At 58.2% G+C, this 230,686-nt stretch carries 207 protein-coding genes, 6 tRNA genes, 2 pseudogenes and 1 riboswitch (2 of these 216 only partly in view); of the genes and pseudogenes, 125 read left to right on the top strand and 90 right to left on the bottom strand.

Annotated elements, in window-relative coordinates:
- The 13 genes from JQ845_RS02115 to JQ845_RS02055 all read left to right on the top strand — a co-directional run.
- A protein-coding gene (locus JQ845_RS02115) for a chemotaxis protein CheW (RefSeq protein ID WP_003440313.1) crosses the window boundary here: on the top strand, positions 1-390 show its 3' portion. The gene continues 126 nt to the left of window position 1, outside the view; the window shows 390 of its 516 coding nt (coding positions 127-516); the start codon falls outside the window, past its left edge; its stop codon occupies positions 388-390.
- Positions 387-1,673: a CheR family methyltransferase gene (locus JQ845_RS02110; protein ID WP_203008083.1), complete on the top strand. Its 1,287-nt coding sequence runs from the start codon at positions 387-389 to the stop codon at positions 1,671-1,673. The genes JQ845_RS02115 and JQ845_RS02110 overlap by 4 nt, the downstream gene beginning before the upstream one ends.
- Entirely contained in the window at positions 1,670-2,356 is a 687-nt protein-coding gene (locus JQ845_RS02105) for a chemotaxis protein CheW (RefSeq protein WP_003440318.1), read from the top strand. The genes JQ845_RS02110 and JQ845_RS02105 overlap by 4 nt, the downstream gene beginning before the upstream one ends.
- Positions 2,353-4,641, top strand: coding sequence for a hybrid sensor histidine kinase/response regulator (locus JQ845_RS02100; RefSeq protein WP_003440319.1), 2,289 nt, complete (start codon positions 2,353-2,355; stop codon positions 4,639-4,641). The genes JQ845_RS02105 and JQ845_RS02100 overlap by 4 nt, the downstream gene beginning before the upstream one ends.
- Positions 4,638-5,648, top strand: a complete 1,011-nt coding sequence (cheB, locus tag JQ845_RS02095; RefSeq protein WP_160628344.1) for a chemotaxis response regulator protein-glutamate methylesterase — start codon at positions 4,638-4,640, stop codon at positions 5,646-5,648. The genes JQ845_RS02100 and cheB overlap by 4 nt, the downstream gene beginning before the upstream one ends.
- A gap of 52 nt (positions 5,649-5,700) precedes the next feature.
- Positions 5,701-6,702 (top strand): response regulator, encoded by a 1,002-nt coding sequence (locus tag JQ845_RS02090; RefSeq protein WP_203008081.1) that lies wholly within the window; start codon positions 5,701-5,703, stop codon positions 6,700-6,702.
- A 200-nt stretch (positions 6,703-6,902) separates the two neighbouring features.
- Positions 6,903-7,998 (top strand): peptide chain release factor 2 gene (gene prfB / locus JQ845_RS02085; protein WP_100917176.1). Its coding sequence is split into 2 segments (ribosomal slippage): positions 6,903-6,974 and positions 6,976-7,998, totalling 1,095 coding nucleotides; the frame shifts between segments, so codons are not numbered across the junction.
- Between the two features lie 116 nt (positions 7,999-8,114).
- Positions 8,115-9,617 carry a lysine--tRNA ligase gene (gene lysS, locus JQ845_RS02080; protein WP_003440329.1) on the top strand — a complete coding sequence of 501 codons (1,503 nt, stop codon included), beginning with the start codon at positions 8,115-8,117 and terminating at the stop codon, positions 9,615-9,617.
- Positions 9,618-9,810: 193 nt separating this feature from the next.
- The gene (locus tag JQ845_RS02075) at positions 9,811-10,527 is read left to right on the top strand and encodes a TetR/AcrR family transcriptional regulator (RefSeq protein WP_003440331.1); all 717 of its coding nucleotides are present in this window, start codon (positions 9,811-9,813) and stop codon (positions 10,525-10,527) included.
- A 12-nt stretch (positions 10,528-10,539) separates the two neighbouring features.
- The gene (locus JQ845_RS02070; protein ID WP_003440333.1) at positions 10,540-11,088 is read left to right on the top strand and encodes a hypothetical protein; all 549 of its coding nucleotides are present in this window, start codon (positions 10,540-10,542) and stop codon (positions 11,086-11,088) included.
- Positions 11,089-11,119: 31 nt separating this feature from the next.
- Positions 11,120-12,397 (top strand): flavohemoglobin expression-modulating QEGLA motif protein, encoded by a 1,278-nt coding sequence (locus JQ845_RS02065; protein ID WP_003440336.1) that lies wholly within the window; start codon positions 11,120-11,122, stop codon positions 12,395-12,397.
- A gap of 126 nt (positions 12,398-12,523) precedes the next feature.
- The gene (locus JQ845_RS02060; protein ID WP_127196019.1) at positions 12,524-13,435 is read left to right on the top strand and encodes an alpha/beta hydrolase; all 912 of its coding nucleotides are present in this window, start codon (positions 12,524-12,526) and stop codon (positions 13,433-13,435) included.
- Positions 13,432-13,752: a hypothetical protein gene (locus JQ845_RS02055; RefSeq protein ID WP_010655975.1), complete on the top strand. Its 321-nt coding sequence runs from the start codon at positions 13,432-13,434 to the stop codon at positions 13,750-13,752. The genes JQ845_RS02060 and JQ845_RS02055 overlap by 4 nt, the downstream gene beginning before the upstream one ends.
- A gap of 101 nt (positions 13,753-13,853) precedes the next feature.
- On the opposite strand, the gene JQ845_RS02050 is transcribed toward JQ845_RS02055, so the two are convergent.
- Together JQ845_RS02050 and JQ845_RS02045 are read right to left on the bottom strand one after the other, a co-directional pair.
- Entirely contained in the window at positions 13,854-14,633 is a 780-nt protein-coding gene (locus JQ845_RS02050) for an OmpA family protein (protein ID WP_003440342.1), read from the bottom strand.
- A gap of 64 nt (positions 14,634-14,697) precedes the next feature.
- Complete coding sequence (locus tag JQ845_RS02045) at positions 14,698-15,111, bottom strand: DUF4398 domain-containing protein (RefSeq protein ID WP_003440344.1); 414 nt, start codon at positions 15,109-15,111, stop codon at positions 14,698-14,700.
- A 271-nt stretch (positions 15,112-15,382) separates the two neighbouring features.
- On the opposite strand from JQ845_RS02045, the gene ppc reads away from it, so the two are divergent.
- The 5 genes from ppc to JQ845_RS02020 all read left to right on the top strand — a co-directional run bounded on the left by ppc (position 15,383) and on the right by JQ845_RS02020 (position 21,027).
- Positions 15,383-18,013 (top strand): phosphoenolpyruvate carboxylase, encoded by a 2,631-nt coding sequence (gene ppc / locus JQ845_RS02040; RefSeq protein ID WP_010655974.1) that lies wholly within the window; start codon positions 15,383-15,385, stop codon positions 18,011-18,013.
- Between the two features lie 285 nt (positions 18,014-18,298).
- Positions 18,299-18,946, top strand: coding sequence for an adenylate kinase (gene adk / locus JQ845_RS02035; protein WP_003440349.1), 648 nt, complete (start codon positions 18,299-18,301; stop codon positions 18,944-18,946).
- Between the two features lie 94 nt (positions 18,947-19,040).
- Complete coding sequence (gene tsaB / locus JQ845_RS02030; protein WP_203008078.1) at positions 19,041-19,718, top strand: tRNA (adenosine(37)-N6)-threonylcarbamoyltransferase complex dimerization subunit type 1 TsaB; 678 nt, start codon at positions 19,041-19,043, stop codon at positions 19,716-19,718.
- Between the two features lie 144 nt (positions 19,719-19,862).
- Complete coding sequence (locus tag JQ845_RS02025) at positions 19,863-20,159, top strand: hypothetical protein (RefSeq protein ID WP_203008066.1); 297 nt, start codon at positions 19,863-19,865, stop codon at positions 20,157-20,159.
- Between the two features lie 4 nt (positions 20,160-20,163).
- Entirely contained in the window at positions 20,164-21,027 is an 864-nt protein-coding gene (locus tag JQ845_RS02020) for a DUF72 domain-containing protein (protein ID WP_003440353.1), read from the top strand.
- Here the strand turns inward: JQ845_RS02020 and JQ845_RS02015 are convergent.
- Positions 21,024-21,644 carry an energy transducer TonB gene (locus tag JQ845_RS02015; protein WP_203008064.1) on the bottom strand — a complete coding sequence of 207 codons (621 nt, stop codon included), beginning with the start codon at positions 21,642-21,644 and terminating at the stop codon, positions 21,024-21,026. The two genes, JQ845_RS02020 and JQ845_RS02015, sit on opposite strands and share 4 nt — an antisense overlap.
- A 93-nt stretch (positions 21,645-21,737) precedes the next feature.
- Between JQ845_RS02015 and JQ845_RS02010 the strand changes: the two genes are divergently transcribed.
- Entirely contained in the window at positions 21,738-22,520 is a 783-nt protein-coding gene (locus JQ845_RS02010) for a class I SAM-dependent methyltransferase (protein WP_003440357.1), read from the top strand.
- A gap of 89 nt (positions 22,521-22,609) precedes the next feature.
- Here JQ845_RS02010 and JQ845_RS02005 read toward each other — a convergent pair whose 3' ends face one another.
- The gene (locus JQ845_RS02005) at positions 22,610-23,248 is read right to left on the bottom strand and encodes a TetR/AcrR family transcriptional regulator (protein WP_037001390.1); all 639 of its coding nucleotides are present in this window, start codon (positions 23,246-23,248) and stop codon (positions 22,610-22,612) included.
- A gap of 90 nt (positions 23,249-23,338) precedes the next feature.
- On the opposite strand from JQ845_RS02005, the gene JQ845_RS02000 reads away from it, so the two are divergent.
- Entirely contained in the window at positions 23,339-24,439 is a 1,101-nt protein-coding gene (locus tag JQ845_RS02000; protein WP_003440361.1) for an efflux RND transporter periplasmic adaptor subunit, read from the top strand.
- Between the two features lie 5 nt (positions 24,440-24,444).
- Entirely contained in the window at positions 24,445-27,504 is a 3,060-nt protein-coding gene (locus JQ845_RS01995) for an efflux RND transporter permease subunit (protein ID WP_203008062.1), read from the top strand.
- A gap of 88 nt (positions 27,505-27,592) precedes the next feature.
- Here JQ845_RS01995 and JQ845_RS01990 read toward each other — a convergent pair whose 3' ends face one another.
- Entirely contained in the window at positions 27,593-27,994 is a 402-nt protein-coding gene (locus tag JQ845_RS01990) for a YbaY family lipoprotein (RefSeq protein ID WP_003440366.1), read from the bottom strand.
- A gap of 86 nt (positions 27,995-28,080) precedes the next feature.
- Positions 28,081-30,594, bottom strand: coding sequence for a glycerol-3-phosphate 1-O-acyltransferase PlsB (gene plsB / locus JQ845_RS01985; protein ID WP_010655969.1), 2,514 nt, complete (start codon positions 30,592-30,594; stop codon positions 28,081-28,083).
- A gap of 240 nt (positions 30,595-30,834) precedes the next feature.
- Here plsB and JQ845_RS01980 point away from each other — a divergent pair, with 240 nt between their 5' ends.
- Positions 30,835-31,044, top strand: coding sequence for a cold shock domain-containing protein (locus tag JQ845_RS01980; RefSeq protein ID WP_003440369.1), 210 nt, complete (start codon positions 30,835-30,837; stop codon positions 31,042-31,044).
- A 110-nt stretch (positions 31,045-31,154) separates the two neighbouring features.
- On the opposite strand, the gene JQ845_RS01975 is transcribed toward JQ845_RS01980, so the two are convergent.
- The 4 genes from JQ845_RS01975 to JQ845_RS01960 form a co-directional block, all read right to left on the bottom strand.
- Entirely contained in the window at positions 31,155-31,535 is a 381-nt protein-coding gene (locus JQ845_RS01975; RefSeq protein WP_003440371.1) for a hypothetical protein, read from the bottom strand.
- 80 nt (positions 31,536-31,615) lie between these two features.
- Positions 31,616-32,425 carry a putative RNA methyltransferase gene (locus JQ845_RS01970; protein WP_010655967.1) on the bottom strand — a complete coding sequence of 270 codons (810 nt, stop codon included), beginning with the start codon at positions 32,423-32,425 and terminating at the stop codon, positions 31,616-31,618.
- On the bottom strand, positions 32,425-33,576 hold the full coding sequence (gene dapE / locus JQ845_RS01965; protein WP_003440376.1) for a succinyl-diaminopimelate desuccinylase: 1,152 nt from the start codon (positions 33,574-33,576) through the stop codon (positions 32,425-32,427). Before dapE ends, JQ845_RS01970 begins: the two co-directional genes overlap by 1 nt.
- Positions 33,577-33,674: 98 nt before the next feature.
- Positions 33,675-36,266: a glycosyltransferase gene (locus tag JQ845_RS01960; protein WP_003440388.1), complete on the bottom strand. Its 2,592-nt coding sequence runs from the start codon at positions 36,264-36,266 to the stop codon at positions 33,675-33,677.
- 275 nt (positions 36,267-36,541) lie between these two features.
- On the opposite strand from JQ845_RS01960, the gene tcdA reads away from it, so the two are divergent.
- Complete coding sequence (tcdA, locus tag JQ845_RS01955) at positions 36,542-37,351, top strand: tRNA cyclic N6-threonylcarbamoyladenosine(37) synthase TcdA (protein WP_003440391.1); 810 nt, start codon at positions 36,542-36,544, stop codon at positions 37,349-37,351.
- A 176-nt stretch (positions 37,352-37,527) separates the two neighbouring features.
- Here tcdA and JQ845_RS01950 read toward each other — a convergent pair whose 3' ends face one another.
- Genes JQ845_RS01950 through JQ845_RS01935 form a run of 4 tightly spaced genes read right to left on the bottom strand, consistent with a single transcriptional unit; the run spans position 37,528 to position 40,627 of the window.
- On the bottom strand, positions 37,528-37,932 hold the full coding sequence (locus JQ845_RS01950; RefSeq protein ID WP_003440394.1) for a SufE family protein: 405 nt from the start codon (positions 37,930-37,932) through the stop codon (positions 37,528-37,530).
- Positions 37,929-39,134 (bottom strand): cysteine desulfurase, encoded by a 1,206-nt coding sequence (locus tag JQ845_RS01945; RefSeq protein WP_127196015.1) that lies wholly within the window; start codon positions 39,132-39,134, stop codon positions 37,929-37,931. The genes JQ845_RS01950 and JQ845_RS01945 overlap by 4 nt, the downstream gene beginning before the upstream one ends.
- A gap of 59 nt (positions 39,135-39,193) precedes the next feature.
- Positions 39,194-40,228 (bottom strand): 2,3,4,5-tetrahydropyridine-2,6-dicarboxylate N-succinyltransferase, encoded by a 1,035-nt coding sequence (gene dapD, locus JQ845_RS01940; RefSeq protein WP_003440400.1) that lies wholly within the window; start codon positions 40,226-40,228, stop codon positions 39,194-39,196.
- Between the two features lie 36 nt (positions 40,229-40,264).
- Positions 40,265-40,627, bottom strand: a complete 363-nt coding sequence (locus tag JQ845_RS01935; RefSeq protein ID WP_127196014.1) for an ArsC family reductase — start codon at positions 40,625-40,627, stop codon at positions 40,265-40,267.
- A gap of 229 nt (positions 40,628-40,856) precedes the next feature.
- Between JQ845_RS01935 and JQ845_RS01930 the strand changes: the two genes are divergently transcribed.
- Positions 40,857-42,500 (top strand): Na+/H+ antiporter, encoded by a 1,644-nt coding sequence (locus JQ845_RS01930; RefSeq protein WP_003440407.1) that lies wholly within the window; start codon positions 40,857-40,859, stop codon positions 42,498-42,500.
- A gap of 77 nt (positions 42,501-42,577) precedes the next feature.
- Here the strand turns inward: JQ845_RS01930 and dapC are convergent, their stop codons facing one another.
- The 3 genes from dapC to map form a co-directional block, all read right to left on the bottom strand.
- Positions 42,578-43,777: a succinyldiaminopimelate transaminase gene (gene dapC, locus JQ845_RS01925; RefSeq protein ID WP_003440410.1), complete on the bottom strand. Its 1,200-nt coding sequence runs from the start codon at positions 43,775-43,777 to the stop codon at positions 42,578-42,580.
- A 26-nt stretch (positions 43,778-43,803) separates the two neighbouring features.
- A complete protein-coding gene (locus JQ845_RS01920; RefSeq protein ID WP_010655964.1) occupies positions 43,804-46,506 on the bottom strand; it encodes a [protein-PII] uridylyltransferase in 2,703 nt (900 codons plus the stop codon).
- Between the two features lie 67 nt (positions 46,507-46,573).
- Positions 46,574-47,437 carry a type I methionyl aminopeptidase gene (gene map / locus JQ845_RS01915; protein ID WP_083912784.1) on the bottom strand — a complete coding sequence of 288 codons (864 nt, stop codon included), beginning with the start codon at positions 47,435-47,437 and terminating at the stop codon, positions 46,574-46,576.
- A gap of 291 nt (positions 47,438-47,728) precedes the next feature.
- On the opposite strand from map, the gene rpsB reads away from it, so the two are divergent.
- From rpsB to ispD, 22 genes are all read left to right on the top strand, one after another.
- Complete coding sequence (rpsB, locus tag JQ845_RS01910; RefSeq protein ID WP_003440422.1) at positions 47,729-48,472, top strand: 30S ribosomal protein S2; 744 nt, start codon at positions 47,729-47,731, stop codon at positions 48,470-48,472.
- 206 nt (positions 48,473-48,678) lie between these two features.
- On the top strand, positions 48,679-49,548 hold the full coding sequence (tsf, locus tag JQ845_RS01905) for a translation elongation factor Ts (RefSeq protein WP_003440424.1): 870 nt from the start codon (positions 48,679-48,681) through the stop codon (positions 49,546-49,548).
- Between the two features lie 205 nt (positions 49,549-49,753).
- Positions 49,754-50,497: a UMP kinase gene (gene pyrH / locus JQ845_RS01900; RefSeq protein ID WP_003440426.1), complete on the top strand. Its 744-nt coding sequence runs from the start codon at positions 49,754-49,756 to the stop codon at positions 50,495-50,497.
- Positions 50,494-51,051, top strand: coding sequence for a ribosome recycling factor (frr, locus tag JQ845_RS01895; RefSeq protein WP_003440428.1), 558 nt, complete (start codon positions 50,494-50,496; stop codon positions 51,049-51,051). The genes pyrH and frr overlap by 4 nt, the downstream gene beginning before the upstream one ends.
- 15 nt (positions 51,052-51,066) lie before the next feature.
- Positions 51,067-51,822: a polyprenyl diphosphate synthase gene (gene uppS, locus JQ845_RS01890; RefSeq protein ID WP_003440430.1), complete on the top strand. Its 756-nt coding sequence runs from the start codon at positions 51,067-51,069 to the stop codon at positions 51,820-51,822.
- On the top strand, positions 51,822-52,628 hold the full coding sequence (locus tag JQ845_RS01885; RefSeq protein WP_203008060.1) for a phosphatidate cytidylyltransferase: 807 nt from the start codon (positions 51,822-51,824) through the stop codon (positions 52,626-52,628). The genes uppS and JQ845_RS01885 overlap by 1 nt, the downstream gene beginning before the upstream one ends.
- Positions 52,625-53,812, top strand: coding sequence for a 1-deoxy-D-xylulose-5-phosphate reductoisomerase (ispC, locus tag JQ845_RS01880; RefSeq protein WP_003440436.1), 1,188 nt, complete (start codon positions 52,625-52,627; stop codon positions 53,810-53,812). Before JQ845_RS01885 ends, ispC begins: the two co-directional genes overlap by 4 nt.
- 44 nt (positions 53,813-53,856) lie before the next feature.
- A complete protein-coding gene (rseP, locus tag JQ845_RS01875; protein ID WP_003440439.1) occupies positions 53,857-55,209 on the top strand; it encodes a sigma E protease regulator RseP in 1,353 nt (450 codons plus the stop codon).
- Between the two features lie 75 nt (positions 55,210-55,284).
- Entirely contained in the window at positions 55,285-57,633 is a 2,349-nt protein-coding gene (bamA, locus tag JQ845_RS01870; protein WP_003440442.1) for an outer membrane protein assembly factor BamA, read from the top strand.
- 45 nt (positions 57,634-57,678) lie between these two features.
- Positions 57,679-58,182 carry an OmpH/Skp family outer membrane protein gene (locus JQ845_RS01865; protein WP_003440444.1) on the top strand — a complete coding sequence of 168 codons (504 nt, stop codon included), beginning with the start codon at positions 57,679-57,681 and terminating at the stop codon, positions 58,180-58,182.
- Between the two features lie 2 nt (positions 58,183-58,184).
- Complete coding sequence (lpxD, locus tag JQ845_RS01860) at positions 58,185-59,240, top strand: UDP-3-O-(3-hydroxymyristoyl)glucosamine N-acyltransferase (protein WP_003440447.1); 1,056 nt, start codon at positions 58,185-58,187, stop codon at positions 59,238-59,240.
- A gap of 109 nt (positions 59,241-59,349) precedes the next feature.
- Positions 59,350-59,790, top strand: coding sequence for a 3-hydroxyacyl-ACP dehydratase FabZ (gene fabZ, locus JQ845_RS01855; protein WP_003440450.1), 441 nt, complete (start codon positions 59,350-59,352; stop codon positions 59,788-59,790).
- The gene (gene lpxA, locus JQ845_RS01850; protein WP_003440454.1) at positions 59,787-60,563 is read left to right on the top strand and encodes an acyl-ACP--UDP-N-acetylglucosamine O-acyltransferase; all 777 of its coding nucleotides are present in this window, start codon (positions 59,787-59,789) and stop codon (positions 60,561-60,563) included. The genes fabZ and lpxA overlap by 4 nt, the downstream gene beginning before the upstream one ends.
- Before the next feature lie 2 nt (positions 60,564-60,565).
- A complete protein-coding gene (gene lpxB, locus JQ845_RS01845; protein WP_003440456.1) occupies positions 60,566-61,696 on the top strand; it encodes a lipid-A-disaccharide synthase in 1,131 nt (376 codons plus the stop codon).
- An 11-nt stretch (positions 61,697-61,707) separates the two neighbouring features.
- Positions 61,708-62,331: a ribonuclease HII gene (gene rnhB, locus JQ845_RS01840; protein WP_003440459.1), complete on the top strand. Its 624-nt coding sequence runs from the start codon at positions 61,708-61,710 to the stop codon at positions 62,329-62,331.
- Positions 62,332-62,409: 78 nt separating this feature from the next.
- The gene (gene dnaE, locus JQ845_RS01835) at positions 62,410-65,931 is read left to right on the top strand and encodes a DNA polymerase III subunit alpha (RefSeq protein WP_003440462.1); all 3,522 of its coding nucleotides are present in this window, start codon (positions 62,410-62,412) and stop codon (positions 65,929-65,931) included.
- Between the two features lie 184 nt (positions 65,932-66,115).
- Positions 66,116-67,063 (top strand): acetyl-CoA carboxylase carboxyltransferase subunit alpha, encoded by a 948-nt coding sequence (locus JQ845_RS01830; RefSeq protein WP_003440465.1) that lies wholly within the window; start codon positions 66,116-66,118, stop codon positions 67,061-67,063.
- Between the two features lie 78 nt (positions 67,064-67,141).
- Positions 67,142-68,458 (top strand): tRNA lysidine(34) synthetase TilS, encoded by a 1,317-nt coding sequence (tilS, locus tag JQ845_RS01825; RefSeq protein WP_203008058.1) that lies wholly within the window; start codon positions 67,142-67,144, stop codon positions 68,456-68,458.
- 272 nt (positions 68,459-68,730) lie between these two features.
- The gene (locus tag JQ845_RS01820; protein ID WP_003440470.1) at positions 68,731-70,362 is read left to right on the top strand and encodes a CTP synthase; all 1,632 of its coding nucleotides are present in this window, start codon (positions 68,731-68,733) and stop codon (positions 70,360-70,362) included.
- Between the two features lie 328 nt (positions 70,363-70,690).
- Positions 70,691-71,980, top strand: coding sequence for a phosphopyruvate hydratase (eno, locus tag JQ845_RS01815; protein WP_003440481.1), 1,290 nt, complete (start codon positions 70,691-70,693; stop codon positions 71,978-71,980).
- A 163-nt stretch (positions 71,981-72,143) separates the two neighbouring features.
- Positions 72,144-72,422, top strand: a complete 279-nt coding sequence (ftsB, locus tag JQ845_RS01810) for a cell division protein FtsB (protein WP_003440483.1) — start codon at positions 72,144-72,146, stop codon at positions 72,420-72,422.
- Positions 72,419-73,123 (top strand): 2-C-methyl-D-erythritol 4-phosphate cytidylyltransferase, encoded by a 705-nt coding sequence (gene ispD, locus JQ845_RS01805; RefSeq protein WP_003440486.1) that lies wholly within the window; start codon positions 72,419-72,421, stop codon positions 73,121-73,123. Before ftsB ends, ispD begins: the two co-directional genes overlap by 4 nt.
- 79 nt (positions 73,124-73,202) lie before the next feature.
- Here ispD and JQ845_RS01800 read toward each other — a convergent pair whose 3' ends face one another.
- Complete coding sequence (locus JQ845_RS01800; protein WP_003440489.1) at positions 73,203-74,099, bottom strand: LysR substrate-binding domain-containing protein; 897 nt, start codon at positions 74,097-74,099, stop codon at positions 73,203-73,205.
- A gap of 108 nt (positions 74,100-74,207) precedes the next feature.
- Between JQ845_RS01800 and JQ845_RS01795 the strand changes: the two genes are divergently transcribed.
- The 8 genes from JQ845_RS01795 (at position 74,208) to rpoS (ending at position 81,370) form a co-directional block, all read left to right on the top strand.
- Positions 74,208-75,320, top strand: coding sequence for an S-(hydroxymethyl)glutathione dehydrogenase/class III alcohol dehydrogenase (locus tag JQ845_RS01795; RefSeq protein WP_003440492.1), 1,113 nt, complete (start codon positions 74,208-74,210; stop codon positions 75,318-75,320).
- An 87-nt stretch (positions 75,321-75,407) separates the two neighbouring features.
- The gene (fghA, locus tag JQ845_RS01790) at positions 75,408-76,253 is read left to right on the top strand and encodes an S-formylglutathione hydrolase (protein WP_003440495.1); all 846 of its coding nucleotides are present in this window, start codon (positions 75,408-75,410) and stop codon (positions 76,251-76,253) included.
- 43 nt (positions 76,254-76,296) lie between these two features.
- Positions 76,297-76,770, top strand: a complete 474-nt coding sequence (gene ispF / locus JQ845_RS01785) for a 2-C-methyl-D-erythritol 2,4-cyclodiphosphate synthase (protein ID WP_203008048.1) — start codon at positions 76,297-76,299, stop codon at positions 76,768-76,770.
- Positions 76,767-77,825, top strand: a complete 1,059-nt coding sequence (gene truD / locus JQ845_RS01780) for a tRNA pseudouridine(13) synthase TruD (protein WP_161718006.1) — start codon at positions 76,767-76,769, stop codon at positions 77,823-77,825. Before ispF ends, truD begins: the two co-directional genes overlap by 4 nt.
- Positions 77,813-78,562 carry a 5'/3'-nucleotidase SurE gene (surE, locus tag JQ845_RS01775; RefSeq protein WP_003440501.1) on the top strand — a complete coding sequence of 250 codons (750 nt, stop codon included), beginning with the start codon at positions 77,813-77,815 and terminating at the stop codon, positions 78,560-78,562. Before truD ends, surE begins: the two co-directional genes overlap by 13 nt.
- A 41-nt stretch (positions 78,563-78,603) precedes the next feature.
- Positions 78,604-79,239, top strand: coding sequence for a protein-L-isoaspartate(D-aspartate) O-methyltransferase (locus JQ845_RS01770; RefSeq protein ID WP_003440502.1), 636 nt, complete (start codon positions 78,604-78,606; stop codon positions 79,237-79,239).
- 192 nt (positions 79,240-79,431) lie between these two features.
- Positions 79,432-80,259: a peptidoglycan DD-metalloendopeptidase family protein gene (locus JQ845_RS01765; RefSeq protein ID WP_003440517.1), complete on the top strand. Its 828-nt coding sequence runs from the start codon at positions 79,432-79,434 to the stop codon at positions 80,257-80,259.
- 106 nt (positions 80,260-80,365) lie between these two features.
- Positions 80,366-81,370: an RNA polymerase sigma factor RpoS gene (gene rpoS, locus JQ845_RS01760; RefSeq protein ID WP_010655953.1), complete on the top strand. Its 1,005-nt coding sequence runs from the start codon at positions 80,366-80,368 to the stop codon at positions 81,368-81,370.
- Positions 81,371-81,996: 626 nt separating this feature from the next.
- Here the strand turns inward: rpoS and JQ845_RS01755 are convergent.
- From JQ845_RS01755 to JQ845_RS01745, 3 genes are read right to left on the bottom strand one after another with little or no spacing between them, the layout of a single operon-like run.
- Positions 81,997-83,046 (bottom strand): alkene reductase, encoded by a 1,050-nt coding sequence (locus tag JQ845_RS01755; RefSeq protein WP_010655952.1) that lies wholly within the window; start codon positions 83,044-83,046, stop codon positions 81,997-81,999.
- 20 nt (positions 83,047-83,066) lie between these two features.
- The gene (locus JQ845_RS01750) at positions 83,067-84,233 is read right to left on the bottom strand and encodes an MFS transporter (protein ID WP_003440525.1); all 1,167 of its coding nucleotides are present in this window, start codon (positions 84,231-84,233) and stop codon (positions 83,067-83,069) included.
- 12 nt (positions 84,234-84,245) lie between these two features.
- A complete protein-coding gene (locus tag JQ845_RS01745) occupies positions 84,246-84,548 on the bottom strand; it encodes an ArsR/SmtB family transcription factor (protein ID WP_003440527.1) in 303 nt (100 codons plus the stop codon).
- Between the two features lie 156 nt (positions 84,549-84,704).
- On the opposite strand from JQ845_RS01745, the gene JQ845_RS01740 reads away from it, so the two are divergent.
- Positions 84,705-85,289 carry an acyl carrier protein phosphodiesterase gene (locus JQ845_RS01740; protein ID WP_010655951.1) on the top strand — a complete coding sequence of 195 codons (585 nt, stop codon included), beginning with the start codon at positions 84,705-84,707 and terminating at the stop codon, positions 85,287-85,289.
- A gap of 10 nt (positions 85,290-85,299) precedes the next feature.
- Here JQ845_RS01740 and JQ845_RS01735 read toward each other — a convergent pair whose 3' ends face one another.
- Positions 85,300-86,100 carry a lysophospholipid acyltransferase family protein gene (locus JQ845_RS01735; protein ID WP_203008046.1) on the bottom strand — a complete coding sequence of 267 codons (801 nt, stop codon included), beginning with the start codon at positions 86,098-86,100 and terminating at the stop codon, positions 85,300-85,302.
- The gene (gene olsB / locus JQ845_RS01730) at positions 86,100-86,855 is read right to left on the bottom strand and encodes an L-ornithine N(alpha)-acyltransferase (protein WP_160628328.1); all 756 of its coding nucleotides are present in this window, start codon (positions 86,853-86,855) and stop codon (positions 86,100-86,102) included. Before olsB ends, JQ845_RS01735 begins: the two co-directional genes overlap by 1 nt.
- A gap of 263 nt (positions 86,856-87,118) precedes the next feature.
- On the opposite strand from olsB, the gene JQ845_RS01725 reads away from it, so the two are divergent.
- From JQ845_RS01725 to JQ845_RS01715, 3 genes are all read left to right on the top strand, one after another.
- Complete coding sequence (locus tag JQ845_RS01725) at positions 87,119-87,709, top strand: YceI family protein (RefSeq protein ID WP_003440535.1); 591 nt, start codon at positions 87,119-87,121, stop codon at positions 87,707-87,709.
- Position 87,710: 1 nt separating this feature from the next.
- Entirely contained in the window at positions 87,711-88,868 is a 1,158-nt protein-coding gene (locus JQ845_RS01720) for a phospholipase D-like domain-containing protein (protein WP_203008043.1), read from the top strand.
- A gap of 147 nt (positions 88,869-89,015) precedes the next feature.
- On the top strand, positions 89,016-89,651 hold the full coding sequence (locus JQ845_RS01715) for a LysE family translocator (RefSeq protein ID WP_127196002.1): 636 nt from the start codon (positions 89,016-89,018) through the stop codon (positions 89,649-89,651).
- Positions 89,652-89,746: 95 nt separating this feature from the next.
- On the opposite strand, the gene JQ845_RS01710 is transcribed toward JQ845_RS01715, so the two are convergent.
- The 4 genes from JQ845_RS01710 to JQ845_RS01695 form a co-directional block, all read right to left on the bottom strand.
- Positions 89,747-91,021, bottom strand: coding sequence for an MFS transporter (locus JQ845_RS01710; RefSeq protein WP_203008040.1), 1,275 nt, complete (start codon positions 91,019-91,021; stop codon positions 89,747-89,749).
- Between the two features lie 51 nt (positions 91,022-91,072).
- Complete coding sequence (locus JQ845_RS01705; protein ID WP_003440543.1) at positions 91,073-92,143, bottom strand: sugar phosphate isomerase/epimerase family protein; 1,071 nt, start codon at positions 92,141-92,143, stop codon at positions 91,073-91,075.
- Between the two features lie 134 nt (positions 92,144-92,277).
- Positions 92,278-93,774, bottom strand: coding sequence for a MocR-like pyridoxine biosynthesis transcription factor PdxR (gene pdxR / locus JQ845_RS01700; protein ID WP_203008037.1), 1,497 nt, complete (start codon positions 93,772-93,774; stop codon positions 92,278-92,280).
- A 123-nt stretch (positions 93,775-93,897) separates the two neighbouring features.
- Positions 93,898-94,812, bottom strand: a complete 915-nt coding sequence (locus tag JQ845_RS01695; RefSeq protein WP_003440549.1) for a LysR family transcriptional regulator — start codon at positions 94,810-94,812, stop codon at positions 93,898-93,900.
- 153 nt (positions 94,813-94,965) lie between these two features.
- Here JQ845_RS01695 and speB point away from each other — a divergent pair, with 153 nt between their 5' ends.
- The 4 genes from speB (at position 94,966) to betA (ending at position 100,910) form a co-directional block, all read left to right on the top strand.
- On the top strand, positions 94,966-95,943 hold the full coding sequence (gene speB / locus JQ845_RS01690; protein ID WP_003440552.1) for an agmatinase: 978 nt from the start codon (positions 94,966-94,968) through the stop codon (positions 95,941-95,943).
- 95 nt (positions 95,944-96,038) lie between these two features.
- Positions 96,039-97,547 (top strand): aldehyde dehydrogenase family protein, encoded by a 1,509-nt coding sequence (locus JQ845_RS01685; RefSeq protein ID WP_202210976.1) that lies wholly within the window; start codon positions 96,039-96,041, stop codon positions 97,545-97,547.
- Positions 97,548-97,665: 118 nt separating this feature from the next.
- Positions 97,666-99,219 (top strand): purine-cytosine permease family protein, encoded by a 1,554-nt coding sequence (locus tag JQ845_RS01680; RefSeq protein WP_003440557.1) that lies wholly within the window; start codon positions 97,666-97,668, stop codon positions 99,217-99,219.
- Positions 99,220-99,221: 2 nt separating this feature from the next.
- On the top strand, positions 99,222-100,910 hold the full coding sequence (gene betA / locus JQ845_RS01675; protein ID WP_003440560.1) for a choline dehydrogenase: 1,689 nt from the start codon (positions 99,222-99,224) through the stop codon (positions 100,908-100,910).
- Positions 100,911-101,094: 184 nt separating this feature from the next.
- Here betA and JQ845_RS01670 read toward each other — a convergent pair.
- The 4 genes from JQ845_RS01670 to JQ845_RS01655 all read right to left on the bottom strand — a co-directional run bounded on the left by JQ845_RS01670 (position 101,095) and on the right by JQ845_RS01655 (position 103,158).
- Positions 101,095-101,168: transfer RNA gene (locus tag JQ845_RS01670), tRNA-Gly, on the bottom strand.
- Positions 101,169-101,275: 107 nt separating this feature from the next.
- Positions 101,276-102,133: an alpha/beta fold hydrolase gene (locus JQ845_RS01665; RefSeq protein WP_003440562.1), complete on the bottom strand. Its 858-nt coding sequence runs from the start codon at positions 102,131-102,133 to the stop codon at positions 101,276-101,278.
- A gap of 77 nt (positions 102,134-102,210) precedes the next feature.
- Positions 102,211-102,903: a pseudouridine synthase gene (locus tag JQ845_RS01660; protein ID WP_203008034.1), complete on the bottom strand. Its 693-nt coding sequence runs from the start codon at positions 102,901-102,903 to the stop codon at positions 102,211-102,213.
- Positions 102,904-102,936: 33 nt separating this feature from the next.
- Positions 102,937-103,158, bottom strand: a complete 222-nt coding sequence (locus tag JQ845_RS01655) for a cysteine-rich CWC family protein (RefSeq protein WP_010655945.1) — start codon at positions 103,156-103,158, stop codon at positions 102,937-102,939.
- Positions 103,159-103,362: 204 nt separating this feature from the next.
- On the opposite strand from JQ845_RS01655, the gene JQ845_RS01650 reads away from it, so the two are divergent.
- Positions 103,363-103,662, top strand: a complete 300-nt coding sequence (locus JQ845_RS01650) for a hypothetical protein (RefSeq protein WP_202210974.1) — start codon at positions 103,363-103,365, stop codon at positions 103,660-103,662.
- Positions 103,663-103,746: 84 nt separating this feature from the next.
- A complete protein-coding gene (gene ung / locus JQ845_RS01645) occupies positions 103,747-104,439 on the top strand; it encodes a uracil-DNA glycosylase (protein WP_203008032.1) in 693 nt (230 codons plus the stop codon).
- 5 nt (positions 104,440-104,444) lie between these two features.
- Here ung and JQ845_RS01640 read toward each other — a convergent pair whose 3' ends face one another.
- Genes JQ845_RS01640 through JQ845_RS01625 form a run of 4 tightly spaced genes read right to left on the bottom strand, consistent with a single transcriptional unit; the run spans position 104,445 to position 108,481 of the window.
- Positions 104,445-105,479: an AbrB family transcriptional regulator gene (locus JQ845_RS01640; protein WP_203008249.1), complete on the bottom strand. Its 1,035-nt coding sequence runs from the start codon at positions 105,477-105,479 to the stop codon at positions 104,445-104,447.
- Positions 105,472-106,986: a tripartite tricarboxylate transporter permease gene (locus JQ845_RS01635; protein WP_003440577.1), complete on the bottom strand. Its 1,515-nt coding sequence runs from the start codon at positions 106,984-106,986 to the stop codon at positions 105,472-105,474. The genes JQ845_RS01640 and JQ845_RS01635 overlap by 8 nt, the downstream gene beginning before the upstream one ends.
- Position 106,987: 1 nt before the next feature.
- Positions 106,988-107,446, bottom strand: coding sequence for a tripartite tricarboxylate transporter TctB family protein (locus JQ845_RS01630; RefSeq protein WP_203008030.1), 459 nt, complete (start codon positions 107,444-107,446; stop codon positions 106,988-106,990).
- A gap of 57 nt (positions 107,447-107,503) precedes the next feature.
- On the bottom strand, positions 107,504-108,481 hold the full coding sequence (locus JQ845_RS01625) for a Bug family tripartite tricarboxylate transporter substrate binding protein (RefSeq protein WP_160628318.1): 978 nt from the start codon (positions 108,479-108,481) through the stop codon (positions 107,504-107,506).
- 450 nt (positions 108,482-108,931) lie between these two features.
- Here JQ845_RS01625 and JQ845_RS01620 point away from each other — a divergent pair, with 450 nt between their 5' ends.
- Both JQ845_RS01620 and JQ845_RS01615 read left to right on the top strand, forming a co-directional pair.
- On the top strand, positions 108,932-109,603 hold the full coding sequence (locus JQ845_RS01620; protein WP_003440586.1) for a response regulator: 672 nt from the start codon (positions 108,932-108,934) through the stop codon (positions 109,601-109,603).
- Entirely contained in the window at positions 109,596-111,002 is a 1,407-nt protein-coding gene (locus tag JQ845_RS01615) for a sensor histidine kinase (protein WP_127195992.1), read from the top strand. Before JQ845_RS01620 ends, JQ845_RS01615 begins: the two co-directional genes overlap by 8 nt.
- Positions 111,003-111,046: 44 nt before the next feature.
- Here the strand turns inward: JQ845_RS01615 and JQ845_RS01610 are convergent, their stop codons facing one another.
- Both JQ845_RS01610 and ygfZ read right to left on the bottom strand, forming a co-directional pair.
- On the bottom strand, positions 111,047-111,865 hold the full coding sequence (locus JQ845_RS01610; RefSeq protein WP_003440591.1) for an HDOD domain-containing protein: 819 nt from the start codon (positions 111,863-111,865) through the stop codon (positions 111,047-111,049).
- Between the two features lie 19 nt (positions 111,866-111,884).
- A complete protein-coding gene (ygfZ, locus tag JQ845_RS01605; RefSeq protein ID WP_010655940.1) occupies positions 111,885-112,826 on the bottom strand; it encodes a CAF17-like 4Fe-4S cluster assembly/insertion protein YgfZ in 942 nt (313 codons plus the stop codon).
- A 139-nt stretch (positions 112,827-112,965) separates the two neighbouring features.
- On the opposite strand from ygfZ, the gene JQ845_RS01600 reads away from it, so the two are divergent.
- Complete coding sequence (locus tag JQ845_RS01600) at positions 112,966-113,220, top strand: FAD assembly factor SdhE (protein ID WP_003440597.1); 255 nt, start codon at positions 112,966-112,968, stop codon at positions 113,218-113,220.
- Complete coding sequence (locus tag JQ845_RS01595) at positions 113,204-113,656, top strand: protein YgfX (protein WP_003440600.1); 453 nt, start codon at positions 113,204-113,206, stop codon at positions 113,654-113,656. Before JQ845_RS01600 ends, JQ845_RS01595 begins: the two co-directional genes overlap by 17 nt.
- Here JQ845_RS01595 and nadB read toward each other — a convergent pair.
- Positions 113,625-115,241: an L-aspartate oxidase gene (gene nadB / locus JQ845_RS01590; RefSeq protein WP_003440603.1), complete on the bottom strand. Its 1,617-nt coding sequence runs from the start codon at positions 115,239-115,241 to the stop codon at positions 113,625-113,627. The two genes, JQ845_RS01595 and nadB, sit on opposite strands and share 32 nt — an antisense overlap.
- Before the next feature lie 503 nt (positions 115,242-115,744).
- Here nadB and rpoE point away from each other — a divergent pair.
- The 4 genes from rpoE to JQ845_RS01570 all read left to right on the top strand — a co-directional run bounded on the left by rpoE (position 115,745) and on the right by JQ845_RS01570 (position 119,532).
- Positions 115,745-116,326, top strand: coding sequence for an RNA polymerase sigma factor RpoE (rpoE, locus tag JQ845_RS01585; protein ID WP_003172477.1), 582 nt, complete (start codon positions 115,745-115,747; stop codon positions 116,324-116,326).
- 31 nt (positions 116,327-116,357) lie between these two features.
- Complete coding sequence (locus JQ845_RS01580; protein ID WP_003440613.1) at positions 116,358-116,948, top strand: sigma-E factor negative regulatory protein; 591 nt, start codon at positions 116,358-116,360, stop codon at positions 116,946-116,948.
- Positions 116,949-116,956: 8 nt separating this feature from the next.
- A complete protein-coding gene (locus tag JQ845_RS01575) occupies positions 116,957-117,925 on the top strand; it encodes a MucB/RseB C-terminal domain-containing protein (protein WP_003440616.1) in 969 nt (322 codons plus the stop codon).
- A gap of 185 nt (positions 117,926-118,110) precedes the next feature.
- On the top strand, positions 118,111-119,532 hold the full coding sequence (locus tag JQ845_RS01570) for a DegQ family serine endoprotease (protein WP_003440619.1): 1,422 nt from the start codon (positions 118,111-118,113) through the stop codon (positions 119,530-119,532).
- Between the two features lie 91 nt (positions 119,533-119,623).
- On the opposite strand, the gene JQ845_RS01565 is transcribed toward JQ845_RS01570, so the two are convergent.
- The 12 genes and pseudogenes from JQ845_RS01565 to arcD (JQ845_RS01510) form a co-directional block, all read right to left on the bottom strand.
- A complete protein-coding gene (locus JQ845_RS01565) occupies positions 119,624-120,112 on the bottom strand; it encodes an RDD family protein (RefSeq protein ID WP_003440621.1) in 489 nt (162 codons plus the stop codon).
- Between the two features lie 96 nt (positions 120,113-120,208).
- The gene (locus JQ845_RS01560) at positions 120,209-120,421 is read right to left on the bottom strand and encodes a cold-shock protein (protein ID WP_003440624.1); all 213 of its coding nucleotides are present in this window, start codon (positions 120,419-120,421) and stop codon (positions 120,209-120,211) included.
- Positions 120,422-120,806: 385 nt separating this feature from the next.
- Positions 120,807-121,931 carry a glycine cleavage system aminomethyltransferase GcvT gene (gene gcvT / locus JQ845_RS01555; protein WP_203008028.1) on the bottom strand — a complete coding sequence of 375 codons (1,125 nt, stop codon included), beginning with the start codon at positions 121,929-121,931 and terminating at the stop codon, positions 120,807-120,809.
- A gap of 17 nt (positions 121,932-121,948) precedes the next feature.
- The gene (locus tag JQ845_RS01550; RefSeq protein ID WP_003440631.1) at positions 121,949-123,325 is read right to left on the bottom strand and encodes an L-serine ammonia-lyase; all 1,377 of its coding nucleotides are present in this window, start codon (positions 123,323-123,325) and stop codon (positions 121,949-121,951) included.
- 102 nt (positions 123,326-123,427) lie between these two features.
- The gene (gcvP, locus tag JQ845_RS01545) at positions 123,428-126,286 is read right to left on the bottom strand and encodes an aminomethyl-transferring glycine dehydrogenase (protein ID WP_003440635.1); all 2,859 of its coding nucleotides are present in this window, start codon (positions 126,284-126,286) and stop codon (positions 123,428-123,430) included.
- Positions 126,287-126,296: 10 nt separating this feature from the next.
- Positions 126,297-126,680 (bottom strand): glycine cleavage system protein GcvH, encoded by a 384-nt coding sequence (gene gcvH / locus JQ845_RS01540; protein ID WP_003440638.1) that lies wholly within the window; start codon positions 126,678-126,680, stop codon positions 126,297-126,299.
- A 319-nt stretch (positions 126,681-126,999) separates the two neighbouring features.
- Positions 127,000-128,508, bottom strand: coding sequence for a sigma-54-dependent transcriptional regulator (locus JQ845_RS01535; protein WP_003440647.1), 1,509 nt, complete (start codon positions 128,506-128,508; stop codon positions 127,000-127,002).
- Between the two features lie 175 nt (positions 128,509-128,683).
- Positions 128,684-129,043: a DUF5064 family protein gene (locus tag JQ845_RS01530; RefSeq protein WP_127195986.1), complete on the bottom strand. Its 360-nt coding sequence runs from the start codon at positions 129,041-129,043 to the stop codon at positions 128,684-128,686.
- 59 nt (positions 129,044-129,102) lie between these two features.
- Positions 129,103-130,032 carry a carbamate kinase gene (gene arcC / locus JQ845_RS01525; protein ID WP_003440653.1) on the bottom strand — a complete coding sequence of 310 codons (930 nt, stop codon included), beginning with the start codon at positions 130,030-130,032 and terminating at the stop codon, positions 129,103-129,105.
- Positions 130,033-130,175: 143 nt separating this feature from the next.
- On the bottom strand, positions 130,176-131,186 hold the full coding sequence (locus JQ845_RS01520; RefSeq protein ID WP_003440656.1) for an ornithine carbamoyltransferase: 1,011 nt from the start codon (positions 131,184-131,186) through the stop codon (positions 130,176-130,178).
- Between the two features lie 77 nt (positions 131,187-131,263).
- On the bottom strand, positions 131,264-132,520 hold the full coding sequence (gene arcA / locus JQ845_RS01515; protein ID WP_003440658.1) for an arginine deiminase: 1,257 nt from the start codon (positions 132,518-132,520) through the stop codon (positions 131,264-131,266).
- A gap of 33 nt (positions 132,521-132,553) precedes the next feature.
- A pseudogene (arcD, locus tag JQ845_RS01510) lies at positions 132,554-133,981 on the bottom strand (arginine-ornithine antiporter).
- Positions 133,982-134,430: 449 nt separating this feature from the next.
- Between arcD (JQ845_RS01510) and arcD (JQ845_RS01505) the strand changes: the two are divergent.
- Entirely contained in the window at positions 134,431-135,858 is a 1,428-nt protein-coding gene (gene arcD / locus JQ845_RS01505; RefSeq protein WP_003440663.1) for an arginine-ornithine antiporter, read from the top strand.
- Positions 135,859-135,906: 48 nt separating this feature from the next.
- Here arcD (JQ845_RS01505) and JQ845_RS01500 read toward each other — a convergent pair whose 3' ends face one another.
- From JQ845_RS01500 to gap, 7 genes are all read right to left on the bottom strand, one after another.
- Positions 135,907-136,326: a YbaN family protein gene (locus JQ845_RS01500; protein WP_051060445.1), complete on the bottom strand. Its 420-nt coding sequence runs from the start codon at positions 136,324-136,326 to the stop codon at positions 135,907-135,909.
- A 58-nt stretch (positions 136,327-136,384) separates the two neighbouring features.
- Positions 136,385-136,993 carry a biliverdin-producing heme oxygenase gene (locus tag JQ845_RS01495; RefSeq protein WP_003440671.1) on the bottom strand — a complete coding sequence of 203 codons (609 nt, stop codon included), beginning with the start codon at positions 136,991-136,993 and terminating at the stop codon, positions 136,385-136,387.
- Positions 136,994-137,105: 112 nt separating this feature from the next.
- Positions 137,106-139,703 carry a TonB-dependent receptor gene (locus JQ845_RS01490; RefSeq protein ID WP_203008026.1) on the bottom strand — a complete coding sequence of 866 codons (2,598 nt, stop codon included), beginning with the start codon at positions 139,701-139,703 and terminating at the stop codon, positions 137,106-137,108.
- A gap of 131 nt (positions 139,704-139,834) precedes the next feature.
- Positions 139,835-140,740, bottom strand: coding sequence for a FecR family protein (locus tag JQ845_RS01485; RefSeq protein ID WP_236010178.1), 906 nt, complete (start codon positions 140,738-140,740; stop codon positions 139,835-139,837).
- A gap of 99 nt (positions 140,741-140,839) precedes the next feature.
- Positions 140,840-141,358, bottom strand: a complete 519-nt coding sequence (locus tag JQ845_RS01480; RefSeq protein WP_003440680.1) for an RNA polymerase sigma factor — start codon at positions 141,356-141,358, stop codon at positions 140,840-140,842.
- A gap of 152 nt (positions 141,359-141,510) precedes the next feature.
- Positions 141,511-141,975: a methylglyoxal synthase gene (locus JQ845_RS01475; protein WP_003440683.1), complete on the bottom strand. Its 465-nt coding sequence runs from the start codon at positions 141,973-141,975 to the stop codon at positions 141,511-141,513.
- 4 nt (positions 141,976-141,979) lie between these two features.
- Complete coding sequence (gene gap, locus JQ845_RS01470) at positions 141,980-142,981, bottom strand: type I glyceraldehyde-3-phosphate dehydrogenase (RefSeq protein WP_003440686.1); 1,002 nt, start codon at positions 142,979-142,981, stop codon at positions 141,980-141,982.
- Between the two features lie 209 nt (positions 142,982-143,190).
- On the opposite strand from gap, the gene edd reads away from it, so the two are divergent.
- The 10 genes from edd to JQ845_RS01420 all read left to right on the top strand — a co-directional run bounded on the left by edd (position 143,191) and on the right by JQ845_RS01420 (position 155,299).
- On the top strand, positions 143,191-145,017 hold the full coding sequence (edd, locus tag JQ845_RS01465; RefSeq protein ID WP_003440689.1) for a phosphogluconate dehydratase: 1,827 nt from the start codon (positions 143,191-143,193) through the stop codon (positions 145,015-145,017).
- Positions 145,014-145,970, top strand: a complete 957-nt coding sequence (locus JQ845_RS01460) for a glucokinase (RefSeq protein WP_003440697.1) — start codon at positions 145,014-145,016, stop codon at positions 145,968-145,970. The genes edd and JQ845_RS01460 overlap by 4 nt, the downstream gene beginning before the upstream one ends.
- 76 nt (positions 145,971-146,046) lie before the next feature.
- Positions 146,047-146,784 (top strand): response regulator, encoded by a 738-nt coding sequence (locus JQ845_RS01455; protein WP_003440699.1) that lies wholly within the window; start codon positions 146,047-146,049, stop codon positions 146,782-146,784.
- Positions 146,774-148,234, top strand: coding sequence for an ATP-binding protein (locus JQ845_RS01450; RefSeq protein WP_010655926.1), 1,461 nt, complete (start codon positions 146,774-146,776; stop codon positions 148,232-148,234). The genes JQ845_RS01455 and JQ845_RS01450 overlap by 11 nt, the downstream gene beginning before the upstream one ends.
- A 136-nt stretch (positions 148,235-148,370) precedes the next feature.
- Entirely contained in the window at positions 148,371-149,669 is a 1,299-nt protein-coding gene (locus tag JQ845_RS01445) for an ABC transporter substrate-binding protein (RefSeq protein ID WP_003440702.1), read from the top strand.
- Positions 149,670-149,782: 113 nt separating this feature from the next.
- Positions 149,783-150,691, top strand: coding sequence for a carbohydrate ABC transporter permease (locus JQ845_RS01440; RefSeq protein WP_003440704.1), 909 nt, complete (start codon positions 149,783-149,785; stop codon positions 150,689-150,691).
- Positions 150,684-151,529 carry a carbohydrate ABC transporter permease gene (locus tag JQ845_RS01435; RefSeq protein ID WP_003440706.1) on the top strand — a complete coding sequence of 282 codons (846 nt, stop codon included), beginning with the start codon at positions 150,684-150,686 and terminating at the stop codon, positions 151,527-151,529. The genes JQ845_RS01440 and JQ845_RS01435 overlap by 8 nt, the downstream gene beginning before the upstream one ends.
- Before the next feature lie 2 nt (positions 151,530-151,531).
- Positions 151,532-152,692, top strand: coding sequence for an ABC transporter ATP-binding protein (locus tag JQ845_RS01430; RefSeq protein ID WP_003440708.1), 1,161 nt, complete (start codon positions 151,532-151,534; stop codon positions 152,690-152,692).
- Between the two features lie 174 nt (positions 152,693-152,866).
- A complete protein-coding gene (locus tag JQ845_RS01425) occupies positions 152,867-154,216 on the top strand; it encodes a carbohydrate porin (protein WP_161718032.1) in 1,350 nt (449 codons plus the stop codon).
- A 210-nt stretch (positions 154,217-154,426) separates the two neighbouring features.
- Complete coding sequence (locus tag JQ845_RS01420; RefSeq protein WP_010655923.1) at positions 154,427-155,299, top strand: D-hexose-6-phosphate mutarotase; 873 nt, start codon at positions 154,427-154,429, stop codon at positions 155,297-155,299.
- 41 nt (positions 155,300-155,340) lie between these two features.
- Here JQ845_RS01420 and JQ845_RS01415 read toward each other — a convergent pair whose 3' ends face one another.
- On the bottom strand, positions 155,341-156,201 hold the full coding sequence (locus JQ845_RS01415) for a MurR/RpiR family transcriptional regulator (RefSeq protein WP_177412960.1): 861 nt from the start codon (positions 156,199-156,201) through the stop codon (positions 155,341-155,343).
- 208 nt (positions 156,202-156,409) lie between these two features.
- On the opposite strand from JQ845_RS01415, the gene zwf reads away from it, so the two are divergent.
- The 3 genes from zwf to JQ845_RS01400 are packed head-to-tail and all read left to right on the top strand — an operon-like array spanning position 156,410 to position 159,262.
- A complete protein-coding gene (gene zwf / locus JQ845_RS01410; RefSeq protein ID WP_003440716.1) occupies positions 156,410-157,879 on the top strand; it encodes a glucose-6-phosphate dehydrogenase in 1,470 nt (489 codons plus the stop codon).
- Positions 157,866-158,579, top strand: a complete 714-nt coding sequence (gene pgl, locus JQ845_RS01405; RefSeq protein WP_003440717.1) for a 6-phosphogluconolactonase — start codon at positions 157,866-157,868, stop codon at positions 158,577-158,579. Before zwf ends, pgl begins: the two co-directional genes overlap by 14 nt.
- On the top strand, positions 158,576-159,262 hold the full coding sequence (locus JQ845_RS01400; protein WP_177412956.1) for a bifunctional 4-hydroxy-2-oxoglutarate aldolase/2-dehydro-3-deoxy-phosphogluconate aldolase: 687 nt from the start codon (positions 158,576-158,578) through the stop codon (positions 159,260-159,262). The genes pgl and JQ845_RS01400 overlap by 4 nt, the downstream gene beginning before the upstream one ends.
- Positions 159,263-159,417: 155 nt before the next feature.
- Here JQ845_RS01400 and JQ845_RS01395 read toward each other — a convergent pair whose 3' ends face one another.
- Entirely contained in the window at positions 159,418-160,605 is a 1,188-nt protein-coding gene (locus JQ845_RS01395) for an aminotransferase class V-fold PLP-dependent enzyme (RefSeq protein WP_161718037.1), read from the bottom strand.
- 12 nt (positions 160,606-160,617) lie between these two features.
- Positions 160,618-160,854, bottom strand: a complete 237-nt coding sequence (locus JQ845_RS01390; protein WP_019693207.1) for a DUF3820 family protein — start codon at positions 160,852-160,854, stop codon at positions 160,618-160,620.
- Between the two features lie 207 nt (positions 160,855-161,061).
- Between JQ845_RS01390 and JQ845_RS01385 the strand changes: the two genes are divergently transcribed.
- Positions 161,062-161,529, top strand: coding sequence for a ferritin-like domain-containing protein (locus JQ845_RS01385; protein WP_161718038.1), 468 nt, complete (start codon positions 161,062-161,064; stop codon positions 161,527-161,529).
- A gap of 113 nt (positions 161,530-161,642) precedes the next feature.
- Here the strand turns inward: JQ845_RS01385 and JQ845_RS01380 are convergent, their stop codons facing one another.
- Positions 161,643-162,113 carry a MaoC family dehydratase gene (locus JQ845_RS01380; protein ID WP_003440732.1) on the bottom strand — a complete coding sequence of 157 codons (471 nt, stop codon included), beginning with the start codon at positions 162,111-162,113 and terminating at the stop codon, positions 161,643-161,645.
- A 71-nt stretch (positions 162,114-162,184) separates the two neighbouring features.
- Positions 162,185-163,129, bottom strand: a complete 945-nt coding sequence (locus JQ845_RS01375; RefSeq protein ID WP_003440734.1) for an alpha/beta hydrolase — start codon at positions 163,127-163,129, stop codon at positions 162,185-162,187.
- Between the two features lie 209 nt (positions 163,130-163,338).
- Here JQ845_RS01375 and fadD2 point away from each other — a divergent pair, with 209 nt between their 5' ends.
- Positions 163,339-165,027 (top strand): long-chain-fatty-acid--CoA ligase FadD2, encoded by a 1,689-nt coding sequence (fadD2, locus tag JQ845_RS01370; protein WP_003440736.1) that lies wholly within the window; start codon positions 163,339-163,341, stop codon positions 165,025-165,027.
- 359 nt (positions 165,028-165,386) lie between these two features.
- Complete coding sequence (gene fadD1 / locus JQ845_RS01365) at positions 165,387-167,078, top strand: long-chain-fatty-acid--CoA ligase FadD1 (RefSeq protein ID WP_003440738.1); 1,692 nt, start codon at positions 165,387-165,389, stop codon at positions 167,076-167,078.
- A gap of 102 nt (positions 167,079-167,180) precedes the next feature.
- Here fadD1 and JQ845_RS01360 read toward each other — a convergent pair whose 3' ends face one another.
- Entirely contained in the window at positions 167,181-167,561 is a 381-nt protein-coding gene (locus tag JQ845_RS01360; protein WP_003440740.1) for a hypothetical protein, read from the bottom strand.
- Positions 167,562-167,761: 200 nt separating this feature from the next.
- Between JQ845_RS01360 and JQ845_RS01355 the strand changes: the two genes are divergently transcribed.
- The 3 genes from JQ845_RS01355 (at position 167,762) to def (ending at position 169,633) form a co-directional block, all read left to right on the top strand.
- Positions 167,762-167,953, top strand: coding sequence for a CsbD family protein (locus JQ845_RS01355; protein WP_003440746.1), 192 nt, complete (start codon positions 167,762-167,764; stop codon positions 167,951-167,953).
- A gap of 184 nt (positions 167,954-168,137) precedes the next feature.
- Positions 168,138-169,091, top strand: coding sequence for a YihY/virulence factor BrkB family protein (locus tag JQ845_RS01350; RefSeq protein ID WP_003440749.1), 954 nt, complete (start codon positions 168,138-168,140; stop codon positions 169,089-169,091).
- 2 nt (positions 169,092-169,093) lie between these two features.
- Complete coding sequence (gene def / locus JQ845_RS01345) at positions 169,094-169,633, top strand: peptide deformylase (protein WP_003440752.1); 540 nt, start codon at positions 169,094-169,096, stop codon at positions 169,631-169,633.
- Positions 169,634-169,709: 76 nt separating this feature from the next.
- Here def and JQ845_RS01340 read toward each other — a convergent pair whose 3' ends face one another.
- A complete protein-coding gene (locus JQ845_RS01340; RefSeq protein WP_127195973.1) occupies positions 169,710-170,114 on the bottom strand; it encodes a GNAT family N-acetyltransferase in 405 nt (134 codons plus the stop codon).
- 589 nt (positions 170,115-170,703) lie between these two features.
- Here JQ845_RS01340 and JQ845_RS23225 point away from each other — a divergent pair.
- Together JQ845_RS23225 and JQ845_RS23220 are read left to right on the top strand one after the other, a co-directional pair.
- A pseudogene (locus JQ845_RS23225) lies at positions 170,704-171,474 on the top strand (PAS domain-containing protein); the annotation flags it as partial.
- A gap of 9 nt (positions 171,475-171,483) precedes the next feature.
- A complete protein-coding gene (locus JQ845_RS23220) occupies positions 171,484-172,023 on the top strand; it encodes a methyl-accepting chemotaxis protein (protein WP_238143970.1) in 540 nt (179 codons plus the stop codon).
- 51 nt (positions 172,024-172,074) lie between these two features.
- Here JQ845_RS23220 and JQ845_RS01330 read toward each other — a convergent pair whose 3' ends face one another.
- Entirely contained in the window at positions 172,075-173,514 is a 1,440-nt protein-coding gene (locus JQ845_RS01330) for an MFS transporter (RefSeq protein WP_203008022.1), read from the bottom strand.
- 152 nt (positions 173,515-173,666) lie between these two features.
- Positions 173,667-174,698 carry an HTH-type transcriptional regulator GntR gene (gene gntR, locus JQ845_RS01325; protein ID WP_003440777.1) on the bottom strand — a complete coding sequence of 344 codons (1,032 nt, stop codon included), beginning with the start codon at positions 174,696-174,698 and terminating at the stop codon, positions 173,667-173,669.
- A 228-nt stretch (positions 174,699-174,926) separates the two neighbouring features.
- Between gntR and JQ845_RS01320 the strand changes: the two genes are divergently transcribed.
- Both JQ845_RS01320 and JQ845_RS01315 read left to right on the top strand, forming a co-directional pair.
- Positions 174,927-175,460: a gluconokinase gene (locus JQ845_RS01320; protein WP_003440780.1), complete on the top strand. Its 534-nt coding sequence runs from the start codon at positions 174,927-174,929 to the stop codon at positions 175,458-175,460.
- Positions 175,461-175,542: 82 nt separating this feature from the next.
- Complete coding sequence (locus JQ845_RS01315; protein ID WP_003440786.1) at positions 175,543-176,895, top strand: GntP family permease; 1,353 nt, start codon at positions 175,543-175,545, stop codon at positions 176,893-176,895.
- A gap of 51 nt (positions 176,896-176,946) precedes the next feature.
- On the opposite strand, the gene alaC is transcribed toward JQ845_RS01315, so the two are convergent.
- A complete protein-coding gene (gene alaC, locus JQ845_RS01310) occupies positions 176,947-178,155 on the bottom strand; it encodes an alanine transaminase (protein WP_010655918.1) in 1,209 nt (402 codons plus the stop codon).
- Between the two features lie 189 nt (positions 178,156-178,344).
- On the opposite strand from alaC, the gene JQ845_RS01305 reads away from it, so the two are divergent.
- Entirely contained in the window at positions 178,345-178,836 is a 492-nt protein-coding gene (locus JQ845_RS01305; protein ID WP_203008020.1) for a GyrI-like domain-containing protein, read from the top strand.
- Here the strand turns inward: JQ845_RS01305 and JQ845_RS01300 are convergent.
- The 5 genes from JQ845_RS01300 to JQ845_RS01280 form a co-directional block, all read right to left on the bottom strand.
- Positions 178,833-179,339 (bottom strand): GNAT family N-acetyltransferase, encoded by a 507-nt coding sequence (locus JQ845_RS01300; RefSeq protein WP_003440796.1) that lies wholly within the window; start codon positions 179,337-179,339, stop codon positions 178,833-178,835. The genes JQ845_RS01305 and JQ845_RS01300 overlap by 4 nt on opposite strands.
- 114 nt (positions 179,340-179,453) lie before the next feature.
- Positions 179,454-180,242, bottom strand: a complete 789-nt coding sequence (gene mddA, locus JQ845_RS01295) for a methanethiol S-methyltransferase (RefSeq protein WP_203008017.1) — start codon at positions 180,240-180,242, stop codon at positions 179,454-179,456.
- Positions 180,243-180,385: 143 nt separating this feature from the next.
- Positions 180,386-181,573 carry a GAF domain-containing sensor histidine kinase gene (locus JQ845_RS01290; RefSeq protein WP_203008014.1) on the bottom strand — a complete coding sequence of 396 codons (1,188 nt, stop codon included), beginning with the start codon at positions 181,571-181,573 and terminating at the stop codon, positions 180,386-180,388.
- 154 nt (positions 181,574-181,727) lie between these two features.
- Complete coding sequence (locus tag JQ845_RS01285) at positions 181,728-182,033, bottom strand: PepSY domain-containing protein (RefSeq protein WP_003440805.1); 306 nt, start codon at positions 182,031-182,033, stop codon at positions 181,728-181,730.
- 104 nt (positions 182,034-182,137) lie between these two features.
- Entirely contained in the window at positions 182,138-183,271 is a 1,134-nt protein-coding gene (locus tag JQ845_RS01280; protein WP_003440808.1) for a glycerophosphodiester phosphodiesterase, read from the bottom strand.
- A 136-nt stretch (positions 183,272-183,407) separates the two neighbouring features.
- Between JQ845_RS01280 and JQ845_RS01275 the strand changes: the two genes are divergently transcribed.
- Complete coding sequence (locus JQ845_RS01275; RefSeq protein WP_003440813.1) at positions 183,408-183,731, top strand: DUF2025 family protein; 324 nt, start codon at positions 183,408-183,410, stop codon at positions 183,729-183,731.
- Here JQ845_RS01275 and JQ845_RS01270 read toward each other — a convergent pair.
- Entirely contained in the window at positions 183,728-184,261 is a 534-nt protein-coding gene (locus tag JQ845_RS01270) for a DUF1003 domain-containing protein (protein WP_010655915.1), read from the bottom strand. The genes JQ845_RS01275 and JQ845_RS01270 overlap by 4 nt on opposite strands.
- A gap of 27 nt (positions 184,262-184,288) precedes the next feature.
- Positions 184,289-185,362 carry a diguanylate cyclase gene (locus JQ845_RS01265; RefSeq protein WP_003440819.1) on the bottom strand — a complete coding sequence of 358 codons (1,074 nt, stop codon included), beginning with the start codon at positions 185,360-185,362 and terminating at the stop codon, positions 184,289-184,291.
- A 289-nt stretch (positions 185,363-185,651) separates the two neighbouring features.
- Between JQ845_RS01265 and JQ845_RS01260 the strand changes: the two genes are divergently transcribed.
- On the top strand, positions 185,652-186,701 hold the full coding sequence (locus JQ845_RS01260; RefSeq protein WP_003440836.1) for an MBL fold metallo-hydrolase: 1,050 nt from the start codon (positions 185,652-185,654) through the stop codon (positions 186,699-186,701).
- 2 nt (positions 186,702-186,703) lie between these two features.
- Here the strand turns inward: JQ845_RS01260 and JQ845_RS01255 are convergent, their stop codons facing one another.
- From JQ845_RS01255 to JQ845_RS01240, 4 genes are all read right to left on the bottom strand, one after another.
- Complete coding sequence (locus tag JQ845_RS01255) at positions 186,704-187,021, bottom strand: helix-turn-helix domain-containing protein (RefSeq protein WP_003440839.1); 318 nt, start codon at positions 187,019-187,021, stop codon at positions 186,704-186,706.
- A gap of 249 nt (positions 187,022-187,270) precedes the next feature.
- Entirely contained in the window at positions 187,271-188,521 is a 1,251-nt protein-coding gene (locus tag JQ845_RS01250; RefSeq protein WP_003440841.1) for a ribonucleotide-diphosphate reductase subunit beta, read from the bottom strand.
- A 496-nt stretch (positions 188,522-189,017) separates the two neighbouring features.
- Positions 189,018-189,236 (bottom strand): hypothetical protein, encoded by a 219-nt coding sequence (locus JQ845_RS01245; protein ID WP_003440844.1) that lies wholly within the window; start codon positions 189,234-189,236, stop codon positions 189,018-189,020.
- A 142-nt stretch (positions 189,237-189,378) separates the two neighbouring features.
- Positions 189,379-189,642 carry a DUF2790 domain-containing protein gene (locus JQ845_RS01240; RefSeq protein ID WP_003440846.1) on the bottom strand — a complete coding sequence of 88 codons (264 nt, stop codon included), beginning with the start codon at positions 189,640-189,642 and terminating at the stop codon, positions 189,379-189,381.
- 416 nt (positions 189,643-190,058) lie between these two features.
- On the opposite strand from JQ845_RS01240, the gene acs reads away from it, so the two are divergent.
- From acs to astE, 14 genes are all read left to right on the top strand, one after another.
- Positions 190,059-192,014, top strand: a complete 1,956-nt coding sequence (acs, locus tag JQ845_RS01235) for an acetate--CoA ligase (protein WP_010655912.1) — start codon at positions 190,059-190,061, stop codon at positions 192,012-192,014.
- Between the two features lie 512 nt (positions 192,015-192,526).
- Entirely contained in the window at positions 192,527-193,312 is a 786-nt protein-coding gene (locus tag JQ845_RS01230; protein WP_003440850.1) for an ABC transporter substrate-binding protein, read from the top strand.
- A 91-nt stretch (positions 193,313-193,403) separates the two neighbouring features.
- Positions 193,404-194,093: an ABC transporter permease gene (locus tag JQ845_RS01225; RefSeq protein ID WP_003440853.1), complete on the top strand. Its 690-nt coding sequence runs from the start codon at positions 193,404-193,406 to the stop codon at positions 194,091-194,093.
- Positions 194,090-194,788 carry an ABC transporter permease gene (locus JQ845_RS01220; protein ID WP_203008011.1) on the top strand — a complete coding sequence of 233 codons (699 nt, stop codon included), beginning with the start codon at positions 194,090-194,092 and terminating at the stop codon, positions 194,786-194,788. The genes JQ845_RS01225 and JQ845_RS01220 overlap by 4 nt, the downstream gene beginning before the upstream one ends.
- 2 nt (positions 194,789-194,790) lie before the next feature.
- Complete coding sequence (locus JQ845_RS01215; RefSeq protein WP_202210960.1) at positions 194,791-195,903, top strand: succinylglutamate desuccinylase/aspartoacylase family protein; 1,113 nt, start codon at positions 194,791-194,793, stop codon at positions 195,901-195,903.
- A 23-nt stretch (positions 195,904-195,926) separates the two neighbouring features.
- Positions 195,927-196,691, top strand: coding sequence for an ABC transporter ATP-binding protein (locus JQ845_RS01210; protein ID WP_003440860.1), 765 nt, complete (start codon positions 195,927-195,929; stop codon positions 196,689-196,691).
- A 122-nt stretch (positions 196,692-196,813) separates the two neighbouring features.
- A complete protein-coding gene (argR, locus tag JQ845_RS01205) occupies positions 196,814-197,794 on the top strand; it encodes a transcriptional regulator ArgR (protein ID WP_003440864.1) in 981 nt (326 codons plus the stop codon).
- 258 nt (positions 197,795-198,052) lie between these two features.
- Positions 198,053-199,273, top strand: a complete 1,221-nt coding sequence (locus JQ845_RS01200; RefSeq protein WP_010655910.1) for an aspartate aminotransferase family protein — start codon at positions 198,053-198,055, stop codon at positions 199,271-199,273.
- A gap of 176 nt (positions 199,274-199,449) precedes the next feature.
- Complete coding sequence (gene aruF, locus JQ845_RS01195) at positions 199,450-200,469, top strand: arginine/ornithine succinyltransferase subunit alpha (RefSeq protein WP_010655909.1); 1,020 nt, start codon at positions 199,450-199,452, stop codon at positions 200,467-200,469.
- A 54-nt stretch (positions 200,470-200,523) separates the two neighbouring features.
- A complete protein-coding gene (gene astA / locus JQ845_RS01190) occupies positions 200,524-201,561 on the top strand; it encodes an arginine N-succinyltransferase (RefSeq protein ID WP_003440872.1) in 1,038 nt (345 codons plus the stop codon).
- Positions 201,558-203,027: a succinylglutamate-semialdehyde dehydrogenase gene (gene astD, locus JQ845_RS01185; RefSeq protein WP_191985186.1), complete on the top strand. Its 1,470-nt coding sequence runs from the start codon at positions 201,558-201,560 to the stop codon at positions 203,025-203,027. The genes astA and astD overlap by 4 nt, the downstream gene beginning before the upstream one ends.
- A gap of 164 nt (positions 203,028-203,191) precedes the next feature.
- Positions 203,192-204,538 carry an N-succinylarginine dihydrolase gene (gene astB, locus JQ845_RS01180; RefSeq protein WP_161718046.1) on the top strand — a complete coding sequence of 449 codons (1,347 nt, stop codon included), beginning with the start codon at positions 203,192-203,194 and terminating at the stop codon, positions 204,536-204,538.
- A gap of 65 nt (positions 204,539-204,603) precedes the next feature.
- Positions 204,604-204,891: a hypothetical protein gene (locus JQ845_RS01175; RefSeq protein WP_003440880.1), complete on the top strand. Its 288-nt coding sequence runs from the start codon at positions 204,604-204,606 to the stop codon at positions 204,889-204,891.
- A 13-nt stretch (positions 204,892-204,904) separates the two neighbouring features.
- Positions 204,905-205,915, top strand: coding sequence for a succinylglutamate desuccinylase (astE, locus tag JQ845_RS01170; RefSeq protein WP_003440883.1), 1,011 nt, complete (start codon positions 204,905-204,907; stop codon positions 205,913-205,915).
- Positions 205,916-206,011: 96 nt separating this feature from the next.
- On the opposite strand, the gene JQ845_RS01165 is transcribed toward astE, so the two are convergent.
- Positions 206,012-206,506: a 6,7-dimethyl-8-ribityllumazine synthase gene (locus JQ845_RS01165; RefSeq protein ID WP_010655905.1), complete on the bottom strand. Its 495-nt coding sequence runs from the start codon at positions 206,504-206,506 to the stop codon at positions 206,012-206,014.
- Between the two features lie 131 nt (positions 206,507-206,637).
- Positions 206,638-206,808, bottom strand: a riboswitch (FMN riboswitch).
- A gap of 216 nt (positions 206,809-207,024) precedes the next feature.
- On the opposite strand from JQ845_RS01165, the gene ltaE reads away from it, so the two are divergent.
- The 9 genes from ltaE (at position 207,025) to mgtE (ending at position 214,938) form a co-directional block, all read left to right on the top strand.
- On the top strand, positions 207,025-208,029 hold the full coding sequence (gene ltaE / locus JQ845_RS01160) for a low-specificity L-threonine aldolase (protein WP_003440889.1): 1,005 nt from the start codon (positions 207,025-207,027) through the stop codon (positions 208,027-208,029).
- A 146-nt stretch (positions 208,030-208,175) separates the two neighbouring features.
- Complete coding sequence (gene alaS, locus JQ845_RS01155; RefSeq protein WP_160628296.1) at positions 208,176-210,794, top strand: alanine--tRNA ligase; 2,619 nt, start codon at positions 208,176-208,178, stop codon at positions 210,792-210,794.
- A gap of 79 nt (positions 210,795-210,873) precedes the next feature.
- On the top strand, positions 210,874-212,109 hold the full coding sequence (locus tag JQ845_RS01150) for an aspartate kinase (RefSeq protein WP_003440896.1): 1,236 nt from the start codon (positions 210,874-210,876) through the stop codon (positions 212,107-212,109).
- Between the two features lie 187 nt (positions 212,110-212,296).
- Positions 212,297-212,485 (top strand): carbon storage regulator CsrA, encoded by a 189-nt coding sequence (gene csrA, locus JQ845_RS01145; protein ID WP_003175645.1) that lies wholly within the window; start codon positions 212,297-212,299, stop codon positions 212,483-212,485.
- Between the two features lie 61 nt (positions 212,486-212,546).
- Positions 212,547-212,637, top strand: a tRNA-Ser gene (locus JQ845_RS01140).
- Positions 212,638-212,745: 108 nt separating this feature from the next.
- Positions 212,746-212,822 (top strand) — tRNA-Arg (locus JQ845_RS01135).
- Between the two features lie 72 nt (positions 212,823-212,894).
- Positions 212,895-212,971 (top strand) — tRNA-Arg (locus JQ845_RS01130).
- A 70-nt stretch (positions 212,972-213,041) separates the two neighbouring features.
- Positions 213,042-213,118, top strand: a tRNA-Arg gene (locus JQ845_RS01125).
- Between the two features lie 377 nt (positions 213,119-213,495).
- Complete coding sequence (gene mgtE, locus JQ845_RS01120) at positions 213,496-214,938, top strand: magnesium transporter (protein ID WP_003440900.1); 1,443 nt, start codon at positions 213,496-213,498, stop codon at positions 214,936-214,938.
- A gap of 79 nt (positions 214,939-215,017) precedes the next feature.
- On the opposite strand, the gene JQ845_RS01115 is transcribed toward mgtE, so the two are convergent.
- On the bottom strand, positions 215,018-215,344 hold the full coding sequence (locus tag JQ845_RS01115) for an Arc family DNA-binding protein (RefSeq protein WP_003440903.1): 327 nt from the start codon (positions 215,342-215,344) through the stop codon (positions 215,018-215,020).
- 364 nt (positions 215,345-215,708) lie between these two features.
- Between JQ845_RS01115 and phnN the strand changes: the two genes are divergently transcribed.
- The gene (gene phnN, locus JQ845_RS01110) at positions 215,709-216,290 is read left to right on the top strand and encodes a phosphonate metabolism protein/1,5-bisphosphokinase (PRPP-forming) PhnN (protein ID WP_010655903.1); all 582 of its coding nucleotides are present in this window, start codon (positions 215,709-215,711) and stop codon (positions 216,288-216,290) included.
- A gap of 41 nt (positions 216,291-216,331) precedes the next feature.
- On the opposite strand, the gene JQ845_RS01105 is transcribed toward phnN, so the two are convergent.
- From JQ845_RS01105 to JQ845_RS01095, 3 genes are all read right to left on the bottom strand, one after another.
- Entirely contained in the window at positions 216,332-216,565 is a 234-nt protein-coding gene (locus tag JQ845_RS01105; protein WP_003440910.1) for a hypothetical protein, read from the bottom strand.
- 224 nt (positions 216,566-216,789) lie between these two features.
- Entirely contained in the window at positions 216,790-217,518 is a 729-nt protein-coding gene (locus JQ845_RS01100; RefSeq protein ID WP_003440913.1) for an aspartate/glutamate racemase family protein, read from the bottom strand.
- Positions 217,519-217,571: 53 nt separating this feature from the next.
- Positions 217,572-219,110, bottom strand: a complete 1,539-nt coding sequence (locus JQ845_RS01095) for an NCS1 family nucleobase:cation symporter-1 (RefSeq protein ID WP_203008009.1) — start codon at positions 219,108-219,110, stop codon at positions 217,572-217,574.
- A gap of 663 nt (positions 219,111-219,773) precedes the next feature.
- Between JQ845_RS01095 and JQ845_RS01090 the strand changes: the two genes are divergently transcribed.
- Both JQ845_RS01090 and JQ845_RS01085 read left to right on the top strand, forming a co-directional pair.
- Positions 219,774-219,850 (top strand) — tRNA-Arg (locus JQ845_RS01090).
- Between the two features lie 308 nt (positions 219,851-220,158).
- Positions 220,159-221,070, top strand: coding sequence for a bifunctional GNAT family N-acetyltransferase/nucleoside diphosphate kinase regulator (locus JQ845_RS01085; RefSeq protein WP_003440918.1), 912 nt, complete (start codon positions 220,159-220,161; stop codon positions 221,068-221,070).
- A 146-nt stretch (positions 221,071-221,216) separates the two neighbouring features.
- Here the strand turns inward: JQ845_RS01085 and JQ845_RS01080 are convergent, their stop codons facing one another.
- From JQ845_RS01080 to denD, 7 genes are all read right to left on the bottom strand, one after another.
- Positions 221,217-222,713, bottom strand: a complete 1,497-nt coding sequence (locus tag JQ845_RS01080; RefSeq protein WP_203008006.1) for an FAD/NAD(P)-binding protein — start codon at positions 222,711-222,713, stop codon at positions 221,217-221,219.
- Between the two features lie 653 nt (positions 222,714-223,366).
- Positions 223,367-224,575, bottom strand: a complete 1,209-nt coding sequence (nhaA, locus tag JQ845_RS01075) for a Na+/H+ antiporter NhaA (RefSeq protein WP_202210957.1) — start codon at positions 224,573-224,575, stop codon at positions 223,367-223,369.
- Positions 224,576-224,759: 184 nt separating this feature from the next.
- Positions 224,760-225,941 (bottom strand): fumarylacetoacetate hydrolase family protein, encoded by a 1,182-nt coding sequence (locus JQ845_RS01070; RefSeq protein WP_003440926.1) that lies wholly within the window; start codon positions 225,939-225,941, stop codon positions 224,760-224,762.
- A 238-nt stretch (positions 225,942-226,179) separates the two neighbouring features.
- The gene (locus JQ845_RS01065) at positions 226,180-227,964 is read right to left on the bottom strand and encodes an IlvD/Edd family dehydratase (protein ID WP_003440929.1); all 1,785 of its coding nucleotides are present in this window, start codon (positions 227,962-227,964) and stop codon (positions 226,180-226,182) included.
- Between the two features lie 16 nt (positions 227,965-227,980).
- Positions 227,981-228,865 carry an NAD(P)-dependent oxidoreductase gene (locus JQ845_RS01060; protein ID WP_203008004.1) on the bottom strand — a complete coding sequence of 295 codons (885 nt, stop codon included), beginning with the start codon at positions 228,863-228,865 and terminating at the stop codon, positions 227,981-227,983.
- Positions 228,862-230,229 (bottom strand): MFS transporter, encoded by a 1,368-nt coding sequence (locus JQ845_RS01055; RefSeq protein ID WP_003440931.1) that lies wholly within the window; start codon positions 230,227-230,229, stop codon positions 228,862-228,864. The genes JQ845_RS01060 and JQ845_RS01055 overlap by 4 nt, the downstream gene beginning before the upstream one ends.
- A gap of 139 nt (positions 230,230-230,368) precedes the next feature.
- A protein-coding gene (gene denD / locus JQ845_RS01050) for a D-erythronate dehydrogenase (RefSeq protein ID WP_160628286.1) crosses the window boundary here: on the bottom strand, positions 230,369-230,686 show its 3' end. The gene runs 654 nt beyond the window's last position; 318 of the gene's 972 nt are visible here — the last part of the coding sequence; the start codon falls outside the window, past its right edge; its stop codon occupies positions 230,369-230,371.

Here is a 230,686-nt window from a genome sequence, read left to right as displayed (position 1 = left end):
CTCCCGCTAAAACCTATTGCCCATGCCCCGGCATGGGTGGCTGGCGTGTTTACCCATCGCGGGCAGGTGGTGCCGGTGATCGATATCAGCGCCATGACGTTCGGCCAGGCCGCTGTGGCCCGCACCAGCACCCGGCTGGTGCTGGTCAACTATCGCGGGCAAGTACTGGGTTTGATGCTTGAGCAGGCCAGCGACACGTTGCGCTGCAACCCCGCGGACTTTCAGCCCTATGGCCTGGATAACCGCGATGCGCCGTATCTGGGCCCGGTGCGCAGTGACCAGCATGGGCTTGTGCAATGGATCAGTATCGATGAACTGCTGAGCCCGGCGGTTTCTGCGCTGATCTTCGCCGCGCACCCGGATGACACCGGCCCACAGGTGTACCCATGAACGCCGATCAGCGGTTTTTCGATTTTTTGAAGAAATGCATCGGTCTGGATGTGGCTTCAGTAGGTCCGGCCATCATCGAACGTGCTGTTCGTCAGCGCTGCATGGCGTTGAACATGCTTGACCATGATGATTACTGGCAGCGTTTGATCAGCTCCCAGGATGAACAGCAAGCCCTGATCGAATCGGTGATCGTGCCCGAAACCTGGTTCTTCCGTTACCCCGAATCATTTTCCACCCTGGGGCGCCTGGCCAGAAAGCGCCTGGCCGAAATCGGCAGTCGCCGGACCCTGCGTATCTTGAGCCTGCCCTGTTCAACCGGTGAAGAGCCCTATTCGATTGCAATGGCGCTGTTTGATGCCGGTTTTGCCGCGTATCAATTCAAGGTGGACGCGCTGGATGTCAGCCCGCTTTCGGTGCAGCGGGCTCAGTCTGCGCGGTACGGAAAAAACTCATTTCGCGGGCAGCAAACGGATTTCCGCGAGCGCTATTTCAGCCTTGTGGACGACGCTTATCAACTGTCGAGCAGGGTCTGCGAGCAGGTCAGTTTTCACGTCGGTAACTTGCTGGACCCGGCCCTGCTGGCCAGTTATCCACCCTATGATTTTGTGTTTTGTCGCAACCTGCTGATCTATTTCGACCTTAAAACCCAGCAGCAGGCACTGGATGTGCTCAAGCAATTGACCCGTACCGATGGCGTGCTGTTTATCGGTCCGGCCGAGGGCAGCCTGCTGGGCCGGATGGGCATGCGCTCGATCGGTGCGCCGCAGTCGTTTGCTTTTTGCCATAGCCACGAGCCATTACCCGCGGCCCGCCCGGTGCTGGCCGAATTCAAGCCGCTGGTCCGTCCGCAACCGCCAGCGGCGCCAGCGGCGCCAGCGGCGCCACCGGTCATCCGGCCATTTGCCCCGCGCCCCCAGTCCTTGGCACCGCGCCAAACGGACTCGCAGGCTGCTGAGCCCAAGGCCCTGCTTGAACAAATTGCGCTGCTGGCCAATGCCGGCAAGAGCAGCGAGGCCCGTGCTGCCTGCGAGCAATTACTGCAATTGCATGGCCCGCAGGCCCAGGCCTATTACTGGCTGGGTTTGCTCAGTGACGTCCAGGGTCAGACGGCTCAGGCCCAGGGGTTTTATCGCAAGGCGTTGTACCTGGAGCCCCAGCATGCAGAAGCCCTGGCACACCTGGCGGCCTTGCTGGCCTCACAGGGTGATGTAACAGGCGCTCAACGCTTGCAGGAGCGCGCGGCCCGTAATGAGCGATCCGTTCACAGTGAGCGTAAACAATGAGCGGTTTAACAGCCCAGAACTTGATCCACTCCGAAGCGCAGGACATTGATGACTGCTGGAACCGTATCGGCATCTTCGGCGATAAATCCTGTGCGCTGCTGGCTGAACATATCCATTGTCGTAACTGCTCGGTGTATTCGGCTGCGGCCACCCGCTTGCTGGACCGCTACTCGTTTGAGCAGGAGCATGTGGCCCAATACTCCCCCCGGGAGCTTGAGCGAAAAGTGGCGACCCGCTCGCTGATGATTTTTCGTCTGGGGGATGAATGGCTGGGACTGGCGACGCGCTATCTGGATGAAGTGGCCCCGCTGCAGTCGATCCATTCACTGCCGCACCAGCGTTCACGTGCGCTGTTGGGGGTCGCCAATGTGCGCGGCGCCCTGGTGCCCTGTTTGTCCCTGGTCGAGCTACTGGGCCTGGACCCGACATTGGCGGGGCCGGCATCGCTGCGGATCATGCCGCGCATGCTGATCCTGGCCGCACAAGGCGGGGCAGTGGTATTGCCGGTGGATGAAGTGGATGGCATCCACAACATTGAAGAATCTGTTTTGAATGGCGCGTCACTCTCGGGCGAGCAGGCCAGTGCCAAGTACACCCGTGGCGTATTGCTGTGGAAAACCCGCAGCCTGCGCTTGCTGGACGAAGAGCAATTACTGGGCGCGATCGCCCGGAGCCTGACATGACCCCCGAGCAAATGCGTGACGCCTCGTTGCTTGAGTTGTTCAGTCTTGAGGCCGAGGCCCAGACCCAGGTCCTGAATGCCGGCCTGTTGGCGCTGGAGCGTAACCCGACTCAGGCCGACCAGCTCGAAGCCTGCATGCGCGCGGCCCACTCCCTCAAGGGGGCTGCGAGAATTGTCGGCGTGGATGCCGGGGTCAGCGTTTCCCATGTCATGGAGGATTGCCTGGTCAGTGCCCAGGAAGGCCGTCTGTACCTGCAGCCCGAGCATATTGATGCCTTGTTGCAGGGCACTGACTTGTTGATGCGTATTGCCACACCAGGCAGTGCCAACGTCGGCCCGGCCGACATTGACGCCTATGTCGGGCTGATGAACCGCTTGCTTGATGGCGGCGACAGCCATGTCTCGGTGGCGCCGCCAGCGTTCGACGTGTCGCAGCTGTTGCTGCCCCCGGAGCCGGCCGTGCCTGTGGTTGAGCTGGCGCTGGAGGCTGACACCGCTCCGGAGCCTGGTCTTCGGTCCCGGCGCCGTACTGATACTGGCGAACGGGTGTTGCGGGTCACCGCCGAGCGGCTCAACAGTTTGCTCGATCTGTCCAGCAAGTCATTGGTCGAAACCCAGCGGCTCAAGCCTTATCTGGTGACGTTGCAGCGCCTCAAGCGCATGCAAAACAGCGGTCTGAAAGCATTGGACAACCTGCGCGACCAGCTCAAGGTGCTGGATCTGAGCCATGAAGCGCAAGAGGCCTTGACTGATGCGCGGCGGATACTGGCTGAGTCCCAGCATTTGCTGAGTGAACAGACTGCCGAACTCGACGAATTTGGCTGGCAGGCCGGCCAGCGCGCGCAATCGCTGTACGACACCGCGCTGGCGTGCCGCATGCGGCCATTTGCCGATGTGCTGGTCGGTCAGGAGCGCATGGTCCGTGATTTGGGGCGCGCCCTGGGCAAACAGATCCGCCTAGAAATCGATGGCGAGAAAACCCAGGTCGACCGTGATGTACTGGAAAAACTCGAAGCGCCGCTCATCCATTTGCTGCGCAATGCCGTCGATCACGGGATTGAAACGCCGGAACAGCGGCTGCTGGCCGGCAAACCTGCCGAAGGCCTGATTCGTTTGCGCATCTCCCATCAGGCGGGTTTGCTGGCGCTGCAGTTGAGCGATGACGGCGCCGGTGTTGATCTTGAGCGTTTACGCCAGACCATCGTCGAGCGCCAGTTGTCGACGGCTTCCACCGTGGCACAGCTGAGCGAAGAGGAACTGCTGGCCTTTCTCTTTCTGCCGGGCTTCAGCCTGCGCGACACCGTGACCGAAGTCTCCGGACGCGGCGTCGGGCTGGATGCGGTGCAACACATGGTGCGCCTGCTGCGGGGGGCAATCGTCCTGGAGCAGACTTCGGGGCAGGGCAGTCGTTTCAGTCTGGAAGTGCCGCTGACCCTGTCCGTGGTACGCAGTCTGGTGGTTGAAGTGGCCGACGAAGCCTATGCCTTTCCACTGGCGCACATCGAGCGCATGCGCGACTTGATGCCCGATGAAATCGTGCAGCTCGAAGGTCGCCAGCATTTCTGGCACGAAGGGCAGCACGTGGGGCTGGTGGCTGCCAGCCAACTGTTGCAGCGCCCTCCAAGCCAGAGCGAGGATGAAACCCTCAAGGTGGTGGTCATTCGCGAGCGTGATGTGGTGTATGGCGTGGCCGTCGAGCGTTTTATCGGTGAGCGCACGCTGGTGGTTCTGCCCCTCGATCCGCGCCTGGGCAAGGTGCAGGATATTTCGGCCGGAGCCTTGCTCGACGACGGGTCTGCGGTACTGATTGTCGATGTCGAAGACATGCTGCGATCCGTGGACAAACTGCTCAATACCGGGCGTCTGGAGCGAATTGACCGGCGTAACCGCCACGCCGCGCAACTGACCCGCAAACGCATTCTGGTGGTGGATGACTCGCTGACGGTACGCGAGTTGCAGCGCAAACTGCTGATCAACCGGGGCTACGAAGTGGCCGTGGCCGTTGATGGCATGGACGGCTGGAACGCCTTGCGGGCCGAGCACTTCGATTTATTGATCACCGACATCGACATGCCGCGCATGGATGGCATCGAACTGGTCACGCTGTTACGACGTGACAACCGTTTGCAATCAATGCCGGTGATGGTGGTTTCGTATAAAGATCGGGAAGAGGACCGCCGGCGCGGACTGGATGCCGGGGCCGACTATTATCTAGCGAAAGCCAGTTTCCATGACGATGCTCTGCTTGATGCAGTGGTTGAGCTCATTGGAGGAGCTCAACCATGAAAATTGCCATCGTTAACGACATGCCCATGGCAGTTGAAGCCTTGCGCCGGGCGCTGGCTTACGAGCCTGCCCATCAAGTGCTCTGGGTGGCCGCCAACGGCCTGGAAGCCGTGCAACGCTGTGCCGAGAACACCCCGGACCTGATCCTGATGGATCTGATCATGCCGGTGATGGACGGCGTCGAGGCTACGCGGCGGATCATGGCTGAAACCCCGTGCGCCATCGTCATAGTGACGGTTGACCGTGAGCAGAATGTCCATCGCGTGTTCGAGGCCATGGGCTTTGGCGCGATGGATGTAGTGGACACTCCCGTGCTGGGAGGAAGTAACCCCAAGGAAGCGGCCGCGCCCTTGCTGCGCAAGATCCTCAATATTGGCTGGTTGATCGGGCAAAGTGAAAAAAGCGTCACCCCGGTTTCTGCCCAGCCCCGGATCTCGGGTGTTCGGGGCGGGCTGGTGGCTATCGGTTCGTCGGCAGGCGGCCCGGCCGCCCTCGAAAGCCTGCTCAAGGGGCTGCCGAGGAACTTTGCGGCGGCCATTGTGCTGGTCCAGCATGTTGATCAAGTCTTTGCGGCCGGGATGGCCGAGTGGTTGAGCAGCTCGTGCGGTCTGGACGTGCGCCTGGCGCGACACGGTGAGACGCCACAGGCGGGGACGGCTCTGCTGGCCGGGACCAACCACCACATCCGGTTGTTGAAGAACGGCACCCTGGCCTATACCGCCGAGCCGGTAAACGAGATTTATCGACCCTCGATCGATGTATTTTTTGAAAGTGTTGCCAGGCACTGGCATGGTGATGCGGTGGGTGTTTTGTTGACCGGCATGGGGCGTGACGGGGCTCAGGGGCTCAAACTCATGCGCCAGCAAGGTTTTCTCACCATCGCCCAGGATCAACTGAGCAGTTCGGTGTATGGCATGCCCAAAGCGGCAGCCGCCATCGATGCCGCGGTTGAAATTCGCCCCTTGGACATGATTGCGCCACGCTTGCTGGAGATATTTGCCAAATGACTGGTAAAACCCCGCTGGACTGGCTTGAAGGTGGTAATTCAGGTGAACGCGCATGAGTGACTTGCAGTTGGACGACGTTAAAACTGACGAAAACTCGGCCATGGTGTTGCTGGTAGACGATCAGGCGATGATCGGCGAAGCCGTACGTCGCGGGCTGGCGCTGGAGCAGAACATAGATTTCCATTTCTGTGCCGATCCCCATCAGGCCATTGCCCAGGCGATCCGCATCAAGCCGACGGTGATCCTGCAGGATCTGGTCATGCCGGGGCTTGATGGCTTGACCCTGGTGCGCGAATACCGCAACCACCCGGCCACGCAGAATATCCCGATCATCGTGCTTTCCACCAAAGAAGACCCGTTGATCAAAAGTGCGGCCTTCGCGGCCGGGGCCAATGACTATCTGGTGAAACTGCCCGATAACATTGAGCTGGTGGCCCGTATTCGCTACCACTCGCGCTCTTACATGACGTTGTTGCAACGTGATGCTGCATACCGGGCGTTGCGGGTCAGTCAGCAGCAATTGCTGGATACCAATCTGGTATTGCAGCGGCTGATGAACTCCGACGGCCTGACCGGGCTGTCCAATCGCCGGCATTTCGATGAATACCTGGAGCTGGAGTGGCGCCGCGCCTTGCGTGAGCAGACCCAGCTGTCCTTGTTGATGATCGACGTCGACTATTTCAAGTCCTATAACGATAGCTTCGGTCATCTGGATGGCGACGAAGCATTGCGCAAAGTGGCCGCGGCCATTCGCGATGCCAGTAGCCGTCCTTCCGACTTGCCGGCCCGCTATGGGGGTGAAGAGTTTGCCATTGTGTTGCCCAACACCTCCCAGGGCGGTGCCCGGCTGGTGGCGGAAAAACTGCGCCAGGCGGTGCAGGGGCTAAAAATCCCGCATATATCGCCTGCTCCCGGCAGCAGCCTGACCATCAGCATTGGTCTGGCGACTCTTATCCCGCAGCAGGGCGGCACCTGCCGTGAGCTGATTTCCGCAGCGGACAAAGGGCTGTACCTGGCCAAGAACAACGGTCGTAACCAGGTAGGAATCTCGTAGCCGCTGCCGCAGGCTGCCAAGGGTTGCGTAGCAACCCGTTTCCTTGAGGCCCCCCGCGGCCTCGTCGCAGCCCGACAGCGACTACAGATGATCCAGAGCTGAATTCATCGAGCCTTAACCCCGCCAGACGGGCTGCTGATACGGGCTGTTTCCGGTATACTCCCCGGCTTTGTAAAAATCGCCTACGAGTGCCGCCAGCCATGGAAATCAACCCGATCCTTAACAGCATCAAGGACCTGTCAGAGCGCTCCGAAACTATTCGGGGGTATCTTTGACTACGATCAAAAGCATGAGCGTCTGACCGAAGTCAATCGCGAGCTTGAAGATCCGAGTGTCTGGAACAACCCTTCGTACGCCCAGGAGCTGGGGCGCGAGCGCTCCCTGCTGGCGCAGATCGTTGAAACCCTCGATGAGATGCACACAGGTCTGGCCGATGCCAAAGACTTGCTGCTGATGTCCGCCGAGGAAGAAGATCAGGCCGCTGTCGATGACGTTGCCGCAGAAGTCGAGCGTCTGCGCGAAGCCCTTGAAAAACTCGAATTCCGCCGCATGTTCAGTGGTGAGATGGACGCCAACAACGCTTACCTGGACATTCAGGCAGGCTCTGGCGGTACCGAAGCGCAAGACTGGGCCAATATCCTGTTGCGGATGTATTTGCGCTGGGCCGACAAGCGCGGCTTCGATGCCACCATCATGGAACTGTCTGCCGGTGAAGTGGCCGGGATCAAAGGCGCAACTGTACACATCAAGGGCGAATACGCATTTGGTTGGTTGCGCACCGAGATTGGCGTCCATCGTCTGGTCCGTAAAAGCCCCTACGATTCGGGCAACCGTCGTCATACCTCGTTCTCGGCCGTATTCGTATCGCCGGAAATCGACGACAACATCGAAATCGACATCAACCCGTCAGACCTGCGGATCGATACCTATCGTTCCTCCGGTGCCGGTGGTCAGCACGTAAACACCACCGACTCGGCCGTTCGTATTACCCACGTTCCGAGCAACACCGTGGTGTGCTGCCAGAACGAACGATCCCAGCATGCGAACAAAGACACCGCGATGAAAATGTTGCGGGCGCGTCTTTACGAGCAGGAAGTGCAGAAGCGTAATGCTGCCTCCCAGGCCCTGGAAGATACCAAGTCGGATATCGGCTGGGGACACCAGATCCGCTCGTACGTACTCGACGCCTCGCGGATCAAGGATTTGCGTACCAACATCGAGCGCAGCGATTGCGACAAGGTACTCGACGGCGATATCGACGAATACCTGATTGCCAGCCTGAAACAAGGGCTGTAAGTCGCGCAACAACACGTAAAGTGCGCAGCCGGTGCGATGCCTTCAAGGCGCGCCAAAGCCCGCTTCCCCCTGTCGCAAGGCGGGGGCAACGAACCTGTGATGGAATTTTTTAAGACATGAGCGACCAACAACTCGACCCGCAAGACCTGCAACAGGAAGAAAATACCCTGATCGCCCTGCGCAAGGAAAAACTTGCAGCCGAGCGCGCCAAGGGCAATGCCTTCCCGAATGACTTCCGTCGCGACAACTACTGCGCCGATCTGCAGAAGAAGTACGCCGACAAGACCAAGGAAGAGCTGGCTGAAGCCGGTATTCCGGTCAAGGTTGCCGGTCGCATCATGCTTAACCGTGGCTCGTTCATGGTGATCCAGGACATGACCGGGCGCATCCAGGTCTACGTCAACCGCAAGACCCTGCCGGAAGAAACCCTGGCCGCCGTGAAGACCTGGGACCTGGGCGACATCATTGCCGCCGAAGGCACCCTGGCCCGTTCCGGCAAAGGCGACCTGTACGTTGAAATGACCAATGTGCGCCTGCTGACCAAATCCCTGCGCCCGCTGCCGGACAAGCACCACGGTCTGACCGACACTGAGCAGCGCTACCGCCAGCGTTACGTTGACCTGATCGTCAACGAAGAAGTGCGCCACACCTTCCGTGTGCGTTCCCAGGTGATTGCGCACATTCGCAGCTTCCTGATGCAGCGCGACTTCCTTGAAGTGGAAACGCCGATGCTGCAAACCATCCCGGGTGGTGCAGCGGCCAAGCCGTTCGAGACCCATCACAACGCTCTGGACATGGACATGTTCCTGCGCATCGCGCCTGAACTGTTCCTCAAGCGTCTGGTGGTTGGCGGTTTTGAAAAAGTGTTCGAGATCAACCGCAACTTCCGTAACGAAGGTGTCTCGACTCGTCACAACCCAGAATTCACCATGCTGGAGTTCTACCAGGCTTACGCCGATTACGAAGACAACATGGACCTGACCGAAGAGCTGTTCCGTGAACTGGCTCAGCTGGTTCTCGGGACTACCGACGTGCCGTACGGCGACAAGGTGTTCCACTTCGGCGAGCCGTTCGTGCGTCTGTCGGTGTTCGACTCGATTCTCAAGTACAACCCCGAGCTGACCGCCGATGACCTGAACGACATCGACAAGGCTCGCGCCATTGCCAAGAAAGCCGGGGCCAAGGTGCTGGGCTTTGAAGGTCTGGGCAAGCTGCAGGTAATGATTTTCGAAGAGCTGGTCGAGCACAAGCTGGAACAGCCGCACTTCATTACCCAGTACCCGTTCGAAGTGTCGCCGCTGGCCCGTCGTAACGACGACAACCCGAACGTGACTGACCGTTTTGAACTGTTTATCGGTGGCCGTGAAATCGCCAACGCTTACTCCGAGCTCAACGATGCAGAAGACCAGGCCGAGCGCTTCATGGCCCAGGTAGCTGACAAGGACGCGGGCGATGACGAAGCCATGCACTACGACGCCGACTTCGTACGCGCACTGGAATACGGCATGCCGCCGACTGCCGGTGAAGGTATCGGCATTGACCGTCTGGTGATGCTGTTGACCAACTCACCGTCGATTCGCGATGTCATCCTGTTCCCGCACATGCGGCCACAGGCGTAAAGCTAGAAAATAAAAAGCCGCCGACTGAGGCGGCTTTTTATTGCCTGACACCCGGTGATGCGCCGATTCTGGGAGCTGGCTTGCCAGCGATGCAGGGAACATGGTGTTTAGTTGATGTAATCGCCGGCAAACCGGCCCCACAGCCATCCAGTCTCGTCAGTGGCACCATTGTCTTCAACACAAGGAGTCTTTCGTGAACCTAGCCAGGGCTCAAGAAGGGGCGGCGCATGTCGCTACGGCGGTAGCCGAAAGTGTTCAGTATCAAGGGCGCAAGGCCAGTCGCCACGGCAGTGAGCAGCGCCGCCAGCAGATTCTCGATGCGGCCATGCGCATTGTTGTGCGTGACGGCGTGCGTGGCGTGCGGCACCGGGCGGTTGCGGCTGAAGCAGGGGTGCCGTTGTCGGCGACCACCTATTACTTCAAAGACATCGATGACCTGCTTAATGACACCTTCGCCCAATATGTCGAACGCAGCGCAGCCTTTATGGCCAAGCTGTGGCTGAGCACTGAAGGCCAACTGCGTGAACTGGTGGCCTATGGCGATGGCAGCCCGCAATCGCGCGCGCAACTGGCCGATGAAATCGCCCGCATGGCCGCCCACTATATCCAGCACCAGTTGCTTACCCGTCGCGAGCACCTCATGGCGGAACAGGCTTTCCTCCAGGCGGCGTTGCTCAACCCGCGCCTGGCGGTTCTGGTCAGGGCTCATCAACAGATTTTATGGCAGGGTACGTGCCAGATATTACAGGTGCTGGGCTCGAAACAACCGCAGCAGGACGCCAATGTCTTGACGGCGATAATCGGTCGGATGGAATATCAGGACCTGCTTAACGGTGCGCAGCCAGAGGCCGATGCTGGCCGACTCGCTACTCTCACGCGTTACATGCACTTGGTACTGGCCGCTCTATAGAAGGATGCAGGCATGAAAGCTTGGCGCGTAATGCTTATGGCACTGTCGTTTTTAATGTTGAACGGTTGTCTGGTGACCTTTAACGAGGCACCGCTGGTGGCCGAGACAGCGCCCCGGCAGTTGCTGGGAAAATGGGTCAGCAAGGATGCCTGGGGGCAGGCGCGCAACCTGTTGATCAGCGCCATCGACAAACAACACTATCAGGCAGTGGTCTACCCCGCGGGTGAGCCCAAGGCCCAGGAACGCTACAGGTTCATCGTCGCTCGTCATGGCAGCCGCTGGTACGCATCGGCCGCGCTGCCGGCAAAGCTGGGTGGCCACTACACGCTGAGCGGTTTTGAACTGACCGACAGCAATGAACTGGTGGTCTACGATCTTGATCTGGACCAGATCAAACAGGCCATTGGCCAGTCGGCGTTGAGCGGTGACGCCATCGAAACCGCCGAAGGCCCCGGCGCATTGATCAACAGCCCGTCGGCCAAGGTCTTTGCCTACCTGGATGATCCGGCCAACTCCGACGTATTCGTGGAAGCTGCCCGCTATCAACGTGTGGTCAAGTAACCCAACATTCAGCCCATTCAAGGAGCACCGGGTGGACGACTACCAGCGCACGATTCGCACATTGTCAGACCGTATCGTACTGGCGCAAACACCGATCCGCGTACTGGATGCGGTGAAGTGGGACGACAGCATCCGTCAGGGTTTCTTCAAGGCCAAGGGCAAGGAAATGCCGGCGGTCAATCGCGACTATTACCTGGGGCGGCCGCTGTCCTTTGACTCCGGGGCGGTAAAGCTGGAGTTCCAGAACATCGAGCGCGATATCACCCGCCAGCTGGGGCAATTCAACCCGGTCGGGCAGATCATGCGCCGCATGTGCAAAGAGTACCGCATGGTGGTGCGCATGCTCGAAGCCCGTGGCACTGAAGACTTCGGGCTGATTTCCCAGGAACTGTACGGGGCTGCGTCCGACGCCTTCCATGCCGGCGACCCGACGCTGGCCGATCTGGGGCTGATGATGTCCGATTACCTGGACAACATCGACGGGCGCGGCGACCTCAAGGACGAAGCCAAGACCCTGACCGCCAAAGATGCCGTGGGCCTGCTGCAAAGTCGCTTGAACAAGGTGTTTGGCGAGGCCGAGGAAACGATCCGGGTATTTGAGTCCGACGGTATTGTTGCGGACGCTGCGGCGGGGGCGGATTACATCAAGATTCGCGCCGACGCGATGTTCAACGAGCGCGACGTGCGGGCGCTGGAGGTGCATGAGGGGCTGGTGCATGTGGGCACTACACTCAACGGGCAGAACCAGCCGATATGCACCTTCCTCGCCAAAGGCCCGCCATCCTCGACGGTGACCCAGGAAGGCCTGGCGATCTTGATGGAAATCATCACCTTTGCCTCCTACCCGAGCCGCCTGCGCAAACTGACCAATCGCACCCGCGCTATCCATATGGTGGAAGAGGGCGCCGACTTCATGCAGGTTTACGAGTTCTTCCGTGAGCAAGGCTTTGAAATGTCGCAAAGCTATGGCAATGCCAGTCGGGTTTTTCGCGGCTCGGTGCCAAATGGCCTGCCATTTACCAAAGACTTGTCCTACCTCAAGGGCTTCATCATGGTTTACAACTACATTCAGCTGGCCGTGCGTAAAGGCAAGCTGGAGCAAGTACCGTTGTTATTCTGTGGCAAGACCACCCTGGAAGACATGCGAACCCTGCGCCAACTGGTGGATGAAGGCCTGGTGGTAGCGCCCAAGTACCTGCCCGAACAGTTCCGTGACATGAACGCACTGGCGGCCTGGATGTGCTTCTCCAACTTCCTCAACCATCTGAGCCTGGACCGGATTGAAGCGGATTACTCCAACATTCTGTAACCCTTGAACAGCCGGTAGTCGCTGACCCAGGCTGCGAAGGAGTGCGAAGCAATCCGTTACTCTGAAAACCATACGCACGGACCTCATCGCAGCCTTGGGCAGCGACTACAAATGGTGACTTGTTAGATGAAAATCCTGGCTGCCCTCTGCCTGCTGTTGACCCTCAGCGGATGCAGCTCATTGCTGTTCTACCCCGAACCCGGCCAGCCGATTACGCCAACTGCCGCGGGTTTGAAATATCGTGATGTAACCCTCACCGCCGCCGATGGCACGCGCCTGCATGGCTGGTGGCTGCCCGCCAAAGCCGGGGTGCCGCTCAAGGGGACGGTGCTGCATCTGCATGGAAATGGCGGCAACCTGGCCTATCACCTGGGCGCCACTGCCTGGATGCCCGAGCAGGGTTATCAGGTGTTGATGCTCGATTATCGTGGCTACGGCCTGTCCGCGGGCGAGCCCGGTTTGCCTGCGATCTATCAGGACATCGACGCCGCTTTCGAGTGGTTGCAGCAACAACCCGAAACCCGGGATCAGCCACTGATCGTGCTGGGGCAAAGCCTGGGCGGGGCGATGGGTGTGCATTACCTGAGCCGGCACCCTGAGCAGCGGGCCCGGATCAAGGCCATGGTGCTCGATGGAGTACCGGCCAGCTATCGTGAAGTGGGGCAATTTGCCTTGAGCACTTCGTGGCTGACCTGGCCCCTGCAAGTCCCTTTGTCATGGCTGGTGCCCGACGCAGACAGCGCCGTGTATGCCATGCCGGAAATGGGCGGGGTACCGATGCTGATCTTCCACAGCATGGACGACCCGATCGTGCCGCTTTCCAATGGTCTGCGACTGTATCAAGCTGCGCCCCCGCCCAAGGTGTTGCAACTGACGCGCGGCGGCCATGTACAGACGTTTGCCGACCCGACCTGGCGTCAAGTGATGCTGCGTTACCTGGATGACCCGCAACACTTCAATGGCGTACGGCGCTTGGGCGAAATCCCCAATTACCCCGCCTCACCCGATTCGATTAATGCTGCAGAGAGCCCGCAATGAGTGAAGAACGCAACGCCATCCCCCTGATCATTACCGGTATTTGCACCATCATCGGCACCGTGGGAGCCCTGTGGTACTACGGTTACCTGCACTTTGCCAAACCAGAAGACGCACTGCTGCTCAGCGACTTCACCATGCTCAAGACTATCCCCGGGGAGGACTACAAGGTGTCCCTGACGCCGGCCAATCAGGTGGCGCAGTGCATCGATGGCATCGTCGTACTGTTCGACACCGAGCAAAAAGGTCTGACCGGGGTGCTGGTCAACAACAAGAAACAAGCGGTGCACTGTCTGGTCCAGAAGGCCCCGCAACCCTAAGAGCGAACGCAGGAACAGCCCGCGCCTGCAGGATTGCAGTTGCTCACAAAAAAGCCCCGCCTGATTGCTCAGGCGGGGCTTTTTATTTTGCGCTTACAGACTTACTTCATCGACGAGCGCGGAGCTACCGGCTGGTTGTCGTTGGAGATGGTCACTTCAACCCGGCGGTTCTGGGCACGGCCCGAGTTGCTGTTGTTGTCAGCCACCGGATATTCCTTGCCGTAGCCCTGGGCGACGATGCGCGTAGGATCTACCCCGGCACGCACCAGCGCCGCCTTGACGGCGTTGGCACGACGTTCAGACAGGTTCTGGTTGTACGAAGCCGAACCCTTGCTGTCGGTATAACCTTCAACAATCACCTTGCGGTCCGGGTTTTTGATCAGGTAGTTGGACAGTGTGGTAATGCTGTCACGGCTGTTGGGCTTGAGGCTTGCCTTGTCGAAATCAAACAGCACGTCACCGAAGGTCACCAGAGTGCCGCGTTCGGTCTGCTTGGCGTTCATGCCTTGCAGTTGCTTGATCTGCGCATCACGGGCGTCCAGCAGTGCTTGAGAACGGGCCGCTGCGGAGTTGTTCAACTGGTTTTCAGCAGTACGCAACGCGATGGTCTGCTTGGCCACTTCAACCCGCTGGTTGGTCAGGTAGGCCAGCTGGTCCACTTTGCTGTCATCCTCTTTGTCCATGTAGGCCTTTTGCGCCTTGTCCAGCCATTCGCTGGCATCCTTGGTTTCCAGCGCGGCTACCTTGGTGGCTTGCGGGTTGGCCTGCAGGGCCGAGAAATTGGTCTGGGCATTTTCCAGGTTGACGTTCGGCTGGTGGGAGCATGCAGCCAGGCCAACGCTTAGAGCCAGCAGGGCGGGGATCAGTACTTGATTACGCATAATGTTTGTCCTTTATATCGATTAGGAATGCTGTGTCTGGGCCAGAGGCAAAAAGGGGCAGCGCTTATTGAACGCTGCGCATACCTTCCTGACGCAGTTCCTGGACGGCTTTCTGAGCATCCTGTACGGCCTTCTCGGCTTTTGCGGCCTGGGCTTTGCGCTCTGCTACGCGGGCATCCCATTCCGCTTGTTCAGACAGACGACGGGCGTCTTTGTAGTTCTTGTCATGCATGGCCATCTCGGCCTGCTTGAGCTTGTCCTGTGCCGACTTCATTTCTACCGGAGCGTATTCAGTGCCACCAGCGCTTACGGCGTTGTTGACCGCTGCCTGGGTCACTGCGTACTGCTCCGACGGAGGATTGCCAGCGCAACCGGCCAGAACGAAGCTGGCACCGAGTGCCAGCGCGGCCAGTTTTAGCCCGCGCAGGCGAGGCGAGTTGGTTTTGACAGTGCGGGTCATCATGGTCTTCGACTCCATTGGGAAGCTCCTTATAAAAATCAAGTTCCATCACGACTAAGGCATCACACGGGAGTGTTGGAACACAGGTGCAAGAGGTGATGGTTATTGGCTGTGACCCGAACGATTTTTGAATAGTTCAAATTAAATGGTGGCGCATTGCCTAAAAAATTCTGACCGTTTGGTCAGGCGTTTTTTGCAGGCTTTGGCACGGGATCTCTTGTCAAAAGCAGTCCTCGCAACGCACTCTTGGGCAGGAGCTGGTCCCCGGAATCTGCTGGAGAAATTGCTGATGACCGATATTGATGCACGCTTGCGCGATGATGTTCACCTGCTGGGTGAACTGTTGGGAAATACCATTCGTGACCAGTACGGCGAAGCATTTCTCGCCAAGATCGAGCGTATCCGCCAAGGGGCCAAGGATGACCGGCGCGGCACCACGGGCGAGGAGCTGAGTGCCATTCTGGATGCCCTGGGTGACGATGAAGTTCTCCCCGTTGCGCGGGCGTTCAACCAGTTTCTGAACCTGGCGAACATCGCCGAGCAATACCAGCTGATTCACCGTCGCGAAGAAGGCCAGCCGCAACCGTTCGAGTCGCTGGTGCTGCCCACCTTGCTGACCCGGCTGCTGGACGAAGGGCATGACCCTGACACCCTGGCGCGGCAAATCGGCCGTCTCGACATCGAACTGGTGCTCACGGCCCATCCCACTGAAGTCACGCGCCGTACCCTGATCCAGAAGTACGATGCCATTGCCGAACAACTCGCTGCCCAGGACCATCGCGACCTGACCCAGGCCGAAAAGTCCCGGATCGAGCAGCGTCTGCAACGCTTGATAGCCGAGGCCTGGCACACCGAAGAAATCCGCCGTACCCGACCCACCCCGGTGGACGAGGCCAAGTGGGGCTTCGCGGTCATTGAGCACTCTTTGTGGCAAGCCGTACCGCATATGCTGCGCAACGCCGATCAGGCGCTGCACGCGGCCACTGGCCTGCATTTGCCTTTGGAAGCGGCGCCTGTGCGTTTTGCTTCCTGGATGGGCGGCGACCGTGACGGCAACCCCAATGTCACCGCCAGTGTGACTCGCGAAGTGCTGTTGCTGGCGCGCTGGATGGCGGCTGACCTGTACCTGCGTGATATCGACAAACTGGCCGCCGATCTGTCGATGCAGCAAGCCACTGCCGAACTGCTGGCGGTAGCCGGGGATGGCGCCGAACCGTATCGCGCGGTCCTCAAGCAGTTGCGTGAGCGGCTGCGGGCGACCCGCAACTGGGCGCATAACGCCTTGAGCAGCGCCCAGCCTGCACCGGACGGGGTGTTGCAGGACAACCGCGATCTGCTGGCACCGTTGCAGCTGTGCTACCAGTCGTTGCATGCCTGCGGCATGGGGGTAATTGCCGACGGGCCGCTACTTGATTGCCTGCGTCGTGCGGTGACGTTTGGCTTGTTTCTGGTGCGCCTCGATGTACGCCAGGATGCGGCCCGCCACGCCTCGGCCATGACTGAAATCACCGATTATCTGGGCCTGGGCCGCTATGAAGACTGGGACGAAGATGCACGTCTGACCTTCCTCAACCGCGAACTGGCCAACCGTCGACCGCTGTTGCCGGGTTACTTCAAACCCGGGGCAGACACCGCCGAAGTGCTGGCCACCTGTCGCGAAGTGGCTGCAGCACCGCAGGCTTCGCTGGGCTCTTATGTAATCTCGATGGCGGGGGCTGCCTCTGACGTGCTGGCGGTGCAACTGCTGCTTAAAGAAGCTGGGCTGGAGCGCCCGATGCGCGTGGTGCCGTTGTTCGAAACCCTGGCCGACCTCGACAATGCAGGGCCGGTGATCGAACGCCTGCTGCTGTTGCCGGGGTACCGCGCACGCCTGCATGGCCCGCAGGAAGTGATGATCGGTTATTCCGATTCGGCCAAGGATGCGGGCACCACCGCAGCGGCCTGGGCGCAATATCGGGCCCAGGAAAAACTGGTCAATATCTGCCGCGAGCAAGAGGTTGAACTGTTGTTGTTCCATGGTCGCGGTGGCACCGTGGGCCGTGGCGGCGGTCCTGCCCATGCGGCGATTCTGTCGCAGCCGCCGGGCTCTGTGGCGGGGCGATTCCGTACCACCGAGCAGGGCGAAATGATTCGCTTCAAGTTCGGTTTGCCGGACATCGCCGAGCAAAATCTCAACCTCTATCTGGCCGCAGTGCTGGAAGCCACTTTACTGCCGCCGCCGTTGCCCGAGCCGGGCTGGCGGGTGCTGATGGACGAGCTGGCTGGCGATGGGGTCGAGGCTTATCGCGCAGTGGTGCGGGACAATCCGCAGTTCGTTGAATACTTCCGCCAGTCCACCCCCGAGCAGGAGCTGGGCCGCTTGCCGCTGGGCAGTCGTCCGGCCAAGCGCCGGGCAGGGGGGATTGAAAGCCTGCGTGCCATTCCGTGGATTTTTGGCTGGACCCAGACCCGTCTGATGTTGCCCGCATGGCTGGGTTGGGAGACCGCATTGAGCCGGGCGCTGGAACGGGGGGAGGGCGAACAGCTGGCACAAATGCGCGAGCAGTGGCCGTTCTTTCGGACCCGTATCGACATGCTGGAAATGGTCCTGGCCAAGGCCGATGCCGACATCGCACGGCTCTATGACGAGCGTCTGGTAGATCAGGAACTACTGCCATTGGGTGCGCATTTGCGCGACTTATTGTCGCAGGCGTGTTCGGTGGTGCTAGGTTTGACCGGTCAATCGCAATTGATGGCGCACAGCCCGGACACTCTGGAGTTCATCCGTTTGCGCAACACCTACCTAGATCCCCTTCATCTATTGCAGGCAGAACTTCTGGCCCGTTCAAGGCGCCAGCAAGCGGCCCAGGACAGCCCTCTGGAACAAGCGTTGCTGGTAACTGTGGCCGGGATTGCTGCCGGCTTGCGTAACACCGGTTAAGCCAAAAGCAAGACGGGTTGTCGTGCAACGGGCCCGGGAGCGCTGAAGATTTGCTGCGGATCCCCGGGCTCGAACGACACTTTATTGTAGGGTTGCGAGCTGCGACACCTGGCCGCAAGTGCGCGTTTGCTAGAGATTATTCCTGGTTTGGCCTGCTTGTGTGGGCCGGGCCTGCTGTGTATCTTGATCAGCCCTTGGCCGTTTTGACGGCCATAACCCGATTTTGAGATTGGCCCAAAGAGGCGAGTCTGTTGTCATTTAAATAAAAATTTGAGGAGCATATCGATGCGCGTAATTCTGCTGGGAGCTCCCGGGGCCGGTAAAGGTACTCAGGCAAAGTTCATCACTGAAAAATTTGGCATCCCGCAAATCTCCACCGGCGACATGTTGCGTGCAGCGGTAAAGGCCGGCACCGAACTGGGCCTGATCGCTAAAAGCGTGATGGACAGCGGTGGTCTGGTATCTGATGACCTGATCATCAATCTGGTTAAAGAGCGTATCAGCCAGCAAGACTGCAAAAACGGTTTCCTGTTCGACGGTTTCCCGCGCACCATTCCGCAAGCCGAAGCACTGGTTAAAAACGGCGTCGAGCTGGATCACGTGATTGAAATCGCGGTTGACGATGAAGAAATCGTTCAGCGCATTGCCGGTCGTCGTGTTCACGAAGCCTCTGGCCGGGTTTACCACACCATCTACAACCCGCCAAAGGTTGAAGGCAAGGACGACGTAACTGGCGAAGAGCTGATCCAGCGCAAGGACGACACTGAAGAAACAGTTCGTCATCGCCTGTCGGTTTACCATTCGCAAACCAAGCCGCTGGTAGCCTTCTACCAGAACCTGGCTGAGACTCAAGGCAAGCCTAAGTACAGCCACATCGAAGGTGTAGGCTCGGTTGAAGCCATCACCGGCAAGGTACTTGAAGCGCTGAGCTGATCGTCGAATTGCTCTGATACAACAGCCCGCTTGCGGGCTGTTGTTGTTTATACTGCTGCACTTTTTTCAATTCTCAATTCTGACGGGAACACCGATGAGCACCTTGCTGGCCCTGGATACCGCGACTGAAGCTTGCTCTGTTGCCTTGCTGCATGATGGCAAGGTCACGAGCCACTACGAGGTGATCCCGCGCCTGCATGCGCAAAAGTTGTTGCCGATGATTAAAGACCTGCTGGCTGAGGCCGGGGTTGAACTGTCAGCCGTCGAAGCCATTGCTTTCGGGCGCGGGCCGGGAGCCTTTACCGGGGTGCGGATTGCCATTGGCGTGGTGCAAGGTCTGGCCTTTGCCCTGGAGCGCCCGGTGTTGCCGATCTCCAACCTGGCGGTATTGGCCCAGCGTGCCCATCGCGAGCATGGCGCGACCCAGGTGGCATCGGCCATTGATGCGCGCATGGACGAAGTGTATTGGGGTTGCTACCGCGAGCAGGCGGGTGAAATGCGTCTGGAGGGTGCTGAAGCCGTATTGCCACCGGAAGTGGCCGCCTTGCCTGCCGGTGCCGGCGGTGACTGGTTTGGCGCGGGGACCGGCTGGGGTTATGCCGAGCGTTTGAACGTCAAACCCTACGCGATGGATACGGACATGTTGCCCCATGCTGAAGACCTGCTGACCCTGGCCCGCTTTGCCTGGGAGCGCGGTGAAGCCATCGCCGCCGACCTGGCGCAGCCGGTGTACCTGCGTGACAAGGTAGCCACTCCAAAAGCAGAGCGTTGATCGGGACAGGCAGCACAGCCCATTCCCTGTAGGCGCTGGCTTGCCAGCGATACAGGCAACGCGGTTTATCTGGCAGGGCGGCGGGGATTTGCTTACTTGGCCCAACGTCGCTAAATTGCCTTTATCGCTACCGAGCAAGCAGCCATGCGCATAGACGGCTTTTCCTCCCGGTCCTACCCCGTCAAGTGCAAGCAGCGTAAAGATCAGGCGCTGGTTGATGAGTCGGTGGAGGACAGCGAAACCACGTTTGAAAGCGCCCCCCAAACTGCTCGCACGCCACCCTCAGGTGAGCGTATCAACTCGTTCCCCGTCCGTTCTCAAGACATGATCTTCCAGCGCTCCATGAGCAAAAGCGCGGCCAGCGCCCTGGCCAGTTATTTGACGACTGCCGGCTTCGTCGATTGGGAAATAGAAGAGCAGGTGCTGGACCTGTACATTTGAGCCCATGAAAGATCTTCCTTACTATCTGGGTTGCCCGTCCTGGAGCGAAAGCGCCTGGCGCGAAGGGCTGTACCCGCAGAATGCCCGGCCAGCGGAATTTCTGGGCCTGTACGCTCAGGTCTTCAACGCTGTCGAAGGCAATACCACTTTCTATGCCCGTCCCGCGCCAGCCACTGTCGAGCGCTGGGCACAAAGCCTGCCCGGACATTTTCGCTTTACTGCCAAGTTCCCCAGGGATATCAGCCACGGCGGTGATCTGCGTGAACAAAATCATGCGGCCGAAGATTTCCTGCAGTTGTTGCGACCTCTTGGGGCGCGCGTAGCGCCACTTTGGCTACAACTCCCGGCCAGCTTCGGGCCTCAGCGTCTGGCGGAGCTGGCGAGCTTCATGGACGCTCTGGAGCGCCCGTTAGCGGTGGAAGTGCGCCACCCTGAGTTCTTCGCCAAAGGGGATAGCGAACGCTTGCTCAATCGCTTGCTCAAAGATCGCGGGGTTGAGCGTATTTGCCTGGATCCGCGGGCGCTGTTCAGCTGCACTTCGACCGATCCGGCGGTGCTCCACGCCCAGGCAAAAAAGCCCAGGGTGCCGCCCCGTCCGGCAGCCTTCACTCAATTCCCGCAAGTGCGTTTTATTGGCCGGCCGGAGCTGCAAGCCAACGACCCGTATTTAGTGCCCTGGATTGACAAAGTCGCGGGCTGGATCGAGGAAGGGCGCACGCCTTACGTGTTTCTTCATACGCCGGACAATCACCGCGCTCCGGAACTGGCGCGGCGCTTTCATCAGCAGTTGAGCGAAAGGTTACCGGGGTTGCCCGCATTACCCGAGTTGCACCAACCCCAGGCGACAGAACAACTGGGACTGCTTTAAGCCGCCAGGCGCATATTGTTGATGACCAATGGTCTGGCCCAGCCAAGATCGAAGTCCATGGCCCGTTGTTGCTCGATCAGGATCAGGGGGTCGAACGGCTCGGCAGGCTTGTCGAGCAAGTCCATTTCAAACTCGGCAATCGGCAGATGCAACGGCCGTGGTTCAGGCCCCGGGCCCGGATCAGGCAGCGGATGGCCGAAAGCCATAACCCTCGGGCGTACCCAGGTGGTTTCGAAGTCCTGTTGATGCTGCTGTGCACTCACTTGTTCTGCGGCAAAGGGTGTGGCGGGCGGTGGCAGTAAATCCGGATCGAACTCGGCAATCGGTAAAAACAACGCTTCAGGGGGCTGCAGTTCGGTGTCCTGCACCTGGCAATGTCGCTGGGTCACGATATTGCCCAGCAGGTCGCTGCCATCCCGGGGCTCAACCTGCTCCTCCAGGGCCTGCGGGGTTGCTTCAATCGCAGGGAACTCCGACGTCGCGCATTGTTCGGCCAATGCCTGGGCGTAAAAGTCCTTCCACAGGTGGTTGACGCTACCCGTGATCTGCGAATTGTGCCGGCCAAAGTCGCCAATTGGGGCGATAAAGCCGATGGATGTGCAATGAATGTCTGACATAGCTCTCGGTCGACGCCCGGCTCTGGCAAAATGCCGGATATTTCATTTATCGGCAGCCTTTGCCGATCATTAAATTTTTGAGCGTGTTTTTAGATGAGTGAGCAAGCAGCAGGCTGTCGTATCAAAGTCGAAGCATTGGGCGAGGCCTATCAGGCCCTGGCCGGGCAATGGGCTGAACGTCTGGGTCTGCCTCTGGCCGAGCCCGAGGCTGAGTTCGCCTTGCAAGTGGGCGCGCAGGGGTTGCAGCTGCAACAACTGGGGCCGGACGCCCCGGGCCCGGTGCGGGTCGACTTTGTAGAGGGAGGGGCGGCCCATCGACGTTTGTTTGGTGGCGGTACGGGGCAGATGATTGCCAAGGCGGTCGGCGTACAGCAGGGCGTGCGTCCGCGGGTACTGGACGCCACGGCGGGTTTGGGCAAAGACGCGTTCGTGCTGGCGAGCCTGGGTTGTGAAATGAGCCTGATCGAACGTCAGCCGCTGATCGGAGCGCTACTTGAAGATGGCCTGGCCCGCGGCCTGGACGACTTTGAGGTGGCGCCGATCGTGTCACGCATGCACTTGCTCAAGGGCAACTCGATTGAGGTGATGCGCAACTGGGAAGGCGAGCCGCCGCAAGTCATCTACCTCGACCCTATGTTTCCGCACCGTGAGAAAACAGCCTTGGTGAAGAAGGAAATGCGCCTGTTCCGGCCATTGGTGGGTGATGACAATGATGCTCCGGCCCTGCTTGAAGCGGCGTTGGCGCTGGCCAGCCACCGGGTAGTGGTCAAGCGCCCGCGCAAGGCACCGTGCATTGCCGGGCCCAAGCCGAGCCATGCGCTGGACGGCAAGTCGAGCCGTTACGATATTTATCCGAAGAAAGCGCTAAAGCCCTGACCCCGATCTTCCAGCAGGAGCGAACTTGCTCACGATCTTTCAAGCGCAAGAGATCGCGAGACAAGCTCGCGCCTACAGGGGCGGTTTGATCAGAGCGGGCGATACGCGCGCATGAAAACCCCCACCACTTCCTGCACGTGCGCCTCGGCGCCCGCATCGTCCAGCGGCTCGCCGCAGCCATAGAGCAGGCGAAAATTGGGTGAGCCCTTGAGCATGCAAAAGAAGTGCTCCGCTGCGTAGTGCGGCTGATCAATCTGCAATTCACCGGTGCGGTGGATTTTTCCCAGCAGACGCTCCATCTCCAGCACCACTCGCTCCGGCCCCGCCTCAAAGAAAATTTGCGACAACTTAGGGTCCTGGCTGCCTTGGGTCATCATCAGCCGATGCAGGTTGAGTGACTCCTGGCTGTTTATCAGGCTGTGGAAACCCCGGGCAATGTTCAGCAGCACCGCCTCGACCGGTGCGCCGCCAGGCAATTCAAAAAACAATTCCGGCAACTGATCTGTGCACTTGGCCATGATCGCCGAAGAAAAGAGCGTCTCTTTGTCGGTGAAATGGCTGTAGACGGTGAGTTTTGACACGCCTGCCAGGCCTGCGACCGCGTCCATGCTGGTGCTGGCATAGCCCTTGGTCAGAAACAGGGTTTTCGCCGCGTCAAGGATCGCCTGGCGTTTTGCCATGTCCTTGGGACGCCCGAGCGCATTGGGGGGTAAAGGATTGTCAGACATTCTCGTTTATTACTGGACTGGTGAGTTTGGTATTAATAACATGCCGCCCAGTATAAATATTCCAAGCCCTATTAGCGAAAGGTCATCTCCATGTTGCGCCATGCCTTGCCCCGCGCTGTGCCTGTGTGTCTGGTGTTTTTGTTATCCGCGTGCGGCCATGAAGAGCCTGCTCAAATCAGCATCAGCCCGGCAATGGTGGAGCAGCCACAGCCTTCTGCGCTGGCGAGCCAAAGCTATCCGGGTGAAGTCCGGGCCCGGTTCGATCCGCAACTGGCGTTCCGCATTGGTGGCAAAGTGACCCGGCGGCTGGTGGATGAAGGTGAGCGGGTCAAGGCCAATCAGCCGCTGGCTGAGCTGGACCCGCAAGATGTGCGCCTGCAACTGGAGGCGACCCGGGCCCAGGTTGCAGCGGGGCAGGCCAACCTGAATCTGGTGCGAGCGGAGCGTGACCGCTACAAAACCCTGCTCGACCGGCAGATGGTCAGCCGTTCGCAGTTCGACAATGCCGAAAACCTCTATCGCTCGGGTGAAGCCCGGCTCCAGCAGCTCAAGGCCGAGCAGGACGTGGCCAGCAATCAGGCCAGCTACGCCGTGTTGCGCGCGCCCCAGGACGGGGTGATCGCCCAGCGCCAGGTTGAGGTCGGCCAGGTCGTGGCCGCAGGGCAAACGGTGTTTACCCTGGCTGCCGACGGCGAGCGTGAAGTGCTGATCAGCTTGCCGGAGCAAGCCTTCGGCCGCTTCAAAATTGGCCTGCCGGTTTCGGTTGAACTGTGGTCGCAGCCCGATCAACGCTTCAGCGGGCGCATTCGCGAACTGTCGCCTGCGGCTGATCCCCGGTCGCGGACCTTTGCCGCCCGTATCGCCTTCACTTCCGGCAAGGTGCCGGCCGAGCTGGGGCAAAGTGCCCGGGTCTTTATTCAAAGCGAAGGCGTGAGCCCGTTGTCGGTGCCGCTGTCGGCATTGAGCGCTGAAAATGGCGCGACCTATGTCTGGCGTGTCGGCCCGGGCAACAAGCTGGAGCAGGTTCCCGTGCGTACCGGGCCCTTTGGCGAGAAAAACGTGCCGGTGCTTGAAGGTCTCAAGGCTGACGACTGGATTGTCTCGGCCGGGGTGCACGTGTTGCATCCTGGGCAGCAAGTGCGGCCGGTTGATCGCTCCAACCGAACGATCAATGTTGCGGTGAAGGAGTAATCCCGATGGGTTTCAACCTTTCCGCCTGGGCGTTGCGCAATCGTCAAATCGTACTTTTTCTGATGTTGTTACTCGCTATCGTCGGTGGGCTTTCCTACACCAAGTTAGGGCAAAGTGAAGATCCGCCGTTCACCTTCAAGGCCATGGTGATTCGCACGTTGTGGCCGGGTGCCAGCGCCGAGGAAGTCTCGCGCCAGGTGACCGAGCGCATCGAAAAGAAGCTGATGGAAACCGGGGATTACGAGCGGATTGTTTCGTTCTCGCGACCTGGCGAGTCACAAGTGACCTTCATGGCCCGTGACTCAATGCCTTCGGCGCGGATTCCGGAACTGTGGTATCAGGTCCGAAAAAAAATCAGCGACATTCGCCAGAACCTGCCGCCGGATATTCAGGGACCATTTTTCAACGATGAGTTCGGCACTACTTTCGGCAATATCTACAGCCTGAGTGGCGAAGGCTTCGACTACGGGGTGCTTAAAGACTACGCCGACCGCATCCAGATCCAGCTGCAACGGGTCAAGGATGTGGGCAAGGTCGAGCTGCTGGGGCTGCAGGACGAGAAAATCTGGATCGAACTCTCCAACCTCAAGCTCGCCACTCTGGGCCTGCCGCTGGCGACTGTGCAACAAGCCCTCAAGGAGCAGAACGCAGTCTCTACCGCCGGTTTTTTCGAGACCCCGACCGAGCGTGTTCAATTGCGCGTGAGCGGCAATTTCAAAACCGTTGAACAGATCGAGGGGTTCCCGATCCGGGTGGGGGAGCGCACCTTGCGGATCAGTGATGTGGCGGACGTACATCGCGGCTTTAATGATCCTCCGGCACCGCGCATGCGCTTCATGGGGCAGGATGCCATTGGCCTGGCCGTGGCGATGAAAGACGGCGGCGATATTCTGGTACTGGGCAAGGCGCTGGAAACAGAGTTCGAACGACTCCAGAAAAACCTCCCCGCCGGGATGCAACTGAGCAAGGTGTCGGATCAACCGGCGGCGGTGAAAAGCAGCGTCGGTGAATTCGTCCAGGTGCTGGTGGAAGCACTGGCAATCGTGTTGCTGGTGAGCTTCTTCTCGCTTGGGGTGCGCACCGGCCTGGTGGTGGCGCTGACGATCCCGCTGGTGTTGGCGATGACATTTGCCGCCATGTACTACCTGGGCATAGGCCTGCACAAAATCTCCCTGGGTGCGCTGGTGCTGGCGCTGGGGCTGTTGGTGGATGACGCGATCATCGCTGTGGAAATGATGGCGATCAAAATGGAGCAGGGCTACGACCGGCTCAAGGCGGCGAGTTTTGCCTGGACCAGCACCGCGTTCCCGATGTTGACCGGCACCCTGATTACAGCAGCGGGTTTTCTGCCGATTGCCATGGCGCAGTCGAGCACCGGTGAGTACACCCGCTCGATCTTCCAGGTGGTGACCATTGCGCTGCTGGCATCCTGGATTGCCGCGGTGGTGTTCGTGCCGTATCTGGGGGCATTGCTGCTGCCGGATCTGGCGAAGATCCATAGGGCCAAACACGGCAACGCGACGCCCGACCCCTACGGCACCCCGTTTTATCAACGGGTACGACGGCTGGTGGAGTGGTGTGTGCGTCGGCGCAAGACCGTGATAGTACTGACGGTGCTGTTGTTTTTAGGGTCGGTGGTGCTGTTCCGGTTCGTTCCGCAGCAGTTTTTCCCGGCTTCGAGCCGCCTGGAATTGATGGTCGATTTGAAACAGGCAGAAGGTGTCTCGCTGAGCAACACCAACGAGCAAGTCAAACATCTGGAAAGCTTGCTCAAGGATCACCCCGGGATTGCCAACTATGTGGCTTACGTGGGGACCGGTTCGCCACGTTTTTACTTGCCACTGGATCAGCAGTTGCCGGCGGCCAGCTTCGCCCAGTTCGTGGTGCTGGCCAAGAGCATCGAGGAGCGTGAAACCCTGCGCACCTGGTTGATCGAGACCCTTGATCAACAGTTTCCGGGGGTTCGCTCGCGGGTTACCCGTCTTGAAACAGGCCCGCCGGTTGGATACCCGGTGCAGCTTCGGGTGACTGGCGAGCATATAGAAGAGGTACGGGCCCTGGCGCGCAAGGTAGCGGCCAGGGTTCGGGAGAATCCCCACGTGGTCAATGTTCACCTGGACTGGGAGGAACCGAGCAAAGTGGTGTACCTCAATGTCGACCAGGACCGGGCGCGGGCTTTGGGCGTAAGTACGGCGAACCTGTCGCACTTCCTGCAGAGCACCTTGCTGGGCTCCTCCGTCAGCCAGTACCGGGAAGACAACGAGTTGATCGAAATCCTGTTGCGCGGCACCCCCCATGAGCGCACCGAACTGTCGTTGCTGCCGAGCCTGGCGGTACCGACCGACAATGGTCAGAGTGTCGCCCTGTCGCAAATCGCGACCCTGGAATATGGCTTTGAAGAAGGCATTATCTGGCACCGCAACCGCCTGCCGACCGTGACCGTGCGCGCCGATATTTATGGCAAGGAACAACCGGCCACGCTGGTGCAGCAGATTCTGCCGACATTGCAGGATGTGCGGGCAGAGCTGCCGGACGGTTACCTGCTGGAAGTGGGCGGCACGGTTGAAGACTCCAGCCGTGGGCAGGACTCGGTGAAAGCCGGTGTACCGTTGTTTATCGTGGTGGTGCTGACCCTGTTGATGGTGCAGCTGCGCAGCTTCTCGCGCATGGTGATGGTGTTTTTGACCGCGCCGCTGGGGTTGATCGGGGTGACCCTGTTCTTGCTGGTGTTCGGCAAACCTTTCGGCTTTGTTGCGATGCTGGGCACCATTGCCCTGTCCGGGATGATCATGCGCAATTCGGTGATCCTGGTGGACCAGATCGAACAGGACAAAGCCGCAGGGATGGACCCCTGGCAGGCGATTATCGAAGCGACGGTACGCCGGTTCCGGCCGATTGTGCTGACTGCCCTTGCCGCGGTGCTGGCGATGATCCCGCTGTCCCGTAGCGTGTTCTTCGGGCCGATGGCGGTAGCGATCATGGGCGGGCTGATAGTGGCGACGGCCCTGACTCTGCTGTTCTTGCCGGCGCTGTATGCGGCGTGGTTCAGGGTGAAGAAGGTTTAACCCTGGCCTGAGGTGGGGGCATTGTTGAAGTGGGGGCTGGCTTGCCGGCGATGCAGGCAACTCCAGCCCCTACAGGATCATGCGCTGTTTATTGTTGAACCTGATCAACCCGCAGGCGAATCGGTTGCTGGGTTTTGGCATTCAGGTCGACGCTGTTGCGCTCAGTGGTGATGAACAACAACTGACCGTTATCTTCAATCCGTGCACTGACTGCATAGGTGTGGCCCGGTTTGACTTCAGCCGGGTCATAGCTCAGGTGGAAAGGCAGCGGAACCTGGCCTTTGACCGGGCCGCTTTGTTTGGCCAGGGTGACTGCCGGAGCGTCGGCCAGTGACACATCCTGCAGGCTCACTTCAAGGGTGGCGCCAGGCGGCAGGGCGATACGTTGCAGGTAAAACACTTCGCCATCGAGAGCGGCTTGCGGGGCAGGTGTCATAGAGCTGCAGGCTCCGAGCAGGGCAGTCAGGCTGAGTAAAAGGACTTTTTTCATGCGGGAGGCTCCATAGGGCAGGCATTAACGCCATGCGTTGAGAGGGCGCCTGCCAGACAAATGTTCAATCTGGCAGGCGCTTTTGCTTATTTAAGCGGTTTTTCCAAAGACAGCGGCGCTTGATCTGCCGGGTCTTCGCTGCGGTGCAAGGCCACCTGACGGATCGACAGGCGGATCTCGGCGGGCAGCACGCGTTTGGCCGCGCCTTCGGCCAGTTCGCCAAGCAGCTCGTGATAGCTCAACTTGCCGTTGGCGTCGCGACGCAAGACGTCTTCTTCGAGCAAGCTCTGGATAAAGTGGCGGAACAGGCTCTTGTCGAAGAACTCCGGGGCATTGAGGCCATGCAGGATCGACAGGCGCTGGGCCATCATGGTGCACAGGTCTTCCAGCTCTTCGGCGCTCAAGGTGTTCTGGCCGCTGTTGAGCAGCAACGAGATGGCCATGTAGAAGCGCTGCAGGGTTTGCGCAATGCTCCTGGACAGTAGCGTCAGCAGCACAAAATGCCGCGAGCTCGGGGCCGGGCGCAGGTACACAGCGTTTTCAAAGCGCAGCAAACCCTGTTCGACAAACGCCTCCAGCCACTGATCCACCACGGCGTCCAGCTCATCCTCGGACCAGCGGATAAACAGTTCCGATTGCAGGTACGGATACAGGGCGTGGGTGTAACGCAGGATTTGCTCGCGGGTCATGCGCGAGCTGCTCTGGAAGAAGCTGGCCAGCAACGCCGGCAGGGCAAAGATATGCAGCACGTTGTTGCGGTAGTAAGTCATCAGGACGGCGTTTTGCTCATCCAGATACAGGACCTTGCCCAGTGCATCGCTCTGCTCGGAGAGCAGGTCCATGCTTTTCACGTGTTCGATCAGTGCCTGACCGTCACCTTCAGGCACGGTGGTGTGGGGTGAATAGGGGACGCGGCGCAGCAGGGCCAGATACAGGTCCAGCACGCGGGCCATGGCCCGGTCATCCAGCGCCAGTTTGCTGGTGGACAGGAGCACCAGCGCCACCAGGTTGACGGGGTTGATGGCTGCGGCTTCGTTCAGGTGCCGGGCGACTTTCTCCCCCAGCCGGTTAGTAGCCCCGTGCAACCACTCAGGCCGGTACGACGGAGCCAGTTCCTGCTGGCGCCAGCCCGGTTGTTCCCCATCGAGAAACTCGGCGAGTTTGATCGGCTCGCCGAAGTTGACCGCCACCTGGCCAAACTTCTGTTTCTTGAGTGCGCCGATGACTTTGAAAATATCGAATACCGATTCTTTTTTCTTGCTCGCCCCGCGCAGCTCTCCGAGGTAGGTGCGGCCCTCCAGCACCCGCTCGTAACCGATGTACACAGGTACAAAGACGATCGGCATGCGCGATGAGCGCAGGAAGCTGCGGACGGTGATGGCCAGCATGCCGGTTTTCGGTTGCAGCATGCGCCCGGTGCGCGAGCGGCCGCCTTCGACGAAATACTCCACCGGGAAGCCTTTGGTGAACAGGGTATGCATGTATTCGTTGAACACCGAGGTGTACAGCGGGTTGCCCTTGAACGTGCGGCGCATGAAAAAAGCCCCGCCACGGCGCAGCAAGCGCCCCATCAGCGGCATATTGAGATTGATCCCGGCAGCAATGTGCGGCGGAGTCAGGCCGTTGCGAAACAGCAGATAAGACAGCAGCAGATAATCGATATGGCTACGGTGGCATGGCACATAGACGATTTCATGGCCCTGGGCCACGTTCTGCACGCCCTCGATGTTGTGGATTTTGACCCCGTCGTAAATCTTGTTCCAGAACCAGCTCAGTATCACTTCAAAAAAACGGATTGCCGTGTAGGTGTAATCCGAAGCGATTTCGTTGGCGTAGCGCAGCGCCAGGGCTTTGGCTTTGTCCGCAGAGATATTCTCGCGCTCGGCTTCATCCACAATCGCCTGGCGTACGGCCGGCTCCTTGATCAGACCTTTGACCAGGTTGCGGCGGTGGGACAGGTCGGGGCCGATGGTGGCGGTTTTGAGGTTGCGAAAGTGCACCCGCAAAATGCGCTGGGCCATGCGTACCGTGCGCTCATGGCCCTTGTTGTGGTCAATCAGTTCGCGCAAATGAATCGGCGCGGAAAACTGCACGCGGGTCTTGCGCCCCAAAATAAGAATGCGCAGCAAGCGGCGCAGGCGCCCGGTGACTGCCCAGCTGTCGGCAAACAGCAGTTTCCAGGGGCTGGACTCGCTGTCGGGGGACTGGCCCCAGAACACGCTGACCGGGATGATTTGCGCGTCCTCGCCCGGGTTGAGGGTCAAGGCGTCTACCAGGCGGGTCAGCGCAGGAGGGGCGCCGCGCTTGTCCTGACGTCCCAGCCAGTCGGGCTCGGGGGTCAGGTAAAAGAACGCTTCGGGCTCGATCATGCTGCCAACGGCGACCGGCAGCACGGGGCGCGGCAAGCCGGCCTTGGTGCACTCGGCGTCGACCACTGCCAGTTCGGTCAGTGAGGGCGATTGCAGCACGTAGAACACCGGCCGGCTGCGATCCAGATTCAGTGTCAAGGACGACTGATTGATCGTTTCCGAGCGCACCCACAGGTACAGCAAGCGACGCAGCGCGCCAAATACAAGACGACGGAATGGGGAGCGGGTCATACGGCTTCTGCGTTAGTGGATTAAAACGAGTGTTTACTCGTGCCGGTAGTGTGCCGTATCTCTGGAAAATCGGCAAAAAAGCAGCGAACTAATATTGATTGAGTGTTTTTTTTGCTGACTTATACTCGGGGGTCTTTCGCCATGCTGCACAAGACCCAGTCTGCAAAAACCAGGTTCGAGCGAAAGTTCTCAAAGGGCTGATGGTAGAGCCCGATCAATAATAAAAAGGGGGAATGATTCATGAGTACGCGCGTAACAGGCAGTGTGAAGTGGTTCAACGACGCCAAAGGCTACGGCTTTATTCAGTGTGCCGATGGTGCCGATGTGTTCGTGCATTACCGTGCCATTCGCGGCGAGGGGCATCGTTCCCTGGCCGAGGGACAGCAGGTCGAATACACCCAGGTCAAGGGTGACAAGGGCTTGCAGGCTGAGGATGTGGTGGGGTTGTAGGCAGGCCCTGTAGCCGCTGTCGCAGGCTGCGATAAGGGCCCCCGGCCCTTCAAACAGCAGGGGTGATGCGCACCCCGTCGCAGCCTGCGTCAGCGGCTACATGTTTCACTTCAGGCCCCGGTTTTCCAGGTGATTTCTTCCTGACCGTCTTCGCTGATACGAATCCAGCGATCAGCGTCAGCTTCGCCCTGTTCCTCTTCCCACGTGCCCGGTGCGCAACGCACTTCGACGTTCAGCGCTTTGAAAGCGGCCTGGGCGCAGGCAATGTCGTCATCCCACGGGGTTTTATCGCTGTCCAGAAACAGGCTGTTCCATTTGCCGACGGCATTTGGCATCCAGGTCACAGGTATGTCGCCGGCGGTGCATTTCCACACCTGGCCTTTCTTCACCCAGGGAGTGCAGGGGCCCAGGGCCTCGCTAAGCCATGTAACGACGTGTTCATGACCGGCTTTGGCTTCTTTCAGGTAAATCTCAATATCGGGCTGGCGCATGGATGTCCTCACTGCGTATCTGAAAAATCCATTCGCGGATTAGTCGGGCCAGGGGCGGCTGCCCCTGGCCGTAAAGTGGGTTATTGAAGAATGAAGTAATCGTAGCGCATCGACACAGTGACCACTAAAGGCTGCGGGTGGTCGATGACCTGGGCCCGACGTTCGGCACTGGCACGCCAGCCATGGGGGGTCATGGCCAGCAGGTTGGCGCGGTCCTTGGGTTCACTCAGGCTGAGCACGAACTCCAGGGTTTCACTGTGCTGCAACTGCATGCCTTCAGGCACCAGCGCCAGGTGTTTGTCGTCAGCGTAGTCGCGTACTTCGTCGTACAGCCGTTCACGCAGCTCCATCAGGTGCCCGCGGGTCGGGCCTACGCGCATCAGGCCGCCGCCGGGGCTGAGCAGGCGTTTGGCTTCCAGCCAGTCCAGCGGGCTGAACACGCTGGCCAGAAACTGGCAGCTGGCATCGGCCAGTGGCACCCGGGCCATGCTGGCGATCAACCAGGTCAGGTGCGGGTTGCGCTTGCAGGCACGCTTGACGGCTTCGCGGGAGATGTCCAGCGCGTAGCCGTCGGCGTTGGGCAGCGCCTCGGCGATTTGCGCGGTGTAGTAACCCTCGCCGCAACCGATGTCGAGCCAGCGCTGGGGGGCGCGTTCGGCGGCCAGTTCAGCCAGTCGCTTGGCCACAGGCGCGTAGTGACCCGCGTTGAGGAAATCGCGACGGGCTTCAACCATGGCCTGGTTGTCGCCAGGGTCGCGGCTGTTTTTGTGCTGCACGGGCAACAGGTTCAGGTAACCCTGACGGGCGCGGTCAAAGCGATGGCCCGTAGGGCAGGCCACGCCATTGTCGACTGCGCTGAGGGGTTGCGAACAGATAGGGCAGGCAAGCATCAGGCAAGCAACCTGATCAGGGTCTGGTAGTAGATTTCGGTCAGCACGTCGAGATCGCTGGCCAGAACCCGCTCGTTGACCTGGTGGATGGTCGCGTTGACCGGGCCCAGTTCAACCACTTGGGTACCCAGGGTCGCGATGAAGCGTCCGTCCGAGGTGCCGCCGCTGGTGGAGGCTTTGGTTTCGCGGCCGGTCACCTGTTTGATGCTCGACGACACCGCATCCAGCAGTGCGCCCGGCTCGGTCAGGAACGGCAGGCCGGACAGCGCCCAATCGATGTGCCAGTCCAGGCCGTGCTTGTCGAGGATGTCTGCGACACGCTTTTGCAGCCCTTCAACAGTGGACTCGGTGGAGAACCGGAAGTTGAACACCGCCACCAGATCGCCGGGAATCACGTTGGTGGCGCCGGTGCCGGAGTTCAGGTTGGAGATCTGGAAGCTGGTTGGCGGGAAGAAGGCGTTGCCGTTATCCCAATGCTCGGCGGCCAGTTCGGTCAGTGCGGGCACGGCCAGGTGAATCGGGTTTTTGGCCAGGTGCGGGTAGGCCACGTGACCCTGTACCCCGCGCACGGTGAGTTTGGCACCCAGGGAGCCGCGACGGCCGTTTTTAACCACGTCGCCCACCAGAGTGGTGCTCGACGGCTCACCGACGATGCACCAGTCCAGACGCTCATTGCGGGCCTTGAAACGCTCGATCACGGCTTTGGTGCCGTGATGGGCCGGGCCTTCTTCGTCACTGGTGATCAGAAACGCCACCGAACCCTTGTGGTCCGGGTAGTCGGCGACGAAGCGTTCGGCGGCAACCAGCATGGAAGCAAGACTGCCTTTCATGTCGGCAGCGCCACGGCCGCAGAGCATGCCGTGCTCATCGATCAAGGCGTCGAATGGGTCGTTTTGCCAGGCCTGCACCGGGCCGGTGGGTACCACATCGGTATGGCCAGCGAAGCACAGCACCGGGCCTTCGTTTTTACCGTGGGTGGCCCAGAAGTTGTCTACGTCTTCGATGCGCATGGGTTCCAGCTTGAAGCCGGCATCACCCAGGCGCTGCATCATCAGCTTCTGGCAATCGGCATCGATCGGGGTCACTGAAGGGCGACGGATCAAATCGCAGGCAAGTTGCAGGGTCGGCGAAAGGTCGGCGTGGGCCGTCATGGGGTGGACTCCGAAGCTGAGCGTGGCAGGGCACAAAAGGGCGGTTATCTTAAAGCAAAACGGCGACCAGAGGCCGCCGTTTAGTGGTTGCAGTCAATTTATACGGCCGGGTGCTCTTCTGGCGCTTCCACCGGTTTGGGCAGTGAAGACAAGAAGGCCATGATCAGCGCCGCCAGATACGGCAGCGACTGCACCAGCAGCATGACCACCCAGAAACGCATGTCGTTGCTCGGCAGGCCCTGGACCAGGAAGATCCCCAGTGCCGCGCCCCAGAGCAGCAGCATGATGAACACCTCTTCACGGGCTTCCGAGATGGCGACCCAGAATCCGTGATTGTCGGCGTTTTTCGGGGTGCGGAAGAACGGAATGCTGGTGGTGAAAAATCCGTACAGCACCGCTTTGGCGATGGTATGGGACAGGGCCAGACCTGCCAGGGCCGCGGCAAACGCGTCCTTGAGGTTGACCCCCACGGCGCGGCGGTACAGGAAGATGATCTTGCCTACCTTGAACACAAACAGGGCCAATGGCGGGATGGCGAAAATCAGCAGCGGCGGATCAACCCGCGTCGGCACAATGATCATCGCCGCCGACCACAGCAGGGCGCCCACGGTGAAGAAGATGTTCATGCCGTCGGCTACCCACGGCAACCAGCCCGCGAGGAAGTGATAACGCTGGCCACGGGTCAATTGCGTATCTTTGCCGCGCAGCAGGCTGGAGGCGTGACGCTTGATAATCTGAATCGCACCGTAGGCCCAGCGGAAGCGCTGTTTCTTGAAGTCGATAAAGGTGTCGGGCATCAGCCCTTTGCCGTAGCTATTGTGGGAATAGGCAGCGGAATAGCCTTTTTCGAACACGCGCAGACCCAATTCGGCATCTTCACAGATACACCAGTCTGCCCAGCCAAGCTCCTCGAGCACGGAACGCCGGGTCATGGTCATGGTGCCGTGCTGAATGATCGCGTCGCGGTCATTGCGGGTGACCATGCCGATATGGAAGAAGCCCTTGTACTCCGAGTAGCAGAGCTTCTTGAAGGTGCTTTCGTTCTGATCACGGTAGTCCTGGGGCGACTGCACGATGGCGATTTTCGGATCGGCAAAGTGCGGCACCATGTGCTTGAGCCAGTTGCGATCGACACAGTAATCGGAGTCGATCACGGCAATCACTTCGGCATCCGGCGCGGTGTGCGGGATCAGATAGTTCAGCGCGCCGCCCTTGAAGCCGGCCAGCGGGGCAACATGGAAGAACTTGAAGCGCGGGCCAAGGGTTGCACAGTAGTCGCGCACCGGCTCCCAGACCGCCGGATCCTTGGTGTTGTTGTCGATAATCAACACTTCGAAGTCCGGGTAGTCGAGGTTCGCCAGTGCATCGAGGGTCTGTTTGACCATCTCTGGCGGCTCGTTGTAGCACGGCACGTGGATCGACACTTTTGGCCGGTAGGCGTCCTCGTGTTCAACCGGCAGAAACTCGCGCCGCCGCTTGCGAATCCATACGGCCTCGGCCAGTTCATGGGCCTCGGTCAGCAGTACGATAAACACCCCGAACGCACCGAGCCCGAGCAGGATGCCTACGGTCAGACTGAACCAGGTGCTGTATTGCTGGCTGTAGTCGTAACCGATCCACACCAGCACCGACCCGCACAGGAACGCGGTGAAGGTCAGGAAAGTGCGGCCACGCTGACGCAGGGCGGAACCGTCGATCAGCAGCAAGGCCAGCGACAGCAGGCCCATGACTACTGAGCCAATGGCCAGTACCCGCCACTGCGGGATAGCCACTACCGGGCCTTCAAAGTTGAATTTTTGCTGGCGCGCGGCGTTGTACACGCCCCAGTACGCGCCTACCGAGCCTTCGTCACTGGCTTTCCAGGGTTGGTCGAAGGCTTCGATCACAAAGTAGTTGTAGCCGCGACGGTTAAGCGTATTGACCAATGTGCGCAGGTAAATGGCCTGGTCGGCCGGGGTCGCATCGGCGCCACCGCGCATGCGGCCGTTGCTCGGCCAGCCAACCTCCGAGAGCAGCAGCGGTTTTTTCGGGAACATTTTTTTCAGGTCGCGGGCACGGTCCAGGACGAACTCGCCGGCCTTGTCCACGGGGATAAATTCCCAGTACGGCAAAATGTGCGCAGCGATCAGGTCAACGTGCTTGGCCAGTTGCGGGTATTTCTCCCAGATATGCCACTGCTCGGAGGTGGTGACCGGCACCTTGACGGCTGCCCGCACCCGGTCCAGCAACACGATCAAGTCTTCCGGGGTGATCTCTTCACGGAACAGGGCTTCGTTACCCACCACAACCCGCACTACGCTGCGCGAGTTATTGGCCAGTTCGATGGCTTTCTGGATTTCGCGCTCATTGCGCTCAAGGTCCGGACTGATCCAGATCCCGATGGTGACCCGCAAGCCGAACTCTTCCGCCAACTTGGGAATATCTCCCAGGGTGCCGTCGACCGAGTAAGTCCGGATGTTGTCGGTCAGCTTGCTGATGATTTCCAGATCGCGACGCATTTCGTCGTCGGTCGGGTACTGGTCTTTCTGCGGGTACTGGCCTTGCTGAAACGGCGAGTAGGAAAAGCCCGAGATTTGCTCGGGCCAGTTAGGCGCAGAAACCGGGCGATTGATCAGCGCCCAGAAGCCGGTGAACAGGGCGGCGATGGCCAGCACCACCACCAGGTTGAGTCCAAATTTACGCGATGACATAACTATTTCGGGTTCCAAAGGGAGTGGAACGAAGATCGTTCGGCAGTTACCAAGCGGCGCGCATCCTACACCGCGCTCTGACCTACCGTACAGCGCACGGAATCAGGTCCGGCGTTTGGCAGCGGCGGCCGATTTAAGTTCTTGCATTATTATTTGCAGCTCTTGCCTCGTTGTACCTCCAGGTATTAAAGCAGGCTTGGTCGCGCAGCCTCCAGGAAAGATACAAAACCCCGGGTCATGCCCCTATAATGCGCGCCGGTTTCAGGGTGATGGTCATGAGTACAGAAGATCCACGGTTTGCCGGTGTAGCCCGGTTATATGGCATAGAAGGCCTGGAGCGGCTGCGCGCGGCCCATGTAGCAATCGTCGGTGTGGGCGGTGTCGGGTCGTGGGCGGCAGAAGCCATCGCCCGTTGTGGCGTAGGTGAAATCTCGCTGTTTGATCTGGATGACGTGTGCGTCAGCAACAGCAATCGCCAGTTACACGCCTTGAGCACGACCATTGGTCGAGACAAGGTGGAAGTGATGGCCGAGCGTCTGCGTCAGATCAATCCTGACTGCAAGGTGCATGCAGTGGCTGACTTCGTGACTCGCGAAACCATGGCCGAATACATCACCCCCGATATCGATTGCGTGATTGACTGTATCGATAGCGTGAATGCCAAGGCAGCGCTGATTGCCTGGTGCAAGCGGCGCAAGATCCAGATTATCACTACCGGTGGTGCGGGGGGGCAGATTGACCCGACGCTGATCCAGGTCTGCGATTTGAACCGCACCTTCAATGATCCGCTGGCTTCAAAAGTGCGTTCGACCTTGCGCCGCGATTATGGCTTCTCGCGCACCATGACCCGTCATTACAGCGTGCCTTGCGTATTTTCCACCGAGCAGCTGCGCTATCCGAAGCCTGACGGCAGCATTTGCCTGCAGAAAAGCTTTGTGGGTGACGGGGTCAAGCTTGATTGCGCCGGTGGATTTGGCGCGGTGATGATGGTGACGGCCACTTTTGGCATGGTCGCGGCAACCAAGGCCGTGGACAAGATCGTGGCGGGCGTGCGGCGGCCCTCGGAGCGGGTGAAGCCTGCCTGATCGGCCCCGTTAATCGCCCCGAAGCCATCGCTGGCAAGCCAGCTCCCACACTGTTTTTGTAGGCGCTAATGCCCCGTGGGAGCTGGCTTGCCAGCGATGGGGGTTTAGCCTGCCAGCTCCCACACTGTTTTGTAGGCGCTAATGCCCTGTGGGAGCTGGCTTGCCAGCGATGGGGTTTAGCCTGCCAGCTCGCGCATCCGCTGCAATACGGCATTCAGCCCATTACTGCGCGACGGTGACAGCTGCCGGCTCAAGCCCAGCTGGTTGAACCACTCGGGCAAATCCACCTGTTGCAGCTGTTCGCCGGACAAGCCATTGACCCGTGCCAGCAATAGGGCGACCAGCCCGCGGATCAATCGTGCATCGCTACTGGCTGCAAACTGCCAGTGACCGTCGCGCAGCTCACCCAGCAACCACACCTGACTTTCGCAGCCATGCACGCGGTTGGCTTCGTTTTTGTCTGCCAGGTCAAGCTCGGGCAGGCGTTGCCCCCATTGCATCAGCAAGCGCGCGCGTTGTTCCCAGCCTGTGCAGTGTTCAAAACTGTCGAGGGCGGCCTGTGCATCGGCGGGCAGGGTCATTGCAGCAACTCCAGCGCCTGGTCCAGCGCCTCGAAAAAACGCTGTAGATCGTCGGAGTCGTTGTACAGCGCCAGCGACACGCGGATAGCTCCGGCCAGACCGAAGCTTTTGAGCAGCGGCATGGCACAGTGATGACCGGCCCGCACAGCGATGCCTTGCTCAGTCAGCAGATGTGCCAGGTCGGCATTGTGCACGCCGTCAACCACAAAGCTCACCAGCGCCAGCTGTGGCGAACCCAGCAGGCGAACCCCCTGGCGTTGCGTCAAGCCGTCGATCAGCAGGCTGTGCAATGCGGCTTCGTGGGCTTCGACGGCTGCTTGATCCAGAGTGGACAGATAGCTGAGGGTTGCGCCCAGACCGATCACGCTGGCAATCGGCGGAGTACCGGCTTCAAAGCCCAGCGGTGCCGGGCGAAAGGTTGCGCTCTGGTAGTCAGCGTCTTGCACCATCTCGCCACCGAACTGCCAGTGCTGCAGGCGGGCCAGCGCGGCGTGGCGGCCAAACAGCACGCCCAGCCCGTCCGGGCCGTACAGTTTGTGGCTGGAGAAAACGTAAAAGTCGCAGCCCAGCGCGTTCACGTCATGCCGGCCATGGACGATGCCCTGGGCGCCATCAACCACGGTCAGCGCATTTTGCGCCTTAGCCAGAGCCAGCAGCTCAGGTAACGGCTGCCATACACCGAGCACATTGGATAACTGGCTGACGGCCAGCAGGCGGGTGCGGGGGGTGATCAGGCGGGCGGCGGCATCGAGGTCGATCACGCCGTCGGCATCCAGCGGCAGTACCACCAGAGTCAGTTTTTTACGCTTGGCAAGCTGTTGCCACGGCAGCAGGTTGGCATGGTGTTCCAGGGCGCTGATAACGATCTCGTCGCCCTGGGTAAATTGGTGTTCCAGCCCATAGGCCAGAAGGTTCAGCGCCGAGGTGGCGCCGTGGGTGAAAACAATTTGCCCGCAGTCGCTGGCGTTGAGCCATTGCGTCACTTTCTTACGGGTGTTTTCAAACGCCTGGGTCGCATGGGCCCCCGGCAGATGCTGGGCGCGGTGCACATTGGCTGCGCCATTGGCGTAGTAATGCTGCAGTGCGTCGAGCAGGGCCTGGGGTTTTTGTGTAGTTGCAGCGTTGTCCAGATAGGTCTGGTCCTGACGTTGCATGGCGGCGATGGCAGGGAAGTCAGCGCGCCAGGGGGAAGGCAAAAGCATGGTGTTCAGGGCTCTGTTGACGGGACCAGAGGCTGGCCCCGTCAGTGGCAGACAGACGCTTAGTTGTGAGCGTGCAGTGCTTCGTTCAGCTCGATGGCCGACTTGTGGGTTTTGCATTCCACAGCGCCGGTTTCCGAGTTGCGGCGGAACAACAGGTCTGGCTGACCGGCCAGGTCACGGGCCTTGACCACTTTGACCAGCTGGTTGTTCTCGTCCAGCAGCGCGACCTTGGTGCCGGCGGTTACATAAAGGCCGGACTCAACGGTGTTGCGGTCGCCCAGCGGGATACCGATACCGGCGTTGGCGCCGATCAGGCAGCCTTCGCCAACCTTGATCACGATGTTGCCGCCGCCCGACAGGGTGCCCATGGTGGAGCAGCCGCCGCCCAGGTCCGAGCCCTTGCCGACGAATACGCCCGCCGAGACGCGGCCTTCGATCATGCCCGGGCCTTCGGTGCCTGCGTTGAAGTTGACGAAACCTTCGTGCATCACGGTGGTGCCTTCGCCGATGTAGGCGCCCAGACGGATCCGCGCGCTGTCAGCGATACGCACGCCGGCCGGAACCACGTAGTCGGTCATTTTCGGGAACTTGTCGACCGAGAACACTTCCAGCAACTCGCCACGCAGGCGGGCTTCGAGCTGACGCTCGGCCAGTTCGCCCAGGTCGATGGCACCCTGGCTGGTCCATGCCACGTTCGGCAGCAGCGGGAACACGCCAGCCAGGCTCAGGCCGTGGGGCTTGACCAGGCGATGGGACAGCAGGTGCAGCTTGAGGTAGGCCTCGGGGGTGGAGGTCAGGGCTGCATCTTCGGCCAGCAGGGTGGCGACCAGCGGCTTGTGGCTTTCAGCCAGACGGGTCAGCAGGGCGGCCTGGGCGGTGTCGATCGGTTTGGCGATTTCAGCCATTTGTGCAGCTTGCGCGGTGCTGAAGGTGATTGCCTGGTTGCCGCCGGTGTAGCCCAGGATCGGGGCGATGGCTGCGATCAGCTCGGCCGACGGGTTAAGCAACGGTTGGGCGTAAAACACTTCCAGCCATGCGCCTTGACGATTCTGGGTACCAACACCAAAGGCCGCGCTGAATAGGGTAGTAGACATGCAATTACCTCTTGAACATAAATAAATGGGCGGGCTTTAAAGAAGGGCCGCCGCATAAAGATCTGGCTTGAAGCCAATCAGGGTTTTGTCTCCGAGATCGAGCACCGGGCGCTTGATCATCGAGGGTTGGGCAAGCATCAGTTCAATGGCTTTCGCCTGGTCGAGATCGGCTTTGCGTTCGTCGTCGAGTTTGCGAAAGGTTGTACCGGCGCGATTGAGTACCACTTGCCAGCCGTGCTCGTTGCACCATTGGGTCAGGTGCTCGCGGTCAATACCGCTGGCTTTGTAATCGTGGAAGTCGTAGCGCACGGCATGCTCATCCAGCCAGGTGCGAGCCTTCTTCATGGTGTCGCAGGCCTTGATGCCGAAAAGGTGCAACGTCTTGTTCGAATCGGTCACTGGATTGCCCCTCCTTTGAATACGCCGGGAAATGATCGGTGGCGGATTATGCCATGAGCAGCGGCCTTGGGCTCGGCCGGGTGCAAGCTTGGCATGTACGTGTGACAGGTCGTCGCATTGCGACTTTTGTTCAGCGGTCAGAGCCCGGGCTTAAAGGCTACTATGGTACGCAATGGGGAAATTGTTGCCTCATATGTTTTAAGGCTTATTGTTCGGGAATCCTGTTGATATGCAAACTGCCTATACCGTCCTCATCTTGCTGATGCTGGTGGGGGTCTCGCGTTTATTGGGGCGCGTGATTCCGCTGCCTCTGCCCCTGGTGCAGATTGCTGCCGGTGCAGTGCTGGCGTGGCCAACCCTGGGCTTGCACGTGGCGCTGAACCCCGAGTTATTTCTCTTTTTGTTTTTGCCGCCGTTGTTGTTCTCGGACGGTTGGCGCATGCCAAAGCGCGAATTCTGGCGCCTGCGGGGGCCCATTCTGACGCTGGCCGTCGGCTTGGTGCTGTTCACTGTCGTGGGGGCCGGCTACTTCATTCATTGGCTATTACCGAGCATTCCTCTACCCGTTGCGTTTGCCCTGGCCGCCGTACTGTCGCCGACGGATGCGGTGGCGGTATCGGCCATTGCCCAAAACCGGCTGCCGGCACCCCTGATGCATATGTTGCAGGGCGAGGCGTTGATGAATGACGCGACCGGCCTGGTGACCTTCAAGTTCGCCCTGGCGGCAGCCATCACCGGGGTTTTTTCCCTGGCCAATGCCAGCGTGACTTTTTTGCTGGTGGCTTGTGGCGGCCTGGCGATAGGTGTGGCATTGAGCTGGGTTGTAGGGCGCATGCGCTCGTGGATGATCACGCGGGGCTGGGATGATCCGGCCACGCATGTGGTGTTCATGCTTCTGCTGCCGTTTGCCGCTTATGTACTGGCCGAGCGTCTGGGGGCTTCGGGTATTTTGTCGGCGGTAGCGGCGGGGATGATGCAGAGCTGGCTGGATTTGTTGCCGCGGCAAACCAGTACCCGGTTACTGAACCGCAGCGTGTGGTCGCTGCTGGAATTTGCCTTCAATGGCCTGATTTTCTTGCTGTTGGGCCTGCAGTTGCCGGACATCATCAAAGCCGTCGTCAGACTGGAGCCCACACTGTGGCCGACCCTGATGTATCGCTGCCTGGATGTAGTGGTGATCTTTCTGGTGCTGTTGGCGTTGCGTTTTATCTGGGTGCAGAGCATCTGGCGCTTGTCCGGCCTGTTGCGCCGCTGGCGCGGCAAGGGCGAGTTGACCATGGTGCCGACTGCACGTTCCTGCTGGTTGCTGACGGTGGGCGGGGTGCGTGGGGCCGTGACGCTGGCGGGCGTGATGTCGGTGCCGCTGTTGATCAGCGAAGGCCTGGATTTTCCGGAGCGCGAACTGTTGATCTTCATTGCCGCCGGGGTGATTTTGCTGTCGTTGATCGTGGCCTGCATTGCCTTGCCCCTGTTGTTGCGCGGTATCCCCAAGAGTCAGGACGATGCCATGCGGGCTGAAGTGCGCGAAGCGTGGCGGCGCACGGCGGAAGCGGCGATTCATGCGCTGGAGGCTGAAGAGGTGGTCGAGCCCGAGAAGCAGGATGCTGCGCTGGCGGCATTGGCGGCTGAATTGAAGGCGCGGATCATGTCCGAGTACCGGCATCAGCTTGAGGTGTTCAATGACTCGGCGGAAGCTCAGGCGCTGGCGTCGCAGATGGACCATCTGGAAAGCCGTTTGCGGCTCAAGGCGCTCAGGGCGCAGCGGCTGGAGCTGTACAGCTTGCGTCGCCACCATGAAATCGGTGATGACGTACTCAGTGAAGTCCTGCGGGATCTGGACTTGAGCGAGGCCAACCTGGGAACCGTGAAGTAGCCCGACATCTGCAGCAGCGAGCTCGCCTCATGATCTTTAAAGATCGCGGGGCAAGCTCGCTGCTGCAGGTCTGGAGGTTATTTGCGGCGCAGAATGAACTCGCGAATCCGTTCTGCGGCTTCTACGCATTCTGCCAGCGGCGCTACCAGTGCCATGCGCACGCGGCCGGCGCCGGGGTTGAAGCCGTCGACTTCGCGGGACAGGTACGAGCCCGGGACCACAGTCACCTGTTCTTCGGCGAACAGGTCGCGGCAAAAGTCTGCGTCATCCCCTTCAACTTTGGGCCACAGGTAAAAGCCGCCGTCCGGGCGCTGTACGTCGAGGACCGGGCCCAGGATTTCCAGCACCGCATCGAACTTCTCGCGATACAGGTCGCGGTTGGTGCGCACGTGGGCTTCGTCGTTCCAGGCCGCAATGCTGGCCAGCTGGGTTTGAACCGGCATGGCGCAGCCGTGGTAGGTGCGATACAGCAAAAACGCCTTGAGGATCTCGGCGTCACCGGCCACGAAACCCGAGCGCAGGCCTGGCAGGTTGGAGCGCTTGGACAGGCTGTGGAATACCACGCAGCGTTTGAAATCTTCACGACCCAGGTCTACGCAGGCGCTCAGCAGGCCGACGGGCGGTGTCTGCTCGTCGAAGTACAGTTCGCTGTAGCACTCGTCGGCGGCAATCACGAAGTCATGTTTGTCAGCCAGGGCGATCAGTTTTTTCAGGGTGTCGAGGGGGATCAGCGCGCCCGTCGGGTTGCCCGGTGAGCACAGGAACAGGATCTGGCAGTTGTCCCAGGTCTCGGCCGCTACGGCGTCGAAGTCCGGGTTGAAGCCATGTTCTGCCAGGCACGGCAGGTAGTGCGGTTTGGCGCCGGCGAGGAACGCTGCGCCTTCGTAGATCTGGTAGAACGGGTTCGGGCTGATCACCAGCGCGTCGTCGCCACGGTTGACCACGGTCTGGGTGAAGGCAAACAGCGCTTCACGGGTACCGTTGACCGGCAGGATGTTGCGCGCCGGGTCGAGCCAGCCTTTTGGCACCTGGAAACGTCGCTCGGCCCAGCCGCCAATGGCTTCGCGCAGGGCCGGGATGCCGAGGGTGGTCGGGTAGACCGCCATCTGGTCCAGGTTGTCGGCCAGGGCCTTGGCCACGAAATCCGGCGAGCGGTGTTTGGGTTCGCCAATGGACAACGCAATCGGGCGTTTGTCGGTGTTGGGCTGCACGCTGCCAAGCAGGGCGCGCAGTTTTTCGAACGGATAAGGCTGAAGCTGGTTTAGAGCGTTGTTCATTGGATGCGGGTCTCGCTCGGCGGCGCTTAAATGCTCAGGCGCCACGGTTCAGGGGTTGAGTCTTTGTCGACGGTCAGCTGTTCAACGATGGCTTCCTGCAAACGCATGCACAGCTGCGGATCGGACAGCGGCTGATTGTTTTCGTCAGTAACGAAAAACACGTCTTCGACGCGCTCGCCCAGGGTGGCAATTTTGGCGTTCTGCAACGACAGGTCGAACTCCAGAAAAATCATCCCGATACGGGCCAGCAGGCCGGGCCGGTCGGGTGCGCTGAGTTCCAGTACGGTCACCGGGCGCTGCGCGTCATTGTGAATCGTCACCTGGGGCGGGAAAGCAAAATGCTTGAGCTGGCGGGGAACCCGGCGCTGGATGATGTTGGGGTAGTCATCGGGGTTGCGCAGCGCTTCAGTCAGGCCCTTGCGGATTCTCTCGACGCGGGCCGGGTTATTGCCGATCGTTTCGCCGTCGTTGTCGAGCACGATGTAGGTATCGAGGGTGAACTTGCTGCTGGAGGTGATGATTCGCGCGTCATGGATGTTCAGGTTGAGCTGATCCATCGCGGCCACGGTTACGGCAAAGAAGTCATGCTGGTCGGGCGCGTAGATGAAAATCTGGGTGCCGCCTTCGAACTCGCGCTGGGTGGTTTCCTTGATCAGTACCAGCGGGCCGCCATCGGCCGGTTGTTGCAGGATGGCCTCGGTGTGCAGGGCCACATCGGCCGAGGTATGGCGCAGGAAGTAGTCGTCGCCAAGCTGGGACCAGAGTTGTTCCACGTCGTCCTGGTCGTTGCCGTTGCGCACCAATATGTCCAGCGCGGCACTCTGGGTCTGGCGGATCTGCTCTTCGCGATCAACCGGGTTTTCCAGGCCGCGACGCAGTGCGCGCTTGGTTTCGGTGTAAAGCTGGCGCAACAGGCTGGCGCGCCACGAGTTCCACAGGGTCGGGTTGGTGGCATTGATATCGGCCACGGTCAGGACGTACAGGTAGTCGAGACGGGTTTCGTCGCCCACGATCTGGGCGAAGTCATGGATGACCTGGGGGTCGGACAGATCCTTGCGCTGGGCGGTGGTCGACATTACCAGGTGATTTTGCACCAGCCACACGATCAGGCGTGTATCCCACTGCGGCAACTGATGGCGGATGCAGAACGCCTCGGCATCTACCGCGCCAATCTCGGAGTGGTCGCCATGCCGGCCTTTGCCGATATCGTGATACAGCCCGGCCAGGTAAATCAGTTCAGGCTTGGGCAGCTTGGCCATCAGCTTGCTGGCCAGCGGGAATTTCTCTGACACCTGGGTGTACTGCAATTTACGCAGATGCTTGATCAGGTTCAGGGTGTGGGCATCGACGGTATAGATGTGGAACAGGTCGTGCTGCATTTGCCCGACGATAAAGCCGAATTCGGGCAGGTAGCGTCCGAGAATGCCGTAGCGGTTCATCCGGCGCAGGTTGCGATGGATGCCGATCTTGCACTTGAACAGCTCGATAAACAGGCTGGTGTTGCGGATGTCTTTACGGAAGTCGTCGTCGATCAGGTAGCGGTGTTCGCGCAACAGACGAATGGTATCGGCCCGCACGCCCTTGATCTCGGGGTGCTGGGCCATCAGCAGGAAAATTTCGAGCATGGCAAACGGCGTGCGTTTGAACACATGGTCGCTGGTGGCCTCGATGTAGCCATCGTGCAGCTGGAAGCGCGAGTTCAGCGGGGCAGGCGGCGCGGCGTCGTCGGGTGCCAGAATCACTTCTTCGAAGTGCTGGATGATCAGGTCGCTGAGCTGGGCGATGCTCATGACCACCCGGTAGTACTGCTGCATGAAGTTTTCGATGGTCTGTTTGGTATCTTCGCCAGTAAAGCCGAGCAACTCGGCGATGCTGCGTTGATGATCAAACAGCAGGCGGTCTTCAGCGCGGCCGGCGAGCATGTGCAGGGCGTAGCGGACTTTCCACAGGAACTCTTGCGAGGATGCCAGCAGGGCGTGCTCGCTCTCGACCAGGAAACCTTCACCCGCCAGGGCGCGCAGATTGAGGGTGCCGTACTGACGTCGGGCCACCCACAAAATGGTCTGGATATCGCGCAGGCCGCCCGGTGAGCCTTTGACGTTGGGCTCCAGGTTGTATTCCGTGTCGTTGTATTTGTGGTGACGAGCTTTCTGCTCGGCACGCTTGGCCAGAAAGAAATCCTTGCTGGGCCACATGTGGGCGGTACTGGTGACGTCCAGCATGCGCTGGCGCAGGCGCTCAGGGCCGGCCACGGTACGGCTTTCCATCAGGTTGGTGATGATGGTCAGGTCGGCGCGGGCCTGCTCGGCGCATTCGTCCACCGAGCGCACGCTCTGGCCAACTTCGAGACCGATGTCCCAGAGCAGGGTCAGAAAGCGTTCGATGGAGTCGCGGAAAATTTCGTGATCGGCGTTGTCCAGCAGGATCAGCAAATCGATGTCGGAGTAGGGGTGCAGTTCGCCACGGCCATAGCCGCCGACGGCAACCAGGGCGATATCGGCCTGGTTGCTCCAGCTGAACTGATCCCACGCCTGTTGCAGGATATTGTCGACGAACCAGGCGCGATCTTCGATCAGGCGTCGAATGTCGCGGCCACTGCGAAAGCGTTCGTCCAGAGCCTCTCGTGCCTGGCGGATGGCCTTTTTGAAAGCGGCAATGGGGCTTGCCTTCAACGCCAGTTCGGCCTGGAACTGGCCGCGGTCAAAAAGTTCGGGATCCACCTGCGGCATCGATTGGCTTTCCTATCGCTGTAAAGCTTTTATATAGGGAGAATCTATATAGAGACTGCTTGAGGTATCAGGCCGAAACGCGAGGGATGGTGTCATCGCTGCGCAGGGTGAAGATCTCGTAGCCCGTCTCGGTCACCAGCAGGGTGTGTTCCCACTGCGCTGACAGCTTGCGGTCCTTGGTGATTGCGGTCCAGCCATCACCCAGAACCTTGGTATCGGCTTTGCCCTGGTTGATCATCGGCTCGATGGTGAAGGTCATGCCTGCTTTGAGTTCCATGCCGGTGCCGGCGCGACCGTAGTGCAGGATTTGCGGCTCTTCGTGGAAGACCTTGCCGATGCCGTGGCCGCAGAACTCGCGAACTACCGAGAAGCCGTTCTTTTCAGCGTGCTTCTGGATCACTTCGCCGATGTCGCCCAGGCGGCAGCCCGGTTTGACGATTTCGATGGCCTTGTACATGCATTCCTGGGTCACTTGCGACAGGCGCTCGGCCCAGACCGGTACCTTGCCGACGTGGAACATGCGGCTGGTATCGCCGTGGTAACCGTCCTTGATGACGGTAACGTCGATATTCAGGGTGTCACCGTCTTTCAGCACCTTGTCGCCCGGGATGCCGTGGCACACCACATGGTTGATCGAGGTGCAGATGGACTTCGGAAAGCCTTTGTAGTTGAGCGGAGCGGGGATGGCCTGCTGCACGTTGACAATATAGTCATGGCAGATGCGGTCCAGCTCTTCGGTGGTAACGCCGGGCTTGACGTGCTCGGCAATCATTTCCAGGACTTCGGCGGCCAGTTTGCCGGCGATACGCATTTTTGCGATGTCCTCGGGGGTTTTGAGGGTGACGGTCATTCGGGCTCTCTTCGCGCGTTGGCGCTCATCATCAGGATTGCGGGGGTGCTTTGCTGCTGCACACCGCCATAAAAATGCGATTCTAACAGACGGTCGGCGATAATCATGGGCCTCTCGCCATCGCTTCTCTTAATAGAATGGGGCATTCTGGCTCTATTCCAGACCCTGCGCAAAAGGGCGAGGAAGAAAGTCTGATTCCGTGTTTCGTTTTTTGCGCATCTTGTGGTATAAAATGCGCCGCTTTCCGGGTATAGCCCGCTAAGCACAAACCCACACACGTATCGACACGATGACCTGGGTGCCTTCAGCTCGAAGCTGCTGGTTGGTCGTTGGGATACGTGGAGGCCTAACCCGACTTACTAAGGAACTACCATGTCCCAAGTCAACATGCGCGATATGCTGAAGGCCGGTGTGCACTTCGGTCACCAAACCCGTTACTGGAACCCGAAGATGGGTAAATACATCTTTGGCGCGCGTAACAAGATCCACATCATCAACCTTGAAAAAACCCTGCCAATGTTCAACGAAGCTTTGACTTTCGTAGAGCGTCTGGCCCAGGGCAAAAACAAGATTCTGTTCGTCGGCACAAAGCGTTCCGCTGGCAAGATCGTTGCTGAAGAAGCAACCCGTTGCGGTTCGCCGTACGTTGATCACCGCTGGTTGGGCGGCATGCTCACCAACTTCAAAACCATCCGTGCTTCCATCAAGCGTCTGCGTGACCTTGAAATCCAGGCCGAAGACGGTACTTTCGCCAAGCTGACCAAGAAAGAGGCGCTGATGCGTACTCGCGATCTGGAAAAGCTGGATCGTAGCCTGGGTGGTATCAAGGACATGGGCGGTCTGCCAGACGCACTGTTCGTTATCGACGTTGATCACGAGCGTATCGCGATCACCGAAGCTAACAAGTTGGGTATCCCGGTTATCGGCGTTGTCGATACCAACAGCAGCCCAGAAGGTGTTGACTACATCATCCCGGGTAACGATGACGCAATCCGCGCTATCCAGCTGTACATGGGTGCGATGGCTGATGCTGTGATCAAAGGCCGTAACCACGTTGCTGGCGGCACCGACGTTTTCGTCGAAGAAGCTCCGGCTGCAGCGGTAGTTGAAGGCTGAGTAATTAACGCCTAGCGTTTACTCAGTACGCAAAAAGGGGGCTTGGCCCCCTTTTTGCCACCTCGAAATCCATTTGTTGGAAGTTGCCCTGGCGTTGCTGTATCAGATTGCGGCTGGCAGGGTTGTATCGAGGCATGCTTCACACGAATTGAACGCCCGTTCGGTCGGGTGGAATGGTTGAAAACCTATCCAAGAGGAATTTTGAAATGGCAGAGATTACTGCAGCGTTGGTTAAAGAACTGCGTGAGCGTACCGGCGAAGGCATGATGGATTGCAAGAAAGCCTTGACCAAGGCTGGCGGCGACATCGAAAAAGCCATTGATGACATGCGTGCTTCGGGCGCCATCAAGGCTGCCAAAAAAGCAGGCAACGTTGCTGCTGAAGGCGCTATCGCAGTTAAAGTTGCTGAAGATGGCAAATCTGCCGTTATTCTTGAAGTTAACTCGCAAACCGACTTCCTGGCTCTGCAAGACGACTTCAAAAAATTCGTTGCTGACAGCGTAGAAAAAGCTTTCGCTGAGAAGCTGACCGACGCAGCTCCGCTGATCGCTTCGCAAGAAGCTGATCGTCTGGTTCTGGTTGGTAAAGTAGGCGAGAACGTAAACATCCGTCGCCTGGCCCGCATCGAAGGCGACGTTGTTGATGCTTACCTGCACGGCAACAAGATCGGTGTTGTAGTAGCTCTGAAAGGCGGCAACGCCGAGCTGGCACGTGATATCGCCATGCACGTAGCTGCAAGCAACCCTGAGTTCCTGCTGCCATCGCAAGTTTCCGCTGATGCTATCGAACGCGAAAAAACCGTGTTCATGAGCCTCAACGAAGACAAGATCAAAGGCAAGCCAGCAGAAATCGTTGAAAAAATGGTTGCCGGTCGTATCAGCAAGTTCCTGGCTGAAGCCAGCCTGGTTGAACAAGCTTTCGTTAAGAACCCGGAAATCAAGGTCGGCGAACTGGCCAAGAAAGCCGGCGCTGAAATCGTTTCCTTCACCTACTTCAAAGTAGGCGACGGTATCGAGAAGCCAGTTGATGACTTCGCTGCTGAAGTTGCTGCACAAGTGGCTGCAAGCAAGCAATAAGACGGTTCTAAACTGTCGACCCGAAGAGGCTGCCCGCTCACGCGCGCAGCCTCTTTTCAAATGGGTGGGGATTTTCCCTTCCCGGCGGAACCGGTTTACAAAATAGTGTTCCGATGGTGCTGCTGTGCAGTGCCAGCTAGAGTAAGCGCGGGCTGTAAACAGCCTCGCACAGATTTTTTATAAAACGCGGCAGGAGAGATTCGCAATGGCTCAGCAGGGCAGTGGTTATCAAGCTCGCTATAAACGCATTCTACTCAAGCTAAGCGGCGAAGCCCTGATGGGCTCTGAAGAGTTCGGGATCGATCCCAAAGTTCTCGACCGCATGGCGCTGGAAGTCGGCCAGCTGGTTGGTATCGGTGTTCAGGTAGGGTTGGTGATTGGTGGTGGCAACCTGTTCCGTGGGGCTGCGCTGAGTGCTGCAGGTATGGATCGCGTTACAGGCGACCATATGGGCATGCTGGCAACCGTGATGAACGCCCTGGCCATGCGCGACGCGCTGGAACGTGCGAATATCTCCGCCATCGTAATGTCGGCCATTTCCATGGTGGGCGTGACTGATCATTACGATCGTCGCAAGGCCATGCGTCACCTGAACGCCAAGGATGTGGTGATTTTTGCTGCAGGTACCGGTAATCCATTCTTCACGACGGATTCGGCTGCCTGTTTGCGTGCCATTGAAATTGACGCTGATGTGGTGCTCAAGGCAACCAAGGTCGACGGCGTGTACACCGCAGATCCATTCAAAGACCCGCATGCCGAGAAGTTCGATCATCTGACTTACGATGAAGTACTGGATCGCAAGCTGGGCGTAATGGACCTGACGGCTATCTGCTTGTGCCGCGACCATAAAATGCCATTGCGTGTATTTAACATGAACAAGCCCGGCGCCCTGCTTAATATTGTCCATGGCGGCGCTGAAGGCACTCTGATCGAGGAAGGTCAACAATGATCAACGAAATCAAAAAAGACGCTCAAACGCGCATGCAGAAATCGCTGGAATCTCTGTCCCATGCATTTGGCCAGATCCGTACCGGCAAGGCTCACCCGAGCATTCTGGGTAGCGTGATGGTGCCTTACTACGGCTCGGATACTCCGATCAGCCAAGTGGCCAACATCACTGTCAAAGACTCCCGTACCCTGCAAGTCGTAGCGTTCGAGCGCAATATGCTCGGTGCGGTAGACAAGGCAATCCAGAGCGCCGGTCTGAACCTCAATCCGACTAACCTGGGCGAATTGCTGCTGATCTCCATGCCTGCCCTGACTGAAGAAACCCGCAAGGTGTTCGCCAAGCAGGCCCGTGACGCAGCTGAAGATGCCCGCATTGCTGTGCGTAATATTCGTCGCGATGCGCTGAGCCAGTTGAAAGATCTGGTCAAGGAAAAAGAAATCAGCGAAGACGAAGAGCGTCGTGCTGCTGATGATATTCAGAAGCTGACCGACAAGGCTGTAGCTGATATCGAAACTGCCACCAAGCAGAAAGAAGCTGACCTGATGGCCGTATAAGGGTCTGGGCGTTTTATGGAAATGACCAAGCAGGCTGAGCCGTCATCGGTGCCGCGACACGTCGCCATCATTATGGACGGTAATAATCGCTGGGCGAAAAAACGCTTTATGCCGGGTGTTGCCGGGCATAAAGCGGGAGTGGATGCGGTTCGCGCAGTGATTGAAGTGTGTGCCCAGGCCAAGGTCGAGGTGCTGACGCTGTTCGCGTTCTCCAGTGAAAACTGGCAGCGCCCGGCAGCAGAAGTCAGTGCCTTGATGGACTTGTTCTTCCGGGCACTGCGTCGTGAGGCCAAGCGCCTCAATGAAAACAACATCAGTCTGCGGATCATTGGCGACCGCTCACGCTTTCATCCCGATTTGCAAATGGCGATGCGTGAAGCGGAAGCAATGACTGCGGGTTCTGAGCGCTTTGTGCTGCAGATCGCCGCTAACTACGGCGGTCAGTGGGACATCGCCCAGGCCGCTCAGCAGTTGGCGCGTCAGGTGCAGGCAGGGCATTTACAGCCTGAAGACATCACCCCTGACGTGTTGCAAGCCTGTCTGGTAACGGGTGATCTGCCTTTGCCTGATCTGTGCATTCGCACCGGTGGCGAGCATCGCATCAGCAATTTTCTGCTGTGGCAGCTGGCCTATTCCGAGTTGTACTTCTCCGACCTGTTCTGGCCGGACTTCAAACACGAAGCCATGCGTCATGCATTGGCTGATTTCGCTTCTCGCCAGCGCCGCTTCGGTAAAACGAGCGAGCAGGTTGAGGCTGGAGCCCGGGTTTAATGCTTAAACAACGAATCATTACTGCTCTTATCTTGCTGCCAATTGCCCTGTGCGGTTTTTTCCTGCTTGAGGGGGCCGGCTTTGCGCTGTTCATTGGCCTGGTCGTGACCCTGGGGGCCTGGGAATGGGCACGCCTGGCGGGTTTTGACGCTCAGCCAGCCCGCGTTGCCTTTGCTGCGGTTGTAGCTTTGCTGCTGTTTGGCCTGCACATATTCCCTGATCTGGCGCCATGGGTGTTGGGTGCTGCGGTTCTATGGTGGGCAGTGGCAACCTACCTGGTGCTGACCTTTCCGCAATCATCGGTGCACTGGTCAACGACTGCGACCAAACTGGTCATCGGCCTGTTGATTCTGTTGCCGGCCTGGCAGGGTCTGGTGCTGATCAAGGCGATGGCGCTGGGTAACTGGTTGATCATGGCAGTGATGGTTCTGGTGTGGGGTGCCGATATCGGCGCCTATTTCTCGGGGCGTAAATTCGGCAAGCGCAAGCTCGCACCGAAAGTCAGTCCGGGCAAAAGCTGGGAGGGTGTATTTGGCGGCTTGTTGCTGAGCTTGCTGATCACCGCTGCGGTCGGTGTGGCGCGTGGCTGGAGCGCCTCCGAGATGTTTGCCGCACTGGTCGGTGCTGGCGTGATCGTATTGATTTCGGTGGTGGGTGACCTCACCGAAAGCATGTTCAAACGCCAGTCCGGGATCAAGGACAGCAGTAACCTGCTGCCTGGCCATGGTGGTGTTCTGGACCGCATCGACAGTTTGACTGCGGCGATCCCGGTATTTGCTGTATTGCTGTGGATGGCGGCGTCATGAGCCGTCCACAACAGATTACTGTTCTGGGGGCTACGGGTTCGATTGGCCTGAGCACCCTGGATGTTGTTGCCCGTCACCCTGATCGCTATCAGGTGTTCGGTTTGAGCGGTTACAGCCGTCTCGCCGAGCTGCTGGCGTTGTGCATTACCCACAAGCCAAAGGTTGTGGTCGTGCCGGATGATCGTGCGGCCAGCCAGTTGCTGGCCGGCCTGCGCTCGGCAGGGCTCGGTGTCGAGGTCCTGGTGGGTGAGGAAGGCCTGTGCCAGATTGCTTCGGCGCCCGAGGTTGATTCGGTCATGGCGGCGATTGTTGGTGCTGCGGGCTTGCGTCCGACACTGGCAGCGGTCAATGCAGGCAAAAAAATCCTGTTGGCGAATAAAGAAGCGCTGGTGATGACCGGCGACCTGTTTATGCAGGCTGTTCGCCGCAGTGGTTCGGTGCTGTTGCCCATTGATAGTGAGCACAACGCCATTTTCCAGTGCCTGCCGCAGGATTTCGCCCGAGGCCTGACTAATGTTGGCGTTCGCCGGATTCTGTTGACGGCGTCTGGCGGACCTTTTCGCCAGACCCCCCTGGCGGAGCTTGAGCACGTTACGCCGGATCAGGCCTGTGCCCATCCCAACTGGTCGATGGGGCGCAAGATTTCCGTAGACTCTGCCAGCATGATGAACAAGGGCCTGGAGTTGATCGAGGCTTGCTGGCTGTTTGACGCCAGACCGGACCAGGTCGAGGTGGTCATCCATCCGCAAAGCGTGATTCATTCGCTGGTCGATTATGTGGACGGTTCGGTGCTTGCCCAGCTGGGTAATCCGGATATGCGCACTCCGATTACCAATGCCCTGGCATGGCCTGAGCGCATTGATTCGGGGGTCGCGCCGCTGGATCTGTTTGCAGTTGCGCGTCTTGATTTCCAGCGCCCGGATGAGCAGCGCTTTCCCTGCTTGCGCCTGGCCCGTGAAGCGGCCATGGCGGGCAACAGTGCGCCGGCGATGCTGAATGCGGCGAACGAAGTAGCGGTTGCGGCCTTTCTTGATGGCCGAATCCGTTACCCGCAAATTGCCCGTATTATCGAAGACGTTTTAAACAGTGAGCCTGTGGTTGCAGTAGACGAGTTAGAGGCGGTCTTCGCCGCCGATACCAAGGCGCGAATGCGGGCTGAACAGTGGTTGAGTCGTAACGGCTGATAAGTGGTGCTTGCCGGAACCGGACAGGATCGCGGAGAAAGTAGATGAGTGCGCTATATATGATTGTTGGCACCCTGGTGGCATTGGGTGTGCTGGTCACTTTTCATGAATTCGGTCACTTTTGGGTGGCGCGCCGTTGCGGCGTCAAGGTTCTACGTTTCTCCGTGGGTTTCGGTACGCCTTTGCTGCGCTGGCATGACCGCAAGGGTACCGAGTTTGTCATTGCAGCCATCCCGTTGGGTGGCTACGTGAAAATGCTCGACGAGCGCGAAGGCGAGGTTCCCGCCGATCAGCTGGATCAGTCCTTCAATCGCAAGACCGTTGGTCAGCGCATAGCCATTGTCGCCGCCGGGCCGATCGCCAACTTCTTGTTGGCGATGGTGTTTTTCTGGGTGCTGGCAATGATGGGCAGCCAGCAGGTGCGGCCTGTAATCGGTGCCGTAGAAAGCGCCAGCCTGGCAGCTCAGGCCGGCCTTGTGGCCGGCCAGGAAATCGTTGCCATTGACGGCGAGCCGACCGTTGGCTGGTCGAACGTAAACCTGCAACTGGTCCGCCGTCTGGGCGAAAGCGGTTCTATCCAGATCGCAGTGCGCGGGCCGGGCTCGGATGTCGAGACTTCGCATCAGTTGATCCTGCATGACTGGCTCAAGTCTGCTGACGAGCCGGATCCGATCAAGTCGCTGGGTATTCGCCCGTGGCGCCCCGAGTTGCCGGCAGTGCTGGCAGAGCTTGACCCGAAAGGCCCGGCACAGGCTGCCGGACTTAAAATCGGTGACAAGCTGTTGGCCATCAACGATCAGGCCATCAACGACTGGCAGCAGGTGGTTGACTGGGTTCGCGTGCGGCCGGACTCCCGTGTTGTGTTGCATGTCGAGCGCGACGGGGTTGCGCTTGATGTCCCTGTTACCCTTGCGGCTCGCGGCGAAGGTAAGGCGGCAACCGGCTATCTGGGGGCGGGGGCCAAAGGTGTCGATTGGCCACCGGCAATGATTCGTGAGGTCAGTTACGGCCCGCTCGCCGCAATCGGGGAGGGTGCAAAGCGTACGTGGACCATGAGCGTATTGACTCTCGATTCGCTGAAGAAAATGTTGTTCGGTGAGCTCTCGGTAAAAAACTTGAGTGGACCGATAACCATTGCTAAAGTGGCGGGCGCTTCTGCCCAGTCGGGCGTCGTGGATTTCCTGAGTTTCCTGGCTTATCTGAGTATTAGCCTTGGGGTTCTGAATTTGTTGCCCATCCCTGTACTGGATGGGGGGCATTTATTGTTTTATCTGATCGAGTGGGCGCGTGGTCGTCCCTTGTCGGATCGGGTGCAGGGTTGGGGGATGCAGATCGGTATCAGTTTGGTGATCGGGGTGATGTTGCTTGCTCTGGTCAACGATCTGGGACGTCTGTAAACACTTCGCTGAATTGCGAATCTGCCGCATTTTGCGGCAGTTTGTTTATTGCCAGTTGGAATAAGAAAGGACTTCATGAAACGTCTGCTGCTAACTGCGGTTCTCGCCGTACTGATGATCGCCGAAGTTCACGCCGAGTCCTTCACTATCTCTGATATTCGTGTCAACGGGCTGCAGCGGGTTTCCGCCGGTAGCGTGTTTGGTGCGTTGCCTCTGAACGTGGGTGAAGTAGCGGATGACCGCCGTTTGGTGGAATCCACTCGTGCGTTGTTCAAAACCGGTTTCTTTCAGGATATCCAACTGGGTCGTGATGGCAATGTGCTTGTCATTACGGTTGTCGAACGTCCATCCGTCTCCAGCATCACCATCGACGGTAACAAGGCGATCTCCACTGATGACCTGATGAAAGGGCTCAAACAGTCGGGCCTGGCCGAAGGTGAAATCTTCCAGCGTGCAACCCTTGAGGGTGTACGCAACGAGCTGCAACGCCAGTATGTTGCCCAGGGCCGCTACTCGGCCACGGTTGACACCGAAGTGGTGCCCGAGCCGCGTAACCGCGTTGCCCTGAAGGTCAACATCAATGAAGGCACGGTTGCTGCTATCCAGCACATCAACGTGGTGGGCAACACCGTCTTCCCTGAAGAAGATCTGGTTGACCTCTTCGAACTGAAAACCACGAACTGGCTGTCGTTCTTTAAGAATGACGACAAGTATGCTCGTGAAAAACTGTCGGGTGACCTTGAGCGTCTGCGCTCTTACTACCTCGATCGCGGCTATATCAATATGGATATCGCTTCGACCCAGGTATCGATCACCCCCGACAAGAAGAACGTCTACATCACGGTCAACGTGAATGAAGGCGAAAAATACAATGTCGGCGAAGTGAAACTGAGCGGTGACCTCAAGGTTCCTGAAGACCAGATCAAATCGCTGTTGCTGGTTCAGCCAGGGCAGGTGTTCTCGCGCAAGCTGATGACCACTACCTCCGAACTGATTACCCGTCGTCTGGGTAACGAGGGCTACACCTTCGCCAACGTGAACGGTGTGCCTCAGCCAAACCCTGAAGATCACACGGTAGCCATCACTTTTGTGGTTGATCCGGGCAAGCGTGCTTACGTGAACCGCATCAACTACCGCGGCAACACCAAGTCTGAAGACGTGGTTCTGCGTCGCGAAATGCGCCAGATGGAAGGTGGCTGGGCTTCGACTTACCTGATTGACCAGTCCAAGGTTCGCCTTGAGCGTCTGGGCTTCTTCAAGGAAGTGAACGTTGAAACTCCGGCTGTGCCAGGCACTGACGACCAGGTTGACGTGAACTACGCCGTAGAAGAACAGGCTTCGGGTTCGATCACTGCCAGCGTCGGTTTTGCCCAGAGCGCCGGTTTGATCCTGGGTGGCTCGATCACGCAGAACAACTTCCTGGGTACGGGTAACAAGGTCAGCATTGGCCTGACCCGCAGCGAATACCAGAGCCGCTACAACTTCAGCTACGTTGATCCGTACTGGACTGCAGATGGCGTAAGCCTGGGCTACAACGTGTTCTACCGCACCACTGACTACAAAGATCTGGACGTTGACGTTGCCAACTACTCCGTTGACAGCCTGGGTGCAGGCGTCAGCATGGGCTACCCGATCAGCGACACCTCGCGTCTGACCTATGGTCTGACCGTGCAGCAGGATGAAATCAGTACCGGTCAGTACACCGTTGACGAGATTTTCGACTTCGTAAACCGTGAAGGCACCAAGTACCTCAACTTCAAGGCATCGGTCGGCTGGTCTGAATCGACCCTGAACAAAGGTGTACTGCCAACACGCGGCAGCTCGCAGAGCCTGGTGCTTGAAAGCACGATTCCTGGCAGCGACCTGCAGTTCTACAAGCTGGACTACCGTGCCCAGTTGTTCCAGCCGTTGACCGACACCTACACCATGCGTCTGCACACAGAGCTGGGCTATGGCGACGGTTACGGTTCGACTGAAGGCCTGCCGTTCTACGAGAACTACTACGCCGGTGGTTTCAACTCGGTACGTGGTTTCAAGGACAGCGCTCTGGGCCCTCGCAGCACGCCTAGCTCGGGTAAAAACCCGGGCACCATCGCTGACCCTGATCAGGATCCGCTACCATTTGGTGGTAACGTGCTGATCCAGGGCGGTGTGGAAGTTCTGTTCCCGATGCCGTTCGTCAAAGATCAGCGCTCCCTGCGGACCTCTGTGTTCTGGGATGTTGGTAACGTGTTCGACACCAACTGCAAGGGCGATACCAAGGATTGCGACATCAGCTTTAGCAACATGGCCAGCTCTGTCGGTGTTGGCGTGACCTGGGTGACTGCACTTGGCCCGCTAAGCTTCAGCTTGGCAATGCCGGTCAAGAAACCGGATGACGCAGATACCCAGGTATTCCAGTTCTCCCTCGGCCAGACTTTCTAAAAGCCTGACTTTAGACACAGACAACAGATTTTTTAGGAGTGCATCGTGCGCAAGTTGACTCAATTGGTTCTCCTGGCTTCGGTCCTGGTCGCTGGCCCAGCCTTTGCTGATATGAAAATTGCCGTACTGAACTATCAGATGGCATTGCTGGAATCTGACGCTGCCAAGCGTTATGCCGTGGATGCCGAGAAGAAATTTGGCCCGCAACTGACCAAGCTCAAAAGCCTGGAAAGCAGCGCCAAGGGTATTCAGGATCGTCTGGTAAAAGGCGGCGACAAAATGCAGCAGGGCGAGCGTGAGCGTCTGGAGCTTGAATTCAAGCAAAAGGCCCGCGATTTCCAGTTCCAGTCCAAGGAACTGAACGAAGCCAAAGCAGTTGCTGACCGTGAAATGCTGAAACAGCTCAAGCCAAAACTGGACAGCGCTGTTGAAGAAGTCATCAAGAAAGGTGCCTTTGACCTGGTATTCGAGCGTGGTGCTGTGATTGATGTCAAACCTCAGTACGACATCACTCGCCAGGTTATCGAGCGCATGAATCAGCTGAAGTAATTATGACTGCGACTATAAAACTCGGCCAATTGGCCGAGTTCCTCGGTGCCACCTTGCGTGGCAGCGCGGAGAAAGAAATTACTGGGCTAGCCACTTTACAAGAGGCTGGCCCAGCTCAGTTGAGCTTTCTGGCCAATCCCCAGTACCGAAAATTCCTTGTCGACTGTCACGCGGGAGCTGTATTGCTCAAGCCGGACGATGCCGAGGATTATGTCGGTGATGCGCTATTGGTACCTGATCCTTATCTGGCATATGCCCGAATTTCCCACTTGTTCGATCCCAAGCCCAAGGCTGCGCCCGGCATTCACCCGACGGCAGTCATTGCTGTTGATGCGGTGATTGATCCGCTGGCCAGCATTGGTGCTTTTGCGGTGATTGAAAGTGGTGCTCGAATCGCTGCCGGCGTCACGGTCGGTCCCCACTGCTTTATCGGGGCCCGTTGTGAAATCGGCGAGGGCGGCTGGCTGGCACCACGGGTAACGCTTTATCACGACGTACGCATCGGCAAGCGCGTGGTGATTCAGTCGGGTGCTGTGCTGGGCGGTGAGGGTTTTGGTTTCGCCAACGAGAAGGGTGTCTGGCAAAAGATCGCGCAGATCGGTGGGGTAACCATCGGTGATGATGTCGAAATTGGCGTCAACACCGCCGTCGACCGCGGTGCTTTGGCCGACACGGTGCTGGGTAATGGCGTCAAGCTGGATAACCAGATCCAGATCGCCCATAACGTTCAGGTCGGTGACCATACGGCCATGGCTGCCTGTGTGGGCATTTCCGGTAGCACTAAAATCGGCAAGCACTGCATGTTGGCGGGTGGTGTCGGTTTGGTGGGGCACATTGAAATTTGTGACAACGTGTTCTTGACTGGTATGACGATGGTGACTCACTCGATTACCAAACCAGGCGCCTATTCTTCAGGGACCGCCATGCAGCCGGCGGCCGAATGGCGCAAGAGCGCGGCACGTATTCGTCAGCTGGACGATATCGCCAGACGGCTTAAACATCTGGAAAAGCACGTCGGGGAAGTGACCCCGGACGGTAAAGCTTCTTCAGAGGGCTAATACATTTTCCATATCAAGTGTGCATAGCCACTGGTTTGCTTCCTTGATTTGCTAGAGGAGCGCGCCTTAGTCGCGCGCGCCCAATCTTTATTACAGGCTTCCCCACGAAATGATGGACATCAACGAGATTCGCGAATATCTGCCCCACCGTTATCCGTTCCTGCTGGTGGATCGCGTAGTGGATCTGGATATCGAGAACAAGCGCATTCGTGCCTACAAGAATGTCAGCATCAATGAACCTTTTTTCAACGGTCACTTTCCGGCGCACCCAATCATGCCCGGCGTTTTGATCATTGAAGCGATGGCTCAGGCAGCTGGTATCCTTGGCTTCAAAATGCTCGACCTCAAGCCTGCCGACGGCACGCTTTACTATTTCGTGGGCTCCGACAAGCTGCGCTTCCGTCAACCGGTCACCCCGGGTGATCAACTGATTCTTGAAGCCAAATTTCTGAGCTGCAAGCGTCAGATCTGGAAGTTCGAGTGCCAGGCGTCGGTTGATGGAAAGCCGGTTTGCTCGGCTGAAATTATCTGTGCGGAACGCAAACTATGAGTTTGATTGACCCTCGCGCAATCATCGATCCGACGGCCATATTGGCCGACGACGTCGAGGTCGGCCCATGGTCGATCATCGGCGCAGGTGTGGAAATCGGCGAGGGGACAGTGATTGGGCCGCATGTGATTCTCAAGGGCCCAACCAGGATCGGTAAGCACAATCGTATCTACCAGTTCTCTTCGGTAGGCGAGGACACACCTGATCTGAAGTACAAGGGCGAAGAAACCCGTCTGGTGATCGGTGACCACAACGTCATTCGTGAAGGGGTCACCATTCATCGCGGTACCATTCAGGATCGCGCCGAAACAACCCTGGGCGATCACAATCTGGTCATGGCTTATGCCCACATCGGCCATGACAGCGTGATCGGCAATCACTGCATTCTGGTCAATAACGCTGCCCTGGCGGGCCATGTGCACATGGGTGACTGGGCGATCCTGTCCGGTTTTACTCTGGTTCATCAGTTCTGCCATATCGGCGCCCACAGCTTCTCGGGCATGGGCACCGCCATTGGCAAGGACGTACCGGCATTTGTGACGGTGTTTGGCAGCCCTGCGCAAGCGCGCAGCATGAACTTCGAAGGCATGCGCCGTCGCGGTTTCAGTGAAGACGCCATTCACGCGTTACGCCGCGCCTATAAAGTGGTGTACCGCCAGGGCTTGACCGTTGATCAGGCGCTGGCCGAACTGGCTGAGCCTGCTGCGCAATTCCCTGAAGTTGCAATGTTTGTTGAGTCGATTCAATCCTCCACCCGCGGCATTACGCGCTAGTCATGGCTAGATTGCGTATCGCGCTGGTGGCAGGGGAGGCTTCGGGCGACATTTTGGGCTCGGGGCTGATGCGGGCACTCAAGGCACAGCATCCTGATGTCGAATTTATCGGCGTCGGTGGCCCATTGATGGAAGCTGAGGGCATGAGCTCTTACTTCCCGATGGAGCGACTGTCGGTCATGGGGCTGGTTGAGGTGCTGGGTCGTTTGCGCGAATTGCTCAAGCGCCGCAAGCTTCTGGTCCAGACCCTGATCGCAGAAAGGCCCGATGTCTTTATCGGCATCGATGCGCCTGACTTCACGCTCAATATCGAACTCCAGTTACGTCGTGCCGGGATCAAAACCGTGCACTACGTCAGCCCTTCCGTGTGGGCGTGGCGTCAGAAGCGAGTGCTGAAAATCCGCGAAGGCTGCGATTTGATGCTGACCTTGCTGCCGTTTGAAGCCAGGTTCTATGAAGAGCACGGTGTACCTGTGCGTTTCGTCGGACACTCTCTGGCAGACACCATCCCGCTTGAGGCCGACAAAGCCGGTGCGCGTGCCGAGCTGGGGTTGCCTGAGGGGCCGCTGGTCGCTTTGATGCCGGGCAGTCGCGGTGGCGAAGTGGGTAAGCTGGGCGGGCTGTTTCTGGATGCTGCGCAAAAAATTCGTGAAGCACGACCTGATGTGCGGTTTGTCCTGCCTTGCGCCAATGCGGCGCGCCGGGCGCAAATCGAACAGTTGCTGGTCGGGCGTGATCTGCCCCTGACCTTGCTCGACGGCCGCTCGCATCTGGCCCTGGCGGCTTGTGATGCGGTATTGATTGCATCCGGTACGGCCACCCTGGAAGCGCTGCTGTACAAGCGCCCGATGGTGGTGGCTTATCGTCTTGCAGGTCTGACCTACTGGATTCTCAAGCGTCTGGTCAAAAGTCCCTACGTGTCATTGCCCAACCTGCTGGCTCAACGGATGTTGGTGCCTGAACTGTTGCAGGATGCGGCTACCCCGCAAGCATTGGCGCAAACCCTGCTGCCCTTGCTGGACGGTGGCGAAGAGCAGACCCGGGGCTTTGACGAGATACACCGTACATTGCGTCTCGACGCTTCCAATCAGGCCGCCAAAGCGGTGCTGGATCTGATTGCGCAATCCAAATGAGTAAAGTAACCATGCAAATCGGGCTGGACTTCAATCTGGTCGATCTGGCCGAAGACCTTGTGGCCGGAGTCGATGAGGTGGGCCGCGGGCCGTTGTGCGGCGCGGTAGTGACCGCAGCGGTAATTCTTGACCCTGCGCGTCCCATCGCCGGGCTCAATGATTCGAAAAAGCTCACCGAAGCGCGGCGTGAAAAGCTTTACGACGAAATCTGCGAAAAAGCCCTGAGCTGGTGTATTGCCCGGGCCGAAGTTGAAGAAATCGACGAGCTGAATATTTTGCACGCCACCATGCTGGCCATGCAGCGGGCTGTCGAAGGCCTGAGCATTACCCCCAAGCTGGCCATGATCGATGGCAACCGCTGCCCTAAACTGGCGATGCCGGCTGAGGCCGTGGTTAAAGGCGACAGCAAGGTTCCGGCGATTGCAGCGGCTTCGATTCTGGCCAAGGTCAGTCGTGATCGGGAGATGGCCGCCTTTGAGTTGATCTATCCCGGCTATGGCATCGGCGGACACAAGGGTTATCCGACCCCGGTACACCTCGAGGCGCTGGAACGCCTTGGTCCCACGCCGATACACCGGCGTTCGTTTGGTCCGGTGCGTCGGGCCTGGGAAGCCCGCGAGGCGACCGAGATTTAGCCCCAAGGCTGATGTTTTTGCCAAGGCCCGGTACAATCCGGGCCTTGTTGTTTCTCAAAGCTTAAAGACAGGATCACCATGCCGGCTTCATTCGTTCACCTGCGCCTGCACACTGAATACTCCCTGGTCGATGGCCTGGTGCGGATCAAACCGCTGATCAAAACCCTGGCCGGGATGAATATGCCCGCCGTGGCGGTGACCGACCAGAACAACATGTGTTCTTTGGTCAAATTCTATAAAGCGGCCATGGGCGGCGGGATCAAGCCGATTTGCGGGGCTGACCTGTGGTTGTCGAACAAAGACCCGGAAAACCCGGTGAGTCGCCTTAGCCTGTTGGCGATGAATGGCGTCGGCTACCGCAATCTGACTGAACTGATCTCCCGTGGCTTTATTGATGGTCAGCGTAACGGCCAGGTCATTATCGAGCGCGAATGGGTAGCCGAGGCTGCTGAAGGCCTGATCATGCTTTCGTCAGCCAAGGAGGGTGAAATCGGCATCGCGCTGATCAGTGGCAACACTGAAGAGGCCGAGGTTCTGGCCCGCGAATGGATGACCGTATTCCCTGACCGGTTCTATCTCGAGGTTCAACGCACCAAACGTCCCAATGACGAAGAGCACCTGCATGCAGCGGTAGCGCTGGCAGAGACAGTCGGCGCGCCACTGGTGGCGACCAACGATGTGCGCTTCATCAGGCAAGAAGACTTCGAAGCCCACGAAACCCGTGTCTGCATCGGTGAAGGCCGGGCGCTGGACGACCCGCGCCGCTCGAAAAACTACAGCGACCAGCAGTACCTGAAAAGCGCCGAAGAAATGGCCGAGCTGTTCAGCGATTTGCCAGAGGCGCTGGTGAACTCGGTTGAAATCGCCAAGCGCTGCAACATCGAAGTAAAACTGGGCAAACACTTTTTGCCCAACTTCCCGATTCCCGATGGCATGACCATCGATGAGTATTTCCGCAAGGTGTCCTTTGACGGTCTGGAAGATCGCCTCAGCGTTCTGCTGCCTAAAGACACCACCGAAGACTATGACGCCAGGCGCCAGGTGTATGTCGACCGGCTGAATTTCGAGCTGGATATCATCATCCAGATGGGGTTCCCCGGTTACTTCCTGATCGTAATGGACTTTATCCAGTGGGCTAAAAGCAACGGCGTACCCGTTGGCCCGGGTCGAGGGTCGGGTGCCGGGTCACTGGTGGCCTATGTGCAGAAGATCACCGACCTTGATCCGCTGGAATACGACCTGCTGTTTGAACGATTCCTTAACCCGGAACGGGTATCGATGCCCGACTTCGACGTCGACTTCTGCATGGATGGTCGAGACCGGGTCATTGAGTATGTAGCCGAAAAGTATGGTCGCAACGCGGTAAGCCAGATCATTACCTTTGGTTCGATGGCTGCCAAGGCGGTAATCCGTGACGTGGCCCGGGTCCAGGGCAAGTCCTACGGCCTGGCGGACCGTCTGTCGAAGATGATTCCGTTCGAAGTCGGCATGACCCTGGAAAAAGCCTACGAGCAGGAAGAAATCCTGCGCGACTTCATCAAGGTCGATGAAGAAGCGGCCGAGATCTGGGACATGGCCCGCAAGCTCGAGGGCGTAGTCCGTAACGTTGGCAAGCACGCGGGTGGCGTTGTAATCGCGCCGACCAAACTTACCGACTTTTCGCCGATTTACTGCGACGAAGAGGGCGGCGGCCTGGTAACCCAGTTCGACAAGGACGACGTTGAGTCGGCCGGTCTGGTGAAGTTCGACTTCCTGGGGCTACGGACCCTGACAGTCATCGACTGGGCGCTGAAAACCATCAACCGTGATCGCGCCAAGGTAGACGAGCCGCCTCTGGATATCGCTTTCATTCCGCTGGATGACAAGCCGACCTATCAGTTGCTGCAAAAGGCCGAAACCACTGCAGTGTTCCAGCTTGAGTCGCGGGGCATGAAGGAGCTGATCAAAAAGCTCAAGCCTGACTGCCTGGAAGACTTGATCGCACTGGTGGCCCTGTTCCGTCCGGGGCCGCTGCAGTCAGGCATGGTTGATGACTTTATCAACCGTAAACACGGTCGTGCCGAACTGGCGTACCCGCACTCGGACTACCAGTACGAAGGGCTCAAGCCGGTATTGGCCCCGACATACGGCATCATTCTGTATCAAGAACAGGTGATGCAGATTGCCCAGGTCATGGCCGGCTACACCCTGGGTGGTGCCGACATGTTGCGCCGGGCCATGGGCAAGAAAAAGCCCGAAGAAATGGCCAAGCAGCGCGGCGGCTTTATCGAGGGTTGTGCCAACAACAATATCGATGGCGACCTTGCCGGTAACATTTTCGACCTGGTAGAGAAATTTGCCGGTTATGGCTTTAACAAATCCCACTCTGCCGCCTACGGTCTGGTGTCGTACCAGACGGCATGGCTGAAAACCCATTACCCGGCGCCGTTCATGGCTGCGGTACTGTCGGCGGATATGCACAACACCGACAAGGTCGTGACCTTGATCGAAGAAATTCGCACCATGAAGCTGCGTCTCGACGCGCCGGATGTGAATGCTTCGGAGTTCAAGTTCACGGTTAACGATGAAGGGCGGATCATTTACGGTCTGGGTGCGATTAAGGGCGTAGGCGAGGGGCCAGTAGAGGCCATCACCGAAGCTCGCCAGGACGGTCCGTTCACCGATTTGTTCGATTTCTGCGCCCGGGTCGACCTCAAACGCATCAACAAGCGAACCCTGGATGGTCTGATCCGTAGCGGTGCGCTGGACCGTCTGGGGCCGTTTTTCCATGATGAACCCAAGGCCTGGCAGGCGAGTATCGACCAGAATCGCGCGGTATTGCTGGCTGCGATGGAAGAGGCGATCAAGGCTGCCGAACAAACCGCCCGCACCCACGACAGCGGGCACGCCGATCTGTTTGGCGGCCTGTTTGTCGAGGCGGATGCCGACGTCTACGCCAATCACCGCAAGGCCAAGGAACTGACGCTCAAAGAGCGTTTGAAGGGCGAAAAAGACACCCTGGGCCTGTACCTGACCGGCCATCCGATTGACGAGTATGAAGGCGAGATCCGCCGTTTTGCCCGTCAGCGGATCATTGATCTCAAGCCGGCCCGGGATACTCAAACGGTCGCCGGCATGATCATCGCTTTGCGGGTCATGAAGAACAAAAAAGGCGACAAGATGGGCTTCATCACCCTCGACGACCGGTCGGGACGGATTGAAGCCTCGCTGTTTGCCGAGGCATTCCATTCGGCGCAATCGCTGTTGCAGACGGATGCGATGGTGGTGGTCGAAGGTGAGGTCAGCAATGACGACTTCTCCGGCGGCCTGCGCCTGCGGGTCAAGCGTGTGATGAGCATGGAAGACGCCCGAACCAGCCTGGCCGAAAGCCTGCGTCTGAAAGTTGTACAGTCCGCGCTCAAAGGTGATCAACTGCGCTGGCTGGGCGATTTGTTCAAGAAACACCGCGGCGCATGCCCGATCACCATGGAATACACCGGAGTGGGGGCCAAGGCGACGCTGCAGTTTGGCGAGACCTGGAGAATCGATCCGGCTGACAGCTTGATTCAAGCCTTGCGTGACCAGTTTGGGCGAGACAACGTCTTCCTCCAATACCGTTGACGGTCAGGGGTGCGAGAAGCGCCCTGACCTCGACCCGAATTTTTAATCTCGACCTGAGAGCGCCTGTCCCTTAAGGTAGGCGCGATACAGATCAACCGGCTGCCCCAGTTCGGTTAAAAGCACCAGCAAATGCTGGGTTTTAACTCTTCTGGCATGCTTTGCCGCCGACCCAAGACGGATGCTTATGAACCCGAATTTTCTTGATTTCGAACAGCCGATTGCTGACCTGCAAGCCAAAATCGAAGAGTTGCGCTTGGTTGGTAACGACAATTCGCTGAACATCAGCGATGAAATCTCTCGTCTGCAAGACAAAAGCAAAACGCTGACTGAAGATATTTTCGGCAAGCTGACCAGCTGGCAAATTGCCCGTCTGGCCCGTCACCCGCGCCGTCCTTACACCCTGGACTACATCGAGCACATCTTCACCGAGTTCGATGAGCTGCACGGCGACCGCCATTTCTCGGACGACGCTGCCATTGTTGGCGGTATTGCCCGTCTGGACGATCAGCCAGTCATGGTGATTGGTCACCAGAAGGGCCGTGAAGTGCGTGAAAAGGTACGCCGCAACTTCGGCATGCCGCGCCCGGAAGGCTACCGCAAGGCTTGCCGTCTGATGGAAATGGCCGAACGTTTCAAGATGCCGATCCTGACTTTCATCGACACCCCTGGCGCTTACCCGGGGATTGACGCTGAAGAGCGCAACCAGAGTGAAGCAATCGCCTGGAACCTGCGGGTGATGTCGCGCCTCAAAACCCCGATCATTGCCACTGTTATCGGTGAAGGTGGTTCGGGTGGTGCGCTGGCAATCGGCGTCTGCGATCAGTTGAACATGCTGCAGTACTCGACCTATGCGGTGATTTCGCCGGAAGGTTGTGCATCGATTCTGTGGAAAACCGCCGAAAAGGCGCCGGATGCTGCCGAAGCGATGGGCATTACTGCCGAGCGTTTGAAAGGTCTGGGTATTGTTGACAAGGTCATCACCGAGCCATTGGGTGGCGCGCACCGTGATCCGGTGGCGGCTTCCGCTTCGATTCGTGCCGAGCTTGCCTCCCAGCTGGACATGCTCAATAAACTCGATCACGAAGCGTTGCTCAAGCGTCGCTATGAGCGACTGATGAGCTACGGTCTCTGACAGGGGCATTGTAGGAGCCAGCTTGCGCGCGAGCTCTTCGTTGCTGCGTTGTAAGGCTAGCTCCTACAGGATTGTGCGATGTCCAACCTCTCAATCCTGCTTCTCAAAGCCCTCGAGCCCTGGCGCAATGCCAGGGCCTGGCATGTAGCGCTCTCCGGCGGTCTCGATTCGACCGTGTTGCTGCATGTTCTCGCTCAACTTCGTCAAACCCGTTCTCTGCCTCCTCTGAGCGCCATCCATGTCCATCATGGTCTTCAGGCTGCGGCAGACGCGTGGCCGGCCCACTGCCAGGCACTCTGTGATGCGCTGGGAGTGCCGCTGCAGGTTGTACATGTGCATGTGCAGGCCGGAGCAAGTCTTGAGCGTGCGGCCCGTGAGGCTCGCTATCAGGCGTTCGTGACGCTTACGCGAGCGCAAGAGGTGCTGCTCACCGGTCAGCATCGCGACGACCAGGCGGAAACCCTGCTGTTTCGTCTGCTGCGCGGGGCCGGAGTGAGCGGCCTGGCTGCGATGCCGCGTCAGCGTCGGCTGGGTGAAGGCAATTTATGTCGACCTTTGCTGGATGTGTCGCGCACCGTCCTGGAGGCCTACGCGCGGGAACACAGCCTGAGCTGGATTGAAGATCCGTCCAATCAGCAGACCGACTTTTCGCGAAATTATTTGCGCCATGAGATTTTCCCGCTGCTGACCCGGCGCTGGCCGCAAGCAGCCGCCAGCATGGCGCGCAGTGCGGCCCACTGTGCCGAGGCGCAGGGCCTGCTCGATGACCTGGCCCGGCAGGACCTGCAAGCTGCGGGGGCGGTCAGCGAGTTCGACTGGCTCGGCTTGCCCTCGCTGGAGCTTGCGCCGATCACCTGCCTGTCACCGGCCCGGCAACGCAATGCGTTGCGTTACTGGCTGGCGGCATTCAGTCAATTACCGGATACCGATCATTGGGCCGGTTGGGATGCCTTGCGCGATGCCCGGGGCGACGGGCAACCGCTCTGGAAACTTGCCGAAGGCGAGTTGCACCGTTCAGGCGGGAGGATCTGGTGGCTGGCCGGTGACTGGTTGCGCCAGCCGCCAGCTTCTGTGCAATGGCACAACCCGCATCAGCCACTGATATTGCCCGGCAACGGCCAGTTACGTCTGTCGGGGGATATACCCGATGGCTCCGTGCAAGTGAGCTATCGTCAGGGGGGCGAGGTGATGACGGTGAAAAACCGTGGTCATCGTGACCTGAAGCGACTGCTCAACGAGCAGGGGTTGCCATTATTTGTCCGTGGCAGATTGCCGCTTCTGTATGTAAACGGGCAGTTATTGGCAGTGGCAAACCTCCCGGGACTGGACTGCGGCCCCTGTGGACGCTGGCAATTGCACTGGCTGCCAACTAAGAGCGATCAAGGTTTGAGCTGAAAGGGTGTTTCCGGTAGACTACGCTCCCTTCTTGATACAACTTCTGTAGATTCACCAGAATTGCAGATGTTGCCGATTACCAAGCAGTCTTTGCTGGGCGATTTTAAAAAAATGTGTGGCTTGTATCGAACCGTTGGTTTCCATCGGTCTGTTTCAACGCAGCAGTTTTTCGAAAGGTGCACTGTGACTAATGCTGGTGATTGGGGGCTTCGGCCTTCCTTCGCTTTCCCCGGCGGCTCTGACCGCTTTAACGCAGACTTCTAGGGTTTTTCATGACGCGCTACATCTTCGTCACGGGCGGTGTTGTTTCTTCATTGGGGAAAGGCATTGCCTCGGCTTCATTGGCAGCCATCCTGGAGGCGCGGGGACTTAAGGTCACCATGCTGAAGCTGGACCCCTACATCAACGTTGATCCGGGCACCATGAGCCCGTTCCAGCACGGTGAAGTGTTCGTCACACACGACGGCGCAGAGACCGACCTGGACTTGGGTCATTACGAGCGGTTTATCCGCACGACCATGACCCAGAACAACAACTTCACCACGGGCCGTGTCTACGAACACGTCCTGCGCAAGGAGCGCCGTGGTGATTACCTGGGTGCAACCATCCAGGTAATTCCGCACATCACCGACGAGATCAAGCGTCGAATCATCAAGGGCGCCGGCGATGCCGACGTAGCGATGGTTGAGATTGGCGGCACTGTGGGTGACATTGAGTCGCAACCGTTCCTCGAGGCAATCCGTCAGCTGCGCATCGAAGTAGGCGCCAAGCGCGCCATGCTGATGCACCTGACTCTGGTTCCGTATATCGCCACTGCTGGCGAAACGAAAACCAAACCAACGCAACACTCGGTTAAAGAATTACGTTCCATCGGCCTGCAGCCAGATGTTCTGATCTGCCGTTCCGATCACCATGTCGATATTTCCTCGCGTCGCAAAATCGCGTTGTTCACCAACGTTGAAGAGCGTGCGGTGATTTCGCTGGAAGACGCCGACACCATCTACCGTATCCCGGGCATGCTGCACGCTCAGGGTCTGGATGATTTTGTCGTTGAGCGTTTCGGTCTGGAATGCAACAGCGCCGACCTGTCCGAATGGGAACAAGTGGTCGACGCCAAGCTCAATCCTGAGCACGAAGTCACCATCGCCATGGTCGGCAAGTACATGGAACTGCTGGATGCGTACAAGTCGCTGATTGAAGCGATGAGCCACGCCGGTATTTCCAACCGTACCAAGGTCAACCTGCGTTATATCGATTCTGAAGATATCGAAAACAAAGGTACTGAACTGCTGGAAGGTGTCGATGCCATTCTGGTCCCGGGCGGCTTCGGTCTGCGCGGCGTAGAAGGCAAGATCACTGCGGTTCAATATGCTCGCGAAAACAAGGTGCCATACCTGGGTATCTGCCTGGGCATGCAAGTGGCGGTTATCGAGTTCGCACGTAACGTGCTGGGCTGGAAAGACGCCAACTCCACCGAGTTCGATCGCAACAGCGGCCACCCGGTTGTGGGTCTGATCACTGAGTGGGAAGACGCCACCGGTGCTGTTGAAACCCGTACCGAAACTTCGGATCTGGGCGGCACCATGCGTCTGGGTGCACAGGACTGCCAGCTTACCGCCGGCTCTCTGGTTCACGACTGCTATGCCAAGGACGTGATCGTTGAACGTCATCGCCATCGCTATGAAGTGAACAACAACCTGCTGCCTCAACTGATGGAAGCCGGCCTGAAAGTAACAGGTCGTTCCGGTGACGGCGCGCTGGTAGAAGTGGTTGAAGCACCGGATCATCCTTGGTTCGTTGCTTGCCAGTTCCACCCGGAGTTCACCTCCACGCCACGTGACGGTCATCCGTTGTTCACGGGTTTCGTCAAGGCTGCACTGGCTCAGCACGAAAAAAACGCTTAAGCAGCAGGGTGTAATGGAAAGTCCGCGCAGGTTCTGGCGGACTTTCCAGAAGATCACCCTGGTTTTTGCGTGCTACCGACTACCGACGACCACGTGTTTGCCTTGGCAGCCGCGGTCGCCGATGTCTGCGGCAGACACTTCTGTGAAGAGTTTTCCGACAATAGAAACCGCATCACCCTCGTTTCTCCGGTAAAGTACCGCACGATTTCTCGGACCCCTGGCTCCGAACCTTATCGTCCTCAAGGCTGCCTGCAGATTGGCCCTTGTCGATGATGACAAAATTTCCCTCAGCTGCGTCGTTTTCGTCAACTTTGGAGTGTTTACAACAATGGCAAAAATCGTCGACATCAAAGGTCGTGAAGTTCTCGACTCCCGTGGCAACCCCACCGTGGAAGCGGACGTGCTTCTCGACAACGGCATCATCGGCAGTGCTTGCGCGCCTTCCGGTGCTTCCACCGGTTCCCGTGAAGCGCTGGAACTGCGTGATGGCGACAAGAGCCGTTACCTGGGCAAAGGCGTTTTGAAAGCCGTTGCCAACATTAACGGCCCGATTCGCGATTTGCTGCTGGGTAAAGACCCGGTTGATCAAAAAGCGCTGGACCACGCGATGATTGCGCTGGACGGCACTGAAAACAAAGGTTCCCTGGGCGCTAACGCCATCCTCGCTGTATCCCTGGCAGCTGCCAAGGCTGCGGCTCAGGACCAGGACCTGCCGCTGTACGCACACATCGCCAACCTGAACGGCACCCCGGGTGTTTACTCGATGCCGGTACCGATGATGAACATCATCAACGGTGGCGAGCACGCAGATAACAACGTCGACATTCAAGAGTTCATGGTGCAGCCGGTTGGCGCCAAGACCTTTTCCGACGCGCTGCGCATGGGTACTGAAATCTTCCATCACCTTAAAGCTGTACTCAAGGCTCGTGGCCTGAGCACTGCAGTGGGCGATGAGGGTGGTTTCGCACCTGACCTGGCTTCCAACGAAGATGCACTGAAAGTGATCTCCGAAGCTGTCGCCAATGCCGGTTACACCCTGGGCACTGACGTGACCCTGGCTCTGGACTGTGCAGCCAGCGAATTCTACGAAGACGGCAAGTACAACCTGTCTGGTGAAGGCCAGGTGTTCAACTCCGAAGGTTTCGCCGAGTACCTCAAAGGTTTGACTCAGCGCTACCCGATCATCTCCATTGAAGATGGCCTGGACGAGTCTGACTGGGATGGCTGGAAAATCCTGACCGACAAAGTCGGTGAGAAAGTTCAGCTGGTAGGGGACGACCTGTTCGTAACCAACACCAAGATCCTGAAAGAAGGCATCGATAAGAAGATCGCCAACTCGATCCTGATCAAGTTCAACCAGATCGGCACCCTGACCGAAACCCTGGAAGCTATCCAGATGGCCAAGGCCGCTGGTTACACTGCAGTGATTTCGCACCGTTCCGGCGAAACCGAAGATTCCACCATTGCCGATCTGGCAGTGGGTACTTCGGCTGGCCAGATCAAGACCGGCTCTCTGTGCCGTTCGGATCGCGTGTCCAAGTACAACCAATTGCTGCGTATCGAAGAGCAATTGGGCGCAAAAGCCAAGTACAACGGTCGCAGCGAGTTTCGCGGCTAAGCAGTTGGTGGTAAAAAGACAGCAGGTTGTGTCGGAATTTTCGCTTAGACGAGTTTTTTGACACTAATCTGAATCTGTACAAGCCTGGGTTCTCCAGGCTTTGTACTATTGGTTGTTTACGTTTTTCGGCATGGCTGTCTTTTCACTGGATACCTGATATTCGATGCGCAGTCCTAATTGGTTGTTTCTCATCTTGCTCTTGCTGCTGGCTGGCCTACAGTATCGCCTGTGGGTGGGGAATGGCAGTTTGGCGCAGGTTACCGACCTGACCCAGCAAATCGCCGATCAGCATGCTGAAAACGAAGTATTGCTGGAGCGCAACCGTGTGCTGGATGCGGAAGTTCTGGAGTTGAAAAAAGGCATGGAGACCGTTGAAGAACGTGCTCGCCATGAGTTGGGCATGGTCAAGGAGGGCGAAACCCTCTACCAGTTGGCCCAATGAGTTCCCTGTCACCGGCCTTCTGGGCCGTGATTCCTGCCGCGGGCGTTGGTGCTCGTATGGCCGCGGACCGTCCCAAGCAGTATTTGCAGTTGGGCGGGCGCAGTATTCTGGAACACAGCCTCGGCTGTTTTCTTGACCATCCGGGCCTCAAGGGGCTGGTGGTCAGCATTGCTTCTGATGACCCTTTTTGGCCTTCCTTGCCCTGTGCCGCCGATCCACGGATCGCCCGGGTAGAGGGCGGGCGCGAGCGTGCCGATTCGGTGCTCAATGCGTTGCTGCATCTGCATGCACTGGGCGCGTCTGATGACGATTGGGTGTTGGTTCACGATGCCGCACGCCCGAACCTGTCCCGTGAAGATCTGGACAAATTGCTGCGCGAACTGGCCCTCGACCCGGTCGGTGGCTTGCTGGCGGTTCCTGCGCGGGACACGCTCAAGCGCGTCGACAAGCATGGCCGGGTGGTTGAAACCGTCGATCGCAGTCTGATCTGGCAGGCGTACACGCCGCAGATGTTCCGTCTAGGAGCATTGCACCGGGCCCTGGCTGATAGCCTGGTGGCGGATGCCAAAATCACTGATGAATCCTCAGCCATGGAGTGGGCGGGCCTCGCGCCGCGCCTGATCGAGGGTCGCTCGGACAACATCAAGGTGACCCGCCCCGAGGATCTCGAGTGGCTGCGGTTGCGCTGGGTCAATCGTTGATCCTTCTGTAGCAGCGAGCTTGCCTCGCGATCTTTTAAAAGATCAAAAGATGGCGAGGCAAGCTCGTTGCTACAGGTTTCTAACCCAAATACTCCTCACGCTTTGCCAATCCTTCCTTCAGATAGTCCACCAGCTTCCTGACCTTTGGCGACAAGTGCCGTTGCTGCGGATAGAGCGCCCAAACCGCGGTATTGGGTGGCTGATGAGTTTCTAGCAAAGACACCAGAGCCCCGGTCTTCAAATGTTCCAGCACGTAATAGTCCGGTAGCTGGCACAGCCCGACCCCCAGCAGGGCTGCATCCAGTACTGCCTGCCCGCTGTTGCAGCGCCAGTTGCCTTGCACCCGCTGCGAAAATTCGCGCCCGTCCTGCTGCAATTGCCATAGATCTGAGCTGCCAATCAAACAGTTGTGGCGGCTCAATTCCGACAGGCTATGGGGGCGGCCGTAATGTTCCAGGTAGGACGGCGATGCACACAGATACATACGTCGTGGTGCCAGGCGGGTGGCTACCAGTCGTGAGTCCTGCAGCCGGCCCAGGCGGATCGCCAGATCAAGGCTCTCGTGCACCAGATCCAATGGACGATTGCTCAGTTCGATATCGACCCGTAACTGCGGGTACAACCCCATAAAACGTGTCACCAGCGGCACGATAAAGCGTTCGCCGTAGGCCACTGCGCAGGTCATTCGCAGCATGCCTTTGGGTTCGCTGGCCAGGTCGCCGACTGCACGCAGGGCTTCTTCGCGGCCGTCTTGCAAGCGCTGGCAGTGCTGTAAAAATGTCTGACCGGCCTCGGTCAGGGTTACCCGGCGCGTACTGCGATAAAACAGTCGGGTTTGCAGGCGTTCTTCGAGTCGGGCGACCTGACGGCTTATGTGCGATGAGGACACGCCAAGGCGTTCTGCAGCAGCGGTGAACTGGCCGCATTCGGCCACCGCAACAAACTCATCAATGCCTTCCCAGCGGCTCTCATTCACAGTTGATTATCCCTGTATGGCAATAATGTTTTGCTTTTGTCCGGATTATTAATCAGTCAGCGCTGATTTACACTCCTGGTCTTGTTTTAACTTTGCTGGAGTCGATTGATGATCAAGTCACGTGCTGCCGTAGCCTTCGAGGCCAAGAAACCGCTGGAAATCGTCGAAGTTGACGTTGCGATGCCCAAGGCGGGTGAAGTGTTGCTGCGGGTGGTGGCTTCGGGTGTATGCCATACCGATGCCTACACCTTGTCGGGGGCCGATCCGGAGGGCATCTTTCCGTCGATTTTGGGCCATGAAGGCGGCGCTATAGTTGAGGCGATCGGCGAAGGTGTTACCTCCGTCGCAGTGGGCGATCACGTCATCCCGCTGTACACGCCGGAATGCCGCAAGTGCAAATTCTGCCTGTCAGGCAAAACCAACCTGTGTCAGGCGATTCGTGCCACCCAGGGTAAAGGCCTGATGCCGGATGGCACCACGCGCTTCTCCTACAAAGGGCAGCCAATTTTCCATTACATGGGCACCTCTACCTTTTCGGAATACACCGTGTTGCCGGAAATCTCGGTGGCCAAGATTCAAAAAGACGCACCGCTGGAGAAGGTCTGCCTGCTGGGTTGTGGTGTCACCACGGGTATTGGTGCCGTGATCAATACTGCCAAGGTCAAGCCGGGCGACACCGTAGCCATCTTCGGCCTGGGCGGCATCGGCCTTTCAGCGGTGATCGGCGCAGTAAAGGCCAAGGCCGCGCGGATCATTGCCATCGATATCAACCCGGGCAAGTTTGAAATCGCCAGGCAACTGGGCGCGACCGATTGCGTCAACCCGAAGGACTTTGATCGCCCGATTCAGGAAGTGATAGTCGACATGACTGACGGCGGCGTCGATTTTTCTTTCGAGTGCATCGGCAATGTGCAACTGATGCGTGCGGCACTGGAGTGCTGCCACAAAGGTTGGGGCGAGTCCGTCATCATCGGTGTCGCCGGTGCCGGTCAGGAAATTTCGACCCGTCCGTTCCAGTTGGTCACCGGCCGAGTCTGGCGTGGATCGGCCTTTGGTGGCGTGCGTGGGCGCACTGAGTTGCCAAGCTATGTCGACATGGCGCAAACCGGCGAAATCCCGCTGGACACTTTCATTACCCACACCATGGGCCTGGAAGACATCAACAAGGCCTTCGACCTGATGCACGAAGGCAAAAGCATTCGTACTGTAATCCACTTCTGACGAAGAGCTGCAAGCTACAAGCTATAAGCGGGAGAAACACATGCCTGCTTTTACTTGTGGCTTGCAGCTGAAAGCTTGGAGCTGTCCATGACACTGGAAAATATTTCCTGCCAGAAAAGCTTCGGTGGCTGGCACAAGCGCTACCGGCACCGTTCTGAAGTACTGGGTTGCGACATGGTATTTGCCGTGTACTTGCCGCCCCAGGCCGAGCAGGGCGCCAGGCTGCCGGTGTTGTACTGGCTGTCGGGTTTGACCTGTACCGATGAAAACTTCATGCACAAGGCCGGCGCTATGAAAATGGCCGCCGAGCTGGGGCTGATTATCGTGGCGCCGGACACCAGCCCCCGTGGCGACGGGGTTCCGGATGATCCGGATGGCGCCTGGGATTTCGGCCTGGGTGCAGGTTTTTATCTGAACGCAACGCAGCAGCCTTGGGCTCAGCATTACCGCATGCATGATTATGTGGTGCAGGAATTGCCGGCATTGGTTGAAGCGCATTTCCCTGCCTCGCAAAAACGCGGGATCAGCGGACACTCCATGGGTGGCCACGGAGCTTTGGTTTGTGCGTTGCGCAATCCGGGGCGCTATCAGTCGGTGTCCGCTTTTGCGCCGATCAGCAACCCGATGGATTGCCCGTGGGGGCAAAAGGCCTTCTCCCATTACCTGGGGGATGAGCGCTCGCGGTGGCGTGAATGGGACGCGTGCATTTTGATTAGCGAGGCCCGTGAAAAGCTGCCGCTATTGGTGGATCAGGGAGATCGGGACGACTTTCTGAGTGTGCAGCTCAAGCCCGAGGCACTGCAGCAGGCTGCGAAACTGGCGGGGCATCCGTTGAACTTGCGTCTGCAGCCGGGCTACGACCATAGCTATTTTTTCATCGCCAGCTTTATTGACGACCACTTGCGTCACCACGCGAGCGCACTAAGCGCTTAATAGTGGGTAGAATCACGCCCTGACTTAATCGGGGCGTTTTTTTATGCGTATTGGCCACGGCTATGATGTGCACTGTTTTGCTGAAGGCGATTTTATAACCCTGGGCGGCGTGCGGATCTCCCACAAATTCGGGCTGTTGGCCCATTCTGATGGCGACGTGCTGTTGCACGCACTCAGCGATGCTTTGCTGGGCGCTGCGGCGCTGGGCGACATCGGCAAGCACTTTCCTGATACCGACCCGACTTTCAAGGGCGCAGACAGTCGCGTCCTGTTGCGTCATGTCGTCGGGCTGATCCATGCCAAAGGTTGGAAAGTCGGCAATGTCGACAACACCATCATTGCCCAGGCGCCAAAAATGGCGCCGCATATTGAAACGATGCGCGCGCTGATTGCGGCGGATCTAGAGGTTGATTTGGACCAGGTAAACGTAAAAGCCACCACCACCGAAAAGCTCGGCTTTGTCGGTCGTGAAGAAGGCATCGCTGTGCATTGCGTCGCGTTGTTGGTTCGCGAATGAACGAGTTTGATCTGCTGGGGCCGCTGGCTTACGGCGAGCCTTTGGGGACCGCGGTGCTCAAGGCCACGGCTGAAGACTTCCAGGTTGATGAAGTGCTGGATATTCCGTTGTCCGGTGATGGCGAGCATCTGTGGTTGTGGGTCGAGAAGCGGGGGCTGAACACTGAAGAAGCCGCACGGCGGATCGCCAAGGCCGCAGGCGTGCCGCTGCGTACGGTCAGTTACGCAGGCTTGAAAGACCGTCAGGCCCTGACGCGCCAGTGGTTCAGCGTGCAGTTGCCGGGCAAGGCCGATCCTGACATGTCGGGCGCTGAAAACGACACCCTGCGAATTCTCAAAAGCACCCGCCACAAACGCAAGTTGCAACGCGGCGCCCATGCTGCCAACGGTTTCACCCTGCGCCTGACGCAACTGGCCGGGGACAAGGATGCGTTGGCGCAACGTCTTGAACTGATCGCCAAACAGGGCGTACCGAACTATTTCGGCACCCAGCGTTTCGGCTGGCAGGGCGGTAATTTGGGTGAGGCCCGTGACTATGCGGCGCGCAAAGCCTTGCCTGAGCAGCGCAATGTGCGCTCGCGGCTGTTGTCCACCGCTCGCAGTTATCTGTTCAATCAGGTGCTGGCGGCGCGGGTAGCCGATGGTAGCTGGCAACGTGCACAGGTTGGCGATTTACTGGCCTTTACCGACAGTCGCAGTTTCTTTGCGGCGGGTGAGGCTGAATGCAGCGACCCGCGACTGAGCATTCTCGACCTTCATCCCACCGGTCCCTTGTGGGGCGAGGGCGAGTCGCCGACCACCGGTGCAACCCATGAACTGGAACAGTCCATTGCCGGGCGCGAAGCAGATTTGCGTGACTGGCTGGTTCGAGCAGGCATGAGCCATGAACGGCGTATCCTGCGGCTGCCCATTGGCCGGTTGACGTGGCATTATCCGGAGCCTGACATTCTGCAACTGGAATTTGTTCTGCCGGCCGGATGCTTCGCTACTGTCCTGGTGCGAGAACTTGTTGATCTGGTGCCTTTGGGTCAAACGGACAGCCTATGCGTATTCTGATTTCAAACGATGACGGGGTCACTGCCCCGGGTCTGGCCGCGCTTTATGGCGCGCTGGCCGATTATTGCGAGTGCGTGGTGATTGCGCCCGAGCAAGACAAAAGCGGGGCGAGCAGTTCACTGACGCTGGATCGGCCCTTGCATCCGCACACCCTGGCCAATGGCTTTATCAGCATTAATGGCACGCCGACCGATTGCGTTCACCTGGGCCTTAATGGTCTGTTGGAGCAGCAGCCGGACATGGTGGTCTCGGGAATTAACCTGGGTGCCAATCTGGGTGACGATGTGCTGTATTCAGGGACTGTGGCTGCAGCGCTTGAGGGGCGTTTTCTCGATCACCCTTCGTTCGCGTTTTCGTTGGTGTCGCGTCAACTGGACAACTTGCCGACAGCGGCCTATTTCGCCCGCAAGCTGGTTGAAGCGCACGGGGTGCTGGACTTGCCGCCGCGTACTGTCCTGAACGTGAATATTCCCAATCTGCCGCTCGATAAAATTCGCGGTATTCAACTTACGCGTCTGGGGCATCGTGCCCGTGCTGCGGCGCCGGTTCGGGTTGTGGATCCGCGTGGCAAGGCCGGCTACTGGATTGCGGCTGCCGGTGATGCAGAGGATGGCGGCCCGGGAACGGACTTCCATGCCGTGATGCAGGGCTATGTCTCGATCACGCCGCTGCAACTTGACCGCACTTTTGGCGATGGTTTCAAAAGCCTCGGTGTCTGGCTGGAGGGTCTGGGGTGATGGGGCGTGAACAGGATGGCCTGATGCATCGCGGCATTGGCATGACCTCCGAGCGTACCCGGGAGCGGCTGATTCAGCGCCTGCGGGAAGAGGGCATCGTTAACCAGAAAGTGCTTGAGGTTATTCGGCGTACGCCACGGCATCTGTTCGTGGACGAAGCACTGGCGCACCGGGCCTATGAAGACACGGCGCTGCCCATAGGCAACAACCAGACCATCTCCCAGCCTTATATGGTCGCCCGCATGAGCGAGTTGCTGCTTGAGGACGGCCCGCTGGACAAGGTCATGGAGATTGGGACCGGGTCGGGTTATCAGACCGCGGTTCTCTCGCAGCTGGTCGAGCGAATATTTTCCGTAGAACGGATCAAGGTGTTGCAGGATCGGGCCAAGGAGCGACTGCTCGAGCTCAACCTGCGTAACCTGGTGTTCCGATGGGGCGACGGTTGGGAAGGCTGGCCTGCGCTGGCGCCTTATAACGGCATTATCGTGACCGCGGTGGCGACCGATGTACCCCAGGCGCTGCTGGATCAATTGGCCCCCGGCGGGCGCCTGGTGATTCCGGTGGGTGCAGGCGAGGTTCAGCAATTGATGCTGATCGTACGTGAAGAGCACGGTTTTGCCCGGCGGGTGATCGGCAATGTGCGCTTTGTGCCGCTGCTCAACGGGCCCCTGGCCTGAGTCTTTGTTCGGCCCTGCTGAATTATGGGGCCGGCTGCAGGTCATACTGCGCAGCGGTCGGGCTCTGTCGTTGCCTGAATTTTTTATGATTTGGCTTTGCCGTCTGTAAAGCTGTGTTGCCAGTTATACTTGCGCCAAACCATGGCCAATACTGGCGTACTAATATTTAGCCATCTTCAAAGGGAGCGGCGGGTGAGTCTCACAGTCATTGCGCAGCGTATGGGAACCAAAAGCTATCACAGACTGGTAGTCGGTCTATGCCTGAGTGCCGTCCTGGTTTTGTTGGCCGCGTGCTCCAGCACACCCAAGAATGGCGTGCGTGTGGTTGACCGCAACGGGGTCGCTCAGCGTCCGGCGGTAACAACCGGGCAATACGTGGTGCGACGTGGCGACACGTTGTTCTCAATTGCTTTTCGCTACGGCTGGGACTGGAAGGCTCTAGCGGCGAAAAACAATATTGCGGCTCCTTTCACTATTGTCCCAGGTCAAACAATTCGCTTTGACGGACGTGCCGGAACCCTGCCCGCAGGTGGCACCACCACGACTGTCGTCTCGAATTCTGCAGGCAGCAAAACCACGGTAATCAAACGCGCGAGCACCGCAGCAGCTGCGCCAGCGGCCGTTGCGGCACTGCCTGCAGGCCCTGCTCCCAAAGGCTGGGGATGGCCTTCTAATGGCATTTTGATTGGCAAATTTTCTTCAAACGGTAGTTTGAATAAAGGTATTGATATCGCCGGAGATTTGGGACAGCCTGTTTTGGCTGCGTCTGATGGGTCAGTTGTTTACGCCGGCAGTGGATTGAGGGGCTACGGCGAATTAGTCATCATCAAGCACAGCGATACCTACGTCAGTGCTTACGGCCACAACCGTAGGCTGTTGGTTCGGGAGGGGCAGCAGGTCAAGGTCGGACAGACAATTGCCGAAATGGGGTCAACTGGTACAGACCGGGTGAAACTTCACTTTGAGATTCGCCGTCAGGGTAAACCTGTAGATCCACTGCAATTCCTTCCACGCCGTTGATCGCTTACCAGCCTGTTCCTGATGTAGTTAAGGAACAGGCTCCAGCATTGCCAAGGATATAGGCGAAGCTTGAGCTTGAGGTCGAACTCACCAAAGGACTACAACAATGGCTCTCAGTAAAGAAGCCCCGGGGTTTGACATCGACGATGAGGTGCTCCTTATGGACTCCGGCATCGACAGCGACTTGATGTCAGAAGACGACGAATCAACCCCTACTGCCCGCACCAAGTCCAAAAAAGCGACCGCTACAAAACAGCACAAGTACATTGACTACACCCGGGCGCTCGATGCGACCCAGCTGTATCTCAATGAAATTGGCTTTTCTCCGTTACTCTCCCCAGCAGAAGAAGTTCATTTTGCGCGCTTGTCGCAAAGTGGAGATCCGGCCGGGCGCAAGCGCATGATTGAAAGTAACTTGCGTCTGGTGGTGAAAATCGCCCGTCGCTACGTCAATCGTGGGCTCTCGCTACTGGATCTGATTGAAGAGGGCAACCTGGGACTGATTCGCGCAGTAGAGAAGTTTGACCCCGAGCGCGGTTTCCGTTTCTCGACTTACGCCACCTGGTGGATCCGCCAGACGATTGAACGGGCGATCATGAATCAGACCCGCACCATTCGTTTGCCGATTCATGTCGTCAAAGAGCTCAATGTCTATTTGCGGGCTGCACGCGAACTTACGCAAAAGCTCGATCACGAACCTTCCCCTGAAGAAATTGCCAATCTGCTCGAAAAACCCGTCGCAGAGGTCAAGCGCATGCTTGGACTGAATGAGCGGGTGTCCTCGGTGGATGTTTCTTTAGGCCCTGATTCCGATAAAACCCTGCTCGATACCCTGACAGATGATCGACCTACAGATCCTTGCGAGCTGCTTCAGGACGATGACCTGTCGCAAAGTATCGATCAGTGGTTGTCTGAACTTACAGACAAGCAGCGTGAGGTGGTGATTCGCCGCTTCGGGTTGCGTGGTCATGAAAGCAGTACCCTCGAAGATGTTGGTCTGGAGATTGGTCTGACACGCGAACGTGTTCGGCAGATTCAAGTCGAGGGGCTCAAGCGTTTGCGCGAGATCCTTGAGCGCAACGGTTTGTCCAGTGAGTCGCTGTTTCAGTAACAGGCATCCTGCTCGCTAAAAAGCCCCGAAATACTCGGGGCTTTTTTGTGCCCGCAGAATCTGGACCGCTGCTGCCAAGGGGTTTTTTTGAGTGCGTGCGGGTGACCGGTCAGTCTCAAAAGTGCAGTCAGGCAGGGGTTGGAACTTTATCTGTCATGGGCTGTAAGCCTTTGCTTACCCTTCATGTAAGCCAAGGGCGAAAACAGGCTTGCGGATAGTCTGCTTCTGACTTCAGCAAGTTGTAACTTATTGAATTTAAACATTTTTATTGTTTTGTTAAGTCTGATCCGGATTTAAAAACCCTAACTGATGCGCTTGCAGCCATTCTTAAAGTCTTTAGTATCTCAACTGTGCCGACGGATCGACACAGTGCTCAAGGATGAGTGCTCAGGGACAATCGCAGGACGTGATTCATCAGGATGATGAAAGGGACAAAAGGGAATAGGGAAAAAATGTGGGCGGGTCAAACCGCCCCTTTTTTTGCCTTGAAAAAAGTGGCTGCAGCGGCGATTCATCGTTGAGCCGGTTACCCGAATCAAACGCAAAACGCCCAGGGCAATGGCCCTGGGCGTTTTGCGTTACAGACAGAAAACAGGTGCAGTGTGCGCCTGTTCCCGGGTCAGGCGTTACAGCGCTGGATAGTCGATGTACCCGGTAGGGCCTTTAGCATAGAAGGTCTGCGGGTCTGCTTCATTGAGCGGTGCATCGGCCTTCAGGCGTGCTGGCAGGTCCGGGTTGGCAATGAATGGCACACCGAACGCGACAGCATCGGCTTTACCCGCTGCGATCCAGGCATTGGCACTGTCTTTTGTGAAGCTCTCATTGACGATGTACGGGCCGCCAAAGGCTGCCTTGAGCTGTGGGCCGAGGCTGTCTGGCGCTTCATGCTCGCGGGCACAGATATAAGCGATACCGCGCTTGCCGAGTTCACGGGCGACATAGCCAAAGGTTTCAGCCAGATTGTCATCACCCATGTCGTGCAGGTCGGCACGTGGCGACAAGTGCACGCCAACCCGGCCGGCACCCCAGACATCAATGGCGGCATCGGTGACTTCGAGCAGCAGACGGGCGCGGTTCTCGATCGAGCCGCCGTACTGGTCGGTGCGCTTGTTGGTGCTGCTTTGCAGGAACTGATCGAGCAAGTAACCATTGGCACCATGGATTTCTACGCCGTCAAAGCCTGCGGCCTTGGCGTTCTCGGCGCCGGCACGGTAAGCCTCGACAATGTCTGCAATCTCGGCAGTTTCCAGTGCGCGTGGGGTGGGGAAATCCACCTTTGGACGCACCAGGCTTACATGGCCTTTAGCTGCAATGGCACTTGGTGCAACAGGGGCTTCGCCGTTCAGATACATCCCGTGGGAGATCCGGCCAACGTGCCACAACTGCAGCGCGATACGGCCACCGGCCGCGTGGACCGCCTTGGTGATGTTGCCCCAGCCGCGGACCTGGTCGGCAGACCAGATGCCGGGGGTGTCAGGGTAGCCGACGCCCATTGGCGTTACCGAAGTGGCTTCGCTCAGGATCAGCCCTGCCGACGCGCGCTGAACGTAATACTCAGCCATCAGCGCGTTTGGAACCCGCCCTTCATCGGCGCGGCAGCGGGTGAGGGGGGCCATGATGATGCGGTTAGGCAGTTCAAGGTCGCCCAGCTTGATCGGATCGAAAATCGTGGTCATTTATGCAGCCCTCTCAAGGATCAATGTGTGGCAGTGGCCAGTTCGGGATTGCCGTTCTGGCGAAAAGTAATCAGGGTGACCAGCAATGCCAGAACCGCCAGAACCGCGGCAGCCAGTGGCACGCTGGTGAGGCCGAAGCCGTGGGCAATCACGCTGCCGCCAACCCAGGCGCCCAGCGCGTTGCCGATGTTGAAAGCACCGATGTTCAGGGTGGATACCAGATTGGGGGCGGCCTTGCCGAAGGTCACGACGTTCACTTGTAGTGCGGGCACGGCGGCAAACGAAGCGGTGGCCCAGAGGAACAAAGTGATCTCGGTCGGAATCAGCGCGACACTGGTCCAGCTAAGAACGGTGGAAATAACCGCCATCGAGATGAACACGCCGATCAAGGTCGCGGCCAGACGCTTGTCAGCCAGCTTGCCGCCGATGATATTGCCCACGGTCAGGCCCAGGCCGATCAGCAACAAGGTCCAGGTCACACCGTTGGGCGAGACGCCGGTGACATCGCCCAGCAAGGGCGCGACATAGGTGAACAGAGTGAACATCGATGCGGAAAACAGCGCCGTCATGCTCAGAGAGAGCCAGATGCCAGCGCCCTTGAGTGCGGCCAGTTCGGCACGCATGTCGAGTTTCTCTTCGTCACGCTTGGCAGGCAGGAAGCGGATCAGGCCAATCAACGCCACCACGCCAATCACGGTCACCGCGAAAAACGTCGAACGCCATCCTGCCGCCTGACCGAGTGCGGTACCCAGGGGCACGCCCAGCACATTGGCCAGGGTCAAACCGGTGAACATCAGCGCCACTGCCGAAGCGCGCTTGTTGGCCGGTACCAGGCCTGCAGCCACTACCGAGCCGATACCGAAGAACGCGCCGTGACACAGGGCGGTTACCACACGGGCAAACATCAGCACGTTGTAATCACTGGCCAGTGCGCAGAGCAGGTTGCCGATGATAAATATCACCATCAGCGCCACCAGGGCTGCCTTGCGCGGCAATTTGGCAGTTGCCAGCGCCATGAATGGCGCCCCGATAGCTACACCCAGTGCATAACCGGTGACGAGCCAGCCTGCGCCCGGGATCGACACACCAAGGTCCGCAGCGACATCGGGCAGCAACCCCATGATCACGAACTCGGTGGTCCCGATGGCGAAAGCGCTGAGCGCCAGAATGAGTAGCGAGAGGGGCATTGGAAATCCTTGTTAAAGCTCTTGGTTGATTGCGGCGAGGAAAGCCTTGATGGTTTCCTCATTGCGTTTGAAAAAGTGCCACTGGCCAACCTTCTGGCTGCTGATCAGACCAGCGCGTTGCAAGGTGGCCAGATGGGCGGAGACAGTGGATTGCGACAGGCCGAAACGTTGGTCGAACTGTCCGGCGCAGACGCCGTGTTCAGTGCTGTGATGCTGGTCGGGGAACTCCACTTGCGGGTTTTTAAGCAGGCAAATGATTTCTCGGCGTACTGGGTGTGCCAGCGCTTTTATTATTTCGTCGAGGTCGATCGGCATGGTGGTGGTGCTCATTGAAATGCAGCGTTATATCGCGAAGTTGCGAACTTTAAATCGTTATATCGCGATATACAAATACGATTTGCTTCTTGAATCAGCATAAATCGGTATATCGGGTTATAACGATATTGGTGTGGCAGTGTTAAACTGCCCGGCATGAATTATCTCGCACATCTGCACCTTGGCGGCCAGCGCCCTGACGAATTACTCGGAAGCCTGTATGGCGACTTTGTAAAAGGACGCCTGCAAGGCGAATACAGCCCTCAAATCGAATCTGCGATCCAGCTGCATCGAAGCATTGATGTATTTACCGACGCGCATCCCCTGGTCGATCAATCGCTGTCGCGATTCAGCCAGACCCGCCGGCGCTATGCCGGCATAGTGCTTGACGTTTTTTTCGACCATTGCCTGGCCCGGGACTGGGCGCAGTATGCCGAAGGTCCTCTGGACCGCTTTACCTCAGGTTTCTACCAGGTGCTGGTGACGCAGCCGCAATTGCCCAAACGTCTTGCCGCCATCGCGCCGCACATGGCGGCGGATGACTGGCTTGGCTCCTATCGGGATTTCGCGGTACTGGAACAAGTGTTCCGGGGCATTGCCCGACGTCTTTCGCGGCCAGAGGAACTGGCCGGGGCGATGGCGGATCTGCACGCGCTGTATGAGCCCCTCAGTGAGGATTTCCGGGCGTTTTATCCGCAGTTACAGACGTACGCCAGACAACAGCGCTCGCTGTTGCCCTAGTCGCCCGGGTTCAAGTGTCCTGCACGCAGATGCCAGCGCCGGCAGGCTCGCTCCTGCAGTTACGCGGCGCACCACTGAGCACTCGGCTTATCGCCTCCTGGGCTCTATAGGCCAGCACGGCACGTTCCTGCCGGTCACAGGCAATTGGCTCAAGCAGATGAATCTCGACGTCCGCCTGTTCATGGCTGAACAGACGCAATAAATGGGACAGCAAATCATCGTTGCCAATGAAGGGTGCTATCCGGTCGACCTCGCCATTGCGCAAGTAACGAATCGCAACCGGTTGCAGCGCCACCCGACTTTCAATGGCCGCCGACAGCAAACGCCCATGAAACGTGCGTACGGAGCGTCCATCGGTAGTGGTGCCTTCGGGAAACATCAGCAGCGGCAGTTGTTGTTGCAGATGCCGGCTCATTTGCTGGCGAACCAGCTGGCTGTCGCCCGCGCCCCGGCGAATGAACAGGCTGCCTGCCTTGGCGGCCAGCCAGCCAGCCACTGGCCAGCCGCGAACCTCGGCCTTGGACAGGAAAGACAGTGGCGTCAGTTTTCCGAGCAGGGCAATGTCGGTCCATGACACATGGTTACTGACCCACAGCATTGGCGTTGCAGGCACCTCGCCCACCAGGGTGACGCGAAAGGGCAGGGCAGCACACAGGCGGGTCATGAAAAATTGCGACCAGCGCTGTCGACGGGCCATCGTACTGTCCAGGTGCAAGCGCTCCATCAGCCCGAACAGACTCGCCATGCCCAGGCCCAGACTGACCACGGCGAGAACCCGCACTACCCGGCCATACTGGCGCAGGCGCTGCATTACACGGCCGCCTTGAAATGGCGGGCATATCGCGGGCACAACTCGTCACGCTTGAGCAGGATGAAGACGTCGGCGACCTGAAAATCTTCATCCCAGCACGGCTCGCCACAGATCTTTGCACCCAGGCGCATGTAGGCCTTGAGCAGTGGCGGCATTTCGGTGATGACGTTGGCTGGAATATCCAGGGCCGGCAGCGGTTTTTTAGGTACTGCACGCAAGTGCACGTTACTCAGGTAGCGTTCACGCAGACGCTGCATGATCGCCTGGGCCTGGACGCCGCCGTCTTGCATCGGAATGCTCGCGCACCCCATCAGGTAGTGGTAATCGCCCTGATTGAGGACCTCGGCCAATTCACCCCAGAGCACAGCGATGGTGCCGCCATTGCGGTAGGCCGGGTCGACACAGGTTCTGCCGATCTCCAGCACTGAGCCCTGCAGGTGCGCCAGCCCGTGAAGGCTGAATTCTTCTTCGCTGTAAAAATGGCCGATGTTCAGCGCCGCACAATGATCGAGCAGGCGGGTGGTGGCTACCAGTTGGCCGCTATTGAGGTCACGAACGCCGATATGCTCGCAATGGGCGTCGTAATCATCCTCATCCAGTTCGTGTTCGGCACTCTTGAGTTTTGCCTTCAGCTCGCCGCCAAATACGCGAAAGCGCAGGGCTTGAGCTTCACGCAAGGCGCCGGGGCCGATCAGACGTTCTGCCTTCAGGCGTCGTTCTTGAACCGTGTCGCGGATACGGACGAGCTGGGACATTGCGAATCTCCGTGCAGGCATGGTGCCTGCCTTGGTTTTCTGCCAATCGACTGAGGGGTGCAACTTCAGGCTAGGCAGGTGCAATGTCATCACCGTGACGTTTGGGTGATGCTTGTATGACAGGCTCTATGGGAGTGCTTTACTGGAGGAACTGTAGGATCGGATAAGCGTCCTAAGGCTGTATGAAAATTTTCCGCCACAGCACTTGCAAGTACCCGGACTCGGGGTAATGTTCGCCCACGTTTATCTGCCTATGAGTTTTTATGTTCAAAGCGTTTTTATCTTCTGCCTGCGCCCTGTGCCTGACCCTCGGCGTGAGCCTGTCTGCCCAGGCCAACTGGTACCTGGACGGTGAGTCCTCAAGGCTGTCATTTATCACCACGCAAAATGCCAATGTCGCCGACCTGCATCGTTTTTTAGTGCTGCACGGCAAGGTCGATCCTAAAGGCCGCGCGCAATTGCGGATCGAAATGGACTCGGTCAACAGTGCGGTGCCGTTGCGCGATGAGCGCATGCGCGACCTGTTGTTCGATTTCAAAAACTTCCCGGAAGCGCAAATCACCGCGCAGATCGATCTGCAGCCCATCAATGACCTGGCCAATGGCGCGCAACTGGAGCTGCACTTGCCGGTCACGGTAAGCCTGCGTGGCAAGCAGCACACCTACGAAGCCGAACTCTTGGCCACCCGTCTTGATGAGCGGCGTTTTCAAGTGGTGACACTTGAACCGCTGATGCTGCAGGCCGAAGACTTTGGCTTGCAACCCCAGCTCGAAACCCTGCGGAAAATGGCCGGCTTGTCGGCCATCAGTTTTTCAGTACCGGTGGGTGCGGTGCTGATTTTCACGGCCCGCTGATATGGCTGGCGCAGTGTTTCCATGGCGCAGCGCCAATCAATTCGAGTTGCTGATCGACGGCCCGCAATTTTTCCCTCGCATGCTGGCGGCTATCGACCAGGCGCAGGTACATGTCGATCTGGAACTGTATCTGGTGGAGGCCGGCGACTGTGCCGAAGCCATAGTCCAGGCCCTGGAACAGGCGGCCCGGCGCGAAGTGCGGGTACGTTGTCTGTTTGACGGATACGGCAGTCTGGCGTTTACCCCGGGCTTGCGGCGCAGACTGACCGATGCGGGGGTCGAGCTCAGGTTTTACAACCGGTTGAGCTGGCGCCGGGGCCTGAACAACCTGTATCGCGATCATCGCAAGCTATTGCTGGTGGATCATCAATTGGCCGTGGTCGGTGGCACCGGGGTGACCGATGAGTTTTGGCAGCCCGGCCAAAACACCTGCGACTGGCATGAAGTCATGGTCGCCATCCAGGGGCCGTTGGTGCAGGACTGGCAGATGCTGTTTGATCGCCAGTGGCGCGCCAATATCAGCCGTAAGGCCTGGAAACCTGCAACGCACTTCGGTTTGCCGCGTTTGCCGAGGGTCCCCGATGAAGGTGAAGGTATGGGGCGCGTGGCTTATGCCGATGCCCACCAGCATCGCGATATTCTGCAATCGCTGGTGCGTGGGATTAACAGTGCGCAACATCGCATCTGGCTCGCCACCCCCTATTTTTTGCCCACCTGGAGCGTTCGTCGCTCGCTGCGTCGTGCGGCGAACAGGGGCGTCGATGTGCGCTTGTTGCTGACCGGGCCGCGTACCGATCATCCGTCAGTACGCTATGCCGGGCATCGTTACTACCCGCGGCTACTCAAATCCCGGGTGCAGATATTTGAATACCAGCCGTGCTTTTTACATCTGAAAATGGTCCTGATCGACGATTGGGTGAGTATTGGCTCGTGCAACTTCGACCACTGGAATTTGCGCTTTAACCTTGAGGCCAATCTGGAGGCGCTGGACCCGGTGCTGACTCAGGCAGTGGCCGCCAGTTTTGTCACCGACTTCGCCCAGAGCATGCCCATCAGCCTGCAAGCCTGGCAGTCACGTCCTCTATGGCGACGGGTCAAACAGCGAATCTGGGGCTGGGTTGACCGTCTGGTGGTCAACGTTCTGGGGCGCCGCCACTAGCCGGCAAAACCCGCGTTGAGGGTTTTGTTGAGCCCTATGCAAATTTTTCCCGGGCATTCGGTTACAGAGCGCTGCCGAACGTGCAGAATCTTGCCACCTCGCGGGCCAATGGACAGCCTGAGGCACGATTTTTCTGGAGCGTTTTGCATGACACTTTCGTTGTTACTGGCGGTACTGGCTTCTGGCTTTATCTATGGCATTACCCCGGGACCCGGGGTGCTGGCGGTTTTCGGGATTGGCGCTGCCCGCGGTCGACGTGCCGGGGCCGGATTTCTATGCGGGCATTTGCTGGGTGACGTGATCTGGTGCAGCACTGCCTTGATTGCCATTGTCGGGGCGCGGGAGTTCGGTAGTACCGCATTCAACATTCTGGGCTTGCTCAGCGGTCTTTATCTGTTCTGGCTGGGGCTGCGTGCAGTGCGCGCCCAGCCTGGCAACGAGGCCCGGCAAGGCCCTGCGCGCCAGCCTTTTGCCCACGGCATTCTGTTTGGCCTGACCAACCCCAAGGCCTACCCCGTTGCGGTGGCCACCTTCACTGCGCTGCTGTCCAGTCGTGCCGAACTGCTGACCTGGTCAATGCTGCCGTGGCTGATTGTGTTGAGCTTTTTGGGGGGCGCCGCAGCTTATGTAATTCTGATTGGCATTGTTGGCGCCGGGCACGTGCGGGCGCTGTATCAACGCCATGAACGACTGATTACCCGGCTGTGTGGCGTGATGTTCATCGGTTTTGCCATCAGCGCCCTGATGCATGCCTTGCCAGGGTTGCTGGCAAGTATCCGCTGAGGCGGCAGTTGGCAAGGCCGCCGCTATTGATAGCACCGCAGTGGTCGACAACCGCAGGCGAAGGCAAGTGACTCACCTTCGCCCTGGTTGAATACTCAGGCCCGGACCAGATCGCTGTCAGGGGCGCCGGCTGTTTCCTTGCGCACTACGCGGTACAAGAGGCTGCAAACCATGAAGCCAATGACGGCAAACAGGCTCATCAGGCTGAACACATAGTTGTAGCCTTGCTGGCCCGGGAAGTGGTCCAGGATCGAACCGTAAATCACGTAGGCAAACATGCCGGGCGCATAGCCGATCAGGCAGGCAATTCCGAAGGCCGAGCCGGTGATGCGCTGAGGAATCCCCACCTCGCTCATGGGAGCCCAGAACACGCCGCGCATGGTGAAAACAATCAGCGCGAACGAGAGGGTGGCGGCCATGCCGATATAAATGAAGTGTTCGCCTTTGGGCACCAGCAACACCGCGGCCATGGCGGGAATCAGGGCCAGGAACGCCCATTTCAGATAGCGCGACGGGCTCTTGAAATACTTGTCTGCCATGAAGCCGCCCGCCGGCCCGCCCAGAATCTTGAGGAAGTATTGGTTGATGATGCCGTAGGCACCGACCAGTGCCACGGGCAGTTCGTAGATATCCTTTAAGTAGGGAATGAAATAGGTCAGGCCGCAGTAGACGATATAGACCATGAACACGTTGAAGCTGACCAGCCAGATCCCCGGAATCCGAATGGCTTCAAGCAATCCGGACATACCCGACAGGCTGTCCTCTTTCTTGGGGGCGGGGGCTGTCTTGCTGTCTCGCAGCAGGAACCAGGTGATGATCCCGGCAAAGATATCGACCAGAGAATAGAAGACGATGGCCGATTTCAGGCCTGCTTCGCCCGAGCCCATGGCAACGAACACCCCCAGGGCTGAAAACGCCACGAGTGTATCGACGATGCCCCTGCCACCCTCCAGAAAACCGAACATGCGGCCTTGTTCGCCTTCCTCGCCAAGATTGCGCACAGCCTTGAGCAGGGCAGGCCAATAGATACAGTCAGCGCAGACTGCCAGCAGGCAGAACACGATCAGCATCTTGTCGAAGCCGGGAAAGGTGGCCAGGTAAAGTCCCAGACTGCCTGTCCCGATCAACCCCAGGGGAATCAGTTTACGTGTGGCAAAGCGGTCCGCCAGATAACCGCCGACCACGAATAACGCTGTGGCGATGATAGCGTTGGCACTCAGTAACGTGCCCAGTTGGGTATGGCTCAGCCCCATGTATTGCTGGATGGGAACGTAAAAGGCATCTTTCAGGCTGGCGAGTTTATAGATGGTTCCGCCGCCAAGAATGAGGACGAGGAAACGCAGCCATTTGGCTTTTGTCTGTGCGGTCATTTTTGTTTTCCACAGAAAGTAACGTGACGTTTTGGCGAGTGTGGTGCGGGGTCAGGCACAGACCGGCGTATCCGCCAGTGTCAGCTGTGCCAGAACCTTCAGCTCACCGAGCAGGCCGCGCACATAGCGAATCTGGTTGTTCGCCCACTGGTGCTCTGCAGCCATCATGCGTTCGGCGCAAAACCCCGGCGGCAGTGCCGTTTCACTCATCTGCCGGTACTCGATGAAAGGGTCTTGTGTCTCATCCGACTGGCGGAAGGCGGGGGCGGCGTAGTGATTTTCCTGCTCAAGAATAAAGGCGATGACCTGCGGCTCCTGCTCGCCGAGCATCAGCAGCTCGAACATCATGCGCGCACTTGGCAGGTGATCTTCGGTACCCCCTTGCAGCACCCCGTAATGGCCGAAACCATTTTTCTCGGGTACCACGCGTACCCCTTTCATGTGCACCTGGCGGATGTGCGCAGACAACTGCTTCAGGGCCGTCAAGGGTTGCTCGCAGGCATTGATCATATTGCCGAAGTCGAACAACGCATGCAGGCGGGGGTGATCCAGGCGGCTGAGCAACTGGGCGATTTCATGGCTTTTCAACTCTTCATGCTGCTCAAAGTCGAAGAACAGATCGTGCAGGTCTGCCTGTTGCGCCAGATAGCGCAGATCCTCCTCGATCAGTGCCATTACCCGTGACAGATGACCTTCATAACGCGCATAGACCCGGATGTTGCGAGTGCCGATAGCCTTGGCGATGGCGATAACCTGATCCACGTCTTCTTTGCGGGTGCTGCTGATCTCCAGATGTATGTCCAGGCCCAGCGTTGCTGCCTTATGGGAAAACTCCTGAAGCTGTTGCGGGTTCATGTTACTCAGGCTGTTGGCCTCGCCATCCAGCAGATGCAGGCTCAGGCCTTGCAACTCATGGCGCCAGGCGAAGTCCAGCAGTTCAGCGGGCTTGACCCGACCGTGGGTCAGGTTGGTCAGCAAGGGGTAGGCATGGGCGAACAGACGCATGCGCTCCAGGCGATCGATAAGCTTGCTGGCCAGTTGCGCAGTCAACAGTGGAGGCGGGCAGTCGCTGCGGCTGTTGTGGCTTAGCAGGGAGTTGAAGCGTGCTTGAATACAGTTCATTAGAATTATTCCTGGTACAGGCACCGAATCGGTCGGTAAGGCCTTTATCGCACCAGAGTGGTTCTACCAATAGAGCCATTATTTTTTAATTCTTATGACCACTTTCAGCCTCTGTTTCACCGGGGCCTGCCTGCTCACAGAGCGTGGCCCATCTTCAGCAGCGCCTGAGCCAGCGCCTCGACTTTTTCCGTGGCCTGTTCGATCGGGGTTCCGGCAAAGCCGATAAGCAGTCCGGGCGGCAAGTAACGTTTCACGCAGTAGTCGCTCAAGGCATAGGTATGGATCTGGTGTCGGGCCAGCTCCTTGGCGATGACCGCGTCATCCAGTCCGGGGTCAAGCCAGGCAATGACATGCATGCCGACATTGACCGGCTTCACGTCCATGAAATTGCCCAGCCGCTGTTTCAGTGCCTGTATCAGACAGTCCTGGCGCGACTGGTAAAGAGCGCGCATACGCCGGATATGGCCAAGGAAATGACCTTCGCGGATGAAGTCGGCCGTGACCGCTTGCAGCTGGGTCGACGGGCTGCGGTCCATGACCGCGCGCATGGCACAGAAGGGCTCCACCAGTGCCTGGGGCAGTATCACGTAGCCCAGGCGCAAGGAAGGGTAGAGCACCTTGCTGAAGGTGCCGACGTAGATGACACGGGACCACTGGTCCATGGCGTAAAGAGCGGGCAGTGGCTTTGCGCAATAGGTGAACTCGCTGTCGCAGTCGTCCTCGATGATCCAGCGATGGCCACGATTTGCCCACTCGATCAATTCCTGGCGCCGGCCGTAGCTCATGGTAATGCCCAGCGGGTGCTGGCGTGACGGCGTGGTGAACGCAAGACGAGCCTCAGGGCATTCTTGAAGGCCTTGCTGCAGATCGATTCCCTGGTCGTCGATACGCAATGGCACCACCCGGCAACCCTGGGCCTGCAGGGCAATGCGCGCCGAGATATGGCCGGGGTCTTCCATCCAGATACTGTCCTGCGGATCAAGCAGCAACATGCCCAGCAGGTTGAACGCCTGCTGGGCACCCGAGACGATCACCACCTGGCCGGCTTCGCACTCGATACCGCGAGCGTCATAGACATACTCGGCAATCGCTTCGCGCAGTTGCAGCAAACCCTTTACTTCGCCGTAACCCAATATGGCTTTGGTCGGCTGGCACAGGTGCCGGTTCATCAGGCGTTTCCAGACGTGCAGTGGAAAGGCATCGAACGCGACCTGACTGGGCAGGAAAGACGTCGGGCAGTCCGGCTCCCAGGCCTGGTAGGAGACGCCGTTGAAATGGTCGCTGCGCATGGACAGCACAGATTGGCTCAAGTGTGACAGGCGCGGCGGTCTGGGCGGCTCGTCAGGGGCGGCTTCACGGTTCTCCCATTCCGCGCAGACATAGGTACCGGCACCGGGGCGTGAGACCAGAAAACTTTCAGCGATCAGCAGGTCGAAGGCATTGAGGATGGTAATCCGTGACAGCCCCTGTTCTTTGCACAGGGTCCGGGTGGAGGGCAGGCGGGTGCCTCCTTGCAGCCGGCCGGCGAGGATTTGCTGGCGAATCTGCAAGTACAGCTGACGGTACAGGGGAGTTGAGCTGGTGCGGTCCAGCGTGAGGCCGGTCAGGAGCCGACCGCCGGGGGATTTCATGGTCTGTTTGCCTCTATTGTTCTTATTGCACCCTCAGGCACTGAGGGGCGCCATTATGTTGCACGGACCGGCGCAGCAAAACCCGTCTGCACAAGAGTGTGCGAGGTGTCGGCGACACTGTGTTCAAGGCTGGACCTCTTGCCGTGCGGTGGCCGCCAGGTCCTCAAGGAATACCCGCAAAATCGGTGACGGGGCAACGCCGCGTCGGGTGATGACATCGAACGGCGACTTCAAGTGCAGGCTCATCGGGGCCAATTGTTGCATCTCACCGGTATTGACCCACTGAGCGGCAAAGTGGATGGGCAGAAACCCCAGATAAGCACCGGAGATGATCAGGATCGCCAGCGCCTCGATGTTGTCTACGGTGGCGGCGGCCTTGCTCACACCCAGTCGGTCCAGGTCGTGCTGCTGCATGAAGCCCCGGGCTACGATTCGACTCTCGCTGATCTCTTCAAGCAGTTCGGCATTCTCTGCGGTACTGCCGTGCAAGGGATGGCGCCGCCCGCAATACAGTCCGAGGGCCTCCTGGTACAGGGGTAAATAGTCCAGCCCCGAGACGTGATTCGGGAAGTGCCCGATGGCCAGATGCAGGCGGTTGTCCAGCACCCGTTCTTCGAGTTCGGCAGGGGTCCCGACATACACATTGAGGTGAACATCGTGGCCTCTGGAAACGAAGCGCTGGGTGGTTTTCGGCAGGGGAGAATCGGGGTCGGTAATGGTTGAGTCAATGATGCCCAGGTTCAGCTTGCCGGTGATCTTCTGCTTGAGCACATCGGCATCCAGGCAGAAGTCATCTACGGCGGCCAGCAGCCGCCGGGTAGATTCGAAAATCGCCACGCCCTGTTCTGTAAGGCGAAAGCCGCTGCGCCCGCGCTGACAGAGCTTGACCCCAAGACGGGTTTCCAGATGGGTCATCTGTTCGCTGATGGTCGACTGGCCGATATTCAGCGCTGCTTGAGCCGCAGAGAAGCCGCCGCATTTGACGATCTCGGCGAATACTCTGAGCAGCTTCAGGTCCACGGTATGTAGCTGATTCAACCGGTCCTCTCCCTATCGATGCATCGGATCTGCCGATATATGTATCGGATGATTAGCATTTTTTCTATGAAAAGCTGCGCTCATAGTCACTCCAGCGCCAGGCACTTACCAGTGCGCCCCCATGGCAATAACAAGAATTGGAGATAGATCGATATGTCTAGCAATGGATATGAGTCCGGCCGTTTGAACCTTCCGTTTGTAGGGCATTGCACGTTCGGTAAATCCCCGGTCTGTACTGATTGGGAAACCCTGGATGCCGATGTCGCCATCCTCGGCGCACCCAATGACATGGGTACACAGTGGCGTTCGGGCGCCCGTTTTGGGCCGCGCGGGATTCGCGAGGCATCGACCCTGTTTTCTTTCGGTCATGCCGGTGCCTACGATCACGAAGATGACGTGATGTACCTTACCTCCCAGGACGTGCGCATGGTCGATGTGGGGGATGCGGATATCGTCCACACCGATATGAAAGCGAGTAATGACAATATCGAGTTTGCGGTCCGCAAGATTCTCGAGTCAGGCGCTATGCCTGTGGTCCTGGGCGGCGACCACTCGGTTCACGCCCCGGTCATCAAGGCCTTCGAAGGCAAAGGGCCTATTCATATCGTGCACTTTGATGCGCATCTGGACTTTGTTGATGAGCGTCATGGGGTTCGCTATGGCCACGGCAACCCGCTGCGCCGCGCTTCAGAAATGAACCATATCGTCGGCATGACCCAGATGGGCATCCGCAACGTTTCGTCCTCCAACCGCGATGACTATGAAGCGGCCCACGCTGCCGGCTCAAAAATCCTCTCGGTGCGCGATGTCCGTCGCCTGGGTACCGAGGGCGTTCTGGAGCTGATCCCTCAGGGGGTCAAGTACTACATCACCATCGACATTGACGGTTTCGACCCTTCGATCGCCCCGGGCACAGGCACGCCGAGCCATGGCGGCTTTCTGTACTACGAGGTGCTGGAGATTATTCAGGCGCTGGCCAAGCGCAGCAAAGGCAACATCATCGGCATGGACCTGGTGGAGGTCGCTCCGGTGTATGACCCGGCGGGCGTGACGTCGATTCTTGCCGCGCAACTGCTGCTCAACAGCATCGGTTTTATCTACCACGAACGGGCCAAGGCCCGCGCACTCTGAAACACCAGTGCCGGGGGCTTGCGTGCAGCCCCGGATTGAGTCTTGAACCCAGGAGGCCTGGCGCGATGTCTGACGCCCGGCCCGAGAGAATAATAATGGACACGATGGTCAAGCAGTACTTGCAGAAATTCGGCTTGAGCGAAGCCACCCAGGCTTTTCTCGGCAAACAGCAGAAGATGTTTATTGGTGGTGAATGGGTCGAGGCCAGCGACAAACAAACCTCGGATGTCATCGAGCCTTCTACCGGGGGCTTTCTGACCCGTGTTCCCATGGGCACCGCGGCCGATCTGGACCGCGCCGTGCAAGCCGCCCGGGCCCAGTTTGACGGTGGCCCGTGGCGTCAGGTCAAACCGCTGGAACGTGAGCGGATGCTGCATCGGCTGGCAGAACTGATTGAGCTCCATGGCGATGAGTTGGCTGAAATCGAGTCGATCGACATGGGCAAGTCGGTGGTCGCGGCACGGGCAGTGGATGTGCAAGGCACAGTGGATACCCTGCGTTACTTTGCAGGCTGGGCCACGAAAATCCACGGCCGTACCGTTGAACCGTCGCTGCCCGGTAATTATCTGGCCTACACCCGTAAAGAGCCGATCGGGGTGGTGGGCGCTATCGTGCCGTGGAACTTCCCTCTGCAAACCATGGCCTGGAAACTCGGCGCGGCACTGGCAGCCGGCTGCACCATAGTGGTCAAACCGGCTGAATTGACTTCGCTGTCGGCCCTGCGCTTCGCTGAGCTGGTGCAGGAAGCGGGCATCCCGGATGGTGTGATCAATATCGTCACCGGACGGGGAAGTGTGGTGGGTGCCGCGATGGCGACGCATCCGGGCATCGACAAACTGACCTTCACCGGTTCGACGCCGGTCGGCCGCACCGTCGGCCAGGCGGCGCTGGGCGACATGAAGCGCCTGACCCTGGAGCTGGGGGGGAAATCCCCGGTAATTGTTCTCGCGGACGCCGACGTGCCTGCCGCGGCACAAGCGATTGCCAACGGGGTGTTCTTCAACTCGGGCCAGGTGTGCGACGCCGGCACCCGGGCCTACGTCCATCGCAGCATTTACGACAGCTTTTTGCGTGAACTGATCGCCTGTACCCGCGCACTGAAAATGGCCCCCGGGCTGGACCCGGACTGCTTTATCAGCCCGCTGGTATCGCAACAGCAGAAGCAACGGGTTCTGGACTACATCGCCCTCGGCAAGCGTGAGGGGGCCGAGCTGGTATACGGCGGCCAGCCGGTCGACGGGCCGGGCTACTTCGTGGAGCCGACGATCTTTGCCCATTGTCGCAACGACATGCAGATCGTCCAGGAAGAGATTTTCGGCCCCGTGCTGGTCACGGCTGCGTTCGATGATGATGAGCAAGCGCTGGCGCTGGCCAACGACTCTTCCTATGGCCTGGCTGCAGCCCTGTACTCCAACGACCTGGGCCGGGTGCACAGCCTGATCCCGCGCCTGCGGGCCGGGATGGTCTATGTCAACGGCCACGGCACCATCGATCCTTCGATGCCGTTTGGTGGCTACAAGCAGTCCGGTTTTGGCAAGGATCTGGGGGCTGAACAGCTCGATCACCTGCTGGAAACCAAAGCCGTGTGGATAACGCTGCCCTGAGTGTCGATTGACACTCCTGTGCACCGGGCGGCTGTCACAACCCTGATAAAGGGCGACAGCTCGCCCCGGGGCAGGGCAGTTATCGGGTCATGATCTTCACTACTTCTGCGAGTACATCATGCACACACCACCCTCATCGGCTGTTGAAGGGCACTCAATCGATTTCATTCCCGAAAATGAGCGCACCGACAAACTTTCCAGCCAGGGACCTTTCTGGTTTCTCGGCAACTTCACCTTTTTCACCATGACCATCGGCTTTGTAGGGCCCAGTGTTGGCTTGAGCGCCCTATGGACGATTCTGGCCGGCACGCTCGGCATCATGTTTGGCACCTTGTTCATGGCCTTCCACGGTTCCCAGGGGCCGCACCTGGGGTTGCCGCAGATGATCCAGTCGCGGGCCCAGTTCGGCTATCGCGGGGTGATTCTGGCGCTGCTGGCGACGCTGTTTGTGTTCGCCGGTTTCAATATCGTCAACCTGGTGTTGATGATGCAGGGCCTCAAGGAACTGTTCGGTTTTGATCCGCTGACGGTTGCGCTGGTGGTGACGGTGCCGGCGACAGTCCTGGCAATCCTGGGGCATGACTGGATGCATCGCAGTTTTAAATGGGCCCTGTTTCTGTCAATTCCCCTGTACGGGCTGGTGACACTGGCGGTGCTGATGCATTGGGTGCCCGACACGCCGCTGCCACTGCTCGCTATCGGCGAGGTCGAGGCACCGCCCCTGGGTTTTAACTGGACCGGCTTTATCACCCAGTTTGCCGCGGCGGCCAGTTACAACATCGCCTATGCGCCGTATGTGTCCGATTATTCGCGTTACCTGCCGAAGAATACCCATAGCGGCAAGTTGATTGCCGTGGTGTTTCTCGGTGCCTCGCTGTCGGGTGCCTGGATGATTGCGGTGGGCGCCTGGCTGGCCGACCACCTGCATGCCACCAACGTCCTGGTGGCCCTGTCGCAAGTGGGCAATACCGTCTCGTCCGTGATGGGCATCGTGGTGGTCGGCGTCACCATCCTGGTGTTTCTGCCGGTCATGGCCATGAACATCTACAGCGCGAAGCTGACCACCCTGACCTGCGTCGACTCCATCAGGCATATCGAACCGACGCGCAAGGCACGGGTGCTGGCAATCATTTTCGTGATCCTGCTGCAGCTGGGTGTATCGCTGGGTCTGCAGGACTCTGACAAGGGCCTTTCGGTATTGGGCATCTACCTGGTGGTGATGCTGTATTTCCTGGTGCCCTGGACTGCGGTGAACCTGACGGACTACTTCTTTGTGCGCAAGGGACGCTACGCCATCCCGCATTTCTTCATGGCCCGCGACAGTCTTTACGGCAGCTGGGGCCTGCGCGGCCTTGCGTCGTATGCCATTGGTTTCGTCGCAATGATCCCGTTTTTCTACATCTTCGATGGCGTGGCCCAGAAAGAAGTGTTTGTCGGCCCGCTGGCCAAAGCCCTGGGCAATATCGACGTTGCCTGGCTGGTCGGGCTGATCGTGTCCGGCCTGACGTACTTCTGGCTCAGCCGCTCGATTGATCTCAATCATGAAGAGCGGGTCATTCAGGACATCGAACAGACGCATCCGCATTACAGCACCGGGGACCCAGGGGCGGCGGTCATGCCGATGCCGGTACCACTTGTGCCGCTGGTCAGTGAAACGAGTATTTGGAGATAACCATGAACAATAAAAAATATGACTACATCATCATTGGCGCGGGCTCTGCCGGGTGCGTGCTGGCCAACCGTCTGACCGAAGATGCGGACGTAGAGGTGCTGGTCCTGGAGTTCGGCGGCAGTGATCGCAGCGTGATGATTCAGATGCCGAGCGCTTTTTCGATGCCCATGAACACCACCCGTTACAACTGGCGCTACGAAACCGAGCCGGAGCCTTACCTCGACGGACGTCGCATTCACTGTCCGCGCGGCAAGGTGCTGGGGGGCTCATCCTCCATCAACGGCCTGGTCTATATCCGCGGGCATGCCTATGACTTTGATGAATGGGAGTCCCTGGGTGCCGAAGGCTGGGGGTACCGTAATTGCCTGCCGTATTTCAAGCGTGCCGAGAGCTGTGATGCCGGCGGTGATGCTTATCGCGGCGGCAGCGGCCCGTTGCATACCAGCAGTGGCAACAAAATGAAGAACCCGCTGTACGGGGCGTGGGTCGATGCCGGTGAAGAGGCGGGTTACATCAAGACCGACGACTGCAACGGTTATATGCAGGAAGGCTTTGGTGCCATGCATATGACGGTCAAGGACGGGGTTCGATGCTCCACGGCCAACGCTTATTTGCGCCCGGCCATGGAGCGTCCCAACCTGACGGTGATCACCCGGGCGATGACGCGCCAGATCGTGCTCGACGGCAAGCGTGCAGTGGGGGTGAGCTACGACCACGGCGGCCAGACCCATACCGTGCGCTGCTCCCGGGAAGTACTGATCTCGGCGGGGCCCATCGGTTCGCCGCACCTGTTGCAACGCTCGGGTATCGGTCCGGCTGCGGTACTGAACAAGGCCGGGGTGGTGGTCAGGCATGATCTGCCCGGGGTCGGCGAAAACTTGCAGGACCACTCGGAAATCTACATTCAGTACGCCTGCAAAGAGCCGGTGACCCTGAACAGTAAAATGGACCCGCTGAGCAAGTTGATGATCGGTTTGCGCTGGCTGGTCTGCAAGGATGGGCTGGGTGCAACCAACCACTTTGAAGCCGGCGGTTTCATTCGCTCGGGGCAAGGGTTGCGCTGGCCGGACATTCAGTTTCATTTTTTGCCGGCGGCCATGCGTTATGACGGTAAAAAGCCGATCAAGGGGCACGGCTTCATGGTGCTCACCGGGCCGAACAAACCCAAGAGCCGTGGCCATGTTCGAATTCGCTCGGCTGACCCTTACGAGCATCCCGAAATTATCTTCAACTATTTGCAGCGTGAAGAGGACCGCGAGGGGTTCCGTCGCTGTGTGCGGCTGACCCGGGAAATCATCGGCCAGCCGGCGATGGACCGCTTCCGTGAGAGCGAAATCGCTCCGGGGCCGAATGTGAACACTGATGCCGAGATTGACCAGTTCGTACGTGAGAACCTTGAAAGCACCTACCATCCGTGCGGCTCGTGTCGTATGGGTGAAGACGACATGGCAGTGGTGGACTCACAACTACGGGTACGCGGGATTGAGGGTCTGCGGGTGATCGATTCATCGGTCTTTCCAACCGAACCCAACGGCAACCTCAACGCCCCGACCATCATGCTTGCCGAGCGGGCCGCAGATCTGGTTCGCGGGTGCGGGATGTTGCCTGAATCCGATGTGGTGGTGGGCCTGGCTGCGCAGTGGGAAACCAGCCAGCGGCCTTCGGCACCAGTGAGAAATGTCAGGGTTTAAATCTTCAATGTGCTGTGCAGCAAGTGCGTCGTGGCTTGCTGCCGGCCATGAACCAGGCTCGCGAAACTGCCGCGTCAGGCTGACGGGGTGAGCTTGCAGGGAAGGTGTTGCTCTGATGAGCACAACAGCGTTTTGGTTTCAGATGTTCGGGGGGGAGTTTGCTGCGTTTGCATGGAAGCAAAAGTGGAGCGGGTAGAGGGAATCGAACCCTCAACTAAAGCTTGGGAAGCTTTCGTTTTGCCACTAAACTATACCCGCTCAGAGCGGCTGACTTTGTACCAGAAGTCGGCCTTGATGAGAAGTTTTTATTCCTGAAATTGTAAATTTCAAGCGCATTCATTCCCTCTCTTACCCTTGGCACTGCATCAGCGGCTCGCTGCCAGATGCTCAGCGTGTGCCGGCTGCAGAAAACCGAGCATGGCAGCCTTGCTGATATGGCTCGCTGATTTGTGCTCCATATCCAGAAAGTGCCCAGTGTTTTCCAGGCGAACAAACTGACTGTTCTCAATCGATTGGACAAAGTGTTGCGCGTCGCTGGCCGAGGTGTACTCATCCCATGCGCCATTGATGAACAGCACCGGGATCTCGATACCGCTGGCCGTATCAAGCAAGCACGGCTGGTCACAGGTCAGCACCTGTTCGATGTGAAAATGCATTTGTGCGTACTCATGCTCGGCCAGGCTGCTGACGTGTTTAAAGTTGAAGCGCTTGAACAGCGAGGGTAAATGCTTGCCCAGGGTATCGTTGACCAGGTTGCCCACTTGTGTGCGGTTGCAGTCAGCAAGGCAGCGCCGGCCACGCTCCAGGTAGTCGCGCATGGGCCCGTTGATGAGGGGTGAAAATGAACTGATCACGGCCTTCTCGATGCGCCGTGGTGTGCACGCCAGGGCTGTCAGCGCGGCAGTCCCGCCCCACGAAAACGACATCAGGTAATTCGCCGAAAAATGCTCGATCAACTCCAGAAGCATTTGCGCTTCAAGTTCCTTGGTCAGCATTTTCTGATGCCGGTTGTGCGGTTTCGATTTGCCGGCATAGGGCTGGTCGTAGAGCACGACGTTCAGATGCGGGTGCAGATTCTTCACGGTCTGGGCAAACGAGGCGGTGGTGGCCATGGAGCCGTTGACCAGAATAATGGTGTTTTCGGCAGTATCCGAGCGATAGAACTCGGTGTGAATTCGATATTGACCTTGAACATCGAGCACTTTGATTTCGGGCTTGAGCATGGCGTCAGACTCCAGTGAACCGAGTGTCGGCAAGACCGAGGATGCACCGGCTATATGACAGTCATGCGGACACGGGGTCAGAACAGATCGACTTCCTGGGGGCTCAGGGGCCGGTACTGGCCGGGGGCGAGCTGGCTGTCGAGCAGCAATGGCCCGATGCTCTCCCGGTGCAGGTGAACAACCTTGTTGTTGAAGTAGCCAAACATGCGTTTGACCTGATGGTAGCGTCCTTCAACGATACTCAGGCGTGCACTGCAAGGGCCCAGCAGTTCGAGCCCGGCGGGTTGTGTGGTCAGGTCTTCATAAGCGAAATAGACCCCTTCATTGAACCTGGAGACATACTCCTGGCCTATGACTTGTTCTGTCTCAACGTAATACACCTTGGGCAGTTTGGTCTGTGGCTGGGTCAGACGGCGTGACCATTGCCCGTCATTGGTAATCAGCATCAACCCGCTGGTATTGAAGTCCAGTCGGCCAGCAATATGCAGTTCCTGCTTGTCCGGTTCATCCAGCAGATCGAGGACTGTCGGATGTTCCGGGTCCTGGGTGGCGCTGACGCAACCGGGGGGTTTATGCAGCATGAAATACCGCGCAGGTTTGCCGGCCTGCAGCAGCACGTCATCACATTCAATGCGACTGAAAGCCCGTATTTCATGGTGTGGATCGCAGACGATGCGGCCATCGACCCGTATCCGTTTTTCGATCAGGAGCAGGCGGACCTGTTTGCGGCTGAACTGGGGCAAGTTGCTCAGAAAACGGTCTACGCGCATGACGCTCGATCACAAAAAATAGAGGCAGGCATCTTACCCGAGGCGTTCCGGTTGCGCGGGCGGCAATTGGTTTTGCACCTGCGCGCAGCGGGGACACAGGCAGGCCAGGTCTTGCTGGGCGAGTGGCAAGGCTTGCAGCACCTGCGGGTCGATACTGACGCTGTAGCACCAGCAGGGTTGTTCCGCGGTATTGGCGCTGGCCATCGAGCAGTCGTTGCGCGCCCCGCAGGCAGGGCAGAGATCAGGCGTGGTCATGGCTGGGGTCCGGTGATTGACCCGGCTATTGTATGCCCTTCGACGGGAAGCAGGCGCAGTGATATGCCGCCCGCCACGCCGGTCAGAATTATTTGATCCGCGGCACCGAAACTGTTTTTCGTGGTCTTAAAAGGTGTGGATGGCATCGCCATTCACTGCCCCCGGCGCCGCCGGGTGTGCCCATCAGCGGTCCAGGAGGCCGCCATGTACCGTCGTCTGCTCAGCCTTGTTGTGCTTGCTCTGGCCTTGTCTGCCTGTGTGCCCTATTACCCGGGCTACGGCGGCTATCGCTCTGAGGTTTATGTAGCGCCAGCGCCTTATGGCTATGGTTATTACGGCCCTTACTACGGTCATTCCCGTGGCTACTATGCTGCGCCGCCACGCTATTACCAGGGTGCGCCGCACTATAACCATGGACCTGCTTATCCGTCGGGTCATGGATATGGCTACGGTAATGGCCATGGTTATGGTGGCGGTGGCCAGGGCCGGGGGTGGGACAGGTAGAGAATGCCCGGCAGATGCATTGATGAATTGACAATGGAGACGGGCTTTTCTAGTGTCCGCTCCATTGTTTTTCAGGATGTAGTCATGACGTCGGATGATCGTATAAAACTTGAACCGGTCTGGAAGCAGGCTTTGCGCGAGGAGTTCGAAAAACCTTATATGGCCCAGCTGCGCGAGTTCCTGCGCCAGGAGCATGCTGCCGGGAAGGAAATCTATCCGCCGGGCCCGCTTATTTTCAATGCCCTCAACCTGACCCCGCTGGACAAGATCAAAGTGGTGATTCTGGGACAGGATCCCTATCATGGTCCCGGTCAGGCCCATGGCCTGTGTTTTTCGGTCCAGCCCGGCATTCCCGTGCCGCCTTCGCTGGTCAATATTTATAAAGAGCTCAAGCGCGATCTGAATATCGATATCGCCACCCATGGCTGCTTGCAGCATTGGGCAGAGCAGGGGGTGTTGCTGCTCAACACCACCATGACAGTGGAGCGCGCCAATGCCGCGTCCCACGCGAAAAAAGGCTGGGAGCACTTCACCGACCGGATTATCCAGGTGGTGAGTGAGCAACAGCCCAAACTGGTGTTTTTGTTGTGGGGCGCCCATGCGCAAAGCAAACAGAAACTGATCGATGCCACCAAGCATCTGGTGCTGACCTCGGTACATCCTTCGCCGCTTTCCGCCTATCGGGGGTTTATCGGCAACGGTCACTTCAGTCGAACCAACAAGTTTCTTGAGCAAAACGGGTTGTCCTCGATCGACTGGAAACTGCCGCCGGCCTGAGGGCGTTAGTCCGGGCGAGGCCGTACCCAGTAGCGAAACAGGGGTTCGGCCAAAAACAGCACGAAGAGCAAACGCATCACCTGCAGGGCCGTGACCAGAGGTACCGACAACTGCAGGGTTTCTGCGGTAAGGCTCATTTCTGCGATACCGCCAGGCATCATTCCCAGGGTCATGGAGCGCAGATCCAGTTGTGTCAGGCTGCTCAGGCCGAGTGCGCACAGGCTGGCGATCAGCATCGTCAGCGCCGTACCTGTTAATGTGCGGCCGATGAAGGACGGGGCACGGCGAAAAAACGCCCGGTTGAAATGACACCCCAGTCCACTGCCGATCAACCATTGGCCCGCCTGGCTGCTGCCATCGGGCAGGCCTATGTGCAAGTTCCAATAAATACTGACGCTGGCGCTGACCAGCAGCGGTCCGAATAACCAGGGGTTGGGCTGGCGCAAGCGTTGCCAGAGCCAGGCCATCAGCGCACCGGCCGGAAACAGCAGGGCTAACCAGTAGAGGTTGACTGATGCGGGATGCAGCGCCGGAGCGCCTTCGCCGAGCAAGTACTTGAAGGCGGCCGGTACGCACAGCACCACCATCAGCACCCTCAGGCTCTGTCCGGCAGCGACCCGACTCAATACGGCACCATTGCGTGCGCCGAGATTGACCATCTCCCCCGAACCGCCCGGCATGCTGGAGAAAAACGCCGTAGCGCGGTCCTCTCCACTGCGGCGCATGATCCACACCCCGAGCACGCTCGACACGCTGGTGAGCAGCGCGCCGACAAAGATCAGGCCGAAATGCGCCAGCACCTGCTCCATGACCAGGGGGGTGAAGTGCAGGCCGATGCCGATGCCCACAATCCACTGCCCACATTTACGTCCGCCCGGAATCTCGGCCAGCTGCCACGGAGTCAGGCAGCGGACCAAAAGGATCGCCAGCAACGAGCCGACCATCCAGGGCAGTGGCCAGCCGATCAGGCTGGCGAGAAATCCGCCGGCCAGACCGACCAGCGGCGTTCCCCACCAGTGCTTGAACCCTTGCTCAGGCATTGGCCAGGGCGCGGCGTTTGGCACTGCGCTTGCGCCAGATACGCAGAACAGGCATCAGCAGCATGATCGCGGTCAGTACCCAAACACCCAGGGTGATCGGGCTTGCCCACAGAATTTCCAGCGCGCCGTTGGAGATCGACAGGGCGCGGCGCAAGTTCTGTTCCATCAGTCCGCCGAGGATGAAACCCAGCAGTACCGGCGACAGCGGGAAATCGAGCTTGCGCAGGATATAGCCGAAGATGCCGATACCGATCATCAGGAACAGATCGAAGGTGGTGGCGTGGACGGCATAGACGCCGATGGCGGTAATAATCGCGATCACCGGCACCAGCGCCCAGTTAGGCACCGAAAGAATCCGGGTGAAGATGCGAATCATCGGAATGTTGAGGATCACCAGCATGATGTTGGCGATAAACAACGAAGCGATCAGGCCCCAGACGATATCCGGCTGTTGTTGAAACAGCAGCGGGCCGGGCGTGATGTTGTACAGCGACAATGCGCCAATCATCACAGCCGTGGTACCCGAACCCGGTACGCCCAGGGTCAGCATCGGTACCAGGGCACCGCAGGCCGAAGCACCGATGGCAGTCTCGGGAGCGGCCAGACCGCGCATGTCACCCTCGCCGAATTTGCCCGAAGTACCCGCCAGACGTTTTTCCGTCATGTAGGCCACGGCACTGGCCAGGGTTGCGCCTGCACCCGGCAGGACGCCCATGATGAATCCGAGCAGGCCGCAACGGATATTCACCACGAATACCGCAGAGGCTTCCTTGAAGTTGAACATCATGCGGCCGGTGGCTTTCACGGCTTCTTGCCCGCGATGGGTTTTTTCCAGCAGCAACAGGATTTCGCTGATGGAAAACAGGCCCAGTACCAGCACCACAAACTGGATGCCGTCAGTCAGGTGGATGTTGTCCCCTGTAAAACGGTAAACCCCGCTGTTGGCATCAATCCCCACCGTCGACAGAAACAGACCGATCAAGGCGGCTATAAATGTCTTGAGTGGACGATCGCCGGCCATGCCGCCCAGGCAGACGATGGCGAATACCATGAGTACGAAATATTCCGCCGGACCGAAGGCTATCGCCCATTTGGCCAGCAGCGGGGCGAACAGCACCATGCCGCAGGTGGCAATAAAGGCACCAATGAAAGAGCTCCAGGCGGACAGTGAAAGCGCCACGCCTGCCAGGCCTTTGCGGGCCATCGGGTAGCCGTCGAGGGTGGTCATTACGGTGGACGCTTCACCGGGGATATTCAGCAGGATCGAGCTGATACGCCCGCCGTACTCACAGCCCAGGTACACGGCAGCCAGCAGGATCAGCGCGGATTCGGGAGGCAGTCCCAGGGCGAAGGCAATGGGAATCAGCAGTGCCACCCCGTTGATGGGGCCAAGGCCGGGGAGCAATCCGACCACGGTGCCGATCAGGGTGCCGCACAGTGCGGTGATCAGGTTGTAGGGCGTGAGCGCGACGCCAAAGCCCTGGCCCAAATAGCCAAAAGTATCCATATCAGTTCTCCAGAACGTCGAGCAGGCCAAGCGGCAGCGGTACGTCCATGGCTTTATCGAACAGCAGATAAAGGCCGACGCTCATCAAGCTGATGATCAGGATGCCGGGCAACCAGCGGCCGCCATACAAACGTGCCATCGGGATGCCGACCAGCGCGCTGCTGAGGATAAAACCCAGGGGTTCGAAGGTGCCGGCGAAGACAAGTAACAGCAGGACACACAGTCCGATCTTGGTCAGCGTCTGGCGATCCAGCTGCGGGTCTTCTTCGCTATGCACCACAGGTGAGGGGCGAAAAATCATGTAGATCAGACCCAGTGCCATCAAGGCGAGCATGAGCAAGGGGAAGGCGCGAGGACCTACGGGCTCGTAGGAAAAAGCAGCCTGATACGGCCAGGCCATGATCGCCAGACCGGCGCAGACGACGAGCAGGACCGAGGCAAAAATTCGTTGTATGAACATGGTTCACTCCTGGGATGTGCCCCGGTATTCAGGGGCACAGCCAGCGGTCAGCGGCGGTTACTGGATGAGGCCGAATTCCTGGGCCAGGGTTTTGTAGTCAGCCACCTGTTTTTTCACATAGGTGTCCAGCTCCGGCCCGGTCATGGCGAAGGGGAAGAGCTCGCGCTGATCACGCAGCTTGGCGAATTCTTCGGAAGCCAGCAGCTTGTCGAACGCGTCTTTCCACCACGCGTAGTCTTCATCGCTGACTTTTGGACCCAGGTAAAAACCGCGAACCACAGGCCAGACGATGTCGTAGCCCTGTTCTTTGGCGGTCGGGATGTTTTTCATTTCGGGCTCATCCAGGCGTTCATTGGCGAATACGGCGAGCAGGCGCATATCACCGCTCTGGATGTGCGGCATGGAGTCGGAAATATCGGTACTGCCTACCTGAATGTGACCACCCAGCAGCGCGGTTGCGATTTCACCGCCACCCTCAAGGGCAACGTAGCGCAAGTCCCGCGGATTGATTCCTGCCGCCTTGGCGATCAAGGCTGTTTGCATCCAGTCCTGGCTGCCCACGGTTCCGCCGGAGCCGATGACCACTTTGCCTGGATCTTTCTTCAGTGCCTGAACCAGATCATCGAGGTTCTTGTAGGGCGAATCATTTTTCACCGCAATCGCCCCATAGCTGGTACCCACGGCGGCGAGCCAGCGCACGGCATTTTCATCGAAGCGACCGAACTTGCCTTGCGCCAGGTTCAGCAATGAACCGCTGGACCAGGCCACCAGGGTGCCGGCATCGGCGGGACGCTGGGCGACCACGGCGTTGTAGGCAACGGCGCCCACTCCGCCGGGCATGTAGGTCACGCGCATCGGCTTGCTGAGCAGTTTTTCGTTAACCAGTGCACTTTGGGCCAGCTTGCACGTGAGGTCGAAACCACCGCCAGGCGAGGCCGGGGCGATGCATTCCGGGCGTTTCGGTTCTGCCAGCAGTTGGCCGGCGAAGAGCATGCAGCCGGCGGCAAGAGCTACGGTGCGCAGTGATAGATTCATGGTGTCTCCAAAGGAGTTTTTGTTTTTAGGGGGCAGCAATTGTTCGCTGAAAGCCGGTGGCGGCGGGAAACGCCCGTGCCGGGCTGGCGCCGTGCATCAGCTTTATTGCGCAAAACAGGGAGGCGACAAAAAGTCTTTCGCAAGGGAGCGGGAGTGTCGAGCCAACAGGGGGGAAACAGAAAGGCGGCGGGCCTTGGGCTGAAGAGTCAGCATGCAGGGTGCTCCATTATTGTTCTTATTGGCGAAAACGCTTCGAGGCGTTTTTCAGGGCGTAACGCGATGACAGTTGTAACTGTCCGTTTCCGGATCCTAATCAGCCAACCTTTCGCGAACCTTTCAGTTGTCTTTCATTGCTCTTTCCCGGTTTTCGCACTTCACAGTATTTCTGCCGTCTGTACACTCCGCGCAAAGAAAGGCCCCGGCCTGCACAAAAATAATGAGGTAAACCCGATGCGTGTACTTTTGGTCGAAGATCAGCTGCAGCTGGCCGAGAGTGTTGCCCAGGCCTTGAAAAGCACTGGTCTGACCGTGGATGTGCTGCACGACGGTGTGGCTGCCGACCTGGCCTTGAGCAGCGAGGAATATGCAGTGGCGATCCTGGATGTGGGATTGCCGCGCATGGACGGTTTTGAGGTGCTGGCGCGTTTGCGCAGCCGGGGCAAGACCTTGCCGGTATTGATGCTGACTGCCCGCAGCGATGTCAGGGACCGGGTTCACGGGCTCAATCTGGGGGCTGACGATTATCTGGCCAAACCCTTCGAACTGACTGAGCTGGAGGCCAGGGTCAAAGCCCTGCTGCGGCGCACTGTACTGGGCGGGGAGCGCCAGCAGCGGTGCGGATCTCTGGTGTACGACCTGGGCACCCGGCGCTTCACCCTTGGCGATGAACTGCTGATTCTCACCTCCCGCGAGCAAGCGGTGCTTGAGGCGCTGATCGCAAGGCCCGGCAGAGTCATGAGCAAGGAGCAACTGGCAGCCCAGGTATTTGGCCTGGATGAGGAAGCCAGTTCTGACGCTATCGAAATCTATATTCACCGCCTGCGTAAAAAACTCGACGGCCAGGCAGTAGCCATTGTGACCTTCAGGGGTCTGGGGTACTTGCTGGAAGGCCGCGATGTTTAAATTCGACAGCCTGCGCGGGCGCCTGCTGTGGAACCTCTCGCTGCTGTTGGTGGTATTGATGCTGGCCAGTGGCTTTAGTGCTTACTTCAACGGCCGTGAAGCTGCCGACACCGCCTATGACCGGACCTTGCTGGCGTCGGCGCGCACTATTGCTGCCGGGCTGTCACAGCGCGATGGCAGTTTGAGTGCCGATGTACCCTATGTAGCGCTCGACACCTTTGCCTACGATAGCGCCGGACGTATCTACTACCAGGTCAACGATATTCATCAGCGGCTGATTTCCGGTTATGAACAGTTACCGGCTCCGCCACCCGGTACCCCCCGTACCGATGATTACCCGGCCCTGGCGCGGTTTTATAACGGCCAGTATCTGGGGCAGAACGTGCGGGTGGTGAGTCTGCTCAAGGCGGTTAGCGAGCCCAACATGAATGGCATGGCGGAAATCCGCGTTGCTGAAACCGACGAGGCGCGGGTGTCCATGGCGCGCAGCCTGATGGCCGATACGCTATTGCGCCTGGGCATGCTGGGGCTGGGAGCCTTGATCGTCGTGTGGTTTGCGGTAAGCGCCGCACTGCGACCGCTCGAGCGCTTGCGCACCGCCGTCGAGGAGCGCCAGCCCGATGACTTGCGGCCATTGCCGCTGGTGTCGGTCCAGCGCGAGTTGCGGCCATTGGTGCAGGCGCTCAATCACTTCACCGAGCGTTTGCGCGGGCAGTTTGAGCGCCAGGCGCAATTTATCGCCGACGCCGCCCATGAGTTGCGTACCCCACTGGCGGTGCTCAAGGCCCGGCTTGAGCTGGGTTTGCGGGCGAATGAGCCGCCCACCTGGCGCAACACCCTTGAACAGGCTGCCGATGACACCGACCGTTTGACCCTGTTGGCGAATCAGTTGTTGTCGCTGGCGCGGATTGAAAACGGGGCACGGGCCATTGCCGAAGGCGGTGCGCAGTTGCTCGATCTCAGCCAGTTGGCCCGGGAGCTGGGAATGGCCATGGCGCCGCTCGCACATGCCCGGGGCGTGGCCCTGGCGCTTGAGGCCGACCAGCCAGTGTGGATGCGCGGGGAGCCCACCTTGTTGAGTGAGTTGTTAAGCAATCTGGTGGATAACGCATTGGCCCACACTCCACAGGGCGGCAATGTGATTCTGCGGGTGACGCCCCATGCCGTGCTTGAGGTTGAGGACGACGGGCCGGGCATCCCCTTTGAGGACCGCGAGCGGGTTTTTGAACGCTTTTATCGGCGTAACCACCAGGTGGCAGGTTCGGGGCTCGGGCTGGCGATTGTCGGTGAGATTTGTCGGGCGCACCTGGCACCGATCAGCCTGCACGACGGTGAGCAGGGCGGGTTGAAAGTGCGGGTGAGTTTTGTGCTGGCCGACAGGCGGACGCAAACCTCGTAGTCGCTGCCGCAGCCTGCGGCAGCGACTACAGGTGCGATCCGGCTTCAGATAAACATCCCGCGGGCAGCGTTCAGATCGTCCTGGAACCTTTGATCGTCGGCATCCACCCCCAGTTTTTTGAAGGCCGGCAGGGTGCTCAGCTCAAGCCCCGGAACTGCGTTGCTGCCTTGCGAGCAGAACAGGGTCGCGATTTGTACCAGGTCGATGTAGTCGATGGTTTTGGAATCGCGGGTGAAGTCCTGGTACTGACCGGGCAGTTTCAGCAACATTTCCGGGAATTCCCAGACCGTCAGCAGCTTGTCGCCAATGCGCGGATGAATGCTTTCGATCACGTGATTCAGCGATACCGGATCGAACAGCAGTTCATTGTGGTCTTCGGCGTAGGTCAGGATCGGCAGCACGCCAATTTGATGGACCAGCCCCCCGAGTGCTGCCTGATCAGGCTTGAGCGAGGTGTATCGACGACACAAGGTGTAGCAAATCCCGGCGACCTCCAGGCTTTGGCGCCAGACGTCGCGCATTTTGTTTTCGACCACTTGCGAACGGGCATGAAAGATCTGCTCCATCACCAGTCCGATAGCCAGGTTACTGCTGTAGTTGACGCCCAGGCGGGTGATGGCGGTGTGCAGGTCGGTGACTTCGTAGAGTGCTCGTAGCAGCGGGCTGTTGACGACCTTGATCAGTCGCGCCGACAGGGCGGTGTCGCGACCTATGACTTTACTCAGATGACTGACGCTGATTTCAGGGTTTTCTGCTGCCTTGCGGATGTTCAGCGCCACTTCCGGTAGCGTGGGCAAAACCAGGTCATCTTTATCTATGGCCTTAATCAAGTCCATCTGGACTTTGTGTGCCAGCGTGCTCATTTCTGTTCTCTAGTGGCAATTAGCGCTGGATCTCACGATCGCGGTCTAGCTGGTACGGCAAATCAAGCAGCGAAAGGGTGGGGCCCTGTGCATCACCTACATGGATTTCGCCTGCTTCAACGGCATCGGCAGTCAGAACACACAGCAGCTCAATGCCGTTTTCTGCATGGGCTGCAATCACCACTTCACCCACGCTACCGGTATTCGCAGGAGTAAACAGAGGCGTTCCAGGCTCGGGTAATTCGCCGGCTTCCAGATGCAGGCGGTAGAGGCGGCGTTTGAGCTTGCCCAGATACTGCATGCGCGCGACGATTTCCTGGCCGGTGTAGCAGCCTTTTTTGAAGCTGACTGCTCCCACCGCCTGCAGGTTGAGCATCTGCGGAATGAACAGTTCGCGGGTCTGGGGCATGACCTGGCCGATACCGGCGCGGATCTGACCCAGGATCCATTGATCGAGGTCGGCTTCTACCAGTTGCGCTTTCAATTGCTGTAAAAGGCTGTCGGCCTGGTCGGCCGCGGTCCATAGTTCAGCCCGGCCCGGGGACACGCGAATGGCGATCAGGCCATTGGCTCTGGCTACGCTGTCGGTCTCGGCTGGCAGGTCGAGGCCCAGGCTTTGCAACACTGCATCGGCCTGGTTCAGGCCAAAGCGTACCCAGCTGGCGCTGTCGTCGGTCAGTTTCGACTTGGAGAACACGGCGTATTTTTTCAGGTCTGCCAACTGTGGCTCGACCAGTTCGCGGGCCATCGCCAGCAGGCAGCCTTCAGGTTCAAGGAGGATGCGGAAGCTGGACTGCATCCGGCCTTTTTGTGTGCAGCGCGCACCCAGGCTCGAGCGCGTCTCGCTCAAATAGTTGAGGTTGCAGGTCAGCTGTCCCTGCAGGAACTTGCTGGCGTCATTGCCGATGACGGCGAGAACGCCTTCGTGGGACAGGGTGCAGAAAAAAGCAGAGTCGGCCATGGGTCTTCGCAGGTAATAAAGTCTGGGACACATCATAGAGGTGCGCCCTGTAAATGGGTAGTTCAATGCCGGGCGACCAAAGCCGACTGTTCTATGGCGGATCGGCCTGTATACTTGCGCTCTATTTGAGGAGCGCTCCATGGTCGAAGATGTTGAACTCAATCGTCTCTACTGGCACAGCCGTCGCGGCATGCTTGAACTTGACGTGTTGCTGGTGCCTTTCGTCAAGGAAGTGTACGCCACCCTGAATGATGTCGATCGCGAATGCTATCGCAAGCTGCTCGAGTGTGAAGACCAGGACATGTTCGGCTGGTTCATGGAGCGCGCAGAGTCCGAAGACCCGGAACTGCAGCGCATGGTTCGCATGATCCTGGATCGTGTCCAGCCCAAGTAATTATTTCGAGTGCCGCTGGCAGGCCTCAGGGCAATTGCTGGCGGCCTGTCTCGCAGCCCAGATGCTGGCGCTGATCTCAATTTTCCTTCTCTCGATACCTGTCTGGGCACGTGTGTCCGGTGCTTTTCTGTGCCTGGCCCATGGCATCTGGCTGTGGGGGCGGCACATTCGGCTGACCCACGCCACGGCCTTTCGCGGATTGCGCCGCACTGCCGATGGCTGGCAGCTATGGAACCGGGCCAGGGGCTGGCAGGCCGTGCAGTTGCGCCGTGACAGTCTGGCGCTGCCAAGTGTGGTGATTGTGCGTTTCAGCCTGCGCGGCGAGCGTCGGGTGCGCACGTTGTGCATACCCCGCGACGCGCTGGCGCCGGATCAGCACCGGCGTTTGCGCGTGCGCCTGAAGTTCAGTCGACGTAGGTGGTTGGCACCAGAATAGTGTCCAGGGCTTCGGGCAGCATGTGCGGATAGTCGAGGGTGTAATGCAGGCCCCGTGACTCCTTTCTCGCCATGGCGCTGCGGATCATCAGCTCGGCCACTTGCGCCAGATTTCTCAGCTCGATCAGGTCGCGGCTGACTTTGTAATTACTGTAGAACTCGTCAATTTCGTCCAGCAGCAGGCGCACGCGGTGTTGTGCCCGTTGCAGGCGCTTGTTGGTGCGCACTATGCCTACGTAGTCCCACATAAAGCGCCGCAACTCATCCCAGTTGTGGGCAATGATCACATCTTCATCCGAGTCCGTGACCTGGCTGGCATCCCAGTCCGGCAGGGCCACAGGCGTCGCTACCTGTGGCAGCTGGGAGAGGATGTCGGCCGCTGCCGACTTGGCATACACAAAACATTCCAGCAACGAGTTGCTGGCCATGCGGTTGGCACCATGCAGGCCGGTGAAGCTGGTTTCACCAATGGCATACAGGCCCGGCACATCGGTATGCCCATGCTCGTCCACCATTACCCCGCCGCAGGTGTAATGCGCCGCCGGGACCACCGGGATCGCCTGCTTGGTGATATCGATGGAGAACTCCAGACAGCGCTCATAGACGGTCGGGAAGTGGCTTTTGATAAAGGTATCGGACTGGTGGCTGATATCGAGATAGACGCAATCGATGCCCAGGCGCTTCATCTCGTGGTCGATAGCACGGGCGACGATATCTCGTGGTGCCAGTTCCCCGCGCGGATCGAAGCGATGCATGAAGCGCTCGCCGTCAGGCAGCTTGAGGTGTGCGCCTTCGCCGCGCAAAGCTTCGGTTATCAGAAAGCTTTTGGCCTGGGGGTGATACAGGCATGTGGGGTGGAACTGGTTGAACTCCAGATTCGCCACGCGACACCCGGAGCGCCAGGCCATGGCAATGCCATCACCGCAGGCGCCGTCGGGGTTGCTGGTATAGAGGTAGACCTTGGCGGCGCCGCCCGTGGCCAGAATAGTGAAGCGTGAGCCGAAGGTCTCGACCTCTCCGGTGGCGCGGTTGAGCACATAGGCACCCAGGCAGCGATCGCCATCCAGGCCAAGCCGGCGCTCGGTAATCAGATCGACGGCAACCCGCTGTTCCAGCAATTCAATATTGGGCCGTTGGCGGGCCTGCTCGAGCAGGGTTTTGAAAATGGCGGCGCCGGTAGCGTCAGCGGCATGGATAATTCGCCGGTGGCTGTGCCCGCCTTCGCGGGTGAGGTGGAACTCAAAGCCCGGCTGTTCGGGGTCTGCGTCTTCATCACGGGTGAAGGGTACGCCCTGGTCGATTAGCCACTGGATGGCTTCGCGGCTGTGCTCTACGGTAAACCGCACCGCGTCTTCATGGCACAAGCCACCCCCGGCATTGAGGGTGTCTTCGACGTGGGACTGTACGGTGTCGGTGTCATCAAGAACTGCGGCCACGCCACCCTGTGCCCAGAACGTCGAGCCATTGGCCAGATCGCCTTTGCTGAGAACTGCAATGCGCATATGGCCCGGCAGAGTAAGGGCCAGGCTCAAACCGGCAGCGCCGCTGCCAATCACCAGCACATCATGTTGAAAATGTTGGCTCATTCTTCTGAATCCGCAATAAAAGCGCCCTCTAGTATATAGAGGGGGGGATCGGCACAATAGCCGGGCTTTTGTGGCTTTGGGAAAGTACCGCGGGCAGGGAGTGTGCCTCAGACTTGCGGGGGCTGCATGTCGATTTGCACAATTAATCGGCAAGCGCTCGGGGCTGCCCGGCATTGGCCTGTTGCCCGGTCCCGTATGGCTTGATTTCGTATGGGATTTTGAACTTTTCCTGCGGGCCAGGGTTCCATAGAGGGTTGCCCTTCATGTGGGAGAACAGCGTCAAATGTGCAGCTGGGGTTATGGTCTGACTTCAGTTGCTGAATTTGGCGACAAGATTATCGACGCAGCCGGGCTGACCCGAGCTGCGTTTTCGTGCGTGCCAAATCAGAGTGCGCAGGAAACTTGCCAGGGGGGAGAGAACTTTTGCGTAAAAGCCGAGTCTATGTTTGCAAGCCTGATCAATTAGCAAAGCAATCTTCCTCCCGGTCTTATGAGGAGTGTTCATGCTAACCCAGGAAGAGGATCAGCAGCTGGTCGAGCGCGTACAGCGTGGCGACAAGCGAGCTTTCGATCTGCTCGTGTTGAAGTATCAACACAAAATTCTCGGGTTGATCGTGCGTTTTGTGCACGACACCCATGAAGCCCAGGACGTCGCTCAAGAAGCTTTTATCAAGGCTTATCGGGCACTCGGTAATTTTCGCGGTGACAGTGCCTTTTATACGTGGCTGTATCGTATTGCCATCAATACGGCGAAAAACTATCTGGTGTCTCGCGGTCGACGTCCCCCTGATAGTGATGTGAGTTCTGAAGACGCTGAATTTTATGATGGTGATCACGGTCTCAAGGATCTTGAGTCGCCGGAGCGCGCTTTGCTCCGTGACGAGATTGAGGGCACGGTTCACCGCACCATTCAGCAATTACCAGAAGATTTGCGTACGGCGTTAACTTTACGTGAGTTTGATGGTCTGAGTTACGAAGACATTGCGAGCGTCATGCAATGTCCGGTGGGTACCGTGCGCTCCCGGATTTTCCGCGCTCGGGAAGCCATCGATAAAGCCCTGCAGCCGTTGTTGCAGGAAAACTGAGACAGCGGCGATAGCCAAGAGAGGAACCGCCATGAGTCGTGAAGCCCTGCAGGAATCGCTGTCCGCGGTGATGGATAACGAAGCGGACGAACTGGAATTGCGTCGGGTGTTGAATGCCTTTGACGATACACAAACACGTGAGACCTGGTCCCGTTATCAGGTGGCGCGTGCTGTGATGCACAAAGACCTGTTGATTCCGCGTCTGGATATCGCATCTGCCGTTTCGGCCGCGTTGGCTGAAGAGCAGGCCCCTGCCAAAGTCGTACGTGGTCCGTGGCGCAGCATTGGCCGTCTGGCCGTCGCTGCTTCGGTCACCGTTGCCGTATTGGCGGGCGTAAGACTGTACAACCAGGATGACATCGTAGGTGCCCAGCTGGCCCAGCAAAACAGCCAGCAGAGCCTGAGCGCTCCGATGGTTAAAGGCCCGGCGGTACTGGCAAACTACAGCGAGAGCTCCGATCAGGCCACCGGTCCCATGGCTAACGGCGTTCTGCAAGGTCAGCCAGGATGGCAAGATCAGCGTTTGCCAGGTTATCTGCGCCAGCATGCCCAGCAAGCGGCGATGAAGGGGACTGAAAGCCCTCTGCCTTATGCTCGTGCTGCCAGCCTGGAAAATCGCTAAGGACCATCATGCGCGTCCTACCTCTGTTACCTCTTCTGCTGACGGGCCTGTTTGTTCTTCCGGCCCAGGCAGATGAAGCCCGGGACTGGCTCAAACGTCTTGGGCAAGCCGAGCAACAACAAAGCTACAAGGGCACTTTCGTCTACGAACGCAATGGTAGTTTTTCTACCCATGGCATCTGGCACCGAGTGCAGGACGGCTCCGTTCGTGAACGACTGATGCAGTTGGACGGTGCTGCGCAAGAGGTTGTTCGTGCAGATGGACATACCGAGTGCGTCACTGGCAAGTTTATCTCCGGTCTCGGGGATATTCCTGCAGCTACGGCGCGTCAGCTCGATACCAAGAGAATTGATGACTGGTATTCGGTTGCAAAAGTTGGCGACTCTCGGGTCGCTGGAAGACCGGTATCAGTAATTGCTTTCACCCCTCGCGATCAACATCGTTACGGGGTTGAACTGTATCTGGATAACGAAACCGGTTTAGCGCTGAAATCGTTGTTACTCAATGATAAAGGGCAGTTACTTGAGCGTTTCCAGTTCACCAGTATCGATACTACGCCCCCGGATGACAGTGAACTCAAGCCCACTGGTAAATGCCGTCCCGTTGTTGCGGCTGATGCTGAGCCACCTTTAGTCAAAACTTCGCATGTCTGGCATTCCGACTGGTTGCCGCCGGGTTTTGAACAGATCAGCAGTACAGTGCGCCTGGATCCCAAGACCAAGTCTGAAGTTACCAGCCTCTTGTATGACGATGGTTTGACGCGCTTCTCCGTGTTTCTTGAGCCACTGAAGGGTAACGCTGTACCCGATACGCGGTTGCAGCTGGGCCCGACCGTTGCGGTGTCAAGGCATCTCACCACCCCGCAGGGGAACATGATGGCCACTGTTGTGGGTGAAATTCCGATGGGTACCGCAGAGCGCATCGCACTCTCGATGCGTGCCGGTCAGAGCGATCCTGCGCCCCAGGGCAAGCCATAGCGGTGCTCGAACATGATGGGTGAGCATTCAGTTTTACCGTACCTTTTATCTTTTCGTACAGGTCAGGGCCCGCAAGGCTCTGGCCTTGTTTGTTTTCCGGGGCCAAAAAAAAGGGTCTATGCTGGCTTTAGTTTTTTGGTGCCTGTCGCTTAACTCTGCTTGCTATTAACGGGAGCTGTAAATCAATGCCTCGATTGAAATCTTACTTACCCATTTTTGCAGCCGTGCTGATGCTCGGGCAGGCAGTGCCGGCTCTTGCTGAAGCGCAGTTACCTGATTTCACGCAGCTGGTCGAGCAAGCCTCACCGGCTGTGGTGAATATCAGCACCACACAAAAGCTGCCGGAGCGCAAAGTATCGAGCATGGGCCAAATGCCTGACCTCGAAGGTTTGCCGCCCGGCCTGCGCGACTTCTTCGAACGCAGCCTGCCCCCAGGCAGTGGTGGCCAGGGTGGCCGTCAGCGTGAGGCCCAGTCCCTGGGCTCGGGTTTCATCATTTCGCCGGATGGCTACATTCTGACCAACAACCATGTGGTGGCGGATGCTGATGAAATCGTTGTGCGCCTGTCTGACCGCAGCGAAATGAAAGCCAAGCTGGTCGGAACTGATCCCCGTTCCGACGTCGCATTGCTGAAAATCGAGGGCAAAAACCTGCCTGTTTTGAAACTGGGTAAATCCCAGGACCTCAAGGCCGGTCAGTGGGTGGTTGCCATCGGTTCGCCGTTCGGGTTTGACCACACTGTGACCCAGGGCATCATCAGCGCTATCGGTCGCAGCCTGCCCAATGAAAGCTACGTGCCGTTCATCCAGACTGACGTGCCGATCAACCCGGGTAACTCGGGTGGCCCGTTGTTCAACCTGACGGGCGAAGTGGTGGGCATCAACTCGCAGATCTATACCCGTTCCGGCGGCTTCATGGGCGTGTCCTTCGCCATTCCTATCGATGTGGCGATGGATGTTGCCAATCAGCTCAAGGCAGGCGGCAAGGTAAGCCGTGGCTGGTTGGGTGTGGTGATTCAAGAGGTCAACAAAGACCTGGCCGAGTCGTTTGGCCTGGATAAACCGGCCGGTGCGCTGGTGGCTCAGGTGCTCGATGATGGTCCTGCTGCCAAAGGCGGCCTGCAAGTGGGTGACGTGATCCTGAGCATGAATGGTCAGCCGATCGTGATGTCCGCAGACCTGCCGCACCTGGTTGGCGCGCTCAAGGCCGGCAGCAAGGCGACCCTTGAAGTGGTTCGTGACGGCAAGCGCAAAACCCTGGATCTGACGGTGGGTGCTATTCCCGATGAAGGGAAAGAAATGGCTCCTGCAGCAGGTGCAGAACTCAGCAGCAATCGTCTGGGCGTGTCCGTGGCGGATCTGACCGAAGAGCAGCAGAAAGCCAATGACATCAAAGGTGGCGTGATCATCAAAGACGTACAGGACGGCCCGGCTGCCCTGATCGGCCTGCAACCTGGCGACGTGATTACTCATCTGAACAATCAGGCAATTACCAATGCCAAGCAGTTCACTGATATTGCCAAGGCATTGCCGAAGAACCGTTCGGTATCGATGCGGGTTCTGCGTCAGGGTCGTGCCAGCTTCATTACCTTCAAGTTGGCTGAATAACCTGATGTGAATTGCAGGAGCGAGCATGTTGCTCCTGCAGTTCTGAAGTCACTGCTAATAAAAAACCCGTATCGCGAGATACGGGTTTTTTTTATTTCTTTGGCTTGGGAATGCGTACCAGCTGACTGCTGGAGTACATGTCGTGCCAGGTACGTTTGTGCTTGTCGAATAGCGACCAGATAAACCCCAGCCCCAGGCACAGCCAGGAGCCGATAGAGACGATAAATCGCAGCAGGGCCTGCCACAGGCTGATCGCGCTGCCATCGGCATTCTGTACGCGTATGCCCCAGACCTGCATGCCCAGGGTTTGCCCTGAGTGGGTCCAGAACTTGGCAAAGAAACCGAACAGGACAAAAAACAAAATGGTGGAAAGCAGCGGGTCGCCATCCAGAGCGCCCGACTCGGACAACGCCCGCATTTTGGCTTCGCCGATAAAGCTCATCATGATCAGTTTGTAGATGAACGTAGTGACGATCAGCAGGGCCGTGCACAGCAAAAAGTCATAGAACATAGCTGCCAGGCGGCGCCCCAGGCCAACGGCGGGAAAGTCGCCTTGCGGGCTAAGCGGTTGTTTCGACATGGCAGGGTCTCGTGAAGGAAAAGCGCCATCTTACGGAATTACGCCAACAAAAAAGCCTCTGATGTCACCATCAGAGGCTTTTCAACGCGAGAAAGCTTAGCCTTCTGCTTGCACTTCATCAGCCTGCAGGCCTTTTTGGCCCTGAACTGCGATGAAGGTCACTTTCTGGCCTTCTTTCAGGCTTTTGAAGCCATTACCCTGAATGGCACGGAAGTGCACAAACAGGTCCGGACCGCTTTCCGGGGTAATGAAACCAAAACCTTTCTCGTCGTTAAACCACTTAACGGTACCGCTCTGACGTTGGGACATTTCTTAATTCCTTGACGCTAACAATTAATGACAGCCTCTTAGTTGTGTAAGAGGACTGGTGCTGGGTTGCAGGAAAGTAAGAGACGCAGAACGGGTTGTAGCAAACATAGAGCTACTGCCCAGGTCACGATTCCAGCGACCCATGCAAACACAGTGAGCAAACTTTACGAAACCGGAAATGAAAAAACAAGCCCCTTTGGCAGGCCGCGCCAAGCCCGTTTTTTCAGGTTGTTAATGCAGTTTTACAAGGCTGTTGATCATGCGGATGTTCGATTGCGCTCATGTAGAAACATGTGTTTTCGTTATCGAAAGTTTGCACCATTTGGTGGCGGTTGCATGACACCCATGGAGCGTGAACATGCAACTGCACTAATTAAGCTTTAGCTCACCCGCGATAATAACGTTGTGGAACAAATGGCAACTTCGAAACTTTCAGCGGTACAGGTTTGCCGCGCACGATTGCCCACACCTCTGAGTCCAGCGCAGTAAAGGCTGTATCCAGATAACCCATGGCCAGAGGGGCACCCAAAGTCGGCCCAAAACCACCGCTGCATACATTGCCGATGACAGTGCCTTCAGCGTCAACGATTTCAGCGCCTTCACGCACGGGTGTGCGCTCCTGGGGCAGCAGGCCCACACGCTTGCGCGCTACGCCGTTTTGCTGCTGGGCAAAAATGATGTCTGCACCCGGAAAACCGCCGGCCCGGGAACCCTCGGCGCGCCGATTTTTCGAGATCGCCCAGAGCAGGCTGGCTTCAACCGGCGTGGTGCTGTCGTTCATGTCATGCCCGTACAGGCACAGGCCGGCCTCCAGTCGCAGCGAATCACGGGCGCCAAGGCCGATGGCTTGCACTTGCGGATCGGCCAGCAGGTGGCGCGCCAGTGCCTCTGCGTGTTGAGCGGGGACCGAAATCTCAAAACCGTCTTCCCCGGTGTAGCCCGAACGACTGACGTAGCATTCAGTTCCCAGCAGGGTGACCGGGGCAAATTGCATAAAGGTCATGCTTGCCACTTCGGGAGCCAGACCTTGCAGCACGGTAACCGCTGCCGGACCTTGCAGGGCGAGCAGGGCGCGTTCTTCAAACAGCGGCTGGATGTCGCAGTACTTGCCCAGGTGTTTGCGCAGATGCGCCAGGTCCTGGTCCTTGCAGGCGGCGTTGACCACGAGAAACAGCTGGTCATTGCCCAGATTGGCAACCATCAGGTCATCCAGGATGCCACCTTGTTCATTGGTGAACATGGCATAGCGCTGCATGCCAACCGGCAGGTCAATGATGTCTACCGGGACCATGGTTTCCAGGGCCCTGGCCGCATCAGCGCCGCTCAGCAGAATTTGCCCCATGTGCGACACATCGAACAACCCGGCATGTTCACGGGTATGTTGATGTTCTTTCATTACACCCAACGGGTATTGCACCGGCATGTCATAACCGGCGAACGGCACCATACGGGCCCCGAGTTCAAGGTGCAGTGCGTGCAGCGGGGTTTTAAGCAGTTGTTCGGTGGACATTGGTCACTCCTTGAAAATCAGCACTCAATAATGTTGACGGCCAGACCGCCGCGGGCAGTCTCTTTGTATTTGCTTTTCATGTCGGCGCCGGTCTGGCGCATGGTGCGGATTACCTTGTCCAGTGAGACAAAATGCTGGCCGTCGCCGCGCAGGGCCATCCGCACGGCATTGATGGCCTTGACCGAACCCATGGCATTGCGCTCGATGCAGGGCACCTGTACCAGTCCGCCAATGGGGTCGCAGGTCAGGCCAAGGTTGTGCTCCATGCCGATTTCGGCGGCGTTTTCGACTTGCTGAACGCTGCCGCCCAGCACTTCACACAACGCGCCGGCGGCCATGGAGCAGGCCACGCCCACTTCGCCCTGGCAGCCCACTTCGGCGCCCGAGATCGAGGCATTTTCCTTGTACAAAATGCCGATGGCGGCGGCAGTCAGCATGAAGCGCACCACGCCGTCCTCATTGGCCCCGCCAATAAAACGCATGTAGTAATGCAGAACCGCCGGAATAATCCCCGCCGCACCATTGGTGGGCGCTGTGACCACCCGGCCGCCGTTGGCGTTTTCTTCATTGACGGCCAGGGCGTACAGATTCACCCAGTCCAGCACTGACAGCGCATCGCGCAGCGCGGCCTCGGGGTTGGCGCACAACTGACGGTGCAGCGCTGCCGCCCGTCGCTTGACCTTCAGGCCGCCCGGCAAAATACCTTCGTTACGACAGCCCGCACTCACGCAGTCCTGCATCACTTGCCAGATATTCAGCAAGCCGCTGCGGGTTTGTGCTTCAGGGCGCCAGGCGCTTTCATTGGCCATCATCACCTGGCTGATCGACAGATCGTGGGTGACGCAATGGCGCAGCAAGTCTTTGGCAGTCTTGAACGGGTATTTCAAGGGGGTGCTGTCTTCGACGATGCGATCAGCGCCTGCCGCGCCTTCATCCACCACAAAGCCGCCGCCCACCGAGTAATACTCGCGGCTGCGGATCTGAATCCCGGCGCCATCCAGCGCCCGGAAAATCATGCCATTGGGGTGATAGGGCAGGGGTTTTCGAATCATCGCCAGATGCGACTTTTCGTTGAAATCGATGGGGTGTTCGCCCAGCAGGTTCAAACGCCCGCTGCTGCGAATGGTGGCCAGACGTTCGGCTACGGTTTCGGTGTTTACGGTATCCGGATGCTCGCCTTCAAGCCCCAGCAGCACGGCCTTGTCGCTGCCGTGGCCTTTACCGGTGGCGCCGAGGGAGCCATAGAGTTCAACTTTCACGCAGGCTGTGTCTTGCAGCAGTTCATCACGGCGCAGACCTTCGGCAAAACGCGCGGCTGCGCGCATGGGGCCGACGGTATGGGAGCTGGAGGGGCCGATGCCAATCTTGAACAGGTCGAACACGCTTAACGACATGGGGTTCTCCGGTTTCTTATAGGTTTATTGGCAAAAAACATCATCCACTGCAGGCGCGAGCTTCTCGTTGCATAACAGCTCGCTCCTGCAAGAATGGGTGGGTTACGCCTCCTGGTAGCTTTCGATGGACGGGCACGCACACACCAGGTTGCGGTCACCGAATACGTTGTCGACCCGGCCAACCGGCGGCCAGTATTTGCCTTCGATCAAGGACGCCACCGGATACACCGCCTGTTCGCGGCTGTACGGGTGGGTCCATTCACCGACCATTTCAGCGGCGGTGTGCGGGGCGTTTTTCAGCGGGTTGTCTTCCTTGTCCAGGCTGCCGTTTTCGACCGCGCGAATTTCTTCGCGGATGCGGATCATGGCTTCGCAGAAACGGTCCAGTTCTTCTTTGGATTCACTCTCAGTCGGCTCGATCATCAGCGTGCCGGCCACCGGGAACGACATGGTCGGCGCATGGAAGCCGAAGTCGATCAGGCGCTTGGCCACGTCGTCGACGCTGATGCCGCTGCTGTCCTTGAGCGGGCGCAGGTCAAGAATGCATTCGTGTGCCACCAGACCGTTGCTGCCCGAGTACAGCACCGGGTAATGCTCTTCGAGACGGCGGGCGATGTAGTTGGCATTGAGGATCGCCAGCTGCGAAGCACGCTTGAGGCCTTCGCCGCCCATCATGCGGATATACATCCAGGTAATCGGCAAAATGCTCGCGCTGCCAAACGGTGCCGCGCACACCGCGCCTTCCTTGCGTTCCATGGTGCCGTGACCCGGCAGGAATGGCGTGAGGTGCGATTTGACGCCGATCGGGCCGACACCCGGGCCGCCGCCGCCATGGGGGATGCAGAAGGTTTTGTGCAGGTTGAGGTGGGACACGTCGCCGCCGAACTTGCCCGGTGCGCACAGGCCGACCATGGCGTTCATGTTGGCGCCGTCGATGTACACCTGGCCGCCGTTGTCATGAATGATGCCGCAGATTTCGCGGATGCCTTCCTCGAATACACCGTGGGTCGAGGGGTAGGTGATCATCAGGGCCGCCAGGTGCTCGCGGTGCTCGATGGCTTTGGCGCGCAGGTCTTCGATGTCTACGTTGCCCCGTGCATCGCATGCCGTCACCACCACGCGCATCCCGGCCATGTTGGCGGTTGCCGGGTTGGTGCCGTGGGCCGAGGACGGGATCAGGCAGATATCGCGACGCTCTTCACCACGGCTCTGGTGATAGGCACGAATGGCCAGCAGGCCGGCGTATTCACCCTGGGAACCGGCGTTCGGTTGCAGCGAGATGGCGTCGTAACCGGTGGCAGCGCACAGCATGGCCTCCAGTTCGGTGGTCAATTGCTGGTAGCCCAGGCTTTGCCCGGCGGGTGCAAAGGGGTGCAGGTTGCCGAACTCGGCCCAGGTCACCGGAATCATTTCGCTGGCGGCATTGAGCTTCATGGTGCACGAGCCCAGCGGGATCATGGTGCGATCCAGGGCCAGGTCCTTGTCCGCCAGACGACGCAGATAGCGCATCAGTTCGGTTTCAGAATGGTAGCGATTGAATACCGGGTGGCTGAGAATCGGCGACTGGCGCAGCAGTGCCGCCGGCAGGGTGCCGGTCACTGTCGCGGCCAGTGCGTCGAAGTCAGGCAGGGTCTGACCGTCCGCCGCCAGCAACGCCCACAGCGCAGTAACATCGGACTGGCCGCTGGTTTCGTCCAGCGACAGGCCCAGACGCTGGCCATCGATCAGGCGCAGGTTGATGCGTTGGGCGTGGGCCTTGGCATGCAGGGCGTCGGTGTGGCTGCCGGTGTTCAGGGTCAGGGTGTCGAAGAAGGCGGTTTGCTCGACCTTCAGTCCCAGATCGCTCAGGCCTTTGGCCAGGATCGCCGTCAGTTGGTGAACGCGCCGGGCGATTTGGCTCAGGCCCTTGGGCCCGTGGTACACGGCGTACATGCTGGCGATGTTGGCCAGCAGGACCTGGGCGGTGCAGATGTTGCTGGTGGCCTTCTCGCGGCGGATATGTTGCTCGCGGGTTTGCATGGCCAGGCGCAATGCCGGTTTGCCGTGACGGTCAACCGAAACACCGACCAGACGCCCCGGCATGTCGCGCTTGAAGACATCGCGGGTGGCGAAGTAGGCCGCATGGGGGCCGCCGAAGCCCAGTGGTACGCCAAAACGCTGGGCGCTGCCGATGGCCACGTCGGCGCCAAACTCGCCTGGCGGTGTCAACAGGGTCAGGGCCAGCAGATCAGCCGCTACGGCCACCAGTGCATTGGCGGCATGAAAACGTTCAACCAGGTCGCGGTAATCAAACACGTCGCCGTTGCTTGCCGGGTATTGCAGCAGGGCACCGAAGAAGGCCGACACGTCAGTCAGATCGCGCTCATCAGCCACGACCACCTCAATGCCCAGTGGTTCGGCACGGGTGCGCAGCACGTCGAGGGTTTGCGGGTGGCAGTGGCTGGAAGCAAAAAAGCTGCGGCTGGTTTTGTTCTTGCTCAGGCGCTTGCAGAACGTCATTGCCTCGGCGGCGGCGGTGGCCTCATCGAGCAACGATGCGTTGGAAATCGGCAGGCCGCTGAGATCGCTGATCAGGGTTTGATAGTTGAGCAGGGCTTCGAGGCGGCCCTGGGAGATTTCTGGCTGGTACGGGGTGTAGGCGGTATACCAGGCCGGATTTTCCAGCAGGTTGCGCAGGATCGGCGAAGGGGTGTGGCAGTTGTAATAGCCCTGGCCGATATAGGTCTTGCACAGCAGGTTCTTGGCGGCGATGGCTTTGATCGAGGCCAGCGCGTCGGCTTCGCTTTGCCCGGCCGGCATGTTGAGAACGCTGGTGCCCTTGATGCTTTCCGGGATCACGCTGGCGCTCAGGCCTTCAAGGGAATCAAAACCGAGGGTGGCGAGCATGGCTTGCTCATCGGCCTGACGCGGGCCGATGTGGCGCGCGATAAATTCATTGGCGGTGCTGAGATTGATGGTCATGACAGGCTCCTCAGTTGTCGTCTTGAGCTTTGATCAAGCGGTCGTAGGCATCTTGATCCAGCAATTGCTCGACGGCATTCGCATCAGCAGGCTTGAAACGGAAGAACCAGCCTTGACCCAGAGGATCTTCGTTAACCAGTTCCGGGCTGTCTTCGAGCGCCGGGTTTACTTCCAGCACTTCACCGTCCAGGGGCATGTAGACGCCGCTGGCGGCCTTGACCGACTCAACGGTGGCGGCTTCGGTGCCTTTGTCGTAGGACTGCAATTCAGGCAGTTGGACAAACACCACATCACCCAGAGCGTTTTGCGCAAACGCGGTAATTCCCACAGTCACGCTGCCATCAGCTTCGGCGCGCAGCCATTCGTGGTCTTCAGTAAAACGCAATTCGCTCATGGAAACTCCTCAGGGCCAGACATGTCTGGTGGTCACGGGTAATTGCTCGCTCGGAACGAGCTTATGGGAGAGTTCATTGCAAAATGGTTGCCAGTTTATAAATATCGTTATTTATCAATGGCTTGAGTGATTCAGCGGCGCAGATTGAAAACTGTGCTGTAGCGAAATCGATACAGTGCTGGGGCAGAAAAAAAATCCATGAGGATCATGGCCTTGCACAGCAGTGGAATAGACAGGGTGTATCGAAATCGATCCAGTGGAATGATTTCGATACGACAGGTGGGGGGCTTGGTGATAGCCGGCTTGCCGGCGCTACAGGTCAGGCCTTGCCGGGGATACCATACTTGCGCAGGCGATGGGCAATGGCGGTATGGCTGGTTTGCAGGCGGCTGGCCAACTGACGGGTCGAGGGATAGCTGACGTACAACTTTTCCAGCAATGCTTTCTCGAAGGTTTCGACTGCGTGCTCCAGGGTTTCCACCTCGCCGTCACTTTGCCGTGCAACCGAGGTACCGGCGATGTCCAGGTCGCCAATGTCGACCAGGGTGCTTTCGCAGATCGCAGCTGCACGAAAGATCACGTTCTGCAATTGGCGCACGTTACCGGGCCAGCGATTGCCCAGCAGCGCCGGATAGGTGCCGGGCGCCAGGCGGCAAACGGGGCGCTGGATCTGGGTGCAGGCCTGCTGCATGAAAGTGCGTGCCAGCAACAATATGTCCTGGCCGCGTTCGCGCAGTGGCGGCACTTCAATGTTGAGTACGTTCAGGCGATAGAACAGGTCTTCGCGAAAGGTGCCCTCGTTGACCATCTTTTCGAGGTTGCGGTGGGTGGCGCTGAGGATCCGTACATTGACCTTGACCTCGCGCTCGCCGCCTACCCGGCGGAAGCTGCCGTCATTCAGAAAGCGCAGCAGCTTGGCTTGCAGGTAAGGCGACATCTCAGCGATTTCGTCGAGGAACACCGTGCCATTGTTGGCCAGTTCCATCAGCCCTGGTTTGCCTCCGCGCTGGGCGCCGGTGAAGGCGCCGGGGGCATAGCCGAAGAGTTCGCTTTCAGCCAGGTTTTCGGGGAGCGCCGCACAGTTCAAGGCCAGAAAGGGGGCGCCAAAACGGTCGCTGATGGCATGGCAGGCACGGGCCACCAGTTCCTTGCCGGTACCGGTCTCGCCCTGGATCAGTAACGGCGCATCCAGGGCCGCTACACGCTGGGCCCGGGCCTTGAGGGTGCGGATGGCGGGTGACTCACCGAGCAGGGCGTCAAAGCCTTCTGCGTGATCGTGGTGCAGCGCGGCCAGGCGCTCACCGATGCGGCTTGGCTGGTACAGGGTCAGCAGGGCGCCGGCATCGGTAATCGGGGTGGCGTCGAGCATCAGCGGGTGGCCGTTGAGCGTCACTTCGCGCAGGGGCAGGCGGAAGCCGTGCTCCAGCAGTACATCGAGCAGGCCGGGGTCACTGAACAGCTCGCCGATACTTTCACCGGTGGGTTCATGGCCGTACAGGGCAATCAGCGCCGGGTTCGCCAGCAGTACGTGGCCATCGCTGTCCAGCGCCAGTACCGGGTCGGTCATGGCCGCGAGCAGCGCATCAAGTTGCAGATGGCGGCGTTGTCCGGGAAGGATGTCGACCACCGTCACGGCCTGTACCCCGTTGACGCTGAACAGTGCCTCGCGCAACTCGTCGAGCACTTGCGGGCTCAGGGTCGGAGCGTCGATATAAACGTTGGGCGGGACCATCTCCACCGCATCCAGGTTGAGGTTCCGCCCGCCGAGCAACGCCAGAACTTCCTGGGTGATGCCGACGCGGTCGATAAAACTGACGTGGATACGCATGGGAACAAAGAACACTTCTGGCCAGCGGAGGCCGCCAGTATGCCTTGGCGCGGGAGATTGGTGAAATCGGAGGGCGAAGGGGCGTTGGTTGCATCGCCGGCAAGCCGGCTCCCACAAGGTTTCAAATTGACTTGAACGATGTGGGAGCCGGCTGCCGGCGATCAGGGTTCACGCATTATTCGAGGTGTTCGGGTTTGACCGGGTCGCCAAGCTGCACGTCCAGCTGCTGGCGGACATCCTTGAACATCAGGTCGTAATACTTATGCATCGACAGTATGTTGGCCGAGGTGGGCATGCCGTTATCCACGGCAATTTTAAAGCCGACTCTGGCGAAGTCGAACCACTGATCCTTGGGCAGGGTGAACGACTCCTTGAATTCGTTCTGGTTGATCCGGCCGTGCATGTCGAACTGCATCGACTTGCCTTCCCTGGGATCTTGAACGACCTGGTAATCGATCTTGATGTCATACCCGAAGTCACCCGGCTGAAGCGGTTCGCGATGGATATGCAGGTGACCGGGTTCGAACGAGGCCATAGGGGCAACTCCTGAGTGTATGAGGGGTAAAGGGCAGACCGCCAGGTCTGCCCCCAGGTTCAAAAATAGCTGATGCCGGGCTTTTCAGTACTGACCCGGGTACCCGCCTTCCCTTGAACGATAGCTTCGATATCCGCCAGGGCGCCAATTACGGCGGTCTTGCCGGTTTTGCGGGCAAACTCGCAAGCTGCCTCGACTTTAGGGCCCATGGAGCCATTGGCGAAGCCGAGTTTTTCCAGCTCGTCCGGGTGCGCCTGGGCAATAGCTTTTTGCGAAGGCTTGCCCCAGTCAATAAAGGCCGCGACGACGTCAGTGGCGATTACCAGCAAGTCACTTTTCAGCTCCTGGGCCAGCAACGACGAGCACAGGTCCTTGTCGATGACGGCCTCGATGCCCTTGAGGTTGCCGTCCTCGCCATACATGGTCGGGATCCCGCCACCGCCTGCACAAATGACGGTGGTGCCTTTTTCCAGCATCCACTTGATCGGACGGATTTCGAAAATGCGCATGGGTTTCGGGCTGGCCACTACACGACGAAACTTGTCACCGTCCGGGGCGATGCTCCAGCCTTTTTCCGCAGCAAGGCTTTCAGCTTCGGCCTTGCTGTAAACCGGGCCGATCGGTTTGGTCGGGTTCTGGAACGCCGGGTCTTTCGGGTCGACCTGAACCTGGGTCAGCAAGGTGGCGAGCGGCGTTTCCTTGGGTAATACGTTGCCCAGTTCTTGCTCAATCATGTAACCGATCATGCCTTCGCTTTCAGCGCCCAGCACGTCCAGCGGGTACGGGTCGACGGCAGTGTAAGACGCCGCCTGCAGCGACAGCAGGCCTACTTGAGGGCCATTACCGTGGGCCACCACCAGTTCGTTACCGGGGGCGATGAGGGCAATTTGCTGAGCAGCGGTGCGGATGTTTTCACGCTGGTTCTCTGCAGTCATGGGCTGACCGCGACGCAAAAGGGCGTTACCGCCCAGTGCTACGACGATACGCATAAAAATGTCCTTATAAAAAACGGGGAGCGGCTCGAGTCCCGCTGGAGCCGAGCTTGCTCGCGATGCAGACGCCCCGGTCATTCGTCCTGCTCCGGGGTGATGGCATCGCCGGCAAGCCGGCTGCCGCACGAAACCAGCGGGCCTTAGATGTCAGCCAGTGCTGCTACCAGGATTGCCTTGATGGTGTGCATGCGGTTTTCTGCTTGCTCAAAGGCAATGTTCACCGGTGACTCAAACACGTCCTCGGTCACTTCAATACCGTTTTTCAGGTTTGGATGGTGCTCGGCCACATCCTTGCCGACTTTGGTTTCGCAGTTGTGGAATGCGGGCAGGCAATGCATGAATTTCACCCGTGGGTTTTCTGCCGCTTTGATCATCTCGGCATTGACCTGATACGGCAGCAACAGCTTGATGCGTTCGTTCCAGGCTTCAACGGGCTCGCCCATCGATACCCATACGTCGGTGTGGATGAAGTCCACGCCTTTGACCGCCGCTTTAGGGTCTTCGGTGAGGGTGATTTTAGCGCCGCTTTCTTTGGCGAATTCCTGGCACTGCTTCACGAATGACTCTTCTGGCCACAGGCTTTTCGGCGCGCCGATGCGCACGTCCATGCCCAGCTTGGCGCCGATCATCAGCAGCGAGTTACCCATGTTGTTGCGGGCATCGCCCAGGTACGCGTAGCTGATGTTGTGCAGCGGCTTGTCACTGTGTTCGCGCATGGTCAGCGCGTCAGCGATCATTTGCGTCGGGTGGAACTCGGCGGTCAGGCCGTTGAATACCGGTACGCCTGCGTACTTGGCCAGCTCTTCAACGATTTCCTGGGCAAAACCACGGTATTCGATGGCATCGAACATGCGCCCCAGAACCCGAGCGGTGTCTTTCATGCTTTCTTTGTGACCGATTTGCGAAGAAACCGGATCAATGTAGGTCACGTGCGCACCCTGGTCATGGGCGGCCACTTCAAACGCGCAACGGGTGCGGGTTGAGGTTTTCTCGAAGATCAGGGCAATGTTTTTGCCTTTCAGGTGCGGCTCTTCGGTACCGGTGTACTTGGCGCGCTTGAGATCGCGGGACAGATCCAGCAGGAAGTGCAGCTCACGCGGAGTGTGATGCATCAGGCTGAGCAAGCTGCGGTTTTTCATGTTAAACGCCATGGGGATCTCCTGGGTTTCTGGTTAACCGGCTCGCGCCGTCCCTTATGGGGCGGGGCGCAAGCAATCTAATGAATGAATTAATAGTCAATCGGGTCGCGGATGATCGGGCAGGTCATGCAGTGGCCGCCGCCACGGCCGCGACCCAGCTCGGAGGCGCTGATGGTGATTACTTCGACTCCGGCTTTGCGCAGCAGGGTGTTGGTGTAGGTGTTGCGGTCATAACCGATCACCACACCAGGCTCCAGGGCCACCACGTTGTTGCCGTCATCCCACTGTTCGCGTTCGGCGGCAAAGGAGTTGCCCCCGGTTTCGACCACACGCAGAGCCTTGAGGCCAAGGGCCTTGGCTACCACTTGGAGGAAGCTGGCTTCTTCACGGCGCACGTCTACGCCGCCGGCTTTGCTTTCGTCCGGATACAGCGAGAAAGCAACAATCTGGTTGACCACTTCAGGGAAGATCGTCACCAGATCGCGGTCGCAGAAGCTGAATACCGTGTCCAGGTGCATTGCGGCGCGGGACTTGGGCAGGCCCGCGACGATGACCCGCTCCACTGCTTTGTTCTTGAACAGGTTCTGCGCCAGCTGGCCGATGGCCTGGCGTGAGGTGCGTTCACCCATACCGATCAGGACCACGCCTTTACCGATAGGCATAACGTCGCCGCCTTCGAGGCTGGCGTTGCCGTGGTCGATGGTCGGGTCGCCGTACCAGATCTGGAAGTCAGCGTTGGTGAACTCAGGGTGGAACTTGTAGATCGCCGTGGTCAGCAGGGTTTCCTGACGACGGGCCGGCCAGTACATCGGGTTCAGCGTCACGCCGCCGTAGATCCAGCAGGTGGTGTCACGGGTGAACTGGGTGTTGGGCAGCGGCGGCAGGATAAAGCTGGTGTGACCCAGGAAATCGCGGAACATCTGGATGGTCTTGCCACCAAAGCTGTCCGGCAGATCGTCGGCAGACACGCCGCCGATCAAGTACTCGGCAACCTGGCGTGGTTCGAGGCTTTTGATCCAGGCTTTGACTTCACTGACCAGGCCGATGCCAACCTGATCGGGTGTGACCTTGTGATCCAGAATCCAGTCCAGCGCTTCCGGCATGGCCACGATGTCGGTCAGCAGGTTGTGCATTTCCAGCACATCGATGCCGCGGTCACGCATCTTGGTCACAAAATCGAAGTGGTCGCGTTTAGCCTGGTTGACCCACAGCACGTCATCAAACAGCAGTTCATCGCAGTTGCTCGGGGTCAGGCGCTGGTGAGCCAGGCCCGGGGAGCAAACCATAACCTTATGCAGCTTTCCGGCTTCGGAATGTACGCCGTACTTCACTTTTTCCGTGGTCATTACAGTCATCCTCCAAAGTGCATAAACAGGGTTTTACAGGGTCAGGAAGCCGTCGTAGAGTCCATAGGCCGCCACCAGGGCGCCAATCACTACTGCGGCAAAAATCACTTTCTCGATATTGGTGAAGACGGGTTGGCCACTCTCATGTTTGGCCTTGGCGAACAGAATGACGCCAGGTGCATACAGCAGGGCCGAGAGCAGCAGGTATTTAAGGCCGCCGGCATAGATCAGCCAGATGGCATAGATCAGGGCGATACCGCCGATGATCAGGTCTTTCTTGCGTTCTCTCAGGGCGTTTTCGTAGGTCTCGCCGCGCACTGCCAGCAGGAAACCGTAGGCTGCGGACCAGAGGTAGGGCACCAGAATCATCGAGGTGGCCAGGTAGATCAGCGACAGGTAGGTACTGGCCGAGAACAGGGTGATCACCAGGAACAACTGCACCATGGCGTTGGTCAGCCAGAGGGCATTGACCGGTACATGGTTGGCGTTTTCCTTTTTCAGGAAGGCCGGCATGGTGTGGTCCTTGGCCGCCGAGAACATGATTTCGGCACACAGCAGCACCCAGGACAACAGGGCACCCAGCAGCGAGATGATCAAGCCGACACTGATCAGTACCGCTCCCCAGTGGCCCACTACGTGCTCAAGCACGGCAGCCATCGACGGGTTCTGCAGTTTTGCCAGTTCCGGTTGAGTCATGATGCCCAGCGACAATACGTTCACCAGTACCAGCAACAGCAATACGGTGATGAAGCCGATCACGGTGGCTTTACCCACGTCAGAGCGTTTTTCGGCGCGGGAGGAGAAGATGCTCGCCCCTTCGATACCGATGAACACCCAGACGGTGACCAGCATCATGTTGCGCACCTGATCCATCACACTGCCCAGACTCGGGTTTTTCAGGCCCCAGATGTCACTGGTGAAGATGTCCAGTTTGAACGCGAACAGGGCAATCAGGATAAACAGTACCAGCGGCACCACCTTGGCAACGGTGGTTACCAGGTTGATGAACGCTGCTTCCTTGATCCCGCGCAACACCAGAAAGTGCACGGCCCAGAGCAAAATCGAGGCCGCAATGATGGCTGCCGGGGTATTGCCTTCGCCGAAGATCGGGAAGAAGTAGCCCAGGGTGCTGAACAGCAGCACGAAGTAGCCGACGTTGCCCAGCTAGGCACTGATCCAGTAGCCCCAGGCCGATGAGAAACCCATGTAATCGCCAAAGCCGGCCTTGGCATAGGCGTAAACGCCGCCGTCGATATCCGGTTTGCGATTAGCCAGGGTCTGGAAGACGAAAGCCAGGGTCAGCATGCCTACCGCAGTGATTGCCCACCCGATAAGAACAGCGCCTACATCGGCACTTGCAGCCATGTTTTGGGGCAGTGAAAAAATACCGCCGCCAATCATTGAGCCGACTACCAGCGCAACCAATGCACCCAGTCGAAGTTTTCCAGGAGTATCAGACATTTGTAGTGACTCCAATCTAGGAGAAGTGAGGCCTAAAGGTTAGTCCGTTGGTTTTTTGAGCCAGTTGACTTAGATCAGGGCATTACTACATTCCATTGTTAGTAGTGAAGAGAAGTCGCCATTACGGCTTATTTTGACGCGCTCTGGAAAGCGTGTTCTAGACAGGGATACTCTCGGTTGACGCTGCAGCTTTACTGCATTTGCGTGGGGATTGAAGCTAGACAGTATTTTCAGATTTGCAAATGTGATTGCGAGGTTTCATCTGCCGGTCTAAAAATTAAAATGTCATTTACATATGAGTTGTCTTTTAGGTTTCAATAGAAAAGGTTGTTATTAAAAAAAGCTTACTTATGGCTTAACCTTAATGAACGTTCAGGGTGCAGTTATATTTAGCCAGCCAGCGGTTGTGACCGGATGCCCATTAATAATTAACTGAAAAAGAGGTGGCAATGTCACAGCAGGCACACAAGCTTCGACTCAACGCCCTGATTGCGTTGGTGGTCGGCTCAATGATTGGCGGCGGTATTTTTTCTTTGCCACAAAATATTGCCGCACATGCTGCTGGCGGTGCCGTGTTGATCGGCTGGGGGATCACGGCAGTGGGCATGCTGGCGCTGGCCTTTGTCTTCCAGACACTCGCCAATCGCAAGCCAGAACTGGACTCAGGTGTATACGCCTATGCCAGGGCCGGCTTTGGTGACTACATGGGGTTCTCATCGGCCTGGGGCTACTGGATCAGTGCCTGGCTGGGCAACGTCGGCTACTTCGTGCTGCTGTTCAGCACTCTGGGCTATTTCTTCCCGATGTTTGGCCAGGGCAACACACCGGTAGCCATCGGCTGTGCCTCCTTGTTGCTGTGGGGCGTGCACTTTCTGGTATTGCGCGGAATCAAGGAAGCAGCGTTCATCAACCAGTTGACCACGGTGGCGAAAATTGTCCCGATCGTGATGTTTATCGTGATTGCAGCGGTAGCCTTCAAGGCGGACATTTTTACCCGGGATCTGTGGGGCAGCGGTGCGCCAGATCTGGGCAGCGTGATGGACCAGGTGCGCAACATGATGCTGGTCACCGTGTTTGTGTTTATCGGTATCGAAGGCGCCAGTGTGTACTCGGGCAGGGCCGAAAAACGCTCGGATGTGGGCAAGGCCACGGTGATCGGTTTTCTCGGGGTGCTGGCGTTGCTGATGCTGGTGAATGTGCTGTCGCTCGGGGTCATGACCCAGCCGGAGCTGGCCAGTCTGCAGAACCCGTCGATGGCCGGTGTGCTGCAGTATCTGGTAGGGGACTGGGGGGCGATCCTGATCAGCATCGGGCTGGCCATTTCGCTGTTGGGGGCGTTGTTGTCATGGGCGCTGCTGTGCGCCGAAATCCTGTTTGCCACATCAAAGGACAAAATGATGCCGGCGTTCCTGAAAAAGGAAAACGCCAATCATGTACCGGTTAACGCCTTGTGGCTGACCAACTCGATGATTCAGATTTTCCTGATCATCACCCTGGTGTCGTCGGGCACCTACACCAGTCTGATCTATCTGGCGTCTTCGATGATTCTGGTGCCCTACCTGTGGTCGGCCGCCTATTCGGTGTTGTTGTGCATACGAGGGGAGACCTACTCGCTGGCGAGCAGGCGGCGGGTCAAGGACCTGCTCGTGGCCGCGGTCGCTTTGATTTATGCCATGTGGCTGCTGTATGCGGCGGGCCCCAAATACCTGCTGCTCTCGGCTTTGCTGTATGCCCCTGGGGTGTTGTTTTTTGCCAAGGCCAAGCGGGAGCAGGGTGAGCCGCTATTCAAGCACTGGGAGAAACTGATTTTTGCTGCGGTATTGTGCGCGGCACTCTCGGCGGCGTACGGGCTTTATAGCGGCTTGCTGACCCTGTAATGCGATCAACCCATAACCCTGTGCCTGCGCCCGCAGCAGGGTTGCGGGTCAGTGGTTCTGCGGGGCGGTAGCTGCCTTGGGCAGGCGCTCTGGCCGGGACCAGATCCACAGGTTGCCCATGCTCATGCCGGCAATGGCGAGGAATACGGGCCAGTCGTGATCCAGCACATACAGCATCAGCCCGGCACAGAGCAGCATGCTGACCGTGGCGCTGACTTTGGCTTTGCGCTGGATGATTTTGCCGTTGCGCCAGTTGCTCAGAATCGGGCCAAACAAACGATGGTTCTCGAGCCAGGCACTCAGGCGTGGTGAGCTTTTGGTCGCGGCCCAGGCCGCAAGCAGAATGAATTCAGTGGTCGGCAGGCCCGGAATCACTATTGCGATCAGGCCAATGCCCAGGCTCACGTAGGCCAGCAGGCCAAACAGCACGCGAGCTATTTTCGACGAGGATTGAGTTTGGCGGGTCATAAGCTCAAGACGCATGAAAGGACGCCCGGCCAGCGAGTGCCGGCCGGGCAGGTCAAGCTTAAGCCAGTTCCGGTTCAGCAGCGTAAGCGTGTTCCAGTAATACGGTGAAGCGTTCGAAGGCGGCCACTGCACCCTTGTCCAGCTCAGCTTCTTCTTCGGTGCTGAGATCCAGGCCGTCGAGGGTTCTGATGAAGCTCTTCCAGCCTTCGGCGCGGCCGCCTGCAGGCTCACCCAGATGGCGAGCGCCGAACGTGTCGCTCAGGCCCAGGCCAACAGCACGCTTGATCAGGAACGCGGCACCGAGCTTGGAACCTTCGGATACAAAAATCCAGCCCAGGGCTTCGGCTTTGCTCGGTGCGGTCACTGCGCCGGCAACAGGTGCAGGGACTGCAGTGTCGAGGTCGGCCAGATCGGCCCTGGCTTGCTCGGCACGGCAACGCTCTGGCAGATCCGGAACGATTTCTTTCAGGGCCGGGTCGGTGTACAGGGCTTTGAGTTCTGACTGAAACAGGTATTGGGCCACAACAAAACGGGCAAAGTTAGGCACGGTTGCAAAGGGCGAATGTGCCTTGACCAGGGCGTCGAGCTTTTGGTGCGGCTCGTTGGTGATCTGGTTCAGGCGTTGCGAGCGCAGGGTCGGGCGCTGTGCGGAATCTGGAGTATTCATGCAAATGTCCTTGAGAATGAGATGCGCTTTGTAACTAGACGAACCAGAAGACGCGTCACAGTAAAAAATCCTCACTGCGCAGCCTGAATGGACTGCGCAATGGGGCTCGGGATCAGATATCCCACACCAGATTGATAGCGAAATTGCGGCCCGGGGCCGTCAGGCGGTCCATGTTGGCGGGGTTGATGACCCCGGCTTCACCTACGCTGTCGTAGCCGCGAACATCATCCCAGTTCCAGTATTTCTTGTCGGTCAGGTTGTACAGGCCAGCGTTGACGGTGACGTCCCGGGTGACCTTGTAGAAGCCGGACAGATCGATCACACCGTACCCCGGGGACTTGAACTGGGTGCTGGTGCCGTCGGGCGAGAAGAAGTTGCTGTCGTCGACCTGGTCCTTGCGTTTAACCAGGGTCCAGCTCACCAGAGCACCGTAGTTCTCTTGCTCGTAGCCAAGGCCGAGCACTGCTTTAAGCGGGTTGACGCTGTTGATCGGCTCGCCGGTGTCGTCGTTTCTGCCGTGGGCATAAGCCACCGAGCCGATGTTGTACAGGCCATGGGGTGCACCGAACGCATCCAGATTCAAGCGGCCTTTGATTTCGGCACCCTTGATGGTGGCGTGTTTGATGTTGTTGCTCTGGAACGTCAGCTCGTCGTAGCCGGGGGTGATCGCATCTTCATTGATGAAGTCGCGGTACTTGTTATAGAACACGGCAACATCGAATGAACCGGCATCGAAAGTACCGCGCAGCCCGGTTTCGAAGCTTTTGCTTTTTTCCGGCTCCAGATCCGGATTGGGCTCAACCGAATAGCCTTCCCCCAGATTGGTAAACCGGCCATACAGTGCTTTGGCGCTAGGTGTACGGAAACCTTCGGCGTACTGGCCGTACCAGGTGTACTCCTCGCTCAGGGCGTAGGTCAGGCCGAACTTGGGCGACAGGCGATGCCAGACTTTCTCCTTGTCACTGACACTGCTCTTGTCAGCGGCGGCCACCGTATTGAGGAACTCCTGAGTGATGTGTGGCGTGAGTTTGGTGTAGTCGTAGCGCAGCCCCGGCATGAGGGTCCAGTCGTTCCAGCTGATTTCGTCCTGGGCGAACAGGCTGTAGGTGTTGATGGTCGGGTCCGGGAAATCGCTGGATTTGACCAGATAGTCGCTTGGGCTGTTGGCGCCCACAGCCGAGCAACCTCTGCCGACGGCCAGACATACTCCCGAACCGCTGCGCGAGCCGGTGACTTTCTGGTTTTTGACGGTGGCACCGTAGGTCAGCAAATGATCGGTGTCAGCGATCTGAAAGGCTTTATCTGCCTGGGCGTCCAGCACCCACTGTTTCTCTTCGTAGGTGGTATTGCGCGAGCGCAGCACATTGCGGGTGAAGGGGAAGTAGTCTTCCAGGGTGTTCTGGTCGGTCTTGGCGGTCTGGTAGTTCAGGCTCAGCTTGAGGTTGTCGGCCACGACGCTATCAACAACCATGCTGTTTTCGAGCCCGAAACGCTCGCGGCTGACGGTGTCGGTACCGGTGCGCGAGCGATACATGCCCAGTGGCTGGCCCTGGTTGAAGGGGCCGCCGACTGCGCTTTTTTCATTGGCGTCGATCCGGTTCTTGAATTTTTCGTAGGTGAAGGCCAGGCGATCGTCATCGTTGTAGTTCCAGCCTGCCTTGGCCAGCACGTTGGTGGTTTTCACGTCTTCGGGGTTGGCGGCCGTGCGGCTCAGGCCGGTGCCGCCATGATTGCCATAGGATTCGGTTTCGTGGCCATCGCGCTGGCTCAGGTGCAGCAAGCCGTCAAAGTCACCTGCACGGCCGGCCACGGTGCCGGATTTCAGCCAGCTGCGATCGGCGGAGCTATAACCGGTTTTCAGACGTGCCCCGACATCCTGGCCCGGTTTGATGATGTCATCCGGGTCGAGGGTGAAATAGCTGACTGCGCCACCAATGGCATTGCTGCCGTAAAGAACCGACGCCGGGCCACGGAGGATTTCAACCCGTTTTACGATTTCGGGGTCGACATAGTTGCGCTGGGTCTTGGCGTAGGGGCCGTTGAAGAACGAGTCCGGAATTTCGACGCCGTCGACCTGGGTCAGGATCCGGTCACCGTCAATACCGCGAATGTTATAGCCGCTGACCCCGCCACGCTGGCCGGTGCCGCCCACCGAAACACCGGGTTCATAACGCACCAGTTCCTTGATGGTGTTGACGTTCTGGCGGTCGAGTTCCTGGCGGTCATGCACGGAAATAGTGCTGGGGACCGAGTTCACGTCCTGTTCCTGACGGGTGGCGCTGATGGTCACCTGTTGCAGGGCCAGGGTGCCGCTGCTGTTGCTGCGCTTTTCGAGCACGATGTTGTTGTTGCTCAGCTTGCGGTAGCCCAGGTTAGTACCGATCAGCAGGCGATCCAGCGCTTTCTCCGGGGACAGGGAGCCACGTACCCCCGGTGAGGAAACATCCTGTCCCAGCTCGGCCGGCAAGCCGACCTGCCAGCCGGTCACGCTGGTAAAAGCGTTGAGCGCCGACACCAATGGCTGCTGGGAGATTGCAAACTTGTAATTGCCCACGGAGCGGGTGGCTGCTGGCTCATCGGTCGCGGCCATGGCCGGGGCTGCTTGCACACCGGCCAGGAACATGGCGACGGTCAACAACGACAACGTGCATTGCTGCAAGCCGCCCGAACGGGCGTTGGAGGAGGACCGGCGGTTGAAACGAGTGGGCATTGATAGCGCTCCGTGGTGAACGAATCTTATAGTTGCGAACATGATTCAAAATGCGAATCAGTTGCATTGACTACAACGAGACGTATGGCCCCTGGCTATCGAGTAAAAAAATATTTAATTAATCGGGCTGGTTAATTCAGGATCACCAGCGCCGGGTATTCCGAAAGGCTGCTCGAGGTGATGTGGGCCAGGGAGCGGACAATGTCCAGGGGCTGATCCAGCCGGTAATTACCGGTCACCGCCACGTTCGCCAGTTTGTCGTTGTTGCTCATGATCCAGCCGGGGTAATAGCGCCGGACTTCGTCCAGCACTTTGCCCATCGGGCAGTTTTCAAATACCAGACGACCCTGAACCCAGGCGAGGTCAGTCTGCGGGTTGAGCTTGACGGGCTGGCCGAATCCGTTGGGGCCGATGCTCACGCTATTGCCGGCAGACAAGCGCATTTGTGTGCCGACACTTTTTACCCGCAGTTCAACATCGCCACGCTGTACCCGCACATGGGCTTCGCCATTGAGGTAGCTCACGGCGAAGGCGGAATCGCGCACGCTGGCGCGTACCGGACCGGCGTCAAGCAGCATCGGCAATTCCAGATTGGCCGGGACCTCAAAAAATGCCTCGCCTTGATACAGGCGAGCATTGCCCTGGGCATTGACCAGCTTGCTGGAAAACGCCGAGTTGGTGTTGAGCAGCACCTTCGAGCCGTCTTCGAGCTGCAGGCGCTGGCGTTCGCCGACCATGGTCAGGTGATCGGCTTGCAGACGTAAGGGCACGTTGCTGTAGCCACCCACGGTGATCACCAGCACGGCAGCGGCTGCCGCGTGTTTCCAGTAGCGGCTGACGCGGCGCATCACCCCGGGAGCACGGCGGGTTTGCAGGGTGTGGGCCGCGGCCAGCAACGGCTGCCCGTTCCACACGGCGTTGGCTTTGGCATAGGCCCGGGCATGGGCCGGGTCGGCATTCAGCCAGTCATTGAAGGCTGATTTTTGCGCATCGTTTGCGCACTCAAGGGTAATCAGCCAGTCCAGTGCCTGATCCATGGCGCTGTCTTGCAGCACCTCTTGAGCGGATTTGTGAGTGTCTGTCACAGATGTTCCTTGGCAGTCTCAGGACATTTTTGCAGGCTTCGAGGGTGAAGATTAAGGCCGACTCAGCCTGTCGGCTACCCCGATGCAGATTGCCATGATCAATTTGAGTTCCTTTTGGACGGTACTCAATGAGACGTCGAGCTCTTCGGCGATCTCTTGATAACTGCAGCCATGCAGGCGGCTGAGGATGAAAATTCGCTGCTGGCGTGCGCTTAACTGGCTCAGGCTCACACTCAAACGCTCCAGTAATTGTGCGGCTTGATGGGCTTCTTCGGGGGTGCTGAGGGGAGAGGCAACGCCCTCGATGACTTCAATCGGTACATCTTCAACCACTGTCCGGGACTGGATGCGCCGTGCCCGCAGATGATCAAGGGCCAGGTTGCGCGCCGTCTGGAACACAAATGGCTCAAGATGCTCGACCGCTCGTTCGCTCAAGGCCCGGGTCACGCGCAGATAGGTCTCCTGCAACAGATCCTCTGCGGTGCTGTGGTTATTGACCATTCGCTCCAGCGTACGCAGCAGGGTTACCCGTTGGGCAAGGAAGACTTGATTGAAGCGGGACTGACTCACTGTGTTACCCGACCGATTTTGAGCGAATGATAATGCTTATCATCCATGCCTTTGGTCAAGTGCTGTTTTGTGCGGGGGAGAATCTGTGAGGCCTTTTCCATCTGCGGGAGCTGGCTTGCCAGCCCCCACAGTGTGGATGAGGTGCTGGTGCCTTACACGCGCCCCTTGAGATAGGCGCTGTAATCGGGGATGCGATGCTCGTGGGGCTGGCTCATCAATGGGCTGCTGATCAAGTAATCGGCGCTGCACTCATTGCATGCCACCGGAATATTCCACACCGCGGCTACCCGCAGCAGTGCCTTGATATCCGGATCGTGGGGCTGGGGCTCGAAGGGGTCCCAGAAAAACACCAGCATATCGACCCGTTGCTCGGCGATCCGCGCGCCGACCTGCTGGTCGCCACCCAATGGGCCGCTGATCATGCTTTCGATCGGCAAGCCCAGGCGTTGGCTTAACAGCAAACCCGTGGTGCCAGTGGCGCACAGCTCGTGCTGGCTGAGCACTGTTTTGTGCCGCTCGGCCCAGTCCAGCAAGAAACCCTTGCAGTGATCGTGAGCCACCAGGGCGATACGCTTGCGCGCCGCCAGGGGGGCCGAGGTGAAGCTGATTCCGATCATCGCGTTACTCCGCGTTACACAGCGCCAGGCAGTTATCGAGCATGCGGTTGGAGAACGCCCATTCGTTGTCATACCAGGCCAGCACTTTCAACATTTTGCCGCTGACTTTGGTGTGATTGGCATCGAAGATCGACGACAGCGGATTGTGGTTAAAGTCGCTCGAAACCAGCGGCAAGGTGTTGTACCCCAGGACTTTGGAGTGTTGGCTGGCCTCTTTGAACAGAGCATTGACTTCGGCCGCGCTGACTTCACGCTTGAGCTCAACGGTCAGGTCCACCAGTGACACGTTGATCACCGGAACCCGTACGGCCATGCCGGTCAGCTTGCCGGCCAGTTCAGGCAGCACCAGACCCACGGCTTCGGCGGCGCCGGTTTTGCTCGGGATCATGTTTTGGGTGGCCGAGCGCGCGCGGTAAGGGTCGGAGTGGTAAACGTCGGTCAGGTTCTGATCGTTGGTGTAGGCGTGAATGGTGGTCATCAGGCCGTTTTCAATGCCGAATTCGCGATGCAGAATTTGCGCTACCGGTGCCAGGCAGTTGGTGGTGCATGAGGCATTGGAAATAATCTGGTGCGATTGACGCAGGATGTCGTGGTTTACCCCGTAGACCACCGTCGCGTCAGCATTTTTACCCGGGGCGGAGATGATCACTTTGCGGGCGCCGGCGCTAATATGTGCCTCGGCTTTGCTGCGTTCGGTGAACAGGCCGGTACATTCAAACACCACGTCGATCTTCAGGGCGGCCCAAGGCAGTTCAGCGGGATTGCGAATGGCAGTGACGGCGATGCGGTCGCCATTGACGGTCAGGCTTTCCTGATCATGCTCGACCGTTGCGTCGAAAGTGCCATGAACCGTGTCGAACTTGAGCAGGTGAGCATTGATCGAGCTGTCGCCCAGATCGTTGATGGCGACGATCTGCAGGTCCTGACGGTAGCCTTGGGTATACAGTGCACGCAGGACGTTGCGGCCGATTCGGCCAAAGCCATTGATTGCGATTCGTAGAGTCATGGAAAGCGTCCGCCATCGATTTGTTGTTGGAATTACAAGATTATTCGCATAAAAATAGAAAACAAGCCATTTAAGTGGCAATATTTTGTTTTATCTACAACGAGTGACCTGAATCAACGGGTCCGAATGATTGAAGTCGCGTGTCTGCGCCCTTCGGTCAGCATAGGACACGTCCCGGTCGCCACATCCGTTAGCCTGGAGTTCAACACATGCATCCCCGCGTTCTTGAAGTCACCGAGCGTCTTATTGCCCGCAGTCGAGCTACCCGCGAGGCGTATCTGGCGCTTATTCGCGGGGCCGCCAGTGACGGTCCGCAACGCGGCAAGCTGCAATGTGCCAACTTTGCCCATGGCGTAGCCGGGTGCGGGGCGGATGATAAAAACAACCTGAAGCTGATGAACGCGGCCAACGTCGCAATTGTTTCGTCATATAACGACATGCTGTCGGCGCATCAGCCTTACGAGCATTTTCCGGAGCAAATCAAGCAGGCACTGCGTGAAATGGGCTCGGTCGGCCAGTTTGCCGGCGGTACCCCGGCCATGTGCGATGGTGTGACCCAAGGTGAGGCGGGGATGGAGCTGAGCCTGCTGAGCCGTGAAGTGATTGCCTTGTCGACGGCCGTGGCGCTGTCGCACAACATGTTCGATGCGGCGATGATGCTGGGGATTTGCGACAAGATCGTTCCGGGCTTGCTGATGGGCGCGCTGCGCTTTGGTCATCTGCCGACCATCTTTGTTCCGGGCGGGCCTATGCCGTCGGGGATCTCCAACAAAGAAAAAGCCGACGTGCGCCAGCGTTACGCCGAAGGCAAGGCCAGCCGCGAAGAGCTGCTGGAATCGGAAATGAAGTCCTACCACAGCCCCGGCACCTGCACGTTTTATGGCACCGCCAACACCAATCAGTTGTTGATGGAAGTCATGGGCCTGCACCTGCCAGGCGCCTCCTTCGTCAACCCCTACACCCCATTGCGTGATGCGCTGACGCGGGAAGCCGCGCACCAGATCACCCGTCTGACCAAGCAAAACGGCAACTTCATGCCGTTGGGCGAGATCGTCGACGAGCGTTCGCTGGTCAACTCCATTGTGGCGCTGCACGCCACGGGCGGCTCGACCAACCACACCCTGCACATGCCGGCAATTGCCATGGCCGCGGGTATCCAGCTGACCTGGCAAGACATGGCCGACCTGTCCGAGGTGGTGCCAACCCTGTCCCACGTGTATCCGAACGGCAAGGCCGATATCAACCATTTCCAGGCCGCGGGCGGTATGGCGTTCCTGATTCGCGAACTGCTCGAGGCCGGCTTGCTCCACGAAAACGTCAATACCGTGGCCGGTTTTGGGCTGAGCCGCTACACCCGCGAGCCGTTCCTGGTAGATGGCAATCTGGTCTGGCGTGAAGGCCCGATTGAAAGCCTGGATGAATCCATTTTGCGGCCTGTGGCCCGTGCCTTCTCGGCAGAGGGCGGGCTGCGGGTGATGGAAGGCAATCTGGGGCGCGGCGTGATGAAAGTATCGGCGGTGGCACCCGAGCATCAAATTGTCGAAGCCCCGGCCCGGGTCTTCCAGGATCAGCAAGAGCTGGCCGACGCGTTTGCGGCCGGCGAGCTGGAACATGATTTTGTCGCGGTGATGCGCTTCCAGGGCCCGCGCTCCAACGGCATGCCCGAGCTGCACAAAATGACGCCGTTTCTGGGCGTTTTGCAGGACCGTGGCTTCAAGGTGGCACTGATTACCGACGGCCGGATGTCGGGCGCCTCGGGCAAAATCCCGGCCGCGATTCATGTCAGCCCCGAAGCCTCGATTGGTGGCGCTCTGGCCCGGGTTCAGGATGGCGACATGATCCGGGTCGACGGGGTCAAAGGCACATTGCAACTGCTGGTGGATGAGGCAGAATTCGCAGCGCGCACTCCGGCGATCGGCACCTTGAGCAATGCCGTGGGTACCGGGCGCGAGCTGTTTGCGTTTATGCGTCAGGCCTTCAGTTCGGCTGAGCAGGGCGCAAGTACCTTCACCTCGTCTCTGGAAAACTTGAAATGAAACTGGCGCTGGTCGGTGATATCGGGGGGACCAACGCACGCTTTGCGTTGTGGGAAAACGACCAGCTGCATTCGGTCCGCGTACTGGCCACGGTGGACTTCGTCTGCCCGGAAGACGCCATCAGGCTTTACCTGCACGATCTGCAACTGGCCCCGGGGGCGGTCGGCTCGGTGTGTTTGTCCGTGGCCGGGCCGGTGAGCGGTGATGAGTTTCGCTTCACCAACAACCATTGGCGTCTGAGCCGTTCGGCGTTTTGCCAGGCGTTGCAGGTCGACAATCTGTTGCTGGTCAATGATTTCAGCGCCATGGCGCTGGGCATGACCCGCTTGCAACCCGAAGATGTGCGTCAGGTCTGCCCCGGCACTCCTGACCCGGCACGGCCGGCAGTGGTGATTGGCCCGGGCACCGGCCTTGGGGTGGGGACTCTGCTCAACCTGGGGGGCGAGCAGTGGATGGCGTTGCCGGGGGAGGGTGGTCACGTTGATCTGCCCATGAGCAACCCGCGTGAAGTGCAGCTGTGGCAGCACATCTACAACGACATCGGGCATGTCAGTGCCGAAACCGTTTTGAGCGGCAGCGGCTTGCCCCGCGTCTATCGGGCGATCTGTGCGGTAGATGGCCATACCCCGGTGCTGGACAGTGACCATGCCATCACCGCTGCGGCCCTGGCTGGAGACCCGCTGGCATTGCAGGTGCTGGAGCAGTTCAGTTGCTGGTTGGGGCGAGTGGCGGGCAACAATGTGCTGACCGTCGGCGGACGAGGCGGGGTGTATATCGTAGGCGGGGTGATCCCGCGCTTTGCCGATATTTTTCTGGCCAGCGGCTTTGCCCAAAGTTTCACTGACAAGGGCTGCATGAGTGACTACCTCAGGGGCATTCCCGTGTGGCTGGTCACTGCCCCTTACTCGGGCCTGATCGGTGCGGGGGTGGCGTTGCAGCAAGCGTTCGGCTGAACACCCGCAGCGATACTGTCGTCAGCAACCCCGCGCCTGCATCAAGGGGGGGTAAAAAACAATAAGGAACACCGCTGTGAGCGCACTCGGCAAATCAATTTTGCTGGTCGACGATGACCAGGACATTCGTGAACTGCTTGATATCTATCTCACCCGCGCCGGTTTTCAGGTACGTACCGTGGGTGACGGTGCCGGCTTTCGCCAGGCGCTGGAAGACACACCCGGCGATCTGCTGATACTTGATGTGATGTTGCCCGATGAAGATGGCTTCAGCCTGTGCCGCTGGGTGCGGCAACACCCGCGCTTTGCCACAATCCCGATCATCATGCTCACCGCCAGCTCCGACGAGGCTGACCGGGTGATTGGCCTGGAGCTGGGCGCAGACGATTACCTGGGCAAGCCCTTCAGCCCCCGTGAACTTCAGGCGCGGATCAAGGCGTTGCTGCGCCGGGCGCAGTTTTCCAGCGTCAATGTGACGGCCGGCAACGAGGTCATGGCTTTTGACGAATGGCGCCTGAACACTGTGACCCATCGCCTGTTTCATACCGACGGGGAAGAAGTGATCTTGTCGGGAGCAGACTTCGCCTTGCTCAAGCTGTTTCTGGACAACCCGCAACAGATCCTCGATCGCGATACCATCGGCAACGCAACCCGCGGCAGGGATCTGATGCCGCTGGACCGCATCGTCGACATGGCTGTCAGCCGTTTGCGTCAACGCTTGCGTGACACCGACAAGCCTCCCCGGCTGATCCGCACCGTTCGCGGCAGCGGTTATCAGCTGGCGGCCCAGGTCAGCGCCGTCCATGGCCTTTAAATTCCGGCCCCAAGTCCGTATCCCCCGTTCATTGCTCGGGCGCATGCTGTTACTCACCCTGCTTGCCATTTTGCTGGCGCAGACGCTATCGAGCGCCATTTGGCTTTCGCAATTGCGTACCACCCAGCTCGAAGGCCTGGTCACCAGTGCCCGCAGCCTGGCGTATTCGATGAATGCCACGGTGACGTACTTGCGGTCACTACCCCTGGCCTACCGGCCCATGGTGCTCGACCAGATGCGCAGCATGGGCGGTACGCGGTTCTTCGTAAGCTTGAATGACAAGCCGCTGGAGATGCCGGTGCTGCAGTCGACCCAGCGCAAAAAGGCGGTGCTCAGCGCGGTGGATCAAGTGTTGCGCCAGTCCCTGGGGGCTGATGTCGACATGACCGTGCAATTTGTCAGCCCCCGGGACTTGCGCATCTTCAATGCCGGCATGAGGCTCGAAGAGTTGCCGCGTTCCTGGGCGCATTTCGCCTTGACCCTGGAGCCGGTCAATCCGCCGGTACTGGTGACGCAAATTCAGATGGCCCCCGGCGAGTGGCTGTACATCGCCTCCTTGTTGCCCGAACCCTATACCAGCCTTGAGGAGGAAGGCCTGCCGGCCGTGCAGTTGTGGTTTATCGCCCTGAGCAGCATCTTCCTGCTGTTGTTTATCGGACTGCTGGTGCACTGGCAAAGTCGCCCGCTCAAGCGTCTGGCCCGGGCGGCGCGGGATATGTCGCTGGGGGAGGACAAGCTCAAGCCGGTGGAAATCGGTGGCGGCAGCGAAGTGGTGGAAGTCGGCCGGGCCTTTAATACCATGCGCGCCCGTATCAGCCGTTATCTGACGGAGCGCAGCCAGTTGTTCAGTGCCATCTCCCATGATTTGCGTACCCCCATCACCCGCCTGCGGCTGCGGGTCGAGTTGCTTGAAGACGAGCAACTGCAGCACAAGTTTGGCCGCGATCTGGATGAACTCGAGCTGCTGGTCAAAGGTGCACTGCAATGTGTGAAGGACACCGATATTCACGAAAATATCGAGCAGGTGGACCTCAATCTGTTACTCGATTGTCTGATAGAGCCTTATTTATTGCCCCAGGGAAATGGCCGTGTGACGTTACAGGGGCGAGCCCTCAAGCCTTACTCGGGCAAGCCCCTGGCCCTGCGTCGCTGCATGGGCAACCTGATAGATAACGCCCTCAAATACGGAAAAAATGCTCACCTGCGCATTGATGACAATGAGCGCGCCTTCGTTCTGACCGTTGACGATGAGGGCCCGGGCGTACCGGAGCAGCGTCTGGAACAAGTATTTGAACCGCACTTTCGTCTGGCCGGGCAGCAGCAGGGCTATGGTCTGGGGCTCGGTATTGCCCGCAGCATCGCCCATAGCCATGGGGGCGAAGTCAGTCTGCAGAACCTGCGCGTCGGCGGGCTGCGGGTCACTTTGTACCTGCCGCGAAATGCCGACTGATCGGGTTGATCTTTATGTAACCGGATCGTGACATTTGCGCGTCTCTTCGTTACGCGAGCCTGGGCGGTGATGGATACACTCTTCGGCAGCGCAAGCAAAAGACTTGCCCAGCTATAACAACAAGAAAGGACATCTCATGAATTCACTCAGTCGCCTCGCCGTTTCCATCTCTCTCGCCTGTGCATTTCCCCTGACAACCTATGCCGCCGACGCACCTGCCGATTCCAAAGGCACGGTCGAAGTGGTGCACTGGTGGACCTCGGGCGGTGAAAAAGCGGCCGTTGATGTCCTCAAGGCCCAGGTCGAAAAAGACGGCTTCACCTGGAAAGACGGCGCAGTCGCCGGCGGTGGCGGAGCCACGGCCATGACCGTACTGAAAAGCCGTGCTGTCGCCGGCAACCCGCCAGGCATGGCTCAGATCAAAGGCCCCGACATCCAGGAGTGGGCCTCCACGGGCTTGCTCGACACTGAAGTCCTGAAGGACGTTGCCAAAGAAGAGAAGTGGGACAGCCTGCTCGACAAGAAAGTCTCCGATACCGTGAAATACGAAGGCAATTACGTGGCCGTGCCGGTGAACATCCACCGGGTCAACTGGCTGTGGATCAACCCTGAAGTGTTCAAGAAAGCCGGTATCGAAAAAGCCCCTGCCACCCTCGAAGAATTCTATGCCGCGGGCGACAAACTCAAGGCTGCCGGTTTCATTCCGCTCGCCCACGGTGGCCAGCCTTGGCAGGACAGCACTGTGTTCGAAGCCGTGGTGCTCTCGGTCATGGGGGTCGATGGCTACAAAAAGGCACTGGTAGAGCTGGATAACGCCACCCTGACCGGTCCTGAAATGGTCAAGGCGCTGACCGAACTGAAGAAAGTCGCGACCTACATGGACGCAGACGGCAAGGGGCAGGACTGGAACCTGGAAGCGGGCAAGGTCATCAACGGCAAGGCCGGCATGCAGATCATGGGTGACTGGGCCAAGAGCGAGTGGACGGCGGCCAAGAAAGTCGCGGGCAAGGATTATCAGTGCGTGCCTTTCCCGGGTACCGATAAAGCCTTTACCTACAACATCGACTCCCTGGCGGTGTTCAAGCAGAAAGACAAGGGCACGGCGGCGGGTCAGCAGGACATCGCCAAGGTCACCCTGGGGGAAGACTTCCAGAAAGTCTTCAGCATCAACAAAGGCTCGATCCCGGTGCGGATCGACATGCTGAACGACATGGCCAAGTACGGTTTCGATTCTTGCGCCCAGACCGCGGCCAAGGACTTCCTGGCTGATGCCAAAAGCGGTGGCCTGCAGCCGAGCATGGCGCACAACATGGCAACCACGCTGGCGGTGCAGGGCGCATTCTTTGATGTGGTGACCAACTACATCAACGACCCGAAAGCCGACCCGGTTGAAACGGCCAAGAAACTCGGCGCAGCGGTCAAGTCTGCCAAGTAACCCGTAGCGGCAGGTTTCAAGCTGCAAGCTGCAAGTCAGAGCACTGTCCTGCTTGTCTTGCAGCTTGAAACTTGTAGCGGGTAACTGCTCTTTCCTTTTTTATGGATTTCCCCATGAGTTCTGTTGCTGCCTTCAGCAAAGCCTCGCCGTTCGATGCACTGCAGCGCTGGCTTCCCAAACTGGTGCTGGCGCCCAGCATGTTCATCGTCCTGGTGGGCTTTTACGGCTATATCCTGTGGACGTTCGTTCTTTCGTTCACCAACTCGACTTTCCTGCCGACCTACAAATGGGTAGGCCTGGCGCAATACGCACGCCTGTTCGACAACGACCGCTGGTGGGTCGCCAGCAAAAACCTGGCGGTATTCGGTGGCATGTTCATCGCCATTACCTTGGTGATTGGCGTGACGCTGGCGGTGTTCCTCGATCAGCGCATCCGGCGTGAAGGCTTCATCCGCACTATTTACCTGTACCCGATGGCGCTCTCGATGATCGTCACCGGTACCGCCTGGAAGTGGTTGCTGAACCCGGGCATGGGCCTGGACAAGCTGCTGCGGGACTGGGGCTGGGAAGGCTTTCGTCTGGACTGGCTGATCGATCCCGACCGCGTGGTGTATTGCCTGGTGATTGCGGCAGTGTGGCAAGCCTCGGGTTTTATCATGGCGATGTTCCTCGCCGGCCTGCGCGGGGTCGATCAATCGATCATTCGTGCCGCCCAGATCGATGGCGCGAGTTTGCCGCGGATTTACTGGAAAGTGGTGCTGCCAAGCCTGCGTCCGGTGTTCTTCAGTGCGGTGATGATTCTGGCGCACATTGCGATCAAGAGTTTTGACCTGGTGGCGGCAATGACGGCCGGTGGTCCGGGTTACTCGTCCGACTTGCCTGCGATGTTCATGTATTCCTTCACCTTCAGTCGCGGTCAGATGGGTGTCGGTTCGGCCAGTGCGATTCTGATGCTCGGAGCGATTCTTGCCATCATCGTGCCTTACCTGTATTCCGAGCTGAGGGCCAAGCGTAATGACTAGTCTTGCCGGCAAATCCGCCATCAGCCTGAGCCGCATCGCGATCTACGCGGTGCTGATCTTCGCTGTACTGCTGTACCTGGTCCCCCTGGTGGTCATGTTGTTGACCAGCTTCAAAACCCCGGAAGACATCAGCACCGGCAACCTGCTGAGCTGGCCCGCCGTGGTCACCGGCATTGGCTGGGTCAAGGCCTGGGCCACGGTCGACGGCTACTTCTGGAACTCGATCAAGATCACCGTCCCGGCGGTACTTGTCTCCACCGCCATCGGCGCGCTCAACGGCTACGTGTTGTCGATGTGGCGTTTTCGCGGTTCGCAGTTGTTCTTCGGCCTGCTGCTGTTCGGCTGCTTCCTGCCGTTCCAGACCGTGTTGCTGCCAGCCTCGTTCACCCTCGGCAAAATGGGTCTGGCCAGCACCACCACCGGCTTGGTGTTTGTGCACATTGTTTACGGCCTGGCGTTTACTACACTGTTTTTCCGCAATTACTACGTCAGCATTCCCGACGCGCTGGTGAAGGCGGCGCGTCTGGATGGCGCGGGTTTCTTTACGATTTTCCGCATGATCATTCTGCCGATGTCGACCCCGATCATCATGGTCTGCCTGATCTGGCAATTCACGCAGATCTGGAATGACTTCCTGTTCGGCGTGGTGTTCTCCAGTGGTGACTCACAGCCCATTACCGTGGCGCTGAACAACCTGGTCAACACCAGTACCGGGGTCAAGGAATACAACGTGGATATGGCCGCGGCGATGATCGCCGGGCTGCCGACCCTGCTGGTCTATGTGGTCGCAGGCAAGTATTTCGTGCGCGGGCTGACGGCCGGCGCAGTCAAGGGGTAATCATGGCAACGCTTGAACTTCGTAATGTAAACAAGACCTACGGTGCCGGCTTGCCGGACACCCTGAAGAACATCGAACTGTCGATCAAGGAAGGAGAGTTCCTGATCCTGGTGGGGCCTTCCGGGTGTGGCAAGTCGACGCTGATGAACTGCATCGCCGGCCTGGAGAACATCACGGGCGGCGCGATCATGATTGATGATCAGGACGTCAGCGGCTTGAGTCCCAAGGATCGCGACATCGCCATGGTGTTCCAGTCCTATGCGCTGTACCCGACCATGAGTGTGCGCGAGAACATCGAGTTCGGTCTCAAGATCCGCAAGATGCCCCGGGCTGACATCGACGAAGAAGTGGCCCGGGTTGCCAAGTTGTTGCAGATCGAGCATTTGCTCAACCGCAAGCCGGGGCAATTGTCCGGCGGTCAGCAACAGCGTGTGGCAATGGGCCGGGCCCTGGCCCGGCGGCCGAAGATCTATCTGTTCGACGAGCCATTGTCCAACCTCGATGCCAAGTTGCGGGTGGAGATGCGCACCGAAATGAAACTGATGCACCAGCGTCTGAAAACCACCACCGTCTACGTCACCCACGATCAGATCGAGGCCATGACCCTGGGCGACAAGGTGGCGGTCATGAAGGACGGCATCATTCAGCAGTTCGGTACTCCCAAGCAGATCTACAACGATCCGGCCAACCTGTTTGTTGCCAGCTTTATCGGTTCGCCACCGATGAACTTCATTCCGTTGCGCCTGCAGCGCAAGGACGGCCGCCTGCTGGCGCTGTTGGACAGTGGCCAGGCGCGTTGTGAGTTGCCGATGAGCATGGATGACGCCGGTCTGGAAGACCGGGAGGTGATTCTGGGGCTGCGCCCGGAGCAAATCGTGCTGGCCTCGGCCGATGCTGCCGGCATGCCAACCATTCGCGCCGAAGTCCAGGTGACCGAGCCCACAGGTCCGGACACTCTGGTCTTTGTTCAGCTCAATGAGGCCAAGGTCTGCTGTCGCCTGGCGCCCGATGTGGCGCCGCAAGTGGGTGAAACCCTGACCCTGCAATTCGATCCGGCCAAGGTGTTGCTGTTCGATGCCAAAACCGGTGAGCGGCTGGGCACTGCTGCTTCGTTGCCGGTACAGGATCGTGCCGACAACGTCACCCGAATCAAGGGGCGCTGAGTTTCAAAGTGTGGGGGTGTTCATGGAGGAGCCGGGGCCGTCTGAGCTGCAAGCGACCCGCCCCCACAGTTACACAGGGGTAGTGCCGTTGCGGGCATTGGAACGGTCGGGAATTTAAAAGTGGACCGAGTTGGATAAAAACAGTTAATAACAATAAAAGACGAGGATTTAGGGATGAAAAAGCAACACGCAAATACCCGGTTGATCTGCCAGCTGTCAGCCGTCGCCGCGCTGGTGCTTTCTGCCAATGCGATGGCCGACGACGCTTTCAGTGCAGATTCAAAATGGATGACCGGTGATTGGGGCGGTGAGCGGACCAAGCTGATCGAGCAGGGTATCGACATCAAGGCCGATTACGTCGGGGAAGTAGGCGCCAACCTGCATGGCGGCTATAACCACGACAAGACCGCGCGCTACAGCGACCAGTTCGGGCTGGGCGTGGCGCTGGACCTGCAAAAACTGTGGGGCTGGGATAACACCCAGGCCAAGATCCAGCTCACTAACCGTAATGGTCAGAGCATCTCCAATGACCGTATCGGCGACCCGCGTGCCGGAACCCTGAGCTCCTCCCAGGAAGTCTACGGCCGCGGCCACATGGTTCGTCTGACCCAGTTGTATATCCAGCATCAATTCTTGGACGGCAAACTGGACGTAAAGGCCGGTTACTTCGGTGAAGGCGAAGACTTCAATACCTTCCCGTGCGAATTCCAGAACCTGGCGTTCTGCGGTTCCCAGGTGGGTAACTGGGCCACCAACATCTGGTACAACTGGCCGGTCAGCCAGGCTGCACTGCGGGTGAAATACAACATCACCCCCGAGTTCTATGCGCAGATCGGTGCGTACAACCAGAACCCGTCACAACTTGAGCACGGTAACGGTTTCAAACTCAGCGGCAGCGGGACCAAGGGTACAGTGCTACCGGTCGAACTGGTCTGGTCGCCCAAGGTCAACAACCTGCCGGGCGAATACCGTGTGGGCTACTACAAGAGCACGGCACCTGCGGATGACCTGCGCGAAGACATCAACGGCGCAGATGCTGCGACCACCGGTCAAAGCTACCGTGTGCGCAACAGCAAGCACGGTTACTGGTTTGTGGCCCAGCAGCAACTCACCAGCCACAACGGTGATGCCTCCCGTGGTCTGAATGTTGCAGCCAACGCAACTTTCCACGACAAGGCCACCAACATTGTCGACAACTATCAGTCGCTGATGTTTGTGTACAAAGGTCCGTTCGATGCCCGTCCAAAAGATGACATCGGTATCGGTTTTGCCCGTATCCACGTCAACAGTGATGTGAAGAAAAACGCCGAGCTGGCCAACGAGGCCATTGGTGTCACCAACTATGACAACCCGCTGTACTCACCGCTGCGCTCTACCGAATACAACTACGAACTCAACTACGGCATCCACGTGACCAACTGGCTGACTGTGCGTCCTAACCTGCAATACATCACCCACCCGGGCGGTGTTGACCAGGTTGATAACGCGTTGGTGGCCGGCCTGAAAATTCAGTCGGTGTTCTAACGTTGTTGCGATAAGCTCCTGTCCTTATGCGCATTTGACGGATAGCCATGGCTATCCGTTTTTTTGTGCAGGAGCTTTCGGGCTTTAGTGAGACCGCGATAGCGGTTTACCCGTCGATATCTTTTCTGGATCTGGCACCTCCTTGCAGGCAGGCCAGCTCCCACAGGTTCTACTAAGGTTTGGGCGACATGATTTTCAGGACTGCGGCACATGCATGAGCATCCGCTTCACCGTTTTTTCAAATCCAGACGCGAACAGCCGGTCTTCCAGTGGGAGCGCTTTCAGCAGCGTGACATCCTGGTGATTGACCACCCCCATTGTCAGGCCGTGTTCAGCCGTCAGGGTGCGCAACTTCTGCATTTCAAACCCACCGGCCAGAAGCCCTGGTTGTGGTGCGCTGCCAAATGGCCGCAAGTTGGAGCGATCCGTGGTGGCGTGCCTATTTTCTGGCCGTGGTATGGCCGTCATCCAAGCGAAAATGCGTGGCCGTCCCATGGCTGGGCGCGTTTGATCGACTGGAAGTTGCTGGACAGTCATGCAGACGAAGAGGGCGTGAGCCTGCACTGGCGGTTACAGCTGTGCGACTGGCAGGTGGATCTGCATGCGCGACTGGGTGAAGACATGGAGCTGCGCCTGAGCACCGAACACCAGGACGATGAGCCTTGCCAGTTGAGTCAGGCTTTGCGCGCTTACTGGCGGATTGGTGATGTGGCGCAGATAGCGCTGTCCGGTCTTGACGGGGTACAGGGCTACGACCAGCTCAACCGCGAAGTTTGCCAGCAGCAGGGCGAGTTACGGGTTGCGGGCGGTTGTCAGCGGGTGTTCCGGCATGACGGCGAAATGCAGCTCAATGACCACGCCTGGCGGCGGGCGCTGAGCATCGACACCGGCGCCAGTGGCAACACGGTGGTGTGGCATCCGGGCAAGCGGCCGTTACTGGGGGTGAGCTGGAACGAAGTGATGGGGTTTGTGTGTGTCGAGTCCACCAGCGGCGGTACCCACAATCAGACCCTGGCCCCTGGCGAGCAAGCGCATCTGAGTCTGCAGGCCCGGGCCGGTTTGGTGAGTGCAGCACCTCTGTAGGAGCGAGCTGCGGTTGCCTTGAAGCTCGCTCCTGCAGGTGGTCAGTTGAACTCGTCACCCACCGGATAGCGGCTGGCGTTCAGGCTTTCCTTGATTTTTCGCAGGTGTGGCTGGAAATCCACGCCGCGGCGCAGGGTCATGCCGGTGGCCAATACGTCCAGTACGGTGAGCTGGATGATGCGCGAGGTCATCGGCATGTAAATGTCTGTGTCTTCAGGCAGCGGAATGTTCAGGCTCAAGGTACTGGCCTTGGCCAGTGGCGAATTCTCTGCGGTCAGTCCCAGTACCGAGGCCCCGTTTGCCCGCGCAATGCGTGCTACCTCTACCAGCTCCCGCGTCCGTCCGGTGTAGGAAATAATCACGAACAGCTCGCCGGTGTGCGCCACTGACGCAATCATGCGCTGCATCAACACGTCGGCATGGGCAGTGACGGCCAGGTTGAAACGAAAGAACTTGTGCTGTGCATCCAGCGCCACCGGCGCCGAGGCACCCAGGCCAAAGAAGTGAATCTGGCGGGCCTGGATCAGCAAGTCGACGGCGCGGCTGATAAGGTTGGGGTCCAGTGCCTGGCAGGCGCTGTCGAGCGATGCAATTGCACTGCCGAAAATCTTCTGGGTGTAAGCTTCGGGATTGTCGTCGGCCTCAACTGCGCGGCTGACATAGGCGGCGCCGCTGGCCAGACTTTGCGCCAGTTGCAGCTTTAGCTCCGGGTAACCGCTAACCCCGAACGAACGGCAAAACCGGTTAACCGTAGGTTCACTGACGGAAGCCGCCTGGGCGAGCGCCGCAATGCTGAACCGGGTCGCCTGTTGCGGATTCTGCAGGATGATTTCTGCCACTTTGCGCTCGGCCTTGTTCAGGTCTTCGAGGCGGCTTTTGATCTGTTCGAGTAAATTTCGCACGCGGTCCATTTATGTTCCTTGGTTCAGCGATGCAAAGAGCCGGGTTCTAAAGCAGCTCTGGAAGGTGGCCTATCCTACTGGTGGCCTGTTACGACCACTAGCAGGAATCTGTATTTTGAGAAAATGTTGTGTTTATTACTACATTTTTCCTTGAGTGATACCTTGAAAAAAGGTATTTGTAGCTTAACTTGATAAAAGAACAAACATCATGCCTTCGATTACGGTTGAACCGTGCACCTTTGCCTTGTTCGGCGCCCTTGGCGATCTGGCCTTGCGCAAGCTGTTTCCTGCTTTATATCAACTGGATCGTGCCGGCCTGCTGCATGCCGATACGCGCATTTTTGCGCTGGCTCGCGAGCCGGGTGACGCCCTTACGCATCTGGCACACATCGACAGCCAGTTGCGTCAGTACGTTGGTGCCAAGGAAATCGAAGAAGAAGCGCTAACCCGCTTCCTGGCTCGTTTGAGTTACCTGCATGTGGACTTTCTCAAGACAGAAGATTATTTGCCTCTGGCTGAACAAGCCGGAACGGCCCAGCGCCTGATCGCGTATTTCGCGACGCCGGCGGCGGTGTATGGGGCCATCTGCGAGAACCTGTCCCGGGTCGGTCTGGCTGAAAATACCCGTGTGGTGCTGGAAAAACCCATTGGTTCGGACCTGGACTCATCGCGTAAGGTCAACGATGCCGTCGCGCAGTTCTTCCCCGAGACGCGTATTTACCGCATCGACCACTACCTGGGTAAAGAAACCGTACAAAACCTGATCGCCCTGCGTTTTGCCAACAGCCTGTTCGAAACCCAGTGGAACCAGCGCTACATCTCCCACGTTGAAATCACCGTGGCCGAGAAAGTCGGCATCGAGGGGCGCTGGGGCTATTTCGACAAGGCCGGCCAACTGCGGGACATGATCCAGAATCATCTGTTGCAGCTGTTGTGCCTGATTGCCATGGATCCGCCTGCGGACCTGTCGGCAGACAGCATTCGCGATGAAAAAGTAAAGGTTCTCAAGGCGCTGGCCCCGATCAGCGCCGAAGGTCTGACCACCCAGGTGGTTCGTGGCCAATACATCGCCGGTTACAGCGAAGGGCAGTCGGTCCCGGGCTATCTGGAGGAAGAAAACTCCAATACCCAGAGCGACACCGAAACCTTCGTTGCCCTGCGTGCCGACATTCGTAACTGGCGTTGGGCGGGGGTGCCGTTTTATCTGCGCACCGGCAAACGCATGCCGCAAAAACTGTCGCAGATCGTGATCCACTTCAAGGAACCCTCGCACTACATCTTCGCCCCGGAGCAGCGTCTGCAAATCGGCAACAAGCTGATTATTCGCCTGCAGCCGGACGAAGGTATCTCCTTGCGGGTGATGACCAAAGAGCAGGGCCTGGACAAGGGCATGCAACTGCGTAGCGGCCCGTTGCAATTGAATTTTTCCGACACGTACCGCAGTGCGCGGATTCCGGATGCCTACGAGCGTCTGTTACTCGAAGTGATGCGCGGCAACCAGAACCTGTTTGTGCGCAAAGACGAAATTGAAGCGGCATGGAAGTGGTGTGACCAGTTGATCGCCGGCTGGAAAAAGTCTGGTGATGCGCCCAAGCCGTACGCGGCGGGCTCCTGGGGACCGATGAGTTCCATAGCATTGATTACGCGGGACGGGAGGTCTTGGTATGGCGATATCTGATTTGAAACTGCCTGAAGGGGTCAACGCGCACACCTTCAAGAACCCGGCGATTCTGGCCGAGGAACTGGCAAAAAAAGTGGCCGGGCAATTGAATGCCGCCATTGGCGCGCAAGGTGTTGCCACCCTGGTGGTATCCGGTGGGCGTAGCCCGGTGGCGTTCTTTCAGAGCCTGATCAAGCAACCGGTGGACTGGTCGAAAGTGGTGGTCAGTCTTGCCGATGAGCGCTGGGTCCCGGTGGAGCACGCCGACAGCAACGCCGGCCTGCTCAAAAAGAACCTGCTGCAAGGGCCGGCAGCCAAGGCGCGCTTTGTCGGCTTGTATAACGTGGCGGCCAATCTTGACGCTGCGGCAGAGCAAGCTGACCGCGCATTGGCCGAGTTACCGCCGATTGATGTCCTGATTCTGGGCATGGGCGACGACGGGCACACCGCCTCGCTGTTCCCCGACAGCCCGAATCTGCTTGAAGCCTTGAAAGCGGATGGTGAGCGTCGTTGCTGGCCGATGCTGGCACCGACCGTGCCTCATCAACGCTTGAGCATGAGCCGCAGCCTGCTGGCGAGCGCCAGGAACACGGTGCTGTCGATTCAAGGGCAGGCCAAATTGAATACCCTCAACGAAGCGCTGGCGGGCACTGACATTGCCGCCTTGCCGATTCGTGCCTTTCTGCAACCTACGTTAGAGATTTACTGGTGCCCATGAGCCAAGGATCAGCTGCCATGACAATAAAAACTGCGAACGTATCGATGGCCGATAAAGTCGCCCTGATCGATGAACTGTGTGCCTCGGCGCGAATTCTGCCGGTGATCACCATCGCTCGTGAGCAAGACATTCTGCCGCTGGCCGATGCGCTGGCTGCGGGCGGCCTGACGGCACTTGAAGTGACTTTGCGTTCACAGTTCGGGCTCAAGGCCATTCGTGTTCTGCGCGAGCAACGGCCCGAGCTGGTAACGGGGGCGGGCACCGTGCTGGACCGGCACATGCTGGCGGCTGCCGAAGAGGCCGGTTCGCAATTTATTGTCACCCCGGGCATTACCCGTGACCTGCTGGAAGCCAGCGTGGCCAGCGATATCCCGCTGCTGCCGGGTATCAGCAATGCGTCCGGAATTATGGAAGGCTACGGTCTGGGTTACCGTCGATTCAAGCTGTTCCCGGCTGAAGTCAGCGGCGGTGTGGCGGCGATCAAGGCGCTGGGCGGCCCCTTCGGTGAAGTGAAATTCTGCCCGACCGGCGGTGTTAGCCCGGCGAACATTCGCAACTACATGGCATTGAAAAATGTGATGTGTGTGGGCGGTAGCTGGATGCTCGACAGCGAGTGGATCAAGAACGGCGACTGGGCCCGAATCCAGGAATGCACCGCCGAGGCCCTGGCTTTGCTGGATTGACCACCTGTGTAACGAATTTGTTGTGTGTTCTACGGTTTTTGGTGCGCTTGGTCGGCGCACCTTTTTTTTGTCCGCAATTCCCAACGATGAGTCACCTGCAGGAGCGAGCTTGCCTGGCGATCTTTCAAAGATCGCGAGCAAGCTCGCTCCTGCAGTTAGCCCCGGGAAAGCTCGCGCAGTGCCCTGATCAACCTGTTGATGTCATCCAGCGAGGTGGTGAGGCCCACGGTGATGCGAATACAGCTACCGCAGGCTGAACCGCCGCGCACCACGGTGAACAGGTTGTAATCCTTGAGCAGACGATCTGCCATCGGTGTTTGATCCTGCAGGTGGGTGAATCGCAGGGCAGAAATGGCGCATTGCAGACGCGGGTCATCAGGCGTGAGCACTTCGATGCCCGGCATTTTTCGCGCTTCACTCACCCATAGCTCGCGCAGATAGTTCAGGCGTTCGCCTTTGGCCCGGGCGCCACCCAGGTCTTTGTGCTCTTGCAGCACCTTTGGCAGGGTCAGCCATGCCGGAATATTGACCGTGCCATAGGGGGCCCGGTTACGAATATCAGGTTCCGGGTAACGTTGACTGCCCATGTCCGGGCTAATGTCTGCCAGACGCCGCGGGTCGATATACATGACCCCCAGGGTCAGTGGTCCGCCGATCCATTTATGCAGGTTGTAACCGGCAAAGGCCACGCCCAGGGCCTGCAGGTCGAACTCGATCTGGCCAAGCGCATGGGCACCGTCCAGCACCACGTCCACGCTGTGGGCGTTGGCCGCATCGACTATCGCCTGCACCGGCATGACCAGTCCGGTGAGGTGTGTCACGTGGGTCAGCGCCATCAGCTTGATTCGCGGATGACGTGCCAATACCTCACGATAGCTGGCGACCAGGCTGTCATGGCTGGCGGGGTGCTCATGGATTATTTCGATGATCTCAAGCCCGCGCTGCCGGGCCACCCAGCGCATGGCTGACTCGACGCTGGGGTACTCCAGGTCGCTGATCAGCAACTGATCGCCGGGCTGCAAGGCGTTGTAGTTGCGAATCAGCGATTGCAGGGCATCCGAAGCGCAGCGGGTGAGGGCGATGCTGGCGTCTTCAACGCCGAGCAAGCCTGCCAGTTGATGATGGATCTCGATATTCTGCGGACCATCGAATTGCGGGCGCACATGCACCGAGTTCTTGCGGTTGATAAAGTCGATATTGCGCTGGTAGTCCTGGGCAACTCCTCGGGTCATGCGCCCGAAGTAGCCGTTTTCCAGATTGACCGGACCGGCTGCTACGTCGTAGCGCTCGGCGATGCTGTGCCAATAATCTTCGTTGCGGGCGTTCTCTTCAATCCTTGGCATGGGGCAACTCTATCAGTGGCGGGGTTTGGGTTTTCCGTGTTTGGCGCGCAACGGGTCGAGCAGGTCTGACAGACCGTTGTGATCGATTTCCTGCATCAGGGCCAGAAGACCGCCCAATTCGCCGTGTGGAAAGCCTTCTCGGGCAAACCAGTTCAAATACTGGCCCGGCAGGTCGGCAATGATCCGCCCCTTGTATTTGCCGAATGGCATTTCGCGGGTCACCAGCAGTTCGAGTTTTTCGGGGTTCATGCAGCAGCCTTCAGGTACGTGATGCAACGAATGATAAATACAGGCATTTTGCATGCAGGCCAATTGACAGATCATGCAAAAAAACCGGATACAGATAGTTATGATTTCTATAACTTGTTGATATATAAGGATTTATTCAAATTCAGCAACTGGCACGGGGTCTGCAAATACTAATGCACGATCCTCAACCTTGTAAGGAATTGAATAATGACTGACCTCAATAAAGAAGCCATCTCTGTCCTGAACGATCTGATCGAAACCAGTAAAGACGGTCAGGAAGGGTTCAAGACCTGCGCCGAAGATATCAAGCATCCTGAGCTCAAGGCCCTGTTTGCAAAACGCTCTGCAGATTGTGCGGCTGCGGCTGCCGAGCTGCAGGCCGCGGTACGCCAGTTGGGTGGCGACCCGGAGACCAGTACAAGCGTGGCGGGTGATTTGCATCGTCGCTGGGTCGATGTGAAATCGATGTTTACCGGCAAGGATGAAGAGGCAGTGCTCAATGAAGCCGAGCGCGGCGAAGACCATGCGCTGAAGGCTTATAAGGAAGCGCTGGCAAAAATCGAGAAGCACCAACTGCTGCACATTCGTGATCTGGTAGAGCGTCAGTACCATGGCTTACAACGCAATCACGACCAGGTCAAGGCTCTGCGCAACCAGGCTCGTGCCCGCTCTTAAACGTAAACGCCTGCGTAGCCCTTGGTAGCTGAGGGCTTACTCGCATACAGCAAAAACCCGGCCTGTCATCCAGGCCGGGTTTTTGCGTTGCGGGCATTTGCACGTCGTGCAAATCAGCTAATGCTGATAGCCGGCAACGGGGTCAGGGTTACGGTTTGTTGTTTGCGCGGGGCAATGATTTCGGCTTCGCCATCGACCACGATTTCATCGCGTTGATTGAACACACGGGTCGCTATACGCACGCGGAACTTGGGCAGTTTCTCGAGAATTTCCAGACGCACGGTCAGGGTGTCGCCAATTTTCACCGGCTTCTGAAAGGTCATTTGCTGGCCGACATAGATAGTGCCCGGGCCAGGCAACTCACAGGCCACGGCTGCACTGATCAGCGCGCCACTGAACATGCCGTGGGCAATGCGTTCTTTGAACATGGTTGCGGCGGCAAACTCCGGATCCAGGTGCACCGGGTTGTGGTCACCGGACATGGCCGCAAAAAGCTGAATGTCGCGCTCTTCGACGGTTTTGCTGTAACTGGCAGTCTGGCCGACTTCAAGGGCTTCGTACGGGGTGTTGGTAACCTGAGTCATCTAGCGCATGTCCTGTGACGAGTGTTTAATTTCAAGTTTTTGATTTTAAAGTATTTTTTAGAATGGTCGAGCTATTCGCTGTGGGGCGGGCGGGAGCGAAGCAGGGCCTGGTCAAGCCATTCGACAACATCTGCAGTCACTTCGTCACGGTTGATTTCGTTGAAGAGCTCATGCCGTGCCTGGGGGTAGATTTTGAGTTGCAAGTCCTGACTGCCGGCTTTGCGTAAAGCCCCGGCCAGGGATTCCAGGCGCTTGCCTTCACTGACCGGGTCACAGGCGCCACCCATCACCAGCAAAGGCAGGGCTGAATCAATTTGCACGAGGTTGGACGCTTTGCTGATTTGCTGCAAGCCGCCCAGCAGATCAATCCAGAGTTGATTGGTGCAACGAAACCCGCACAAGGGGTCGTTGGCGTAGGCATCGACTTCGGCCGGATCGCGACTGAGCCAGTCATAGCGGGTGCGATTGGGCTTGAATGCTTTATTGAACGAGCCAAAGGACAACCACTCGATCAGCGCGCTGCGTCCTTTCGGGCCCTGGCGCCAGCGTTCCAGTCGGGCTATCAGGCTGGCAGCCCGGTAAAGCGCGACAGGCTGGAAATTGGAGGCGCTCAGAATTGCTCCCTGCAGACTGTTGCTGTGGTGGAGCAAGTACGCCTGGGCGATGTAGCTGCCCATGCTGTGGCCAAGCAGGAATATCGGAAGCCCCGGGTGGGCCTGGCCGATGTGCTGATGGAGGCTGGCGACATCACTGACCACCGCGCACCAGCCATCATGGTCAGCAAAGTAGCCCGGTGTTCCGCGTTCGGCCGTTTTACCGTGTCCGCGCTGGTCGTGGGCATACAGGCCAAAACCGGCTTCATTTAGGGCCTTGCCCAGTCGGGCATAGCGAGCAGTGTGTTCCGCCATGCCGTGGACCAGCAACACAATGGCTTTGGGCGTAGCGCCAGGCAGCCACTGATTAACCAAAAGGCCGCTACGGTCATTCGCGTCCAGCCAGAAAGTCTGATGAATCATGGCCATTCCTTTACACGGAGTAGGAGCAGTGTATAGCGCATTCACAGGCAAACCACTTAACTGGCGATGCCGCGGTAATAAGATTCAAGATGTAAATGGCGAATATCGGTGTATTTGCCTACAACTTGATAACTGTTAACGTCAGTTAGCTCCGCTTTTCAACGCCCAAGGGAAGCGGCCAGGCACATTCAGGTCCGAGGACAAAAATAATGCAACCTGATTTCTGGAATGACAAACGTCCTGCCGGTGTACCGCTGGATATAGATATGACGGCCTTCACATCGGTCGTTGATGTGTTTGAACGCTCGTGCAAGAAATTCGCCGATCGTCCGGCGTTCAGCAACCTGGGTGTGACCATCACTTATGCCGAACTGGAGCGCCACAGCGCAGCGTTTGCCGGTTATCTTCAAAATCATACCGACCTCAAGCCCGGCGACCGCATCGCTGTACAGATGCCCAACGTGCTGCAATATCCGATCGCGGTATTTGGTGCGTTGCGCGCCGGTCTGATCGTGGTCAACACCAACCCGCTGTACACCTCTCGCGAAATGCGCCATCAGTTCAAAAGTGCCGGGATTCGGGCGCTGGTGTACTTGAACATGTTCGGCAAGCGCGTGCAGGAAGTGCTGGCAGATACCGAGATCGAGTACCTGATCGAAGCCAGAATGGGCGACATGATGCCGGCTGCCAAAGGCTGGATTACCAACCTGGTGGTCGACAAGGTCAAAAAGCTGGTGCCGGCCTACCAGTTGCCCCAGGCCATTGCCTTTAAAAGCGTATTGCACCGGGGCGCAGGCCAGCCGATTCGGCCGGTGCCGGTGACGCTGGATGACACGGCAGTCCTGCAATACACCGGTGGCACCACCGGACTGCCCAAGGGCGCAATGCTCAGTCACGGCAATCTGGTGGCCAACATGCAGCAGGTGCGTGCTTGTCTGTCCCAGCATGACGAGAGTGGGCAACCGATTCTCAGGGACGGTCGGGAGGTCATGGTGGCGCCGTTGCCGCTGTACCATATCTATGCATTTACCGCTAATTGCATGGGTATGATGGTCACGGGTAACCACAACATCCTGATCACCAATCCGCGTGATATCAAAGGTTTCATCAAGGAGCTGAAGAACTGGCGGTTCACCGCTTTTCTGGGACTTAACACCCTGTTTGTCGCGCTGATGGACCATCCGGACTTCAAGAGCCTGGATTTCTCGGGGCTGAAGGTCACCAACTCGGGCGGTACTGCGCTGGTCAAGGCCACGGCCGAGCGTTGGGAAAAAATCACCGGATGCCGCATCGTTGAGGGCTACGGCCTGACTGAAACGTCGCCGGTGGCCAGTGCCAACCCCTGTGGTTCTCTGGCCCGGCTGGGCACCGTGGGCATGCCGGTTCCGGGCACGGCGATGAAAGTAGTCAGCGATGATGGCAGCGACCTGGGTTTGGGGGAGCGCGGCGAGCTATGTGTCAAAGGCCCGCAAGTCATGAAGGGGTACTGGCAAAACCCGCAGGCAACGGCCGAAGTGCTGGACGCCGAGGGCTGGTTCAAGACGGGTGATATTGCGGTGATTGATCCCGATGGTTTTGTCCGGATTGTCGATCGCAAAAAGGACCTGATCATCGTTTCGGGTTTCAACGTGTACCCCAATGAAATCGAAGATATCGTGATGGCCCACCCCAAAGTGGTGAATTGCGCGGTAATCGGCGTGCCCGACGAGCGCACCGGGGAGGCCGTCAAACTCTTTGTAGTCGCGCGCGAAGGCGGGGTCAGCGTTGAAGAGCTCAAGGCGTACTGCAAGGACAACTTCACCGCTTACAAGGTACCCAAGCAGATAGTGCTGCGTGACTCCTTGCCCATGACTCCCGTGGGGAAAATCCTGCGTCGCGAGTTGCGTGATAACGCCTGATTCCATCAGCCTGGTGAAAAACGCCCGTTTGCTTTGAGCAGGCGGGCGTTTTTATTCGTCTATAACAATAGACAGGGTTTGATCTGGATCTCTGAGGGGGCGCCGTAATGCCTGAATTAGAGCGGTTTTACTATCAATAGAGCTATTGTACTAATGATGACTTTGGATTGTCCTACAGTCAGGTTTGTGACTCTGCGGGCCATCTTTGGCTCTAGGCGGCCTCTGGCAAAGCTGCTACTCTCGGCGCGCTTTGTGACTTCTCGGTAAGTGAAAAGCCAGATTTATCCATTACAAAAATCACACAAATAATAACCGCATCAATGCGGTGAAGAATTCGCGACGCTGAGGAGTGGGCTTCCATGATTGAAGACTTTTGGAAGGATAAGTACCCAGCTGGGATTGCTGCTGAAATCAACCCGGATGAATACCCGAATATTCAGACGGTACTGCGCCAATCTTGCCAACGTTTTGCGGATAAACCCGCATTTAGCAACCTCGGTAAAACCATCACCTATGGTGAGCTTTACCAACAGTCAGGTGCATTTGCCGCCTACCTGCAGCAGCACACCGACCTGCAACCCGGCGATCGCATTGCTGTGCAGTTGCCCAACTTGCTGCAATACCCGATCGCTGTGTTCGGAGCCATCCGCGCCGGCTTGATCGTGGTTAATACCAACCCGCTGTATACCGCGCGGGAAATGGAACACCAATTCAATGACTCCGGCGCCAAGGCGCTGGTATGCCTGGCGAACATGGCGCATCTGGCCGAAAAGGTCGTGCCCCAGACTTCGATCAAGCATGTGATCGTTACTGAAGTGGCTGACCTGCTGTCGCCCTTCAAGCGCGTATTGATCAACAGTGTCATCAAGTACGTGAAAAAAATGGTCCCGGCGTATCACTTGCCCAAGGCCATCAAGTTCAACGATGTGTTGAGCAAGGGGCATGGCCAGCCAGTAAACGAAGCCAGCCCGCTTGCCAATGACGTCGCGGTTCTGCAATACACGGGCGGCACCACCGGTGTGGCCAAGGGGGCGATGCTGACCCATCGCAACCTGATCGCCAACATGCTGCAGTGCAAGGCGCTGATGGGTTCCAACCTTAACGAAGGTTGCGAAATCCTGATCACGCCATTGCCGCTTTATCATATCTACGCGTTCACCTTTCATTGCATGGCAATGATGCTGCTGGGCAATCACAACATATTGATCAGCAACCCGCGTGACCTGCCGGCGATGGTTAAAGAGCTGTCGAAGTGGAAGTTCTCCGGCTTCGTAGGGCTTAACACCCTGTTTATAGCGCTGTGCAACAACGACGGGTTCCGCAAGCTGGACTTCTCGTCCCTGAAAGTGACCCTGTCGGGGGGCATGGCCCTGCAACTGTCCGTGGCCGAGCGCTGGAAGACGGTAACCGGCTGTGCCATTTGCGAAGGCTACGGCATGACCGAGACCAGCCCGGTGGCCTCGGTCAATCCGATCCAGCACATTCAGATCGGCACTATCGGCATTCCGATGCCTTCGACCCTGTGCAAAGTGATCAATGATGCGGGTGAAGAGCTGCCGTTGGGTGAAATCGGCGAGCTGTGCATCAAGGGCCCGCAGGTGATGAAAGGTTATTGGGAGCGTCCTGATGCAACTGCCGAGATCATGGACAGCGAAGGCTGGTTGAAGTCCGGTGACATCGCGCTGATTCAACCTGATGGCTATATGCGCATTGTCGATCGCAAAAAAGACATGATCCTGGTCTCTGGCTTTAACGTTTACCCGAACGAGCTGGAAGATGTGATGGCCTCATTGCCGGAAGTGTTGCAGTCGGCGGCGATCGGTATTCCTGATGAAAAAACCGGCGAGCTGATCAAGGTTTTTATTGTGGTCAAGCCGGGCATGACCCTGAGCAAAGAGCAGGTCATGGCGCATATGCGCGCGAACCTGACCGCTTATAAAGCGCCGAAAGTTGTCGAGTTCCGTGACAGTTTGCCGACCACCAACGTAGGCAAGATCCTGCGCCGTGAGTTGCGTGACGAAGAGATGAAGAAACTGGGTCTTAAAAAGTAATCTGCCCTTAAACAACAAAGCCCCGCATTGCGGGGCTTTTTTGTTTCAGCTCGCGTTCACCACTGTGCAGGAACGAACTTGCCCCTGCAGGGTTTGCGCTGTTTATTTTTGCAGAAACTGCGAAAAGTTGACGCCTGTGCCTGTCGGACGCACGTCCTGCAGGAAGGAGTCTTTGTCCGCGCTCAGCTCAAGACTCATGGTCGGCGTACGCTTGTGCGTCGCTCGTACCACCATGCCTTCGCGTTTCTCGCGCAGGAACGCAGTGGTGACCTTCAGGTGCAGCAGTTCATCGGTACTTGGGGTATGCAGCAACAGATGCACCCATTCGTACTGACCGACGGCCAGACGCGCCAGGGGAATATCGAACCACCAGATATTCTTGTTGGTGTTCAATGTGGCGAAATGGCAGTTGTTGACGCCAAGCACAGCGCCGCCAAGTTCCTGGTTTCTGCGGGCAATGGCCAGCTTTTTATCGAGTTTCATAACCTTCCTACAATTGCTGATCTTCAGCGCCATAGCCTGAATCCGTTGCGCATTCTCGGGGGTTAGGCGGCAAACATAAAGCTCAACCTGCGCGGAACGACGAAATGATGGCCAGAAAATAAATGAAACTCCTGCGGTGACGATCGGGTCAATGATTCTGTCGATGTAATGACATCCGAAATTTCATCAGGAGAAATCCCATGAGCAGCACTGGCGATAAGATCAAAGGCAAAGCGAACGAAGCAGTAGGTAATGTCAAACAAGCGGTGGGGAAAGCGACCGACAATGACAAGCTGCGTGCCGAAGGCAAGGCCCAGGAGCTGAAAGGCGAAGGCCAGCAAGCGGTAGGCAAGGTGAAAGATGCGGTCAAGAAAACCGTCGATAAAGCCTGATAACCCAGGATTGCCGCAGGTGCGTCGGGTACCTGTGGCGAACATGAACGGTCATCCATGTGATGGCCGTTTTTGTATAAGTGTTTCCATAGTCGCCAACTTGACTACATTTGAGGTAAAACCCCAACCCAGAGCTTATGGCTGGCTTGCACAACCTACTTTTTAAGCGGCGAAAGGAGACGCTATGTTATTCCCGGTCTTGAATGGCCTGCCGTTGGGCAAAGTACTGATTCGCACGGTGAAAGAGTTTATCGACGATGAAATGTCGACTTACGCCTCGGCACTGGCCTATCAAATGCTGTTTTCGTTATTCCCTTTCATTCTGTTTTTGATTGCCCTGATCGGCTTCTTGCATCTGCCGGACTTTTTCTCCTGGTTGCGCCTGCAGTCTGAACTGGTACTGCCGCCGCAGGCACTGGAGCAGGTCAACCCGGTCATCGATCAGTTGCAGCAGTCCAAGGGCGGATTGCTGTCGGTGGGTATCGTAATTGCCCTGTGGACCGCTTCGGCCGGTGTGCGGCTGATGATGAGCGCCATGAATGCCGCCTACGATGTGGTCGAGGGGCGGCCAGTCTGGAAGCGATTCCCGCTGTCGATTTTTTACACCATCGGCATTGCCGGAATGCTTCTGGCAGCCGCCGCGCTGATGGTGCTCGGGCCGCAGGTGATGAGCTGGCTGGCAGGACAGGTCGGGCTCGAAGAGTTCGTGGTGACACTGTGGACCATCCTGCGCTGGCCTGTGATTGTGCTATTGCTGATGGTGGCGGTGGCGGTGATTTACTACGTCATGCCGGATGTGGAGCAAAAATTCCGGTTTATCACCCCGGGTTCGGTGCTGGCGGTGGTTGTGTGGATCGTGGCTTCGCTGGGCTTTGCCTTTTATGTCAAAACCTTTGCTGACTACAACGCCATGTATGGCAGCATCGGTGCGATCATCGTGCTGTTGCTGTACTTCTACATTTCTGCCGCGGTGCTGCTGCTGGGGGCTGAAATGAACGCCGTGATCGAGCACATGTCGGCAGAGGGCAAGGATCCGGGCGAAAAAACCTTCGATGGCTCCGACGACCCTGATCCCAAGCAACACGTCTCCGGGCTGGGGCGTGACCATTCCATTCCATCCACTCCAGATGAAGCCTGACTATGATTCGTGAAATTCTGAAAATGGGCGATGAGCGTTTATTGCGCGTTGCCCAGCCGGTACCGGCTGAAATGTTCGATACCCCGGAACTCTGGCAGTTGCTGGACGATATGTTGCAGACCATGGAGCACGCGGGCGGTGTGGGGCTGGCGGCCCCGCAAATCGGGGTTGACCTGCAGATGGTGATCTTCGGGTTCGAGCACAGCGAACGTTACCCTGATGCTGAAGCCGTACCACAAACCATCCTGATCAATCCGTTGATCACTCCGCTCGGTCCGGCGCTTGAAGAAGACTGGGAAGGCTGCCTGTCGGTGCCTGGTTTGCGCGGGGCAGTCGAGCGTTTTCAGAAGATCCGTTACGAAGGTTTCACGCCTAAAGGTGAACCGATCGTACGTGTGGCGGAAGGTTTTCATGCACGAGTAGTGCAGCATGAATGCGACCACCTGATCGGTCGCCTGTACCCGTCGCGGATCAAGGATTTCAGCAAGTTCGGTTTTATCGAGGTGTTGTTCCCGGACCTGGAGCCGGGCACCCGGGAATAACTGCCTTGCTTTGCAGGGGCGAGCTCTTTGAATGCTCTTCAAACAGCTCGCCCCTGCAGGGAGGGGAGCGCCGGGCTTAACGGCCCATCGCTATCATCGCCTTGTTGCGTTGATAGCGCACCAGCCGCTCATACAGGGCATGGGGCAAGTCAACCTCCAGACTGAACCCCATCTTTTCATAGAGCCCTTGCAGTTCAGGGTCGCAAAACAACCAGACCATCCCTTCGCACTGCGATGTTGCCGCGTTGACCAGCGTGGTAGCTATGCCTTGCCCGCGTACTGCCGGATCGACAAACAGGCCGGTCAACCAGTAACCGTTGGCCATTGGTCGCAGACACAAACCGGCGACTATCTGGTCCTGGCGGGCAACCCACAATTGAGCTTCCTTGCTCGCTTTCATCGACGATTGGTGAGAGCGGTAAAACTTGTTCAGCAAGGGCCACAACGGCGCGTCGAGCGAAGAATAAGCAATGGCAGTCATAAGTCCACAGGCTTGAAAAGGGAGCGGCAGTATAAACAAATAAGTGCTTGAACTTTATAAACCTTGGGTATTGCCGCTTATTTGCAATTAAAACGCTTTGTTTATCATTGTTTTTTGAATAAAGGGTTTTAAATCCGAGTGGGTTCCCGATAGGTGTTATACCTGTGCCACACCCCCTGAACAGTTGAGCGCTTAACATGGCTAAAGGTATGGATTCAAAGAAGGCCGCGAAAAAGAAACCGGCCAAAACAGCCGATGAAAAACGCGCGGACAAGAAAACCAAAAAATCCGAAGTCGGATTGTTTGGTCACTGAGTGATTTACAGGAGCCCGTATTCCGGGCTCCTTGGTTTTTTGATTGGCGCAACGTCGATTTGGATTATTCTGCGCAATTGAGCACTTCGTCGCACACTGATGGCGATTTGCTTGCACGCTGTATCTGGCTGGCTATGCTTCAATTCTTGGGGGTTGAACATATAAAACTTACATCCCCGAAGTGCGCACATCTCTATGTTAAAGGCAGCAGGCACGTTTTCTTGTGTCGTGAAGCGTTTGAATTATCAATAGAAAGCATCTTCAGGAATTGAGCCATGTTCAACTTTCATCACAAAGCCGACCTGCTTGAGAATCAGCGCCTCACCTGTTCTCTGGATGAGAGCAAGGCCAAGCTGATGGCCGTCAGCCGCTCAATGGCAATCATTGAGTTCACTGCCGATGGCGTCATTGTGGATGCCAACGAAAATTTCTGTCGCGTGACGGGTTACTCGGTCGATGAGATCTGCGGTAAACATCACCGTCTTTTTTGTGAACCGGACTATCTGCGCACTGAACAATACGCACAGTTCTGGAAGGACCTGGCCAGTGGGGTGCCCATGAGCGGCACTTTCTTGCGGCTTGATAAAGCCGGGCGCGAGATCTGGCTTGAGGCCAGCTACATGCCGATCACCGGCCCGAACAATGAGGTGACCCGGGTACTCAAGGTGGCAACCGAGATTACCGAGCGGATCAACAAAGAGCGGGAAAATCAAAGCATTGTGAATGCATTGAGCCGCGCCATGGCGATGATCGAGTTCTCGCCCGATGGCCGTGTGATCAACGCCAATCAGAACTTTCTCGACACCATGCATTATTCACTGTCTGAAATTGTCGGGCAGCACCACAGCATGTTCTGTCGCAGCAGTGAGAGCGAGTCTGGCGCCTATAAAGCTTTCTGGGCTTCCCTGAATCGCGGCGAATACCATTCCAGACGCTTTGAACGGGTCGATAAATACGGCCATACAGTTTTCCTGGAAGCGTCCTACAACCCGATTTTTGATGCCAAGGGCCGACTGTATAAGGTCGTCAAATTCGCCAGCAACATCACCGCCCAAGTGACTAACCTGCAAACCGCCGCCGAGTCGGCCCACAGCACTTCGGTACAGAACGACGCCTGTGCGCAGAAGGGTTCTCAGGTGGTTCAGCAGACTGTACAAATCATCGAAGCCATCTCCAAAGATCTCAATGAAGCCGCGCAAAGCATCGATGCGGTGAACAAGCAGTCCGACATCATTGGCAAAATCGTGCAGACCATTCGTGGTATTGCGGATCAAACCAATTTACTGGCGCTCAATGCTGCGATTGAGGCGGCCAGGGCCGGTGAACATGGGCGGGGTTTTGCTGTGGTGGCGGATGAGGTCAGAAGCCTGGCGGCACGTACCAGCGCGGCAACTGTGGAAATTGTCGAGGTGGTGCGCAAGAACCATGATTTGTCGCTGAGCGCGGTGAGCAGCATGCAGTCCAGCCTGAGCCGGACCGGGCTCGGGGTTTCGCTGGCGAATGAGGCCGGGGAGGCGATTCTGGAAATCCAGCAGGGCTCCAAGCATGTGGTGGATGCCATCAGCCAGTTCAACTCGACGCTGCAACTGCATTAAAGGCCAACCCCCCCGACCGATTGTGTGAGCCGGCACCCCGGCTCACCGTTGTTACCGATGGGCAATGCTCTCCAGTGCCAGGTTACGGGTACGCGGACCAAACCCGCCGATGGTGATCATCACGATCAGCATGCTGCTGACGATAAACGCCAATACCCCCGGTGTGCCGAAGTGCTCCAGGAAAATACCCACCAGCAAACTGCTGAACACAGTGGACAGCCGGCTGAATGAATAGCAGAAGCCGACCGCACGCGCCCGGATGTTGGTCGGGAACAGTTCGCTTTGATAAGAGTGATAGCTGAAGCTCAGCCAGGCGTTGCAGAAGGTGATCATCACACCGCAGAACACCAGGCCCAGCGCGCTGGTCTGAAACGCGAACAAGGTACCGAAAATCATTGCTCCAAGCGCTGAGCCAACAATCTGCCACTTGTTTTCAAAGCGGTTGGCAAAGCGCATGAACAGCAGCGGCCCAAGGGGGTAGGCCAGGGTAATGATGAAGGCGTACATCAGACTGTGGGTGACGCTGACCCCCTGTCCTGAAATCAGCGCGGGCAACCAGTTGCCGAAGCCAAAGAAGCCGATGGCCTGAAAGACGTGAAACACGATCAGCATGATGGCGCGTCGGCGATACGGCGGTTTCCAGATATCGGCAAAGCGGCCTTCACCTTCAAGGTTCACGGGTTCAGGTTCGGGCGTAGCCAATGGTTTTTTGTGGTCACTCAGGCAGCGGGCTTCCAGATCATCAAGGATCCTGTTGGCCTCTTCAAAGCGACCCTTTTGCGCCAGCCAGCGCGGGGATTCAGGCAGGCTTGAGCGTAACCACCAGATAAACAGGGCAAACACGGCGCTGGCCAGCACCACCCAGCGCCAGCCCGAGACGCCAAACGGCGCCTGTGGCACCAGCCACCAGGACATCAATGCAACGGCTGGCACTGACAAGAACTGAATAAAAAACGCAAAGGCGAAGGCCGAACTGCGCATGCGCTTGGGCACCAGTTCTGACAGGTAGGCGTCAATCGTGACCAGCTCGATACCCAGACCAATGCCCACCAGGAAACGCATGAAGATGATGCCTGCAGCCGAACTCTGAATGCCCATCAACACCGTGGCCAGGGTGTACCAGATCAAGGCGAAGGTGAAAATTGCGCGCCGTCCGAAGCGGTCGGCCAGAGGGCTGAGCATACTGGCGCCAAGGAACAGGCCAAGAAAAGTGGCCGAGGCAAATGCAGCCTGATCAGAAAAACCGAACACCCCTTGTGCGCCCGTCGCGAAAATACCGTCATGAATCAGGCCCGGGCTTATATAGGCAGTCTGGAACAGGTCGTAAAGCTCAAAAAAACCGCCTATTGAAAGCAGTGCCACTAATTTCCAGACACTGGCCACGGCCGGCAGGCGATCAATCCGTGCGCTGATCCAGGCCGCACGGGCAGGATCGATTCCGTCCGCTTGGGCGGCCGTTGCGCCAGGGTAGGTAGAGGAGACTTCAGGCATTGGCGAACTTCCTTTTTCTGTAAGTCAGAAAGGGTAGTTCGCTTGCCAAGGTTATTGCTTGTGAAGTTCAGGCCCTGGGCGGAGGAATTCAGCGCCTTGTTGCCATAAATGGTTACAAATTAGTGCTTTATGCTGCGCCAGCTTAATCGGGGCTAGGTGCTTTCGCGCACCATCAAGTCAAAGCCCATGTCCTGCACCGGGTTGGCAACCCTGTTTCCCGCCATCAACGTGAGCATCTGCTCGGCCGCATGACGGCCAATGGCTTCTCGCGGAGTACGAATGCTGCTGAGGCGCGGCACCATAAACTCGGAGGAGGGAAGGTCATTGAATCCCAGAATGGCAATTTGTCCGGGGATTTTGATGCCGATGCGTGCGGCTTCCAGCAGGGCGCCCTGCGCCAGGTCGTCATTGCCGAAAAATATTGCATCCACCTGCGGATGGTTGGCCAGCAACTGCAAGAACATCTCGCCGCCCAGGCCGACAGAAGAGGGGCGGGGAGTCAGGATTTCCAGGTCGGGGTTGTACAGCCCGGCCTGCTGCAAGGCCAGGCGATAGCCTTCGCCGCGCAAGAGGGTGCGCTGATCAAGCTGTGCACCTATATAGGCAAGTTGGCGGCGGCCCCGTGAAATCAGGTGCCGGGCAGCGGTCTCACCGGCCTTCAACTGTGAAAAACCTACGCAGTTGAGGCCCTCGGCGGCGTCCAGTTCCATCATGTACACGCAGGGCACATTGCTGTTTTCGATCATCCGGCGCGAGCTTTCGGAACGATCAAAACCTGTCAATAACAGACCCCGTGGCTGATAGGCCATGTAGTTGCGCAGCAGGTTTTCTTCTTCGTCCCGTGAGTAGTGAAAGTTGCCGATCAGCACTTCAAAGCCCTTGGGCCGCAGTACGGCATGGATAGCTTCGAGGGTGTCGATAAACAGCAGGTTGGACAATGACGGCACCAGCACCACCACCGAATGGCTCTGCGCCGAAGCCAGCGCCCGGGCAGCCGGATTGACCACATAGTTCAGCTCATCGGCCGCTTTGCGTACCTTTTCCGCCAGCTCGGTGGCAACACTGCTGATCCCGCGCAAGGCCCGCGAGGCGGTAATAGGGCTGACGCCGGCAAGGCGGGCGACTTCATTAAGGGTGGGGCGACCCGTGGTTCGGGTGTTTTTATCGTTTTTAAAGGAGGTCATCGGGCGGCTTGCCAAACAAAAAACAAGTCACTAAGGTAGCGCTGTCCTAGGATCCCCGCAATTGCCTGATTGCGTGTAGGGCAGTTACCCCAGCTTTGTATGTAGAGAGCGCCACCGCGTCTCCCCATAAAAACGAGAAATAGACGTCGGTAGCCTGGTCTTTGTGCTTTGCTTTCAACTATTGAACGCAGCAATAAAGACAGCGCTGTCTACGGACTGAGGTGTTTCATGAGTCAACCTATCACTGCCCTGGTCATAATGGGTGTTGCCGGCTGCGGCAAGTCCAGCGTGAGCCAGGCGTTGTGCCAGCTCAACGGCGCGACCCCGATTGAAGGCGATGCGTTTCACCCTGCGGCCAACATTGCAAAAATGAGTGCAGGTATTCCCCTGACCGATGACGACCGTGCCGGCTGGCTAGACAGCCTGTGCGATGAACTGCGTCGTGCCGTAGCCAAAGGCCAGCATCCGGTCTTGACCTGTTCGGCCCTGAAATTGCGTTATCGCGAGCGTCTGCGCAGTGCGGTCGACGGTCTTGGATTTGTGTTCCTGGAGCTGACGCCAGAGGTTGCCGCTGATCGAGTGGCCCATCGTCCGGGGCACTTCATGCCCAAGACGCTGATCGACAGTCAGTTCGCTGCGCTTGAGTCACCTGTCCATGAGCCCCTGGTGCTGACATTGAATGCCGCGCAACTGGACATCGACCAACTGGCGCGCGCTACCCGTGACTGGTGGCGTGAGCAATCACTGTTGGCAACGTCATGATTTTGTTACAGATAGACAGCGCTACCCGCCTCAGCCATGGCTGCATTTGCGTAGTTGATAACAACAAGACAGGAGACGCCCCATGCTAGGCATGTCCCACAATACCTTTCTGCTGCTTGATGCAGTTGTGACCATTATCGGGCTGATCGTATTGATCACCCGGTTCAAGCTGCATCCGTTTATTGCCTTGATCATCGCCTCTGCGTTTCTGGGCCTGACGGCGGGCATGCCTGCCAACCTGATCATCAAGTCGTTCCAGGATGGTTTTGGCGGCGTGCTGGGCTTTGTCGGGATCATCCTGGCTCTGGGCACCATGCTTGGCAAAATGATGGCTGACTCCGGTGGTGCCGACCAAATCGCCCGTACCCTGATCCGTGCCTTCGGCAAGGAGCGGGTGCAGTGGGCGATGATGTTTGCCGCGTTTTTAGTCGGGATTCCATTGTTTTTCGAGATCGGTTTTGTATTGCTGATCCCGCTGGTATTTATTGTGGCGCGCCGCACCGGAGTATCGATCATAAAAATCGGCATTCCGCTGCTGGCCGGTTTGTCCGCAGTGCACGGCCTGGTGCCGCCGCACCCGGGGCCATTGCTGGCCATTGGCGTGTTCGGTGCTGATATCGGCAAAACCATTCTGTACGGCCTGATCGTCGCGTTGCCGACGGCAATCATTGCCGGTCCGATCTACGGCACTTTCATTGCCAAATACATTCCCGGCACTCCATCCCAGGAATTGATGGACCAACTGGCGAGCGAACCTGAGTCCAGCAGCCTGCCGAGCTTCAGCATTACTCTGATCACCGTGCTGTTGCCGGTGTTCCTGATGTTGCTCAAGACGTTCGCGGACGTGGCGTTGCCCGATGGCAACTTCTTCCGTGTCTGGATGGACATGATCGGTCACCCGATCAGCGCCCTGTTGCTGGCTTTGTTGTTGGCGCTGTACACCTTTGGTGCACGCCAGGGCATCGACTCCAAGCGCATTCTCAAGTTGCTCGACGCGAGTCTGGCGCCCACCGCAGCGATCATTCTGATCATTGGTGCGGGCGGCGGTTTCAAGCAGATGCTGGTAGCCAGCGGTGTGGGTGATGTGATCGGTCACATGGCGGTCAACGCGCAGATCTCGCCGATCTTGCTGGCGTGGCTGGTGGCTGCGGTGATCCGCATTGCAACCGGTTCTGCCACTGTTGCAACTATTACCGGGGCGGGGATTGTGTTGCCGGTGGTGGATTTGATTCCCGGGGTTAACCGGGAACTGCTGGTACTGGCAACAGGTGCAGGTTCGCTGATTTTGTCCCACGTCAACGATGCGGGTTTCTGGCTGGTGAAGCAGTACTTCAACATGACCGTGGCTGAAACCTTCAAGACCTGGACTGCGATGGAAACCATTCTGTCGATCGTGGCCCTGATCTTTATCTTGCTGCTGTCGCTGGTGATTTAAAGCCTTCTGCTGCGCCAGGAGCGAGCCCGCTCCTGGCGCAGATAAGAAACCTCAGTTGGCGCTCACGCCATCCGCCCGGAACATCGCGCGAATACCACGCAAGGCCTGACGGATGCGGTCCTGGTTTTCAATCAGGGCAAAGCGCACATGATCATCCCCGTACTCACCAAATCCTACGCCTGGTGAGACACAAACCTTGGCGTCCGCCAGCAGCTTCTTGGCAAACTCCAGTGAGCCCAAGTGTGCATAGGCCTCGGGAATCTTGGCCCAGACATACATCGAGGCTTTCGGGTTTTCGACCATCCATCCCAGTTCATGCAAGCCTTTGACCAGCACGTTACGGCGTTGCCGGTACTGCTCTGCAATATCCTTCACGCATTGCTGGTCGCCTTCGAGGGCAGCAATTGCCGCGACCTGCAGCGGGGTAAAAGTACCGTAGTCGTGGTAACTCTTGATCCGTGCCAGGGCGTTGACCAGCTCTGCATTGCCCACCATAAAGCCGATACGCCAGCCTGCCATGTTGTAGCTTTTTGACAGGGTGAAGAACTCAACCGCAATGTCCTTGGCGCCCGGTACCTGCATGATCGACGGGGCTTTCCAGCCGTCGTAGACGATGTCTGCATAGGCCAGGTCGTGAACCACCAGCACATCGTATTGCTTGGCCAGGGCCACCACGCGCTCGAAGAAGTCCAGTTCGACACACTGGGCCGTGGGGTTGGACGGGAACCCAAGGATCATCATTTTGGGCTTTGGAATCGAGCCGCGAATGGCTTTTTCCAGTTCGGCAAAGAAGTCTACGCCGGGAATCAGGGGTACCGAGCGCACCTGGGCGCCGGCAATCACGGCACCGTAAATGTGAATCGGGTAGCTGGGGTTCGGCACCAGCACCGTGTCGCCCTGATCCAGCGTGGCGAGCATCAGGTGCGCCAGGCCTTCCTTGGAACCGATGGTAACAATGGCTTCGTGTTCGGGGTCGATTTCAACGTTATAGCGGTCGGCATACCAGCGAGAAATGGCCCGGCGCAGGCGTGGGATTCCGCGGGAAGTTGAGTAGCCGTGGGTGTCTTCACGCTGTGCGACGGTGCAAAGTTTTTCGACAATATGCGGTGGCGTCGGGCCGTCGGGGTTGCCCATGCTGAAGTCGATAATGTCTTCGCCACGGCGCCGTGCCGCCATTTTCAGCTCGGCAGTGATGTTGAATACATAAGGGGGGAGTCGATCTATGCGCGCAAAGCGGCGCGGCGAACCTTGGTCTGCCATGTGTGCCTCTGGTACGTAAGCGCCCGGAACCGTCCGAGCGACGCTGACCACTGCGGTGGTCTGGGCGAGACAATAAAGGCGCTGATGGCCTTTTGTCCAGATACAAGTTTTTGACCTGTCATCACCCCCGGGTTTTTTGTTCCTATACTGACCCGATCCGTTTCCTACTCACTCAATGAGCACGATCTTATGGAACAGGCAGAGAAGTTCGATTTACCAGCCCCGCGATTTACCAAAGGTCACTTTCAGTTGATTGCCGGTTTGGGCGGACGTTTTACCCAGGAGAGTGCTGAGCAGATTCCACTGCTGTGGGAACAGTTTCTGCCGGAAAGCGATAACATCCCCTGCAAAGTTGGCGATGAAACCTATGGCGTTTGCTGTAACCCGGATGGCCAGGGCGGCTTCGAGTACATCGCCGGGGTTGCCATCAGCAAGCTGGATGACTTGCCTGAGCGCTATCGCTGGATTGAGCTGCAAGAACAGGAGTACGCCGTATTCGAGCATCGTGGCTCGCTGGCCGGTTTGAGTCAGACCTTTCAGTCGATCTGGAAAGACTGGCTGCCCCAATCATCCTATGAAGCCGCGGATGCTCCAGAGTTCGAGCGCTACAGTGCCGACTTCAATCCGCATACCGGTGCCGGTCTGTTGGAGATCTGGTTGCCGGTCAAGCCGCGGTCCTAGCTCGCCTGAGCATGTGTGCCGTGGGCCTCGGCCAGATCGAGCACCAGGCGTCGCTCACCCAGATATGCCTCGCCACATTCAACCCAGCCCTGGCTCAGGTAAAAGGCCAGTGCGCTGGTATTGAAAGGGCTGACAGACAGCATCAACTGCCGGATCTCGGGCCATAGCAGACTGACTGCCAGGGGCAGTTGCCGCAGGCAGGCTTTGCCCAGGCCCTGGCCTTGTACTCGCTTGTCGACCTGCAATGCATGCAGGGTGGCGCAATCAGCTTCAGCCCAATGGGCCAAAAGCGGCTTGCGCCTGAGCAGCAAGAAGGCCACTGGCCGCTCATCACCCAAGAGTACGAAACCTTTGATCCCCGGATGGGGTTCGGCCGGCAGTGAATACAAGGCTGACTCGATGTTGCCCGAGTAGGCGATTTGTTCAGCATGAACTTCAAGCGTCTGTAACTGCTCGAGTTGGCGCGGTGTCAGGTCTTCATAGGCACAGAGTCGGGTGTTCATGCTGGGGTTCTGTCGAAGTGCAATGGGGGCCACCGAACCGTTGGTTCAGTGGCCGTTTGAAGATCACGTCAGTTTCTACCCATCTGCAGTTCAAATACAGAAAATATCCGCATATCAGTCCTGAGGGTCAGGCTTGCGATGTGGAAAGGGCAGTAACATGCCGACGGTTTTTTGATAGTGGCGGTATTTCTCACCAAATATTTCGACCAGGTCTTTTTCTTCCAGGTACGAGCCAATCATGATGTAAACCGTACTGGTCAGCGCAAACACCAGATGCCCGACAGTCATGGCGGGCGTGGCCCAGAATGCGATCAAAAAGCCCAGGTACAGCGGGTGGCGTACGATTTTGTAGAGCAGTGGGGTCTTGAAGGTACTGTCCACTGCTCTGGGTTTTCGCAAGGTATCGAGGGCCTGCTTGATCCCGAATAGCTCAAAATGGCTGATCAACGCGGAAGCCAGGAATACCAGGCCCCATCCGAGCCAGAACAGGCCACTGAGCAGCCCGGTGGCCAAGGGTGAATCGACCTTCCAGACCAGGGTGTCGATCGGCTGCCACCACCAGCACATCAATGCCAGAACCGCACTGGAAGCCAGTACATAGGTAGCGCGTTCAATCGGGGCAGGCACGAAATTTTGCCACCAGAGTTTGAAGCTTTTACGGGCCATGACGCTATGTTGTACGGCAAACAGACTGATCAACAGCACATCGACGAGAAGTGCCTGCGGCCACGGAATTCCCGGGCCTGAATCAATACTTTTGGGAACGGCTACATTGCCCAGAAAGCCTATGAAGTAGAGAAAGCCCAGCAGGAAACACAGGTAACAGAGCAGGCTGTAGAGCAGGCAGGCAATTTTTGCTGTGGGCCTGAGGGGGCGAGGTTTGTGTTCGGATCTGGTCAACATGAACGAGTCCTTTCGAAGATGGAAAAACAGAGCTACACGTCCTCCAACTTAGTTCATATCGGCCAGCTGGCCCGCGCCAGTGGTCGGCGCCAAAAAATCACTCCCCGTGCAATGCGGCTCCTGGTTGCGGCGAAAACTGCCCGTCACGAGCCAGGTTGCGCCTCGAATTCAAAGGTAAAGACCGTACCCTGCTGTTCATTGGAAATCACCTCGACATGGCCGCCATGGGACAGGGCGATCTGGCTGGCAATGTACAGGCCCAGCCCCAGCCCGGCCTGTGGTGTGTCGTTAGCGGGACGGTAGTAGGGTTGAAACAGGTACGGCATGACCTCTGCCGGAATGGGCGGCCCCTGATTGGTGACGCTAAGCCTAAAGACCCGGTCAAGGATCCGGGCTTCGACGTGAACCGGATCGGTGGCAGAACCATGGGTGATGGCGTTGGCCAGCAGATTGGAAAGCAGTTGTGCCAAACGGCCGCTGTCACAGCGAATGCTGTCCAGTGGCTCTATTTGTAACTGAATCAGGCGGTGGGGATGAACGCTTTGTACTTCCGAGATGACATGCCGCAACACTTGATCGAGGTCGGAGCATTCGCGCAGCGTCAAGGGAATTCCGCCACCGAGTCGGCCACGGGCAAAGTCCAGTACATCTTCTACCAGCTGCGAAGCGCGATAGCCGCAGGTCAGAATGTGTTGCACCAGATGCTCGGTCTTCGGATCGGGGTGTTTGTGCAATAGACGTTCGGCTGCTGTGGTAATGGAGAATAACGGGTTGCGTAAATCGTGGCCTATGACGGCAATGAACTGCTCGCGCAATTCAGCATTTTCACGCTCCTTGATCAGTGCCATCTCTGTGCGCTGCAAGTTTTCTTCGGCTTCAATTTGCAGCGAAAGCAGGCGCGAAAATGACTCCATCGTCGATTGTATGGCGCTGTTTTTGAGCCTTGCGGGTTCCGGGTCCAGGGCGCAGAGGGTGCCGAAGAACGTGCCGTCAGTGCGAAATACCGGAATCGTAATGTAACTCTCGAAGCGATACATTTTGGGTGTGGCATGGTGTTGGTACATCGGATCTGCGCTGGCCTGATCGATGATGATCGGCAGGTGTGAGGTCATGCTTTCAAAGCACAAGGTACTGATCAGATCCAGTTCCCCGCCGGCCTGCAAGCCAAAACCCAGGTTGTCGAGCACCGCGCACGCGGTCCAGGTTTGTTGGGTGACACGCGCAACGGCGGCAAAGCGCATTCCGGTCATTTCAGTGATGACCTGAAGAATCGCCGGTACGGCACTGATCCGGTTAATCGTCGCGATGTCGGCGGCCGTACTGTGCCCCATGGGAAATGTTCTCGCAGAAAAAACCTGATTCTAGCCAGAACAACTGGAGCTCGTGCAAATTCATACTGGGTGAGTGTGAAAGTCCGAGGAGAGCAGGGGTAATAAAAAAGCCGCGCCCCTCATGACGAGGGGCGCGGCTTTTTATTTATGCGACTCAAGTATCTTGTTTGTCTTGCAGCACTTCGGCGGTTTTTGCATCGAGGTCTACATCCCACTTGATGCCTTTGGCGTCACGCAGTTCAACCTCATAAACCAGTTTGCCGTAGGAGTGATCCAGCTCGGTGTCGACAATGGTCGAACCGGGGTGTTTATCCAGTGCCGCTTGATTGAGTTTTTCAAATGAAGCGATCTCACCCGATTTGAGCAGGCCCGGAATATGGTCGGGGCGTACATCGGCCTGGGCCAGGCCGGCAGTCAGGGTCAGGGCGGCAGCGGCGAACATCAGGTTAAGTGGTTTCATGTTTAATCCCTCCAGGGTGAACTCTTTAAGTGGGATCAGATTAACCATGACAACTTAATTAATCCTTAATTTTCGCCCTGTGTCTGAATCACTTACTCAAGTTCTTAGTAGCCGTTCTGTTCCAGTAGTTGGTTCACGCTCTTTGTCGCGGGGCGCTGGTAGTACTTGAGCAGTTCGCTGGCGCGGTTAGTGAAGATGCCGTCTACGCCGACATCCATGGCCTTCTTGAAGTCCACTGGCTCGTCAAGGGTGTAGACATGGACCAGCATGCCTTTGTCGTGGGTCGCCTGGTTCATCCACGGCTGAATCAGGTCGAAATAGCTCTGGGCACCTCCCGCGGTCAAGGCCGCAGACGGGCCTGTGCCGATGGCACCGTTGGCCTTGGCAAAGTCGAGCCACTGCATGAACTCGGCTTTGTCCCTGGGTTGAAGTCTGGCGTAATAGGCTGCTTTGTCCTTCGCGCCCGAGTCGGCAAAGCTGACGCTGGAGTTTGCTGCCATGCCGCCTTCGCCGACCCACAGGAGCAAGATTTTTGGTGTTTCGGGCATTTCTTTTTGCAGTAATTCAAGGCTGCTTTTTTCAAAGGTTTGCAGCATCACCCGGCCTTTGCCTTCACCGGTTTGAAGCGCACCCTTGTCAGCAGTTGAAACGACCGGTTTTAGCCAGCCGCGTTCGCCCAGCTTGTTTTTCAGGTCGCGCTCAATACCCGGAAACTGCTTGGGCTCTTTTGTTTCGATGTACAGGCCTGGCTTGTGCTGCGGGTTGCCCTGGGCAATATCGATAATTTCGTCCAGCGTCAGGATTGGCAGTCCGACATAGGCGGGGCGGGCGCGGTCAGGATAGGCCTGGTTGAACCAGCTACCGGCATCCAGGGTTTTCAGCTCTGCCAGGGTGAAGGCGCTGGCCGGGCTGTCTTTGCGCTCGGGGAATTTTTGCGCAACATCCGTGGTGCGTAACAAGCTGTTGTCATGTAGCGCAAACAGCACTCCGTCTTTACTGCGTTGCAGATCCATCTCCAGGTAGTCGGCACCCAGGTCACGGGCAAGCTTGTAGGACGCAGCGGTAGACTCCGGTGCGTCGAAAGATGCCCCTCGATGGGCGATGACTGCCGGATGCGGGATGCCATGAGCGCTGGCCAGGGCTGCTTCGGATGCGTCTGGGGCGCTGGCGGCGTGTGCGCAACCCATTCCTAGCAGCAAGCTCAGCAGTAGAGTGCTTTTGGCAAAAGTAACAGGCATTGTTGAGGTCCTTGGTATTAGAAAATTTGTGCAGTACTCTTGATGTCATCAGCGTCCCCGGCAGAGGGATGAGTGTTAAATCTTGCGTGTAAATCATCGACCCTAGAGCCTTCCTGGCTCTTCAGTGAGGTTTACCATGCGCATCACTTCGCAGCTAATCTGCCAGGCCGCCGATCTACTTTACGGTTTTGTCGGTTTCAATCGTAAGACTCAACAGTACATTGTTCGTTTCAGTGAAGATTCTTTCGGGATGGATGTCGCCGACGACAACATCACGCCTGCTTGCGAGTTCGTCTGGCAGCCCGCGGCGCAGGACACCATGACACTCAAGCGCGAGCTGATCCAGTTGTTACTGGAGCAGAATATCGACGACCGCCTGAACATCACCGAGCCTTTGCGTGTGTACATGCAACGTCAGGACTTGCCTGAAATTACCGCGGTACGCCGCTGTGTCAGTTAAGGCGCCTTGCGCACCAGATGCTGGTGCATTTCCGAGGTCAGGCTTTCAATTCGCTCGGTCAGTTGCTTGGTCATTTCGGTCAGCCGGGTGTTTTGCTCCAGCAACGTCATGATTTTCTCATTGGTTTGCGCTGCAGCGGCTTGTCTCTCGGTATTGGCCACGGCCAGTGCTTCACGGTGCTGGGCGTCAGCATCTGCCTGGGCCTTGTCCCGTGCCGCCTGGCGGGTTTGCGCCAACAAAATCAAGGGGGCGGCGTAAGCCGATTGCAGGCTGAAAGCCAGATTGAGCAGGATGAACGGGTAGATATCAAAATGCGTCACGCCAAACAGGTTCAAACACACCCATATCACCACGATCAATGTCTGGGCGCCTAGAAAGGTGGGCGTGCCAAAAAAACGGGCAAAGGCTTCGGCTCTCAAGGCGAACTTGTCACTGCCGAAAGTAGGTTCCAGGTGGGCGTGGGCTCGATGAAAACGTAGGTGGTCAACTTTTTCAGGGGCGTGCGCAGTGTCGTTTTTATCTGTATTCACAGGGCTCTCGCTCTTGTTTTGCGTGCTTTATGGCTTGCTCAAGACTATATCCATCAGCGTGTCTGCGGCTCCGAGGCTGATCTTGTTACGACCGGTATTCTTGGCGATGTATAACGCTTTGTCGGCTTCATTCAGCCACATCGAAGCATCCTGATATTCGGGCCGGAAAGCTGCCAGGCCGATGCTCAAGCTTGCGCGCAACTCAGGTTCATCGCAGTGCCGGTAATTACTGAACAACTGGCTCAATCGCTCCATGATTTCCTGCGCTTGGGCCAGTGAGCGATCAGGCAAAATGACGCAGAATTCATCACCGCCATAACGCCCGGCCAGGTCTTCTACGCGCAGGTTATCTTTGAGTTCGTTGCTCAACTCGCGCAGCACGCCGTCGCCTACGATATGTCCGTGGGTGTCATTGATGCGCTTGAAGTGGTCAATATCAATCAACACCAGGGTGGCAGTGGAATGTGTCTGCTTGCAGTGTTGGAAGCTGATTTGCAGCAAGTCTTTCCATGAGCCGTGGTTGAGCAGGCCGGTCAGGCTATCGGTACGGCTCAGGGCGCGCAGCGTACGTTTGTGCTCGGCCAGTTTGGTCGCCAGTTGATAGCTGATCATGCCCACGGCGAACGGATAGAGCGTCAACATGGGCAAGCAGGCATAGATTTGTATTGCCGTGGTGTCCGGGTTGAAGGCCGCGCCAAATAACAGCCATGACAGCAGGACTCCGGCCAATTGTGCCAGCAGCCCGCGGATCAGCATTTTGGGGCCGCCGACGGCTACGTTGTTCATGATCATCATCGACAGGATGGTCACTGTCGGCAGCGGATTGAACTGCATGCTGGCGGCCCAGAAGCCTCCGAACAAAGAGTCAATCAGCATGTTGTGGCGTTCGGCCCGATACGGGTAAATAGAACGGCAAGACAATTGAAAGGCCAGGTGTGGCCAGATAAAGCCGTTGATCAGCAACAGCCCCCATACCCAGGTCGGCAAGTTGAGGGGGTAGATGGCAGCCATCACGCTGAAGCAGCCAATCGCCAGGCCAATGCTTCGCGGCAAATAAATTCGCCGGGCGAACGACAAACCTTTGCCTTTTTGATTGTCCATAGTTATCCGGCAGATGTCTGGATAGTGGAGTGCGTCTTTGCCATGGGACAGCACTGCTGATCTTTGATATTCAGCGAGTAGCGCGTTGTGGATTTTTACGCTGGCCACATCCGGATAACAACTCAGCGTGTGGGGCCGTTCTCATCAATACTGGTTCCGTTGGTATCGGCAGGCCGGTCGCTGTGACTCTGGAGTCTTCAATGCAGCCTGCGAATGCGCTGAGTTACGTTTGACCCTCTACGGCTCGAAAAGCAAGCCTGATAATCATTCATTACTGAGGTTTGAAAGAATGACACGCGACTCAGCCAGTTCAGAGGCGCTTAAACCCGCAGAGCGTCATCAAGGAGCATTTCGCAACCAGCAGGCACGGCCGCCTTCCAGTCTGGGCAAGACGCTGGGGATTTTCTGGAAGATGTTCTTCCATAAACCTGCGAATACACGCCCGGCAGGGGCGGTTCCGGTCAACTCATTGAGTCGCCGGCAATTGGAGGAGGCGCCGGATTTTAGTGTCTACCGGTTGGGGCATTCGACCCTCTTGCTCAAACTCAAAGGCAAATACTGGCTGACCGACCCGGTGTATGCCGAGCGCGCCTCGCCGTTCCAGTGGGCGGGCCCCAAGCGTTTTCATGCGCCACCCATCAGCCTGGATGAGCTTCCGCCCCTGGAAGCAGTGATCCTGTCACACAATCACTACGATCATCTTGATCAAAAGACGGTGTTGCAGCTGGCCGCCAAAACCAGGCATTTTCTGGCCCCGCTGGGAGTGGGGGACTTGCTGGTCAAGTGGGGAGTCCCCGCCAGTAAAGTTCAGCAACTGGATTGGTGGCAGCAAACACAGCTGGCAGGCATTCGTTTTATAGCTACTCCGTGCCAGCATTTTTCTGGTCGCGGGTTGTTTGATCACAACCAGACGCTCTGGGTGTCGTGGGTCATGATCATTGACGAAGTACGGATTTTCTTCAGTGGTGACTCCGGGTATTTCGACGGTTTCAAACTGATCGGTGAACAGTTTGGGCCGTTTGATCTGACCCTGATGGAAACGGGGGCCTATAACGTCGACTGGCCTGACGTGCACATGCAGCCCGAGCAGACCTTGCAGGCCCATATCGACCTGAAAGGTCGCTGGTTGTTGCCTGTCCACAACGGCACCTTCGATCTGGCCTTTCATGCCTGGCATGAGCCTTTTGACCGTATCGTGGCGCTGGCGGAGCAACGCAATATTCTGATCACAACGCCATCAATGGGGGAGGCGTTCAACCTGTTGCAGCCTCACCCCGGGCGTGCATGGTGGCTGGAAGTACAAACCATGCAGGACACCCCGGGCAAGAATGGCAAATAAGCTTATTCAAGCAGTGCGAAGTCTTCACGTCCTGTCGGATCGGGGGTTGTGCCGCGGATGTTGCCGCCGCGACCTGGCGCGAACCCCGGGAAGAACACCAGGCCTTCTGCTTCCAGGCTATAAGCCAGAGCCAGTCGAGTGACATCGCGAATGGGCTCGCCGGCTTCAAAACGCTGGATGGCGGGGACTGAAACCCTGGATTTCTGACTCAGTTGCTCGAAACTCCAGTCGAGCATTTGCCGCGCCTGGGTGCAGTGCAGCGGGGTGAATTGATTGATGATGATGCGTTCCAACGTACTGTGCATGGCTGGATTGGGCATGACGATTCTCCGGGGCTGAGTCAGTGCTTGAAAATATACTGTGTTTTTATACAGTTGTTTTTAAAGGCAATCAAACCCGTTTTTCTGATCAGTTCCGGGGTGGAGCTCTCACCCGAAAAGCCCCCGTTTCAGGCGTTTTGCATTACAGGTAACAGTCGAAAATTTCGATACGTGCACGACAAATATTGCGCCCAATAAAAAGGGCCGCCTCGCGGCAGCCCTTTTAAACAGCGTATGACCAAACCGGAATCAATCCCAGCTCAGTGCGCCGCCAGTCTGGTACTCGATAACCCGTGTCTCGAAGAAGTTTTTCTCTTTCTTCAAGTCCATGATTTCGCTCATCCATGGGAACGGGTTAGTGGTGCCCGGGTATTCTTCTTTCAGGCCGATTTGCGACAGGCGGCGGTTGGCGATGAACTTGAGGTAGTCCTCCATCATGGCCGCGTTCATGCCCAATACACCGCGTGGCATGGTGTCACGTGCGTATTCGATTTCCAGCTGAGTACCCTGCAGGATCATCTGCGAGGCCTCTTCCTTCATTTCAGCGTCCCACAGGTGCGGGTTTTCGATTTTGATCTGGTTGATCACATCGATGCCGAAGTTAAGGTGCATGGATTCGTCGCGCAGGATGTACTGGAACTGCTCGGCGACGCCGGTCATCTTGTTGCGACGACCCATCGACAGGATCTGGGTGAAGCCGCAGTAGAAGAAGATGCCTTCCAGAACGCAGTAGTAAGCGATCAGGTTGCGCAGCAGTTCCTTGTCGGTTTCAACGGTGCCGGTTTCGAACTTCGGATCGGAGATCGAACGGGTGTACTTCAGGCCCCAGGTAGCTTTTTTAGCGACCGACGGGATCTCGTGGTACATGTTGAAGATCTCGCCTTCATCCATGGCCAGGGATTCAATGCAGTACTGGTAGGCGTGGGTGTGGATCGCCTCTTCGAACGCCTGGCGCAGGATGTACTGGCGGCATTCCGGGTTGGTGATCAGGCGGTATACGGCCAGTACCAGGTTGTTGGCAACCAGGGAGTCGGCGGTGGAGAAGAAGCCCAGGTTGCGCATCACGATGCGGCGTTCGTCGTCGGTCAGGCCTTCCGGGTTTTTCCAGAGGGCGATGTCGGCGGTCATGTTGACTTCTTGCGGCATCCAGTGATTTGCGCAACCGTCCAGATACTTCTGCCATGCCCAGTCGTACTTGAAGGGTACGAGCTGGTTAAGGTCGGCGCGGCAGTTGATCATCATCTTTTCATCGACGGCAACGCGGGCGCTGGCGCCTTCGAGCTCGGCCAGGCCTTCCGCGATGTCGAGATTGTCCAGGGCTGCCTTGGCGCGCTGGATTGCAGCGGAGTCAGAAGCAGTGACTGCACGGGCTTCCTGAGCCGCAACGCCGCCAGCAGCGTCAAGGCGGTCCATGTTGGCTTCGGTTGCGTGGCCGGCATTGGCGCCTTTGACAGCGACTTCACCTTCCTCTTCTTTGTCGAATTCGTCCCAGCTCAGCATGACGTGTCGTCTCCTGCGTGAGGGCCTGTGCCCGTGTGGTAACACTGATTGTTTGGTTGTCACACGGCCATAGGCCACTTGGATCTAAGAAATGTTGCTGCAGTAGCGATGTACGCACGCAAAAACATGAATATATTCGGGGGCTGTCCCGGCTGTCGCTGAGGGGATGCTGTCTGTTCAGCATCTCACCCTGGCCCAGAAGGCCGGAGCTACGTGGATTACAGCCCGCTCAAGGGGTATGGAACACCCTTTGGATGGCGGCAGTATACGGCTTTTGTACAGGGTATTTCAGCCAGTTTTTTTTCGTACGATGCGACGAAATGCCCTAAATCCGGCCTGGACTTAAGCATGGCCGTTGCTGGGCGAGGGTTTGCTTGCGAGGAAGTATTTCTGGTGTGTACCGGGGACCACGAATGTGGTGTGGCTTTGATGGGGCGAGGGGCGGTGGCGGGGCAGACTACGCCCGGTCGAAACCGGGCATCAAGTCGATACGCTGTCAGCTCAGGCGATGGCCGTTGGTGCGATCGTAGCCGTCTTCGGCAAAAGTGGCCGAGCGGGTGCTGTCGTAACCGTCTTCAGCGAAGCTGGCCGAGCGGGTGTTGTCATAGCCGTCTTCAGTAAAGGTCGCTGAATGGGTGTGGTCATAACCGTCAGCGGCAAAGGCGCTGCCTGCAAGTACAGACATGCTTAAAGCCAATATTAATGCGCGTTTCATGGGTTTAACTCCTGGCGATTGAGGCGCAGGCAGGCAACTTTTCAATGCGTAATAAATAGCGCTGTAAGTTGCAATAAAGTGCCGCGTTGGATCGCGTTAACAAGGGATGTAATTAAGTAGCGGGGGATTTGTAAGTTGCGGATCAGCCGTTGGAACAGCCGTTGCCCATTACCCGGTATTCAAGGATGTGCTGGGTGCCTTGCGAGTCTTCGTAGACCATCTGGGCCGGCACCACTTCGCAAACACTGGGGATTTCGCTCATGGAGATGACCTTGGCGATATCCAGCTCGGAAGAGTAGGAGTACTGTTCTACGGCGGGTTGCGGGTGTCCGGCAGGCATAGTTGCTTCATCCGCCAGGGCGGTTAAACACACACTGCTGAGGGCCAGAACTAACAACGCTTTCATTTCGTAATTACCTGTTTTTGGTCGAGTGGGATCACACAGCCCTTGTGGGGCTGCGTGTAAAACTTGATGAGTTAAGAGCGATTAAACATGCCTTCGTGGGGGCTGTAACTTGTATCAATCGCAGTGCCTTGGTTGGCGAGGTCAATTTTAGGCCCGGGCGGTACAGGCATAAAGAGGGGGTTTTGATAAAGACTGTTGACAGATTCTGCAACAATCGTCGAAAACAGACCCGGATTTGGTTTTTGGCAATTCCTGAATCAAAGGATAAAGCGCTGTAAGTACTGTGCTTGAGGCTTCGGCAGAGAAATCAGGGTTTTCCCGGGTATTTCTTACTACCAACGTCGAATGGATCTCATGCCCCGGCCCGGCTAAAACAGGGTCATAAAACAACAACTACAAACATCGAGGTATGAAACATGAGTGCCGCTTCCCTGTATCCCGTACGCCCTGAAGTAGCAGCCAATACGCTGACCGATGAGGCGACCTACAAGGCGATGTACCAGCAGTCCGTGGTCAATCCCGATGGCTTCTGGCGCGAGCAGGCTCAGCGTCTCGACTGGATCAAGCCGTTCACCACCGTCAAGCAGACCTCTTTCGACGACCACCATGTCGATATCAAATGGTTCGCCGACGGCACGCTTAACGTTTCCTACAACTGCCTGGATCGCCACCTTGCCGAGCGCGGCGATCAGGTTGCGATTATCTGGGAGGGCGATGATCCTTCCGAGCAGCGCAACATCACCTACCGCGAACTGCACGAAGAAGTGTGCAAGCTCGCCAACGCGTTGCGCGGTCAGGACGTTCACCGTGGCGACGTAGTAACTATCTATATGCCGATGGTGCCCGAAGCTGTGGTCGCCATGCTGGCCTGTACCCGGATCGGTGCCATTCACTCGGTGGTGTTCGGTGGCTTCTCGCCCGAGGCGCTGGCAGGACGCATCATCGACTGCAAGTCCAAGGTGGTGATTACTGCCGACGAGGGCGTGCGCGGCGGCAAGCGTACGGCGCTCAAGGCCAATGTCGATGTGGCACTGACCAACCCTGATACCTCGAGCGTGCAGAAAATCATCGTGTTCAAGCGTACCGGCGGCGATATCGCCTGGTACAAGCACCGAGACATCTGGTATCACGACTTGATGGCCGTGGCTTCCACCCACTGCGCACCAAAAGAGATGGGCGCCGAAGAAGCGTTGTTCATCCTTTATACCTCCGGCTCCACCGGCAAGCCCAAAGGGGTGCAACACACCACGGGCGGTTATCTGCTGTATGCCGCGCTGACCCATGAACGCGTATTCGACTATCGTCCCGGCGAGGTCTACTGGTGCACGGCTGACGTCGGCTGGGTAACCGGTCACACCTATATCGTCTACGGCCCCCTGGCCAATGGCGCGACCACAGTGCTGTTCGAAGGCGTGCCGAACTATCCGGACATCACCCGGGTGTCGAAAATTGTCGACAAGCACAAGGTCAACATCCTCTACACCGCGCCAACGGCCATTCGCGCCATGATGGCCGAAGGTCAGGCTGCGGTTAAGGATGCTGACGGTTCAAGCCTGCGTCTGCTGGGTTCGGTAGGTGAGCCGATCAACCCGGAAGCCTGGAACTGGTACTACACAACCGTGGGTAAAGAGCGTTGCCCCATCGTTGATACCTGGTGGCAGACTGAAACCGGTGCTTGCATGATGAGCCCGCTGCCAGGAGCCCATGCGCTCAAGCCGGGTTCTGCGGCGCGTCCATTCTTCGGTGTGGTGCCGGGGCTGGTGGACAACCTGGGCAACCTGATTGAAGGCGCGGCGGAAGGCAACCTGGTGATCCTGGATTCGTGGCCGGGTCAGGCACGCACCCTGTATGGCGATCACGACCGTTTTGTCGATACCTACTTCAAGACCTTCCGCGGCATGTACTTCACGGGTGACGGGGCCCGTCGCGACGAAGACGGTTACTACTGGATCACCGGCCGGGTGGACGATGTGCTTAACGTTTCTGGCCATCGCATGGGGACCGCCGAGATCGAAAGCGCGATGGTGGCTCACCCGAAAGTCGCCGAGGCGGCTGTCGTAGGCGTGCCCCACGACATCAAGGGGCAGGGCATTTATGTCTACGTCACCCTCAATGGCGGTGAAGCGCCAAGTGAAGAGCTGCGTCTGGAGTTGAAAAACTGGGTGCGTAAAGAGATAGGTCCGATTGCCTCGCCGGATGTCATCCAGTGGGCGCCAGGCTTGCCGAAAACCCGATCCGGCAAAATCATGCGCCGTATCCTGCGCAAGATCGCCACCGGTGAATATGACGGTCTGGGGGATATTTCCACCCTGGCCGACCCGGGTGTGGTGCAGCATTTGATCGAAACCCACAAGAGCATGAAGCAGGCATAAACCTTCTTTGCGCTCCCGAACCCCGCCCGGCATTGCCCGGCGGGGTTTTTATTTGGCCGCTGGCGGAGTTGGGGGTGCCTCGGGCAGTGTTACCGCAGGTGTAACCAGGCGCACAAAAACGGGGCCTTGCGACACCAAAAGCACCGTTTTAGAGCTGTTTTGACTCCCCTGAAAAATAAGATGAAACGCTACACTTGCCGGAATAGAAGGCTTTGCGAATAATAGGCCCGCTATTTGCAACTCACATAGGTTCTATGTCTTTTGCTCTTGCATGAATTCGAAGAGCTGTCAATGACTGGAGTCGCATTTCTCGATGCATCTGTAATTTGTTGTCGCATTGGAGAAATAACGGCTTGAAGCCTGTCGTTAGAATGCCGATCACTCGCTCGTCGTCGTTGTGCTGATATCAGTGCATCGCCAGTAGGACGTGGCGCCGCATTCCCGGTTTAACCTCCGCATCTTGGGCTAACGCTCATTCTGCATTTATTGCCCTTTACCGATGGAGTCCTAAGATGAAGAAACTCGTGCTTCTTGGCGCCCTGGCACTGTCCGTGCTGTCCCTGCAGGCTTTCGCTGATCAAAAACCGCTGAAAATCGGTATTGAAGCCGCTTATCCTCCGTTTGCCTCCAAGGCGCCGGATGGCAGCATCGTAGGTTTTGACTATGACATCGGTAATGCTCTGTGCGAGCAGATGCAGGTCAAGTGTGTGTGGGTCGAACAAGAATTCGACGGCCTGATTCCGGCGCTTAAAGTGCGCAAGATCGACGCCATCCTGTCCTCGATGTCGATTACCGAAGACCGCAAAAAGTCTGTCGACTTCACCAACAAGTACTACCTCACTCCGGCGCGTCTGGTGATGAAGGACGGTGCTGTGGTCAGCGACAGCCTTGACGAGCTCAAGGGCAAGAAAATCGGCGTGCAGCGCGGTTCGATTCACGACCGTTTCGCCAAGGAAGTCTTTGCACCCAAAGGCGCAACCGTCGTGCCTTACAGCTCGCAAAACGAAATCTACCTGGACATCGAAGCCGGTCGCCTTGATGGCACCGTGGCCGACGCCACCCTGCTCAATGACGGTTTCCTGAAAACCCCGGCTGGCAAAGGCTATGCCTTCGTAGGCCCGCAATTCACCGACGTCAAATACTTCGGTGACGGCGTGGGTATCGCGGTACGCAAGGGCGACAAAGAGCTCAAAGACAAGATCGACACCGCGATCACGGCTCTTCGTGACAACGGTAAATACAAGCAAATCCAGGACAAATACTTCGACTTCGATATTTACGGCCCAGAAGCCAAGTAAACCGTCGCAGCGGTAAGTCCGAAATGGCGCAAGCAACAGGATCTCTGAAGTTTGCGCCATTTTTTCATCCTAATTTTCGAGGACCTGAATCATGTTGAAAGGCTACGGGGCTGTCATCCTCGATGGCGCTTGGCTGACGCTTCAGCTCGCCTTGTCGTCCATGGCCCTGGCCATTGTTCTAGGTCTGATCGGTGTTTCCTTGCGCCTGTCGCCGGTGCGCTGGCTGGCCTGGTTGGGCGATCTGTATTCAACGGTTATCCGCGGGATACCCGATCTGGTGTTGATCCTGCTGATTTTCTATGGCGGTCAGAATTTGCTGAACAACGTTGCGCCGATGCTGGGCCATGACGATTACATTGACTTGAACCCTCTGGCTGCGGGTATCGGCACCCTGGGCTTTATTTTTGGTGCATACCTGTCCGAAACCTTTCGCGGGGCCTTCATGGCGATCCCCAAAGGTCAGGCCGAGGCGGGCATGGCTTATGGCATGAGCAGCTTTCAGGTGTTTTTCCGGGTATTGGTACCGCAGATGATTCGCCTGGCGATTCCGGGGTTCACCAATAACTGGCTGGTACTGACCAAGGCGACGGCCCTGATTTCGGTGGTCGGCTTGCAAGACATGATGTTCAAGGCCAAGCAGGCGGCGGATGCCACCCGCGAACCCTTTACTTTCTTTCTGGCCGTGGCGGCGATGTACCTGGTGCTGACCAGTGTTTCGCTGTTGGCGCTGCGACAACTTGAGAAACGCTACTCGGTAGGCGTAAAGGCGGCTGATCTATGATCTTCGACTACAACGTCATTTGGGACAGCATGCCGCTGTACCTGGATGGGCTGCTGGAAACCCTTAAACTGCTGGGCATCTCGCTGTTTTTCGGTTTGCTGGTGGCTGTGCCGCTGGGTTTGATGCGGGTCTCCAAGAAGTCCTGGGTCAACTTTCCGGCCTGGCTGTACACCTATGTGATTCGCGGTACGCCGATGCTGGTCCAGCTGTTTTTGATCTACTACGGTCTGGCTCAGTTCGAGGCCGTGCGTGACAGCTTCCTGTGGCCGCTACTGTCCAGTGCGACCTTCTGTGCCTGTCTGGCGTTTGCCATCAACACCAGTGCCTACACCGCCGAAATCATTGCCGGTAGCCTCAAGGCCACACCCAATGGCGAGATCGAGGCAGCAAAGGCCATGGGCATGTCGCGCTACAAAATGTATCGCCGTATTCTGCTGCCGTCGGCCATGCGCCGGGCACTGCCGCAATACAGCAACGAAGTGATCATGATGTTGCAGACCACCAGCCTGGCTTCCATCGTGACGCTGATCGACATCACAGGTGCGGCACGCACGGTCAACGCGCAGTACTACCTGCCGTTCGAGGCCTATATCACCGCCGGTGTGTTTTACCTGTGCCTGACGTTCATTCTGGTGCGCCTGTTCAAACTGGCCGAGCGCCGCTGGCTGGGCTACATGGCCCCGCGCAAGGCCTGACCATGGAACGTATCGATCATGTACTGCCGTGGAGCAGCCTGGGAACCGAGCGCCAGCTGACGGTGTTCCGTTTCGGTACCGGCGAGCGCAAGGCCTACATTCAGGCCAGCCTGCATGCTGATGAGCTGCCGGGCATGCGTTGCGCCTGGGAACTGAAAAAGCGCCTGACCGAGCTTGAGTTGCAGGGCGCCCTGAACGGCGTGATCGAACTGGTGCCTGTGGCCAATCCGCTGGGGTTGGGGCAGTTGCTGCAAGGCAACCACCAGGGGCGTTTCGAGTCCGGCAGCGGCAAGAACTTCAACCGCGATTTCGTTGAGTTGAGTGCCCCCGTGGCAGCTGCGCTGCAAGGGTGTCTGGGGGATGATCCCCATGCCAATATCCGCCTGATCCGTCAGGCGATGCTTGATGTGCTGGAGCAATTGCCACCTGCTGCGAGCCAGTTGCAGGGCCTGCAGCGGGTGCTGTTGAGCCATGCCTGTAATGCGGACATCGTGCTCGACCTGCATTGCGATGCGGAAGCGGCGTTGCACATGTACGCCTTGCCCCAGCATTGGCCGCAGTGGCGCTCCCTGGCCGCGCATCTGAACATGCGGGTTGGATTATTGGCCGAAGACTCCGGCGGCAGCTCGTTCGATGAAGCCTGTTCGTTGCCGTGGTTGCGCTTGCAGCGCCAGTTCGCCGATGCACAGATTCCCCTGGCGTGCATGGCTACCACCCTGGAGCTGGGCGGGCAGTCCGATACCGGACGTCCAGAGGCCCAGGCGTATGCCGAAGCCATTCTGGCGTTTCTGGCCGAGCAAGGTTTGATTACCGGGGACTGGCCGGCCGCGCAGCACCCGGCGTGCGAAGGCATGCCGTTCGAAGGCACCGAACTGTTGTATGCACCGCACCCCGGTGTGGTGAGCTTTTTACGTCCGGCGGGCGCCTGGGTTGAAGCCGGCGAGCCGCTGTTTGAAGTGATTGATCCTTTATCTGACCGGGTCAGTACGGTATGCGCGGGTACGGCCGGCGTATTATTTGCCGTTGAGCGACTGCGTTATGCCCAACCCGGTTTCTGGCTGGCTAAAGTGGCGGGGCGTGAGCCTCTGCGTCACGGGCGCTTGCTCAACGACTGACTGTTTTTGTGAGAACCGACAACATGTACAAACTTGAAGTCCAAGATCTGCATAAACGCTATGGCAGTCACGAAGTGCTCAAAGGCGTTTCGCTGGCCGCCAAAGCAGGTGATGTGATCAGCATCATCGGTTCCAGTGGCTCTGGCAAAAGTACCTTTTTGCGGTGCATCAACCTGCTTGAGCAGCCCCATGCCGGCAAAATCCTGCTCAATGGCGAAGAACTCAAGCTGATTGCCAACAAGGACGGCGCGCTCAAGGCCGCTGATCCCAAGCAATTGCAGCGCATGCGTTCGCGACTGTCGATGGTGTTCCAGCATTTCAATCTGTGGTCGCATATGACTGCGCTGGAAAACATCATGGAAGCACCGGTGCATGTACTGGGCATGTCCAGGGCCGAGGCCCGGGAAAAGGCCGAGCATTACCTGAACAAAGTGGGTGTTTCCCATCGCAAGGACGCTTACCCGGGGCATATGTCCGGTGGCGAACAGCAGCGTGTGGCGATTGCCCGGGCGCTGGCGATGGAGCCTGAAGTCATGTTGTTCGACGAGCCGACTTCAGCCCTCGACCCGGAGCTGGTGGGTGATGTGCTGAAAGTGATGCAGGATCTGGCACTCGAAGGCCGGACCATGGTTGTGGTGACCCACGAAATGGGCTTTGCCCGTGAAGTGTCCAACCAGTTGGTGTTTTTGCACAAAGGCATTGTTGAAGAAAGCGGCGATCCGCGTGAAGTACTGGTAAACCCGCAATGCGAGCGTTTGCAGCAATTCCTGTCAGGCAGCTTGAAATAACTGCAGCTATAAGACTGCCTCTGTGCACCAAAATAGGTCATGCTCCGCGTCTCGCGCAGTTGGCCCAGGCTGAGTGTTGGCGCATTTGGTTTTCCTTCTGTTTTCGTTCCGGATAGCACGCTATGACCGCCCATCGAATTGGTTTCCTTATTTGGCCCAGCACCAAAGCCTTGACCCTGGCGCTGGCAGAGGAAGCGTTGCGTGTTGCTCAGCGCGTGCACCCCGAAGTCGTTTACGAGTTGCTGTTTTTACAGGCCGAACCGCCGGCAGAGGGCGCCTGGCAGTTGCCCGGTGAACCCTGGACGGGCAAGCTGGAAGGCTGCCAGAAACTGTTTTTGCTGGCTGACGAACCCCCGGCGACCATCGCGCCGGCCCTGAGCAGCGCACTCAAGCAATTGGTGCGCGCGGGCTGTGTGATTGGCGGGCTGTCGGCAGGGGTTTACCCGCTGGCGCAAATAGGTTTGCTCGATGGTTATCGTGCTGCCGTGCACTGGCGCTGGCAGGATGATTTCGCCGAGCGCTTCCCCAAGGTGATTGCCACCAGTCACTTGTTTGACTGGGACCGCGATCGTCTGAGTGCTTGCGGCGGCCTGTCGGTACTGGATCTGCTGCTTGCAGTGCTGGCCCGGGATCATGGTGCCGAGCTGGCGGGCGCGGTCTCCGAAGAACTGGTGGTGGAGCGCATTCGTGAAGGCGGCGAGCGCCAGCGTATTCCTCTGCAAAACCGTCTGGGTTCGAGCCATCCCAAGCTGACCCAGGCCGTGCTGCTGATGGAAGCCAACATTGAAGAGCCGCTGACCACCGACGAAATTGCCCAGCATGTCTGCGTGTCTCGCCGGCAACTGGAGCGGATATTCAAACAATACTTGAATCGTGTTCCGAGCCAGTACTATCTGGAGTTGCGTCTGAACAAGGCGCGTCAGATGCTGATGCAAACCAGCAAGTCGATCATTCAGATCGGCCTTTCGTGCGGCTTTTCATCGGGGCCGCATTTTTCCAGCGCCTATCGCAACTTCTTTGGCGCAACGCCTCGTGAAGATCGCAATCAGCGTCGCAGCAGCAGCCCGTTCGAATTGTCATCGGCGCCTGCCGAGCGCGGCTGAGAGTCAGCGGCCTGGTTTGCCTGAGTGCGCCCCGCAACAGGATGAGCAATCAAAGTGCGTTGATGCTGCCGAAAAGTCGGCCCAGCGTTTAAACTGCGCCTTTGTGACGGAATATGTCGCATTGCCGCAAGCCTTGGAAAATCGTGGTAGGACGCTGTAAGAAGTTGTCGCTTGGCGACAAGGCTTGCCCCCCGCGTGTCCTTACAATCCCCCCATCGCTTGCCAGTTCAGGCAGGCGTTCCTCTTCAGGAGACTCCGATGTCCGTTGAGCAAGCCCCGGTGCAACGCGCCGATTTCGACCAGGTCATGGTTCCTAACTACGCACCTGCCGCCTTCATTCCTGTGCGCGGTGCCGGTTCCCGGGTTTGGGATCAGGCAGGTCGAGAACTGATCGACTTCGCAGGCGGCATCGCTGTTAACGTTCTGGGTCATGCACATCCGGCACTGGTCGGCGCGTTGACTGAACAGGCGAACACCCTGTGGCACGTATCCAACGTGTTCACCAACGAGCCGGCGTTGCGCCTGGCCAAAAAGCTGGTGGACTCGACCTTCGCTGAGCGGGTGTTCTTCTGCAACTCGGGCGCAGAAGCCAACGAAGCCGCGTTCAAGCTGGCCCGTCGTGTGGCCCATGACCGTTTTGGCCCTGAGAAGTACGAAATCATCGCCGCCCTCAACAGCTTTCACGGACGCACACTGTTCACCGTGAACGTGGGTGGCCAGTCGAAGTACTCCGACGGCTTCGGTCCGAAAATCACCGGCATCACCCATGTCCCGTTCAACGATCTCGACGCTTTGAAAGCGGCCATTTCGGACAAGACCTGCGCGGTAGTGCTGGAGCCGATCCAGGGCGAAGGCGGTGTGCTTCCGGCCGAACAGGCTTACCTGCAAGGCGCGCGCGATTTGTGCGATCAACACAATGCATTGCTGGTGTTTGACGAAGTGCAAACCGGCATGGGCCGCACCGGCGAGTTGTTTGCCTATATGCATTACGGCGTGACCCCGGACATCCTCACCAGTGCCAAGAGCCTGGGTGGCGGTTTCCCGATCGCAGCCATGTTGACCACTGAAGCACTGGCCAAACACCTGGTTGTCGGCACTCATGGCACCACCTACGGCGGCAACCCGCTGGCGTGCGCCGTGGGCAACGCGGTGATCGACGTGATCAACACCCCTGAAGTGTTGAACGGTGTGAAAACCAAGCACGAGCAGTTCAAGACCCGGCTTGAGAAAATTGGCCAGCAATACGGCCTGTTCACGCAAGTACGTGGCATGGGCCTGTTGATTGGTTGTGTATTGAGCGATGCCTGGAAAGGCAAGGCCAAAGACATCTTCAACGCCTGTGAGAAAGAAAACCTGATGATTTTGCAGGCCGGTCCTGACGTGGTGCGTTTCGCCCCGAGTCTGGTGGTTGAAGAGGCCGATATCGAAGAAGGTCTGAACCGCTTCGAACGTGCCGTGCAAAAGCTGACGCAAGCCTGATCGTGATTTCAACGCCTGATTTTTCAGGCGTTGACCCTTTTATATGCTGAACCGCAACCCCTGCAGGAGCGAGCTTGCTCGCGAGCCATGCATCGCGATCCCATAAAGCTCGCTCCTGCAGGGGTTGCAGGTTCGGTATTTTCTTCTGTGTTGTTCAAGGATTAAGGAGTGACACCATGCTGGTGATGCGCCCCGCGCAAATGGCTGATCTGGGCGAAGTACAGCGTCTGGCTGCGGACAGCCCGATTGGTGTCACTTCATTGCCGGACGATATCGAGCGCCTGCGCGACAAGATCGCAGCCTCTGAAACCTCGTTTGCCGCTGAAGTCAGCTTCAACGGCGAGGAGAGTTATTTCTTCGTTCTCGAAGACACCGCCACCGGCAAACTGGTGGGCTGTTCGGCAATCGTGGCATCGGCCGGTTACTCGGAACCGTTCTACAGCTTTCGTAACGAGACCTTTGTACATGCCTCCCGCGAGCTGAAGATTCACAACAAGATTCACGTGTTGTCGCAGTGCCATGACCTCACTGGCAACAGTCTGCTGACCAGCTTCTATGTACTGCCTGAACTGGTGGGTTCGGCCTGGTCCGAGCTCAACTCCCGCGGGCGACTGCTGTTTGTGGCCAACCATCCGGAGCGCTTTGCCGATTCGGTGGTTACCGAGATCGTTGGTTACAGCGATGAAAACGGTGACTCGCCGTTCTGGGACGCCATTGGCCGCAACTTCTTCGACCTGAACTACGCCGCCGCCGAGCGCCTGTGCGGGCTTAAAAGCCGTACTTTCCTCGCCGAACTGATGCCGCACTACCCGATTTATGTGCCCTTGCTGCCCGACACCGCCCAGGAGGCCATGGGGCAAGTGCATCCGCGGGCGCAGATTACCTTCGACATCCTGATGCGCGAAGGCTTCGAAACCGATCACTACATCGATATTTTCGACGGTGGCCCGACCCTGCATGCACGGGTTTCGGGTATCCGTTCGATTGCTCAAAGCCGCGTGGTACCGGTCAAGATCGGGGAGCCAGGCAAAGGCGGCGGTCGCCAGTATCTGGTGGCCAACGCCCAGTTGCAGGATTACCGCGCGGTACTGCTGGAACTCGACTGGGCGCCGGGCAAACCGGTGATGCTGGATCTGGAAGCGGCCGAAGCACTCGGTGTTGGCGAAGGCGCCAGCGTACGAGTGGTGGCGGTTTAACGCGTTTAGCGAGTTTCGCGGGGTTCGTCAGCGCGCCCCGTTTGAGGAGATAGCATGATCGTTCGTCCTGTACGCAATAGCGATTTACCGGCCCTGATTGAGTTGGCCCGCAGCACTGGCACCGGCCTGACGACCTTGCCGGCCAATGAAGAACGCCTGCTGCACCGTGTCACCTGGGCTGAAAAAACCTTCCGTGGCGAAGCCGGGCGCGGCGACGCGGATTACCTGTTTGTGCTGGAAAACGACGAAGGCAAGGTGGTCGGCATTTCTGCCATTGCCGGCGCGGTAGGCCTGCGCGAGCCCTGGTACAACTTCCGGGTGGGCCTGACGGTCAGCGCCTCCCAGGAGCTGAATATCTATCGGGAAATCCCGACCCTGTTTCTGGCCAACGATCTGACCGGCAACTCTGAATTGTGCTCCCTGTTCCTCAGCGCCGATTATCGCACCGGCTTCAACGGCCGCATGCTGGCCAAGGCGCGGATGCTGTTTATCGCCGAGTTTCCCGAGTTGTTCGGCAACAAGATCATTGCCGAAATGCGCGGTATGTCCGACGAAGCGGGCCGCTCGCCGTTCTGGGAAAGCCTGGGCCGGCACTTCTTCAAAATGGAGTTCAGTCAGGCCGATTACCTGACCGGCGTCGGCAACAAGGCCTTCATCGCCGAGTTGATGCCCAAGTTCCCGGTATACACCTGCTTCTTGTCTGAAGACGCTCGCGCCGTGATCGGCAAAGTGCATGTTCACACCGAGCCGGCGCTGAACATGCTCAAAAGCGAAGGCTTCAGCTACCAGGGCTATGTCGATATTTTCGACGCTGGCCCGGCAGTGGAGTGCGAAACCAGCAAGATCCGTGCTGTGCGCGACAGTGAAGCGCTGGTGCTGGCTATCGGCACCCCGGGTGACGATGCCACGCCTTACCTGATCCACAACCGCAAGCGCGAAGACTGCCGTATTACCGCGGCACCGGCACGTCTTGCTGCAGGCACGCTGGTGGTTGATCAATTGACCGCCAGACGTCTGCAACTGACTGCCGGCGATCAAGTCCGCGCAGTGGCATTGTCCGCCCAGCCAGTGACCCCACGGGAGTCGAAATAATGAGCACGTTGTATATCGCAGGCGCCTGGCAGAACGGGCAGGGCGAAGCCTTTGAGTCGCTGAATCCGGTCACCCAGCAAGTGCTGTGGACGGGTAACGGGGCCAATGCGGCCCAGGTCGATGCTGCCGTGCAGGCGGCGCGTCAGGCTTTTCCGGCCTGGGCCACACGTTCTTTCGAGGAGCGCCTGGGCGTACTCGAAGCGTTCGCTGCCAGCCTCAAGGGCCACGCCGATGAGCTGGCGCGCTGCATCGGCGAAGAAACCGGCAAACCCCTGTGGGAGTCGGCCACCGAAGTCACCAGCATGATCAACAAGGTGGCAATCTCGGTACAAAGCTATCGCGAGCGCACGGGCGAGAAGAGCGGCCCGCTGGGCGATGCCACTGCCGTATTGCGCCACAAGCCCCACGGCGTGGTCGCGGTGTTTGGTCCGTATAACTTTCCGGGCCATTTGCCCAACGGGCATATCGTCCCGGCTTTGCTGGCCGGTAACAGCGTGGTATTCAAACCCAGCGAACTGACCCCCGGCGTTGCCGAGCTGACGGTCAAGTGCTGGATCGAAGCCGGCTTGCCGGCGGGTGTGTTGAACCTGCTGCAGGGTGCGCGCGAAACCGGTATCGCACTGGCGGCCCATACGGGCATCGACGGCTTGTTCTTCACTGGCTCGAGCCGTACCGGTAACGCGCTGCATCAGCAGTTCGCCGGTCGCCCGGACAAAATTCTGGCCCTGGAAATGGGCGGCAACAACCCGCTGGTGGTCGATCAGGTGGCCGATCTGGACGCTGCGGTCTACACCATCATTCAGTCGGCCTTTATCTCGGCCGGGCAGCGTTGCACATGCGCCCGGCGCTTGCTGGTGCCGCAAGGGGCGTGGGGCGACAGTCTGTTGACGCGCCTGGTTGAAGTCAGCCAGAGCATCGAAGTGGGGGCTTTTGATCAGCAGCCGCCACCGTTCATGGGCTCGGTGATTTCGTTGGGTGCCGCGCGCGCCCTCATGGATGCTCAGGAAGTATTGCTGGGCTCTGGGGCTGTGGCTCTGCTGGAGATGACTCAGCCGCAGAGCAATGCCGCGTTGCTGACTCCGGGCATTATCGACGTCACTGAAGTCAGTGAACGATCCGACGAAGAGCTGTTCGGGCCGTTGCTGCAAGTGATTCGCTACAGCGGTTTCGACGAAGCGATTGCCGAGGCCAACAACACCGCGTTTGGCCTTGCAGCAGGGCTGCTGTCGGACTCCGAAGCGCGTTATCAGCAGTTCTGGCTGCAAAGCCGGGCCGGGATCGTTAACTGGAACAAGCAGCTGACCGGCGCGGCCAGCAGCGCACCGTTTGGCGGTATCGGGGCGTCGGGCAACCATCGCGCCAGTGCCTATTACGCCGCTGACTATTGCGCGTACCCGGTTGCTTCTCTGGAGACGCCGACCCTGGCGTTGCCGGCGGCGTTGACCCCCGGTGTGCGAATGTCCTAAAGCGCCGATTCCTGTGGGAGCTGGTTTGCCAGCGATTGAGGCAGCGTGGTCCGTTCGATACCCCGCGTCGCCTGCATCGCTGGCAAGCCAGCTCCAGGATCAGGGCCTGTTTGCCTCAGAATTTTGATTCATGCCAATTACAACCGTTTGCCGGAGCCTCGCCGATGAAGTCCTTTGAAGTCAATTTTGACGGTTTAGTGGGGCCGACCCATAACTACGGCGGTCTGTCGTTTGGCAACGTCGCCTCCCAGAGCAACAGTCAGCAGGCCTCCAATCCAAAGGAAGCCGCGCTGCAGGGTCTGGAAAAAATGAAAGCGCTGATGGACATGGGCTTTGTCCAGGGGGTTTTGGCGCCTCAGGAACGTCCGGATGTCGGCGCTTTGCGCAGCCTGGGCTTTAGCGGCAGCGATGCGCAGGTCATCCAGCGCGCCGCGAAGCAAGCAATGCCATTGCTGGTCGCCAGTTGTTCGGCGTCGAGCATGTGGGTGGCCAACGCGGCCACGGTCAGCCCGGGCGCGGATACGGCAGACGGCCGCGTGCACTTTACGGCTGCCAACCTCAATTGCAAATTTCACCGCAGCATCGAGCATCCGACCACCAGCCGTGTACTGGGGGCGATGTTTGCTGATCCGCAGCATTTTGCGCACCACGGGGCATTGCCGGCGGTGGCTCAGTTTGGTGATGAAGGTGCGGCCAACCACACGCGGTTTTGCCGGGATTATGGCCAGCCGGGGGTGGAGTTTTTTGTATACGGGCGCAGTGCGTTCGACAGCCGCTACCCGGCGCCGCAAAAATATCCGGCGCGCCAGACCCTTGAAGCTTCGCAAGCCGTGGCGCGTCTGCACGGCCTGAGTGACGAGGGGGTAGTGTTTGCCCAGCAGAACCCTGACGTGATCGATCAAGGGGTGTTTCACAACGACGTGATCGCTGTCGGTAATGGCGAGTTGTTGTTCCATCACCAGGATGCGTTTCTCAACACCGAGCAGATGCTGGCCGAGCTGCACGCCAAGCTGGCGGCACGTGGTGGCAACTTCCAGTCGATCAGCGTGCCCCGTGATCAGGTAGCAGTGGAAGATGCAGTGCGCTCTTATCTGTTTAACAGCCAGTTGCTGAGTCGTGCTGACGGCTCGATGCTGTTGATCGTGCCCGAAGAGTGCCGCAGCAACCCCCGTGTGTGGCAGTACCTGCAAGGGCTGACGGCGGCGGGCGGACCGATTCGCGAGGTCAAGGTGTTCGACCTCAAGCAAAGCATGCAGAACGGTGGCGGCCCGGCGTGCCTGCGGCTGCGGGTCGCACTTAATGAAACTGAGCTGGCGGCGGTCAATCCCGGGGTTATCATGACCCCTGCGCTGTACGACACGCTGACCCGTTGGGTCAACAAGCACTACCGCGATGCCTTGCGCGAAAGCGATCTGGCAGACCCGCAATTGTTGCTTGAATGCCGGACGGCACTGGATGAACTGACGCAAATCCTTAAACTGGGCGCGGTTTACCCGTTCCAGATCAATTGAACACGTGCGTGCCCGGGGTTTATCGCCCCGGGCACGCAACGTCACCCGCAAATGAGAGCTAAATAATGACCGATACCCTGAAGCTGATCCTTGAAGATACCGACGGCACCCAGCTGGAAACCTCCTGCACCCGCGTCGCTGTCATGTGGCAGGGCAAGGAACTGTGGATTCAGCAAGACGGCCGTGGCCAGTTGCTGATCGGTGTGGACGTTGAGGAAGGCGATGCCGAATACGCCAACCTGTTGCTGCGCCCATTGGCGACTAACCTTGTAAGCCTGCAACTGGAAATGGAACCGGCTGACCTGGGCGACGACGAAGACGGTCACGTTCACGGCCCAGACTGCAACCACTGATAAAGGATGCTCTATGCTCGCCCTCGGCAAACTGCTTGAACTGACCCTGGCCGGACGTGAACCGGCCGAGAAGACTCAACTGACTGTCGACGGCGTGCGGATGCGCTGGCTGGCCGAGGGGGCACTTGAAGTGCGCCCTCCTGAAGGTCGCGACGATGGTATGGATCTGCTGTTGTCGGCAGGCATCCACGGCAATGAAACAGCGCCTATCGAGTTGCTCGATCGCCTGTTGAATGACATTGCCCGGGGCGACATCAAGCCCCGAACCCGAATTCTGTTCCTGTTCGGCAACCCTGGTGCCATGCGCACCGGAGCGCGGTTTGTCGAAGAGGACCTGAACCGGCTGTTCAACGGTCGGCACGAGAACAGCAGCGGCCCAGAAGCCTTGCGTGCGTGCGAACTTGAACATCTGGCCGAAACATTTTTCAGCCTTCCTGAACGTACCCGCCTTCATTACGACCTGCACACCGCCATTCGCGGTTCGAAGATCGAGCAGTTCGCGCTCTATCCCTACAAAGAAGGTCGGGTCCATTCCCGTGACGAGCTGGCCCGCCTGCGTGCTGCCGGTATGGAAGCGGTCCTGCTGCAGAACAAGCCTTCAATCGTCTTCAGTGCCTACACCTATGAGCAGCTGGGCGCTGAAGCCTTTACCCTGGAACTGGGCAAGGCACGACCTTTCGGGCAGAACGGCGGGGTTAACGTCGAGCGTCTTGAGTTGCGTTTGAAGCAGATCATCGAGGGCACCGAACCGCCCCTGGCTGATGCTTCGCTGGAAGGTCTGCAGCTGTTCAGCGTGGCTCGCGAAGTGATCAAGCACAGTGATGCCTTCGTCCTGCACTTGCCGGCGGATGTCGAGAATTTCTGCGAATTGCCCAAGGGCTATTTGCTGGCGCAAGACACGCCCAGGACGCACTGGATCGTCGAAGAGGAGGGTGCGCGGATCATCTTCCCCAATCCAAAGGTGAAGAATGGTTTGCGGGCCGGGATGATTATCGAGCCGGCGAAGGCGGCGGTGCTCGTTTAGCTATAGGCGCGGGCTTGTCTCGCGATGCGCTCGATGGCGCCGTGTTTATCGGGTAAACACGGCGCCATCGTCAACAGTCATCGCGCTTGACCTGAATTACACCGCGCGTTTTTGCTGGGTATCCATACGCTTGATAGCGCGAATTTTCTGCAGGGTATCGACGCAGGTTTTTGCCGCTTCCTGGCCTTTGTGCACGAAGTGCTCGAAGAAAAACTTCTGGTGTTCTTCGCCTGCGTGGAAGTGATGCGGGGTCAGGCTGACCGAGAACACCGGAACTTCGGTTTCCAGTTGAACCTGCATCAGGCCGCTGACCACTGACTGGGCGACGAAGTCGTGGCGATAGATGCCGCCGTCGACAACCAGGGCTGCGCCGACGATACCGGCATAGCGGCCAGTCTTGGCCAGCAGTTTGGCGTGCAGCGGGATTTCAAACGCACCGCCGACTTCAAAGAAATCGATGTCGCTTTCCTGATAACCCTGCACCAGCATTTCGGCGAGGAAACCTTTACGGCTCTGGTCGACGATCTCTTTGTGCCAGCTGGCCTGGATAAACGCTACACGCTCGTTGTGGTGAATTGCGGTGGGTTGCATGTTCTGACTCCTGTTTGTGTGAAAAACAGGGCATATGAATCGAATGGGATTTAAGGGTGCGTTCCGGTGGGCTGTACGCGGCAATAAAGCAGCAGTACAAGCCCGCCGGGTTGACGGCCCTTTGGCGCCAATCCCGTTCTCTCTTCATCCGGACTATGACCGTCGGCCCCGGGATCACACCGGGTCTGCTGACCTTGACCGGTCATCAGCCAAAGCTGAAGGACCTGCCAAGCGCTCGCGGGCTATGCGCATTGCGCGCAATTACCGCCGGTGGGGAGTTGCACCCCGCCCTGAGAACGTTGCCGCCAGCCTTTCTGGCGGCGGGCATTTTGTATCACATATGTTTTAAAGATGCATTGCTGCTTTTTGCTAATAGTCATCGATTTTGCAGATTGTTTTATTTGTCCATTGTCAGGTTACGCCTTGAATATGGCGGGGTTGCCCGCAGTACTCTTGTTAGCAAGGGAGGTCCCCGATTAGCATCAAGTGCTGATCCCCCCATTGCCGAGGCTTGTTCAATGACTGTTATCGATCTTCGTAGTGACACCGTGACCCAACCCAGCCGCGGCATGCGCGAGGCCATGGCGAATGCGCCACTGGGCGACGATGTGTATGGCGAAGATCCCATGGTGAACAAGCTGGAGTGGGAGCTGGCCTCAAGACTGGGCTTTGCCGCGGCATTGTTCGTGCCCACGGGCACCATGAGCAACCTGCTGGCGCTGATGGCCCATTGTGGGCGCGGCGATGAATACATCGTCGGGCAGCAGGCCCACACCTACAAGTATGAAGGTGGCGGTGCGGCGGTACTGGGCTCCATCCAGCCGCAGCCGCTGGAGGTACAGGCGGATGGTTCGCTGGACCTGGATCAGGTCGCGGCAGCGATCAAGCCTGATGACTTTCACTTTGCCCGCACCCGCTTGCTGGCGCTGGAAAACACCATGCAGGGTAAAGTCCTGCCACTGGAGTATCTGGCTGCGGCAAGTCGTCTTACCCGTGAGCACGGGCTGGGCCTGCATCTCGATGGTGCGCGGCTGTACAACGCTGCCGTCAGGCTGGGGGTGGATGCGGCGGATATCACCCGGCATTTCGATTCGGTGTCGGTATGCCTGTCCAAAGGGTTGGGCGCGCCAGTGGGCTCGGTGCTGTGCGGTACTGTGGACTTGATCGGCAAGGCCCGGCGTTTGCGCAAGATGGTCGGCGGCGGCATGCGCCAGGCCGGTCAGCTGGCGGCTGCGGGGCTTTACGCGCTGGACCATCAGGTTGAGCGCCTGGCCGATGACCATGAGCACGCCCGGCTGCTGGCCGATGGCTTGCGTGCTGGCGGTTATGAAGTTGAGCCGGTCCAGACCAACATGGTTTATGCGCAACTGGGTGAGCGGGCGCAAGCGCTCAAGATATTTGCCGGTGAACGTGGTATCAAACTGAGTGCCGCACCGCGTCTGCGAATGGTCACGCACATGGATGTCAGTCGCCAGCAGATTGAGCAGGTAATCTCGGTTTTAACTGAATTTAACCAACAATGAGTGTGCAGGCCGTCCAATTGCCTGCGCCTATCGTATAAACACGCTGTACCCAAGGCGAAGGGCCGATATAATGCGGCCCTTTGCGAGTCGCACTGTCGATGGACGTGATTGACTTGCCTCTGGCCGCAGCCTCCGTGGAAGAACCTATGAAAAGCGCAGAAATCCGTGAAGCCTTCCTTCGCTTCTTCGAGGAGCAAGGTCACACCCGTGTCCCGTCCAGCTCCTTGGTCCCGAACAACGATCCGACCCTGCTGTTCACTAACGCGGGGATGAACCAGTTCAAGGACTGTTTCCTGGGTCAGGAAAAACGGGCATACACCCGTGCTACCAGCAGCCAGAAGTGCGTGCGTGCCGGTGGCAAGAACAGTGACCTGGAAAACGTCGGCTACACCGCCCGTCACCACACTTTTTTCGAAATGCTGGGCAACTTCAGCTTTGGCGACTATTTCAAGAAAGACGCGATCAATTTTGCCTGGACCTTCCTGACCGGTGTCTTGAAGCTGCCTGAAGACAAACTCTGGGTGACGGTCTACGCCAGCGATGACGAAGCCTATGACATCTGGACCAAAGACGTCGGCGTGCCTGCCGAGCGCATGATCCGCATCGGCGACAACAAAGGTGCTCCGTACGCTTCGGACAACTTCTGGACCATGGGTGATACCGGCCCGTGTGGCCCGTGCACCGAAATTTTCTATGACCACGGCCCTGAAATCTGGGGTGGCCCGCCGGGCTCGCCGGATGAGGACGGTGACCGTTACATCGAAATCTGGAACAACGTGTTCATGCAGTTCAACCGCACCGCCGATGGCGTGTTGCATCCGCTGCCTGCGCCGTCGGTAGACACCGGCATGGGCCTGGAGCGGATCAGTGCGGTGATGCAGCACGTCAACTCCAACTACGACATCGATCTGTTCCAGAGCCTGTTGCAAGCTGCAGCCCAAGCGATTGGTTGTGCCAACGACGGCCAGGCGTCGCTGAAAGTGGTGGCTGACCACATTCGTTCGTGCAGCTTCCTGATCGCCGATGGCGTGCTGCCGTCCAATGAAGGTCGCGGCTATGTGCTGCGCCGCATCATTCGTCGCGCCTGCCGTCACGGCAACAAGCTGGGCGCCACCGGCAACTTCTTCTACAAAATCGTCGCGGCACTGGTTGCCGAGATGGGGGCGAGCTTCCCTGAACTGGTGCGCGAGCAGGCCAACATTGAGCGCGTGCTCAAAGCCGAAGAAGAGCAGTTCTCCAAGACCCTGGAGCAAGGCCTGAAAATCCTTGAGCTGGACCTGGCCGACCTTAAAGGCACCGTGGTGCCGGGCGATGTAGTGTTCAAGCTCTACGACACCTACGGTTTCCCGATGGACCTGACCGCCGACATCGCCCGCGAGCGTAACCTGACCGTGGACGAAGAAGGTTTCGAGCGCGAGATGGAAGCCCAGCGTGTGCGTGCGCGTTCGGCCAGTTCGTTCGGCCTGGACTACAACACCCTGGTCAAGGTCGACGTGCCCACCGAGTTCATCGGCTACAGCGCCACCCACAGCCCGGCCAAGGTAGTTGCCCTCTATAAGGATGGCCAGTCTGTTGCCAGCCTGAATGAAGGTGATGAGGGCGTGGTGGTTCTCGATCAAACCCCGTTCTACGCCGAATCTGGCGGTCAGGTCGGCGACTGCGGTTATCTGCAGGCGGGCAGTGCCCGTTTTGACGTGCGCGACACCACTAAAACCGGCGGCGCGTTCCTGCATCACGGTGTGGTTGCAGCGGGCGGCCTGAAGGTCGGCGAAACCGTTGAAGCGCAGGTCGATGCTGAAGTCCGTCATGCCACGGCGCTGAACCACTCGGCTACCCACTTGCTGCACGCGGCCCTGCGCCAGGTACTGGGCGAGCACGTTCAGCAGAAGGGGTCGTTGGTTGACAGTCAGCGCATGCGTTTCGACTTCAGCCACTTCGAATCGATCAAGCCCGAGCAGATCAAGGCGCTGGAAGATATCGTCAATGCCGAGATTCGCAAGAACACCCCGGTCGAGACTGAAGAAACCGACATCGACACCGCCAAGCAAAAAGGCGCCATGGCGCTGTTTGGCGAGAAATACGGCGACAACGTGCGCGTGCTGAGCATGGGCGGTAATTTCTCGGTCGAGCTGTGTGGCGGTATCCACGCCAATCGCACCGGTGATATCGGTCTGATGAAAATTACCAGTGAAGGTGGTGTAGCCTCCGGTATTCGTCGTATCGAGGCGGTCACCGGTGCTGCCGCACTGGCTTACCTGAACGCCGCTGAAGAGCAGCTCAAGGAAGCCGCCAGCCTGATCAAGGGCTCGCGTGAGAACCTGGTCGACAAACTGTCGGCTGTGCTGGAGCGTAACCGCCAGCTGGAAAAACAACTCGAACAATTGCAGGCCAAGGCCGCAAGTGCTGCCGGTGATGATCTGTCATCGTCTGCAGTGGATGTGAAAGGCGTGAAAGTGTTGACCGCTCGCCTGGACGGTCAGGATGGCAAGGCGCTGCTGGCGCTGGTAGATCAGCTGAAGAACAAGCTCGGCCGTGCAGTGATCCTGCTCGGCAGTGTTCATGAAGACAAGGTCGTTCTGGTTGCAGGCGTAACCAAGGACCTGACTGGCCAACTCAAAGCCGGTGATTTGATGAAGCAGGCCGCTGCGGCAGTGGGCGGGAAGGGCGGTGGTCGTCCGGACATGGCGCAAGGCGGCGGTGTTGATGCTGCAGCCCTGGACGCCGCACTGGCCCTGACTGTGCCATTTGTCGAGCAAGGTATCTGAGGTCCAGCACGCGCCGTCGTCTACGGCGCGTCGTTTGAATGATAAATGGGCGCCCTTTATGGGCTGAGGCTGCTTTGAAATGGCTTTGATCGTACAAAAATTCGGAGGCACCTCGGTCGGCTCTGTCGAGAGAATCGAACAGGTCGCCGAGAAAGTTAAGAAGTTCCGTGAAGCCGGCAATGACCTGGTGATTGTGCTGTCTGCAATGAGCGGCGAAACCAATCGCCTGATCGAACTGGCCAGGCAAATCAGCGATCAGCCATTGCCCCGTGAACTGGATGTGATCCTGTCCACGGGCGAGCAGGTGACAATAGGCCTGCTGGCAATGGCGCTGAACAAGCGCGGCGTGCCAGCGGTGTCCTATACCGGCAGCCAGGTGCGGATCCTTACGGACAGCGCGCACACCAAGGCCCGGATTCTGCAAATCGACGATCAGAAGATTCGCGCCGACCTCAAGGCCGGGCGCGTGGTTGTGGTGGCAGGTTTCCAGGGCGTGGATGAGCACGGCAACATCACCACCCTGGGCCGTGGCGGCTCTGACACCACCGGTGTGGCGCTGGCGGCAGCCTTGAAGGCGGATGAGTGCCAGATCTACACCGATGTCGATGGCGTCTACACCACTGACCCGCGGGTTGTGGCGCAGGCTCAGCGTCTGGAAAAAATCACCTTCGAAGAAATGCTGGAAATGGCCAGCCTGGGTTCCAAGGTGTTGCAGATCCGGGCGGTCGAGTTCGCAGGCAAGTACAACGTTCCGCTGCGCGTATTGCACAGCTTCAAAGAGGGTCCTGGCACCCTTATTACTATTGATGAAGAGGAATCCATGGAACAGCCGATCATTTCTGGCATCGCTTTCAACCGCGATGAAGCCAAGCTGACTATCCGTGGCGTGCCTGACACTCCGGGCGTGGCGTTCAAGATTCTGGGCCCGATCAGTGCGACCAACATTGAAGTCGACATGATCGTGCAGAACGTGGCGCACGATAACACCACCGACTTCACCTTCACCGTGCATCGCAATGACTTCACTGCAGCGCAGACGGTGCTGGAAAACACGGCGCGTGAAATTGGCGCCCGTGAAGTGGTGGGTGATACCAAGATTGCCAAGGTGTCGATCGTCGGTGTTGGCATGCGCTCCCATGCGGGCGTTGCCAGCCGCATGTTTGAGTCGCTGGCCAAGGAGAACATCAACATCCTGATGATCTCGACCTCGGAGATCAAAGTCTCGGTGGTGATCGAAGAGAAGTACCTGGAGCTGGCTGTGCGCTCGTTGCACACCGCTTTTGAACTGGACGCTCCTGCCCGACAGGGTGAGTAAAGCGTTGCCCGGAGGGCGCGGTTGATCCGCGCCCTTTGTTTTTTGATAGATGTGAACGAACTCTGCTGTTTTCGTCATGTTGGTCAATACTTAAGGCGCGGCGGGCTATAGCTGTTCAGCTAGTAGGCCGAAGCCCTTTTTTTTTGCAGACTGTTGTCCCTGAAATGAATAGCGTGAGGAGAAACGTATGCTGATTCTGACTCGCCGATGTGCGGAAAGCCTGATCATAGGCGATGGCGAAATTACTGTGACCGTGCTCGGCGTCAAAGGAAACCAAGTGCGAATTGGTGTGAATGCACCCAAGGAAGTGGCCGTGCACCGCGAGGAAATCTACCTGCGGATCAAGAAAGAAAAGGATGAAGAACCAAGTCTCTAATTTTATTTAAGTTTTTAGTTGCATACGGGGAAAAGGCTGGTTATTATACGCCCCGTGTTGCGGAGAGGTGGCCGAGTGGCCGAAGGCGCTCCCCTGCTAAGGGAGTACATCTCAAAAGGGTGTCGGGGGTTCGAATCCCCCCTTCTCCGCCATTTATTCAAGTAGCACGTTCGAATCTAGCCATTTCGGTAAGTTGTTGAAATTACTGAAAAAAGTACTTGGCAGAGAGATTCAACGGTCTATAATACGCAGCTTCAAATGCACTCGTAGCTCAGCTGGATAGAGTACTCGGCTACGAACCGAGCGGTCACAGGTTCGAATCCTGTCGAGTGCACCATTTAAAGAGTTAGTTGCTTCGGTAGTTAACTTTGCTTCAACCAGCGGTGGTCTGGTCTAACAAACACAACTTGCACTCGTAGCTCAGCTGGATAGAGTACTCGGCTACGAACCGAGCGGTCACAGGTTCGAATCCTGTCGAGTGCACCATTTAAGAGTTAGTTGCTTCGGCAGTTAACTTTGCTTCAACCAGGGTGGTCTGGTCTAACAAACACAACTTGCACTCGTAGCTCAGCTGGATAGAGTACTCGGCTACGAACCGAGCGGTCACAGGTTCGAATCCTGTCGAGTGCACCAAACACCAAAAAGCCTGCACATTGTGCGGGCTTTTTGCTGTCTGCGATTTGGATTCTCGGTAGTGACTGTCGAGGCACCAGGCTGCGATCGGCAGCGCGGCAGTCGTAAAACTCAGGCGCCTGCCATAATGGATCGATCGAGGTTTGGGGTTGGTACCGGGGCAGCGACCACAGGCATCGCGCAAGCAGTTGTTATCACCGAGATTTTTCGCGTCATTAATTTTTAAGCCGTGTATGATTGCGCCCGTCAGCCCCGCCGGGGCTTGTGGAAGACCTCCATGGACTTACCCAGTAGAAACTCAGCATCCCGTTTTTCCAATCATGAATTGACTGATTGATCCTTCCGGCGTGCCCTGCTGCTGGGAGTGGAGTTCGCCTATGACCGAAGTTGAAGTAAAGAAAACTCAAGACAGCCTGCAAAGCCGCCTCGCTCAAGTCATTGAGCTGCTTAATCGCCAGCGTGTGGTCGAGGACCTGACCCATCGTCAGGAAGGCCAGCACCATGACCGGGTTGAAAACCTGGTCCACCGGCAAAACCTTGTTGAGCTCCAGCGCAAGCTTGAAGACCTGCACTCTGCAGACGTTGCCTACATCCTTGAAGCATTGCCCCTGAACGACCGTCTGACGGTCTGGCAGCTGGTCAAGGCTGATCGCGACGGCGACATCCTGCTGGAAGTTTCGGATTCGGTACGTGAAACCCTGATCGCCGACATGGACGATCATGAGCTCCTGGCTGCGGCCAAGGAGATGGATGCCGACGAACTCGCTGACCTGGCCCCTGAGCTGCCGCGAGACGTCATCCATGAGCTGATGGAAACCCTGGACGGGCAGCAGCGTGAGCGCGTTCGCTCCGCGCTGTCCTATAACGAGGATCAGGTCGGCGCCCTGATGGACTTCGAGATGGTGACCATCCGCGAGGATGTCAGCCTTGAAGTGGTGTTGCGTTATCTGCGCCGCCTCAAAGAGTTGCCAGGGCACACCGATAAACTGTTTGTGGTCGATTACGACGGCGTGCTCAAAGGCGTGCTGCCGATCAAGCGCTTGCTGGTCAACGACCCGGAGAAGCAGGTGGCTGAAGTCATGGCCAGCGACCCGGTAAGTTTCCATCCGGACGAAGATGCCTACGATGCGGCCCAGGCATTTGAGCGTTATGACTTGATCTCTGCGCCCGTGGTCGACAAGAACGGCAAGCTGATTGGCCGTTTGACCATCGATGAAATGGTCGACCTGATCCGGGAAGAAAGTGAAAACGAAGTCCTCAACATGGCCGGTCTGCGTGAAGAGGAAGACATCTTTGCATCGGTCTGGAAATCCCTGCGTAACCGCTGGGCCTGGCTGGCGGTCAACCTGGTGACTGCATTTATTGCGTCGCGGGTGATCGGGCTGTTTGAAGGATCCATTGAAAAACTGGTCGCCCTGGCTGCACTGATGCCCATCGTGGCGGGGATTGGCGGCAACTCCGGCAACCAGACCATCACCATGATTGTGCGCGCCATGGCCCTTGACCAGGTCAATACCGGCAGCACCTCGCGCCTGATGCGCAAAGAGCTGGCCGTAGGCCTGATCAATGGCCTGGTGTGGGGTGGCGTGATAGGTGTCGTCGCCTACCTGCTGTATGGCAGCTGGTCGCTGGGGGTGGTGATGACGGCTGCCATGACCCTCAACCTGTTGCTGGCCGCGCTGATGGGAGTATTGATCCCCATGACGCTGTCCCGACTGGGGCGTGATCCGGCGATGGGGGCAAGCGTGATGATCACGGCCATGACAGACAGTGGCGGATTCTTTATCTTTCTGGGCCTGGCAACGATCTTCTTGCTATGACCCGCGCCAGATCAGCCAGGCGTAAATAACGCCCATAAAAAAGCCAGCGCAGTGCTGGCTTTTTTGTATCTGTATTGAATCAGGACGCGCTGGATGCTGCTTCGGCGTCGTGAGCAATCAGGGACACCAGCGCATTTTGCTGGCGATGGGAGAGTTGGCGGAAGCGTTGCAGCAGTTCACGCTCATGCAGGGAAAGCTCGGGGCTGTCCAGGCGCATGCTGAGTTCTTCACCCAGATTGCCTTCCTGAATAAGGCTTTGCTCCAGTCGGGCGATGATTTCAGAGTTCATGCTGCGGTGATGATCGCGAGCCACTTCGGCAATGCGCTCGCGCATTCCGTCTGGCAGGCGTACGACAAACTTGTCGGCCGTACGGCTTGAGTAAATTGCCTGTTTCAATGGGCGCATTATAGTTAACCGGTTAGTTCAGGGGAGCGGTTCTCGGAATTGGCCGCAGGATGTGGTTTAAGACCGTCCCTGTGGCCAAATGTTCAACCTGAATTGTTAAGAGGCACGCATCATGCCTTAAGTCCGCCACTTCCCTGGCGTCAATTCTGTGACAAATATTGAACCGGATAGAGGCTTTTTGCCAGTAACGATTATCGGAAATCTGCACTGGCTTGGGAAGCTGATAGTCGTGTTCTTCATCCGAAAGCAGCGCTGGCACGTTTTTTACGACGAATGCTTGAAAGCCGCTAGCCGGCCCTTATGTGTTTGCGCATTCTGCGGGTGGCTCGGTTTACGGGCAGTCAGGTTCCGGGAGATCCAAATCATGCCAGGCAAATTGATTTATTTGATGGGCCCTTCGGGCTCAGGCAAGGACAGCCTGATTGATGCAGCACGACCTTATCTGCCCGAGCGCGGCTGTGAGGTTATCCGGCGAGTGATTACCCGCTCCTGCGAGGCTGTGGGAGAGGATGCGCTGGGGGTTTCCCGGGAAGTCTTTCAGTCTCTCAAGGAGGAGGGCGCGTTTGCCATGCATTGGCAGGCCAATGGCCTTGAGTACGGGATTCCGGCTCAGATCGACGACTGGCTCGATAGCGGGCGCCATGTACTGGTCAACGGCTCCCGCGGCTACCTCAAAAACGCCCGTGAACGTTACCCGGATCTGCTGGCGATCATGGTTTGCGTCGATACCCGGGTGCTGCACCAGCGTTTGCTGGCGCGTGGCCGGGAAACACCGGCTGAAATCAGCGCCCGTCTGCAGCGCAACCAATTGTTTCTCGATACCACTGATGAGCTGCAGGCAGAGCAGGTGTCGCTACTGAATAACTCGGCCACGCTGTCCCGGGGCGTTCAAGGTTTGTTGGCGCTTATTGATGCGAGCGTGGCCCCTGCTGCCCACTCGGCGTAACTGCGAGTCGACGGCCTTGCCCGGGTTGTTCAGGCGCTGCTTTAAAAAAACCAGCGCTCGTCTTGAATATTTGCGCTGGCCACGGGGAGTTCAGCCGTCAATCGAGGTGCAACCTGATCGGTCTCTGTCATCACAGCCAGTTGTGGCATGGGGGTCAGCGGTTTGTTGTAAGTGACCAGCTCGGCAGTCTGTGGGGCGGTGGGGGCTGGTTGAAAGTGAAAAGCCACCAGGACGGCAAGCCCAAGGGCGTTCAACAGTAAAAGAGTGCTGTTCATGGCGGTCATCTCTGAGGGCATGGACTGATTACTGTTGATAGAGCACTCTTCGTGCCAACTTTTTTATAGGGTAAAACCCTTATAAAACAGCATCTTGAGTGGGTTTTTAAAGGGCGGATGATTGCAGATTGCAATGATGGCTTTTTGCTGTAGTGCAAATTGCACGACAGCTGCCGGCAGCACCCCGCCAGTCATGCAGTCATGGGCAAGTCAGCCGCCCGTAGCTATCGGCAGAACCGTGCCGCCCAGCCGGCAATCGCCTTGGGCCGGGGCGTTGCATAAGTGCGTACCTTGGACGTAGACAGCCCCAGGCGCACCAGTGATTCGGCAATGGTTACAGCAGCCGTCACGCCATCGATCACCGGCACTCCAGTAAGCTGGCGAATGCGTTCATCAAGCCCGGCCATCCCCCCGCAACCCAGGCAAATAACCTCGGCCTTGTCTTCGATAACTGCCAGTTCGGCCTGGCGAACAATGGCTTCCAACGCCTTGTGCGGTGACGCCTCAAGCTCCAGCACCGCCATGCCACTGGCCCGCACCGACGCACAACGATCCCAGAGCCCCGACAGCTTCAGGCGGTCCTCAATCAGCGGGACGGTGCGATCCAGGGTGGTGACCACCGAATAGGCCCGCCCCAAAAACATCGCCGTGCTCGCCGCCGCATCAGTGATATCCACCACTGGCACATCAAGCAGTTCCTGCAACCCCTCGCGGCCGTGCTCGCCGTACCCGGCCTGGATGACCGCATCGAAAGGCCGGTCATAGGCCATGACACAGTCCATTACCGCGATAGCCGCCAGATAACTCTCAAAATTGCCTTCCACCGACTCTGCGCCGAAAGCGGGGGTCAGGCCGATGATCTCGGTGCCGGGCGCTGCCACCGACTGCGCCTGGCGGGCAATGGCCTGGGTGATGCTGTCAGTGGTGTTGACATTAACCACGAGAATTCGCATGGGCTCTCCTTGAAGTGAGGGGGGGCGGTCTGCACCAGGCAGACCGTGACAGATCAATGGCTGGCATTCTCGACGGCAATCGATTCGCCACTGACCTGGGCGTAATAGGGTTGGCGCTTGGCGATGATCAGATAGAGCATCGCCGCGATACCTGCACAAATCAGCCAGGAAAACGGCGAAACGGTGTGGAAGCCCGGGACCAGGGCCAGCACGATGGCGATCAGTGCGGCAGGAACGAAGGCTGCGACCGCACGTAGATTGACGCCATTGGAGTAGTAGTAAGTGCCGCTGGGGTCTTCGCTGTACAGCGCCGGCACATCGACCTGACCTTTTCGTACCAGCCAGTAATCGACCATGATCACGCCATACAGCGGGCCGAGCAGGGCGCCGAGACCGGACAGGAAGTAAACGATCACCAGCGGGCTGTTATACAAATTCCACGGCAGGATCAGCACCGCAATGGTTGCACTGATCAGCCCGGCGCGGCGAAAGGTCAGGTATTTGGGTGCCAGATTGCTCAGTACAAATGCCGGAGCGACAAAGTTGGCCATGATATTCACGGCCACTGTAACGATCAGAAACGCCAGGCAGCCCAGCACCAGAAATAAAGTGTTGGGAATCGAAGCGATGATTTGCGTCGGGCTCTCAATGATTTTTCCATTGATCTGGAACTGCGCGCCGCACAACAGCACAGTGATACCGGCAAATACCAGAATGTTCACCGGCAAGCCCCAGAAATTCCCGACCTTGATCGTTTTGCAGCAGGGCGAAGAGCGGGAGAAATCGCTGAAATTAAGAATCATCGTGCCGTAGATCGCCAGCCACAGCGCGCCACCAGCAAACACGTTGCGCCACATTTCACCGGTGCTCAACGGCTCGCGGCTTGACCAGGCAATGGTGCCGTTGGCCTGAAAATACATCCAGCCGGCAAGACAGATCACCGTCAACAGAATCACCGGCCCGGCGAACGCCTCATAGCGCCGGACCATTTCCATGCCGTAGGCAAGAATCGCCAGCTGTACGAACCAGATGGCGACAAAACATAGCCAGCCCAGGCTCGACAGACCAAGAATCGAGTTGTGGTCATACTCGGCAAACCCCGGATGAACCGCGATCAGCAACACCCGCAGCACCACCGATGCCAGATAGGTCTGAATCCCGAACCAGGCGATAGCGATTACTGCGCGTATCAATGCCGGAATTTGCGCTCCATGAATGCCGAAACTTATACGGCTGATCACCGGAAAAGGCACCCCGGTGCGCTGCCCCATATAGCCCGACAGGTTCATGAAATTGAACACCAGGGCCGCGCCGATTCCGAGGGAGAGCAAGATTTCCCAACCGTTCAGGCCCAGTGCGTACAGGCCGATGGCGAATGAGTAATTGGCAATGTTGTGCACATCGTTGGTCCACAACGCAAAAATACTGTACCTGCCCCAACGCCGGCCTTCGGTTTTGGTGGGGGCAAGGTCGCTGTTGTGCAAGCGCGGACTGAGCGCCAGGGTTGACGACACGCTGTCAGGAGCGAGGGCGGGGGTTGAAACCGGGGAAGGTAAATCCAGAGCGATGGTAGGGGAGAGTCTTGAACGCATTCTGGCAAGCTCCTGATACCTGCAGCGTGATGACTGTTCATGAGCACGGGCTCGACAAATCTTCGTCACGGCTAGCGAGAATCACTGGTTATGAAAGTCCGCGGTATGCCTGCTTAATGCCGCAGGCCACGAAATAACGTGTACTTAGTTTTTGTCTGTTTTGTATACAAGTGACGTGTGGGTGTAAGCGATATTCATGCCAGCGAAAAATTGCGTGTGGCTATCAGCAGCGGAAGATTTCAAAGTTGCTATTTATCTGACTGAAAAATATGGATTTTATTTTTCAAGATTTCGAGCGGGAAGATCAGACGAGGGATAAAAGCATGGACGATTGGCGATGATGGCCATTTGCGGGGTTGTTACTTTTTGATGCAAAAAAGCAGTATTTGAATTTCTGGTGCACCGTTACGTGACATTTTGTATACGACTATTTGACCGTGCTCATGACCCTTTATCAGCAGCGGGGCGCCTGCAATTGATCGCCCCGGCGAGCCTGGGCAACGGCAACATATTCGGGGCAGGGCAGGACCTCTGTGGGTGCGAGACTTGTACGCGATGCTTGTGACAGTTAAAAAGCCAACGCACGACATGACAAATAAAGCCTTGCCCGTTACCATGCACGCCGTTGATCGCACCGCACACCGCGTGCAGTGCACATGATTTGTCTCAGTAGCTCAATTGGATAGAGCATCCCCCTCCTAAGGGGAAGGTTGCAGGTTCGAACCCCGCCTGGGACACCATACAATTCAAGACCTCCAGCTATTCTCGACTTACCGTGCAAACGACGGTGACAGCAAGGTGCCAGCTGCAGGCAAAAGAAAGCCCCGATCATATGTTGCTGATCGGGGCTTTTTTGTAGCCGGTGGTTAAGGGATTGTTACTGTTAGTCCTGAGTTTGGCCCCCGCCGGCAGAGCTGAACGGTGTCGAATGTCCTCCACCCTGTTCGGCATTACTCGCGTTATGTCTTAAGATAGCCGGTTGCCGAAAGAACCGTCATGGCCATAGCCATGAAGGGCTTTCATCCTTTTACAAATATGTGTGTTGAAGATGAACAAGCCTTTCGTTTCTCTGTGCCCTGAAATTACTCGGGCGCACGCGCTGACGCTGATGGATTGGTTGGAGGATGAGCGCGTTACCTGCTATCTGAGCGATTCGCGTCATGTCTCTCGCTCCATCGGGCAAGCTATCGATCGGACTCAATCGCCGATCCTGACCCATCTATTCAACCAGGGCGGCCGATTCTTCATGGCCTATGACCGGCATGACGCCCCGGTGGGCTTTGTCCGTCTAATCAAGACCGGGCCCAATTGCGAGATTGTCCTGGTCATCGGGGACAGTGACAAATGGGGCCGCAACCTTGGCGCCCGCACGATCCGCGAAGGCATGAAACTGGCCTTCCTCGATATGCGGGCCCAGAAGCTCATCGCCAAGATCCACCCTGACAACGGGCGCTCGCTGAAAGCCTTTGTGCGCAGCGGCTTTGTGCTCGAGAGCGAAACCCCGACATTGAAGTCATTTTCCATGACGGCGGGGCGCTATCGCCAGTTGTTGCGCGAAGGTGCCGTTGGCGACTCCACCAGGATCTACATCACTGAAATCGACAAGGCCAGACTGGAGAGTCTGATCGTGCTCGAGCAAGGCCCGGCCGTGGTTGAACTCGAGCATGAGCTTGAGCGAGCCATTGTCGTCAAGCCGCAGCAGGTGGCATGCAATGTCGTCACGATGAACTCCAGGGCCTTGCTGCAGCTGGACGACGAAGAGATCGAAGTGGCTCTGGTTTACCCTGAAGATGCGGACAGCAACGCAGGGAAGCATTCCGTCTATTCCGACATCGGCGCCGCCATTCTGGGTTATCAGGAGGGGGACGCCATCGACTGGCGAATTTCTGATCGCACCCGCCGGATCGAGATCAGGAAAGTGCTTTACCAGCCAGAGGCCGCGGGCCATTTCCACCTGTAATCGCGCCTTTTGCTCAGTCGTACCGCCGCCCTCGAAGTCGTGTGCGACTAGCAAAAAAAGGGCCTGTACAGGCCCTTTTTCAGGTGAATCGGTTTCACTTCATGGGCCATCCTTCGACGACTTGCGCAAACCTGTCTCTTTTGGCTTCAAGCAGCACTCCCGACCTGGGGCAGCCGGCGCATGCTCTCGATTATCCGGTTTGCCATCGGGGTGACCACCACAAGTGCATTCGGGTGCCACAGCCGGGGTCTGGCCGGCGCGCCCAGGAACCAGATGCTCTCGTGCTCACCGAAGCTTTCATGGGCCCCTGCCATGGTCGGCAAGACAGTAATCGGCTGTCTTTGGCTGCGATCGCCGCGCATGTCCAGCTCAATCTTGCCGTCATCGCCCATGACATATCTGGACTGGTGGTAGCCAGTAGCCGAGACAATGGCGTCAAAGCGGTGGTCGCCTGCGGCCCAGTTCACCCGCCATGGGTGAGGGCGACCCTGGGAGTAGCCGATACGGGTTACTTCGCCGCTCTGCACACACAGAACACCGTCCTCCAAGTACTTCAGCAGCTTGCGTGCGTTGGGGAGTGCCAGTGCGGATATGTATCGGTAAAGCAGCTGCTCGAAGGCGGGATGGAAGCAACCCTCGAAATAGAGGTCACCCTTGCTGTGCAGCCGGTTGATGGCATGCATGAAATCAACCACGTATTCCTGCCAGTGACTGGCACCGCTGCCGGCAATTTCCACCTCCTCCCTTAGCCTGTCGACAACGCTTGATGCACGGGAGAACTGCAGGCTCCAGTCCTTGCCCAGGTTCTGGCGAAGCACCCTGGAGAAATAGTTCAGGTATCTATAGCCCATGGCAGGGCTGCAGGTTTGCGCTTCGTGTTGCTCCGGCTTCATTACTGCTGCAATGGCCTCAACGTCGAATGCCATTTTTGGACTGCGCATGAAGCGGGCGCGCACAGAGGGGAACTCTCCTGACGGCGATAGCATGGTCACTTGATGTCCGTCGCGGCACAGAACGATTGCACTGTCGATGGCCGAGAGCTTGCTACCCATGATGAGCACCCGGGAATTCTCAGGAATCATGGCCAGCATGCTTGCTTCAGGGTAGGGGTTCTTGATGAAGCTCGAGTGGTTGAAAAAAGGCCGGGCAACTGCCGGTATGTGTGGCGGCCCAAACCCCGTACAGAACACCACATCGGTCGCCCTCAGTGAGGGGGCTGGTTTCATCTGCACGTCACAGAACTCAAGCTCGTAATGGCGATGGCCATGAACTTTCAATGCCTTGAACCTGCTGCAAACATACTGAACCCGTACTCCCTGCTCACGGGCAATGGCTGAGTACTGCAGAAACCGGCTGGCCAGATATCGGCCTACCAGAAACCGCGGGACAAAACTTTCGGCTGTAAAGGCGTAGCCCTCGCACCGCAGGTGCTCAAGAAAATCCAGCGGCATGTCGTGCAGCACCGACATGGTGTCGACCGAGGTATTACAGAGAATATCGTTGTCAGTATTTGAGAATGCTGCGCCCGGACCAATTGGCTGCGGATCGATCATGTAGATGCTTCGTGCCACTTGGGCTCTGACCGCAGCAATAAAAGTCGCGACGCCAGCAGCACCGGCGCCGACTATGGCGAGTGTATTCATGCAGAGGCTCTCCGAAAGGAGTAAGAACGTTGTCGCTGGCTACGAGCAGTGGCCAATCACGCAGGCGAAGCAGCATCGATCATTGCCCAATATCCCGGGCAGGGAATGATCTCGAAAATGCCATGCTGCTCCGTACATTGCTCGTTACACCGCGCAGGTCTCGATGATTGATACGTAAGCCCGTATCAATGATGCGCTTCAGTCGCAGAGCTGCGCTGGCCGACAACGGTTCAAACGCTTTCCTGGTCCTCTCCCTTGCGCCTGCGATATCCGCCACAGTAGCGCCATCCGGGAACTCAAGGTGTGACCCATCGTTTGATCGAGAAAATGGAGTGCGGCAGCTTGGTTTTTAAGTGCTAAAGGTGATTGCTCTTTGCGAGTCATGTTCAATCCTCTCCTGAGTATTTGAAAACTGCGATCCTGCAGTTTTTTGCGAAAGCTACTGCCCAACATCAGCCTGTTCGCGAGGAGCGGGAGTCTAGTAGTCAGCCGGATAATGGCAAGCACCTGCCAAAAACCCCGAACCAGCAGCAGTAATGCTCAACCAGTCGCGCACTAAAAAGCCCCGCTCAGGTTCGACCTGGCGGGGCTTTGGCGGGAGGGAGCGGGTTACCCCGCAGGTGCGCCCGTGATCGGACGCACCCCGGCACGGATCAGGCAGATGCCTTTTGACGGCCGGCCTTCATCAGTACCACGACGCCGAGGATGGCACACAGGATGGAGCCCATCAGCACGCCGACTTTCACTTCATCCACCAGATGCGGGGCCCCCGGGAATGCCAGGGCGCCAATGAACAGGCTCATGGTGAAGCCGATACCGCACAGCAGTGCCACGCCATAGAGCTGGATCCAGTTGCTACCCTCGGGCAGTTTTGCCAGGCCAAAGCGGATGGCCAGGGCGGCCAGGCCGAAGACGCCCAGTTGTTTACCCAGCAACAGACCCAGAGTGACCCCGAGCGGTACCGGGTCCAGCAGGTCACCTGGGGAAATGCCGGCCAGGGATACACCGGCATTGGCAAAGCCAAAGATGGGGACCACGGCGAAAGCGACCCACGGATGCAGCTTTTCTTCGAGGTGGAGCAGAGGGGATTGGTGTTTGTGTTCCGTGTTACCCAGCGGAATGCACAGGGCAAGGATGACCCCGGCCAGTGTCGCGTGGATGCCCGATTGCAGCATGAAGAACCAGAGCAGGGCGCCGGCTATCAGGTAAGGGGCGAGTCGGCGTACACCGCAGCGATTGAGCACCACCAGCACCGCAACCACAGCCACGGAGGCCAGCAACATGCTGATGGACAGGCCGCTGGTGTAGAACAGGGCGATGATCAGTACCGCCCCCAGGTCATCGAGAATCGCCAGCGCCGCCAGAAAGATCTTCAACGAAACGGGAACCCGCTTGCCCAGCAGTGACAGTACCCCCAGCGCAAACGCGATATCGGTTGCCGCGGGGATGGCCCAGCCGCCGATAGTTTGCGAGTTGCCCCAGTTGACGGCGATATAGATCAGGGCCGGGAGCAGCATGCCGCCCAGTGCGGCAAACCCCGGAAGCGCGCGCTGGCTCCAGCTGGATAACTGACCTGCGAGCATTTCACGCTTGATCTCAAGGCCCACCAGCAGGAAGAAGATCGCCATCAGGCCATCATTGATCCAGTGCTCGATGGAGAGTCCGGCGAGTTTGATTTGCAGGGTGGAGAAGTAGGCAGCAGCCCAGGGGGAGTTTGCCAGCAGCAGGGCTGCCAGGGCAGAGGCCATCAGGATCAAGCCGCCCGCAGATTCAGCGGCGAAAAAGCGCGTGATAAACGCGAGGGAGGAAGCAGACTTGCGGGTGTTTGCGGCTTTATCCAGACGCGAGGGTTCATGACTCATAGGTGCGGCGACTCCGCGATGGCGGCCCGACCTTCGCTAAATTAACCTGCCCTGCCGCGTTGTTGCGGTGGCACCCAGCGCCGGATATTACACGAAAAGGGTTGCGGCAGGTAACACCCGGGCCGTGATGGCGACGGCCCCGAGTGCATGGCGTGCATGCGCTCGGGGTGGCGACAGTCGTCCTTTACCCCAGCAAGCCCCGGCCCGCCAGATTCTTCATCAGCGCGGCCACGCCGAATGACCATTGCGGCGCCTGGTCGCTGCTGGTCACGCGGTTGTGCAGGGCGCCCAGCTTGCCGCTGGCAATGCTCACCACGTCGCCTTCCTTGTGGGTGAAACCCTGGCCCGGCTGGTCGCGGTCGTCGGTCGGGGCGAACAGGGTGCCGAGGAACAGCACGAATCCGTCCGGATACTGGTGATTTTCATTGAGGGTCTGTTGCGCCAGGTCGGCCGGGTCGCGGCTGATCTGGCCCATGGAGCTTTTGCCATTGAGCACGTAACCGTCCCGCCCTTCGACGCGCAAGGTCACTTCGCAGCGGCGTACATCGTCGAGGCTGAAATGTTCGTCAAACAGGCGAATGAACGGGCCGAGTGCGCAAGAGGCGTTGTTGTCCTTGGCCTTGCTCAGCAGCAATGCGCTGCGCCCTTCGAAGTCACGCAGGTTGACGTCATTACCCAGGGTTGCACCATGAATCTGCCCCCGGCTGTCGACGGCCAGCACCACTTCCGGTTCCGGGTTGTTCCAGCTGGACCCGGGGTGGACACCGATTGCGTTGCCGCTGCCCACGGCGGCCAGAATCGGTGCCTTGGTGAAGATTTCGGCGTCGGGCCCGATACCGACTTCCAGATACTGCGACCACATGTTTTGTTCAATCAATACCTGCTTCAGACGCATGGCCTCGGGCGATCCGGGGCGCAGGTCGCGCAGGTTGTCACCGATCACCTCTTGCACCAGGGCGCGTACCTGCTCGGCCCTCAGGGCATCGCCCCCGGCTTTTTCCTCGATCACCCGTTCGATCATGCTGGCGGCAAAGGTGACCCCTGCGGCCTTGATCACTTGCAGGTCAGCGGGGGCCAGCAGGCAGGGTCTGGCCGGGTCGCGCTGTTCGCCACTGTTGGCCAGCAGATCCTGGATCGTCCCCAGGGAGTGACCGCTGATTTCACGTACTGCCTGTAACGGATTCTGTGTATCCAGCAGCAGGCTCAGGGTCGGGAACTGTGCGCTGCAGTCAATGACTTCACCGTCACGAATCACCACCACCGCCGGACCGCCGCGTACACCCGGCAAGCACACACGCCCGACCAGCGTCGCGCGCTGCCAGTCCTCAGGCAGGGAATTTTCAATGCTCAATTGCAGCGGGTTCATAAGGTCATTCCTTGAATTCATGGTGTAGCCCATAACCCGTTCCACCTCTGTAGGAGCGAGCTTGCTCGCGAGCGCTTACAAGATCAAAAGATCAAAAGATCAAAAGATCAAAAGATCAAAAGATCAAAAGATCAAAAGATCAAAAGATCAAAAGATCAAAAGATCAAAAGATCAAAAGATCGCGAGGCAAGCTCGCTCCTACAGGGTTCAGGGTTCAGGGTTCCAGGGGGTTCATTGTTTAATGGGAGTGGCGCGGCGGGCCGTTTTCCGGGATCACGCGCCAGTACAGGGTGGCCGGCTCCAGGCAGCCGCCGGTAGACAACTGGCCAACCAGTTGGCGATAGAGCTCCTGCCACGGGGTTTGCGACGGCGCCAGTGGCGGCAGCGGTTCCTGGCGACGGGCGTCGAGTTCAACTTCGTCCACCAGCAAATTGACGCTGCGGGCATTGAGGTCGACCCGCAGCCGGTCGCCGGTACGCAGCAACGACAAGCCGCCGCCCACCGCCGATTCCGGGGACATGTTGAGAATCGATGGGCTGGCCGAAGTACCGCTCTGGCGACCGTCACCCAGGCATGGCAACGAATCGATGCCGGCCTTGATCAGCGCCGAAGGCGGGGCCATGTTGACCACCTCGCCACTGCCCGGGAAACCTACAGTACCGCAGCCGCGAATCACCAGAATGCAGCGCTCGTCGATGTCCAGCGACGGGTCGTTGATTCGCGCCTGATAGTCCTCCGGCCCCTCGAACACAATGGCCCGGGCTTCGAAGCTGTTGGGTTGCAACGGATCGCTGAGATAGGTGCTGCGAAAGGCTTCGCCCACCACCGACATTTTCATGATCGCGCTGTCGAAGAAGTTGCCGCTGAGCACGATGAAACCGGCGCGATGCATCAGCGGGTCTTCGTACGAACGGATCACGTCGCGGTCGCCGGTGACGGCGTCGGCCACGATCTCGCCCATGCTGCGGCCACTCACCGAACGGCAGTCGCGGTGCAGGCGACCCACCTTGTCCAGTTCATGCATCACCGCCGGCACGCCGCCCGCACGGTGGAAACCTTCACCCAGGTATTCACCGGCCGGCATGCAGTTCACCAGCAAAGGTACGTCTTCGCCGACCCGTTGCCAGTCTTCCAGCGACAGGTCGATGCCGCTGTGGCGGGCAATCGCAATCAGGTGCGGCGGGCAGTTGGTGGAGGCCCCCAGTGCCGAGGCCACGGCAATGGCGTTCTCGAATGCGGCGTGGGTCATGATGTGCGAGGGGCGAACATCTTCACGCACCAGATCGACGATACGCATGCCGGTGGCATAGGCCATTTGCCCGCGCTCGCGATAAGGCGCCGGAATGCTCGCGCAGCCCGGCAAAGACATGCCCAGGGCTTCGGCCAGGGCGTTCATCGACAGGGCGGTGCCCATGGTGTTGCAGTGGCCGACCGAGGGTGATGACGCCGTGGTCAGGGTCATAAACCCTTCGTAATCGATCTCTCCGGCGCTGAGCAGATTGCGCGCATGCCAGAGCACAGTGCCCGAACCGATGCGCTGGCCTTTGTGCCAGCCGTCGAGCATCGGCCCGCCGGACAGCACGATGGACGGCAGGTCGGTGGTCGCCGCCGCCATCAGGCAGGCCGGGGTGGTCTTGTCGCAGCCGGTGGTCAGTACCACACCATCCAGCGGGTAACCGTGCAGCACTTCCACCAGGCCCAGATACGCCAGGTTGCGATCCAGAGCGGCAGTCGGCCGGCGGGACTGCTCGGCAATCGGGTGCACCGGAAACTCCATCGGAATGCCGCCCGCATCGCGGATGCCATCCTTGACCCGTTTGGCCAGTTCGATGTGATGCCGGTTGCAGGGCGTCAGGTCGCTGCCGGTCTGGGCGATCCCGATGATCGGCCGCCCCGATTGCAGTTCGGCGCGGGTCAGGCCCTGGTTCATGTAACGCTCTACGTACAGCGCAGTGAGATCGGCATGGCTGGGATCGTCGAACCACAGCTGACTGCGCAGGCGGCGAGGGGTTGATTCGGTCATGACAGGCTCCAGCAGATTATTCAGGCAATTGATTGTGGCGGCGTAACTGGCGGATCAGCCCGGCGTGGTCGAGTTCACCGTCACCGGCTTCGATCATGGCCTGGAACAGGCCATCCACCAGGCTGCCCACCGGCAGGCTCAGGCCCAGCTTTTGGGCCTGGGCGAGGGCAGTGCGGGTGTCCTTGAGTTGCCATTTGGCCGGGCCACCGGGAGTGAAGTCGTTGTCGAGCATGCGCTGGCCGTGCTGGCGCCAGATCGGCGAATCGACAAAGCCTCCCAGCAGCGCTTCGTGAACCTTGGCCGGGTCGGCACCGCCGCGTTCGGCCAGCAGCAGGCCTTCAGCGACGGTGGCGATGGTGCTGGCGACAATCAGCTGATTGACCAGTTTTGACAATTCGCCGGTTCCGGCCGGGCCTACGTGGACCGGACGGCCCATGGCCGCCAGCACCTGGCGCCCCTGTTCAAAGGCCGCCACTTCACCGCCGACCATGATCGCCAGGCTGGCTTCACGCGCCCCGCGCTCACCGCCCGACACCGGCGCGTCGAGGTAGTGCAGCCCCAGGGCAGCACACTGGCGGGCCTGCTCCACGGCGCTGTCCACCGCAATTGAACTCATCACAATGACCAGCGCCCCGGGGGCCAGAACCCGTGCAGCGCCGCCTTCGCCGAACAGCACCTCATCACAGGTCGGGCCATCGCTGAGCATGCAAACCAGCACCTGGGCGCCTTTGGCCGCCAGAGCCGGGGTCGGCAGTACCTCGGCGCCATGGGCAGCCAGTTCCTGGGCTTTGGCCGGCGAGCGGTTCCAGGCCCGTACCGGATATCCGGCCTGTAACAGGTTGCGGGCCATGGGTTTGCCCATGATCCCGGTGCCGATAAACCCTACGGTCGCCAGACTCATGCTTTACCTCCTGCGGCTGCGGGGATGGCGCTGCCAATCTGCGACACCTTGTTGCGCGGCATCAGCACCATGCCCAGACCACCGGCGCCCACCAGTGCGGCGATCACCAGGAAACCCGGGGTATAGCTGCCGGTTACGGTGAACAGGTAGCCGGTCAGGTACGGGCCGACAAAACCGCTGAGGTTACCGATGGAGTTGATCAGGCCAATCCCTGCGGCGGCTCCGACCCCGGTAAGCACTTGCCCCGGCACTGCCCAGAACACGTTGATGGCGCTGTACACACCCATGGCCAGCAGGATGAAACCGATGACGATGATCCACGGCTGGTTGAGCCACAGCGCGACCGCGATGGACACGGCGGCCAGCATGGCGGCACCGCCGGCATGCCAGTGGCGTTCTTGCAGACGGTCCGAACGACGGCTCCACCAGATCATCGCGACGGCGGCGACGGCGTAAGGAATGGCGGTGATCAGACCGTTCTGCATCAGGCCGATCTCCAGCCCGAACGAGCCGCGGAACGATGCCAGCACCGTGGGCATAAAGAAGTTCATCGCGTTGGAGCCCGAGGTGATGCCGAAATACACCAGCGCCAGCAGCCAGACCTGACGGCTGCTCAGTGCCTTGAGGATCATCTGGCCTTTGGTTGGTTGCAGGCCCACCACCAGCGGTTTGTTGCGTTCTTCCTGTTCCAGGGTGCTGATCAGCCAGTTGCGCTGCTTGTCGGTCAGCCAGTGGGCATCGGCCGGGTGGTCAGTGAGGTAGAAATAGCAGACCACACCGAGAATCACCGCGGGTACGGCCTCGACGATGTACATCAGGCGCCAGCCGACGAAGCCCCAGGCATCGCCCAGCTCCATCAGACCCACCGACAACGGGGCACCAATGATTTGCGCGATGGGTACGCCCAGGTAAAAAGTGGCGATCATGCGGGCGCGGTAACGGCTCGGGAACCACAGCGACAGCAGATAAATCACTCCCGGGAAGAACCCGGCTTCGGCGATACCCAGCAATACGCGCAGGGAGATGAAGTGCACCGGCGTCTGCAGGAAGCCCATGGCCCCGGCGATGATGCCCCAGGTCACCATGATCCTGGCGATCCAGACCCGGGCGCCGTAGCGGTGCAGCAGAATGTTGCTCGGCACTTCGAACATGAAGTAACCGAGGAAGAAAATCCCGGCGCCCAGGCCATAAATGGTCTGGCTGATACCGATGTCTTCGTTCATCCGCAGGGCGGCGAAACCGACGTTGTTGCGGTCCAGAAAGGCGACCACAAACAGCAGGATCAGAAAGGGGATCATGCGTTTGGTAACGCGTTTGATCGTCTGTTGTTCGATGTCCGAGACATCGGTGAGTGGAGTGGTCATATCGCACGGCCTCAGTTTTTTATTGTTGTGAGTAACGTGAACCTGTTGTGCAGTGTTCTGTAGGAGCGAGCTTGCTCGCGAGCTCTTCAAGATCTAAAGATCGCGAGCAAGCTCGCTCCTACAGGTTATAGGCGAGGTCTCAAACGGCAGTGTCTTCAATATGCGCGCGCACGATGGCGTCGAAATCGGCGTCGGCAGTGAAGCCCAGGGCGCGGGCGCGGGGCGCCTCGACCTTGCTCGGCCAGCTCTCGACGATGCGCTGGATGGTCGCGTCCGGTTCCCAGCGAATCAATTTGGTCACTTGCTCACCCGCGACCCGTTGCAGCGCCGAGACCATGTCGTGAACGGTGGTGGTCACACCCGGCAGCGGGATGATCCGTTGATTGCCCAGGGTCTCTGGCGACAGGGTCATGCCCAGCAGCATTGACTCGATAATCCGCCGTGGCGAGGTCAGGTA

This window comes from Pseudomonas paraversuta (assembly GCF_904063065.1).
GTDB classification, from domain to species: domain Bacteria; phylum Pseudomonadota; class Gammaproteobacteria; order Pseudomonadales; family Pseudomonadaceae; genus Aquipseudomonas; species Aquipseudomonas paraversuta.
Note: the sequence above shows the minus strand (reverse complement) of the source record. Positions and strands in the feature narration are given on the sequence as shown.

Bases quoted from the DNA above. Each gene is read 5' to 3' on its own strand.
- JQ845_RS02110 (WP_203008083.1), top strand. From the start codon at position 387: ATGAACGCCGATCAGCGGTTTTTCGATTTTTTGAAGAAATGCATCGGT.
- JQ845_RS02105 (WP_003440318.1), top strand. From the start codon at position 1,670: ATGAGCGGTTTAACAGCCCAGAACTTGATCCACTCCGAAGCGCAGGAC.
- JQ845_RS02100 (WP_003440319.1), top strand. From the start codon at position 2,353: ATGACCCCCGAGCAAATGCGTGACGCCTCGTTGCTTGAGTTGTTCAGT.
- cheB (WP_160628344.1), top strand. From the start codon at position 4,638: ATGAAAATTGCCATCGTTAACGACATGCCCATGGCAGTTGAAGCCTTG.
- JQ845_RS02090 (WP_203008081.1), top strand. From the start codon at position 5,701: ATGAGTGACTTGCAGTTGGACGACGTTAAAACTGACGAAAACTCGGCC.
- lysS (WP_003440329.1), top strand. From the start codon at position 8,115: ATGAGCGACCAACAACTCGACCCGCAAGACCTGCAACAGGAAGAAAAT.
- JQ845_RS02070 (WP_003440333.1), top strand. From the start codon at position 10,540: ATGAAAGCTTGGCGCGTAATGCTTATGGCACTGTCGTTTTTAATGTTG.
- JQ845_RS02060 (WP_127196019.1), top strand. From the start codon at position 12,524: ATGAAAATCCTGGCTGCCCTCTGCCTGCTGTTGACCCTCAGCGGATGC.
- JQ845_RS02055 (WP_010655975.1), top strand. From the start codon at position 13,432: ATGAGTGAAGAACGCAACGCCATCCCCCTGATCATTACCGGTATTTGC.
- JQ845_RS02050 (WP_003440342.1), bottom strand. From the start codon at position 14,633: ATGCGTAATCAAGTACTGATCCCCGCCCTGCTGGCTCTAAGCGTTGGC.
- JQ845_RS02045 (WP_003440344.1), bottom strand. From the start codon at position 15,111: ATGGAGTCGAAGACCATGATGACCCGCACTGTCAAAACCAACTCGCCT.
- ppc (WP_010655974.1), top strand. From the start codon at position 15,383: ATGACCGATATTGATGCACGCTTGCGCGATGATGTTCACCTGCTGGGT.
- adk (WP_003440349.1), top strand. From the start codon at position 18,299: ATGCGCGTAATTCTGCTGGGAGCTCCCGGGGCCGGTAAAGGTACTCAG.
- tsaB (WP_203008078.1), top strand. From the start codon at position 19,041: ATGAGCACCTTGCTGGCCCTGGATACCGCGACTGAAGCTTGCTCTGTT.
- JQ845_RS02025 (WP_203008066.1), top strand. From the start codon at position 19,863: ATGCGCATAGACGGCTTTTCCTCCCGGTCCTACCCCGTCAAGTGCAAG.
- JQ845_RS02020 (WP_003440353.1), top strand. From the start codon at position 20,164: ATGAAAGATCTTCCTTACTATCTGGGTTGCCCGTCCTGGAGCGAAAGC.
- JQ845_RS02015 (WP_203008064.1), bottom strand. From the start codon at position 21,644: ATGTCAGACATTCATTGCACATCCATCGGCTTTATCGCCCCAATTGGC.
- JQ845_RS02010 (WP_003440357.1), top strand. From the start codon at position 21,738: ATGAGTGAGCAAGCAGCAGGCTGTCGTATCAAAGTCGAAGCATTGGGC.
- JQ845_RS02005 (WP_037001390.1), bottom strand. From the start codon at position 23,248: ATGTCTGACAATCCTTTACCCCCCAATGCGCTCGGGCGTCCCAAGGAC.
- JQ845_RS02000 (WP_003440361.1), top strand. From the start codon at position 23,339: ATGTTGCGCCATGCCTTGCCCCGCGCTGTGCCTGTGTGTCTGGTGTTT.
- JQ845_RS01995 (WP_203008062.1), top strand. From the start codon at position 24,445: ATGGGTTTCAACCTTTCCGCCTGGGCGTTGCGCAATCGTCAAATCGTA.
- JQ845_RS01990 (WP_003440366.1), bottom strand. From the start codon at position 27,994: ATGAAAAAAGTCCTTTTACTCAGCCTGACTGCCCTGCTCGGAGCCTGC.
- plsB (WP_010655969.1), bottom strand. From the start codon at position 30,594: ATGACCCGCTCCCCATTCCGTCGTCTTGTATTTGGCGCGCTGCGTCGC.
- JQ845_RS01980 (WP_003440369.1), top strand. From the start codon at position 30,835: ATGAGTACGCGCGTAACAGGCAGTGTGAAGTGGTTCAACGACGCCAAA.
- JQ845_RS01975 (WP_003440371.1), bottom strand. From the start codon at position 31,535: ATGCGCCAGCCCGATATTGAGATTTACCTGAAAGAAGCCAAAGCCGGT.
- JQ845_RS01970 (WP_010655967.1), bottom strand. From the start codon at position 32,425: ATGCTTGCCTGCCCTATCTGTTCGCAACCCCTCAGCGCAGTCGACAAT.
- dapE (WP_003440376.1), bottom strand. From the start codon at position 33,576: ATGACGGCCCACGCCGACCTTTCGCCGACCCTGCAACTTGCCTGCGAT.
- JQ845_RS01960 (WP_003440388.1), bottom strand. From the start codon at position 36,266: ATGTCATCGCGTAAATTTGGACTCAACCTGGTGGTGGTGCTGGCCATC.
- tcdA (WP_003440391.1), top strand. From the start codon at position 36,542: ATGAGTACAGAAGATCCACGGTTTGCCGGTGTAGCCCGGTTATATGGC.
- JQ845_RS01950 (WP_003440394.1), bottom strand. From the start codon at position 37,932: ATGACCCTGCCCGCCGATGCACAGGCCGCCCTCGACAGTTTTGAACAC.
- JQ845_RS01945 (WP_127196015.1), bottom strand. From the start codon at position 39,134: ATGCTTTTGCCTTCCCCCTGGCGCGCTGACTTCCCTGCCATCGCCGCC.
- dapD (WP_003440400.1), bottom strand. From the start codon at position 40,228: ATGTCTACTACCCTATTCAGCGCGGCCTTTGGTGTTGGTACCCAGAAT.
- JQ845_RS01930 (WP_003440407.1), top strand. From the start codon at position 40,857: ATGCAAACTGCCTATACCGTCCTCATCTTGCTGATGCTGGTGGGGGTC.
- dapC (WP_003440410.1), bottom strand. From the start codon at position 43,777: ATGAACAACGCTCTAAACCAGCTTCAGCCTTATCCGTTCGAAAAACTG.
- JQ845_RS01920 (WP_010655964.1), bottom strand. From the start codon at position 46,506: ATGCCGCAGGTGGATCCCGAACTTTTTGACCGCGGCCAGTTCCAGGCC.
- rpsB (WP_003440422.1), top strand. From the start codon at position 47,729: ATGTCCCAAGTCAACATGCGCGATATGCTGAAGGCCGGTGTGCACTTC.
- tsf (WP_003440424.1), top strand. From the start codon at position 48,679: ATGGCAGAGATTACTGCAGCGTTGGTTAAAGAACTGCGTGAGCGTACC.
- pyrH (WP_003440426.1), top strand. From the start codon at position 49,754: ATGGCTCAGCAGGGCAGTGGTTATCAAGCTCGCTATAAACGCATTCTA.
- frr (WP_003440428.1), top strand. From the start codon at position 50,494: ATGATCAACGAAATCAAAAAAGACGCTCAAACGCGCATGCAGAAATCG.
- uppS (WP_003440430.1), top strand. From the start codon at position 51,067: ATGGAAATGACCAAGCAGGCTGAGCCGTCATCGGTGCCGCGACACGTC.
- JQ845_RS01885 (WP_203008060.1), top strand. From the start codon at position 51,822: ATGCTTAAACAACGAATCATTACTGCTCTTATCTTGCTGCCAATTGCC.
- ispC (WP_003440436.1), top strand. From the start codon at position 52,625: ATGAGCCGTCCACAACAGATTACTGTTCTGGGGGCTACGGGTTCGATT.
- rseP (WP_003440439.1), top strand. From the start codon at position 53,857: ATGAGTGCGCTATATATGATTGTTGGCACCCTGGTGGCATTGGGTGTG.
- bamA (WP_003440442.1), top strand. From the start codon at position 55,285: ATGAAACGTCTGCTGCTAACTGCGGTTCTCGCCGTACTGATGATCGCC.
- lpxD (WP_003440447.1), top strand. From the start codon at position 58,185: ATGACTGCGACTATAAAACTCGGCCAATTGGCCGAGTTCCTCGGTGCC.
- fabZ (WP_003440450.1), top strand. From the start codon at position 59,350: ATGATGGACATCAACGAGATTCGCGAATATCTGCCCCACCGTTATCCG.
- lpxA (WP_003440454.1), top strand. From the start codon at position 59,787: ATGAGTTTGATTGACCCTCGCGCAATCATCGATCCGACGGCCATATTG.
- lpxB (WP_003440456.1), top strand. From the start codon at position 60,566: ATGGCTAGATTGCGTATCGCGCTGGTGGCAGGGGAGGCTTCGGGCGAC.
- rnhB (WP_003440459.1), top strand. From the start codon at position 61,708: ATGCAAATCGGGCTGGACTTCAATCTGGTCGATCTGGCCGAAGACCTT.
- dnaE (WP_003440462.1), top strand. From the start codon at position 62,410: ATGCCGGCTTCATTCGTTCACCTGCGCCTGCACACTGAATACTCCCTG.
- JQ845_RS01830 (WP_003440465.1), top strand. From the start codon at position 66,116: ATGAACCCGAATTTTCTTGATTTCGAACAGCCGATTGCTGACCTGCAA.
- tilS (WP_203008058.1), top strand. From the start codon at position 67,142: ATGTCCAACCTCTCAATCCTGCTTCTCAAAGCCCTCGAGCCCTGGCGC.
- JQ845_RS01820 (WP_003440470.1), top strand. From the start codon at position 68,731: ATGACGCGCTACATCTTCGTCACGGGCGGTGTTGTTTCTTCATTGGGG.
- eno (WP_003440481.1), top strand. From the start codon at position 70,691: ATGGCAAAAATCGTCGACATCAAAGGTCGTGAAGTTCTCGACTCCCGT.
- ftsB (WP_003440483.1), top strand. From the start codon at position 72,144: ATGCGCAGTCCTAATTGGTTGTTTCTCATCTTGCTCTTGCTGCTGGCT.
- ispD (WP_003440486.1), top strand. From the start codon at position 72,419: ATGAGTTCCCTGTCACCGGCCTTCTGGGCCGTGATTCCTGCCGCGGGC.
- JQ845_RS01795 (WP_003440492.1), top strand. From the start codon at position 74,208: ATGATCAAGTCACGTGCTGCCGTAGCCTTCGAGGCCAAGAAACCGCTG.
- fghA (WP_003440495.1), top strand. From the start codon at position 75,408: ATGACACTGGAAAATATTTCCTGCCAGAAAAGCTTCGGTGGCTGGCAC.
- ispF (WP_203008048.1), top strand. From the start codon at position 76,297: ATGCGTATTGGCCACGGCTATGATGTGCACTGTTTTGCTGAAGGCGAT.
- truD (WP_161718006.1), top strand. From the start codon at position 76,767: ATGAACGAGTTTGATCTGCTGGGGCCGCTGGCTTACGGCGAGCCTTTG.
- surE (WP_003440501.1), top strand. From the start codon at position 77,813: ATGCGTATTCTGATTTCAAACGATGACGGGGTCACTGCCCCGGGTCTG.
- JQ845_RS01770 (WP_003440502.1), top strand. From the start codon at position 78,604: ATGACCTCCGAGCGTACCCGGGAGCGGCTGATTCAGCGCCTGCGGGAA.
- rpoS (WP_010655953.1), top strand. From the start codon at position 80,366: ATGGCTCTCAGTAAAGAAGCCCCGGGGTTTGACATCGACGATGAGGTG.
- JQ845_RS01755 (WP_010655952.1), bottom strand. From the start codon at position 83,046: ATGACCACGATTTTCGATCCGATCAAGCTGGGCGACCTTGAACTGCCT.
- JQ845_RS01750 (WP_003440525.1), bottom strand. From the start codon at position 84,233: ATGCCCCTCTCGCTACTCATTCTGGCGCTCAGCGCTTTCGCCATCGGG.
- JQ845_RS01745 (WP_003440527.1), bottom strand. From the start codon at position 84,548: ATGCCGATCGACCTCGACGAAATAATAAAAGCGCTGGCACACCCAGTA.
- JQ845_RS01740 (WP_010655951.1), top strand. From the start codon at position 84,705: ATGAATTATCTCGCACATCTGCACCTTGGCGGCCAGCGCCCTGACGAA.
- JQ845_RS01735 (WP_203008046.1), bottom strand. From the start codon at position 86,100: ATGCAGCGCCTGCGCCAGTATGGCCGGGTAGTGCGGGTTCTCGCCGTG.
- olsB (WP_160628328.1), bottom strand. From the start codon at position 86,855: ATGTCCCAGCTCGTCCGTATCCGCGACACGGTTCAAGAACGACGCCTG.
- JQ845_RS01725 (WP_003440535.1), top strand. From the start codon at position 87,119: ATGTTCAAAGCGTTTTTATCTTCTGCCTGCGCCCTGTGCCTGACCCTC.
- JQ845_RS01720 (WP_203008043.1), top strand. From the start codon at position 87,711: ATGGCTGGCGCAGTGTTTCCATGGCGCAGCGCCAATCAATTCGAGTTG.
- JQ845_RS01715 (WP_127196002.1), top strand. From the start codon at position 89,016: ATGACACTTTCGTTGTTACTGGCGGTACTGGCTTCTGGCTTTATCTAT.
- JQ845_RS01710 (WP_203008040.1), bottom strand. From the start codon at position 91,021: ATGACCGCACAGACAAAAGCCAAATGGCTGCGTTTCCTCGTCCTCATT.
- JQ845_RS01705 (WP_003440543.1), bottom strand. From the start codon at position 92,143: ATGAACTGTATTCAAGCACGCTTCAACTCCCTGCTAAGCCACAACAGC.
- pdxR (WP_203008037.1), bottom strand. From the start codon at position 93,774: ATGAAATCCCCCGGCGGTCGGCTCCTGACCGGCCTCACGCTGGACCGC.
- speB (WP_003440552.1), top strand. From the start codon at position 94,966: ATGTCTAGCAATGGATATGAGTCCGGCCGTTTGAACCTTCCGTTTGTA.
- JQ845_RS01685 (WP_202210976.1), top strand. From the start codon at position 96,039: ATGGACACGATGGTCAAGCAGTACTTGCAGAAATTCGGCTTGAGCGAA.
- JQ845_RS01680 (WP_003440557.1), top strand. From the start codon at position 97,666: ATGCACACACCACCCTCATCGGCTGTTGAAGGGCACTCAATCGATTTC.
- betA (WP_003440560.1), top strand. From the start codon at position 99,222: ATGAACAATAAAAAATATGACTACATCATCATTGGCGCGGGCTCTGCC.
- JQ845_RS01665 (WP_003440562.1), bottom strand. From the start codon at position 102,133: ATGCTCAAGCCCGAAATCAAAGTGCTCGATGTTCAAGGTCAATATCGA.
- JQ845_RS01660 (WP_203008034.1), bottom strand. From the start codon at position 102,903: ATGCGCGTAGACCGTTTTCTGAGCAACTTGCCCCAGTTCAGCCGCAAA.
- JQ845_RS01655 (WP_010655945.1), bottom strand. From the start codon at position 103,158: ATGACCACGCCTGATCTCTGCCCTGCCTGCGGGGCGCGCAACGACTGC.
- JQ845_RS01650 (WP_202210974.1), top strand. From the start codon at position 103,363: ATGTACCGTCGTCTGCTCAGCCTTGTTGTGCTTGCTCTGGCCTTGTCT.
- ung (WP_203008032.1), top strand. From the start codon at position 103,747: ATGACGTCGGATGATCGTATAAAACTTGAACCGGTCTGGAAGCAGGCT.
- JQ845_RS01640 (WP_203008249.1), bottom strand. From the start codon at position 105,479: ATGCCTGAGCAAGGGTTCAAGCACTGGTGGGGAACGCCGCTGGTCGGT.
- JQ845_RS01635 (WP_003440577.1), bottom strand. From the start codon at position 106,986: ATGGATACTTTTGGCTATTTGGGCCAGGGCTTTGGCGTCGCGCTCACG.
- JQ845_RS01630 (WP_203008030.1), bottom strand. From the start codon at position 107,446: ATGTTCATACAACGAATTTTTGCCTCGGTCCTGCTCGTCGTCTGCGCC.
- JQ845_RS01625 (WP_160628318.1), bottom strand. From the start codon at position 108,481: ATGAATCTATCACTGCGCACCGTAGCTCTTGCCGCCGGCTGCATGCTC.
- JQ845_RS01620 (WP_003440586.1), top strand. From the start codon at position 108,932: ATGCGTGTACTTTTGGTCGAAGATCAGCTGCAGCTGGCCGAGAGTGTT.
- JQ845_RS01615 (WP_127195992.1), top strand. From the start codon at position 109,596: ATGTTTAAATTCGACAGCCTGCGCGGGCGCCTGCTGTGGAACCTCTCG.
- JQ845_RS01610 (WP_003440591.1), bottom strand. From the start codon at position 111,865: ATGAGCACGCTGGCACACAAAGTCCAGATGGACTTGATTAAGGCCATA.
- ygfZ (WP_010655940.1), bottom strand. From the start codon at position 112,826: ATGGCCGACTCTGCTTTTTTCTGCACCCTGTCCCACGAAGGCGTTCTC.
- JQ845_RS01600 (WP_003440597.1), top strand. From the start codon at position 112,966: ATGGTCGAAGATGTTGAACTCAATCGTCTCTACTGGCACAGCCGTCGC.
- nadB (WP_003440603.1), bottom strand. From the start codon at position 115,241: ATGAGCCAACATTTTCAACATGATGTGCTGGTGATTGGCAGCGGCGCT.
- rpoE (WP_003172477.1), top strand. From the start codon at position 115,745: ATGCTAACCCAGGAAGAGGATCAGCAGCTGGTCGAGCGCGTACAGCGT.
- JQ845_RS01580 (WP_003440613.1), top strand. From the start codon at position 116,358: ATGAGTCGTGAAGCCCTGCAGGAATCGCTGTCCGCGGTGATGGATAAC.
- JQ845_RS01575 (WP_003440616.1), top strand. From the start codon at position 116,957: ATGCGCGTCCTACCTCTGTTACCTCTTCTGCTGACGGGCCTGTTTGTT.
- JQ845_RS01570 (WP_003440619.1), top strand. From the start codon at position 118,111: ATGCCTCGATTGAAATCTTACTTACCCATTTTTGCAGCCGTGCTGATG.
- JQ845_RS01565 (WP_003440621.1), bottom strand. From the start codon at position 120,112: ATGTCGAAACAACCGCTTAGCCCGCAAGGCGACTTTCCCGCCGTTGGC.
- JQ845_RS01560 (WP_003440624.1), bottom strand. From the start codon at position 120,421: ATGTCCCAACGTCAGAGCGGTACCGTTAAGTGGTTTAACGACGAGAAA.
- gcvT (WP_203008028.1), bottom strand. From the start codon at position 121,931: ATGTCCACCGAACAACTGCTTAAAACCCCGCTGCACGCACTGCACCTT.
- JQ845_RS01550 (WP_003440631.1), bottom strand. From the start codon at position 123,325: ATGTCGTTAAGCGTGTTCGACCTGTTCAAGATTGGCATCGGCCCCTCC.
- gcvP (WP_003440635.1), bottom strand. From the start codon at position 126,286: ATGACCATCAATCTCAGCACCGCCAATGAATTTATCGCGCGCCACATC.
- gcvH (WP_003440638.1), bottom strand. From the start codon at position 126,680: ATGAGCGAATTGCGTTTTACTGAAGACCACGAATGGCTGCGCGCCGAA.
- JQ845_RS01535 (WP_003440647.1), bottom strand. From the start codon at position 128,508: ATGCGTATCCACGTCAGTTTTATCGACCGCGTCGGCATCACCCAGGAA.
- JQ845_RS01530 (WP_127195986.1), bottom strand. From the start codon at position 129,043: ATGGCCTCGTTCGAACCCGGTCACCTGCATATCCATCGCGAACCGCTT.
- arcC (WP_003440653.1), bottom strand. From the start codon at position 130,032: ATGCGTATCGTCGTAGCACTGGGCGGTAACGCCCTTTTGCGTCGCGGT.
- JQ845_RS01520 (WP_003440656.1), bottom strand. From the start codon at position 131,186: ATGGCGTTTAACATGAAAAACCGCAGCTTGCTCAGCCTGATGCATCAC.
- arcA (WP_003440658.1), bottom strand. From the start codon at position 132,520: ATGACCACGGAAAAAGTGAAGTACGGCGTACATTCCGAAGCCGGAAAG.
- arcD (WP_003440663.1), top strand. From the start codon at position 134,431: ATGTCACAGCAGGCACACAAGCTTCGACTCAACGCCCTGATTGCGTTG.
- JQ845_RS01500 (WP_051060445.1), bottom strand. From the start codon at position 136,326: ATGACCCGCCAAACTCAATCCTCGTCGAAAATAGCTCGCGTGCTGTTT.
- JQ845_RS01495 (WP_003440671.1), bottom strand. From the start codon at position 136,993: ATGAATACTCCAGATTCCGCACAGCGCCCGACCCTGCGCTCGCAACGC.
- JQ845_RS01490 (WP_203008026.1), bottom strand. From the start codon at position 139,703: ATGCCCACTCGTTTCAACCGCCGGTCCTCCTCCAACGCCCGTTCGGGC.
- JQ845_RS01485 (WP_236010178.1), bottom strand. From the start codon at position 140,740: ATGGATCAGGCACTGGACTGGCTGATTACCCTTGAGTGCGCAAACGAT.
- JQ845_RS01475 (WP_003440683.1), bottom strand. From the start codon at position 141,975: ATGATCGGAATCAGCTTCACCTCGGCCCCCCTGGCGGCGCGCAAGCGT.
- gap (WP_003440686.1), bottom strand. From the start codon at position 142,981: ATGACTCTACGAATCGCAATCAATGGCTTTGGCCGAATCGGCCGCAAC.
- edd (WP_003440689.1), top strand. From the start codon at position 143,191: ATGCATCCCCGCGTTCTTGAAGTCACCGAGCGTCTTATTGCCCGCAGT.
- JQ845_RS01460 (WP_003440697.1), top strand. From the start codon at position 145,014: ATGAAACTGGCGCTGGTCGGTGATATCGGGGGGACCAACGCACGCTTT.
- JQ845_RS01450 (WP_010655926.1), top strand. From the start codon at position 146,774: ATGGCCTTTAAATTCCGGCCCCAAGTCCGTATCCCCCGTTCATTGCTC.
- JQ845_RS01445 (WP_003440702.1), top strand. From the start codon at position 148,371: ATGAATTCACTCAGTCGCCTCGCCGTTTCCATCTCTCTCGCCTGTGCA.
- JQ845_RS01440 (WP_003440704.1), top strand. From the start codon at position 149,783: ATGAGTTCTGTTGCTGCCTTCAGCAAAGCCTCGCCGTTCGATGCACTG.
- JQ845_RS01435 (WP_003440706.1), top strand. From the start codon at position 150,684: ATGACTAGTCTTGCCGGCAAATCCGCCATCAGCCTGAGCCGCATCGCG.
- JQ845_RS01430 (WP_003440708.1), top strand. From the start codon at position 151,532: ATGGCAACGCTTGAACTTCGTAATGTAAACAAGACCTACGGTGCCGGC.
- JQ845_RS01425 (WP_161718032.1), top strand. From the start codon at position 152,867: ATGAAAAAGCAACACGCAAATACCCGGTTGATCTGCCAGCTGTCAGCC.
- JQ845_RS01420 (WP_010655923.1), top strand. From the start codon at position 154,427: ATGCATGAGCATCCGCTTCACCGTTTTTTCAAATCCAGACGCGAACAG.
- zwf (WP_003440716.1), top strand. From the start codon at position 156,410: ATGCCTTCGATTACGGTTGAACCGTGCACCTTTGCCTTGTTCGGCGCC.
- pgl (WP_003440717.1), top strand. From the start codon at position 157,866: ATGGCGATATCTGATTTGAAACTGCCTGAAGGGGTCAACGCGCACACC.
- JQ845_RS01400 (WP_177412956.1), top strand. From the start codon at position 158,576: ATGAGCCAAGGATCAGCTGCCATGACAATAAAAACTGCGAACGTATCG.
- JQ845_RS01395 (WP_161718037.1), bottom strand. From the start codon at position 160,605: ATGCCAAGGATTGAAGAGAACGCCCGCAACGAAGATTATTGGCACAGC.
- JQ845_RS01390 (WP_019693207.1), bottom strand. From the start codon at position 160,854: ATGAACCCCGAAAAACTCGAACTGCTGGTGACCCGCGAAATGCCATTC.
- JQ845_RS01385 (WP_161718038.1), top strand. From the start codon at position 161,062: ATGACTGACCTCAATAAAGAAGCCATCTCTGTCCTGAACGATCTGATC.
- JQ845_RS01380 (WP_003440732.1), bottom strand. From the start codon at position 162,113: ATGACTCAGGTTACCAACACCCCGTACGAAGCCCTTGAAGTCGGCCAG.
- JQ845_RS01375 (WP_003440734.1), bottom strand. From the start codon at position 163,129: ATGATTCATCAGACTTTCTGGCTGGACGCGAATGACCGTAGCGGCCTT.
- fadD2 (WP_003440736.1), top strand. From the start codon at position 163,339: ATGCAACCTGATTTCTGGAATGACAAACGTCCTGCCGGTGTACCGCTG.
- fadD1 (WP_003440738.1), top strand. From the start codon at position 165,387: ATGATTGAAGACTTTTGGAAGGATAAGTACCCAGCTGGGATTGCTGCT.
- JQ845_RS01360 (WP_003440740.1), bottom strand. From the start codon at position 167,561: ATGAAACTCGATAAAAAGCTGGCCATTGCCCGCAGAAACCAGGAACTT.
- JQ845_RS01355 (WP_003440746.1), top strand. From the start codon at position 167,762: ATGAGCAGCACTGGCGATAAGATCAAAGGCAAAGCGAACGAAGCAGTA.
- JQ845_RS01350 (WP_003440749.1), top strand. From the start codon at position 168,138: ATGTTATTCCCGGTCTTGAATGGCCTGCCGTTGGGCAAAGTACTGATT.
- def (WP_003440752.1), top strand. From the start codon at position 169,094: ATGATTCGTGAAATTCTGAAAATGGGCGATGAGCGTTTATTGCGCGTT.
- JQ845_RS01340 (WP_127195973.1), bottom strand. From the start codon at position 170,114: ATGACTGCCATTGCTTATTCTTCGCTCGACGCGCCGTTGTGGCCCTTG.
- JQ845_RS01330 (WP_203008022.1), bottom strand. From the start codon at position 173,514: ATGCCTGAAGTCTCCTCTACCTACCCTGGCGCAACGGCCGCCCAAGCG.
- gntR (WP_003440777.1), bottom strand. From the start codon at position 174,698: ATGACCTCCTTTAAAAACGATAAAAACACCCGAACCACGGGTCGCCCC.
- JQ845_RS01320 (WP_003440780.1), top strand. From the start codon at position 174,927: ATGAGTCAACCTATCACTGCCCTGGTCATAATGGGTGTTGCCGGCTGC.
- JQ845_RS01315 (WP_003440786.1), top strand. From the start codon at position 175,543: ATGCTAGGCATGTCCCACAATACCTTTCTGCTGCTTGATGCAGTTGTG.
- alaC (WP_010655918.1), bottom strand. From the start codon at position 178,155: ATGGCAGACCAAGGTTCGCCGCGCCGCTTTGCGCGCATAGATCGACTC.
- JQ845_RS01305 (WP_203008020.1), top strand. From the start codon at position 178,345: ATGGAACAGGCAGAGAAGTTCGATTTACCAGCCCCGCGATTTACCAAA.
- JQ845_RS01300 (WP_003440796.1), bottom strand. From the start codon at position 179,339: ATGAACACCCGACTCTGTGCCTATGAAGACCTGACACCGCGCCAACTC.
- mddA (WP_203008017.1), bottom strand. From the start codon at position 180,242: ATGTTGACCAGATCCGAACACAAACCTCGCCCCCTCAGGCCCACAGCA.
- JQ845_RS01290 (WP_203008014.1), bottom strand. From the start codon at position 181,573: ATGGGGCACAGTACGGCCGCCGACATCGCGACGATTAACCGGATCAGT.
- JQ845_RS01285 (WP_003440805.1), bottom strand. From the start codon at position 182,033: ATGAAACCACTTAACCTGATGTTCGCCGCTGCCGCCCTGACCCTGACT.
- JQ845_RS01280 (WP_003440808.1), bottom strand. From the start codon at position 183,271: ATGCCTGTTACTTTTGCCAAAAGCACTCTACTGCTGAGCTTGCTGCTA.
- JQ845_RS01275 (WP_003440813.1), top strand. From the start codon at position 183,408: ATGCGCATCACTTCGCAGCTAATCTGCCAGGCCGCCGATCTACTTTAC.
- JQ845_RS01265 (WP_003440819.1), bottom strand. From the start codon at position 185,362: ATGGACAATCAAAAAGGCAAAGGTTTGTCGTTCGCCCGGCGAATTTAT.
- JQ845_RS01260 (WP_003440836.1), top strand. From the start codon at position 185,652: ATGACACGCGACTCAGCCAGTTCAGAGGCGCTTAAACCCGCAGAGCGT.
- JQ845_RS01255 (WP_003440839.1), bottom strand. From the start codon at position 187,021: ATGCCCAATCCAGCCATGCACAGTACGTTGGAACGCATCATCATCAAT.
- JQ845_RS01250 (WP_003440841.1), bottom strand. From the start codon at position 188,521: ATGCTGAGCTGGGACGAATTCGACAAAGAAGAGGAAGGTGAAGTCGCT.
- JQ845_RS01245 (WP_003440844.1), bottom strand. From the start codon at position 189,236: ATGAAACGCGCATTAATATTGGCTTTAAGCATGTCTGTACTTGCAGGC.
- JQ845_RS01240 (WP_003440846.1), bottom strand. From the start codon at position 189,642: ATGAAAGCGTTGTTAGTTCTGGCCCTCAGCAGTGTGTGTTTAACCGCC.
- acs (WP_010655912.1), top strand. From the start codon at position 190,059: ATGAGTGCCGCTTCCCTGTATCCCGTACGCCCTGAAGTAGCAGCCAAT.
- JQ845_RS01230 (WP_003440850.1), top strand. From the start codon at position 192,527: ATGAAGAAACTCGTGCTTCTTGGCGCCCTGGCACTGTCCGTGCTGTCC.
- JQ845_RS01225 (WP_003440853.1), top strand. From the start codon at position 193,404: ATGTTGAAAGGCTACGGGGCTGTCATCCTCGATGGCGCTTGGCTGACG.
- JQ845_RS01220 (WP_203008011.1), top strand. From the start codon at position 194,090: ATGATCTTCGACTACAACGTCATTTGGGACAGCATGCCGCTGTACCTG.
- JQ845_RS01215 (WP_202210960.1), top strand. From the start codon at position 194,791: ATGGAACGTATCGATCATGTACTGCCGTGGAGCAGCCTGGGAACCGAG.
- JQ845_RS01210 (WP_003440860.1), top strand. From the start codon at position 195,927: ATGTACAAACTTGAAGTCCAAGATCTGCATAAACGCTATGGCAGTCAC.
- argR (WP_003440864.1), top strand. From the start codon at position 196,814: ATGACCGCCCATCGAATTGGTTTCCTTATTTGGCCCAGCACCAAAGCC.
- JQ845_RS01200 (WP_010655910.1), top strand. From the start codon at position 198,053: ATGTCCGTTGAGCAAGCCCCGGTGCAACGCGCCGATTTCGACCAGGTC.
- aruF (WP_010655909.1), top strand. From the start codon at position 199,450: ATGCTGGTGATGCGCCCCGCGCAAATGGCTGATCTGGGCGAAGTACAG.
- astA (WP_003440872.1), top strand. From the start codon at position 200,524: ATGATCGTTCGTCCTGTACGCAATAGCGATTTACCGGCCCTGATTGAG.
- astB (WP_161718046.1), top strand. From the start codon at position 203,192: ATGAAGTCCTTTGAAGTCAATTTTGACGGTTTAGTGGGGCCGACCCAT.
- JQ845_RS01175 (WP_003440880.1), top strand. From the start codon at position 204,604: ATGACCGATACCCTGAAGCTGATCCTTGAAGATACCGACGGCACCCAG.
- astE (WP_003440883.1), top strand. From the start codon at position 204,905: ATGCTCGCCCTCGGCAAACTGCTTGAACTGACCCTGGCCGGACGTGAA.
- JQ845_RS01165 (WP_010655905.1), bottom strand. From the start codon at position 206,506: ATGCAACCCACCGCAATTCACCACAACGAGCGTGTAGCGTTTATCCAG.
- ltaE (WP_003440889.1), top strand. From the start codon at position 207,025: ATGACTGTTATCGATCTTCGTAGTGACACCGTGACCCAACCCAGCCGC.
- alaS (WP_160628296.1), top strand. From the start codon at position 208,176: ATGAAAAGCGCAGAAATCCGTGAAGCCTTCCTTCGCTTCTTCGAGGAG.
- JQ845_RS01150 (WP_003440896.1), top strand. From the start codon at position 210,874: ATGGCTTTGATCGTACAAAAATTCGGAGGCACCTCGGTCGGCTCTGTC.
- csrA (WP_003175645.1), top strand. From the start codon at position 212,297: ATGCTGATTCTGACTCGCCGATGTGCGGAAAGCCTGATCATAGGCGAT.
- mgtE (WP_003440900.1), top strand. From the start codon at position 213,496: ATGACCGAAGTTGAAGTAAAGAAAACTCAAGACAGCCTGCAAAGCCGC.
- JQ845_RS01115 (WP_003440903.1), bottom strand. From the start codon at position 215,344: ATGCGCCCATTGAAACAGGCAATTTACTCAAGCCGTACGGCCGACAAG.
- phnN (WP_010655903.1), top strand. From the start codon at position 215,709: ATGCCAGGCAAATTGATTTATTTGATGGGCCCTTCGGGCTCAGGCAAG.
- JQ845_RS01105 (WP_003440910.1), bottom strand. From the start codon at position 216,565: ATGAACAGCACTCTTTTACTGTTGAACGCCCTTGGGCTTGCCGTCCTG.
- JQ845_RS01100 (WP_003440913.1), bottom strand. From the start codon at position 217,518: ATGCGAATTCTCGTGGTTAATGTCAACACCACTGACAGCATCACCCAG.
- JQ845_RS01095 (WP_203008009.1), bottom strand. From the start codon at position 219,110: ATGCGTTCAAGACTCTCCCCTACCATCGCTCTGGATTTACCTTCCCCG.
- JQ845_RS01085 (WP_003440918.1), top strand. From the start codon at position 220,159: ATGAACAAGCCTTTCGTTTCTCTGTGCCCTGAAATTACTCGGGCGCAC.
- JQ845_RS01080 (WP_203008006.1), bottom strand. From the start codon at position 222,713: ATGAATACACTCGCCATAGTCGGCGCCGGTGCTGCTGGCGTCGCGACT.
- nhaA (WP_202210957.1), bottom strand. From the start codon at position 224,575: ATGAGTCATGAACCCTCGCGTCTGGATAAAGCCGCAAACACCCGCAAG.
- JQ845_RS01070 (WP_003440926.1), bottom strand. From the start codon at position 225,941: ATGAACCCGCTGCAATTGAGCATTGAAAATTCCCTGCCTGAGGACTGG.
- JQ845_RS01065 (WP_003440929.1), bottom strand. From the start codon at position 227,964: ATGACCGAATCAACCCCTCGCCGCCTGCGCAGTCAGCTGTGGTTCGAC.
- JQ845_RS01060 (WP_203008004.1), bottom strand. From the start codon at position 228,865: ATGAGTCTGGCGACCGTAGGGTTTATCGGCACCGGGATCATGGGCAAA.
- JQ845_RS01055 (WP_003440931.1), bottom strand. From the start codon at position 230,229: ATGACCACTCCACTCACCGATGTCTCGGACATCGAACAACAGACGATC.